We start from the raw sequence: 230686 nt of genomic DNA, 5'->3' as shown, positions 1-230686 counted from the left end.
AGCGGATCCGGACGTGTTCGCGGGCGGCCTGTCCGGCCCTCCTGGCCAGGTCCGGCTCGGTGAGCAGGGGCCACACCACGGCGGCGAACCGGGCGGCCAGCTCGTCCTCGGTCTCGCCCTCGCGCGGTTCGACGAGTGTGCTGCCCCCTTCGCCGAGGCCGCCGACGCCGGTCGCGACCACGGGACGGGCCGCGCACATCGCCTCCAGCGGTGCGAGTCCCATGGGCTCGTCGAAGCGGGAGGGGTAGACGACGACCGCCGCCTCCTCGTACAGCTTGCGCATGTCGTCGACACCGGCCTGCCGGAACTCGACGTCGGGTTCGGCGCCGCGCCGGAAGCCGCCGGCGTCGACGAGGCGCTCCAGTTCGTCACGGAAGGCGCCCTTCTCGTGATGGAAGTCGACCGTGGAGGCCGGATCGGTCAGGACCAGACGCGGGCGCAGCCGGGGACCGCCGTCCGCCCGCTTCCCGCCGAGGTCGATGATCTTCCGCAGCATCCCGATCGCCACCGTGGCGCCCTTGTTGGGGATGAGCCGGGCGGGCAGCAGGATCACCGGGCGCGGGCCGGTCTCCCCCACTTCGGGAACGCTCAGGTACGACTTCGTGTCCACACCCAGATAGGTGCGGTCCACCTTCTCCCCCAGGACGGCGGCGCACTCGCTGACGAGGAAGTCCGACACCGCGTGGTGAACGTCCCAGACGGCGCACTCCCGGGCCAGTTCCTCGTCCTGGGGCCGGCGCCAGATGCTGTGGTAGGTGTGCGGCAGCACCAGCCCCAGCTCTTCCCGGAGGCTCTTCAGCGCACGGGCCGGGACGCTGGAGAAGTGGTGCAGGTTGTGGCCGTGCACCAGGCGGACGGGATCAGCGGCGCGGGTGAGGTGCGGGCGGAACCAGTCGGCGAGTTCCCGTACGTCGCGTTCGTCGTCCCGGCGCGGGACGGACAGGTCGAGCAGCCGGTGTGCCCGCATCTCGACGCCGTCGCACGGTTGTTGGGGATCCCTGGTCCCGGAGAACACCGTGACGCGGTGCCCGCGGGCGGCCAACGCGCGCGAGTACTCCCAGAGATGGGTCTCGACGCCGCCCACACACGGCGGGAACGACCAGTGGACCAGACCGATGTGCAGAAGGCGCTCCGGACCGGACCCCTCCCTGTCGAGCCCCGTCTGCTGCCGCTGCACCGCGCCTCCGTGTGGTCGTAGTGAATGCCCGAAACGAACGCCGGGCTAACGACCTAGTACCAGGAGAGGACACTGAATAGACGCCGACTGGTTCCGCGCAGTTGCTCTGGCTGCCGGCCGAACCGGCGAGGAGAATGGGACGCTACAGCACGGGCATCGCCGGGGGAGGCGTCATGCGGATACTGCCCGATAAGAGACTGTTCAAGACCGTCCTCAGCTCCGTCACGGGGGCCGTGGCGATCTTCCTCTCCGTCATCGCGCAGGACACCGACGGTACGCGGCTCGTGGAGCTGGCCACCAGCGCCGGCGTGCTCGGCGGCATCTCCGCGATCTCCGGGTACTTCGTCGTCCACCCGCGTACGACGCAGTCCCCCGACGAGGGTTCCGAGCCGGGGACGTTGTACGTCCCGCCGCCCAATCTGCCCGACCCGTCGCGTTACTTCACCGGAAGGGAGCAGGAACTCTCGGACATCGCGGAGGCGTTACGGCCCGGGCGGCGCAACGCGGGTGTCAGGATCGCCGTCGTGCACGGCCCCGCCGGCGCCGGCAAGTCCCAGCTGGCCGCCACCTACGCCGAGGGACGGCTGCGGCACCAGCGGTCCCTGGTGTGGTGGCTGTCGGCGTCCAGCTACGAGCGGCTCAGGAGCGACCTGCTGGAACTCGCGGCCTGCCTCGGCATTCCGGAGCACGACTCCCAGAACGTCATGCTCAACCGGCTCTGGGGAAAGCTGCGGGACTCCCCCGGCTGGCTGCTCGTCTACGACGACGTGCAGCGGGGCAGCATCGGGCCGCTGGACGAGGAGAGCGAGGACGCACGCCAGTCCCTGCTGCCGCGGGCCGGACAGGGCGACGTCGTGATCACCACCCAGCAGCGGGAGGGCTGGGAGCGGCACCGCGCCGTCGCGGCCCTGATCGAACTGTCCGACCTCGGGACGTCGGACGGCCTCGCCTTCCTCAGGGCCCGGGTGGACGGCGAGAGCAGCGACGGGCAGCTCGAGAAACTCGGCACCCAGCTGCACTGGTGGCCCCTCGCGCTGGAGCAGGCCGGTGCCTACATCGCGGGGACGGAGATCTCCGTACCCGAGTACCTGCGCCGGCTGCCCGACCTCTCGGTGAGCCGCGGTGTCGTCGCCGTGACCTTCCGGCTCGCCTTCGAGCGGGTGACGGCGGCCGACCCGGTGGCCGAGGACCTGATGCGGCTGTGCTCCTTCCTCGCCTCGGAGGACGTGCGCAAGGACATGCTGCTGCGCAATCCGGCGGTCGTCCCCTCCCCCTTACGGGAGGTCATGGAGGATCCCGCCGCCTTCAACCGGACGGTGCGCCGGCTGTCCGACTACTCGCTGCTGCGCCGCACCGGGGACAGCAGGCTCGGCACCGTCACCTACGCCATGCACCCCCAGGTGCAGTTCCAGGTCCGCCAGGGCATGGACGAGGAGTCGCGGATGCTGTGGTCGCAGGCCGCCGTCCAGCTTCTCGAGGCGGCCTTCCCCCAGCGGCCCTGGCAGCTGGACCAGCGCATCGTGTGCGAGGGGCTGATGCCGCACGTCGTGGCGGTGACCGCCGAGCTGGCCTGGGCGGCCGACGCCGGGGACCACGAGTTCGGCGCGGCCCGCGATCCCCAGGCCCTGGCACGGCTGCTGCACCGGGTCGGCGAGTACCAGGAGCACCGCTGCGAGTGGAAACGCGCCCTCGACTACTTCGAGAAGGAGGCGGTCCTGCGCGGCCTGCACGCAGACGACGACCTGGGGCGCACGACCGCCCTGCTGTCCGTGGCCACCCAGCGCTACCGGCTCGCGCAGCTGGCGACCGCGGAGGAGGAGTGCCGTGAGGCGCTGCTCGCCTGCGGGAGTCACGCGGACGTCCCCGCGTTCCTGCCGCTCCAGGCCAAGGGCAGGCAGCTGCTCGGCGGGATCCTGCGGGAACGGGCCAAATTCACCGAGGCGCTGCGGGCGATGGAACAGGCCATCTCCCTGTACGAGCGCCCGGAGGCCCGCTGGGACGACCTCGACCGGGCCCAGGCCGAACAGGAGGCCGGCATGATCCAGCGCAACGCGGGCCGGCTGGAAAAGGCGCTCGAACGCTATGCCAGGGCCGGGGAGCTGGTCCCCAGCCGCAGCAGCGAGGAACCCCGCGACCACCTGGTCTTCCTCGCGATGCTCCGGCGCGACCGCGCCGTCGTCGCGCAGGACCGGGGCGACCTGGAGACCGCCGAACGCGAGCTCCGCGCCGCACTCACGGTCTTCGAAGCCAACCGCGGCACCGACGACTTCGAGACCTCGCAGGTCTGCAAGTTCCTGGCGGACGTCCTGCGGCGCCGCGGCGAGGAGACGCGCGCCCGGGCCCGGGAGACCCACCACCCGATGCGCCGCCTGCGGATGAGACGCGAGGCGCGGCGCCGGCTCGACGAGGCGGACGCCCTGCTCGGGCCGGTCGTGGAGCTGCACTTCAAGCGCCGGGAGAGCGAGGAGCACAAGTACGCGGCCTGCCTGAACAAGCTGGGCTCCCTCCGGCTGGCCCAGGGGCGTCACCAGGAGGCCCTGGACGCCCTGCTGGAAGCGGAGGCGATCTATTCGAACTCCTACGACCCCGGACACCCCTACCGGGCCAAGACCCTCTCCCGCCTCGGCGCCGTGCTGATCGCGACCGGCGGGACCGTCACCCTCTCCACGGGCGAGGACGCCGACGCCGAGGGGACCCTGCGGCTGGCCGAACAGATCTTCCTCACCCGTCTCGGTGACCGGCATCCCTCCCTGGTCGCCGTGTACGAGCGCCTGGCGGAGTGCGCCACGGACGCGGGCGCCAGGGCCCGGCTGCGCGGCCGCGCCCGGCGGATCAGGGAGGCGCCGGGCTGCGGGTCGCCGCCCGCGTCACAGCCGGCGACCACGCCGGGCGGGGCACCCACGTGAATTCGTGCACAAGCGGCGCCCTACGATGGTGCGCGTGCCGAACCTGACCCCCGCCGATGCCGTAGCGGCCGTGCGCAACCCGCTCGCCTTCATCGCCGACCGCTGGACGCCGGATCCCCGGACCGTCCGGCGCGCGGCCCTCGCCGCACTCGTGATGTCGGTGGTCATCGTGGTCACCGGCGGCGCGGTGCGGCTGACCGGCTCCGGTCTCGGATGCCCGACCTGGCCCGAGTGCACCGACGGCTCGCTGACCCCGACGACCGCGCTGAGTTACCACAGCGCCATCGAGTTCACGAACCGCATGCTGACCTACGTGCTGTGCGCGGCGGTCGGCTGGGCGATCATCGCCGCCCGGTCCGAGAAGCCGCACCGGCGCAGCCTGACCCGGCTGGGCTGGGCGCAGTTCTGGATCGTGATGGGCAACGCGATCCTCGGCGGCGTCGTGGTGCTCGTCGGCCTGAACCCGTACACGGTGGCCGCGCACTTCCTGCTGGCGACGGCCCTGATCACGGTGGCCGCCCTGATGTGGCAGCGCACACGTGAGGGCGACGGGGAGCCGCGGCTCCTGGTCGGCAGGGCCGTGCAGCAGCTGGTCTGGGCCCTGGTGGTGGTGTCGCTGCTGCTCATCGCCGCGGGCACGGTGGTCACCGGCGCGGGCCCGCACCCGGGTGACTCGGGCGAGGTGGAGCGGATCGACGTCAGCTGGTCGGGGGTGGCCGAGCTGCACGCGGTGTTCGCGTGGATCGTCGTCTCGCTGACCTTCGCTCTGTGGTTCTTCCTCAAGGGCGTGAACGCCCCCCAGGGGCCGCGTGACCGCGTCCGCGACCTGTTCCTGATCCTGCTCGGTCAGGGCGTGATCGGTTACGTCCAGTACTTCACGCACCTGCCCACGGTCCTGGTGGGCCTCCACATGTTCGGCTCCTGCCTGGTGTGGATCGGCGTGTTGCGGGTCCTGCTGTCCCTGCGGGAGCGCGCCGAGGTGACGGCGGGTCTGCCCGCTCAGTCGTACGACGCGGTGAGCGCGTCGATCGCCGGTCCCAGGTAGTCGCGGGTCAGCCGGGCCCGGCGCGCCGTCCACTCCTCGGTGGGCGGCGCCGGGTGGTCGTAGCGACGGCGGCGGATGTCCTCGACGACCTCGGCGGGTGCCCCCAGTCCGGGCAGCAGGTCCAGCGCCTCGCCCTTGGAGATCAGCCGTCCCTCGCGCGCGGTGACGGTGGCCCGGGCGAAGGTGATCATGCCCAGGTCGACCCAGACGTCACGGGTCCACAGCGCCGCGTTGTCCAGCGCGGGCCGGTAGTAGTCCCGCTGGTCGCGGACGACGTAGGCGGCGAGCTCCCGGTCCGCGACCGGTGGCAGCAGCTCCGCCGGCGGCCGGCCGTGCAGCACCCGCCCGAAGGCGTGCAGCTCGCGCCGGGTCACCGGGGTGACGGGCCGCTTGAACAACTGCTCGTGCGCCCAGGTCAGGTGGCGGCCGGTGACGTCGTCCGCGGTCCCCGGGGTCAGATACGTGCAGTGCAGTCCGGTGGCCAGCGGCAGCGGGCGCAGGCGGGCGTGCAGCACGGCGACCTTCCACACGACGGCCGGGGTCACCGGCCCCGGCAGCACCGCGATCAGGTCCAGGTCGCTGCGGCCCTCCTGGTAGTCGCCGCCGGCGAGCGACCCGTGTGCCCAGACGGCGACCGGGTCCAGGGCGGTCAGGCCGCCGACGAACCGGGCGAGCAACGCTTCGGTTTCCATGCGCCCAGTCTGGACGGTCAGCCGAGCCCGTACACCCGTCTCGCGTTGCCCGCCGCGATCAGTCCGGCCACGCGCCGCGCGTCCGCCGGCGACCAGGCGTCCTCGGCGACCCAGCCGCCGAGCACCCGGTCGAGGGACTCGCGGAAGAGACGGGCGCCGACGACGTGCAGCTCGGGCAGGCCGTGGGCGCCGCTGGAGAAGAGGATCTTGCCGAAGGGGGCGAGCTCCAGGATCTCGGCGAGGATCGTCGCGGCCCGCGCGCCGGTACGCACCAGGGCCGCGCCCGAGTCCGCGTACACGTGCGGGAACACGCCGGCCAGGTGGGCGGCGTGGCGGTGGTAGGGGTAGCCGTGCAGCAGGACCAGGTCGGTGCCCAGGCCCGCGGTGGCCCGGACGAAGTCGGTCAGCAGGACCGGGTCGGTGCGGTCGATCCTCGTCCCGGGCTCGCCGAGGCCCGCGTGCAGTTGGAGCGGGAGGCCGGAGGCCACGGCGATCCACAGCAGGTGCCGCAGGAGGACCGGGTCGGTCAGTTCGCCGCCGACCCGGCGGTCGGCCAGCCAGCGGCCCGCGGCACCCCGCACCTCACCCGGGCCGGGCGGCTCCGGGGCCAGCGCGAGCCCGTGCCGCAGTCCGGCGACGGAGGTGAAGGCCACCGCGTTCGCCGCCGCGCCGTGCACCGACTCGGCGAGGTTGGCCAGGAACGACTCGACGGTGCCGGAGGTGTCGGCGACCTGCTCGGCCAGGAGTTCCAGACGGACGATCTCGCGGGCCTGGGCGGCGCCGGTCGAGGCCAGTTCGGCGGGGCCGGTGAGGTCGCCGGGGAGGCCGGTGTCGACGAGGTAGGTGGTGATGCCGCTGCCGCGCAGGAGCCGGCGGCCCGCCTCCAGGACACCGAGTTCACGGCGCCGGGCCAGGTAGCGGGCGGGCGGACAGTGCGGTTCCAGGCCGAGCAGCGGCGGGCACCAGCGTCGTACCGCGAAACCGGTCTGGGTGTCGAAGAGGGTGGTGCCGGGGGCGGGAGGGCCTTCGGTGCGGGCGAGCTGCGCCTCGAAGGTGCCGAGGCCGAGCTCCGTACGGAGGACGCCGTGGCAGTACTGGTCCACCAAGGACGGCGTGTCGATCATCCGGGCTCCCCGTGGACGACGGCTGCTTGACCGTCTTAACGGGTGAACGGGGACTGAGGTCGCGGTCCGGGGGGTGGGTACCGGCCGATCGGAGGCCACGGGCCGTACGCGGTCGCTCGCGCCGTTCCCCGCGCCCCCGAGGGGCGCCTGGTCAGCCGCCGATCTGGATGCCGGCCATCCGCTTCCACTCGTACGACCCCGTGGTCACCTTCGCCGCGAACTCGCCGTCGAAGGACTCGTGGACCGTGATGCCGGACTGCGCCACCGCCTGCTCGGCGATCTCGTACGACGGGGCCACCAGGTCGCCCCAGCCGCCGTCCTCGCCGACGAGGACGATGCGGGCGCCGCGTTCGCCGATGTAGGCCACCTGGCCCTCGGCGCCGCCGTGGGCCTTGGCGAAGGTGGCGATCTGCCTGGCGAGGCGCGCGACCTTGCGCTCGGCCCTCTTGTCCGCCTTCTGGTCCGGCTCAACCTGCTGCGTGTCTGCCATGGACAGGATGCTACTCACCAGTAGATCGACTGGCGAGGGCAGGGCGGTGTGACCTGTGTCAGCGCAGGAAGGGGTCGACGGCCACCGCGACGAACAGCAGCGACACATAGGTGATGGACCAGTGGAACAGGCGCATCTCCTTGAGCTTGCCGCCCGTCACCTCGGACTTGGCGCGGTTCTGCAGCGCGTGCGCCTCCCAGAGCCACCAGCCGCCCGCCGCCAGCGCGACCGCCGTGTAGAACCAGCCCGTGTAACCGAGCGGGGTCAGCAGCAGCGACACCACGACCATCACCCAGCTGTAGATGACGATCTGCTTGGCGACCACCTTGTTGGAGGCGATGACCGGGAGCATGGGCACGCCCACGCGCGCGTAGTCGTCCTTCACCTTCATGGACAGCGGCCAGTAGTGCGGCGGCGTCCAGAAGAAGATGACGAGGAAGAGGATGAGCGGCGCCCAGGAGAGCGAGTCCGTCACGGCCGACCAGCCGATCAGCACCGGCATGCAGCCGGCGATGCCGCCCCACACGATGTTCTGGGAGGTACGGCGCTTGAGGATCATCGTGTAGACGACGACGTAGAAAAGCAGCGCTCCGAGTGACAGCCAGGCGCTCAGCCAGTTGACGGTGAACCCGAACAGCAGCGTGGAGACGACCGCGAGGGTGACACCGAAGGCGAGGCACTCGCGCGGGCTGACCATGCCGGTCACCAGGGGCCGCTGCGAGGTGCGGTCCATCAGCGCGTCGATGTCGCGGTCGATGTACATGTTGAGCGCGTTCGCGCCGCCCGCGGAGAGATACCCGCCGACGCAGGTGAGCAGCACCAGTGTCATGTCCGGCACGCCACGCTGCGCCAGGAACATCACCGGAACGGTGGTGATGAGCAGCAGCTCGATGATCCGCGGCTTGGTCAGCGCCACGAAAGCCTTGACACGGGCCCCGATCGGCGGCCGGTGACTCGGGCTCTCGCTCGCACCGAGCACCCCGGCTGGACGGGATTCGACGGCCGTCACGCACACCCCTGACAGAGACTCCCAGCGAGCCCCGCCGTATGAACTCACGGTGAAGGCTCGCGCGTACCACGCCACCTTAGACGTTGCCCATACCCCGACCTTCGCGGGGGTGGGGTCGTGTTGGCGGACGTCTCGGGAGAGGCCGCGAAGGGCTCGGTTGAGCAGTCAGATGAGCGGCTGCGTATTCATGTGCCGAATGCCTTCCCGGCCAGTCGGGAGGCGGATCCCCGCAAGGCCCGGCAGTCTGGAAACACTCGAAAAAACGCACGTCCTTACGGGGGTAGGCTCGACAGCGGCCGGTGGGCACCCAGTGCACCGGCAGCCGGTGCGGGCGTGTGCCCGTGGACCGGTAACCGAACATGTGGAGAGGAGCCCTGACCCAGGGTGAGCACCAAGCCGACCACCACAGACCTCGACTGGACCGAGTTGGACCAGCGGGCCGTCGACACCGCCCGCGTCCTGGCCGCCGACGCCGTACAGAAGGTCGGCAACGGCCATCCGGGTACGGCGATGAGCCTGGCACCGGCCGCGTACACCCTCTTCCAGAAGGTGATGCGGCACGACCCGTCCGACCCCGAGTGGGTGGGCCGCGACCGTTTCGTGCTGTCCGCCGGCCACTCGTCGCTGACCCTCTACACACAGCTCTACCTGGCCGGCTTCGGCCTGGAGCTGGACGACCTGGAGTCCTTCAGGACCTGGGGCTCCAAGACCCCGGGCCACCCGGAGTACGGCCACACCAAGGGCGTGGAGACCACCACCGGCCCGCTGGGCCAGGGTGTCGCCAACGCGGTGGGCATGGCCATGGCCGCCCGCTACGAGCGCGGCCTGTTCGACCCGGACGCGCCGCAGGGCGAGTCCCCCTTCGACCACTTCGTCTACTGCATCGCCGGTGACGGCTGCCTCCAGGAGGGCATCTCCGCCGAGGCGTCCTCGATGGCCGGCCACCAGAAGCTCGGCAACCTGGTCCTGCTGTGGGACGACAACCACATCTCGATCGAGGGCGACACCGAGACGGCGGTCTCCGAGGACACCGTCAAGCGCTTCGAGGCCTACGGCTGGCACGTCCAGCGCATCGCCCCGAAGCCGGACGGCGACCTGGACCCGCACGCCATCTACAACGCGATCGAGGCCGCGAAGAAGGTGACGGACAAGCCGTCCTTCATCGCGATGCGCTCGATCATCGCCTGGCCCGCCCCGCACGCGCAGAACACCGAGGCCGCCCACGGCTCGGCGCTCGGCGACGACGAGGTCGCGGCCACCAAGCGTGTCCTCGGCTTCGACCCGGAGAAGCACTTCGACGTCGCCGAGGAGGTCATCGCGCACACCCGGCAGGCCGGGGAGCGCGGCGCGGCCGCGAAGGCCGAGTGGGAGAAGTCGTTCCAGCAGTGGCGTGACAACAACGCCGAGCGTGCGGCCGAATTCGACCGCATCGCCGCCGGCGAGCTGCCCAAGGGCTGGGAGGAGAAGATCCCGGTCTTCGAGCCCGGCAAGGGCGTCGCCACCCGCGCCGCCTCCGGCAAGGTGCTCCAGGCCCTCGGCGCGGTCATCCCCGAGCTGTGGGGCGGCTCCGCCGACCTCGCCGGGTCGAACAACACGACCATCGACAAGGACAGCTCGTTCCTGCCGGCGGACAACCCGCTGCCGGGGGCCGACCCGTACGGCCGCACCATCCACTTCGGTATCCGCGAGCACTCCATGGCCGCGGAGATGAACGGCATCACCCTGCACGGCAACACCCGTGTCTACGGCGGAACGTTCCTCGTCTTCTCCGACTACATGCGCAACTCCGTGCGGCTGTCGGCGCTGATGCACCTGCCGGTGACGTACGTGTGGACCCACGACTCCATCGGTCTGGGCGAGGACGGCCCGACCCACCAGCCGGTCGAGCACCTCGCCTCGCTGCGCGCCATCCCCGGTCTGAACGTGGTCCGTCCGGCGGACGCCAACGAGACCGCGATCGCCTGGCGCGAGATCCTCCGCCGCTACACCAAGGTCTTCGGCAAGGGCGCTCCGCACGGTCTGGCGCTGACCCGCCAGGGCGTGCCGGTGTACGAGTCCAACGAGGACACCGTCAAGGGCGGTTACGTCCTCTTCGAGGCGTCGAACGGCGCCCCCGAGGTCATCCTGATCGCCACCGGCTCCGAGGTGCACGTCGCCGTCGAGGCGCGCGAGCAGCTGGAGGCCGACGGCGTGCGCACCCGGGTCGTCTCCATGCCCTGCGTGGAGTGGTTCGACGAGCAGGACCAGGGGTACCGGGACAGCGTCCTGCCGCCGTCCGTCCGGGCGCGTGTGTCGGTCGAGGCGGGCATCGGTCTCACGTGGCACAAGTACGTCGGGGACGCCGGCCGCATCGTTTCCCTGGAGCACTTCGGTGCTTCCGCGGACGGCAAGGTGCTCTTCCGCGAGTTCGGCTTCACTGCCGAGAACGTGGCCGCCAAGGCCCGGGAATCCATCGCCGCCGCCCAGCGCTGACGCTCACATACGACACGTAGGAGATGTAATTCCATGACAGACGCACTCAAGCGCCTCTCCGAAGAAGGCGTCGCGATCTGGCTGGACGACCTGTCGCGCAAGCGGATCACGTCCGGCAACCTCGCCGAGCTGATCGACCAGCAGCACGTCGTGGGCGTCACCACCAACCCGACGATCTTCCAGAAGGCGATCTCCTCGGGTGACGGGTACGAGCAGCAGGTCTCGGACCTCGCCGCCCGCAAGGTGACCGTCGAAGAGGCCATCCGCATGATCACCACGGCGGACGTCCGCGACGCCGCCGACATCCTGCGCCCGGTCTACGACGCGACCGACGGCCAGGACGGGCGGGTGTCGATCGAGGTCGATCCGCGCCTGGCGCACAACACCAGGGCGACCGTCGCCGAGGCCAAGCAGCTGGCCTGGCTGGTGGACCGCCCCAACACGCTCATCAAGATCCCGGCCACCGAGGCGGGTCTGCCGGCGATCGCCGAGGTCATCGGCCTCGGCATCAGCGTCAACGTCACGCTGATCTTCTCGCTGGAGCGCTACCGCAAGGTCATGGACGCGTACCTGACCGGCCTGGAGAAGGCCAAGGAGCGCGGCCTGGACCTCTCGCTCATCCGTTCGGTGGCGTCCTTCTTCGTGTCCCGGGTGGACACCGAGATCGACAAGCGCCTGAACGGCCTGGGCACCGACGAGGCCAAGGCGCTGCGCGGCAAGTCCGCCGTCGCCAACGCCCGGCTCGCCTACCAGGCGTACGAGGAGGTCTTCTCCTCCGACCGCTGGCAGGCGCTGGAGAACGCGGGCGCCCGCAAGCAGCGCCCGCTGTGGGCCTCCACCGGCGTCAAGGACCCGGCGTACAAGGACACCCTGTACGTCGACGACCTGGTCGCGCCGAACACGGTCAACACCATGCCGGAGGCCACCCTCCTCGCGGTCGAGGACCACGGCGGCATCACCGGCGACACGATCACCGGCACCTACGAGCAGGCCCGCGCCGACCTCGACGCAGTCGAGCGGCTGGGCATCTCGTACGACGACGTGGTCCAGGTTCTGGAGGACGAGGGCGTCGAGAAGTTCGCCGCCTCCTGGAACGACCTGCTCAAGTCGACCCAGGCGGAGCTGGAGCGCCTGGCCCCCTCGGAGGGCTAAATTGTCGAGCAGCAACCCGCTGCGTGACCCCGCAGACCGACGGCTCCCGCGTATCGCGGGACCGTCGGGTCTGGTCATCTTCGGCGTCACGGGCGACCTCTCCCGCAAGAAGCTCATGCCCGCGGTCTACGACCTCGCCAACCGTGGTCTGCTGCCGCCGGGCTTCTCCCTGGTCGGCTTCGCCCGCCGCGAGTGGGCCAACGAGGACTTCGCCGCCGAGGTCCACGACGCCGTCAAGGAACACGCCCGCACCCCGTTCCGCGAGGAGGTCTGGCAGCAGCTCATCCAGGGGATGCGCTTCGTCCAGGGCACCTTCGACGACGACGACGCGTTCGAGCGGCTCCGCTCCACCATCGAGGAGCTGGACAAGGCGCAGGGCACCGGAGGCAACTTCGCCTTCTACCTGTCCGTACCGCCACGCTCCTTCCCGGTCGTCATCCAGCAGCTCAAGAAGCACGGGCTGGCGGACCAGAGCGGCGGCTCCTGGCGGCGCGCGGTCATCGAGAAGCCCTTCGGCCACGACCTGAAGTCGGCCGAGGAGCTCAACAAGGTCGTGCACGAGGTGTTCGAGCCGGACCAGGTGTTCCGGATCGACCACTACCTCGGCAAGGAGACCGTCCAGAACATCCTGGCGCTGCGCTTCGCCAACACCATGTTCGAGCCGATCTGGAACCGGTCCTTCGTGGACCACGTGCAGATCACCATGGCCGAGGACATCGGCATCGGCGGCCGGGCCGGCTACTACGACGGCATCGGCGCCGCCCGTGACGTCATCCAGAACCACCTGCTCCAGCTGATGGCCCTGACCGCGATGGAGGAGCCCGCCTCCTTCGACGCGGACGCGCTGGCCGCCGAGAAGGAGAAGGTGCTCGGCGCGGTCCGGATCCCCGACGACCTGGGCAAGCACACCGTGCGCGGCCAGTACGCGGCCGGCTGGCAGGGCGGCGAGAAGGTCATCGGCTACCTCGAAGAGGACGGCATCGACGGCAAGTCGAAGACCGACACCTACGCCGCCGTCAAGGTCGAGGTCGACAACCGCCGCTGGGCGGGCGTCCCCTTCTACCTGCGCACCGGCAAGCGGCTCGGCCGCCGGGTGACGGAGATCGCCGTCGTCTTCCAGCGGGCCCCGCACTCCCCCTTCGACCACACGGCGACGGAGGAACTCGGGCAGAACGCGATCGTCATCCGCGTCCAGCCCGACGAGGGCATCACCGTCCGCTTCGGCTCCAAGGTGCCCGGCACCTCCATGGAGATCCGGGACGTGTCGATGGACTTCGCCTACGGCGAGTCGTTCACCGAGTCGTCCCCGGAGGCCTACGAGCGGCTGATCCTGGACGTGCTCCTGGGTGACGCCAACCTCTTCCCCCGCACGGAGGAGGTCGAACTGTCCTGGAAGATCCTCGACCCGATCGAGGAGTACTGGGACCAGCACGGCAGGCCCGCCCAGTACAAGTCGGGCACCTGGGGTCCCGTCGAGGCCGACGAGATGCTCGCACGAGACGGACGGAGCTGGCGCCGGCCATGAAGATAGACCTCACGGACACCACGGCCGGCAAGGTCAACAAGGCGCTGGTGCAGGGCCGCCGGGCCATCGGCACGCCCGCCGTGGGCATGGTGCTCACCCTCGTCATCGTCACCGACGAGGAGAACGCGTACGACGCCCTCAAGGCCGCCGAGGAAGCCTCGCACGAGCACCCCTCGCGCACCCTGGTCGTCATCAAGCGCGTCTCCCGTTCCCCCCGCGACCGCACGGCGTCCCGCCTGGACGCCGACGTCCGGGTGGGCGCGGACGCGGGCTCCGGCGAGACGGTGCTGCTGCGGCTGCACGGCGAGGTCGCCGACCACGCCGACTCGGTGGTGCTGCCGCTGCTGCTGCCGGACGCCCCGGTCGTCGTCTGGTGGCCGGTCAACGCCCCGCTCGACCCGGCGAAGGACCCGCTGGGCGCCCTCGCCCAGCGCCGGGTCACCGACACCTACTCCTCCGAGCAGCCGGTACGGGAGCTGTCCGCCCGCGCGGACACCTACACCCCCGGCGACACGGACCTGTCCTGGACCCGGATCACGCCGTGGCGCTCGATGCTGGCGGCGGCCCTGGACCAGGTGGTCTGCGAGGTCAAGGCCGTCGAGGTGGAGGGCGAGGAGTTCAACCCGAGCTGCGAGCTGCTGGCGATGTGGCTCGCGGAACGGCTGGACGTCCCCGTCAAGCGCTCCCTCTCGTCCGGCCCCGGGCTGACGGCGGTCCGGATGCGGACCAGCGAGGGAGCGATCGCGCTGGACCGCGCGGACGGCTCGCTCGCCACGCTGTCCATCGACGGTCAGCCGGACCGGGCGGTGGCGCTGAAGCGGCGCGAGACGGCCGAGCTGATCGCGGAGGAACTGCGGCGGCTCGACCCGGACGATACCTACGCGTCGGCGCTGCGGTTCGGCGTGGAGCGGCTGAACGCCTCTCCGACGGCGGTCACGGAACCCGCCTCTCCGACGGCGGTCACGGAACCGGCGGATCCGCAGGCTTCGGCCGCGCAGGCCGACCCGGCCGCGCAGCCCGACCCGGCCGCGGAGGCGCCGGCCAAAGGAGAACCGGTCACCCGCGCGGCAGCAGCCCCCGAAGCCGCTGCCGAGGCTCCCACGACAGAAGCGGCGCCCCAGGAACGGCCGCCGCTGACGAAGAGGGCGAAGGCGACATGAGCACTCCCCAGCTGGTCGTGCATCACGACAAGGAGCTGATGGCGCAGGCCGCCGCGGCGCGCCTGATCACGAAGATCGTGGACGCCCAGGCCTCCCGGGGCGAGGCGTCCGTGGTCCTCACGGGTGGCCGCAACGGCAACGGGCTGCTCGCGGCCCTCGCCGCGGCTCCGGCCCGCGACGCCATCGACTGGAGCCGGCTCGACCTGTGGTGGGGCGACGAACGGTTCCTGCCCACGGGCGACCCGGAACGCAACGACACCCAGGCCCGCGAGGCCCTGCTCGACCAGGTCCCGGTGGACCCGAAGCGCGTGCACGCCATGCCCGCGTCGGACGGCCCCTGGGGCACGGACGTGGAGGCGGCGGCCGAGTCCTACGCGGCGGAGCTGGCCGCGGCGGCCGGTCCCGAGAACCACGGGCCGGTGCCGACCTTCGACGTCCTGATGCTGGGCGTCGGCCCGGACACCCACGTGGCCTCGCTCTTCCCGGAGCTGCCCGCGGTCCGGGAGACGGAACGCACGGTGGTGGGGGTCCACGGCTCCCCGAAGCCGCCGCCGACCCGGGTCTCCCTCACCCTGCCCGCCATCCGCTCGGCCCGCGAGGTCTGGCTGCTGGCGGCGGGCGAGGACAAGGCCGAGGCCGTCGCCATCGCCCTCTCGGGCGCGGGCGAGATCCAGGCCCCGGCGGCGGGCGCCCGGGGCCGCCGGCGCACCCTGTGGCTCCTGGACGCGGCGGCGGCGGCCCAGCTGCCCCGCTCGCTGTACCCGCCGGCTTCGCCCTGACGGGACCTGACGGGACCTGGCGAAGTCCTGAGCGGAACCCCCCGAGGAACCCGTACGGCCCGTCGGCCGTACGGGTTCTCTCATGCCGGGCCTTGCGCCCTACCGCCCGCGCAGCTCCCGGTACTTGGTCACCAGGGCCTTGGTCGACGGGTCCAGCCCCGCTACCTCGGCGCCCTCGGTCAGCGCCGGTTCCACGCGCTTGGCGAGGACCTTGCCGAGCTCGACGCCCCACTGGTCGAAGGAGTCGATGTTCCAGACCGCGCCCTGGGTGAACACCTTGTGCTCGTAGAGGGCGACGAGCTGGCCGAGGACCGACGGGGTCAGCTCGCGGGCGAGGACGGTGGTCGTCGGGCGGTTGCCCTCGAAGGTCTTGTGCGCGACCAGCTCCTCCGGGACCCCCTCGGCGCGGACCTCCTCGGCGGTCTTGCCGAAGGCCAGCGCCTGCGTCTGGGCGAAGAAGTTCGCCATCAGCAGGTCGTGCTGCGCCCTGAGTTCACCGCTCAGCTCGGCGACGGGCTCGGCGAAGCCGATGAAGTCCGCCGGGATCAGCTTCGTGCCCTGGTGGATCAACTGGTAGTAGGCGTGCTGCCCGTTGGTGCCGGGCGTGCCCCAGACGACCGGGCCGGTGGTCCACTCGACCACCTTGCCGTCCCGCGCCACGTGCTTGCCGTTGGACTCCATGTCCAGCTGCTGGAGGTAGGCCGTGAACTTCGACAGGTAGTGGCTGTAGGGCAGTACGGCGTGCGTCTGCGCGTCGTGGAAGTTGTCGTACCAGATGCCCAGCAGGCCCAGCAGCAGCGGGACGTTGGACTCGGCGGGGGCGGTGCGGAAGTGCTCGTCGACCAGGTGGAAACCGTCGAGCATCTCGCGGAAGCGGTCCGGGCCGACGGCGATCATCAGCGACAGGCCGATCGCGGAGTCGTAGGAGTAGCGGCCGCCGACCCAGTCCCAGAACTCGAACATGTTCTCCGGGTCGATGCCGAAGCCGGTGACCTTCTCGGAGTTGGTCGACAGGGCCACGAAGTGCTTGGCCACGGCTTCCTGACCGGCCTTCAGCTCGCCGAGCAGCCAGTTGCGGGCCGAGGTGGCGTTGGTGATCGTCTCGATCGTGGTGAACGTCTTGGAGGCGACGATGAACAGCGTCTCCGCCGGGTCCAGGTCGCGGGTGGCCTCGTGCAGGTCGGCGCCGTCGACGTTGGACACGAAGCGGACCGTGAGGTCGCGGTCGGTGAAGCTGCGCAGCACCTCGTAGGCCATCGCGGGACCGAGGTCCGAGCCGCCGATGCCGATGTTGACGACGTTCCTGATGCGCTTGCCGGTGTGCCCGGTCCACTCGCCGGAGCGGACGCGGTCGGCGAAGCCGCTCATCTTGTCCAGGACCGCGTGCACCTGCGGTACGACGTTCTCGCCGTCGACCTCGACCACCGCGTCCCGCGGGGCGCGCAGCGCGGTGTGCAGCACCGCCCGGTTCTCGGTGACGTTGATCTTCTCGCCGCGGAACATGGCGTCCCGCAGGCCGAAGACGTCGGTGGCGGCGGCCAGCTCGCGCAGCAGCCGCAGTGTCTCGTCGTTGACCAGGTGCTTCGAGTAGTCGATGTGGAGGTCACCGACCTGGAGGGTGTAGCCCGTGCCGCGCGCCGGGTCGGCCGCGAACAGGTCCCGCAGATGGGTGTCGGCGAGTTCCTCCCGGTGCTTGGCGAGCGCGGTCCACTCGGGCGTCTGGTTGAGCCTGGTACGGCCGTCTGCGTTCATTGCGACTTCAGCCTTCTTCCTTGCACCTGTCCTGTTGCCTGCCTGCGCCGCTGCCGTCCCAACCTAGTTGATCAGCTCGGGGCCCGGCCCGCCGTCGCGCTGTCCCGCGGCGCAACAACAGGTACGTCCGGCCGACGCACCGGTATCAACGAGGTGACGGCCGGCGCGAGCAGCGCGGGCCCGTTCGGGCTCCAGGCCCCGGCGACGGCGCCGCAGAGGAGGACGCCGGGCGGCGCGCCGGAGGTGGAGAAGGTGCGGAGGGCGGCGGCGATGCGGCCGGTCGTCGACTCGGGTGCGCGTTGCTGCATCAGCGTGACCTTGTGGACGTGCCACACCGTGTTCATCGCGCCGAGCAGTCCGAACAGCAGCCACGGCATGTAGCCGCAGGCGGTCACGGAGGCGAGGGCGAGGGGGGCGTCGGTCGGGCGCGCGGCCGACGGGGGCAGCGCCGAGGTCCGTAGCGCGTCCCCGGACCGGGAGACCACGGCGGCCGTCCACCGCCGTCCGGATCCCCCGCGCCACGCGGGTGTCCGCTCCTCCACCGTCATCACCGCCCCCTCACGGTTCGCCGATGGACAAACCGTAGAGGGCACCACTGACAACGGCCCGGGGCCCGGCCGTGAAGACGGCTCCGGCCAGGCGCCCTCGGGCACCCGACCGGTTCTCAACTCCTAGATCTCGCCCCGCAGTTTGGCGAGCGCCTCGGCGAGGATCGCCTCGCCGTCCGCGTCGCTGCGCCGCTCCCGTACATACGCCAGGTGCGTCTTGTACGGCTCGGTGCGCGGCGGGTCCGGCGGGTTGTCCCGGTCCTGGCCGGCCGGAAAGCCACAGCGCGGGCAGTCCCAGGTCTCGGGCACCTGCGCGTCGCTGGCGAAGCTCGGCTGCGTCTCGTGTCCGTTGGAGCACCAGAAGGAGATGCGCAGACGCGGCGCGGACTCGCCGCGCTCGGCCTCGCCCATCGGCCCCGCCCCGACCCGGCTGCCCCGGATCGCGTTGCCACTTGCCACGGTCGTAACTCCCTGCGTGATGGTGCCGCGAAGCGAGTCGGCGTGTCGCTTCGTTGCGAGCGCCTCAGTCTACGTAAGGCCCAACGCGCGTCCAGTGTTGGGAGTTACCGCCCCCGCACCTAGACGCAAGCCCCATGATAGGCCGCGCTCAGGTGCGCGTACCGAACATGGGGCCTTACGTGCGGATTGTGCGTGTGTGCGAGTCGCGGATCAGCTGTTCGTCTTCATCAGCATGCCGAGGACGATGATGCACGCGAACCACAGCAGACCGATCACCACGGTGATCCGGTCCAGGTTCCGCTCGGCGACCGAGGAGCCGCCGACGGAGGACTGCATGCCGCCACCGAACATGTCGGAAAGGCCGCCGCCCTTGCCCTTGTGCATCAGCACCAGCAGCATCATCAGCAGGCTGAAGACGATCAGGGCGATCGAGAACCCCAAAACCACGGCTGGACCAACTTCCTCGGAAACGGATGGACTGCGGGGCCGAATCCCCTGTTGAATCCGGGAACGCGGATCCAATAACAGTTTCGGCCCCGCAAGGGTACGACGGATCGCCGCTACCGCCTACTCTCGGGTCTGCTCACTGGTCGCGGAAACGCACGATCTTGACGAATTCGTCGGCGTCCAGCGAGGCGCCGCCGACCAGCGCGCCGTCGATGTCGGTCTGCGCCATGATCTCGGCCACGTTGCCGGCCTTGACCGAGCCGCCGTACTGGATGCGGACCTGGTCGGCCAGCTCCTGGCTGTACAGCTCGGCGAGCTTGGCGCGGATCGCCGCGCAGACCTCCTGGGCGTCCCCGGCGCCGCAGACCTTGCCGGTGCCGATGGCCCAGACGGGCTCGTAGGCGATCACGACGGACTCGGCCTGCTCGGCCGGGACGTCCTTCAGACCGCCCTCGACCTGGGCCAGGGTGTGGGAGACGTGGTTGCCCGCCTCGCGGACCTCCAGCTCCTCGCCGACGCACAGGATCGGGGTCAGACCGTGCTTGTAGGCGGTCTTGACCTTGGCGTTCACGATCTCGTCGGTCTCGGCGTGGTACTGCCGGCGCTCGGAGTGGCCGATGACCACGTACGTGCACTTCAGCTTGGTCAGCATCGGGCCGGAGATCTCGCCGGTGTAGGCGCCGGAGTCGTGCGCCGACAGGTCCTGGGCGCCGTACTTGATCTTGAGCTTGTCGCCGTCGACCAGGGTCTGCACGGAGCGCAGGTCGGTGAAGGGCGGCAGGACGGCGACCTCGACGGCCTCGTAGTCCTTGTCGGCCAGGGCGAAGGCGAGCTTCTGGACGTGCGCGATGGCCTCGAGGTGGTTGAGGTTCATCTTCCAGTTGCCCGCCATGATCGGCGTGCGCGTGCTCATGTGGGTCAGTCCTCCAGTGCGGCGAGGCCGGGGAGCGTCTTGCCCTCGAGGTATTCGAGGGAGGCGCCGCCACCGGTCGAGATGTGTCCGAACGCGTTCTCGTCGAAGCCGAGGATGCGCACGGCGGCTGCGGAGTCCCCGCCGCCGACGACGGTGAGGCCCTTGGACTCGACGAGGGCCTGGGCGACGGCCCGGGTGCCCGCGGCGTAGTCGGGGTGCTCGAAGACGCCCATGGGGCCGTTCCAGAAGACGGTGGCGGCGTCGGCGAGCTTCGAGGCGTACAGCTTGCCGGTCTCCGGGCCGATGTCCAGGCCCATCTGGCCGGCCGGCATGGCGTCCGCGGCCACCGTGCTCGGGTGGGACGGGGCCTTGCCCGACAGGTCCGGGAACTCGGGGGCGACCAAGGTGTCGACCGGCAGGACGATCTCCACGCCGGTCTTCTCGGCGCGCTCCAGGTACTCGGTGACGGTGGCGAGCTGGTCCTCCTGGAGGAGGGAGCTGCCGACCTCGTACCCCTTGGCCTTGAGGAAGGTGTAGACCATGCCGCCGCCGACGAGGATGCGGTCGGCCTTGCCGAGCAGCTCGTCGATCACGGCGAGCTTGTCGGAGACCTTGGCGCCGCCGAGCACCACCACGTAGGGGCGCTTGACGTCCTCGGTGAGCTTCTTCAGGACGCCGACCTCGGTGGCGATCAGGTAGCCGGCGTAGTGCGGCAGCCGGGCCGGGAGGTCGTAGACGGAGGCGTGCTTGCGGTGCACGGCGCCGAAGCCGTCGCCGACGTAGACGTCCGCGAGGGCGGCCAGCCGGTCGGCGAACTCGCCGCGCTCGGTGTCGTCCTTCGAGGTCTCACCGGCGTTGAAGCGCAGGTTCTCGATGACGGCGACCTGGCCGGGCTCGAGTCCGTTCACCGCGTCGTGGGCGGCGGGGCCGACGGTGTCCTGGGCGAAGGCGACCGGGGCGCCGAGGAGTTCGGCGAGCCGCTCGGCGGCCTGGAGCAGGGAGAACTTGGGGTCCGGGGCACCCTTGGGGCGGCCCAGGTGGGAGGCGACGACCACCTTGGCGCCCGCGTCCGCGAGGGCCTTGACGGTGGGCAGGACGGCGCGGATGCGGCCGTCGTCGGTGATGAGGCCGTCGGACATCGGCACGTTGAGGTCGGCGCGGACGAAGACCCGCTTGCCGTCGACCCCTTCGGTGAGGAGTTCGTCGATCGTCTTCATGGTTTGGGGACTCCTACAGGAGGGCTCTTGATCGTACGAGGGCTGATCGAACCGTAGCCGCCGGGTCGATCCTTACGTGCGTCAGGGCTCGGGCGGCGCGACGTTGCGCTGCCCGAGCCCTGCTACCGCATCGAGGTGCCTGCTCGGCCGATCAGAGCTGGTTGCCGACGAAGACCGTGAGGTCGACGAGGCGGTTGGAGTAGCCCCACTCGTTGTCGTACCAGCCGAGGATCTTCACCGTGTTGCCCTCCTGGACCATGGTCAGGGAGGAGTCGAAGGTGCAGGAGGCCGGGTCGCCGACGATGTCCGAGGAGACGATCTCGTCCTCGGTGTAGGCCAGGTAGCCCGCCAGGTCGCCGTCCTCGGAGGCCTTCTTGAACGCGGCGTTGACCTCGTCCTTGGTGACCTCGCGCTGCAGCGTCACGACCAGGTCGGTGGCGGAGCCGGTCGGGACCGGGACCCGCATCGCGATGCCGTCGAGCTTGCCCTTGAGCTGCGGGAGGACCAGCGCGGTGGCCTTGGCGGCACCGGTGGTGGTCGGGATGATGTTCTCGGCGGCGGCACGCGCGCGACGCAGGTCCTTGTGCGGGAAGTCCAGGATCCGCTGGTCGTTCGTGTACGCGTGCACCGTGGTCATCAGACCCTTGACGATGCCGAAGTTCTCGTCGAGGACCTTCGCCATCGGCGCCACGCAGTTGGTGGTGCAGGAGGCGTTGGAGATGACGTGGTGGTTCGCCGGGTCGTACTTGTCCTGGTTGACGCCCATGACGATGGTGATGTCCTCGTCCTTGGCCGGAGCCGAGATGAGGACCTTCTTCGCACCACCGGCGATGTGCTTGGCGGCGTCTTCCTTCTTGGTGAAGATGCCGGTCGACTCGATGACGATGTCGACGCCCAGCTCACCCCACGGGATGTCGGAGGGGTTGCGCTCGGACAGGACCTTGATGGTGTGGCCGTCGACCGTGATGGTGTCGGCGGTGTGCGAGACCTCGGCCTTCAGCCGCCCAAGGATCGTGTCGTACTTGAGCAGGTGGGCGGTGGTAGCGGTGTCACCCAGGTCGTTGACAGCCACGATCTCGATGTCAGCACCCTGCTCCAGCAGAGCGCGGAAGTAGTTGCGACCAATACGGCCGAAGCCGTTGATGCCTACGCGGATCGTCACGAACCGATCTCCTCGTTGGTACGCCGGCCATGCGGTGCCGGCGAGCTGTATTTGGGATGTCCCCGACCACCCACGACCCTACCTCTCTGAGGCCTCCGTGGTGACATCCAGATGCCTCATACACGGCGAGGCGGTCCGTACCCGCCAGTAGGGGTACGGACCGTCTCGGAACGGGGGTCGAATCACGCCGTTTTGTCCCGGAATGCCGACCGGTCTTCAGGCCGTTGTCACTCGTTCGTGAGCGGGTCGGCTCACATGTCGAGTGCCGTCGCGGTCAGTTGTCGAGTGCCGTCAACGCCTTCTTCACCAAGGCGGCACGATCGGCGGCCGAGCTGACCTGTTCCAGGCCGAAACCGAGCAGCACGGTGCGGTCCGTGGTGACGGCTCCGTATGTCTTGAACAGGGGTCCGGTGCGCTCCCAGTCCTTGAGGACGGCCGGGCTGCCGGGGGGCGGTCCGGCGGCGGCCCAGGCGCCGAGCGAGGTTTCGAAGCCCTCGCTCTGGGTGGCCGCCCCGCCGGTCAGCAGCGAGGTGTCGTCGACGAGGACGCCGTGTCCGCCGGTGCTGGGGTCGGTGATGTAGGCGATGGAGACCTCGACGGTCCGCCCCGCGTAGGCGCTCAGGTCGAACCTCACCGGCTGCCAGCCCGCCGAACTGCCGGTGAGGCTGTGCCAGGAACCGCTGGTACCGCTCGCGGCGCACCCGTTGCCGGTGATGGTCAGGTAGTGCTTGAGCCACGGGTGCTCGGCGATCAGGAACCCGGCCCCGCACTCGCTCGGCACCGCGTCGCTGGTGGCGCCGCCCGCCTCCGGCAGGGTCGTCCAGTCGTCGGAGCCCACGACGTGCGCCTCGACCACCGCGTGGTCGTAACCGGGCTCGGTGTCCCAGAGCAGCCTGGCACCGAGGGCCGGCTGGTCGGCCGCGGTGACACCGGTCAGGTCGATGGTGCGGGTGAGGCGCTTGTAGGCGTCGTCGGTGTGGACCGCGGCGGCCATGTAGGAGCCCGAGTACGGCCCGTACGGGTTGACGGTCCCGGCGAACTGCCCCGCGCCCGCGCTGGCGAACTGCGGGTAGGTGTCGGTGGAGAGTTCGTCGGAGGTGACGGCGTAGGTCCCGGCCTTGTCGAGCGGGTTGGCGGCGGTGCCGGTGAGGGCGCCGCCGGAGCCGTTCAGCGCGCCGGAGCCGGTGAAGCCGGTCGCCCCGGGGGTCGAGGTGCGGGAGTACGCGCCCAGGTAGTACTGGCTGAAGTCGTTGGACGGGGTGCCGTCGCCGAGGTCGACGCTGCCGCCGGCCAGCTCGCCCGCCTCGATCAGCTTGCCGCCCTCGTTGAGGTAGGCACGCAGCTGGAGCTGGGTGTCGTTGCCGGGGCCGCCGGTGCCCGAGTAGTGCACGACCGTCCTGAAGTGCTTCAGTACGCCGAGCGCGTCGGGCGCGCCCTGGGTCGCGACGTCCCAGACGACCGCCCTGTGCCCGGCCGCCTTCAGCGCGTCGACGTAGGTCTGCGCCTGGGCCGCCTTGGCGCCCTCCTCGGCGACCACCAGAGTGTCGGCCTTGGGCCGCTCCGCCACGGTGTAGGTGAAGTGCGTGCTGGAGACCTTCTTGCCGTTCCCGGTCTCGCCGCTGAACCACACCTCGACCTTGTCGCCCGGCGCACCGTCCTTCACCTTGGCCCGGTACTCGTCGAAGTAGAGGTCGTCCGCACCGCCGTAGGTCTCGCCGCCCTTCCAGTGCCGCAGCCCCACGTCGTGCGTACGGCCGTGGTTGACGCGGTACCTGAGCTCCTTGTCGCGGACCGCCTTGCGGACGACGACGGAGACCTCCTGGTCGGCGCCGCGCGAGTACGACGTGGAGAACGTGGCCGGGGTGAAGTCGGCGGCGCTCAGGCCGACCGAGGAGACGGGCTGGTCGGGGTGGGCGGCGGTCTCGGCGACGGAGAGCGCGAAGGGCACGTTCTTCTCGAACTCGTCCTGGATCAGCTTCTCGTCGTCCGGGAAGTTGAAGACCGACTGGCAGTCGGCGGCGTTCCAGGCGTCGTTCGGGTCGATGGCCGAGGCGGTCTGACAGGTCGACATCTCCGGGGTGAACATCGCCATCCCGTTGACGTTGGACGCGTGGCCGTCCGCCTCGCCGTTGGTGGTGTAGAGCTCCGAGGACACCTGCGAGTGGTAGCCGGGGATCGCCGGGTTGTCCGGGGTGCCGGCCAGCGCCTTGTAGAGGACGTCGTCAGGGGTCGGCGTGGCCACCTGCCAGCCGACCCCGTAGAGCAGGAGTTCGGCGGCGGAGTGGTAGTTGATGCCGTACGTGAACCCGACGCGCTTCTCGAAGTCGTCCAGCGCCTTCGTCTCGGGCTCGGACTCGGGGCTCGCGCCGCGGAAGGTCTCACTGGTGGGGTTGGGGGACGACCCCTCGTCGTCGTAGCCCCACTTGTAGCCGAAGTTGCGGTTGAGGTCGACGCCGTCACCCGTGCTGATGACACCGTCGCCGTTGACGTCCCGCAGGTTCTTGCGCCACAGCCGGGTGTCGGAGTTCTGGAAGGTGTAGTCGTAGCCGTCGGGGTTGGCGGACGGCACGAACCACAGCTCGGTCGAGTCGACGATCTTCTTGACCCGCTTGTCGGTGCCGTAGTTGTCCAGGTAGTAGTGCATCAGCCGACGGGTCATCTCCGGCGTGATCCACTCGCGCGCGTGCTGGTTGGACACGTACAGCACGGACGGCTTCGAACCGTCCTTGGAGCTCTTGGCGCCCTTGGTCAGTTTGAGCGCGAGGATGTCCTGGCCGTTCAGCGTCTTGCCGATGGACTCGACCTTGGTGAGGCCGGGGTTGGCCTGCGCGGTCCGAAGGATCTCCTCCTTGAGCCCGCCGCTGCCGCCGTACGGGCGGAACACGCCCTGGGAGGCGTCCGCGACCCGGTTCTCCGCCTTGGCCGACAGCGTGTGCTCGGTGAGCCCGACGCCCTGCTTCTCCAGGGTCCGCGCCTGCCCGTCGGTGAGGTAGAGCTCGACCTGGGTCTTGCCGGATCCGGTGACCTGGTCGCCCAGCTCGTGGCCGTCCTGGCCGGCCTTGAGCAGCAGGGGAATCTGCTTCTTGGTGACGTCGGCGCGGAAGACCTTGACCTCGTCGGGGTCGGGCTTGGCCGAACCCCCGGTCTGCGCCTGGGCCATGGGTGCGAGTGCGGCTCCGCCGATCAGGAGCGCGCCGACAGCGAGGATCGATCTCGCTCTGTGTCTCATGAACCCCCCTAGCAGTGGTCCGCCACGGCGACGAACCCCTGCCAGGCTCATGACACTCCATGATCGAGTCAAGGGTGCCTCACAGGCAGTTCACGGTGGCCTAAAAGGGATGCAAATCCCGGTGCCGACGGCCGTGTCGGCCGTCGGCACCGGACCGCCGGCGGTGACTCAGCCTGCGAGGTTGTCGGCCATCTCCTCGCTGAGATTGGCCTCGGTGCCCGGGATGCCCAGATCGGACGCGCGCTTGTCGGCCATCGCCAGCAGCCGGCGGATCCGGCCCGCGACGGCGTCCTTGGTGAGCGGCGGGTCGGCGAGCGCGCCCAGCTCCTCCAGGGAGGCCTGCTTGTGCTCCATCCGCAGCCGGCCGGCCGCCGCGAGGTGCTCGGGCACCTCGTCGGCGAGGATCTCCAGGGCCCGCTGGACCCGGGCGCCGGCGGCGACCGCCGCGCGCGCCGAGCGGCGCAGATTGGCGTCGTCGAAGTTGGCGAGGCGGTTCGCGGTGGCCCGCACCTCGCGGCGCATCCGGCGCTCCTCCCAGGCCAGCACGGACTCGTGGGCGCCGAGGCGGGTCAGCAGGGCACCGATCGCGTCGCCGTCCCGGACCACCACCCGGTCCACCCCGCGCACCTCACGGGCCTTCGCGGCGATGGACAGCCTGCGGGCCGCGCCGACCAGCGCGAGCGCGGCCTCCGGACCGGGGCAGGTCACCTCCAGGGAGGACGAACGGCCGGGCTCGGTCAGCGAGCCGTGCGCCAGGAAGGCGCCACGCCAGGCCGCCTCCGCGTCACAGGTCGCCCCGGAGACCACCTGCGGGGGCAGCCCCCGGATCGGGCGGCCCCGTCCGTCCACCAGACCGGTCTGACGGGCGAGCTGGTCGCCGCCCGCGACCACGCGCACCACGTAGCGCGAGCCCCGGCGCAGTCCGCCGGGTGCCATCACGATCAGCTCCGAGCTGTGGCCGAAGATCTCCAGGATGTCCCGCTTGAGGCGTCGGGCCGCCATCGCGGTGTCCAGCTCCGCCTCGATCACGATGCGCCCGCTCACCAGGTGAAGGCCGCCCGCGAACCGCAGAATGGCGGAGACCTCGGCCTTCCGGCAGCAGGTCCGGGTGACGGGTAGCCGGGAGATCTCGTCCTTCACCGCTGCCGTCATCGCCATGGGCCGATCCTTCCATGCATCCGAAAAATACGGTCGTACGCGGCGGCCAACAGCTCCGGATCATGCCGGGGTGATCCGTCGGTCCGGGCCACGGGGCCCAGCTCGACCGCGGCTCCCAGCCGCTTGGCGGCCTCGGTGAGCGAGTCACGGTCGGGCACGGCGGCCTCGTCGGCCAGCACCACGTCCAGGGCGAGTTTAGGGGCGTGTCGCCCCAAAACCTCCAAATGACGCTGCGGTGAGAACCCTTCGGTTTCACCCGGCTGCGGAGCGAGGTTCAGCGACAGGACCTTCCGGGCCTTGGTCTCGGTGAGCGCGTCCAGGAGTTCGGGGACCAGCAGGTGCGGGATCACCGACGAGAACCAGGACCCGGGACCCAGTACCACCCAGTCCGCGTCCAGGACCGCCGCGACGGCCTCCGGCACGGCCGGCGGGTCGTGCGGCACCAGGTGCACGGACTGCACCTCGCCGGGGGTCAGCGCCACCGTGGCCTGCCCCCGGACGATGTCCACCTCGTCCGGCCGCTCCGGATCATGCCCCCTGACCAGGGCCTGCAGCTCCAGCGGCACGGCGGACATGGGCAGCACCCGCCCGTGCGCCCCGAGCAGCTTGCCGACCAGGTCCAGGGCCTGGACGTGGTCGCCGAGCTGCTCCCACAGGGCGACGATCAGCAGGTTGCCGACCGCGTGCTCGTGCAGGTCGCCCTTGGACTGGAAGCGGTGCTGGATGACCCGGGCCCAGGTCTGGCCCCAGTCGTCGTCACCGCACAGCGCGGCGAGGGCCTTGCGCAGATCACCCGGTGGGAGCACACCGAGTTCGTCGCGAAGGCGCCCGCTGGAGCCGCCGTCGTCGGCGACCGTGACGACGGCGGTGAGGTCGCCGGTGATCCGGCGCAGCGCGGCGAGCGAGGCGGACAGGCCCATGCCGCCGCCCAGCGCGACCACCTTGGGCTGGGCACCCCGGCGGCGCGGCCGGGCGCCTCGGGCCTCGACGGGGCGGCCCGAGCGGGACTCCGGCACGACCCGGCGCAGTCTGGTCAGCCGCGGAGAACGTCCGGTCACTCTCGCCCCATGTCCCGGTGCACGACTACGGTCTCCACTCCCTCGGCGGCCAGACGGGCGGCGAGTTTCTCGGAGACGGCGACGGAGCGGTGCTTGCCGCCCGTGCAGCCGATGGCGATGGTCACGTAGCGCTTGCCCTCGCGCCGGTACCCGGCCGCGATCAGCCGCAGCAGCTCGGCGTACCGGTCGAGGAACTCCTTGGCACCCGGCTGGTTGAACACGTACGCCGACACCTCTTCGTTGAGGCCGGTGTACGGACGCAGCTCCGGCACCCAGTGCGGGTTGGGCAGGAACCGCATGTCGGCCACCAGGTCGGCGTCGACGGGCAGGCCGTACTTGAAACCGAACGACATCACGGTGGCCCGCAGCTCGGGTTCCTCCTCGCCGGCGAACTGCGCGTCCATCTTGGCACGCAGCTCGTGCACGTTCAGGCTGGAGGTGTCGATCACCAGGTCGGCGTCGCCGCGCAGCTCGCGCAGCAGCTCGCGCTCGGCGGCGATGCCGTCCACGATCCGGCCGTCGCCCTGGAGGGGGTGCGGGCGGCGCACCGACTCGAAGCGGCGGACCAGCGCGTCGTCCGAGGACTCCAGGAAAACGATCCGACGGGTGACGCCCCGGCTGTCGAGGTCGGCGAGGGACTCGCGCAGGTTGTCGAAGAAGCGCCGGCCGCGCACGTCTACGACGACCGCGATCCGGGCGACGTTGCCCTGGGAACGGGCACCCAGCTCCACCATGGTGGGAATGAGGGCCGGCGGAAGATTGTCCACGACGAACCAGCCGAGGTCCTCCAGACACTTGGCCGCCGTCGAACGGCCCGCCCCCGACATGCCGGAGATGATCACCAGCTCGGGGATCGCCGCCTCGGGCGCCCCGGCCACACTGGCATCCGTACTCACTTCTGCTCCGTCTTCCCGCACCGCTTCCGATCCCGCCTGCCGCGGCTGATCCGGGCCCGCTTCATTGTGCGTCTCCCGGGACGCGGCCTGCGTCCCGTCGGCCGCCGGATCTCGCCGGGTCGTGTGCTGTGGGTCGCGCTCGGTCATCTCTCCTGCCCCCGATCGTCCGGGGCTCCCGCGGGTACGGGCTCCCCCGAGGCGTCCGCCGTCGTCTCGGGCGCCTCGTCTTCCCTGTCATCCATGATCTCTCCGGTCGCCGTGTTCACGGCAGGCGCGGCCGGGGCCGCCTGGGCGAGGGCCGCGGCAATGGTCTCGGCCGTCTTGCGGCCTATCCCGGGCACCTCCTGGATCTGCTCGATTGTGGCGGATCGCAGCTTCTTCACCGAGCCGAAATGCTTGATCAACGCCTGTTTGCGGGTCTCGCCGAGGCCGGGCACGTCGTCCAGCGGACCGGAGCGGAAGCGCTTGGCGCGCTTGGCGCGCTGGTAGGTGATGGCGAAGCGGTGCGCCTCGTCCCGGACGCGCTGCAACAGGTAGAGGCCCTCGCTGCTGCGAGGCAGGACCACGGGGTCGTCGTCCTCGGGCAGCCAGACCTCCTCCAGGCGCTTGGCGAGGCCGCAGACGGCGATGTCGTCGATCCCCAGCTCGTCGAGCGCCCGCTTGGCCGCGGCGACCTGGGGCTGACCGCCGTCGACGACCACGAGCTGGGGCGGATAGGCGAACTTCCTGGGACGGCCGTCGTCGTCCTTGAAACCGTTGACGGGGGCGTCGTCGTCATCGGTGCCGGTGCCCGTGTGGTGGACGCCGCCGGTGCCCGCGTGGCTGGCGTCGCCGGCGTCCGGGAGCGTGCCGGTGGCTGTGAGGGGGTCAGTGTCCGACAGGGGGCCGGCGTCCGGGGGCGTGCCGGTGGTCGTGAGGGGGCTGTCCGTGGCCTCCTCCGCCGACCACTCACCGGTCCGCTCCTTCTCGGCGAGGTAGCGGCGGAAGCGTCGGGTGATCACCTCGTGCATGGAGCGCACGTCGTCCTGGCCGGCGAAGCCCTTGATCTGGAAGCGGCGGTACTCGTTCTTGCGCTGCAGACCGTCCTCGAAGACGACCATGGAGGCCACGACGTCGTCACCCTGGAGGTGCGAGATGTCGTAGCACTCGATGCGCAGCGGAGCGCCGTCCAGGTCGAGGGCCTCGGCGATCTCCTCCAGGGCACGGGAACGGGTGGTGAGGTCGGAGGCACGCTTCGTCTTGTGCAGGGCGAGCGCCTGCTGGGCGTTGCGCTGCACGGTCTCCATCAGCGCCTTCTTGTCGCCGCGCTGCGGGATGCGCAGCGAGACGTTCGACCCGCGGCGGCCGGTGAGCCACTCCTGGACCGGCTCGACCGGCTCGGGCAGGGCCGGGACCAGCACCTCCTTGGGGACGGCGTCCCCGGTCTCCTCGCCGTAGAGCTGCTGGAGAGCGTGCTCGACGAGCGCCGCGGTCGTGACGTCCTCGACCTTGTCCGTCACCCAGCCGCGCTGACCGCGCACCCGACCACCGCGCACGTGGAAGATCTGGAGGGCAGCCTCCAGCTCGTCCTCGGCGACCGCGATCAGGTCGGCGTCGGTCGCGTCCGCGAGCACGACCGCGCTCTTCTCCATGGCCTTCCTCAAGGCCCCGATGTCGTCGCGCAGGCGGGCGGCCCGCTCGTACTCCATCTCCTCGGCGGCCTCCGTCATCTGCCTCTCCAGACGGCGGAGGTAGGTGCCGGTACGGCCTGCCATGAAGTCGCAGAACTCCTCGGCCAGGTCGCGGTGGTCCTCCGGGGAGATCCGGTCCACGCAGGGGGCGGAGCACTTGCCGATGTAACCGAGCAGGCAGGGCCGGCCGGTGCGGGTGGCGTTCTTGAACACCCCGGCGGAACAGGTGCGCACCGGGAACACGCGCAGCAGCAGGTCGACGGTGTCCCGGATGGCCCACGCGTGGCCGTACGGCCCGAAGTAGCGCACGCCCTTCTTCTTGTGACCGCGCATCACCTGGACGCGCGGGAACTCCTCGTTCATCGTCACCGCGAGGTACGGGTAGCTCTTGTCGTCGCGGTACTTGACGTTGAACCGGGGGTCGTACTCCTTGATCCAGGAGTACTCCAGCTGGAGCGCCTCGACCTCCGTGGACACCACGGTCCACTCCACGGACGCGGCGGTGGTGACCATCGTCCGGGTACGGGGGTGCAGACCCGCGAGGTCCTGGAAGTAGTTCGCCAGGCGCTGGCGCAGGCTCTTCGCCTTCCCGACGTAGATCACCCGGCGGTGCTCGTCTCGGAACCTGTACACCCCGGGAGAGTCCGGGATCTGTCCCGGCTTGGGGCGGTAGCTGGAGGGGTCGGCCATGTCTCACACCCTACTGGCGCGCACGGACACCGCGACGAGCCTGTGGACAACCCCGGCGGGCCCCGGGTGACCGGCGGACCGGCCGGAGCGCGGGGACCGCCGGAACCGACCGGACCCGCTGGTGGGGCCCGTGGGGGGCCGGCGGGTGGAGGTGCGGCATGGGAGTGGAGGCGGGGCAGGTGGGGCGGGCGGGGCAGGGGTGTGGGGGCGAAGAAGCGGGCCTGGATGCGGCGCCGGCAGCCGGTAGCCGGTAGCCGGTAGCCCCGCACGCTCTCGAAGCCCCGCCCGCTGCCAAAGCGGATCGCGGATCTCAGAATCGGCCACCTCGGTGGTGCCAGCCGTCGCCCGGGCCCGACGTCAAGGCGCATCCGCGCCACGGCCGTCCCGTGACCGTCACCGAACCACCGGGCCGATCACGACGCACCTTGCGGGGCTTCCTCCCCAAATCGACTCCTCGTGTGCGCACGCGCGCCCGACCACCGAGCGACCGTGGCACCCTCTCCCCCGCGTGATCCTTCCGGCACCGGGGTCAACCCTCGGCCAGGTGGGCGGCCCCGGCCGACCGAAGGTGTTGTCGGGGATTGGTCAACACGCTTCAATGCGGGGGAACTCGGGGCCGTGAGCAGCGGCCTGCGGACGCGGCGTACCCCGGTGCGGCCGCCCCGACGCCGACGGGGTGGCCCCGGACCCGCGCCACCGGCCTGACCAGCCGTGGTGAACCCCCAAGAGAAAGGCCCTCCTGCATGCGGCACGGCATACAGCACGCGGACGTCGCCACCGCGGAACTGGACTCGGCCCTGCGCTGCGGCCCCTTCCATGTGGCCCTGCGCGCCGCGATCGCCGCTCGCGGGCTGCCGCTCCAGCGCGTGCAGCACCATCTCTCGCGTTACGGCGTCAAAGTGGGCGTCACCAGCCTGAGCTACTGGCAGCAGGGGGCCCGTCGCCCGCAGCGCCCCGAGTCGCTCCGGGCCGTCCGCGCACTGGAGGAGATACTGCAGCTTCCGGACGAGTCCCTGATCCGGCTGCTCGCCGACGCCGACCAGGGTCCGGCCGTACGCCGCCCCGCCACCCGCTCCTACCGCTCCCTGATCGAGGCCTCCGACGTCCTGGACCGGCTGCACGCGGAGCTCGGCTGGTCCCTCGACGGCGGTCTGCACGCCCTGGGCCACCACGAGCGTGTGCGGATCGGCGCCCACCGCGAGCTGGCGGCCCGCGAGTCGCAGCACATCGTGCGCGCCCACCGGGACGGGGTGGACCGCTTCGTGGCCGTCCACCACGGTGACCCCGGCTGCGCCCCGCAGCACATGACCGTGCGGGCCCTGGAGAACTGTCGTACCGGGCGTATCCGTTCGGACCCGGAGACCGGCCTGCTCGTCGCCGAACTCCTCTTCGGCACCCGCCTGCGCTCCGGCGACACCTTCCTGTTCCGCTACGCCGTGGAGGACGGCACCGGCGGCGTCTCCCGCGAGTACACCCGTGACTTCGGCTTTCCCGGTGGCCAGTACAGCCTTCAGGTACGTTTCGCCGCCGACGCGCTGCCGACGCGGTGCCACCGGTTCGCCCAGCACTCCGCGGCGGCCCCCCGCAGTGGCCGGCAGGCTCTCCCGCTGAGCGGTCTGCACCGCTCCGTCCACCTGGTCGAGGCGCGGGTCAGGCCCGGCCTGCTCGGGATCGGCTGGGACTGGGAATGACCCGGCTCCACGCCGGTTCCCGGATCAGGCGCCCGGCCCCGCCACGATCCGCCCGCTCGCGGACTTGACCGGCAGTTCGTTCAACGGCTCGGTGGCGGGCGACTGCACCACCTTGCCGGTGAGCGCGTCGAACTCACTGCCGTGGCAGGGACAGACCAGCGTCGTGCCCTGGAGTTTGTTGATCGGACACCCCGCGTGCGTGCAGATCGTGCTGTACGCCTTGAGAACGCCGCCGGCGGATCGGCTGACGACGACGTTGTGCTCGCGGTAGAGCTTCGCGCCGCCCTCGGCCACCTCGCTGTCGGCTCCCAGGTCCACCGGGGCGGTCGGCGTCGCGTCCGCCGTGGTTCCGCCGCCGGGAGCCGAGCAGGCGGCCAGGCCGAGCCCGGCGACCGGCGTGACGGCCGCGCCCCGCAGGACGGTGCGGCGGGTGGCGGAGGGGCGGGCGGCGGACATCTGGGGCTCCTGGCGGGGTGAGTGGGCCGACGGTGACGGCGTCGGCCTGGGCGGGGCAGAGCGACCATACCCGGGTGGATCGTCCCGCTTCGGGGTGGGTCGGACGCTAGGACGGCACGGGCGGAGGCCCGAGTGGACGGGGACAGGCGCCGCCGCGATCCGGGAGGGGGTCACCCCATGGGACGTAAACGCTTGCGTAAGCGTTTACGCGACGGTCCCGAATGGAGTAGCTTCCCGGCCGGGGCGTACCGCGTTCCGGGAGCGAACCGGATCGACGGGCACTGCCTGACGGGCCCTGGCCGACGGGCTCTGCGCGTGGACGGAACGAGAGGGAGGGAGTGCCCGTGCCCACCATGGCCGATGTCGCGCGTGGTGCCGGGGTCTCCGTGGCGACCGTCTCCCATGTACTGAACGGGACACGTCCGGTGCTGGCCCACACCCGTCAGGCGGTCCTCGACGCCGTCGAGGAACTCGGCTACACGCACAACACCCTTGCCCGCTCCCTGGTGACCTCCCGTACCCGGTCCATCGGGCTCGCGGTGTCGGCGATCAGCAACCCCTACTTCACGGAGATCCTCCAGGGTGTCGAGGCCGCTGCCCTGCAGCACGGCTACGGGCTGCTGATCGCCGATCCGCACGACGACCCCGCCCACGAACGCAAGGTCGTCCAGCTACTGCACGAGCGCCGAGTGGACGGCATGATCGTCGCTCCCTCCGCCGACCCGCGTGAACTCCTCGCCTACCTCGCCCGGCACGCCGTACCGACCGTGCTGCTGGACCGGGTGATCGACGACCTCGGGGACAACGCCCCGCGCTTCGACCAGGTCTGCGCCGAGAACACCGGACCGACGGCCCGGCTCGTCGCCCATCTCGCCGGTCTCGGACACCGCCGGATCGGCCTGGTCGCGGGGCTGACCGGGCTCAGCACCACCAGTGAACGCGTCACCGGCTACCGGCAGGGACTCGCCGCCGCAGGGCTGCCCCTCGACGACGCCCTGGTCGTTCCCGGCAATTCCGAGTCCGCCGGCGCCGGGCGGGCCACCGCCGCCCTGATGGCACTCGACGCCCCGCCCACCGCGCTCGTCACCGCCAACAACGCGATGACCATCGGCGCCCTGCGCGCCCTGCGCGAGCACGGTCTCTCCGTGCCGGACGACATCGCGCTGTGCTGTTTCGACGACTTCGCGTGGGCCGATCTGTTCTCGCCTCGCCTGACCGCCGTCGCCCAGCCGGGCAGGGAGATCGGCGCCGAAGCGGTCCGGGTGCTCCTCGAACGGCTGGCCACGCCCGACCGTGCCCCCAGGACCGTCAGGCTTCCGTGCGCCTTCGTGCACCGCACGTCGTGCGGCTGCCAGGAGGAGGACGGCAGGGCGGCCGCCGCTGTGCGCGCCCGGCCCGGCCAGTCCGGCCAGTCCGACCAGTCCGAGTACCCAGAGGAAGGAACCTCTCGTGATCGTCGTCGCCGGTGAGGCACTGATCGACCTGGTACCGCAGGGCGCGGGCGCCCTCGCGCCCCTGCAGCCGGCGCTCGGCGGCGGGCCGTACAACACGGCCGTCGCCCTCGGCCGCCTCGGCTCCCCCACCGCGTTCTGCTCCCGCGCGTCGCACGACGCCTTCGGCGAGGCCCTGCTGGACGGGCTGCGCCGCGCCGGAGTCGACGTCTCCCTCGTGGCACGCGGCTCGGAACCGACCACCCTCGCGGCCGCCACGATCGACGCGCAGGGATCCGCCTCCTACTCGTTCTATGTCGACGGCACCGCCGACCGTCTGTTCACCGCGCCGCCCGCGCTCCCCGCCTCGACCCGTGCCGTCTCCTTCGGCACGCTCTCGCTCGTCCTGGAGCCGGGAGCGAGCGCCTATGAGGAGCTGATGCGCGACGCGGCCGGGCAGGGCCTGTTCACCGCCCTCGACCCGAACATCCGGACAGGTCTGATCACGGACCCGGACGCCTACCGGGCGCGCTTCAAGAGCTGGCTGCCCGCTGTGTCACTCCTCAAGCTCTCGGAGGAGGACGCGGGGTGGCTGGGCGGCACCCCCCGCGAATGGCTTGCGTCGGGCCCCTCGGCCGTGGTGGTCACTCATGGCGGCGCCGGGCTCAGCGTCTTCACCGGCGACGGCACCGTGCACGCTGTTCCCGGTGAGGAGATCGACGTCGTGGACACGATCGGCGCGGGTGACACCGTGAACGCGGCTCTGCTGCACGGTCTCGCCGCCCAGGACGCGCTGTCCGCCGAGGCGCTCGGGGCGCTCGGTGCCGACGGCTGGACCAGGTTGCTCCGGTTCGCGGCGCGGGCAGCCGCGATCACCTGCTCCCGGGCGGGTGCGGAGCCGCCGTACGCCTCCGAACTCGGGGACTTGTGACGAGCGTCCGTTGTTTCCGCTGTTGATGAGTCAAGGTTCCCCGCCGCCACCGGAATCGGGCGGCTGATGATGGAACGTGCGGCGCCCCGCAGGGAGTTCCCGCGGGGCGCCGCACTTTTTCTGGATTTGTCCGAGCAGGAAGCCCCGGGGCCTCAGGCCTTGCGCGCCCGGGTGGTCTTCTTCGCCGGTGCCGCCTTCTTCGCCGCCGGCTTGGCCGCGGCCGTCTTCTTCGCAGCCGTCTTGCGTGGGGCCTTCACCGAGCTGGCGTCGCTGATGCGGTCGGCTCCGAGGATCTCGCGCAGGAACTTGCCGGTGTGGCTGGCCGGGACCCCGGCGACCTCCTCGGGTGTGCCCTCCGCGACGACGAGTCCGCCACCGGCGCCGCCCTCCGGGCCCATGTCGACGACCCAGTCGGCGGTCTTGATCACGTCCAGGTTGTGCTCGATGACGATGACCGTGTTGCCCTTGTCGACGAGGCCGGCCAGGACCTTCAGCAGCTTGCTGATGTCCTCGAAATGCAGACCGGTGGTCGGCTCGTCCAGGACGTAGACCGTCCGTCCCGTGGAGCGCTTCTGCAGCTCGCTGGCGAGCTTCACGCGCTGTGCCTCACCGCCGGACAGGGTGGTCGCGGACTGGCCGAGGCGGACGTAGCCGAGACCGACGTCGTTCAGCGTCGTGAGGTGGCGGTTGATCGCGGGGACGGCCTCGAAGAAGTGCATGGCTTCTTCGATCGGCATGTTCAGGACCTCGGAGATGGACTTGCCCTTGTAGTGGACCTCCAGCGTCTCCCGGTTGTACCGGGCTCCGTGGCAGACCTCGCACGGGACGTAGACGTCCGGGAGGAAGTTCATCTCGATCTTGATGGTGCCGTCGCCCGCGCAGTTCTCGCAGCGGCCGCCCTTGACGTTGAAGGAGAAGCGTCCCGGCAGGTAGCCGCGGACCTTCGCCTCGGTGGTCTCGGCGAACAGCTTGCGGACGTGGTCGAAGACGCCCGTGTACGTCGCCGGGTTCGATCGCGGGGTGCGGCCGATGGGCGACTGGTCGACGTGCACGACCTTGTCGACCAGGTCGTCGCCGTCCACCCTCGTGTGTCTGCCGGGGACGTTCCGCGCGCCGTTCAGCTCGCGCGCCAGGTGCGTGTACAGGATGTCGTTGACCAGGGTCGACTTTCCGGAACCGGACACGCCCGTGACGGCCGTGAACACGCCCAGCGGGAAGGAGACGTCGATGTCCTGGAGGTTGTTCTCGCGGGCGCCGTGCACCGTGAGCCGGCGGGACGGGTCCTGCGGGCGGCGGATGTCGGGCAGCGGGATCGCCTTCCTGCCGGACAGGTACTGCCCGGTCTGCGACTCCTCGTTGACCAGCAGTTCCTTCAGGGAGCCGCTGTGCACGACCTTGCCGCCGTGCTCACCGGCGCCGGGACCGATGTCGACGACCCAGTCGGCGACCTTGATGGTGTCCTCGTCGTGCTCCACGACGATGAGCGTGTTGCCCATGTCGCGCAGCCGGACCAGGGTCTCGATCAGCCGGTGGTTGTCGCGCTGGTGCAGGCCGATCGACGGCTCGTCGAGGACGTACAGGACGCCGACGAGACCCGAGCCGATCTGGGTGGCCAGGCGGATGCGCTGGGCCTCGCCGCCGGAGAGGGTGCCGGCCGCGCGGTTCAGCGAGAGGTAGTCCAGGCCGACGTCGACCAGGAACCGCAGCCGTTCGTTGACCTCCTTCAGGACGCGCTCGGCGATCTTCTTGTCACGCGCGCTGAGCTTCAGTTCGCCCAGGAACTCCGCGCAGTCGCTGATGGACATGGCCGAGACCTCGGCGATCGACCTGTCCATGATCGTGACGGCGAGGACGATCGGCTTGAGGCGCGTGCCCTGACACGTCGGGCAGGGCACCTCGCGCATGTAGCCCTCGAAGCGCTCCCGGCTGGCGTCGCTCTCGGACTCGCTGTGCCGGCGCTTGACGAAAGGCACCGCGCCCTCGAAGGGCGTGGTGTACACGCGCTCGCGGCCGTACCGGTTGCGGTAGCGGACCTCGATCTGCGTCTTGTGGCCGTAGAGCAGGGCCTTCTTGGCCCGCTGCGGCAGGCCCGCGAAGGGGATGTCGGTGCGGAAACCCAGCGCGTCCGCCAGAGCGCCGACCAGACGGCCGAAGTAGTCCTTGGTGTGCCCGTGCGACCAGGGGTGGATGGCGCCCTCGTCGAGGGACTTGTCCTCGTCCGGGACGATCAGCTCCGGGTCGACCTCCATGCGCGTGCCGATGCCGGTGCACTCGGGGCAGGCGCCGAAGGGCGAGTTGAAGGAGAAGGAGCGTGGCTCCAGTTCCTCGAAGGACAGATCGTCGTACGGGCAGTACAGGTGCTCCGAGTACATGCGCTCGCGCTCGGGGTCGTCCGCGGGGAGGTCGACGAAGTCGAGCACGACCATGCCCCCGGACAGGCCGAGCGCGGTCTCCACGGAGTCCGTGAGGCGGCGCTTGGCGGTGTCCTTCACCGTGAGGCGGTCGATGACCACCTCGATGGTGTGCTTCTCCTGCTTCTTCAGCGTCGGCGGCTCGGAGAGCTGGATGGTCTCGCCGTCCACGCGCGCGCGGGAGTAGCCCTTGGTCTGGAGGTCGGCGAACAGGTCGACGAACTCGCCCTTGCGCTCGCGCACCAGCGGCGAGAGCACCTGGAAGCGGCTCCCCTCCGGCAGTTCCAGCACCTTGTCCACGATGGCCTGCGGCGACTGGCGGGAGATGGGACGGCCGCACTCGGGGCAGTGCGGCTTGCCGATGCGTGCGAAGAGCAGGCGCAGGTAGTCGTAGACCTCGGTGATGGTGCCGACCGTCGAGCGCGGGTTGCGCGAGGTCGACTTCTGGTCGATGGACACCGCCGGGGACAGGCCCTCGATGAAGTCCACGTCCGGCTTGTCCATCTGCCCGAGGAACTGGCGCGCGTACGAGGAGAGTGATTCCACGTAGCGACGCTGGCCCTCGGCGAAGATCGTGTCGAAGGCCAGGGAGGACTTGCCCGACCCGGACAGCCCCGTGAAGACGATGAGCGAGTCCCGAGGCAGGTCGAGCGAGACGTTCTTCAGATTGTGCTCGCGCGCGCCACGGACGATGAGACGGTCGGCCACAGCCGGTCCGCACCTTTCTTGAGAGAAGTGACAGGGGCAGGGCCCCGTGCTTCTCAGACAAGGGGGAGCCACTGACAACGCCGGATGGATTCCTGGATGGGTCAACAATCCCGGACCATCCAGCATGCCCGACGCCGTCAACGACGATATAGCACGCGCATTCGATTTACGGACCACGTGCGAAACCTTCACCCGAAGGTGTGACGGGGCTACTGTCAGCCCCATGATTGATCACGCTCATGACCTGGCGTCTGTACGGGAAGCGACGGACCGGCTCCTCACCGCGGTCGCCGAACTGGACAACGCTTCCGTGGCGCGACCGTCACGGCTGCCCGGTTGGACGGTCGGCCACGTCCTGGCCCACCTCGCCCGCAACGCGGACGCGCTCACGAACGTTCTCGACGGACGCCCCATGTACGTCTCCGGCGCGGCCAGGGACGCCGACATCGAGCGCGACGCCCCGCGCCCGCTCGACACCCACCTCGCCGACCTGCGCGAGAGCCACACCCGGTTCAGCGCCGGCGGCGCCCGGCCCGCGGACTGGGCACGCACGGTGGAGCTGCGCAACGGGGTCACCGACAGCGCGGCACGGGTGCCGTTCCGGCGCTGGGCCGAGGTCGAGCTGCACCACGTCGATCTCGGGATCGGATACGACCTGGAGGACCTCCCGAAAGAGTTCACCGAGCGGGAGATCGATTTCCTGGCGGAGCGTTTCAGCGGCCACCGGGAGGTTCCCCCGACCGGCCTGCGCAGCGACGGCGGGCACGTCTGGACGACGGGCGGTGACGCCCCCGGAGGCCCGGTCGGCGTCGAGGGAAGCACCGCGGACCTGCTGGGCTGGCTCGCCGGCCGCCGTGACGGCTCGGCCCTGACCGTGCGGGGCGGCACGCTGCCCGCGCTCCCCCCGCTGTAGCGTGCGGCACCTCGGCGGCCGCTCCCCCGCTATAGGCTGACCGCCATGACGTACAGCGGCGAGGTGACGGTCGGCGGACCGGCGGACGTGCACGAGCTCAAGGACCTGATGATCACCAAGATCGCGGTCGGCCCCATGGACAACAACGCCTATCTGCTGCGCTGCCGCGCCACGGACGAGCAACTGCTGATCGACGCGGCCAACGACGCGGAGACGCTCCTCGGCATGATCGGTGACGACGGCATCGCGTCCGTCGTCACCACGCACCAGCACGGCGACCACTGGCAGGCGCTGGCCGAGGTCGTCGCCGCCACCGGCGCGCGGACCTACGCGGGCCGCGAGGACGCCTCCGGCATCCCGGTCACCACCGACGTCGCCGTCGACGACGGCGACGTCATCAGGGTCGGTCAGGTCGAGCTGACGGCCCGCCACCTCGTCGGCCACACCCCCGGCTCCATCGCCCTGGTCTACGACGATCCGCACGGCCACCCGCACGTCTTCACCGGGGACTGCCTCTTCCCCGGCGGTGTCGGCAACACCCGCAAGGACGCCAAGGCCTTCGCGAGCCTGATCCGCGACGTCGAGACGAAGATCTTCGACGCGCTCCCGGACGAGACCTGGGTCTACCCCGGGCACGGCAACGACACGACGCTGGGTACCGAGCGCCCGCACCTGCCGGAGTGGCACGCGCGCGGGTGGTGAGCGCGGCGGCCACACGCGCGGGTGGTGAGCGGGCGGGTCACGCGCGCGTGGCCCGCGCCACAGGGTCCATGCGCCCGGCGCTCTGCCCTCAACTCGCGCCCGGCGCACGCCGCTTCCCCGCGCCCCGCGTGCACGACCGCACGCGCCCCGCGCGGAGCCTTCGCGCGCCCCGTGTGAACAGTTCGCACGCACCGGGGTACGGCGCACGCTCCCCGCGCGCGTCGTCCCGCGGTCAACTGGTGGCAGCCCCGCGCGGGATGACGGCTCCCGCGCGGTACGGGCCGCCGGTCACCATTCCCCGCCCTCGACCGGCGGCCCCGGCACCGCCGCCCCGCAACCCGCGGCGGACAGTGTTCACAAGACCGCAACAGCTGTTCCCAGCATGCGGACAGCGAGCCCGTTGACCTGGACATACACGGCGTTCGCTGCCACTCTCCCGCCATGCATCCTGCCCCGGGCGCACTGCGCCGCGCTGTCGCCGCCGTCACCATAGGCCTGCTCGCCACCGCTGTCGGCTGTGCTCCGCAGCCGGACGAGAAGGCGTCCGGCGGATCCTCCTCGTCCGGCGGACCCGCCTGCGCCAAGGGCGAGTTGGCCACCCGGACGTCCGGCAGGCTGACGATCGCGACGGACGAACCCGCGTACGAGCCGTGGTTCAAGGACGACAAGCCGGCCAACGGAGAAGGTTTCGAGTCGGCGGTCGCGTACGCCGTGGCCCGGCGACTCGGATACGACAAGGGCTCGGTCGTCTGGCAGAGCGTGCCGTTCAACAAGGCGTTCGCGCCCGGCGTGAAGACCTTCGACTTCGACATCAACCAGGTGTCCATCAGCGCCGAACGCGAGAAGGCGGTGGACTTCTCGTCCGGCTACTACGACGTCCGGCAGGCGGTCATCGCACTCAAGGACGGCAAGGCCGCGAAGGCGGCCGGTATCGCGGACCTGAAGGGTCTGAAGCTCGGCGCCCAGGTCGGCACCACGAGCCTCGACTACATCACGAACGTGGTGAAGCCCTCGCGGCAGCCCGCCGTGTACGCCAAGAACGACCAGGCCAAATCGGCGCTGAGGAACGGTCAGGTGGACGCGATCGTGGTCGACCTGCCGACCGCGTTCTACATCACCTCGGCCGAGGTGACGAACGCGAAAATCGTCGGCCAGTTCGAGAACCAGGGCGACGCGCCCGAGCAGTTCGGTCTGGTCCTCGACAAGGGCAGCGCGCTCACCCCATGTGTGACGAACGCGGTGAACGCGCTGCGCAAGGACGGCACACTGGCGAAGATCGAGCAGCGGTGGCTGTCCGACGCCGTCGACGCCCCGGTGCTCAAGTGACCGTCGTCGAGGACGGGTCCGGCCGGGAGGGCGCGCACGACGGCGCGGGCGGCGGCCACCTGCCCGGGGACGACGGCTACACCCCGTCCGAACGGCGGCTGGAGCGGGAGCGTCACAAGCGGGTCCGCGCCCGCCGCGCCACCGCGATCGCCGCGCTCTCGACACTGGTCACGGCGGCCGTGCTCTACCTGGTCGTCGTGAACGCCCCGGGCTGGCCGCGCACCAGGGAGACGTTCTTCAACGGACGGTACGCGCGCGAGGCACTGCCGAAGGTCCTCGACGGGCTGTGGCTGAACGTCCGGCTGCTGCTCGTCTGCGGCGTGGCCGTCCTGGTCCTCGGCATGCTGATCGCCGTCGCACGCACCCTGCGCGGTCCGGTGTTCTTCCCGCTGCGGGCCCTCGCGGCGGCGTACACAGACTTCTTCCGCGGGCTGCCCTTGCTGATCAATCTGATGATCGTGGTACTCGGTGTCCCGGCGCTGCGGCTGCAGGGCGTGACGGTCGATCCGGTGCTGCTGGGGGGTACGGCTCTGACGCTGACGTACTCCGCGTACGTGGCCGAGGTGTTCCGCGCCGGCATCGAGTCGGTCCACCCCTCGCAGCGCGCCGCGGCCCGTTCGCTCGGCCTCACCAACCGGCAGGCCCTGCGTCACGTGATCCTGCCGCAGGCCGTACGGCGTCAGGTGCCGCCGCTGCTGAACGACCTGGTGTCCCTGCAGAAGGACACCGGACTCGTGTCGATCGGCGGTGCGATCGACGCCGTGCGTGCGGCCGACATCATCGTCGGCCGCAGTCTCAACTACACGCCGTACATCGTCGCCGGGCTGGTCTTCGTGGCCCTGACCATCCCGATGACCCGCTTCACGGACTGGGTGACCGCGCGGATGGACCGGCAGCGGGCCCAGGGAGGATCCATATGAGCGACGCGCCTGTCCTGCGCATGGAGTCCGTCCGCAAGACCTTCGGCGACTCGGTGGTGCTGCGGGACGTGGACCTGGCGGTCGCCCCGCACACGGTGACCGCGCTGATCGGCGCGTCCGGCTCCGGCAAGTCGACGCTGCTGCGGTGCGCCAACCTCCTGGAGGAGATCGACGACGGCGCGATCTGGCTGGACGGCGAGGAGATCACCGCCCCGCGCGCGGACCAGGACGCGGTACGCCGCCGGATCGGCGTGGTCTTCCAGTCGTACAACCTCTTCCCGCACATGACCGTGCTGGACAACATCACCCTGGCACCGCGCCGGGTGCATGGCGTCTCCCGCGCGGAGGCCGAGGAGCGGGCCAGGGAGCTTCTGGCGCGCCTCGGGCTCGGTGACCGGACGGGCGCCTACCCGGACCGGCTGAGCGGCGGTCAGCAGCAGCGGGTGGCGATCGTGCGCGCCCTCGCGGTACGCCCCCGGCTGCTGCTGCTCGACGAGGTCACCGCCGCCCTGGACCCGGAGCTGGTGGGCGAGGTGCTCTCCGTGGTCCGTGATCTGAAGGACGAGGGCATGACCATGGTGCTGGCGACTCACGAGATGGGCTTCGCCCGGGACGTCGCCGACCAGGTCTGCTTCCTCGACGGCGGCGTGGTCCTCGAACGCGGCACCGCCGAGCAGGTGTTCGGCGATCCTCGGCACGACCGCACCAGGCGCTTCCTGAGCCGGATCGTGGAGGCAGGACGACTCTGAGGCGTCAGGCGTCGGCGGCGCCCGCACCGGCCAGCGCCGCCACCCGCTCCACGCCGAACACGTAACCCTGCACACCGCACCCGGCGATCACGCCGTCCGCGCGCAGGGAGACGTACGAGTGGTGCCGGAACGACTCGCGCCTGTGGATGTTGGAGATGTGGACCTCCACCACGGGCATCCCGTCGCAGGTGTTGAGGGCGTCCAGGATGGCGATCGAGGTGTGCGAGTAGGCGCCCGGGTTGATGACGATCCCGCAGTGGCCCACGCGCGCCTCGTGGATCCAGTCGACCAGCTCGCCCTCGTGGTTGGACTGCCGGAAGTCCACGGTGCCGCCGTGCGCGGCCGCCGCCCCGACGCAGAGGGTCTCGACGTCCGCGAGCGTGTCGGAGCCGTAGATCTCGGGCTGGCGCCGGCCGAGCAGGTTCAGGTTGGGCCCGTTGAGGATCATGATCGGGGCGCTGGCCAGGGTGCGGGGCACGCTTCCTCCGGTCCGTTCGGACGATGAGCGGCCCTGGGCGGACCGCGGGTCAGACCGGTCTATCACGGTGCGCCGAGGCGCCCGTGAAGGGCACCGCGCGCCCCCGTAACGGGTGGTCACCCTGGGTAGTTGACGCGGCATGCATGATGTACGCACCGTAAGGGCTCCCTCGATGCTCCGGCTGGCGGCCGCCTCGCTCGCCGGGACCGCCATCGAGTTCTACGACTTCTTCGTCTACGGCACGGCCGCCGCGCTCGTCCTGGGACCGCTGTTCTTCCCGACGTTCTCACCGCTCGCGGGGACGCTGGCGGCGTTCGGGACGTTCGGCGTGGGGTTCGTGGCCCGTCCGCTGGGCTCGGTGCTGTTCGGGCACATCGGGGACCGGCGCGGCCGGCGTCCGGTCCTGGTCGCGTCCCTGCTGCTGACCGGCGCCTCGACGGTCGCGGTGGGCTGTCTGCCGTCCTACGGCACGATCGGCGTCGCCGCGCCCGTGCTGCTGCTCGTACTGCGCTTTCTTCAGGGGCTGGGGCTCGGCGGCGAATGGGGCGGGGCGGTGCTGCTGACCGCGGAGCACGCGCCGCCCGGGCGGCGCGCCCTGTGGTCGAGCTTTCCGCAGATCGGGCCGGCCGTCGGCTTCCTGCTCGCCAACGGTGTGATGCTGGCCCTGTCCGCGACGCTGTCCGACACGCAGTTCGCGCAGTGGGGGTGGCGGGTGCCGTTCTGGGCGGCGGGAGCGCTGGCTCTGAGCGGGCTGTGGCTGCGTTCGTCGCTCTTGGAGACCCCACGGTTCCTGGAACTCGACGACCACGCGCGCGTGCCGATCGCCGAGGTCGCGCGGCATCACTGGCGGCTGGTGCTCCTGACGGCCGGAGCGCTCGCGATCGGGTACGCGGTGTTCTACGCGGTGACCACCTGGTCGCTGGCGTACGGGACGGAGCGGCTCGGGGTGAGCCGTACGGTCATGCTCGTCTGCATCATGGCCGCCGTGGTGGTGAAGGGCTCGCTGACACCGGTCATGGCGCTGCTGGGCGACCGCTACGGGCGACGGCCGCTGTGTCTCGCGGGTTGCACGGCCTCCGCGCTGTGGATGTTCCCCATGGTCGCCCTGTTGGCGACCGGTGAGCCCCTGCTGATGTTCCTCGGGTTCACGGGCGCGCTGATCGCCTTCATCGCCATGTTCTCGGTCATCGCCGCCTATCTGCCGGAGCTGTACGAACCGCGGGTGCGCTGCACCGGCGCGGCCGTCGGCTACAACCTCGGTGGCGTCCTCGGGGGCGCGCTCACGCCGATCGTCGCGACGGAACTGGCGGAGCACGGCGGGCGCGTCCCGTGGGCCGTGGGGACGTATCTGACGGCGATCGCACTGCTCAGCCTCGGCTGCTTCGCGCTGCTGCCGGAGACCCGTCCGGTGCCGGTGGCCGCCGCCGAGCCGGCCGCCGGGTGACCGGCCGGGATCTACGATCCGAGGGCTGCTAGGGATTGATCGCGAGCTCCAGGTAGGCGGCGAACAGCACCAGGTGGACGCCGCCCTGCAGCGGGGTGGCCCGGCCGGGCACCACCGTGAGGGAACTGACCACGACGGTGAGCGCGAGCAGCAGCATGTGGGTGGCGCCGAGGCCGAGGATCAGGGGTCCGGCGAGCCAGATGGAGGCCAGGGCGACGGCGGGTACGGTCAGGCCGATGCTGGCCATGGCCGAGCCCAGCGCCAGGTTGAGGCTGGTCTGCACCCGGTCGCGGCGGGCCGCGCGCAGGGCGGCGATGGTCTCGGGAAGCAGTACCAGCAGGGCGATGATCACACCGACGACGGCCTGGTGCAGGCCGGCCGCCTGCACACCGGACTCGATCGTCGGCGACACGCCCTTGGCGAGTCCGACGACGCCGACGAGGGCGAGGCCCAGCAGGCCGAGGCTGATCCAGGCCGCGCGCGCGGACGGGGCCTCGGCGTGGTCGTCGCCGTCGATCACGTCGCCCTGCCGGGTGATCGGCAGGAAGTAGTCGCGGTGCCGCACGGTCTGGGTGGCGACGAACAGGCCGTACAGGATCAGCGAGGACAGGGCCGCGAAGGTCAGCTGTACGCCGGAGAACTCCGGACCCGGTTTGCTGGTGGTGAAGGTCGGCAGGACCAGGCTGAGCGTGGCCAGGGTGGCCACGGTCGCGAGGGCGGCGCCGGTGCCCTCGGGGTTGAAGACCGCGGTGCCGTGACGCAGGGAGGCGACGAGCAGACAGGCGCCGACGATGCCGTTGCACGTGATCATCACTGCGGCGAAGACGGTGTCCCGGGCCAGGGTGGCGCCCTTGCCACCGCCGTCGACCATGAGGGTGACGATCAGGGCCACCTCGATGATCGTGACGGCGACGGCGAGGACGAGGGAGCCGAAGGGTTCGCCGACCCGGTGGGCGATCACCTCGGCGTGGTGGACGGCTGCGAGGACGGATCCGGCGAGAACCACGGTCACCAGAGCGACGAGCGGGCCGGGCAGATCACGACCCCAGGTGAACAGGAGAAGGACGACCGCGAGCACCGGCACGAGGAACGTCCACTGAGTGGTGAGCGACCTGGGCCGAATGATCATGCAGCGATGGTGGCAGAGGTGTACGGGGTTCGCATTCCGGTCCTTTCGGAAACCGGGGACACCGTCGGCGCGGCGCGATCCCCGGGTCGTACGGGTGCGGTCGGTCGAGCGGTTGCGGGGAGAGTCGTGCGGGTGGGGGGAAGAGCGGTCAGGCGAAGTCGGTCAGGTCCACGATGTCGCAGTCGGTGAAGGACGGCGGGCGGGTGCACAGCGCCGCCATCCGCTCGGCGAATTTGCCCGTCTCGGGGTCGTCGCTGTTGCGCATGGCCTCCTCGTAGGAGTTGAACTCGATCACGCCCAGGTAGCGGCCCGGCCGGCCGCGGTCGCTCAGGATCAGCCGGCGCGTGGGGCTGTTCTCACCGCCGGCGAGCTGGGCGCCCATCTCGTCCGCGAGGGCCCTCAGCTCGTCGATGCGGTCGGTCTCGAAGTCGATGATCTGGACGAATGTCACGGTTGCCTCCACCAGGTGGCGGCCCCCGGGCGGGGGCGCTCCGCCACCCAACGAAGCACCGGGAGCGGTGGGCCCGCAATGCGCTGCGCACCGCTCCACGGGGTGGTTGTTCCTACGTCCGGCGCGGTCAGACGTCGACGCTGTCCTTCGGAGCGCCTTCGCCGCGGCCCCGCGCCGCCTCGGCCGCCGCCTGCTTCCCGGAGGCCCGCAGGCTGGTGATCGTGGTGACGATCAGGACCCCGCAGATGACGCCGAGCGAGACCGGGATGCTGATCTCCGGGACATGGACGCCGGACTCGTGCAGGGCGTGCAGCACGAGCTTGACGCCGATGAATCCGAGGATGATCGACAGGCCGTAGGACAGGTGGACGAGCTTTCTCAGCAGTCCGCCGATGAGGAAGTACAGCTGCCGCAGACCCATCAGCGCGAACGCGTTGGCCGTGAAGACGATGTACGGGTCCTGCGTGAGGCCGAAGATCGCGGGGATGGAGTCCAGTGCGAACAGGACGTCGGTCGTACCGATCGCGAGCATCACGACCAGCATCGGGGTCATGACCCGCTTGCCGTTCTGCTGGATCCACAGTTTGGTGCCGTGGTAGCGGTCGGCCACGCCGAACCTGCGTTCGGCGGCCTTGAGCAGCTTGTTCTCCTCGAACTCCTCTTCCTCCCGGTCCGCCCGGGCCTCCTGGATCAGCTTCCAGGCGGTCCAGATCAGGAAGGCACCGAAGAGGTAGAACACCCACGAGAAGCTGGCGAGGATGGCGGCGCCGGCCGCGATGAAGATCGCCCGCAGGACAAGGGCTATGAGGACACCGACGAGCAGCACCCGCTGCTGGTACTGCGAGGGCACGGCGAACTTCGCCATGATCAGGACGAAGACGAAGAGGTTGTCGACGCTCAGCGACTTCTCGGTGATGAAGCCGGCGAAGAACTCCCCGGCGGGCTGACCGCCCCCGAAGAGGAGCAGGCCGAGGCCGAAGAGTCCGGCCAGGGCGATCCAGACGACGGTCCAGATCCCGGCTTCCTTGATGGATACGTCGTGCGGCTTGCGCCCGATGAAGAAGTCGACCGCGATGAGGGCGGCCAGCCCCAGGATGGTGAGGACCCAAAGGGTCACGGATACATCCACTGCGTGCCTCCGGTTCGTGAACGGCAAAGGGTCAGCGTTGTCGCTGCCGGAGGTCTCTTCCACCCGAGACGGGCCGACGACCCGGGATCCGGTCGGATCCGTACTGACGGGTGCGCCGCAACAGACAGGGAGTACTCCCCTCCGTGAGGAAAACAGTACCCCAATCACCAAGGAAAGGTAAAGTGTTTAGTAAAGGAAGAACCAAAATTGCAGGTCAGAGCAGTTTACGTACGCTTGGTGTAAGCAATCGAGACCTGGTGGAGCACCTTCTGGAGCACCTGGCTGCCGGCCGGCACCAGGCACGGCTCGTACGTCCAGGCGTGCCCCACCCACGGGTCGGCCAGGTGGTCGTCCGGCACCGGCGTCAGTCGCATCAGTGAACGCCACAGCGGATCGAGCAACGGCCCGTAGGCGGCGGCGTCCTCGCGGTCGGCGACCAGCAGGAGATGGACGCCGACGCCCGGTCCCTCGTCCGCGAGATAGCGCAGCTGAGTGACGGCCCGGTCGTCGAAGCCGTGCGGGAACTCGTTGACGATCAGCAGTTGCCGCGAGACGTCCATACCGGGTGGCAGGGCGTCCGCCGCGCCGCCGCGCAGCGCCATCTGCACCAGGTCGACCCGCTCGGTCAGCCGCCCGAGCACGTCCGCCACACCGGCCGCGCCGGTCGCCGGCGGCCCGGCCAGTACGCCGGCTCCCGTCAGCGGAGCGAGCGCGGTGGCACCGGAACCGGCCGGATCGACGACCTGCACGCCGAACTCCCCGGCCGGGTGCACGGCGAGCAACCGGACCGCGAGCGCCACCGCCGTGTGCAGGGCGAGGTGCCGCAGCTCACCGGCGTCGGGAAATCCGCCGCCGGGAGTCGAGGTGAGGCCGCTGTCGATCCACAGGCCCCGCTCCAGGGGCAGCCGAGCCAGCAGCGGGACGCGCAGCGGGGCGCTCTCCGCGAGGTGCAGGTCGCCCAGCCGCACGGCCATCGGCGGCTCCGTCGGTACCCGGTAGGCGTGCCAGACAGGGTTGTCCCAGCGCGCGTACCCCGGCGGCAGGGCGGGTTCGACCACGTCGGACTCGGCGGTGAGCTGGGCGAGGTCGCGGTCGAGGGCCGCCCGGGCCCGGTCGACCAGCTGAGCCTGGCGGGCGCGGGCCTCCTCGCGCGCGGCATCGCCCGCCGACCCCAGGCGGTTGCGCGGATCGGCGAGGACCTGGTCCAGCTCCTTCTCCAGACGGGACTCGGCGAAGTCGACGGCGCTGCGGTACGCGGCGGTGGACCGGGCCAGATCCTCGAACATGCCCCACACCTGGTTGTACAGCCGCTCGTCCATGGACCAGCCGACCGCGTCACCCGCGACGGGCGGGACGGGCCCGTCGGCAGGGCGGTGCTCCCCCGGGGCGGGCGGCGCCGGGGTATCGGCAGAGGCTGCCCGGCGGCGCTTCGGATGCGTGTAGTCGATGGGGCCGCCGGGTGCACGATCCGCCGCCGGCTGAGCACTGCCGTCACCGGACGCCTGAACGTCGTACGGGGACCCGGGGACGGGTGCGGTCGCGTCGGGGCCGGCGGCCGCGCGCCGGGCCCGGCCGGTCTCCGTGGGCACGGCAACCGCCCGGGCGGCACCCCGCGCCACCGCTTCGTCGATCCCGCGGGCGAGTTCGGCGGGCTCCGGAAGGCCCTGGTCGGTCAGGAGCGCGGTGAGGCCTCCCGCGTAGCCCTGGCCCACCGCGCGGATCTTCCAGGCGCCCTGGCGGCGGTAGAGCTCCACCGCCACGACCGCCGACTCGGCGTCCAGGCCGGCGAGGGTGTAGCCGGCGACCTCGGTGCCGTCGAGGCCGGTGACCGCGGCGCGCGGGGCGGCGACGGCGCCGAAGCGGAGCGGGCCACCGGGCACCGTGGGCAGGGCGATCAGGACACTGACCCGGTGCACGGCCGCGGACAGGGCGTCCAGGTCGACGGCGAGCCGGTGTTCGGCGGCCGCCTGCCGGGAGACCTCGATCCCGGGCAGTGTGGGCGCGCCAGGGTGGGCCACCTGGTCCGCGTCCCGCACCCGGCCGGTGCCGTCGGCGAGGGTTGCCCCGGCCACGACCGGCACATCGGCCGAGATCCGGATCTCGATCCGGTTCCGCGGGAGCGGATGGTTCTGCCCGCGCATCAACTCGGCCGCCATCGCCCATGTCCCCCTGAGTGTCGTGTCGTCGTGCGCCGCGGCTCCGCGGGACCGCGCCTAGAGGACCGGCAGGATCGTGGGCACCAGGTCCTGGAAGGTCCGGCCCTTGGCCGGCACACCCAGAGCCGTCAGGGTCCAGCCGGAGCCGGCCCGGTGCACCTTCGCCATGATCTGGGCGGTGTACTCGCCGCCGCCGTCGAGCGTGTAGCGGGCGAGCTCCTGGCCGTTGGTCTCGTCGACCAGCCTGCAGAAGGCGTTCTGCACCTCCTGGAAGGTCTGGCCGGTGAAGGAGTTGACGGTGAAGACGATCTGGTCGATGTGGACCGGGACGCGCGCGAGGTCGACGAGGATGGCCTCGTCGTCGCCGCCCTGTCCCGCGCCGCCGACGAGGTTGTCGCCCGTGTGCCGTACGGAGCCGTCGTCACTCACCAGGTGCCGGAAGAACACGACGTCGACCGGCTGCTTGTCGGCGAACAGCACCGCCGAGGCGTCGAGGTCGATCTCCCGGGTGCGCGAACCGAACAGCCCTCGCCGGGGTGCCGCCTTCCAACCAAGACCCATGCGGACCGCGCTCAGGGAGCCGCCGTCCTTCTTCTCCAGGCTGATGGCCTGACCCTTGGTCATGTTGACGGTCACGGCTGTTGTCCCCTCGTCGGATGTCCCCGGTTGCCGCGAAGTGCGCGGTTGCCCAAAACCCTATGCACCGCCACTGACAGTGCCGAACCCCGGTCCGCGGTTTGTGTCGGTGTTGCAACACTTCGCGCACGTGCCGGGGTCCGGTGACGGCCCGGGGGTCAGGCCAGGCCCGCCTCCTTCATCTGGCGCAGTTCCTTCTTCATCTCGGAGACCTCGTCACGCAGCCGGGCCGCGATCTCGAACTGCAGGTCCGCGGCGGCGGCACGCATGCGTTCCGTCATCTGCTCGATCTGCTCGGCGAGTTCGGCCGCCGGACGGTCGGTCGGCACCGTCTCCTTCGTCTTGCCCCTGGCCGCCTTGCCGGCCTTCGCGCCCTTCGCCGCCTTGTCGCCCAGCGCGGGAACGGGGGCCTTGGCCGCCTTGCCGTCCTTCTGATTGCGGTAGCCCGACCCGAGCAGCTGCTCGGTGTCCACCTCTTCGCGGGCGATCTGCGCGACGATGTCGTTGATCTTCTTGCGCAGCGGCTGCGGGTCGATGCCGTTGGCCGTGTTGTAGGCGACCTGCTTCTCCCGGCGGCGGTTGGTCTCGTCGATGGCCCGCTCCATGGCCGGGGTGATCTTGTCGGCGTACATGTGGACCTCGCCGGACACGTTGCGGGCCGCGCGGCCGATGGTCTGGATGAGCGAGGTGCCGGAGCGCAGGAAGCCCTCCTTGTCGGCGTCGAGGATGGCCACCAGGGACACCTCGGGCAGGTCGAGGCCCTCACGCAGCAGGTTGATGCCGACCAGGACGTCGTACTCGCCGGAGCGCAGCTCGCGCAGCAGCTCGACGCGGCGCAGGGTGTCGACGTCGCTGTGCAGGTAGCGCACCTGGATGCCGAGTTCCAGGAAGTAGTCGGTGAGGTCCTCGGCCATCTTCTTGGTGAGGGTGGTGACCAGGACGCGCTCGTCCTTCTCGGTGCGCTTGCGGATCTCGTGCACCAGGTCGTCGATCTGGCCCTCGGTGGGCTTGACGACGACCTCGGGGTCGACCAGGCCGGTGGGGCGGATGATCTGCTCGACGACGCCGTCCCCGCGGGAGAGCTCGTAGGTGCCGGGGGTTGCCGACAGGTACACCGCCTGGCCGATGCGCTCCTGGAACTCCTCCCACTTCAGGGGGCGGTTGTCCAGGGCGGAGGGCAGCCGGAAGCCGTGGTCCACGAGGGTCCGCTTGCGGGAGGCGTCGCCCTCGTACATGGCGCCGATCTGGGGCACGGTGACATGCGACTCGTCGATGACGAGGAGGAAGTCGTCCGGGAAGTAGTCGAGCAGGGTGTTGGGCGGGGAGCCGGGCGAGCGGCCGTCGAAGTGCATCGAGTAGTTCTCCACGCCGGAGCAGGTGCCGATCTGGCGGAGCATCTCGATGTCGTACGTGGTGCGCATGCGCAGCCGCTGGGCCTCCAGGAGCTTGCCCTGCTTCTCCAGCTCCCCGAGGCGCTCCGCCATCTCCTTCTCGATGTCGTTGACGGCCCGCTCCAGGCGCTCGGGGCCGGCGATGTAGTGGGAGGCGGGGAAGACGTACAGCTGCTGGTCGTCGCTGATGATCTCGCCGGTGAGCGGGTGCAGCGTGGACAGCGCCTCGATCTCGTCGCCGAACATCTCGATGCGGACGGCGAGCTCCTCGTAGACCGGGAAGATCTCGATGGTGTCGCCGCGGACCCGGAAGGTGCCGCGGGTGAACGCCACGTCGTTGCGTGTGTACTGGATGTCGACGAAGCGGCGCAGCAGCTGGTCCCGGTCGATCTCGTCGCCGACCCGCAGCGGGACCATCCGGTCGACGTACTCCTGGGGCGTGCCGAGGCCGTAGATGCAGGAGACGGAGGCGACCACGATGACGTCGCGGCGGGTGAGGAGCGAGTTGGTGGCGGAGTGACGCAGCCGCTCGACCTCCTCGTTGATCGAGGAGTCCTTCTCGATGTAGGTGTCCGACTGCGGGACGTACGCCTCGGGCTGGTAGTAGTCGTAGTACGAGACGAAGTACTCGACCGCGTTGTTCGGGAGGAGCTCGCGGAACTCGTTGGCCAGCTGGGCGGCCAGGGTCTTGTTCGGCGCCATGACCAGGGTGGGGCGCTGGAGCTTCTCGATCATCCACGCGGTGGTGGCGGACTTGCCGGTGCCGGTCGCGCCGAGGAGGACGACGTCCTTCTCACCGGCCTCGACGCGCTTGGCCAGTTCGGCGATGGCCGCCGGCTGGTCGCCGCTGGGCTGGTAGGGGCTGACGACCTCGAAGGGCGCCACCGTGCGTTCGATGTGGGAAACGGGCCGCATGGCATCAACCGTACGACCCCGCACTGACAACCGGCTCTGATCAGCGGTTCTGCGGAGCGCGCGAGCTGTGGTGGCTCTGCTGGCGGCCGATCCGCGGCTGCGGGCGGCGGCCGACGTGATGGGCGACCTCGGCGGCCGGGACGCCCGGCTTGTGGTCCACACGGACCCGCGCGGTCCTGCCGACGATGATCATGGGATCGAACATCACGACGACGGCGGCGAGGCAGAGGAAGGCGAGCGGGCCGATCAGCATGGGGGCGAGCAGGGAGGCCGGCGAGTCGCCGGGGGGTGTGGCGCCGGTGTGGTGGAGATGGACGCTCATCGCGGCCATTCCGGTGTAGTGCATGCCGCTGACGGCGAGACCCATCACGAGGCTCGCGCCGATGCTCCACAGGAAGCCGCGGACCTGCCCGGCCGCCCACAGGGCCGAGGTGGCCGCCACGACGCCTATCAGGACCGACGCGCCCACGGTGAGCGTGTTGTACTGCAGCGTCCCGTTGAGGCGCAGGCCCGCCATGCCGAGGTAGTGCATCGAGGCGATACCGAGGCCGGTGATCGTGCCGCCCGTGAAGAGCGCGGTGCCGGTGGCGCCGCGGTAGCCGACGATGAAGATCCCGACACCGACCATGACGACGGCGAGGCCGAGGCTCGTGAAGGTGAGCGTCTTGTCGTAGTGGACCGGCGTCTCCTTGACGCTGAACCCCATCATGGCGACGAAGTGCATGGTCCATATGCCGGAGCCGATGGCGGCCGATCCGAGGGCGAGCCAGGCGGGCCGCCAGGACTGTGCCGCCAGCATCGCGCGGGTCGTGCAGCGCAGCCCGAGGGCACCGCCGAGGCAGGCCATCAGATAGGCCACCAGCGGGGTGACGACCCCGTAGCTGAATCCGTCGACCGTGCCCTGCATATGTGGCTGCCCTTCACCCTTTGCGTCCCGGAATATTTGATATGCGCCCCCGTCCCAGGACCGCCCGAGCGGTCAGGGTTGACGCAGAGAGTATGACCCCCTCCGGAATGGTCGAACGATTTTCCGGCAAAGAAACACGGCCTTGCCGCAGTTGTGCGGCACCGGTGAACGGACTCGGGTAACTCCGTTCAGTCCGTGGTCGTTCCGTACCCGACCGCCGTTGACTCCTTGCTGTCAGTCTTGTGCTGTCCGTATTCGCCCGACGTGAGGAGTACACATGCACGCCCGTGCCGTCGCCGCCACGATCACCGCGCTGCTGGGCACGGCCGCCCTGCTCAGCCCCCTGACCGCCGCCCGGGCGGGCGACACGCGCGAACCCACGGTGCTCGCGCACCGGGGTGCCTCCGCCTACGCGCCCGAGAACACGCTGGCGGCCGTCGACAAGGCGGCCGCGCTGGGCGTCACCTGGGTCGAGAACGACGTCCAGCGCACCCGGGACGGCGAGCTGGTGGTTCTCCACGACGACAGCCTCGCGCGCACCACGGACGTCGAACAGGTCTTCCCCGGCCGGGCTCCCTGGAAGGTGAAGGACTTCACATTCGCGGAGATCGCCCGGCTGGACGCGGGCGGCTGGTTCTCCTCCTCGTACACGGGCACGCGCGTGCCCACGCTGGCGCAGTACATGGGCAGGATCGAGCACAACCACGAGAATCTGCTCCTGGAGATCAAGAACCCGGAGCTCTACCCGGGCATCGAGCGGCAGATCGTGACCCTGCTCGGAGACGAGGGCTGGCTGGACGGCCGGCACCTGGGCCGGATCGTCGTGCAGAGCTTCAGCGCGGACAGTCTGCGCCTCGTGCACCGTCTCAGGGCCGCCGTGACGACCGGCTACCTCGGCACACCGCCCGCGTCGGCCCTGCGCGGGTACGCGGGGTTCACGGACCTGATCAACCCGTCGGTGAACTCGATCTCGGCCGGCTACGTCTCCTCCGTGCACGCGTGCCGCGGCCCGCACGGCAGGCCGCTGCGTGTCTTCACCTGGACGGTCGACGACGCGGCCACCACGTGGAAGGCCGTCGGCTACGGCGTCGACGGGATCATCACCGACAAGCCCGACGTGGTGCGGGCCGCGCTGCGCGCGAGCTGACCGGGCCGGACCGCCCGGCGTTGTCAGTGGCGGGCCGTACGGTGGGGCGCATGGACAGCGAAGGGCAGTACGCGCAGCGGGTTGTGTGGGCCGTCGTGGGCACCGACATCGGTCCGCTGCTGCTGGCGGCGACCCGTGAGGGCCTGGTCACCGTGGTGTTCCACGCCACGGACGCGGTGCGCGAGCGGGCTCTGGAGCGGCTGGCGGCCCGGCTGGGCGCCGAACCCGTCGAGGACGCGGCGGCGCCGGTGCTGGCCGAGGCGATACGCCAGCTGCGCGCGTACTTCGCGGGCGAGCGGCACGCCTTCGAACTGCCGCTGGACTGGTCGCTGATCTCCGGCTTCAACCGGCAGGTGCTGCGCGAACTGGCCGCGGGCGTCCCGTACGGCACGGTGGTCGGATACGGCGACCTGGCCGGGCGGGTGGGGCAGCCGGGCGGAGCGCAGGCGGTGGGCGCGGCGATGGGCGCCAATCCGCTGCCGGTCGTCGTGCCGTGTCACCGGGTCGTGGAGAGCGACGGCGGCATCGGCGGGTTCGGTGGCGGCCTGGAGACCAAGCGGAAGCTGCTCGCCCTGGAGGGCGTCCTGCCCGAGCCGCTGTTCTGAGGCGTTCCCGGTCGCGAGGCGTTCCCGCGGGAGCCGCGGTCAGGCGTAGTGCCTGACCTCGACGACATTGCCGTCCGGGTCGCGGAGGTAGAAGTTGCGCGGCGCCCGGCCGCGGGCGCCGAACGAGTCGTGGCCAATGTCGGTCATGGGGACGGCGTGTTCGGCGAGGCGGGCGTGCAGTGCGTCGAACGCGTCGGACGGCAGCGACAGGCAGATGTGGTTCACCGGGTGGCCGGCGGATCCGGGAAGCGCCGGCATGCGGGGGGCGAGGGTGTGCGGCGCCAGGTCGAGGATCGTCTCCTCGTTGACACGTACGGAGGGAAAGGACACCTCTCCCGCGGTGAACTCGGCGACCCGCAGTGGCTCCAGGCCGAGTGCCCGCTCGTAGAAGGCCGCCGCGGCGACCGGATCGGCGACCCAGAGAACGACGTGGTCCAGACGTGCCGTGGGATGCGTCATGCGTTCCAGGCTGGTGCCGTCCGGCCGAGGCCGCAAGCGTTTATCCGGGTGCGCCGCCCGCCAGAGATGAGGGGAGGCCGACAGACAGGAGGCAGGCACGTGGTGCTGGTGGTGTCGGAAGAGGTCCGTGAGGCGCTCGGCGCGGGCCGGGCAGTGGTGGCCCTGGAGTCCACGATCATCGCGCACGGGCTGCCGCGCCCGCGCAATCTCCAGGTGGCGCTGGAGCTGGAGGAGGCGGTACGGCACGAGGGCGCCGTCCCCGCGACCATCGCGGTGCTGGACGGCAGACCTCATGTCGGCCTGGCCAAGGACCAGTTGGAGCGGGTCGCCAACGAGGACGGGATCCGCAAGCTGGGCCACCGCGACCTGCCGCTCGCCGTGGCGGCGGGGGCCAGCGGGGCGACCACCGTCTCGGCGACGGCGCAACTGGCCGCACTGGCCGGCATCCGGGTGTTCGCGACGGGCGGCCTGGGCGGGGTGCACCGGGAGTGGACGGTGACGCAGGACGAGTCAGCCGATCTCGGTCTGCTGGCGCGCACCCGGATCACGGTGGTCTGTGCGGGCGTGAAGTCGATCCTGGACGTACCGGCGACCCTGCAGCGTCTGGAGACCCTGGGCGTGGCGGTGGCCGGTTACGGCACCGACCGGTTCCCCGGCTTCTACCTGTCCGACTCCGGACACCCGGTCGACTGGAGGCTGGAGACCCCGGCTCAGGTCGCGGAGGTCATGCGGGCGCAGGACGCGCTCGACGCGGCGGACACCGCGCTCGTCGTCGCGAATCCGGTCCCCGAGGCCGAGCAACTCGATCCCGCGCTGCACGCGCGGGTGCTCGCCGACGCGCTGCAGGCCTGCGACCGGGAGGGGATCACCGGTCAGCGGGTCACGCCGTTCCTGCTCGACCACCTGGTGCGGCACACCGACGGCGCCTCCCTGGAGGCCAACCTCGCGGCCGTGCGCGGCAACGTGCGGCTGGCGGCGCGGATCGCGTCGGCGTGGGCCAGGGGGTGACGACTGCCGGAGAGGGCGCGCTGCTGGTCGTCGGGGACGTCGTCACCGATGTCGTCGCCCGGCACCGGGGGCCGCTCGCCGCCGGCACGGACACGGCCGCCGTGATCCGGACCGTGCCCGGCGGGGCGGGCGCGAACGTGGCCTGCTGGGCGGCCCGTGAGGGCTGCGCGGACGTACGGCTGCTGGGGCGGGTGGGCATGGACTCGGCCGAGTGGCACCGGCGGGAGCTGGTCGCTGCCGGGGTGCGGCCGCGCCTCGTGGTGGACCCGGAGGCCGCGACGGGGACGGTCGTCTGCCTGGTCGACAGCGGCGACTCGGCCGAGCGCACCTTTCTCACGGACAGCGGGGCGTCCCTGCGGCTGGAGCCCGGCGACTGGTCGGACGCGCTGCTGGACGGGGTCGCCCGGCTGCACCTGTCGGGTTATCTGCTGTTCTCCGAGCCGAGCCGGGCGCTGGTCGCGACGGCACTGGCGTCGGCACGTGCCCATGGCGTCCCGGTGAGCCTGGATCCGGCGTCGGCCGGATTCCTCGCGGTGCTGGGCGTGGACCGCTTCCTGGCGCTCGTCGAGGGAGTCGACGTGCTGTTGCCCAGCCGGGACGAGGCCTGTCTGCTGACGGGGCGGCCGGATCCGGCCGCCGCCGCGGCCGAGTTGAGCCGTCGGGTGCCGCTGGTGGTGGCCAAGACGGGAGCGGCCGGGGCGGTGGTCGCCGAGGCGGGTGGCATCCTGGCGCGGGTTCCGGCCGAACCGGCGACTCCCCGGGACACCACCGGCGCCGGTGACGCCTTCGCCGGCGCGTTCCTCGCCGCGCTGGTCGCCGGCGCGGACCCCGGGCAGGCGGCTGGACAGGGCTGCCGGGCGGGCGCGAGGGCGGTGGAACGCGTGGGCGCCAGACCTCCCGTCCACGGCTGACAGGGCACCGCGGCCACAGGCCGTGGGCGGCGTCCTGCCCGGCGCCCGGCCCCACGGGCCTACTCCTTACGGCCCCAGGCCGAGATCATCGGTGCGGTGGCGAGGTCCATGGTGCCCTTCGCCACGTTGGCGAGGTGCTGGTCGATCTCCTCGTCGGTCGCCAGCCCCGCGGCGACGAGCCGGCCGCGGATCTGCCGGACCGTCGCGGACTCCAGGGCCGTGCAGGCGGGCGAGGCGACGGGGAAGTAGGCGTCGGCCGCGACCTCGTGCAGCCCGGCCTCGCGGAGCAGTCGCGGGAGTCTGCGCCCGTACGACAGGTCGGCGCCGCGTGCGGCGAGAAGCTCGCGGAAGCCCTTGCGCAGGCGGTTGGCGAGCCGCTGCTCGGGGCCGTACTCGTAGGGGCAGGTCAGGGGCTGGAGGGCCGGGTCGGCGTCCTCGATCAACAGCCTTCCGCCGGGACGCAGGGCCTTGATCATGGAGCGCAACGCACGTTCCCGGTCCGGGACATGGACCAGCACGAGCCGGGCGTGTACCAGGTCGAAGCCCTCCCCCGGCGGCTCCTCGGTGCCGACGTCGTGGGTGCGGACCTCGACCGGTGCCTGGGCGGCCCCGGCGAGCAGCGTGGTGTCGATGTCGGTGGCGACGACCTGGCCGCCCGAACCGACCCTCCCGGCCAGCCAGGACACCACCGAGGTGCCGCCGGCCCCCACCTCCCAGCAGCGCCAGCCCGGTTCGAGGCCCAGCGCGTCCAGGTGCCGGAAGGTGGTGGGGTCGAACAGTGCGGCGAAGGCGTCGAAGCGCTGTCCGGCCTCGGCCTGGCGGTTGTCGAGGAGGTAGCCGTCGGCTGGTGTCATGAGGCGATCATCGCAGTCGCCCGGCCTGTCCCGGACGGCCGACGCCCGGGTGGTCCCGCGTCGCTCCGGTACGGAGGTGGGTGAGCGCGGGACACGGGGAACTCGTCGTCGACCGGCGGAAACAGGCGCCGGGAGCCGGGTTTTCCACAGACGGGAACGAACCGGAATCCGCCGCTCCCACAGCCTTACCCGTGTTTCACGCCGGGCTGGCAGACTGCTCGGCAGGGCGCGGAAGCGTCGCGCGACAGGATCCATGCAAGGAGATCCGGATGACGATGGCAGGGAATCTGCGGAAGGTCACGGGGCTGGGCAGGGCCGGCGGCCTGCGCAGGGTGGCGCGGCTGGCCCGGCGACGGCCCCGCGTCGACCTGAACCATCATGCGCGGTCCCCGCTGGGATCCTCGGTGGTCAACTGCGTGACGTACGAGGACGGGTTGCGGGTCCCCGAGTGCAGCGATCTCTACTCGGCGGTGGAGCGGGTGCGCAAGAAGGGCGAGGGCTTCGTCTGGCTCGGCCTGCACGAGCCGACGGACAGTGAGTTCGCGGGCATCGCCGAACTGTTCGATCTGCACCCGCTGGCCGTGGAGGACGCGGTCGAGGCCCACCAGCGCCCCAAGGTGGAGCGGTACGGCGAGACGCTGTTCGCGGTGTTCAAGACGGTCTGCTACGTCGAGCACGAGAAGCTGACGGCGACCAGCGAGGTGGTGAACACCGGCGAGATCATGATGTTCGTCGGCGAGGACTTCGTGATCACGGTACGGCACGGCCGGCACGGTTCGTTGGGGCCCTTGCGCGAGGAGTTGGAAGCGGCGCCGCAGCAGCTCGCCAAGGGGCCGGCCGCGGTACTGCACGCGATCGCGGACCATGTGGTCGACGACTATCTGAATGTCACGGACGCGGTGCAGGCGGACATCGACCAGGTCGAGGCAGACGTGTTCGCGGAGAACGGCGCGCGGGCCGACCCGGGGCGGATCTACCAGATGAAGCGGGAACTCCTCGAACTGAAGCGTGCGGTGGTGCCGCTGGGCAGGCCCATGGAGGAGCTGACGACCCGGCCGATCCGGGTGATCGCCCCGGAGATACAGGCCTACTTCCGAGACGTCCTCGACCATCTGATGCGGGCCAAGGAGCAGATCGCGTCCTTCGACGAACTGCTCAACTCCATCCTCCAGGCACATCTGGCGCAGGTGACGGTCGCTCAGAACGAGGACATGCGGAAGATCACCGCCTGGGCCGCGGTGATCGCCGTGCCGACGATGGTGTGCGGGGTGTACGGCATGAACTTCGATCACATGCCGGAGCTGCACTGGCGGTTCGGGTATCCGCTCGTCATCGGCGTCATATCCGTCGCCTGCCTGGTGCTGTACCGGGGCTTCCGGCGCAACGGCTGGCTCTGAGCGTCACGGCCGGCGGCGGCTTCAGACCGAGAAGGAGACGACGCGGCGCGGGACGACCCGGATGATCACGCGCACCTCGTCCTCCTTCTCCGCGGGCGGATCGATGCCGAGGTACTTGTGGGAGAGCTCGAAGGGCAGCCGCTTCGCCTCGTCCGCGAGGATCTCGGCGGTACCGCGGATCTCGGCGGAGCGGTACGGGTCGGCCAGGTCGAAGACGGTGAGGCTGACGCGGGGGTCGCGGCGCAGGTTGCGTACCTTCTGGCGGCCGTCGGTGGAGGAGAACAGCACGGCGTCGCCCTCCCGCTTGATCCAGACCACCGAGTTCTGCGGGGCACCGTCGGGACCGAGGGTGGCGACACTGGCGAAGTTCCTGCCGTCGAGGAGGGCCCGGACGGAGTCGTCGAAGGTCACGGGGGTGTGCGAGGAGGGCGTCATACGGACAGAGTAGTTACATGCACGCGCATACAAAAGGGGTTTGCCGGGCCCGCCACCGGGAGCAGGTCGGCGAGTTCATCGCGGGGCGCTCAGCCGCTCCACGCCGGGTGCCGCGGGTCGTCGGCACGGACCAGGACGTCAACCGTGCCCGCGGGATCGCTCTCGGCCTCGTAGCGCTCGAAGGCAGGGAGGGTCCAGTGCTCGGGCTCGGGGGTTCGGCGGCGCAGGGCGCCAGGAGACAGCAGGAGGTGGACGGTCAGGTCGAACGGGAACCAGTGCCGCAGCAGCAGGGGGCCGTGCAGCAACAGGATGCCGCCGGGCGGGAGATGGACGTAGGGGCTGCGGGTGGCCCGGTCCGTCGCCGGGTCCCACAGGTCGGGCAGCACACGCCCGGTGCCGCCGGGGTCGAGGGGGCCGAAGACCTCCCTCCACAGGGCGTTGGTGTCGAACCAGCCGCCGTAGTAGGACTCGGCGTCGCGGCGGCCGTGCTCCAGCCGGAGTGAGGCGGGGCGCAGGAATCCCTCGGCGCTCACGACGAGCGAGGGCCTGCCCCAGAGGCGCAGCGCCTCCGCGACGAGCTCCGCGAGGTCCCCGGGCCGGGCCGCCGGGGCGCCGTCGAGGGCGACACGCGGCCAGGCGCCCCCGTCGGCGGGCTTCAGGTCGGCCACTCGCTCGGCAAGGCGGTCGGCGAGCCGGTCCCAGGTGATCGCTTCGAGTCGCACGGGGTCATGATGCCGCGCGGCCGGGGCGGCGGACGTGCCGGGGGCCGGGCGCTCCGCGAGGTTCGGCGGGATGCCCCGGCACCCGGCCACGGGGGCGAGGACCGCCGGGTCGCCCTCCTGCCTCCGGGCCGGCCGGACGGACGTGCACCCGTCGCCGTGCCGACGTGAGATCTCGCATCCGGAAGGGGAAAGAACCGCATATGACCCGCCTCGCAACTCCCCCTCATCACGGTGGACTTCTGGTCGTGCAGTCCCTCAAGGGCAAACGGTGTGCGGCATGCCGGCGAGGGCCGTTGTCGATGCTGGTGGTGGAGGACGGGGCACCGCGGTGTCTGGTCTGCGCCGATCTGGCACATCTGGTGTTCCTGCCGCGTGGGGACACCGCGCTGACCCGCCGGTCGCGGGAGGAGAGCTCGTTGTCGGCGGTGGTGGTGCGGTTCAACCGGCGCAAGAGCCGGTACGAGCGCCAGGGCCTCCTCGTGGAGGAGGCCGCGCTGGCCCGGGCCGAGGCGCGGTGTCTGGCCGACGCCGAGGCGCGGCGACGGCGCCGGGCGCGGGACGCGAAGCTGCGGGCGGCACGGGACGTGCGCTTCACGGAGGCCTTCACGGCGGAGATCCTGCGTCTGTTCCCGGGCTGTCCGGTGGAGCGGGCCCGGGCGATAGCGGCGCACGCGTCGGTGCGGGGCAGCGGGCGCGTGGGGCGGACCGCGGACGGGCGGGCGCTCACCGAGGGAGCGGTGGTCTCGGCGGTGGTGGCGGGGGTACGGCACGTGGACACGCCGTACGACCAGCTGCTGATGAGCGGAGTGCCGCGCCACCAGGCGCGGCGGCGGATCGCGCGGACGGTGGAGGCGGTGCTGCGGGGCTGGGAGGCCGGGGTGGAGATCCGCCTGACCGGTTGACGCGGGGCCGGCCGGGGGCAGTCGCGGGTGGGTGACGGCGGTGTCCGGGACGACAGACGGGAGCGGGCGTGGTGGATGTGATCGACGGACCGTACGAGGTGCTGGTCCTGCTGGGGGTGCTGGGGACCGGGCTGGCGGCGGGGGTGTTCTGCGGGTTCTCGGCCTTTGTGATGCGTGGGCTGGCGGCGTTGCCGCCGGCCCAGGGGGTGGCCGCGATGAACGCGATCAACCGGGCCGCGGTGACCCCCGCGTTCATGCTGGTGTTCGCGGGTGCGGCGGTGGTGTCCGCGTTGATCGCGGTGGTGACGTTCGTGGTGTGGCCGGACGAGGGGACGGCGCAGCTGCTGCTGGGCAGCGCGCTGTACCTCTTCGGTTCGTTCGGGCTGACGCTGGCGGCGAACGTGCCCCGGAACGAGGCACTGGCCGCGCTGGAGCCAGGCACGCCGGAGGCCGCCGCCTACTGGCCGGCCTACGTCCGCGAGTGGACACGGTGGAACCATGTCCGCACCCTCGCGTCGGCCGCGGCGACGGTCGCGTACGCACTGGCTCTGTCCTGATGCGGGCAGAGGCGGGAACCCTGACGCGGGCAGGAGCGCAAACCCCGATGCGGGCAGGGGCTCGAGCCGACGCCGGGCCGGACCCCTGCCGAGGTGGCGCCGGCAGCAGGCGCAGAAGGCGCCGTCAGCCACCCTGCGGGCACCACCGAGCGGACGTATCGTGGCCGAAAGAGTGCCGCCCCGTGCCGCCCGACGGCGCCGGCCCGGGCAATCGCACACGAGGAAGTCGACCATGGCCGATCCCAAGGGTTTCATGACCACGCCGCGGGAGGAGTGGCCGCGGCGGCCGGTCGAGGAACGTGTCCGGGACTGGGACGAGGTGTACGTCCCCGGGGCGCTGCTGCCCATCATCAGCAGGCAGGCGGACCGCTGCATGGACTGCGGGGTGCCGTTCTGCCACGACGCGTGCCCGCTGGGCAACCTGATCCCCGAGTGGAACGACCTCGTGTCGCGAGAGGACTGGCGGGCGGCGGCCGACCGGCTGCACGCGACGAACAACTTTCCCGAGTTCACCGGGCGGCTGTGTCCGGCGCCGTGCGAGGCGGGGTGCGTGCTCGCCATCAACCAGCCGGCCGTCACGATCAAGAACGTCGAGTGCGCCGTCGCCGACCGGGCCTGGACGGAGGGATTCGCCTCACCGCGGCCACCGGAGCGGCTGTCCGGGCGGACCGTGGCCGTGATCGGGTCGGGTCCGACCGGCCTCGCGGCGGCGCAGCAGCTGACCCGGGCCGGTCACACCGTCGCCGTGTACGAGAAGGACGACCGGCTGGGCGGGTTGATGCGGTACGGCATCCCCGCGTTCAAGATGGAGAAACACCATCTGGAGCGGCGGCTGGGGCAGATGCGGGCCGAGGGGACGAAGTTCCGTACCTCGGTGACGGTGGGGCGGGACATCGGGGCGGCGGAGCTGCGCGCCCGGTACGACGCGGTGGTGATCGCGACCGGCGCCACGGCGTGGCGGGAACTTGAGGTACCGGGCCGCGAGTTGGGCGGGATACATCAGGCGATGGAGTATCTGCCGCTGTCCAACCGAGTGGGTGAGGGGGATCTGGAGCGGTCACCGTTGTCGGCGGCCGGCAGACATGTGGTGATCGTGGGCGGGGGGGACACGGGCGCCGACTGTCTGGGCACGGCGGTGCGGGAGCGGGCCGCGTCGGTGACCCAGCTGGACATCTACGCGCAGCCGGGCGCGGAGCGGGACGAGGACATCGAGCCGTGGCCGACGTATCCGAAGATCTACCGGCTGTCCGCGGCGCACGAGGAGGCGCGGGACCTGGAGACGGCGCCCGACGCGCACGCGGACGCGCGGTTGTTCGCGGCGTCGACGCTCCGCTTCAGCGGTGACGGGAACGGGCGGGTGCGGTCACTGCACCTGACGGAGGTGGACGCGGCGCGGCGGCCGCTGCAGGGGACCGGCCGGACGCTGCCCGCCGACATGGTGCTGCTCGCGCTCGGCTTCTCCGGGCCCGACCGGGAGGACGGGCTCATCGACCAGCTGACGCTGACGATGGAGCCGCGCGGGACGATCGCCCGGGACGCGCAGTTCGCCACGAACGTTCCGGGTGTGTTCGCGGCCGGGGACGCGGCGCGCGGACAGTCGCTCATCGTCTGGGCGATCGCGGAGGGGCGGGCCGTGGCGGCGGCGGTCGACCGCTATCTGACGGGGAGTTCGCGGCTGCCGACGCCCATCTCACCGTACGACCGGCCGATGACCGTGTAGGCGGGCCGCCCACGCCGTGACTCCGGCTCCGGATCCCGCCCCGACCCAGGCCCGAATCAAGCCCCAGGCCCGAATCAAACCCCGGTCCCGCCTCCAGCCCCGGCTCAGGCGCCGCGGCGCGTCACGGCTTGCGTCCCACCGCCGCGTACCCGGGGATGACCCCGTCGTCCTGGCCCGGCACCGGGTCGCCCAGTTCCGGATGCCAGTGGTGGACCACCGAGACACCGGGCTCGACCATGTCCAGGCCGTCGAAGAAGCGGCCGAACTCCTGCCGGGAACGCAGCGCCAGGGTGACCCCGGCCGCCTTGAGCTTCGCGGTGGCCGCCGCCGACTCCTCGGGAGTGAAGTCGGCGGTGGCGTGGGTCATCGCCAGGTAGCTGCCGGACGGCAGTTCGGCGAGGAGCCTGGCGACCAGCTCGTGCGCCGCGTCCTCGTCGGGAACGAAGTGGAGCAGCGCGACGAGCGACAGCGCGACGGGGCGTTCGAGGTCCAGGATCTCGCGCGCGCCGGCGACGATCGCCGCGGGGTCGCGCACGTCGGCCTGGAGGTACTCCGTCGCGCCCTCGGGGGTGCCGCGCAGCAGGGCGGCCGCGTGCGCCAGCACGATCGGGTCGTTGTCGCAGTAGACGACCCGGGCGTCGGGCGCCACGCGCTGGGCGATCTGGTGCAGGTTGGGCTCGGTCGGGATGCCCGTGCCGACGTCCAGGAACTGCCGTACGCCCTGCTGGGCCAGCCACCGCGTGGCGCGGTGCATGAAGGCACGGTTGACCCGGGCCATCACCGGCACGCGGGGGTCGAGGGCCAGCATCTGCCGGCCCATCTCCTCGTCGACCGGGTAGTTGTCCTTGCCGCCGAGATACCAGTCGTACATACGTGCCGGGTGCGGCCTGCTGGTGTCGATCACGAGGCACTCCGTAAGCGTCGGACACGGTTGATGATCAATTCAGCACCATTACAAAGGAGTTGAACACAACAAGAGGTGAGGACGAACGGCCTCAGGAGAGCAGGAAGTCGGCCTCCCCCGCCTTGGCGCCCTCGATGAAGGCCGTCATCTCGTCCGTGGTGTAGATCAGCGCCGGCCCGTCGGGGTCGGTCGACTGGCGGACGGCGATCCGGCCGTCGGCCAGCTTCATGGCTTCCAGGCAGTTGCCGCCGTTGCCGCCGCTCCACGGCTTGTGCCAGCCCTCGCTGCCCAGGTCCCGGGCGGGCATGCCGTTGTAGATCCGCTCGGTGCGGTTCCGCGGCCCGGACTGGGGCTTGATGCGATCCATTCACAGCTCCTTGCGGAGATCCCGGAGGATCTCCTTCGTGCGTTGTGCCGTAGCGGCCTGCGCCGCCATGCGGTCCATGACCTCGAGGTGGGTCGCCACCTCGGTGCGCGCGTCCAGGTAGACGGCGCCGGTCAGGTACTCGCTGTAGACCATGTCCGGCAGTTCGGGCATGGCGAATCGGAACAGCACGAAGGGCCCGTACGTCCCCGGGTGCGGCCCGCTCGTGAACGGGGCGACCTGGAGCGTCACGTTGGGCAGCTTCGTGACCTCTAGCAGCCGGTCGATCTGCGCGCGCATCACCTCCGGTCCCCCGACGGGGCGGCGCAGGACGGTCTCGTCCATCACGGCCCAGAAGCGGGGGGCGTCCTCACGGGTGAGCAGATCCTGGCGTTGCATGCGCAGGGCGACATGGCGCTCGATCTCCTCCGGCTGGGTCTGGCCGACGGCGCCCGACTCGAGCACCCCGCGCGCGTAGTCCTCGGTCTGCAGCAGCCCGGGCACGAAGTGCGGCTCGTAGGAGCGGATCAGGCTCGCCGCGCCCTCCAGGCTGACGTACATCGAGAACCAGCCGGGCAGGATGTCGTGGAACCGCTGCCACCAGCCGGGCTGGTTGGCCTCCTCGGCGAGCAGGACGAAGACCTCGGCCTCGTCGTCGGTGACCCCGTACGCCTTCAGGAGCAGTTGGAGGTACGGGATCTTGAGGGCGACCTCGGCCATCTCCATCCGGCGGACGGTGGCGGGCGCCACGCGGAGTACGCGGGCGGCCTCCTCACGCTTGAGCCCGGCGCGTTCGCGCAGGTCAAGGAGGCGCCGGCCGAGGACCACCTGGCCCACGGTAGGCGCGGACCGCGGCTCACTCACGCTCCACCTCCACGAAGTCCCCGGCCGGGCCGTCACTCGGGCCCGCCGGCGGGTATGGCCGCCGCCACATACAGGTGTCACCCGCCCACGGGTGTCTTTCGCCCACGGGTGCCGACGGCGTGCTGACAACCCAGCGGCGCCATTCGAAGACTCACCTGAGGATCCGACGGGTCGACCTGACCGGACAGGGCGACGAGTTGACCGTAACGGCCGGAACTGTCCGGTTCGGTCACATCGATCGCATTGGCCGGATCGGTCCGTCCGATCCTCACTGATCCCAACTGGCGCCGCTCGGCATGCTGTTGCGAGCAGTGTGCCACGGCGTCCCACCGCGTCACACAGCACTCTGCATTTTTCAGAGTGACTCTTGCCAAGTGTTCACGGCGGGGCGATAGTGGCAACCGTGATTCCGTCTCCGCCTTTAGGAACAGACGCCGTCGCAGACCGTCCCGGTCTCGGCGCTGCCGCGGTTGTCGCCCCCGGCAGGGGCGGTGCCGAGCGCCGGTTCCGGTTCGAGCTGGCCGCTCATCCGGGTTCCCCCGCCCAGGCGAGACGCTTGGTGCGCGCCAGACTGACCGGCTGGTCGGTGTGCGCGGACACCTGTGACACCGCCGTTCTCGTCATCTCCGAGCTGGTCACCAACGCGATCGTGCACACCGCGAGCAGTCGCGTGGTGTGCGAGTTGTACGACCACGACGACACGGTGCGCATGGCCGTGCAGGACGAGGGCTGTTCACCGGATGAGCCCCACCCGTCCCCACAGCGCCCGGAGGAGGAGCACGGGAGGGGGTTGCTCCTCGTCGAGGCGCTGTGCCAGGCCTGGGGGGCTCAGGAACACGGATCCGGGCTGCTGGTCTGGGCGGAGCTGCCCCGCCACGCCGCCGCCCCGGAATCCGCCGAACCCCGCGACGACCTGGGGTGGGGCGCCCGCCCCGACCCCGTTCCGTCGGGTGGTTCGTCGCACGGGCCCGCGCACAGCCCGGTCCACCGTCCCTCGCCCGGTTCCGGGGAAGAGGGGCAGTCGGAGGCCGCGCTGCGCCCGGTGCCCGGGCGGAGGTCGGCGTGAACGGCGCCTCCGGTTCCGGCCGGCCGCTGGGGCTGGACACCCTGGTCCGGTTGCAGCGCGCGCGGCCGTCGACGGGTCCGGGGGACGACCGCCGGCTGCTGGTGCCGGCGGGCATGACGACACCGCTGGGCTGCGACGCCGTGGCGGTACCGGCGCGGCTCGGGCCGCTGGTGGTGCCCCGGCTGCCGCGGGTGGGCTGCGTGTACGCCGACGGCAGTCGCTGGTGGTGGATCGTCCCGTCCGACTCCGACTACGCCCTCAGTTGGCCCGCCCCGGCCCACTACAGCGCGGGGGCGCCGCTCCCCGGCGTCGCCCGGCTGATCCACCGTCCCGAGGGCACGGTGCCGTACACCCCGCCGATACCGCTGTATCTCGCCCTGTGCCGGGTGACGGGGACGACGCCCCAGTGGTCGCGCCCCCTGAGCGCGTGACCGCCGCACGCGGTCCGCTCCCGCCCGGCCTCCGGTGAGGGCGCGCGACCACAGGCTCCGGGGGCACGGGCGGAAACAGGGTGCAGAGTCCACTTCCGCCGGCTTCGACGGGCGCACGCCCTGACCCCCGCGGTCCCGACGACCCGCCCCGCGCTCCCGACGCCCGCGCCCCGCGGTCCCGTTGCCCCGCCCCCGCAGTGGTCCTGACACCACCGCCCCGCGGTCCTGACGTCCTCGCCCCGCACCCCCGCCGCACTCCTCCGTGCCCCCTGAGCCCCGGCACACGCCCTGCCCGCGGATCGCCGGGGACGCGATAGTGGCCGTTCGTCGACGGCTCTGGGGAGGACTCGGTGACGAAGAGGCGGGAGACGGCGGCGTCCGAGGTGTCGGAGTCGGAGCAACTGCTGTTCGGGGGGCCGCTCCGTTACGACGCGGGATGGAACCAGCACGGGGACGCCTTCCTGGAACTGGGCCTCCGCGCGATGCTGACCCGCCTGCCGGGGATGCTCGTGTCCAGCCTGCGGCTGGCCCGCCGGGCGGACCCCCGCGCCGCACGGGTGGTGCTGGCCGCCCAGGTGGCCATCGGCGTGATCCAGGCCGTGGGCCTGCTGGCCGTCAACAGCGTGCTGGGCCGGCTGATCGGCTCCGGGTCCATCGAGGAACGGCTGCGCGGCGCCGCCCCGGTCCTGGTGGTCATGGCGTCCGCGATGTTCCTGGCCGCCCTGCTGCGCGCCGCGTCCACCTACGCCACGGGCCGCCTGGAGCCCAAGGTCGAACGGGTGGCGACCGAGATGTACCTGGAGCGCGCGGCGGCCGTCGAGCTCGCCGCGATCGAGGACCACGCGTTCCACAAGCTGCTGGACACCGCGCAGTACGGGGCCTCCTCGGCCCGCCGCATGATCATGTACGGCACACGTGTGGTGAACGCGATGATCTCCCTGATCGCCGCGGCCGGTGTGCTGACCGTGCTGCACCCGGCGCTGCTGCCGCTGCTGATCACCATGACGATCCCGAGCGCGTGGGGCGCCCTGACCAACGCCCGGCGGCGCTACGAGTCGTACCACACGTGGGTGCAGCACGCCCGCGCCGGCCACCTGATCAGCTCGCTGCTCACCGAGCCGGAGGCGGCGCCCGAGATCCGGGTGCACGGGATCGGCCCGTTCCTGCTGCGGCACTTCCGGGAGATGTCGGAGACCGCGGAGGCGGAGCAGACCCGGCTGGCCCGGCTGACCGCCCGCACCGGCCTGATCGCCGCGACCTGGACCGGCCTCGCGACGGTCGCCACCTACGCCACGCTGGGCGCGCTGCTGCTGGGCGGCGCGATGGCCCTGTCGGTGGCAGGTACGGCGGTGATCGCGATCCGTACCGGCTCGGCGAGCCTGAACACACTCGTGCTGGAGATCAACACACTGCACGAGGAGGCGCTGTTCGTGGGTGACCTGGAGCGGCTGTACGTGGAGGCCGCCGAGCGGGCCATCCCGACCGGCGGCGACCCGCTCCCCGAGGATCCGCGGGAGATCCGTTTCGAGAAGGTCTCGTTCACCTATCCGGGAGACGCCGGCCGCCCGGCCCTGGACGATGTGACCCTCTCCCTCCCGCTCGGCCGGATCGTCGCCCTGGTCGGCGAGAACGGCTCCGGCAAGACCACCCTGGTCAAGCTGCTGGCCGGGCTGTACCAGCCGGACCGGGGCCGCATTCTGTGGGACGGGGTGGACGCGGCCCGGGCCGACCGGCACCGGCTCGCCGAGCGCATCGCGATGGTGGCCCAGGACTTCAAGCGCTGGCCCTTCACCGCCAAGGTCAACGTGGCCGTCGGCCGCTCGTCGGCGCCGCTCACCGAGGAGCGGCTGACCGCGTCGGTCTCTGAGGCGGGTGCCCAGGAGGTGGTCGAGGACCTGCCGCACGGCCTGGACACCCTGCTGGCCCGCAACTTCACCGGCGGGCACGAACTGTCCGGCGGTCAGTGGCAGCGCCTCGGCATCGCGCGGGCCGCCTACCGGCGCGGGCGCATCCTGATCGTCGACGAGCCGACGGCCGCCCTGGACGCCCGGGCCGAGTTGGAGGTCTTCGAGAAGATCCGCGCACTGGCGGGCGGCGGGCAGAGCGTCGTACTGATCACGCACCGCCTGGCGTCGGTCCGCCACGCCGATCTGGTGCACGTCCTGGACCAGGGCCGGGTCGTGGAGTCCGGGACCCCCGAGGAACTCCTGGCGCGCGGCGGTGTGTACGCGGAGCTGTACGCGCTCCAGGCGGACCAGTTCACGGCCAAGGTGCCCACCCGCGAGGCGGGTTAGCCCCGGGCTCCGTCGCCGCCGCGCACGATGACCAGGAACGTGTCCGTCGCCAGGTCCATCACGACCTCCGCGGCCATCCCCTCGAGCCGCCGCGCGTGCGCGAACTCCTCCGCCGGCCATGATCCTCGCGGTCCGCCTGCGGGAAAGCGTTCGAGCACGGTTCGCCCGTTCACCATCCTGCACCTCCAGAAGTGCGTCGTACTTGTTGGAGTTAACGCTCTGGAGAACGCGAATGGCTCGCCCGGTGACGGTACTGAGACACAGCCGACACGCCACCGGCGCGGAGGGTGAGAGTCCGTTGACTTTCGGCCACGTTCGTGACCGCTTGTGTCAGTCCTCGTACTCGTCGTGATAGCGGACCCGGTCGCTGCCGAAGGAGTCCCGGCCGAGCGCCGTCAGGTCGAGCAGGGAACCGGTCGAGCCGAGTCCGTCGAGACCTCCGTCGTGGGCGGAGTAGGTGTGGAAGACACGGTCGTGTTCCCGCAGGAAGCAGCTGACACCGGGCCGTTCGACCGGCTCGTCGTCGACCACGAGGGTCGCCCCGAAGTCGCGGTTGAAGTCGCTGTGGTACGAGGAGTACCAGGGCAGCGTCCACCCCATCCGCGCCTTGAACGGCAGGATCCTGGTGAACGGCGCCCTGGACACCGCCGCGAACGACGTTCCGCGCGCCCGCAGATGGGCGAGGTGGCCGATCTGGTCCAGGAACGCGGAGCAGCCGGGGCAGCCGGCCTCCCACTCCGGGGCGAACATGAAGTGGTGGACGATCAGTTGGGCCCGCCCCTCGAAGAGGTCAAGCAGGCCGGCCTTGCCGTCGCCGCCCTCGAAGACGTACCCGGCGTCCACCTCGACCATCGGGAGCCGTCGCCGTTCGGCGTTGAGCGCGTCCCGCGCGCGTGTGAGCGCCTCTTCCCTGAGCAGCAACTCCTCGCGCGCGGCACGCCACCGCTCGCGCGAGACGATCTCCGGAAGCGACATGGGCCCTCCTGTACGACGGTCGGTTCCGGGTGGTGACCGCCGCGGACGGAAGAACTCATCGGCGCCGCCGAAGATTTTTCCCGGTGCCACCGCCGGGCGCCGTGCCGCCCGGACACGACCGGGAGCCGGGCCTCACCCGGCGGGAGCGGAGCTCCGCGCCACGACGTAGGGCGCGGTCCTCGGGCCGCGTGAGCCGAACCGCGCATCCTGTCCTGCCCCTGTCGCGCACCGGCCCGGACGAGCAGGCTGGCACCACCGCGACCTGGAAGGAGCCGGGCATGCTCCTCGGCACCTGGAACCTCGAGAACCTCTACCGTCCCGGCAGCCCCTACGGCCCCAAGGACAAGTCCGCGTACGAGGCGAAGCTCGCCGCCCTCGCCGCCGTGGTCGGCCCGCTCGACCCGACGCTGCTCGGCGTCCAGGAGGTCGGCGACCCCGGCGCCCTGGAGGACCTGGCGGAACTGCTCGGCGGGACCTGGCACACGGCCCTCTCGACGCACCCCGACGGACGGGGTATCCGGGTCGGCTTCCTGGCCCGCGCCGAGCTGACGGTCGTGTCCGACACGGCGGCCCTCCCCGCCCAGCTCGACCCGGTGCAGACCGACGACTCGGGCGCGACCGTCACCGGGGCCGGGCGTGGCTTCCTGGCCGTGACGGTCCGGACCCCGGCCGGTCCGCTGACGGCGGCGGTGGCCCACCTCAAGTCCAAGCTGCTCGGCTACCCCGGCGACCGCTTCTACCCGCGCGACGAGGGCGAACGGGCACGCTACGGGGCGTACGCGCTGTTCCGGCGGGCCGCCGAGGCGACGGCCCTGCGGGCGCTGGCGGACGAACTGCTGGCCGGACAGGGCAGGTCCCGGGACGTGGCGGTGCTCGGCGACCTCAACGACGAGGTGCAGGCGGCCACCACCCAGATCCTGCTCGGCCCGCCCGGCTCCGAGATCGGCACCACCGGTTACGACCGCGCCGACAAGGGGGACGCCGTACGGCTGTGGGACATCGCCCCGCGGATCCCGGCCGGACAGCGCTACTCCCGTGTCGACTCCGGCCGCCGCGAACTGATCGACCACATCCTTCTCAGCCACCGCCTCGTCCACCGTCTGACGGCGGCGGGCACGGGTCTGCCGGGCACCACCGCACCGCCGGACCTGCCGTCGGTGGGCGAGGACCCGGCCGAGCGGCGCGGGGCTCCGGGGTCGGACCACGCACCGGTGTGGGCACGGTTCGGGGACTGAGGAAATTCCGGTGCGGTGACGGTCGGTCTGCCGGATCATCGGGGCGTCGGTACCGCCTCTCCCTGGAGCCGCCGTGATCCGCCGTGCCACCGCCCCGGGCTCTTCCCGCCGCCCGCGTCCCGCGACGCCTCCGTCCTGGAGGCGGGTACCGGAGTCGCGTCTTTCGCCGGGGCCGTTCCGCTCGATGCCGACGGGCGCCCGGCCCGTGCAGGGGAGTTCGCGCGGCGGGCCGGACAGGTACCGGGAGGTCGTCGACGAGGGGATGCGGGCATGAGCGCCGAGGTCGTGCTGCGGCGCGCCGCCGGGCCGGACGCCGCCGGAGTCGCCGACGTCTGGCTGCGCTCCTACTCCGCCGCTCTGCCCACCGTCGTCCGGCCCCGCTCCGACGACGAGGTGCGGGCCTACTTCCGGGACGTGGTGGTGCCGGAGCGGGAGACCTGGCTCGCCGAGGCCGACGGCCGCGTCGTCGGCGTGATGGTGCTCAACGGGGACCTGCTGTCCCAGCTGTACCTGGACCCGGAGTGGCGGGGGCGGGGCCTGGGAGACCGGTTCGTCTCGCTGGCCAAGGAACGCTCCCCGCAGGGGCTCACGCTCTGGACCTTCCAGGTCAACAAGCCGGCACACCGGTTCTACGAACGGCACGGCTTCGTCGCCGTCGAGCACACGGACGGCAGCGGGAACGAGGAGCGGGAGCCGGACGTGCGCTACGTCTGGCGGTCCTGAGGCCGGTCCCACCGGGCGGACCGGGCCGCGGCCGGCGCCGCGCCGTCCTCACAGCCCGGCCGCCTCGGCCGCCGTCCTCAGCACGTCGCGGAGCATCTCCGGGGTGAGGCGACCGGTGAAGGTGTTGCGCTGGCTGACGTGGAAGCAGCCGAAGAGCTCCAGGCCCTGGAGGTCGACCCGGGCGCCGTGGGCGAAGACCGGCCGGGGCCGCGGCACGGTCCAGCCGGCCGCGGCCAGCGCGGGCAGCGAGGCCTGCCAGCCGAAGGCGCCGAGGACGACGGCCGCGCGCACCGTCGGGCGCAGCAGGGTCAGCTCCTCGACCAGCCAGGAACGGCAGGTGTCGCGCTCCACGGGGGTCGGCTTGTTGTCGGGCGGGGCGCAGTGCACGGGCGAGGTGATGCGCACGCCGTACAGTTCCAGGCCGTCGTCGACGCGCTCCGCCGTCGGCTGCGAGGCGAGTCCGATGTCGTACAGCGCCTGGTACAGCACGTCGCCGGAACGGTCGCCGGTGAACATCCGGCCGGTGCGGTTGCCGCCGTGGGCGGCCGGCGCGAGGCCGAGGATCAGCAGTGGGGCATCGGCCGGTCCGAAACCGGGCACGGGCCGGCCCCAGTAGGTCCACTCGGCGAACGCGGCGCGTTTGGTACGCGCCACCTCCTCGCGCCAGGCGACCAGGCGCGGGCAGGCCCGGCAGTCGCTGACTCTCTGGTCGAGACGGTCGAGGGGGGTGGGAGGCACGGGCGAGGGGTGGGGCACAAGGTCAACGGTAGAGCCGGCGGCGCCCGGCCGGGCGGCCGGACCGGCCGCATGGGATCGGACCGGCCGGCACGAAGGGGCGGTGGGGCGGTGGGGCGGTGGGAGGGGCCGGTACGCGGGTGCCCGGGGGCGGGAAATCGGGTCCGTCTCTCCCGGCCCGTCGGGCTAAGGTCGGAGCATGGCTTCTGAGGACGTGGGCGAGGGCGGGGAGCGGGCGAGCGGTGGGACGGGAGCTCCCGCCTCCGGCGAGGCCGCCGAAGGCAGCGGGACGCCTGCCGCCCAGGCCCCGGACTCCGGCCCCGCATCCGGCCCCGCATCCAACTCCGGCTCCGGCTCCGGCTCCGACGCGGACCCCGCCGCCGACCCCGCCGCTGTCGCCGCGGCCATCGCCGCCGCGGAGGCCGCGGGGCCCGCGCCCGGCGAGACCGTGCGGATCGACAGCTGGGTCTGGGCCGTGCGTCTGATCAAGACGCGTTCGATGGGGGCGACGGCCTGCCGGGGCGGGCACGTCCAGGTGAACGGCGAGCGGGTCAAGCCCGCCTACTCGGTGCGCGTCGGCGACGAGGTGCGGCTGCGCCAGGAGGGGCGTGAGCGTGTCGTCGTCGTGAAACGCCTGATCCGCAAGCGGGTCGGCGCACCCGTGGCCGCCCAGTGCTATGTCGACAACTCGCCGCCGCCCCCGCCCCGCGAGGCCTTCGTCCCGATCGGTCTGCGCGACCGCGGCACCGGCCGGCCCACCAAACGCGACCGCCGCGATCTGGAACGGCTGCGCGGCCTCGGCGGGGCGGGCGGAGCCGGCGGACCGGGCGGAGTGGGCCGACCGGCCGGCGGGCGCCCCGGCGGACGGTGATCCACCGGAGTCGGCCCCGGCGGACGGAGACACACCCGGGTCGGCCCCGGCGGACGGAGGTCCACCGGGGTCGGGTTGGCGCCCCGCGCTCGGCGGGTTCGGGGTGTCATGCGCGTAGCCGTGCCAGTCCCCACAGGCGTGCGTTCTGTCCGCGCCGGGCCCAGGCGATCAGCGCGAGCGGCACGATCAGGATCAGCGGGGTCGCCGCGTTCTGCCCGTCGAAGACGGTGAGCTGCACGATGAACGCGCCCACCATGAGCGCACCCAGCGCGGTCGCGGCCACCGACTGCAGCACCGGGATCAGCAGGGCGACGGCACCGGCCAGTTCGAGCGCGCCGATGACGTACATGCCGGTGCTGCCCCAGCCGATCCTGTCGAAGGACTCGACGGCCGTCGGGTGCGCGATCAGTTTGGGCAACGCGCTCGCCACGGCGTAGAAGAGGGCGAGCAGCACCTGCACCGCGCGCAGGGCGAGCCGGGCGCGGCGGCCACGGGCCGTCGCCGACCCGGCGACCACGGGTGCCGGGGCGGGGGTGGTGAGAGCGGTGGAAGCGGTGAGGGAGGCGGCGGGCTCGGTCATCGGGATCTCCTGGGGGAAGCGGTCGTTGTCGTCCCTGTTGCTGTCACAGAGGTAGACCCGCCGCCGACGGAGAACTCATCGACCGCCGAACCCCGCTTCTCCCTGTGCCTCCCGTACCGCCTTCACCCACACGCCGTCCTCGGTCAGGTACTCGGCCACCTTGAGTCCCGCTTCCGCGAGCGCCTGCTCGAACTGATCCCGGCTGAGCGGCCTGGCCAGAAACGTCTGAGTCCAGGCCGCGTCGGGGAATTCGTACTCCACGCGGACCGAGTTCACCCCGTCGCCGGCCGGCTCCGCGGACACGACGCGAACCGTGTAGCCGCCGGGGTCGACCCGCTCCCTGGGGACGTTCGCGTGGTAGTCGGCGCCCTCCCGCTGGAGCAGGACGCAGCCGCCGTCCCGCACGTGTGCGGCGCAGGCGCGCAGCATGCCCCGGCGCACCTCTCGGTCACCGGTGTGCACCAGGAACGAGGCGAGCATCACCACGTCGAACTTCTCGCCCAGGTCGAGTCCTTCGATGGTGCTGTGGATCGTGCGCGCCCCGCGGACGCGCTCCAGCATCTCCGCCGACTCGTCCACCGCGGTGACCGTGAACCCGCGCCGCAGGAGCGGGTGGGTCATCCGCCCGACGCCGCTGCCCAGTTCCAGGATGTGGGCGCCGCCCGGGACCGCGGCCGCGACGATGTCCGGCTCGGTGCCGACCGCCAGCCGCGAGTAGAGCTCCACCGCGCAGCCGTCCGGGGTGATCGCACCCGGTCCCGTCCCCTCGTACCCGTCACGCATCTCGACCGTCATGTCCGGTCAACGACTCACCCGCACGCGGGCGTTCCCGCCACGCCGTCACTCCTCCCAGCGAAACCACCCGTGTCCGAGGTACCAGTGGCCGCCCGCCCGCAGGTGGTCGCCGACCGCCCGCTCCACCGACGTGCGCCGGGGCAGGTCCGGTACCGGCAGGTCCGGGGTGCCGAACACGAACTGGACGGCGGTGGCGTCGACCGGCTCGGTGTCCTCGTGTCCGGGCCGGAACCGGTCCTGGAAGCGGACGATGTTCGAGTCCGCCCGCAGGTACCGCCTCAGCTGCGGGTCGAGCAGCCAGGAGTGGCAGGTGGCGACCGCGTACTCCTCCTCGGGGAAGTACCGGGGGAAGAAGTCCCGCGCCAAGGCCAGCGAGCGGTCGCAGGCGGCAGGGCTCAGCGGCCCGCGGTAGTCGGGTATGTGCAGGTTCAGACAGGGCTGCCCCGGTGCCGGGGAGAGCCCGGGCGAGTCCGTTCCGGTCGCGGTGACCGCGCGTGCCGTGCGCTCGCCGAGCCGGGCCCGTTCGTACTGGAGGCGGCCCAGTTGGTACAGCTCACCGCGGAAGTGGCGGACGAGCCAGGACGCCTGGACGGCCGACAGTCCTCCGGTGCCGTGGCGCCTGCGGTGCAGCGTCATGGTGCGCCCGAGATCGGCGAGGGTGTGCCGGGACACGTCGTCGGGGATGCCACGGGCGCGGTGGTGGGCACGGGCGTGGGGCAGCGCGGCGAGAAAGGCGTGGACCAGGAAGTACCCGCCCAGTGCGGCCGGCGCGGCGGCGGCGAGTTCGTCGAGCCCGGCCGGGCCTGCGGTCCTGGCCGGAGCGGCCGTGGCGGGAGCGGCCGTGGCGGGAGCGGCCGTGGCGGGAGCGGCCGTAGCGGGAGCGGCCGTGCCGGGAGTGCCGGGAGTGCCCGTCGCCGGAGCGGTCGCGGCGCCGGTGATCTCGTCGGCGCAGTCGGCGAGCAGCCGTCGCACTCCGGGATCGGCGGTCACGGTCCGCCGCAGGGCCACCACCTCGTTGACGTCCTCGTGCGGCACGGCGAGGTCGAGGAGCAGTTCGGGCAGGTCGTCGGTGTCCGGCAGCACGGTGGGCTCCCCCTTGGTGAACGTCCTGGTCGAAGAGTACGTTGCAAGGAGGAGTGGTGATGCGTCATGCGTACGGGAAGTGAACCGGTGACCGCGCGCAGTCCACTGCGGGCGCGGTTGTGGCTGAGCGTGTGGGGCGTTGCCTGGGCGATCTTCGGGACGGCGGCGTTCGCGCTGGTCGGGCGTCCCGGCTGGGCGGCGGCCTGCGGGGTGCTGTGGCTGGTGGCCACGGCCGACCTGACCATGATCGTCAGGCATATCCGGCAGGGCCCGCACTACCAGCCCGGTCGTGACGTGCCGCCGTACCCCCCGGCGGACAGCGGTCCGCGGCGGCTGCGGCGCCCGCCGCAGCACGGCCACCCGTGAGCGGGTGTCCGGTCACCCGGCGTCGTCGAAGCGGGCCGCCTTCAGGTACTCCGGGTTCGGGTCCAGGGCGGCCGCCAGCCGGAAGTGGCGTATCGCGAGGTCGGCGCGGCCCTGGCGCTGGTAGGTCCGGGCGAGCGCGAAGTGCGCGAACGCGTTGTCCGGCTCGCGTTCGAGGACGATGGTGAACTCCAGCTCCGCGGGGCGCAGTTGCGCGGCGGCGAAGAAGGCACGCGCGCGCAGCAGCCGGGCGGCGGTGTTCTCGGGGTGGGCGGCGATCACTCCGTCGAGCAGTTTCACCGCACCCCGCGGGTCCCGCGCGTTGAGCAGTTGCTCGGCGGCACGGAAGTCGATGACATGCGTCTCCGGAGTACGTCCGGTGGAACCGCTGGTCTCGGGCACGGCACTGTCCTTCCCTCACTGAAGCGGTTCAACGCCCGGACGGGTGCCCGCTATTTCGACGACGCGTGCCGGCTAGTTCGCGGCGCCCTTCCGTGCCCGGCCCACGAGGTCGCTCCAGACCGCCGCGACCTGCTGTTCCAGCACGTCCAGCGGCACGTCGTTGTCGATCACGATGTCGGCGATCTCCAGCCGCTTCTCGCGCGTGGCCTGCGCGGCCATGCGCGCGCGTGCGTCCTGCTCGGTCATCCCCCGCAGCCGGGTCAGCCGGTCGAGCTGGGTCTCGGGGGCGACGTCCACGACGACCACGACGTCGTAGAACGGGGCGAGGCCGTTCTCCGTGAGGAGCGGAACGTCGTTGACCACCACGGCGTCGAGGGCGGCCGCGTCCTCCAGCTCGCGGGACCGGGCGCCTACCAGGGGGTGCACGATCGCGTTCAGGGCGGCGAGCCTGACGGGGTCGGCGAAGACGATCGAGCCCAGCTTCGGCCGGTCCAGGCCGCCGTCGGCGGCGAGCACGTCCGGTCCGAAGGCCTCGACGACGGCCGCCAGGCCGGGGGTGCCCGGCTCGACGACCTCACGTGCGATGCGGTCCGCGTCGATCAGTACCGCGCCGTGCCCGACGAGAAGCCGCGACACTTCGCTCTTGCCGGCGCCGATCCCGCCGGTGAGGCCAACTCTCAGCATGCCCCGAAGCTTAGGCCCTGCCTCGGACCCCGCCCCGGCCCGGACCCCGGTCCGGGGCCCCGGGTCCAGGGTGTGTCAGCCCTCGCCCTCCCGCTCCGCGAGGAAGCGTTCGAACTCCAAACCGATCTCGTCGGCCGAGGGGATCTCCACCGGTTCGGCGAGCATGTTGCCCCGGGTCTCGGCGCCCGCGGCGGCGTCGTACTGGTGCTCGAGGCCCTGCACCAGCGCGGTGAGCTCCTCGTCGCCCTCCTGGACCTGCCGGTCGATCTCGGTCTGCGTGCGGTACGCGTCCGTGCGCAGGGCGTGGGCGATGCTCGGGAGCACCAGACCGGTGGCGCCCGTGATGGCCTCCAGGACGGTCAGGGCGGCGTCGGGGTAGGCGGAGCGGGCGATGTAGTGCGGGACGTGCGCGGCGACGCCCAGGACGTCGTGGCCGGCCTCCATGAGGCGGTACTCGACCAGCGCCTCGGCGCTGCCGGGCACCTGGGCCTCGTCGAAGGGGCTGCTGTGGCCCGGGACGAGGTCGGTGCGGTTGCCGTGCGGTGTGAGGCCGACGGGACGGGTGTGCGGGACGCCCATGGGGATGCCGTGGAAGTTCACGGCCAGCCGGACGCCGAGCCGCTCCACGATCTGCCGGACGGCCGCGGCGAACCGCTCCCATTCGACGTCCGGCTCGGGGCCGGACAGCAGCAGGAAGGGCGCGCCCGTGGCGTCCTGGACCAGCCGGACCTCGATGCCGGGCTCCTCGTACTCGGTCCAGCGGTCCCGCTTGAAGGTCAGCAGCGGGCGGCGCGCCCGGTAGTCCACGAGCCGGTCGTGGTCGAAGCGGGCGACGACCTGGTGGGGCAGCGAGTCGAGGAGCCGGTCGACGATCTGGTCGCCGGTCTCACCCGCGTCGATGTATCCGTCGAAGTGGTAGAGCATGACCAGACCGGCCGACTCCTGGGCGAGCGCCATGTCCACCACGGCGAGGCCCTTCGGCTCCCATGCGTACAAACCCTGCGGATCAAGCACTGTGACCGCTCCTCCTCGTGTTCGTACGGGACAACGTGGCGGTGAAGGTGGGCATTCCCGCTCCCGCTCCGATCAACTGACCCATGCCCGCTTTTCGCCCGGAGCTGAACGTACGGTGCGGCGCGCGTCCCGGGCGCAGCGGTCCGCGGTCCCCTCCTCGGCGGCAACTCCGCCACACGGCCCACCGGATGGGCCTCGTGGCGCACGGACGGCCACCAACCAGGCGCCCCCGTGGCGGTGTTCACCCGGAGGTGCCGGCACAACGCCGAAGGGCCGCACCTCGAAAGGTGCGGCCCCTCAGTTACCGGTTATGCCCAGTGGCCGGTGATCAGCTCTGGCCACCCGCGAGCTTCTCGCGGAGCGCGGCGAGCGCCTCGTCGGAGGCCAGCGCACCGGAGGTGTCCGCACCCTCGGAGGAGTACGAACCGCCACCCGAAGCGGCCGGAGCGGCGGCCTCGCCACCCTCGGCGGCAGCGGCAGCGTCGGCCTCGCGGCTCTTGATGACCTGCTGCTGGTGCTGCTCGAACCGCTGCTGCGCCTCGGCGTACTGGTGCTCCCACGCCTCCCGCTGGGTCTCGTAGCCCTCGAGCCAGTCGTTGGTCTCGGGGTCGAAGCCCTCGGGGTAGATGTAGTTGCCCTGGTCGTCGTAGGACGCGGCCATGCCGTACAGGGTCGGGTCGAACTCGACCGAGGCCGGGTCGGCACCGAAGGACTCGTTGGCCTGCTTGAGGGACAGCGAGATCCGGCGACGCTCCAGGTCGATGTCGATGACCTTGACGAAGATCTCGTCGTTGACCTGGACGACCTGCTCCGGGATCTCCACGTGGCGCTCGGCCAGCTCGGAGATGTGGACCAGACCCTCGATGCCCTCGTCCACGCGGACGAACGCACCGAACGGAACCAGCTTGGTGACCTTACCCGGGACGACCTGGCCGATCTGGTGGGTCCGGGCGAACTGCTGCCACGGGTCCTCCTGGGTCGCCTTCAGCGACAGGGAGACACGCTCGCGGTCCATGTCGACGTCGAGGACCTCGACGGTGACCTCCTGGCCGACCTCGACAACCTCGGAGGGGTGGTCGATGTGCTTCCAGGACAGCTCGGAGACGTGGACCAGACCGTCGACGCCACCCAGGTCCACGAAGGCACCGAAGTTGACGATCGAGGAGACCACACCGGAGCGGACCTGACCCTTCTGCAGGGTCGTGAGGAACGTCTGGCGGACCTCGGACTGGGTCTGCTCCAGCCAGGCACGGCGGGACAGGACCACGTTGTTGCGGTTCTTGTCCAGCTCGATGATCTTGGCCTCGAGCTCCTTGCCCACGTAGGGCTGGAGGTCGCGGACGCGACGCATCTCGACCAGGGAGGCCGGGAGGAAGCCGCGGAGGCCGATGTCGAGGATGAGACCACCCTTGACGACCTCGATGACGGTACCGGTGACGATCCCGTCCTCTTCCTTGATCTTCTCGATGGTGCCCCAGGCACGCTCGTACTGGGCGCGCTTCTTCGAGAGGATCAGGCGGCCTTCCTTGTCCTCCTTCTGGAGAACAAGGGCCTCGATCTCGTCACCGACGGCGACGACCTCGTTGGGGTCGACGTCGTGCTTGATGGAGAGCTCGCGGCTCGGGATGACGCCTTCGGTCTTGTAACCGATGTCGAGCAGGACCTCGTCCCGGTCGACCTTCACGATGACGCCGTCGACGATGTCGCCGTCGTTGAAGTACTTGATCGTCTCGTCGATCGCGGCGAGGAAGGCTTCCTCGTTACCGATGTCGTTGACCGCTACCTGCGGGGTGGTGGCGGTGGTCTCGGTGCTGCTCGTCATGTGGGAAAGGGCTCCGGTACGGACATTGAAGTCGTAGGTACTGCTTACGCCGGGAGCCCGTTTCGCTCTGATGAAGCCGGACAGCCAAGGAAGCGCCACACAGAACCACAAGTGGCGCCTCGACAACCGAGGGGACATACAACAGATGCGAGCGCGACCTACTACGTCTGAGGTGCGCAGGCCCGCAGCGCAACTTGTAGCATACGGGGGCAGCCAGGCAGGGTCAATGCGCGAAGGCGCACACCCGGGGCGGATCGCCGCATACCCGGCACAAAACCTGTCCCACGAGGCCACGCAGGCCTGACAGACCTCCTCCGCGCCACCCCTCCGAACGGGTTGCACGGAAGAGTACGACGAGGGAGCCGATCATCCAAGAGCCCGATTCGTTCGACCTCGAAGAGGCCGGGTCACAGACCGGAACAGAGGCCGGGACCGAAGACGAGACCGAAGCCACCCGGCGTGCCGCCGGGGTCACGGAGAGCAGCCGGGCCAACCGGGGCTGGTGGGACCGGAACGCCGACGAGTACCAGGTCGAGCACGGCACCTTCCTGGGCGACGACCGTTTCGTGTGGGGCCCCGAGGGCCTGGACGAGGTGGAGGCGGAGCTGCTCGGCCCGCCGGAGGACCTGAAGGGCAAGGACGTCCTGGAGATCGGCGCCGGCGCGGCCCAGTGCGCGCGCTGGCTCGCCGCCCAGGGTGCCCGTCCGGTGGCCCTCGATCTCTCGCATCGTCAGCTCCAGCACTCCCTGCGCATCGGCGGATCGTTTCCGCTCGTCTGCGCCGACGCGGGTGCGCTGCCCTTCGCCGACGGCTCCTTCGACCTGGCCTGCTCGGCGTACGGCGCGCTGCCCTTCGTCGCCGACCCGCGCCTGGTGCTGCGCGAGGTGCGGCGGGTGCTGCGCCCGGGAGGCCGTTTCGTCTTCTCCGTGACTCACCCGGTGCGCTGGGCGTTCCCGGACGAGCCGGGCCCCGAGGGGCTCACGGTCTCCGCGTCCTACTTCGACCGCACGCCCTACGTCGAACAGGACGAGGACGGCCACGCGATGTACGTCGAGCACCACCGCACGCTCGGCGACCGGGTACGGGACATCGTCTCCTCGGGCCTGCGACTGGTCGACCTGGTGGAGCCGGAGTGGCCGGCCTGGAACACCGCCGAGTGGGGCGGCTGGTCACCGCTGCGGGGCAGCCTCCTGCCCGGGACGGCGATCTTCGTGTGCGAGCGGGACTGATCTCGCGGCGGCGGGTACCCACGCCGTCCCCGGCACGCGCGCGGGGGCCGTTCCCGCGGCCGTAAGACACTGGGGGCGTGATCCGTTTCGACGCCCTGGGCGCGCTGCCCGTACGACAGGCACTGCCGGGCCTGGACGACGCCCTCGCCGGGCACGGCACCGCCGTCCTGGTGGCGCCGCCCGGCACCGGCAAGACGACGCTGGTGCCACTCGCGCTGGCCGGGCTCCTGGACGCGGAGCGCCCCGCGCGGCGGGTGGTCGTGGCCGAACCCCGCCGGATCGCGGCACGCGCGGCGGCCCGCCGGATGGCCTGGCTGCTCGGCGAGCCGGTGGGCCGGAGCGTCGGCTACACGGTGCGCGGCGAACGGGTCGTGGGCCCGCGCACGCGCGTGGAGGTGGTCACGACGGGTGTGCTGCTGCAGCGGCTCCAGCGCGACCAGGAGCTGCCGGGCGTGGACGTCGTCGTCCTCGACGAGTGCCACGAGCGGCACCTGGACGCGGACACGGCGGCGGCTTTCCTGTGGGACGTCCGGGAGACGCTCCGCCCGGAGCTGCGCTTGGTGGCCGCCTCGGCGACCACGGACGCGCAGGGGTGGGCGCGGCTGCTGGGCGGTGCGCCGGTGGTCGAGGCGGACGGCGTGCCGTACCCGGTGGAGGTGGTGTGGACCCCGCCGGCCGGGCCGGTGCGGCCGCCGCACGGGATGCGCGTGGATCCGGCGCTGCTGACGCACGTGGCGGCGGTGGTGCGGCGCGCTCTGGCCGAGCGGCCGGGGGACGTCCTGTGCTTCCTGCCGGGGGTGGGCGAGATCGCGCGGGTGGCGGGCCGGCTGGGCGACCTGGGGGACGTGTCGGTGCTCCAGGTCCACGGCCGGGCGCCGGCGGCCGTCCAGGACGCGGTGCTGGTGCCCGGGGAGAGGCGCCGGGTGGTGCTCGCCACGGCGGTCGCCGAGTCCTCGCTGACCGTTCCCGGGGTCCGGGTGGTCGTCGACTCCGGGCTGGCCCGGGAACCTCGGGTGGACCACGCGCGCGGGCTGAGCGCGCTGGCGACGGTGCGGGCGTCCAGGGCCGCCGGGCGGCAGCGGGCGGGCCGCGCGGGGCGGGAGGCGCCGGGAGTGGTGTACCGCTGCTGGTCCGAGGCGGACGACACCCGCCTGACGGCCTTTCCGGCGCCGGAGATCAAGGTGGCCGACCTGACGGCGTTCGCGCTTCAGACGGCCTGTTGGGGCGATCCCGGAGCGGAGGGGCTGGCGTTGCTCGACGCCCCGCCGGGCGGTGCGATGGCGGCCGCGCGGGAGGTGCTGACGGCGATCGGGGCGGTCGACACCACCGGTCGGGCCACGGAGCGCGGGTTGCGGCTGGCCCGGCTGGGCGTGCATCCGCGGCTGGGGCGGGCGCTGCTCGACGGCCCCGGCGGGAGCGCCGAGGTGGTCGCGCTGCTGAGCGAGGAGCCGCCGCGGGAGTACGGGGACGACCTGGCGAGCGCGCTGCGGACGGCCCGGCGCGGCGGCGACGCCTACGCGGGCCGCTGGCGCACGGAGGTACGCCGGCTCCGCCCCGACGACCGGGACGCACCGGCGGCCGGGACGGGCACGAAGGGCACGACGAGCACGACGAGCACGACGAGCACGACGGCAACGACCGCCACGACGGCCGGCCACGGGGCGAACGACCGGGGCGGCATCGCGAGGACCCCCACGAAGAGGGACATCTCGACGAAGGGCACCGGCACGAAGGGCACCGGTACCGGCACGCAGGACACCACCGCGAAGAACGCCGGTGCGCAGGTTCCCCCCGCGATCGGCCCCGCGCCCGACGACCGCGCGGCAGGCCTCGTCACCGCCCTCGCCTTCCCCGAACGCGTGGCCAAGGCCGACGGGGGTTCGTACCTCATGGCCTCCGGCACCCGGGCCGAGCTCGCCGACGGCAGCCCGCTGCGGGGTGCCCCGTGGCTCGCGGTGGCCGTCGCGGACCGCCCCCTGGGCAGGGGGCACGCGCGCGTGCGGCTGGCCGCCGTGGTGGACGAGGACACGGTCAGGTCGGCGGCGGCCTCCCTGTACACGGAGGGCGAGGAGGTCCGCTGGGCCGACGGGGACGTCGTCGCCCGGCGGGTGGAGCGGCTCGGCGCGATCGAGCTCGTGGTGCGCCCGCTGCGCGACGCCGATCCCGCCCTCGTCCGCGGCGCGCTCCTGGACGGCCTGCGGCAGGAGGGGTTCGGCCTGTTGCGGTGGACGGCGGACGCGGCCGTGCTGCGGCAGCGGCTGGCGTTTCTTCACCTGCGCCTCGGGGCGCCCTGGCCCGACGTCGGCGACGACGCGCTGCACGCGCGCGTGGACGAGTGGCTGGAGCCGGAGCTGAGCCGGGCCCGGCGCCGCGCCGACCTCGGGCGGATCGACGCCGGGCAGGCGCTGCCGCGGCTGCTGCCGTGGGCGACCGGGGAGGCGGGGCGGCTCGACGAGCTGGCGCCCGAGCGGATCGCCGTACCCAGCGGGTCACGGGTCCGGGTCGACTACGCGAACCCCGAACAGCCCGTGCTCGCGGTGAAGTTGCAGGAGATGTTCGGGGCGCAGGAGTCACCGGCCGTGGCCGGCGTGCCGGTGCTCGTGCACCTGCTGTCGCCCGCCGGGCGGCCCGCGGCCGTCACCGCCGACCTCGCCTCGTTCTGGCGGGACGGGTACCGGGGCGTGCGGGCCGAACTGCGCGGCCGTTATCCGAAGCATCCCTGGCCCGAGGACCCGGCGTCCGCAGAGCCCACCCGGCACACCAACGCGCGGCTCAGGCGCTGACCGGTTCCGGGACGCCCGTCGCGGCCGGCCGCGGGCCGGCGGGCCTGCGGCCGAGGGCCTCCAGCCAGAGGGCGAGGGCGAGCAGCGCGATGCCGAGGGACAGGAAGCCCCACGGGAGGTAGGAGGTCAGCATCAGCACGAGGGTGCGGTTCTGCTTGACCAGGGCGACGGTGTGCTCGATGTAGTCCTCGCGCATCTTCACGTCACCGGCGAAGGCCGTCACCTTGGCGCGGCCTCCCAGCAGGGTGCCGCCGCGCAGTTCCTCCTTGTGGAGCTCCTCGCCGTAGACCGGCGCCCCGGTGACGGGCTCGACCCAGAACCTGCGGACGGTGGTGTACCAGCGGGTGGTGCCGGTCTTGGCGACCGTCTCGGGGGTGATGCCCTGGACCGGCATCTTCCTGGGCATCGGGACCTTGGTCCAGGGGACGGTCTGCTCGAAGTAGTAGACCTTCACGCCCCGGAAGGTCTGCGTGCCCTTGTAGTGGATGGGGCTGGTGGTGCGGGTCTGCGCGTCGAAGTACTCGTAGTCGCGTTTCTCGGTCAGGAACGGCCACTTGAACTCGATGCCGTCCCGTTTCACCGGGTCCCCGTCGACCATCTCGCCCGTGGCGTGCACGGGTTCCTGGCTGTGCGCGTCGAAGATGTAGCGCTCGGGGATCTCGGAGACCATCTTGCCGTCGGGTCCCTGGACGTAGGACAGGCCGTCCCAGACGACGACGTCCCGGCCTGCCGCACTCCCGATCCTCTTCGCGGCCGCCACGTCACCCTTGAGGGTCTGCACGATGGTGACCTTCGGGACCTTCTTCGCCTTCATGGTGCCGTAGTCGAGGAGGGTGGCGTCCTTCGCCTCCAGGACCATGTCCTGGTACTGGTTGGCGGGGATCTTGGCCAGGCGCGGGAAGGCGTACCAGCGCAGCAGCGGGGACAGTGCCGCGAAGAACACGGCGCAGGCGAGCAGGACCAGACTGGCCTTGCGGCGCATCTCGGCCTCCCGGGGCGGCGGTTACGGATGTGAGGGCACCGTCGTGAGCAGCGGCTTGGGGGATGTCTGTCCGGCCGGCGAGCCGATGGCGCCGATGGTGACGACCAGGGCGATCGCGAGGGCGAGACCGGTCGCGGCGGCGATCAGGGCACGCATGCGGGGCCTCCCGGCGGCCGGATGTCTCCCGGCGACCCTCCTGATGGGCCGTCAGGTCCGGGCACCGTAGCAACGGGAGGGCGAGATGAGAACAGGTCGTACGACGCCGGAGGGCGCCGTCCCGCGGCTGCGGGAGGGCGCCCTCCGTGTCGTACGACCGTGGATCAGGAACCGGCGGAGGCGCTCGGCGAGGCGGAGGCCGACGCGGAGTCGGACGCGGACGGGCTCGGCGAGGGGCTCGGCGAGCTGTCGGCCGCGGCGACCGTCAGTTCGACGGTGAGGGTGGCACCGCCGGTGGTGGTGATGCGGAGCAGGAACGTGCCGGTGGCATCGTCCGCGTACAGCTTGGGCAGCGTGAGCAGGCCGTTCGCGTCCGTCTCGAGGTCCGTGAGGGTGCGGACGGCGTTGCCGTTCGCGTCCTTGAAGTACGGGCCCTTGTCGTTCACGCCGTTGTCGTCGGCCGACTTGACGAGCGTGGCGGTGGCGGCGACCTGGTCGGCGGCGGCCCCCTGGTAGGTGGCCTTCGCCTGCACCTGGTCGGCGAACTCGCCGCCGGGGGTGCAGGTCAGGGCGGTGGTGTTGACGAGGGCGAGGGTGTCGGCGGCGCGCGCGGTGACGCTCGCCGTGTAGTCGACGCCCTTGACCGTACGTCCGACGACAGTGGCCCGGACGGTGAAGTCACCGGTCTGCCGGCCCGCCTGGAGCGTCGGCGCGACGGCGACGCCCTTGCCGTCGGTGGTGACCGTGGCGACGTTCTCGCCTCCGGTGAAGGTCGTGTCCGTGTCCCCGACGATGGTGAACCGGACCCGGACCTTGGCGACGACGCGGCCCGCCTTGGTCTCCGCGCGCGTGCTGATCCTCTTGGTGAACGCCTCGCCCGCCGTCGCGGTGAGCTTGGCGGTGCCCGCGTCCTCCAGGTGGTCCACGGTGTCGGTGGCCGTGGGCGGCACCGACGGGGAGGTGCTCGGGCCGCCCGGCTTCGGCTCGTCGGGCTTCGGGGTGCCCGGCGCGCCGGGCTTCGGGGAACCGCCGGAGCCGGCGTGGCCGCCGGGCTTGCCGTCGTCGCTGCGGTGGCTGGGCACGGTACCGGTCCCGTTCGGGATCGAGTGGGTGCCCTTGCGGTAGAACTCGTACCAGGACATCACCAGGTTCAGGTAGTCCTGCGAGCCGTTGTAGCTGAGTATGGCCCGGTTCATGTCGGCCTGGTCCGACAGGTCCCAGTCGTAGCGGCACAGGTAGTGGCCGGCGGCGAGCGCCGCGTCGTAGACGTTGTTGGGGTCCTTGACGCCGTCGCCGTTGCCGTCGCGGCCCGCCCACGCCCAGGTCGACGGGATGAACTGCATGGGGCCGACGGCCTGGTCGTACTGGCTGTTGCCGTCGTACTGGCCGCCGTCGGTGTCCTTGATGAGCGCGAAGCCGTTGCCGTCGAGCTGCGGGCCCAGGATCCGGTGCAGGGTGTTGCCGTCGGCGTCGACGTCGCCGCCGCGCGCCTGTCCGGATTCCACCTTGCCGATCGCGGCGAGCAGTTGCCAGGGCAGGTTGCAGCCGGGCTTGGACTCCCGCAGTTCCGCCTCGGCCTTCTTGTACGCGTCCAGGACGGTGGCCGGTATGCCGGCCTCGGCCGCGCCCTGGACGACGGGGGTGCCGATGCCCGGGGAGGGTGCGGTGGGGCTGCTGCTGGGGTTCGGGCTGTTCAGCGGCGGCAGGTCCGTGTAGTACGGGGAGTTGCCGGTGGCGCCGTCGGTCGCGCCGGCCTCGTCGGGCACGGAGGTGCTGGCGCCGGTGTTGGCCTGCCGGCCCGTGTCCCCGCCCGTCGCGCCCGGTGCCTGGGACGCGGACAGAGCCGCGACCGCCAACGCGGCCGCGGCGGTCGTCGCCGCTCCCTTGCGCAGCCGCCTGCCGAATTGCGCCGCCATAAGGTGAACCCCTCCCATGGGCGCCTTCCGCGCGCCCGTCTCCGTCTGTCTGCTCGCCCCTGGTGTGACGGTCGGCCTGGTGCTGTGGTTGCCCCGTGGTGCCTCGTCGATGTGGTGAGGTGGTGCGTCCGTGGGTGCACGCCGGGGCGGCGACCCAGGCGACACTACGACAACTTCCATGCAACGGACACCCGGCGGTGCCCGATTTTCACCAGTTGGCCATTACCCGTTGAACGATGGTTGTGTCGCGGATACTTGCCGTACGCGATCATTTGTTCGGCACGTCGGCCGACGACCGCTCCGAGGAGACCGGATGCCGTTCACTCTCAGCCATGCCGCAGCCGTGCTGCCCGGCGTACGCGCCGACGGGAGCGGACGCGGCCGGCTGGTGCCGGCGGTGCTCGTCGCGGGGTCCTTCTCCCCCGACCTCACGTACTACGCGGCGAGCGCGGTGCCCGACGCGATGGAGTTCGGCACGTTCACACACTCGTTCACCGGAGTCCTCACCGTCGACGTCCTCTTCTCCTGGGCACTGGTGGCGCTGTGGCTGCTGGTACGGGAACCCCTGGTGGCCCTGCTGCCCCGGATCCGGCAGGGCCGTCCCGCGGCCCTGCTGCGCTGCGGGGCGCCACGCGCGCGTGCCGGTCTCGCCCTGACGGCCCGGTGGTACGGGTCGGCCGTGCTGGGCGCGCTCACCCATGTCGTCTGGGACGCGTTCACGCACCACGACCGCTGGGGGACCAGGCTGGTCCCCGCGCTCGGCCGGGACGTCGCCGGCGTGCCGCTCTACACCGTGCTGCAGTACGGCACTTCGGCGGTGGCCGCAGCCGTGCTCGCCGTGTTCGTGCTGCGTGCGCTGCGGCGGGCACCGGCCGGGATGCCGGCGGGAGTACCGGTGCTGTCCGTACGGGACCGGTGGTGGGCGGTGGCGGGGATCGCCGGCTGCGCTCTGGTCGCCGCGGTGCAGCGGGCGACCCGTTGGTGGGCCTACTGGGGTTCGACGGCCACGCCCTGGGAGTTGCTGCCGACCGTGCTCTTCGGAGCGGGTGCGGGGCTGCTGCTCGGGGTGGTGGGGTATGCCGTGACGGTCAGGGTCTGGCGTCCGGCTCCGGTGGCCGGTGGTGTGCGCCGGAACCCCTCGGCCGTTCGGTGAGGGTGGCCACGAACACGGTCATGGTGCGGGGGCGGCGGGGGCCGGGGAGAGCGCTGAGGACCAGCGCGAGGTAGCTGCGGACGAGTTCGAGCCGTTGCCGCGGGTCGGGGCGGCCGCGCAGTCCGCGCCGCAGGCGGGTCACCGCTGTGCGCACGGTGACGGTCAGGTCGGTGGGGATGCGGGCGGAGCCGGCGTCGGGTGCCATGGCCGGGGCCGGTGAGGCCTCCCTGACCTGCGCCGCGGCGGGGCGGGCCTTGGCCGGGGGCCTGGTCCGGGGCGTCCGGCCGTGAAGCATGCGTATACCCATGCCCGCATCCTTGCCGCTGCCGGGTGCGGGGGCGTTCTGACGGGGTCCAGCTGAGTGACGCCCGTGCGGTGGCGGCGGGCGGGCGCCGTCTGACCTGCGGCGACGACCGGCGCCCGCCCGCCACCGGAGGCTAGTGGGCCGCCGACTCCCAGTCCGGGCCGACGCCCACCGAGACGTCCAGCGGGGCCCTGAGGCGGACCGCGTCGGCCATCTCGCGGCGGAGGATCGTCTCGACGTCGGCGCGCTCGCCGGGGGCGGTCTCCAGGACGATTTCGTCGTGGACCTGGAGGAGCATCCGGGACTTCAGGCCGGCCTCGCGCAGCGCGCCGTCCACCTTCAGCATGGCCATCTTGACGATGTCCGCCGCGGTGCCCTGGATGGGCGCGTTCAGCGCCATCCGCTCGGCCGCCTCACGGCGCTGGCGGTTGTCGCTGTTGAGGTCGGGGAGGTAGCGGCGGCGGCCGAAGAGCGTCGCGGTGTACCCGGTGGCCCGAGCCTCCTCCACCACCCGGCGCAGGTAGTCGCGCACGCCGCCGAACCGCTCGAAGTAGGTGTCCATCAGGGCGCGGGCCTCGCCCGCGTCGATGTTCAGCTGCTGGGAGAGGCCGAACGCCGACAGCCCGTAGGCGAGGCCGTACGACATCGCCTTGATCTTGCGGCGCATCTCCGCGTCGACGGCCGCGCGGTCGACGGAGAACACCTGGGAGGCGACCGTGGTGTGCAGGTCCTCACCGGAGGTGAACGCCTCGATCAGGCCCTCGTCCTCGGAGAGATGGGCCATCACCCGCAGTTCGATCTGGCTGTAGTCGGCCGTCATCAGCGACTCGAAGCCCTCGCCCACCACGAAGCCCCGGCGGATCGCCCGGCCCTCGTCGGTACGGACCGGGATGTTCTGGAGGTTCGGGTCCGTGGAGGACAGACGGCCGGTCGCGGCCACCGTCTGGTTGAACGTGGTGTGGATACGGCCGTCCGCCGCCACCGTCTTGATCAGCCCCTCGACCGTCACCCGCAGCTTGGCCTGCTCGCGGTGGCGGAGCATGATCACCGGCAGTTCGTTCTCGGTCTGGCCGGCCAGCCAGGCGAGCGCGTCGGCGTCGGTGGTGTACCCGGTCTTGGTCTTCTTGGTCTTGGGCAGGGCCAGCTCGCCGAAGAGCACCTCCTGCAACTGCTTGGGCGAACCGAGGTTGAACTCGTGTCCGGCAGCCGCGTGCGCCTCCTTCACGGCCTGCTGGACCGCCCCCGCGAACATCTGCTCCATCGCCTCGAGATGCGCGCGGTCGGCCGCGATGCCGTGCCGCTCCATGCGGGCCAGCAGGATGGAGGTGGGCAGTTCCATGTCGCGGAGCAGGTCCGCGGCGCCGACCTCCTGGAGCCGGCCCTCGAAGGCCTCGCCCAGGTCGAGGATGGCTCGGGCCTGGATCATCAGGGCGTCGGCCTCGGCGCCGTCGTCCGCGCCGAACGCCAGCTGCCCGTCGGCGGCGGCGGCCGGGGCCAGCTCGCGGTGCAGGTACTCCAGGGACAGCGCGTCCAGGTCGAAGGAGCGGCGGCCGGGCTTGACCAGGTAGGCGGCGAGCGCGGTGTCCATGGTGATGCCGTCGATGCTCCAGCCGTGCTCGGCGAAGACCCGCATGGCGCCCTTGGCGTTGTGGAAGACCTTGGGCCGCGCGGGGTCGGCCAGCCAGGCCGTCCACGCGTTCTCGTCGGCCTCGTCCAGCTCGGCGGGGTCGAACCAGGCCGCCTCTCCCCCGGCCGCCGCCAGCGCGACCTCGGCGACCGAGCCGGTGCCCAGCGCCCAGGTGTCGACGGTGGCGACACCCAGCGGGCCGGTGCCGTGCCCGGCGAGCCAGCCGGCCAGCTCGCCGGTGGCGAGGACGGTGCCGTCCACCGCCACGCCCGCTTCGGCGGCCGGCGCGGGCTCGGTCTCCTCGGCGCCGGGGTCGACGGCGTAGAGCCGCTCGCGCAGGGAGGGGTTGCGGATCTCCAGGGTGTCCAGGATCAGGGCGACGTTCTTGCGGTCGTACGGTGCGCGCTCCAGGTCGGCGACCGTCTTCGGCAGCTCGACCCGGCGCTCCAGCTCGGTGAGCCTGCGGTTGAGCTTGACCGACTCCAGGTGGTCACGGAGGTTCTGGCCGGCCTTGCCCTTGACCTCGCCGACGCGCTCGACCAGCTCGGCGAAGGAACCGAACTGGTTGATCCACTTCGCGGCCGTCTTCTCGCCGACGCCGGGGATGCCGGGCAGGTTGTCGGACGGGTCGCCGCGCAGGGCCGCGAAGTCCGGGTACTGGGCCGGCGTCAAGCCGTACTTCTCGAAAACCTTCTCCGGGGTGAACCGGGTCAGCTCGGAGACGCCCTTCGTCGGGTAGAGCACCGTGATGTGGTCGGTGACCAGTTGGAAGGAGTCGCGGTCGCCGGTGACGATCAGGACGTCGAAGCCCGCGGCCTCGGCCTGGGTGGCGAGGGTGGCGATGACGTCGTCGGCCTCGAAGCCCTCGACGGCGAAGCGCTGCGCGTGCATCGCGTCGAGCAGCTCGCCGATCAGCTCGACCTGGCCCTTGAACTCGTCCGGCGTCTTGGAGCGGTTCGCCTTGTACTCGGTGAACTCCTCCGAGCGCCAGGTCTTGCGCGAGACGTCGAAGGCCACCGCGAAGTGCGTGGGCGCCTCGTCACGCAGGGTGTTGGCCAGCATCGACGCGAAGCCGTAGATCGCGTTCGTCGGCTGGCCCGTCGCGGTCGTGAAGTTCTCCGCGGGCAGCGCGAAGAACGCGCGGTAGGCCAGTGAGTGCCCGTCCATGAGCATGAGCCGGGGCCGGGTCCCGCCGGGGGTCTGGTCGGTCTTCTTCGATGCTGTCTCTGCCACGCCCCCGATCCTGCCACGCCGCACCGACAGCGCGGGCCGACGGGACGGCTCGGGGCCGGTCCGCGGCCGCCGCACCGGGCCGTCCCGGCCGCGGGCACCCCCGCGCCCCGCCGCTCCCCACCCTCGAACGCTGTCGGACCCGCGTGCGAGGATCTGGGGTGCAACAGGGCAGTGGTGCCGGTCACAGAGGGAGTGCGTGCCATGGCGACGAAGCCGCCGCAGGGGGATCCGGTCCAGGACGAGCCGCGGGTCTCCGAACCCGAGCACGCGGCCGCGGGACTGCCGGCCATCGGGCACACCCTGCGCATCGCGCAGCAGCAGATGGGCGTGCGGCGCACCGCGCTGACGCTGCTGCGGGTCAACCAGAAGGACGGCTTCGACTGCCCCGGCTGCGCGTGGCCCGAGCCCGGTCACCGGCACACCGCCGAGTTCTGCGAGAACGGGGCGAAGGCCGTGGCCGAGGAGGCCACCCTGCGGCGCGTGACGCCCGAGTTCTTCGCCGAGCACCCGGTCGCCGATCTGCACCACCGCAGCGGCTACTGGCTGGGCCAGCAGGGCAGGCTCACCCACCCCATGTACCTCGCCGAGGGCGCGGACCACTACGAGCCGGTCGACTGGGAGCGCGCCTTCGACATCATCGGCGAGGAGATCGCCGCCCTCTCCTCCCCCGACGAGGCCGTCTTCTACACCTCGGGCCGCACCAGCAACGAGGCGGCGTTCCTGTACCAGCTGTTCGCGCGCGAGCTGGGCACCAACAACCTGCCGGACTGTTCCAACATGTGCCACGAGTCCTCGGGCTCGGCGCTCGGCGAGACCATCGGCGTCGGCAAGGGCAGCGTCCTGCTCGAGGACCTCTACAAGGCCGACCTGATCATCGTGGCCGGGCAGAACCCGGGGACCAACCACCCCCGCATGCTGTCGGCGCTGGAGAAGGCCAAGTCCGGCGGCGCGAAGATCATCAGCGTCAATCCGCTCCCGGAGGCCGGCCTGGAGCGGTTCAAGAACCCGCAGACCCCGCAGGGCATGCTCAAGGGCGCCGCGCTCACCGACCTGTTCCTGCAGATCCGGATCGGCGGCGACCAGGCCCTCTTCCGGGTCCTGAACAGGCTGATCCTGGAGACCGAGGGCGCGGTCGACGAGGAGTTCGTCCGCGAGCACACCCACGGGTACGAGGAGTTCGCCGAGGCCGCCCGCGCGGCCGACTGGGACGAGACGCTCGCCGCGACCGGGCTCACCCGCCCGGAGATCGAGGAGGCGCTGCGCATGGTGCTCGCCTCCGAGCGCACGATCGTCTGCTGGGCCATGGGTCTGACCCAGCACAAGCATTCGGTCCCGACGATCCGCGAGGTCGTCAACTTCCTGCTGCTGCGCGGCAACATCGGCCGTCCCGGCGCGGGACGTGTGCCCGGTCCGCGGCCATTCGAACGTGCAGGGCGACCGCACGATGGGCATCTTCGAGCGCCCGGCACCGGCGTTCCTGGACGCCCTGGAGAAGGAGTTCGGCTTCGCGCCGCCGCGCGAGCACGGCTTCGACGTGGTGCGTGCCATCCGCGCGCTGCGCGACGGCGAGGCGAAGGTGTTCTTCGCGATGGGCGGCAACTTCGTCTCCGCGAGTCCCGACACGGAGGTCACCGAGGCGGCGATGCGGCGGGCGCGGCTGACCGTGCACGTGTCGACGAAGCTGAACCGCTCGCACGTCGTGACGGGCGCGCGGGCGCTGATCCTGCCGACCCTCGGCCGCACGGAGCGTGATCTGCAGGACGGCGGTGAGCAGTTCGTCACCGTCGAGGACTCGATGGGCATGGTGCACGCCTCGCGCGGCCGGCTGGAGCCCGCGAGCGACCACCTGCTGTCGGAGCCGGCGATCGTGTGCCGGCTCGCCCGCCGGGTGCTCGGCGGGGCGAGCGCGACCCCGTGGGAGGAGTTCGAGAAGGACTACGCGACGGTACGCGACCGCATAGCGCGCGTGATCCCCGGTTTCGAGGACTTCAACGCGCGCGTGGCGCACCCGGACGGCTTCGCGCTGCCGCACGCCCCCCGCGACGAGCGCCGCTTCCCCACCGCCACCGGCAGGGCGAACTTCACGGCGGCGCCCGTGGAGTACCCCGAACTGCCCGAGGGGCGGCTGCTGTTGCAGACACTGCGCTCGCACGACCAGTACAACACCACGATCTACGGCCTGGACGACCGCTACCGGGGCATCAGGAACGGCCGCCGGGTGGTCCTGGTGAACCCCGAGGACGCGCGGGCGCTGGGCGTGGCCGACGGGTCGTACGTCGACCTGGTGAGCGAGTGGAAGGACGGCGTGGAGCGGCGGGCGCCCGGCTTCCGGGTGGTGCACTATCCGACGGCACGCGGCTGCGCGGCCGCGTACTACCCGGAGACCAACGTGCTGGTGCCGCTCGACGCGACCGCCGACACCAGCAACACCCCGGCCAGCAAGTCCGTCGTGGTCCGGCTGGTCGCCGGTGTGCCGCGGCCGAGGGCCGCGGTCTGAGCGGGCGCTCGGGCCGTCTGGAAGAATCAACGGCCTACTGAGCGTTTGCTCAGCCAGCAGAGACAGCCGTACGACGATCGGAGCCGGCCCATGGGCGAGCAGCAGCGTGTGAAGTTCCCGCAGGAGGTCATCGACGAGTACGCCGCGCTCGGTGTCGATCTGCCCGCCCTGTTCTCGGCGGGTCACCTCGGCAACCGGATGGGCGTGCAGATCCTGGAGGCCTCGGCGGACCGGGTCGTCGGCACCATGCCGGTGGAGGGCAACACCCAGCCGTACGGGCTGCTGCACGGCGGGGCCAGCGCGGTGCTGGCGGAGACCCTGGGCTCGGTCGGATCGATGCTGCACGGCGGCAGTTCGAAGATCGCGGTCGGCGTCGACCTGAACTGCACCCACCACCGCGGAGTCCGCTCCGGCCTGGTCACGGGCGTGGCCACCCCCGTCCACCAGGGGCGTTCCACGGCGACGTACGAGATCGTGATCAGCGACGAGGAGGGCCGCCGGGTGTGCACCGCACGGCTGACCTGCCTGCTGCGCGACGTACGCCCGGGTGACGAGGTCCACGTCCGGGGCACCGACGCCTGACCGGCTCCCGGCGGGAGCGAAGGGCCTCGGCGCCGCGGGCCGGGGCCGGCAGGCCGTCACCGGCGGGCCCATTGCCCCCCGCCGTCCCCGCGCTTAACGTCGGCGCATGGGACGGCGAGGAGGCACCCGGCCGGGTGGAGCGACCGCACTGGGGCTCGGACTCGCGCTGCTCACCGGCTGCGGCACCGCCGGCGCGCCCGCAGACGGCCCCGCGGGCCCCGGGCCGTCCTCCGCGTCACCGTCGGCGACGTCCGACGCCGCCCTGTGCGCCGCGATCGTCGCCCACTGGTCGCGTGAACTGCTCGACAGCCGCGCCTACGGTGACTACCAGTCCATGGGCCTGTCCAACGGCCAGTACGCGATCCTGCGCGACGTCGTGGACGCCGCGCGGACCGTGAAACGCCGTCAGGGGGCCTCCGCGGCCGACCAGTTGATCGTCCGGCGGTCGCGTGCCGCATGCGCCGAGCGGTACCGCGGCGGCGCCCCGACGGGAGGGCCCTGGCAGTGAGCGGAACGACCGGCATCGGCCCCGTCGAACCGGGCGAGGGCACCCACGGCCGCGACCTCCCGGGGCCGGTGGCCGCGCCACCCCCGCACCCCGGCCGCCGCCGCGCCTTCCTCGCCGTGGCCGTGACCGCCGCCGTGCTGGCCGGCGGCGGCTACCTCTACGCGACCCGGCCGCACGACCCGCCGCCGCCCCAAGTCCCCTACCCGGCGCAGACGGTGGCGTTCGCCTTCGCGGGCGACCGGCCCACTCCGGCCGGAGCCCCGCCCCGCAGCTTCAGCTTCGGGTTGCGGATGAGCGTGCTCGACGGAGCGCCGGTCACCGTGGACCGCATCAGCCAGCCCTACGCCGGCCTCTCGCTCACCGAGACACCGCACGCTCCTTTCCGGACAAAGTCAGGCACACCGCGCGAGGTCACGGTGACCATGCACGTAACCGACTGTGCAACGGTCCCGAAGGACGCCGGACTTCCTTTCCTGAACGTAACTCTGCGTAATACGCGCGCAATACAAGTCCAGAGTTTCATCCTGGGGACCCGCTACGCACAACACCTGTCGCGCGCCCTGAAAGTCGCCTGCAGCAACGGCCGGTAAGCGTTTCAAGTAATCACCAAACAGTCCGAGACGCCTGATCGGATTACGGCGGGTCCTGCGGGTTCTCATCATGCGGACGGCGCGAATCGGCCTGAATTCCACTCTTCTCGACACCATGTACCGCTCTGCATTACCTCGTGTCATAACAAGAGCGTCACAGCATCGGTCAGACCCTCCTCCACGTTCCCCAAGCCCGCTTAGAGTCACGGCCAGTCACGGCGCCGTCGGAATGTTCACTTCGACAAGGCGCGCGACTCGACCGTCTCCACGGGGATGCGGTTGTTCAGGGGAAAGGACTGATCGTGCGTCAACGTTCGCTCATCGCCATCACCGCAGCTCTGGCAGCGGGAGCACTCACCCTCACGGCCTGCGGCTCGCGCGACAGCGGCGACAAGGGCTCCGACTCGGGCAGTGGTGGCACCACGGTCACCATCGGCGTCGACGCCCCGCTGACCGGCGACCTGTCCGCGCTCGGCCTGGGCATCAAGAACTCCGTCGACCTCGCGGTCAAGCAGGCCAACAAGAAGAAGTACGTCGACGGCGTCACCTTCAAGATCGAGGCCAAGGACGACCAGGCCCAGCCGTCCTCCGGCCAGGCCAACGCCTCCGCGTTCGTCGGCGACAAGAACGTCTACGGCGTGGTCGGCCCGCTGAACTCCTCCGTCGCCCAGTCGATGCAGAAGGTCTTCGACGACGCGAAGCTCGTCGAGGTCTCCCCGGCCAACACCAACCCGGCGCTGACCCAGGGCGACAACTGGCAGACCACGAAGTCGCGTACGTACAAGTCGTACTTCCGTACCGCGACGACGGACGCCATCCAGGGCCCCTACGCCGCGCAGTACGTGTACAACACGGCGAAGCTGACCAAGGCCTTCATCATCGACGACAAGAAGACCTACGGCGCCGGCCTCGCCGCCACCTTCACCGACGAGTTCAAGAAGCTCGGCGGCAAGGTGGTCGGCACCGAGCACATCAACCCCGACTCCAAGGACTACTCCGCGGTCGTCACCAAGGTGAAGAACTCGGGCGCCACCGTGGTCTACTACGGCGGCGAGTACCCGCAGGCCGGCCCGCTGAGCAAGCAGCTCAAGGCCGCCGGTGCCAAGATCCCGCTGGTCGGCGGCGACGGCATCTACGCCGACGACTTCATCAAGCTGGCGGGCACCGCCGCCACCGGCGACATGGCCACCTCCGTCGGCGCGCCGGTCGAGACCCTCGACTCCGCCAAGGAGTTCGTCGCCAACTACAAGGCCGGCGGCTACGCGGAGGCCTACGGCGCCTACGGCGGCTACTCCTACGACTCGGCCTGGTCCATCATCGAGGCCGTGAAGAAGGTCGTCGACGACAACGGCGGCAAGCTGCCGTCCGACGCCCGCGCGAAGATCACCGCCGCGGTGCAGAACGTCTCCTTCGACGGTGTGACCGGCAAGGTCTCCTTCGACGAGTTCGGTGACGCGACCAACAAGCAGCTCACCGTCTACAAGGTCGACGGCACGGCGTGGAAGGCGGCCACCTCGGGCACGTACACCCCGAGCAGCTGACCCACACCCGCACGCAACACCGAGCCGCGCGGGGCGCTGTTCCACTGGCGCCCCGCGCGGACTCGCATCCGGCCTCATCCGTCGAACTTTCCGAACGTCTCGGAGGACATGCGGTGAACGAACTGCCGCAGCAGCTGGTCAACGGCCTGCTACTGGGATCCATGTACGGGCTGGTCGCCATCGGCTACACGATGGTCTATGGCATCGTCCAGCTCATCAACTTCGCCCACGGCGAGATCTTCATGACCGGCGCCTTCGGCGCGCTCACGGTCTACGCGTACGTACTGCCCGGCGGCACGTCGATGTGGATAGCCCTCCCGCTGATGCTGGTGGGCGCGATCATCGTCGCAACCCTGGTCGCCGTGGGAGCGGAACGGTTCGCCTACCGTCCGCTGCGCACCGCTCCGCGTCTCGCCCCCCTCATCACCGCCATCGGCCTCTCCCTGGCCCTCCAGCAGGCGGTGTGGGCCTGGTACCCCGAGGCGAAGTCCGCCCGGACCTTCCCCACCATCCCGGGCGGCCCCTTCGACATCGGCAACGTCACGATCCAGACCGGTGACATCTTCCTGGTGGTCGTGGCCCCGCTCAGCATGGCCTTCCTCGCCTACTTCGTGATGCGCACCCGCACCGGCCGGGGCATGCAGGCCACCGCCCAGGACCCGGACACGGCGAAGCTCATGGGCGTCAACACCGACCGCATCATCGTGATCGCGTTCGCCCTCGGTGCCGCCTTCGCCGCCGTGGGCGGTGTCGCCTACGGCCTCAAGTACGGCCAGATCGACTTCAAGATGGGCTTCCTGCTCGGTCTGAAAGCCTTCACCGCGGCCGTCCTCGGCGGCATCGGCAACATCTACGGCGCCATGCTCGGCGGACTCGTCCTCGGCGTCGCCGAGGCCCTGTCGACCGCCTACATCTCGGACATCCCCGGCATGGGCCAGTTCGGCAGCCAGTCCTGGGCCGACGTCTGGGCGTTCGTACTCCTCATCCTCGTACTGCTGTTCAGGCCACAGGGTCTGCTCGGCGAACGCGTCGCGGACAGGGCGTGACACCCATGACCACTGAGACCACCACATCCGAGACCCCCGAGACCCCGGGGACCCCGACGGCCGAGAACGCCCCCGCACCCGCCGCGACCGGCCTCATCGGCCTGCCCACCCCGCTGGGCCGGGCCCTCGCCACCGGCGGCGGCATCCTCGCCGTCATCTCCACCTTCATGTCCTGGACCTGGACCTCCGCCTTCCCCGGCGACCTCACGGTCTACGGCTACCCCGGCGGCCTGCAGGTCCTCGTCCTGATCGGCGGCATCCTCACCACGCTGTTCGGCCTCGCCTCCTACGGCGTCAAGGGCCTGGGCGCGCTCACCCCGGGCAGCGCCGACAGCGCGCTGAAGATGGCCGCGTTCGGCACCTTCGCGACCGCCTGGTACACCGTCATCGCCATCAGCGACGAACTCGGCGGCGTGGTCAACCTCGACCCGGGCGGCTTCGTCGTCGCGATCGCCACCATCGCCGCCCTGGTCGGCGCGATGTCCCTGCCCTTCGAACGGCCCGAGCCCGACCCCGTCGACCCCGACGACACCGGCTGGGAACTGTTCCGGCACAACACCCGCCAGAAGTGGAACACCTTCCGCGCGTCCTTCGCCGCCAAGACCCCCGCCCCGGCCCGCCCCATGGCCGCCTGGGCCGAGATCCTGGTGATCGTCGCCGCCATGGCCGTCGGCCTGATCGTCTTCAGCTACGGCGTCGGCACCTCCTACGACGAACTGTTCGTCGGCTTCCTCATCACCGCCGGCTTCGGCTTCGCCGCCCTCGCCAAGGCCGGGATCGTGGCCCGGGTCTCGGCGATCACCGCGAAGCACCGCAACATCACCATGACCGGCGCCTTCCTGGCCGCCGCGGCCTTCCCGTTCACCCAGTCCAACGACCAGTACGCGACGATCGGCGTCTACATCCTGATCTTCGCCACCGTCGCACTCGGCCTGAACATCGTCGTCGGCCTCGCCGGCCTGCTCGACCTCGGATACGTCGCCTTCCTCGGCGTCGGCGCCTACACCGCGGCCCTCGTCTCCGGCTCGCCCTCCTCGCCCCTGCACGTGCAGTGGCCGTTCTGGGCGTCCGCACTGCTCGGCGCCGCCGTCGCCATGGTCTTCGGCGTCATCATCGGCGCACCCACCCTGCGACTGCGCGGCGACTACCTGGCCATCGTGACCCTCGGCTTCGGTGAGATCTTCCGCATCACCGTCCTCAACCTGGACGGCACCTCCGGCCCCGACGTCACCAACGGCTCCAACGGCATCTCCTCGATCCCGAACCTCGACATCCTCGGCTTCGACTTCGGCGCCGAACACAACATCCTCGGCTCCACCATCGGCCGGTTCGCCAACTACCTGCTCCTGATGCTGGTCATCACGCTCATCGTGGTCGTCGTCTTCCGGCGCAGCAGCGACTCCCGCATCGGCCGCGCCTGGGTCGCCATCCGCGAGGACGAGACCGCCGCACTCGCCATGGGCATCAACGGCTTCCGCGTCAAGCTCATCGCCTTCGCCCTCGGCGCCTGCCTCGCCGGCCTCTCCGGCTCGGTCCAGGCACACGTCACCTACACCGTGACCCCCGAGCAGTACCAGTTCGCCTACGTCGTCCCGCCCAACTCCGCCTTCCTGCTGGCCGCGGTCGTCCTCGGCGGCATGGGCACCATCTCCGGCCCGCTGGTCGGCGCGTCCCTGCTCTACCTCATCCCGGCCAAGCTGCAGTTCCTCGGCGACTACCAGCTCTTCGCCTTCGGCGTGGCGCTCATCCTGCTGATGCGCTTCCGTCCGGAAGGCCTCATCCCCAACCGGCGCCGCCAGCTCGAGTTCCACGAGGAAGCCGAAGCGCCCGCCGTCCTCACCAAGGCAGGGGCCTGACCACGATGACCACCGACACCACCGTCCAGGACGCCACACCCGGCGCCGCCGCCCCCGGCGAGACCGTGCTCGACGCACGCGGCGTCACCATGCGCTTCGGCGGCCTGACCGCCGTACGCAACGTGGACCTCACCGTCAACAGCGGCGAGATCGTCGGTCTGATCGGCCCCAACGGAGCCGGCAAGACCACCTTCTTCAACTGCCTCACCGGCCTCTACATCCCCACCGAGGGCGAGGTCCGCTACAAGGGCCAGGTCCTGCCGCCGAAATCCTTCAAGGTCACCGCGGCCGGCATCGCCCGCACCTTCCAGAACATCCGGCTGTTCGCCAACATGAGCGTCCTGGAGAACGTGCTCGTCGGCCGGCACACCCGCACCAAGGAAGGCCTGTGGTCCGCACTGCTGCGCGGCCCCGGCTTCCACCGCGCCGAAGCCGCCTCCCGGGCCCGCGCCATGGAACTCCTCGAGTTCGTCGGCCTGGAGAACAAGGCCGAACACCTGGCCCGCAACCTGCCCTACGGCGAGCAGCGCAAGCTGGAGATCGCACGCGCCCTCGCCAGCGAGCCGGGACTGCTGCTGCTCGACGAACCGACGGCGGGCATGAACCCGCAGGAGACCCGGACCACCGAGGAACTGGTCTTCAAGATCCGCGACCGGGGCATCGCCGTCCTCGTCATCGAGCACGACATGCGCTTCATCTTCAACCTCTGCGACCGCGTCGCCGTCCTGGTCCAGGGCGAGAAGCTCATCGAGGGCGACAGCGCGACCGTGCAGGGCGACGACCGGGTCATCGCCGCCTACCTCGGCGAGCCGTTCGAGAACGCGCCCGGCGACGAAGAGGCCGCCGAGGTCGAGGCGGCCGAGGCGAACGCCGAGTCCCCGACCGACGCCGCGCCCGGCAAGGAGAACGACCGATGACCGCACTGCTCGAAGTAGAGGACCTGCGGGTCGCCTACGGCAAGATCGAGGCCGTCAAGGGCATCTCCTTCAAGGTCGAGGCAGGTCAGGTCGTCACCCTCATCGGCACCAACGGCGCCGGCAAGACGACGACCCTGCGCACGCTCTCCGGGCTGCTCAAGCCGGTCGGCGGCCAGATCCGGTTCAACGGCAAGTCGCTCAAGAAGATCCCCGCGCACAACATCGTGTCGCTGGGCCTGGCCCACTCCCCCGAGGGCCGGCACATCTTCCCCCGCATGACCATCGAGGACAACCTGCGCCTCGGTGCGTTCCTGCGCAACGACAAGCCGGGCATCGAGAAGGACATCCAGCGCGCCTACGACCTCTTCCCCATCCTCGGGGAACGGCGCAAGCAGGCCGCGGGCACCCTCTCCGGCGGCGAGCAGCAGATGCTCGCGATGGGCAGGGCGCTGATGTCCCAGCCCAAGCTGCTGATGCTCGACGAGCCCTCCATGGGACTCTCGCCGATCATGATGCAGAAGATCATGGCGACGATCGCGGAACTGAAGTCCCAGGGCACGACGATCCTGCTGGTCGAACAGAACGCCCAGGCGGCGCTCTCCCTGGCCGACCAGGGACACGTCATGGAGGTCGGCAGCATCGTCCTGTCGGGCACCGGCCAGGACCTGCTGCACGACGAGTCCGTCCGCAAGGCCTACCTCGGCGAGGACTGACACCGCGGCCCGATACGCCGAGGCCCGCGCTCCCTTCTCCGGAGCGCGGGCCTCGGTGTCGCCAGGGCGACGGGTCAGCCCTTGCCGGGCTTCTTCTTCTCGTCGCTGTCCGCGATGACCGCCTCGGCGACCTGCTGCATCGACATCCGGCGGTCCATCGACGTCTTCTGGATCCACCGGAACGCGGCCGGCTCGCTCAGGCCGTACTCCGTCTGCAGGATCGACTTCGCACGGTCGACCAGCTTGCGGGTCTCCAGGCGCAGGGTGAGGTCGGCGACCTCCTTCTCCAGCTCCTTCAGCTCGGTGAAGCGGGAGACGGCCATCTCGATCGCCGGGACCACGTCGCTCTTGCTGAACGGCTTGACCAGGTACGCCATCGCGCCCGCGTCGCGCGCCCGCTCGACCAGGTCGCGCTGGGAGAACGCGGTGAGCATCAGGACCGGGGCGATGGACTCCTCGGCGATCTTCTCGGCCGCCGAGATGCCGTCCAGCTTGGGCATCTTGACGTCCAGGATGACCAGGTCGGGGCGGTGCTCGCGGGCGAGCTCGACGGCCTGCTCGCCGTCGCCGGCCTCACCGACGACGGTGTACCCCTCCTCCTCCAGCATCTCCTTGAGGTCGAGCCGGATCAGGGCCTCGTCCTCGGCGATGACGACACGGGTCGTCAGCGGAGGCACGTGAGACCTGTCGTCGTCGGGTGCGTCGACTGGCTGGGGCGACTCGGCGGCGGTCACGGGGGCTCCTCGTTCAGGGCACGGGGGTAGTGCTGACAAGAGCCTACCTAGCTACGGTAGGCTAGGGCGCGGCGGGTCACGGTCTGCCTTTGATTTACAGGAAGCCCCGGTAGTCCAGCGGAAGAGACACGGTGCTCAAACCACCGACAGCGTGGGTTCGAATCCCACCCGGGGCACTTTTCCTTCAGTTCCAAGGTCGCGAATCATAAGCGGATGCGCACCTTCTCGTGAATATCCCCTTTTCGCTGCGTGTCGCCGTGACCTCCCCCTTCACAGTGGCCACATGTACGACGTCAGCACACGCGAACGAGCACTCACACTGGTGGCCCAGGGCCGAAGCCTGAACTCCGTCAGCAAGGAGACGGGGGTGTCCCGGGCGGCGATTCGCTCCTGGCAACACCGCCTTGCGCCGCTCCCCCGCATGACGGCTCCAGACCCCGGACCACCCGCAGACGAACGCGCGTACGCCTACCTACTGGGCCTCTACCTCGGCGACGGCTGCATCAGCACCCACCCCCGCGGCACGGGTCACTACCTGCGGATCGCCTGCGCCGACGCCTGGCCGGGGCTCATCGAGCTGTGCCGCGACGCCATCAAGTCTGTACGGCCCGCCACCGGTGTGTACCTCATGCCCAGGCAGGGCTGCACGATGGTCACGAGCTACCACCGGCACTGGCCCGCGCTCTTCCCCCAGCACGGCCCCGGCAAGAAACACGAACGCCCCATCGTCCTCGCGCCCTGGCAGCAGGCGATCGTCGACACCCACCCCTGGGAGTTCGTCCGGGGTCTCGTCCACTCCGACGGCTGCCGCGTCACCAACTGGACGACCCGCGTCGTCGCCGGTGAGCGCAAGCGGTACGAATACCCGCGCTACTTCTTCACCAACAGGTCCGACGACATCCTGACCCTCTGCACCGGCACCCTCGACAAGCTCGGCGTCCAATGGACGCGCTGCACCCGCGCCGGGAACGCGTTCAGCGTCTCCGTCGCCAAGAGAGCCCACGTGGCCCTCATGGACACCCACGTGGGACCCAAGTACTGACAGCGTCTCACCGGCACTACCTCGGGCTGTCGTCCTCGCCGATGTGGTGGACGCGGACCATGTTGGTGGAGCCGGAGACGCCGGGCGGGGAGCCCGCCGTGATGACGACGACGTCGCCCTTCTGGCAGCGGCCGTACTTCAGCAGCAGTTCGTCCACCTGGTCGACCATCTTGTCCGTCGAGTCGACGTGCGGGCCGAGGAAGGTCTCCACGCCCCAGGTCAGGTTGAGCTGGGAGCGGGTGGCCGGCTCCGGGGTGAAGGCGAGGAGCGGGATCGGCGAGCGGTAGCGGGACAGGCGTCGGACCGTGTCGCCCGACTGGGTGAAGGCGACCAGGAACTTCGCGCCGAGGAAGTCGCCCATCTCGGCGGCGGCCCGGGCGACCGCGCCGCCCTGGGTGCGGGGCTTGTTGCTCTCGGTCAGCGGCGGCAGCCCCCTGGCGAGGATGTCCTCCTCGGCGGCTTCGACGATCTTCGCCATGGTCCGGACGGTCTCGACGGGGTACTTGCCGACGCTGGTCTCGCCGGAGAGCATCACCGCGTCGGTGCCGTCGATGACCGCGTTGGCGACGTCGGAGGCCTCGGCGCGGGTGGGCCGGGAGTGGTCGATCATCGAGTCGAGCATCTGGGTGGCGACGATGACCGGCTTGGCGTTGCGCCTGGCCAGTTTGACGGCGCGCTTCTGGACGATCGGGACCTGCTCCAGGGGCATCTCGACGCCGAGGTCGCCGCGGGCGACCATGATGCCGTCGAAGGCGGCCACGATGGAGTCGATGTTCTCGACGGCCTGCGGCTTCTCCACCTTGGCGATGACCGGGAGTCGGCGGCCTTCCTCTTCCATGATGCGGTGGACGTCCTCGACGTCCTTGCCGCTGCGCACGAAGGAGAGGGCGATCACGTCGAAGCCGGTGCGCAGTGCCCAGCGCAGGTCGGCCTCGTCCTTGTCGGACAGGGCCGGAACGGAGACGGCGACGCCGGGGAGGTTGAGGCCCTTGTGGTCGGAGACCATGCCGCCCTCGACGACGGTGGTGTGGACCCGGGGGCCGTCGACGTGGGTGACCTCCAGGCAGACCTTGCCGTCGTCGACGAGGACGCGCTCACCGGGGGTGACGTCGTCGGCGAGGCCGGCGTAGGTCGTGCCGCACTGCCCGCGGTCGCCCTCGACGCCCTCCTCGACGGTGATGACGAAGGTGTCGCCGCGTTCGAGGAGTACCGGGCCCTCGGTGAAGTGGCCGAGGCGGATCTTCGGGCCTTGAAGGTCGGCGAGCATGCCGACGCTGCGACCGGTCTCGTCGGAGGCCTTGCGAACGCGCTGGTAGCGCTCCTCGTGCTCGGCGTGGCTGCCGTGGCTGAGGTTGAATCGGGCGACGTCCATTCCGGCCTCGACCAGTGCCTTGATCTGGTCGTACGAGTCGGTGGCGGGCCCCAGAGTACAAACGATCTTTGCTCGGCGCATGTTTCGAGCCTAGGCCTTACCGGCGGGTAGAGAATTGGTCGCACATGACGACCCAACAACCTTTGCGTGAAGGCCTATTGACAAGTGTTGAATTGTGCGAGGGTCCGCTCCTATGAGCATCTCGCACCTGTTGAATGCGGGAATGCGGGCGCTCATTCATTCGAAATACCGAACGGCCGCTTCGGGGTCACAGCTCGGGCGGCGCCATGGTGAATTGCGCGGCGACCTGAGCGGTCACTCGCAGTCGCGGTGGTTCGAGATCGAGGGGTTCGGCGGGCTCGGCGATCTCGGCGGCGGCCATGCGGCGGACTCCGCCGCCGAACGCGGCCCGCCGCGGCTGCGGGCCCTCGGAGCCGGTGTCGGCGAGTTCGACGAGGGCGGCGAGGGAGGTGCCGAGAGCGCTCGCGTATTCGCGTGCGCGCTGCACGGCCTCGGCGACCGCCTGCCGCCTGGCCTCGCCGTGCACGGGCGAGTCGGGGTGCAGCGACCACCAGGGGCCGTCGACCCGGGTGAGTTCCAAGTCGGCGAGTCTGGTGGTGAGTTCGCCGAGGACGGTGAAGTCGGTGAGTTCGGCGGTGAGCTGGACCCGGCCCTGGTAGCTGCGGACCTTCTCGCCCCGGCCGCGTTCGGCGAATTCGGGGGCGATGGAGAAGGCCCCGGTCGACAGCCGGGCCACCGCGTCGCCGTAGGACTTGATCAGGTCGAGGGCGGTGGTGTTGCGGCGGGTGAGGTCGTCCAGCGTGGTGCGGCGGTCGCGGCCGCGGGCGCTCACCATGACGCCGATCCGGACCAGCTCGGGTTCGACCTCCAGCTCCGCTTCGCCGCGTACGACGAGCAGGGGGGCCTCGGCTGTGCCGGCCGGTCGGCGGTCCTCGGGCTGGGCTGCTGTCATACGCCCCACTCTGTCACGTCATCCCCGGTTGTGCGCACCGGAGTTCGCGGGCCGGGTCACCGGATCGCAACCTCCAGGACCTGTTGCCGTCAGTCATGTCCAGGACAGAATCTACGCGCGTCGTTGACCATTTCCCGAGGAGATCAAGACATGCCCTTGAACCGCCGGAAGTTCCTGACGAAGTCCGCCGCCACCGGGGCGGGGGTCGCGGTCGCCGGAGCGGCGGCTCCGGCGCAGGCCGCCCCGGCCGCGCAGGCCGCCCCGAGGCCGGCCAAGCACCCCAAGCGGTACTCGCTGACCGTCATGGGCACCACCGACCTGCACGGAAACGTCTTCAACTGGGACTACTTCAAGGACGCTGAGTACGCGGACGCCAAGGGGAACGCCCTCGGTCTGGCGCGCATCTCGACCCTGGTGAACCAGGTGCGCGCGGAGAAGGGCCGCCGCAACACCCTGCTGCTGGACGCCGGCGACACCATCCAGGGCACCCCGCTGACGTACTACTACGCCAAGGTCGACCCGATCACCGCCGAGGGCGGCCCGGTGCACCCGATGGCGCAGGCCATGAACGCGATCGGGTACGACGCGGCGGTGCTCGGCAACCACGAGTTCAACTACGGCATCGAGACCCTGCGCAGGTTCGAGGACCAGCTGCGCTTCCCGCTGCTCGGCGCCAACGCCGTCGACGCGAAAACCCTGAAGCCGGCCTTCCCGCCGTACTTCATGAAGAAGTTCCACGTGCCGGGCGCCCCGCCGGTCAAGGTCGCCGTGCTCGGCCTGACCAACCCGGGCATCGCGATCTGGGACAAGGCCCTCGTCCAGGGCAGGCTGGCCTTCCCGGGTCTCGAGGAGCAGGCCGCGAAGTGGGTGCCCAAGCTGCGGGCGATGGGCGCGGACGTGGTCGTGGTCTCGGCGCACTCCGGCACCTCGGGCACCTCCTCCTACGGCGACCAGGTGCCCTACGTGGAGAACGCGGCCGCGAACGTGGCCAGGCAGGTGCCGGGCATCGACGCGATCCTGGTCGGCCACGCGCACGCGGAGATCCCGGAGCTGAAGGTCGTCAACGAGGCGACCGGGAAGACCGTCGTGCTCTCCGAGCCGCTGTGCTGGGCCGAGCGCCTCACCCTCTTCGACATCGAGCTGGTGTTCGCCAGGGGCGGGTGGGAGGTGGAGTCGGTGGCCGCCTCGCTGCGCAACTCCAACACGGTGTCCGACGACCCGAGGATCACCCGCCTGCTGAAGGACGAGCACGCCGAGGTGGTGGCGTACGTCAACCAGGTCGTCGGCTCCGCCACCGAGACCCTCACCACGGTCGAGGCCCGCTACCGGGACGCCCCGATCATCGACCTGATCACCAAGGTCCAGGAGGACGTGGTCAAGGCGGCGCTGGCGGGCACCGAGTACGCCGCGCTCCCGGTGCTCGCCCAGGCCTCGCCGTTCTCCCGGACCTCGCAGATCCCGGCGGGCCAGGTCACCGTCCGGGACCTGTCCGGCCTGTACGTCTACGACAACACGCTGGTCGCCAAGGTGATGACGGGCGCTCAGATCCGTGCCTATCTGGAGTACTCGGCGGAGTACTACGTGCAGACGGCGGCCGGGGCGCCCGTCGACGTGGAGAAGCTGACCAACGCCGGCAACCGTCCTGACTACAACTACGACTACGTGTCGGGTCTGCGCTACGACATCGACATCGCGCGGCCGGCCGGGTCCCGGATCAGGAACCTCACCTTCGGCGGCGCGGCCCTCGACGACGCGGGGCAGTTCGTGCTCGCGGTGAACAACTACCGTGCCAACGGCGGCGGCGCGTTCCCGCATGTGGCCTCGGCCAAGGAGGTGTGGTCGGAGTCGACGGAGATCCGCACCCGGATCGCGGAATGGGTGACCGCCAAGGGTGTCCTGGACCCGAAGGACTTCGCGTCGGCGGACTGGAGGCTGACCCGCGAGGGGACGCCGGTGTTCTGACGGTACGGCGGGCGCCGGTCCGTGGACCGGCGCCCGTGCCCTCAGTCGGCGAGGGGGGTGAGCTGCCTGGGCCGCTGTCCGTGCTGCGGGGGGACCCGCTCCTCGGACCGCTCCAGCCCGAAGCTGGTGAAGGCGGTGCGGGCGGGCAGCGGGTAGGGCTCCTTGCCGGTCACGGAGTTGAGGATGGTGGCGCTGCGCCAGGCGGCGAGTCCCAGGTCCGGGGCGCCGACACCGTGGGTGTGCAGCTCGGCGTTCTGCACGTACGCCGATCCGGTCACCGACGGGTCGAGGACGAGCCGGAACCGCTCGTCCACGCGCGGGCGTTCGCCGCTGTCCCGGCGCAGGTAGGGGTCGAGGCCGGCGAGCAGGCGGCCGAGGGGGCGCTCGCGGTAGCCGGTGGCGAGCACCACGGCGTCGGTGGCGAGCCGGGAGCGGCTGCCCTGCTGGATGTGTTCCAGGTGTAGTTCGATCTTGGTGGTGGCGATGCGGCCGGCCGTGCGGACCTGGACTCCGGGCGTGAGGACGGCGTCGGGCCAGCCGCCGTGCAGGGTGCGGCGGTAGAGCTCGTCGTGGATGGCGGCGATGGTGTCGGTGTCGATGCCCCGGTGCAGCCGCCACTGGGAGGCGACCAGCCGGTCCCGGACCTGCTCGGTCAGGGCGTGGAAGTAGCGGGTGTGGTCGGGGGTGAAGTGCTCCAGGCCGAGCTTGGAGTACTCCATGGGAGTGAAGGCCTCGCTGCGCCCGATCCAGTGCAGCTTCTCGCGGCCGGCGGGACGGTGCCGCAGCAGGTCGAGGAAGATCTCGGCGCCGGACTGTCCGGAGCCGACGACGGTGACGTGGCCGGCGGCGAGGAAGGCCTCGCGGTGGTCGAGGTAGTCGGCCGCGTGCACGACGGGCACGCCCGGTGCCTCCACCAGGGGCTTGAGCGGGTCGGGCACGTGCGGGACCGTGCCGACCCCCAGTACGACGTTCTTCGTGTAGGTACGGCCCAGGGCCTCGGCCTCGCCCTCGGCGTCGAGGTGGGTGAAGTCGACCTCGAACAGGTCGCGTTCGGCGTTCCAGCGGACCGCGTCCACCTGGTGGGAGAAGCGCAGTCCGGGCAGGTTCCCGGCGACCCAGCGGCAGTACGCGTCGTACTCGGCGCGCTGGATGTGGAAGCGCTCGGCGAAGTAGAACGGGAAGAGCCGGTCGCGGGACTTGAGGTAGTTCAGGAAGGACCAGGGGCTGGCGGGGTCGGCGAGGGTCACCAGGTCGGCCAGGAACGGCACCTGGATGGTGGCGCCGTCGATCAGCAGCCCGGGGTGCCAGTCGAAGCCGGGGCGCTGCTCGTAGAAGACGGCGTCCAGTTCGGCGAGCGGGTGGGCGAGTGCGGCCAGGGAGAGGTTGAACGGGCCGACGCCGATGCCGACCAGGTCACGGGGGGCGTCCGGTTCCTGGTGTGGGGGGTTGGGCAGCGAGCTCATTGGGGCGTCGTTCCTTCCACGAGTTTGAGGAGGACGGCCAGTTCGTCCGGCCGGGTGTGGGGGTTGAGGAGGGTGGCCTTGAGCCAGAGCCGGCCGTCGAGGCGGGCCCGGCCGAGGACGGCGCGGCCTTCGTGCAGCAGGCTGCGCCGTATGCCGGCGACGTCCTCGTCGGTGGCTCCGGTGGGGCGGAACAGCACCGTGCTGATGTCCGGGCGGCCGTGGAGCTCGAAGCCGGGGTGCTCCCGGACCAGGGCGGCGAACTCACGGGCCCGTGCGCACACCTGGTCGACCAGCGCGCCGAGTCCGGAGCGGCCCAGGGTCCTGAGGGTGACCGCGATCTTGAGGACGTCGGGGCGCCGGGTGGTACGCAGCGAGCGGCCGAGCAGGTCGGGGTAGCCGGCTTCGGTGTCATCGTCGGCGTTGAGGTAGTCGGCGCGGTGGTGGAGCACGCCCAGCTCGGCCGGGCGGGCGACCGCCAGGAGGCCCGCGGCGACCGGCTGCCAGCCGAGTTTGTGCAGGTCGAGGGTGACGGTGTGGGCGCGCTCCAGGCCGGCGAGTTTGTCCCGGTGCCGGTCGCTGAAGGCGAGGCCGCCCCCGTAGGCGGCGTCGACGTGCAGCCGGGCGCCGTGGGCCGCGCACAGGCCGGCGATCTCGGGGAGCGGGTCGATGAGACCGGCGTCGGTGGTGCCGGCGGTCGCGGCCACGACGAACGGTTTCGGCAGCCGGGTGAGGGCCGCGTGCAGGGCGGCCGGGTCGAGGACGCCGTCGGGTGCCGGGACCACGACCGGGTCGGGCAGGCCCAGCAGCCAGGCGGCGCGGGGCAGCGAGTGGTGGGCGTTGGCGCCGCAGATCAGCCGGACGCCGCCGCCGAGGGCCTCGCGGGCGAGGAGCAGGGCGAGTTGGTTGGACTCGGTGCCGCCGCTGGTGACCACCGCGTCGGACAGGCCGATGGTGTGGGCGAGGGCACGGGTGACCATGGCTTCCAGGGCGGAGGCGGCCGGGGCCTGGTCCCAGGAGTCCAGCGAGGGGTTGAGGGCGCTGGCGGCGAGGTCCGCGGCGGTGGCGACGGCGAGCGGCGGGCAGTGCAGGTGGGCCGCGCACAGCGGGTCGGCGGGGTCGGCCGCGCCCGCCGCGAGGACCGTCACCAGGGTGCGCAGGGCGTCGGGGTCGCCGTGGTCCGGGAGGACGTCCCCGACGGCGTCCGCGACCCGCCCGGTCACCGCGTCGGGGCCGCCCGCGGGCAGCGGTCCGCCACGGGCCCGGCCGCCGTCGCGCAGCGCGTCGAGCACGGTGTCGAGCAGGGGCCGCAGGGCGTCGGGGCCCTGGGGTCCGGATGCGAGGGGCGGCGTGCTCATGGGTCTCCTCGGGGCGCCGGCCGAAAGGGGTTGTCCGCGGGGGGAGTTCCAGCTTGTACGGGATTGGGTCTGCGCGCCCGCAAAGTACAACGATCGGAACCCGAAAGTGGGTACTGCCGTGCGGGGAAAACATGTCGGGGACGGCTGCGCCGGGGGCGCGTCGGAGCAGGCGGCGACGGGGCGTTGAGACCGGGGCTGACCGGGGGTTAACGTCGGTCGGGTGGTTGACGCGTGGATGATCGACGTGCCCGGTGAGCGGGTGCTGGTCCGGGAGCCGCTGCCCTCGGACGAGGGGGCGCTGCTCGAACTGTTCGAGGCGTGCGAGGACTGGTTCGTGGCGGCGACCGGTCTGCCGTCCGGGCCGGGCGACGTGCAGAGCCTGTTCTACGGGCTGCCCGAGGGCGCCGATCCGGACGACAAGGTGCTGCTCGTACTGGAGCGGGACGGGGTCGTCTCGGGCCTGGTGGACGCGGTACGGAACCATCCGGCGCCCGGGGCGGTCGCGGTGGGGCTGTTCCTGCTGGCGCCCTGGGCGCGCGGCCGGGGTCTCGGGCGGGCGCTGGCCGAGTCGCTGCTCGCGCATGCCGAGGGGGTGTCGCTGGTGACGGCGGGCGTGCCGCCGGGCTGGCGGTCCGGTGAGGGTTTCCTGCAGCGTCTCGGCTTCACGCTGGGTGCGGCGGTGCCGGTGGCGGCGGAGGTCGGCAACCGGCGCGCGGGCCCCCGCGAAGGGGCCCTGCGCCGGGCGGAACTGCGACCGGCGGGCTAGATCGTGTCCGGCGACCGGGCCCAGGAGCGGCGGCCGGTCCCCGCGTCGTCGGGGACCGGCCGCGCCCGGGTCGTCCCGGGTCGGCGGCCCTACGCCTCGCGGACCCGCAGCGCCCTTGCCAGGTCGTCGAGTTCGTCGGTCAGCCGGCGGCGCAGGGACGTGACCGGGCCGGCGTCGCGCAGACACGCCTGGCCGAGACCGAGGTTCTCCGCGTCGACGGCGTGGGAGGGGAAGGCGTCCCGGCCGACGACGCCCGCGATGGCGGGGCCGCGCCGGGCGGCGACGGCGACCGCGTCCGGGTAGTAGCGCGGCACGTACTCCCTGACCAGGTCGGCCTGTTCGGGGTGCCAGAAGCCCTGCGCGGTGGCGGCGAACAGGTAGTTGGACAGCTCGTCACCGTTGAACATCGCCTCCCAGGCCCTGGCCTTGGCCTCGGGGTCGGGCAGCGAGGCGCGGCAGCGGGCGGCGCCCTCCTGGCCGCTGGCGCTGGGGTCGCGGGCCAGCTCGGCGGCGATCTGGGCCTCGTCGGTGGCGCCGAGGACGGCGAGCCGGCTCAGGATGCGCCAGCGCAGCTCGGGGTCGAGTTCGGGTCCGCCCGGCACGGTGCCCTCGGCGAGCCAGGCGGCGATGGTGTCCGGCTGGGCGGCGGCCCGGACGAAGTGCCGTACGGCGATCAGCCGCAGGCCGGGGTTGTCGCCGTCCTCGGTGCGCCGGATGAGGTCGCGGCACAGGGCCGAGACGGTGGCCAGGGCGGCCGGGCGGTCCTCGGGCCGGAGGTAGCGGTCGACGACGTGGGCCGTGGTGAAGGCCAGCACGCCCTGGACCAGGGCGAGGTCGGTCTCGCGCGGGAGGTGGGCGCGGGCGGTCTCCAGGTAGTCGGCGGGCGGGAGTTCGCCGTCGCGGACCGCGTCCCGCAGGGCGTTCCACACCACCGCGCGGGTGAGCGGGTCGGGCAGGCCCGCGAGGTCGGCGCGGACGGTCCCGGCGGACTCGGCGTCGAAGCGGACCTTGGCGTAGGTGAGGTCGCGGTCGTTGAGCAGGAGCAGCGCGGGGCGTTTGCCGACGGCCTGCGGGGCGCTCTGCGGGATGTCGATGTCGATGCGTTCGCGCAGGGTGAGGCCCCCGGCGTCGGCGAGGTCCCGGTCGTAGACGCCGACGCAGACGCGGTGCGGGCGGCTGCCGTCGCGTTCGACGGTGAGGGTGCGGGTGCCGTCGGGGGCGGCGGCGAGGACCGGGGTGAGGGTGTCGACGCCGGTGGTGCGCAGCCAGGCGTCGGCCCAGGCGTGCACGTCGCGTTCGGTGGCGGCGGCGAGGGAGTCGATGAAGTCGGCCAGGGTGGCGTTGCCGAACCGGTGCCGGCGGAAGTGGATGTTGATGCCGGCGAGGAAGTCCTTCTCGCCCATCCAGGCGACCAGCTGGCGCAGCGCGGAGGCGCCCTTGGCGTAGGAGATGCCGTCGAAGTTGAGCAGGGCGGCGGCGGTGTCGTCGACGGCCTCGGGGGCGACCGGGTGGGTGGAGGGGCGCTGGTCGGCGTCGTAGCCCCAGGACTTGCGGGCCACGCCGAAGTCGACCCAGGTGTCGGTGAAGCGGGTGGCCTCGGTGAGGGTCTGGTAGCCCATGTACTCGGCGAACGACTCGTTCAGCCAGATGTCGTCCCACCACCGCAGGGTGACGAGGTCGCCGAACCACATGTGGGCCATCTCGTGGGCGATGACCATGGCGCGGGTCTGCCGCTCGGTGTCGGTGACGGCGGAGCGGTAGACGAACTCGTCGCGGAAGGTGACCAGGCCCGGGTTCTCCATGGCGCCGGCGTTGAACTCGGGGACGAACGCCTGGTCGTAGGAGTCGAAGGGGTAGGGCTCCTCGAACTTCTCGTGGTAGCGGTCGTAGCAGGCGCGCGTGATGTCGAGGATCTCCTCGGCGTCGGCGTCCAGGTGCGGGGCGAGCGAGCGGCGGCAGTGGATGGCGAAGGGCAGGCCGCGGTGCTCGGTGCGCACGGAGTGCCAGGGGCCGGCGGCGACGGCGACCAGGTAGGTGGAGATCAGCGGGGTCGCGGCGGCCCGCCAGCGGCCCTCGCCGAGGTGCTCGGTGATCCCGTTGGCCAGCACGGTCCAGCTATCGGGGGCCTTGACGGTCAGCTCGAAGACGGCTTTCAGGTCGGGCTGGTCGAAGGCGGCGAAGACGCGCTGGATGTCGTCCAGGAAGAGCTGCGTGTAGACGTACGTCTCGTCGTCCGTGGGGTCGGTGAAGCGGTGCATGCCCTCGCCGGTGCGGGAGTAGCGCATCGTGGCGTCGACGCGCAGCTCGTGCTCTCCGGCGGTGAGGTTCTTCAGGGGCAGCCGGTCCTGGTCCAGCGCGCCCGGGTCGAGGGGCTGTCCGTCGAGGGTGACGGCGCGCAGTTCGGCGGGCTTCATCTCGACGAAGGTGTCGCCGTCGGACCGGGCCGTGAACCTGATCACGGTCCGGGAGTCGAAGGTCTCGTCCCCGGTGGTCAGGTCGAGGTCGATCGTGTAGCGGTGGACGTCGAGGAGCTCGGCGCGGCTCTGCGCTTCGTCGCGAGTCAGTACGGACATGCGGGCCATGCTGCCCGATGACACCGACAACGCACAGGGGTGGGGGGCGGTAAGGGGCTTATGTCCGACCTTTGGCGGGTGGTGCGTGCGGAGGGTGCCGGCGGGTGCGGTGCGGGCGGCGGCCCGGCCCGACGCGGGCCGGGGCGCCCGCGGGCGTCCGGCCGGGTCAGTGCGCTTCCGCGGTCCCGTCGCCGGTGGTGTCCTCGGCGATGGACTCGTGGTGTCTGATCACCTCGGCGATGATGAAGGTCAAGAATTTCTCGGCGAAGGCGGGGTCGAGCTTGGCGTTCTCGGCTAGGGCGCGCAGCCGGGCGATCTGACGGGCCTCGCGGGCCGGGTCGGCCGGGGGCAGCCGGTGGACCGCCTTGAGGTGGCCGACCTGCTGGGTGGCCTTGAAGCGTTCGGCGAGCATGTGGACGACGGCCGCGTCGATGTTGTCGATGCTGTCGCGCAGCCGCCCGAGCTCGGCGCGGACGGCGGGGTCGACGTCACCGGTACCGGTGTTGCTGGTGGTCATGGACGTCAACCCTAAGGGGCCGACCGTGTGATCCCTAAGGGCTTTCGCGGGGGCCGGCGGCGCCCGCGCCGAACCCCCCGGCAGGGCCCCCACGGCGCGCGGTGTCCGAACAGCCCTGGGCCCTCCCCTTCGCCCCCGTCCCCCGCATACTGTGAAAGACAGCTCCAGCGGCGTCGGCGGGGGTAGGAAGACGTGGCGAACGGCGGCCCGGTCGAACACGGCTACCCGCACCTGGACACGGTGCGGGCCGCCGTCACGGCGCTGTACCGGCGCCTGTCGTACGACACCGTCCAGACCTTCGCCGCCAGCGTGCTCCCCGCCGACGTCGCGTTCTGCGACGCCGACGACCTGCACCTCGGCGCCCAGCGGGTCGCCCGCGAGCTGGTCCGGCACTTCCGGCTGCCGGACGCCCGGATGATCGTCGGCTTCCGGGAGATGACCCACGCGGCGAACGTCGAACTCACCGCCGGCCCCGAGTACTTCATCGAGCTGAACGACCGTTTCCGCACCCATCGCAGGGACATCGGCGCGGCCCTCGCCCACGAGGTGATGCACGTCTACCTGCACCGGCTCGGCCTGTCCTTCCCGAGCACCCCGGACAACGAGATCCTGACCGACACCGCGACCACCTACCTGGGCGCGGGCTGGCTGCTGCTGGACGCCTACCGGGAGCACGGGGAGGCGTCCCAGAAGCTGGGCTACCTGACCCCGGAGGAGTTCGGCTACGTCCTGGCGAAGCGCGCCCTGGTCTTCCACGAGGACCCGTCGGTCTGGTTCACCAGCCCGCAGGCCTACACGGCGTACGAGAAGGGCATGGCCCGGGCCCGCCAGGACAAGGAGCAGCCGCCGCTCACCGCGGCGGGCTGGGCGGGCCGCCGCCGCTACGCCCGGGACCGCCGGCACGCCCCCGCGGCCCAGGCCCCGCACCCCGGCACCCCGTACGCGTTCACGCCCGACGACGGCGGCCGGCTGCGGGTCACGTTCCCGTGCCCCACCTGTCATCAGCGCATCAGGGTGCCGGTGCGCGGCCGGGTCCGGGCCCGGTGCTCACTGTGCCGGACGGTGCTGGAGTGCGACACGTAGCGGTCGTGGCGGTCGTGGCGGTCGTGACGGTCGCGGCGGTGCCGGGAGCACGGCACCCGGACCGGGCCTCGGGCGGAGCCGTCGGGCGGAGCCGTCGGGCGGAGCCGTCGGCGGGCCCGCCGGTCAGGCCCCGTACACCGCCCCGGGAGTCGCCGCCCCGGCCAGCAGTTCGAGGGCCGTCTCCCCCGCCTCGGCCGGGGTCCGGCGCGCCCCCTTGTCGGCGGTCGGCCCCGCGCGCCAGCCCTCCATGACGGTGATCCGGCCGCCCTCGGTCTCGAACACCCGCCCGGTGACCCCGGCGCTGGCGGCGGAGCCGAGCCAGACCACGAGCGGGGAGACGTTCTCCGGCGCCATGGCGTCGAACCCGGAGCCGGGCGCGGCCATGGCCGCGGCGAACGCGCGTTCGGTCATCCGGGTGCGGGCGGCGGGGGCCACGGCGTTGACCTGGACGCCGTAGCGCGCGAGTTCGGCGGCGGCGACCAGGGTCAGGCCGACGATCCCGGCCTTGGCCGCGCTGTAGTTGCCCTGTCCGACGGAGCCCAGCAGTCCGGCCCCGCTGCCGGTGTTGACGATCCGGGCCACCGGCGTGCGGCCCGCCTTGGCCTCGGCCCGCCAGTGCGCGGCCGCGTGCCGCAGCGGCAGGAAGTGGCCCTTGAGGTGCACCCGCACGACCGCGTCCCAGTCGTCCTCACCGAGGTTGACGAGCATCCGGTCGCGCAGGAACCCGGCGTTGTTCACGAGGGTGTCGAGCCGGCCGTAGGTCTCCACGGCCGTCCCGACCAGCGAGGCGGCCCCGGCGGTGGTCGCGATGTCACCGCCGTGCGCGACGGCATCGCCGCCGGCCGCTCGGATCTCGTCCACGACGGCCGAGGCGGGACTGTCCGGGCCCGGCACGCCGTCGAGGCCGACCCCGAGGTCGTTGACGACGACCCGGGCGCCCTCGGCCGCGAAGGCCAGCGCGTGGGCGCGGCCGAGGCCGCGCCCCGCGCCGGTGACGGCCACGACCCGGTCCGCGCAGATTCCGCTCATCTCAGTCCTCCTGGTGGGACGGCTTGTCGGCAGTTGCGGCGTCGAGGAACAGGGGCCGTTCCCCGCCGCCGTGGACGAGCAGGCTCGCCCCGCTGATGTAGGCGGCCGCGTCGGAGGCGAGGAAGACGGCGGCGGCGCCGACGTCGGACGGGGCGGCGAGGCGGCCGAGCGGGAGGGTGCGGGCGACGGCGTCGACGCCGTCCGGGCCGCCGTAGTGGAGGTGGGACAGCTCGGTGCGGACCATCCCTACGACCAGCGTGTTGACCCGGACCTCCGGTGCCCACTCCACGGCCATGGACCGGGCGAGGTTCTCCAGTCCCGCCTTGGCGGCGCCGTAGGCGGCGGAGCCCGGCGAGGCGCGGCCGCCGCTGACGCTGCCGATCATCACGACGGCGCCCCGGGCCCGCCGCAGGTGCTCGTGGGCGGCGAGGGAGGCGGTCAGCGGGGTGAGGAGGTTCAGCTCGATCACCCGGGCGTGCCGCTCGGCGTCCGCCTCGGCGAGCAGCCGGTAGGGGGTGCCGCCCGCGTTGTTGACGAGCACGTCGACCCGGGGCAGGGCGTCGAAGAAGGCACGCACGGCGGGCGGGTCGCGCAGGTCGAGGGGGGTGAACCCGACGCCGTCGAGGGGTTCCTCGGGCGGTCGGCGGGCGCAGGTCAGGACGTGCGCGCCGGCTTCGGCGAAGGAGCGGGCGATCCCGGCGCCCACGCCCCGGGTACCGCCGGTGACCACGACCGTCCGGCCGCGCAGGGAGCCGTCCGCGGCGCCTCGCGCCAGGTTTTCCACAGGGCCTCCCGCTCGCTCGCACCGGCTGCTAGCTTCGAAGCCTCACACCTAACAAATGTTTGGTGGAAAGGTTGTCGAGTGCGAAGGTAGCTGATGCGTCCATGGGTGTCTCCACCTCGTTCCCGGAAAAAGGCGTCGCCGAGGTCACCGTCGACCACCCGCCGGTGAACGCGCTGCCGGTGCGCGGCTGGTTCGCGCTGGCGGAGGCGGTGCGCGCGGCGGGCCGCGACCCGGGGGTCCGGTGCGTGGTGCTGTCCGCGCGGGGCCGCGGGTTCAACGCCGGCGTGGACATCAAGGAGATACAGGCGGACGGCCACGAGGCGCTGCTCGGCGCCAACCGGGGCTGCGCGGAGGCCTTCGCGGCGGTGTACGAGTGCGAGACCCCGGTGGTGGCGGCGGTGCACGGCTTCTGTCTGGGCGGCGGGATAGGCCTGGTGGGCAACGCGGACGCGATCGTGGCGAGCGAGGACGCCGTCTTCGGCCTGCCCGAGCTGGACCGGGGCGCCCTGGGCGCGGCCACCCACCTGGCCCGGCTGGTCCCGCCGCATCTGATGCGGACGCTGTACTACACCTCGCGCACCGCGACCGCCGCCCAGTTGCACGCGCACGGCTCGGTGTGGCGGGTGGTACCGAGCGCGGAGCTGCCGGCCGCGGCCCTGGAACTGGCGCGGGAGATAGCCGCCAAGGACGGCCGGCTGCTGCGCCTGGCCAAGGCCGCGATCAACGGCATCGACCCCGTCGACGTGCGGCGCAGCTACCGCCTGGAACAGGGCTTCACCTTCGAGGCCGCCCTCAGCGGGGTGGCCGACCGGGTCCGTGACACCTTCGGGAAGGAGGGTGCGGGGAGTGACTGACAAGACGATGACCGCCGACGAGGCCGTCGCCCGGCTGCGCAGCGGCATGACCCTCGGCATCGGCGGCTGGGGTTCCCGACGCAAGCCGATGTCCCTGGTCAGAGCCGTGCTCCGGAGTGGTGTCGACGACCTGACCCTGGTCTCCTGCGGCGGCCCGGACGTCGGGATGCTGGTCGCGGCCGGCCGGGTGCGCAGGCTGGTGGCGCCCTTCGTCACCCTGGACTCCGTCCCGCTGGAACCGCACTACCGGGCGGCGCGCGAGCGCGGGGCCCTGGAGCTGACGGAGGTCGACGAGGGCATGTTCATGTGGGGCCTGCGGGCCGCCGCGAACCGGCTGCCCTTCCTGCCGGTACGCGCGGGGCTCGGCTCGGACGTCATGCGGGTCAACCCCGGCTTGCGGACCGTCACCTCGCCCTACGACGACGGGGAGACGTTCGTGGCGATGCCCGCCCTGCGGCTGGACGCGGCCCTGGTCCACGTCAACCGCGCCGACCCGCTGGGCAACGGCCAGTACCTCGGCCCGGACCCGTACTTCGACGACCTGTTCTGCGAGGCGGCGGACGCGGCCTACGTCTCCTGCGAGCGGATCGTGGACACGGCCGAGCTGACGAAAGCGGGGCCGGCGCAGTCGCTGCTGATCAAGCGGCTGCACGTGACGGGGGTCGTGGAGGCCCCGGCCGGCGCCCACTTCACCTCCTGCGCGCCCGACCACGGACGGGACGAGGAGTTCCAGCGGCTGTACGCGACGACCCCGTGGGCGGAGTTCGCCGAGCGGTTCCTGTCCGGGGACGAACGGGCCTACCAGGCGGCGGTGGGTAACTGGCGGGAGGAGCGGGGCTGATGGACGTACTGCGCGCCGACCACTGCGTCATCGCCTGTGCCGAGGCCTGGCGCGGCTCGGGTGAGATCCTGGCGAGCCCGATGGGCCTGATCCCTTCGCTGGGCGCCCGGCTGGCCCGGCTCACCTTCGCCCCCGACCTGCTGCTGACCGACGGCGAGGCGCTGCTGGTCCGCCCCGACGGCACCCCCGAGGGCTGGCTGCCCTACCGGCAGCACCTGGCCCTGGTCTCCGGCGGCCGCCGGCACGTGATGATGGGCGCGAGCCAGCTCGACCGGTACGGCAACCAGAACATCTCGGCCATCGGCGACTGGTCCCGGCCCCGCCGCCAGCTGCTCGGGGTGCGCGGCGCCCCCCTCAACACCCTCAACAACCCGACCAGTTACTGGGTCCCGAAGCACTCGCGGCGGGTGTTCGTGGCCAAGGTCGACATGGTGTGCGGGGTGGGGTACGACCGGGTGGCCGAGCACCCCGGCACGGAGCGCTTCCACCGCGTCCCGCGGGTCGTCACCGACCTGGGTGTCCTCGACTTCGCGACCCCGGACCGCTCGATGCGGCTGGCCGCACTGCATCCGGGCGTGAGCGTGGACCGGGTGCGGGAGGCCACGGACTTCGAGCTCACCGTCCCCGACGAGGTGCCGTACACCCGCGATCCCACCCCCGAGGAGCTGCGGCTGATCCGCGAGGTGCTGGATCCGGGCGGCGCGCGGACCAGGGAGGTGGCGGGCTGATGGAGACCGCGCTCACCCGGCTGGTCGGGGTCCGGCATCCCGTCGTGCAGACGGGGATGGGCTGGGTGGCGGGGCCCCGGCTTGTCTCCGCGACGGCCAACGCCGGGGCGCTCGGCATCCTGGCCTCCGCGACGATGACCCTCGATCAGCTGCGGGCCGCGATAGCCGAGGTGCGGTGCCGCACGGACGCCCCGTTCGGGGTGAACCTGCGGGCGGACGCGGCGGACGCCGGGGAGCGGGTGCGGCTGATCGTCGACGGGGGTGTGCGGGTGGCGTCGTTCGCGCTCGCCCCCTCCCGGGAGCTGATCGCCGAACTGAAGGAGGCGGGCGTGGTGGTGATCCCGTCGGTCGGGGCGCGGCGGCACGCGGAGAAGGTCGCGGCCTGGGGTGCGGACGCGGTGATCGTGCAGGGCGGTGAGGGCGGCGGGCACACCGGCGAGGTGGCCACGAGCGTGCTGCTGCCGCAGGTGGTGGACGCGGTGCGGATACCGGTGGTGGCCGCCGGGGGCTTCTTCGACGGACGGGGGCTGGTGGCGGCGCTCGCCTACGGGGCGGCCGGAGTGGCGATGGGCACCCGTTTCCTGCTCACCTCGGACTCGACGGTGCCTGACGCGGTGAAGGCGAGGTATCTGGCGGCGACCGTCAGGGACGTCACGGTGACCAGGGCGGTGGACGGCCTGCCGCACCGGATGCTGCGCACCCAGCTGGTCGACTCCCTGGAGGACACCGGCCGGACGCGGCGGCTGCTGCGGGCCGTGCGCCACGCGGCCGCCTTCCGCCACCTCTCCGGCCTCACCTGGTGGCAGATGCTCCGCGACGGTCTCGCCCTGCGGCACGGACGGAACCTGACCTGGAGTCAGGTGCTGCTCGCCGCCAACACCCCGATGCTGCTCAGGTCGGCCATGGTGGACGGCCGCACGGACCTCGGGGTGATGGCGTCCGGCCAGGTCGCCGGGGTGATCGGCGACCTGCCGTCGTGCGCGGAGCTGGTGGCGCGCGTCGTGGCGGAGGCGGAGGAGGTGATGCGGGAGCTGGCCGGACTCAGAGCCGCTCGATGATGGTCACGTTGGCCTGGCCGCCGCCCTCGCACATGGTCTGGAGGCCGAAGCGGCCGCCGGTGCGCTCCAGTTCGTGCAGGAGGGTGGTCATCAGCCGGACGCCGGTGGCGCCCAGGGGGTGGCCGAGGGCGATCGCGCCGCCGTTGACGTTGACCCGGGCGGGGTCGGCGCCGGTCTCCTTGAGCCAGGCGAGGACGACCGGGGCGAACGCCTCGTTGATCTCGACGAGGTCGATGGCGTCGATGGTGAGGCCGGTCTTCTTCAGGGCGTACGCGGTGGCCGGGATCGGCGCGGAGAGCATCCGGACGGGGTCCTCACCGCGGACGGAGAGGTGGTGGACGCGGGCCCGGGGACGCAAACCGTGTTCGCCGAGCGCCCGTTCGGAGGCGAGCAGCATCGCGGCGGCGCCGTCGGAGACCTGTGAGGAGCAGGCGGCGGTGATGGTGCCGCCGTCGACGACCGGCTTCAGGGCGGCCATCTTCTCCAGGGAGGTGTCACGGCGCGGGCCCTCGTCCACGGCGAACGGGCCGTAGGGCACGATCTCGCGCTCGAAGCGGCCCTCGTCGATGGCGCGCAGGGCCCTGCGGTGGGAGTTCAGGGCGAACTCCTCCTGGTCCCGGCGGCCGATGCCCCACTTGGCGGCGATCATCTCGGCACCGGCGAACTGGTTGACGGGCTGTGTGCCGTACCGGGCGCGCCACCCCTCGCTGCCGAGGAAGGGACCCTCGGACAGTCCGAGCGGCTCGGCGGCCTGCCGGGAGGCGAAGGCGATGGGGATCTGGGACATGTTCTGGACACCGCCCGCGACCACCAGGTCCTGGGTGCCGGAGAGGACGGCCTGGGCGGCGAAGTGCACGGCCTGCTGCGAGGAACCGCACTGCCGGTCGACGGTCACGCCCGGCACCTCCTCGGGCAGCCCGGCCGCCAGCCAGCTGGTGCGGGCGATGTCACCGGCCTGCGGGCCGACCGCGTCGAGGCAGCCGAAGACGACGTCCTCGACGGCGGCCGGGTCGACGCCCGACCGCTGGACCACGGCGGTCAGCACATGGGCGCCCAGGTCGGCCGGGTGGGCACCGCTCAGTTGACCCCGGCGCCGCCCGACGGGCGTGCGTACCGCTTCGACTATGTAGGCCTCGGCCATGTCGGCGACTCCCTCGGCAGAAAGGGGATTTCAGCGGATGGGTGGGCTATTCGCGGACGGCGATCCCGTCCAGCACCATCGACAGGTACTGGCGGGCGATCTCCTCCGGGGTGTGCTGTCCGCCGGGCCGGTACCAGGAGGCGGCGACCCACACGGTGTCGCGCACGAACCGGTAGGTGAGGCGGACGTCGAGGTCGGCGCGGAAGACGTGCGCGGCGACCCCGTGCTCCAGCGTGGCAAGCCACGCCGTCTCGAACTTGCGCTGCGACTCGGCGAGGAAGCCGAACCGCTCCTGCGCGACCAGTTGCCGGCTCTCCTTCTGGTAGATGGCGACGGCGGCGCGGTGCCGGTCGATCTCCCGGAAGGACTCGGTGACCAGGGCTTCGAGGGTCTGACGGGGACCGAGTCCGGCGTCCAGGACGGTGTCGTAGCCGCTCCAGAGCTCGTCGAGGAAGGTCCGCAGGATCTCCTCCAGCATCGATTCCTTGGAGTCGAAGTGGTAATAGAGGCTGCCCGCGAGCATGCCCGCGTGGTCCGCGATCTTGCGTACGGTGGTGGCGTTGTAGCCCTGCTCGGCGAAGACCTCGGCGGCGGTCTCGAGGAGTTCGCGGCGCCGGGCGGGAGCGGCGGTCACCTGGGGCTTCTTCTTGGTCGGCACGGGTCCATTCTGGTCCTACGGGTGCTGGCTGCTGACGGAGACGACCTCTCCGGTGAGGTAGGAGGAGTAGCCGGAGGCCAGGAAGACGATCGCGTTGGCCACCTCCCATGGTTCGGCGTACCGCCCGAAGGCCTCGCGCGCGGTCAGCTCCTCGAGCAGTTCGGCGGAGGTCACCTTGACCAGATGCGGATGCATGGCGAGGCTGGGCGCCACGGCGTTGACCCGCACGCCGTACTCGGCGGCCTCGACCGCCGCGCACCGGGTCAGCGCCATCACCCCGGCCTTGGCGGCGGCGTAGTGCGCCTGTCCGGCCTGGGCGCGCCAGCCGACGACGGAGGAGTTGTTGACGACGACCCCGCCGCGTCCGCCGTCGCGGAAGTGCCGCAGGGCGGCGCGCAGGCACCGGAAGGTGCCGCCCAGAGTGACGTCGAGGACCCGCGACCACTGCTCGTCCTCCATCTCGACCAGCGGTGAGGTCCCGCCCAGACCGGCGTTGTTGACGACTATGTCGAGCCGGCCGTGCTCGCGTACGGCGGTCTCGAACAGGGTGCGCACCTGTGCCTCGTCGGTGACGTCGCAGGGCACCGCGGCCACGGCGCCCGGATGCGCGTCCGCCAGTGCGGCCCGGTACTCCTCGAGCCGGCGCGGGTGCGCGTCGCTGATCAGCACGCGTGCGCCCTCTTCCAGGAAGCGGCGCGCGGTGGCGCCGCCGATGCCCGATCCGGCCGCGGCGGTCACGACGGCGGTGCGGCCCGTCAGCAGCCCGTGCCCTGGCACGTACTCCGGAGTCTCGACGCCTGTCATGGGGCCACGCTAACCTACCAAACACTTGTTAGGGAAGGACGGTGACGGCGACCGTGGATCTGACCCACACCCCGGCCGACGAGGAGTTCCGCGCCGAGGCCCGCGCCTGGCTCGCGGAGCACGTGCCCGACCCCCCGCTCCCCTCGCTGGAGACCGCCGAGGGCTTCGCGGCGCACCGCGCGTGGGAGGCCGAACTGGCCGCGGACCGCTGGTCGGTGGTGTCCTGGCCCGAGCGGTACGGCGGCCGGGACGCGGGGCTGGTCCGCTGGCTGGTCTTCGAGGAGGAGTACCACGCGGCGGGCGCGCCGGGCCGGGTCGGCCAGAACGGCGTCAGCCTGCTCGCCCCGACCCTCTTCGACCACGGCACCGAGGAGCAGCGGTCGCGGGTGCTGCCCCCGATGGCCACCGGTGAGGTCGTCTGGGCGCAGGCCTGGTCCGAGCCCGGGGCCGGTTCCGATCTGGCCGCGCTCACCTCCCGGGCCGTCCGGACGGACGGCGGCTGGCTGCTCAGCGGCCAGAAGACGTGGTCGTCGCGGGCCGCGTTCGCGGACCGCGCGTTCGGCCTGTTCCGCAGCGAACCGGACACGCCCAGGCCTCATCAGGGGCTCACGTACCTGATGTTCGGCCTGCGTGCCCCGGGGGTCACGGTCCGCCCGATCGGCCGCCTGGACGGGAAGCCGGCGTTCGCCGAACTCTTCCTGGACGAGGTGTTCGTCCCCGACGAGGACGTGATCGGCGAGCCGGGCCAGGGCTGGCGGATCGCCATGTCGGCGGCGGGCAACGAACGGGGGCTGACCCTGCGGTCGCCGGGCCGGTTCCTGGCCGCCGCGGACCGGCTGCTGGAGCTGTGGCGGGCCCGCGGTGCCCCGGAGTCCGCCGCGGGCCGGGTGGCCGACGCCGTCGTCGGCGCCCGCGCCTACCAGCTCTTCACCTACGCGGCCGCCTCCCGCGTCCTGGACGGCGAGGCGCTCGGCCCCGAGTCCAGCCTGAACAAGGTGTTCTGGTCCGAGCTGGACCTGGCGCTGCACGAGACGGCGCTCGACCTGCTCGGCCCGGAGGGCGAACTGGCCGACACGCCCTGGTCCGAGGGGTACGTCTTCTCCCTCGCCGGGCCCGTCTACGCGGGCGCCAACGAGATCCAGCGCGACATCATCGCCGAACGGCTGCTCGGCCTGCCGAAGGGACGCCGCTGACATGCGTTTCCGCCTCGACACCGAGCAGCGCGACTTCGCCGGGTCCCTGCGCGCGCTGCTGGCGGCGGCGGACACCCCGGCGGTGATCCGGGAGTGGAGCCGCGGGGAGCACACGAGCGGGCGGGCGCTGTGGGGGCGGCTCGGCGCGGCGGGGGTGTTCGGCCTCGCGGTGCCCGAGGAGTACGGCGGGGAGGGGGCGCGGCCGGTCGAACTCGCGCTCGCGTTCGTGGAACTGGGGCGGCACGCGGTGCCGGGGCCGCTGGTGGAGACGGTGGCCGCGGCGGTGCTGCTCGGCGCGGTCCCCGGTCCCGCAAAGCGGTTCCTGCCCGGGATCGCCGCGGGAGAGACCCTGGCGACGGTGACGGTCGCCGAGCACGGGTACGGGTACGCGCTGGACGGCGACGCCGCCGACGTGCGGCTCGCCGCGACGCCGGAGGGCCTCCGGCTGTCCCCCGGCGCCGGTGCGGTACGCCGTTCGCTGGACCCGGCGAGGCGGCTCACACCGCTCGCTCCGGTCGGTGAGTTGCTCAGTACGGAGCCGCCGTGGGAGCAGGCGCTGACCTGGGCCCGGCTGGCCACGGCCGCGCAGGCCCTGGGGGTGGGACTGGCCCTGCTCGACACAACGGTGGCGTACGTCGGGCAGCGGACCCAGTTCGGCGTGCCCGTCGGGTCGTTCCAGGCGGTGAAGCACCGACTGGCCGACGTGAAGATCGCGCTGGAGTTCGCGCGGCCGCTGGTGTCCGGGGCGGCGGTCACCATGGCGCCCGCGGACGTGGCCGCGGCGAAGCTGGCCGCGTGCGAGGCGGCGTACGCGAGTGCGCGGGCCGCGCTGCAGTTGCACGGGGCGATCGGCTACACGGAGGAGTACGACCTGTCGTTGTGGCTGACCAGGGCGCGGGCGCTGCGCGGGGCCTGGGGGACGCCGGAGGAGTGCCGACGGGTGGTTCTCGACTGTCCTCGGCCGCGGGCCGGTGGGGGCTGATCGCGCAGTTCCCCGCGCCCCTGAAGGGGCGCCTAGTGGTGGTCGCCGCTCGTGAGCTCCTTGTACTCCTCCCGCGTCGGCTTCGGGACATGGGTGTCCGGGCCGTACATGCCCTTCGCCAGGCTCGCGCGCATCCGCTGGACGAGGGTGACCTTCCGGCGCACCCCGTTGGCGTCCTCCTCCGGGCCGATCTCGTACGGCGGGTTCTGTTCGTGCTGGGTGAGGACGAACAGGCTGCCCTGGCTGAGGGGTTCGTGGACCTCGATGTACTCGCCGTGCGGAAGCAGCTTGATGAGGCCGGTCTCCCTGCCGTGCAGCACCTTGTCGCGGTCCCGGCGCTGCAGGCCGAGGCAGATCCGCTTGGTGGTGACGAAGGCGAGGACCGGGACGACGAAGACGGAGATCCGCACGAACCAGGTGATCGAGTTGATGGAGAGATGCAGATGGGTGGCGACGATGTCGTTTCCGCCGCCGATCAGCAGCACGAAGTACACACTGAGCCAGGCCACGCCGAGGCCGGTGCGGACGGGGGTGTTGCGCGGCCGGTCGAGGATGTGGTGCTCGCGTCTGTCGCCGGTGATCCACGCCTCGATGAACGGGTAGACGCCGATGGCCAGCAGGAAGAGCGGGAAGACCGAGAAGGGGATGAAGACGCCGAGTTCCAGCGTGTGGCCCCAGGCGTTGATCTCCCAGCCGGGCATGACACGGATCAGGCCCTCGGAGAAGCCGAGGTACCAGTCGGGCTGCGCGCCGGTGGTCACCAGGTCCGGGCGATAGGGCCCGAAGGCCCACACCGGGTTGATGGTGGCGATGGCGCCGATGATCGCGAGGATGCCGAAGGTGAGGAAGAAGAAGCCGCCGGCCTTGGCCATGTAGACCGGCAGGAACGGCATGCCGACCACGCTCTTCTGGTCGCGTCCGGGCCCGGGGTACTGGGTGTGCTTGTGGTAGAAGACCAGGATCAGGTGGGCCACCACCAGCCCCAGCATGATCCCGGGCAGCAGCAGGACGTGGATCGGGAAGAACCGGGAGATGATGTCGTGGCCCGGGAACTCGCCGCCGAACAGGAAGAACGAGATGTACGAGCCGACGATCGGGATCGAGAGGATCGCGCCGTCGGCGAACCGGACGCCGGTGCCGGAGAGCAGGTCGTCCGGGAGCGAGTAGCCGGTCAGGCCGGTGAGGATGGCGAGGAACAGCAGGGTCCAGCCGAACAACCAGTTGATCTCGCGCGGCTTGCGGAACGCGCCGGTGAAGAACACCCGCATCATGTGGACGAGCATCCCGGCGACGAAGACCAGCGCCGCCCAGTGGTGGATCTGCCGGATGAGCAGTCCGCCGCGTACGTCGAAGCTGATGTGCAGCGTCGACTCGTACGCCTTGGTCATGATGATGCCGTTCATCGGCTCGTAGGAGCCGTGGTAGACGACCTCGGCGCCGCTGGGCTCGAAGAAGAGCGTGAGATAGATGCCGGTGAGGATCAGGATGAGGAAGCTGTAGAGGCAGACCTCGCCCAGCATGAAGGACCAGTGGTCCGGAAACACCTTGCGCATGTTGGCCTTGGCCAGGCCGTATATCCCAAGGCGCCCGTCGGCCCAGTCCGCGAGCTTCTCGCCCTTGCCGGGAGGGTTCGCCCTCTCGGCCGAACTCCCCGCCCGCACCGAGCCGTTCACCGTTCGTGCCGCGTCGTCCATACGTCGCGTCGCCTCCCCGCCGGATCATTCTCAGGGTGGCACGACAGGACCCCGACAGCCAACGGTGCGGCGTAAAGTCGGCCGGGCCGGGACGGACTCAGCCGCCCCGCACGATGCCGGCCGACCGGGCCGCCGCCAGCCACCGCGGGAACTCCCCGACGAGCCGGTCGTACAGTTCGCCGTCCGGGACCTTCCCCGGATCCGAACCGGCGTGGAAGAAGCCCGCGTTGTCCACCGCGCGCTTTCCCGGCACCGCCAGTTCGTCGAGCTTGCGCAGGAAGTCGAACTGCTTGCTGTGCGGGTCGCCGAAGCCGACGAACTGCCAGAACAGCGGCAGCCTGGCCGCCTTGCACAGGTAGCGTTCGGCGGCGGGCTTGTTGATCGGGCCGCCGTCGGTCTGGAAGACGACCAGGGCGGGCGCGGTGGCGCCGCTGTCCAGGTAGTGGTCGATGACGGCGTCCATGGCCAGGTGGTAGCTGGTCTTCCCCATGTGCCCGAGCCCGGCCGCGATCTTCTCGATCCGGCCCTCGTGCCCGGCGAGTTCGATGTCGGCGACCGCGTCGACGTCGGTGGAGAAGAAAACGACCGGCACCCGGCCGTCGTCGTCGAGGTGCGCGGAGAGGCCGAGGACGCGGTCGGCGAGGGCCTGCACGCTGCCGTCGGCGTAGTAGGGCTTCATCGAGCCGGAGTAGTCGACGACCAGGTAGACGGCGGCCCGCAGGCCGTCGAGCCCGTGCTTGGTGAGGGAGATCCCCGCCGACTTGTACGGGCCGACCAGCGCGGGCGCGCTCCGCTCCACCTTGCCGAGACTGATCGCGGCCATCCCCGCACCCCCCGAATCCACCGTCCGGAGGCCGAGGTTACTTGATCGCGGAAACGCAGCGGCACCTGCCCAGTCGTCCGGTCGGGGACTGGCGGGCAGGCGCCGCATGGTGTTCCGTACGCCTTTGTACGGGACGTTCTTCGGGGTGGGTCAGACCATCAGTGAGCGGTCCGTGGGGCGGATCGGGGCCGGCAGGTCGCTGGCGCCCGTCAGGAAGCGGTCGACGCCCTTGGCCGCCGAACGGCCCTCAGCGATCGCCCAGACGATCAGGGACTGGCCGCGGCCGGCGTCACCGGCGACGAAGACGCCGGGCACGTTGGTCTGGAACTCGGCGTCACGGGCGACGTTGCCGCGCTCGTCGAGGTCGAGACCGAACTGCTCGACCAGGCCGTTGGCCCGGTCGGTGCCGGTGAAGCCCATGGCGAGGGTGACCAGCTGGGCCGGGATCCGGCGCTCGGTGCCCGGCTTCGGGGTCAGCCTGCCGTCGACGAACTCCACCTCGGTCAGGTGCAGCCACTGGACGTTGCCGTCCTCGTCGCCCTCGAAGTGGGTGGTGGAGACGGAGTAGACCCGCTCACCGCCCTCCTCGTGCGCCGAGGTGACCTTGTAGAGCATCGGGAAGGTCGGCCACGGCTGGTGCGACGCGCGGTCCTCGCCCGGCCTGGGCATGATCTCCAGCTGGGTGACGGAGGCCGCGCCCTGGCGGTGGGCGGTGCCCACGCAGTCCGCGCCGGTGTCGCCGCCGCCGATGACGACGACGTGCTTGCCCTCGGCCGAGATGGGCGACACCACGTAGTCGCCCTCCTGGACCTTGTTGGACAGCGGCAGGTACTCCATCGCCTGGTGGACGCCGTTCAACTCCCGCCCGGGGACCGGCAGGTCACGGGCGGTCGTGGCGCCGGCGGCGATCACGACCGCGTCGTACCGCTTCCTCAGGTCGGTCGCCTTGAGGTCGACGCCGATCTCGACGCCGGTACGGAAGCGGGTGCCCTCCGCGCGCATCTGCTCGATGCGGCGGTTGATGTGCCGCTTCTCCATCTTGAACTCGGGGATGCCGTAGCGGAGCAGACCGCCGACACGGTCGGCGCGCTCGTAGACGGCGACCGTGTGGCCGGCCCGGGTCAGCTGCTGGGCGGCGGCGAGGCCGGCCGGGCCCGAGCCGATCACGGCGACGGTCTTGCCGGACAGGCGCTCGGGGGCCTGCGCGGCGACGGTCCCGGCCTCCCACGCCTGGTCGATGATCGAGACCTCGACGTTCTTGATGGTGACGGCCGGCTGGTTGATGCCGAGCACGCACGCCGACTCGCACGGAGCCGGGCACAGCCGCCCCGTGAACTCGGGGAAGTTGTTGGTCGCGTGCAGGCGCTCCGAGGCGGCCGTCCAGTCCTCGCGGTAGGCGAAGTCGTTCCACTCGGGGATCAGGTTCCCGAGCGGACAGCCGTTGTGGCAGAAGGGGATGCCGCAGTCCATGCAGCGGCTGGCCTGCTTGCTGATGATCGGCAGCAGCGAGCCGGGGACGTAGACCTCGTTCCAGTCCCGGACGCGCTCGGTGACGGGACGGGTCCGGGCGACCTCGCGGCCGTGGTTCAGGAAGCCCTTCGGGTCAGCCATTGGTCGCCGCCTCCATCATCTTCTCGGTGATCTCGGTCTCGGAGAGACCCGCTCGCTCGGCGGCGTCCTTGGCGGCGAGCACTGCCTTGTACGTGCTGGGGATGATCTTGCTGAACCGGCGGGCGGCCGTGTCCCAGTCGGCGAGCAGCTTCTCGGCGACCGTGGAGCCGGTCTCCTCGGCGTGCCGGCGCACCACGTCGTGCAGCCACTGCCGGTCCGCGTCGTCCAGGGCCTCGACGGCGTCCACGTTGCCCACGTTGACGTTGTCCCGGTCGAGGTCGATGACGTAGGCGATGCCACCGGACATGCCGGCCGCGAAGTTGCGGCCCGTCTCGCCGATGACCACCGCGTGGCCGCCGGTCATGTACTCGCAGCCGTGGTCGCCCACGCCCTCGGAGACCACCAGCGCACCGGAGTTGCGGACGCAGAACCGCTCGCCGGTCCGGCCGCGCAGGAACAGCTCGCCGCCGGTCGCGCCGTAGGCGATGGTGTTGCCCGCGATGGTGGAGTACTCGGCGAGGTGGTCGGCCTCGCGGTCGGGCCGCACGATGATCCGGCCGCCGGACAGGCCCTTGCCGACGTAGTCGTTGGCGTCGCCCTCCAGCCGGAGGGTGACACCGCGCGGCAGGAAGGCGCCGAAGGACTGGCCGGCCGAGCCGGTGAAGGTGATGTCGATGGTGTCGTCGGGCAGACCTGCGCCGCCGAACTTCTTCGTCACCTCGTGGCCGAGCATGGTGCCGACCGTGCGGTTGATGTTGCGGACCTTGATCTGGGCGCGCACCGGCTGGGCGTCGGTGGCGCTGGAGGCGGCCAGGGCGTCCGAGGCGAGCTTGATCAGCTCGTTGTCCAGGGCCTTCTCCAGGCCGTGGTCCTGGGCGACGGTCCGGTGCAGGGCCGCGCCCTCGGGCAGCTCGGGCACGTGGAAGAGCGGGGCCAGGTCCAGGCCCTGCGCCTTCCAGTGGTTCACGGCGCGGGTGACGTCGAGCGTCCCGGCGTGGCCGACGGCCTCCTCGATGGAGCGGAAGCCCAGCTCGGCGAGGATCTCGCGGACCTCCTCGGCGATGAACCGGAAGAAGTTCACGATGTACTCGGCCTTGCCGGAGAAGCGGTCGCGCAGCACCGGGTTCTGGGTGGCGACGCCGACCGGGCAGGTGTCGAGGTGGCAGACGCGCATCATGATGCAGCCGGAGACGACGAGCGGCGCGGTGGCGAAACCGAACTCCTCGGCGCCGAGCAGCGCGGCGATCACGACGTCCCGGCCGGTCTTCAGCTGCCCGTCGGTCTGCACCACGATCCGGTCCCGCAGGCCGTTGAGCAGCAGGGTCTGCTGGGTCTCGGCGAGGCCCAGCTCCCAGGGACCGCCGGCGTGCTTCAGCGACGTCAGCGGCGAGGCGCCGGTGCCGCCGTCGTGGCCGGAGATGAGCACGACGTCCGCGTGCGCCTTGGACACACCCGCGGCGACCGTGCCGACGCCGACCTCCGAGACCAGCTTGACGTGGATCCGCGCCTGCGGATTCGCGTTCTTGAGGTCGTGGATCAGCTGGGCCAGGTCCTCGATGGAGTAGATGTCGTGGTGCGGCGGCGGCGAGATGAGGCCGACGCCCGGGGTGGAGTGCCGGGTCTTGGCGACCCACGGGTAGACCTTGTGGCCGGGCAGCTGGCCGCCCTCGCCGGGCTTGGCGCCCTGGGCCATCTTGATCTGGATGTCGTCGGCGTTGACCAGGTACTCGGAGGTCACGCCGAAGCGGCCGGAGGCGACCTGCTTGATGGCGCTGCGCCGGGCCGGGTCGTACAGGCGGTCCGGGTCCTCGCCGCCCTCACCGGTGTTGGACTTGCCGCCCAGCTGGTTCATCGCGATGGCGAGGGTCTCGTGGGCCTCGCGCGAGATGGAGCCGTAGGACATGGCGCCGGTGGAGAACCGCTTGACGATCTCGGAGACCGGCTCGACCTCGTCGAGGGGGATCGACGGCCGGTCGCTCTTGAAGCCGAAGAGCCCGCGGAGCGTCATGAGCCGCTCGGACTGCTCGTTCACGCGGTCCGTGTACTTCTTGAAGATGTCGTAGCGGTTGGCGCGGGTCGAGTGCTGGAGGCGGAAGACCGTCTCCGGGTCGAACAGGTGCGGCTCGCCCTCGCGGCGCCACTGGTACTCGCCGCCTATGTCCAGGGCGCGGTGGGCCGGGGCGATGCCGGAGGCCGGGTACGCCTTGGCGTGGCGGGCGGCCACCTCCTTGGCGACGACGTCGATGCCGACGCCGCCGATCTTGGTGGCGGTGCCGTTGAAGTACTTCTCGACGAACGCGGTGTCGAGGCCGACGGCCTCGAAGACCTGGGCGCCCCGGTAGGAGGCGACCGTGGAGATGCCCATCTTGGACATGACCTTCAGGACGCCCTTGCCGAGGGCGTAGATCAGGTTGCGGATGGCCTGCTCGGACTCCAGGCCCGGCAGGAAGGTGCCCGCGCGGGTCAGGTCCTCGACGGACTCCATGGCCAGGTACGGGTTGACGGCGGCGGCGCCGAACCCGATCAGCAGGGCGACGTGGTGGACCTCGCGGACGTCACCGGCCTCCACCAGCAGGCCCACGTGGGTGCGCTGCTTGGTGCGGATGAGGTGGTGGTGGACGGCCGCGGTGAGCAGCAGCGAGGGGATCGGGGCGTGCTCGGCGTCCGAGTGGCGGTCGGACAGGACGATCAGCCGGGCGCCGTTGCCGATGGCCGCGTCGGCCTCGGCGCAGATCTCCTCGATCCGCGCGGCGAGCGAGTCGCCGCCGCCGTTGACCCGGTACAGGCCGGACAGGGTGGCGGCCTTGAAGCCGGGCATGTCGCCGTCGGCGTTGATGTGGATGAGCTTGGCCAGCTCGTCGTTGTCGATCACCGGGAAGGGCAGCACGACCGAGCGGCAGGAGGCGGCGTTCGGGTCGAGCAGGTTGCCGGACGGGCCGAGGGAGGAGCGCAGCGAGGTGACGAGCTCTTCGCGGATCGCGTCCAGCGGCGGGTTGGTGACCTGGGCGAACAGCTGGGTGAAGTAGTCGAAGAGCAGGCGCGGGCGCTCGCTGAGGGCGGCGATGGGCGAGTCGGTGCCCATGGAGCCGATCGGCTCGGCGCCGGCCTTGGCCATCGGGGCCAGGAGGACGCGCAGCTCTTCCTCGGTGTAGCCGAAGGTCTGCTGGCGGCGGGTGACCGAGGCGTGGGTGTGCACGATGTGCTCGCGCTCGGGCAGGTCGCACAGCTCGATCTCGCCGGCCTCCAGCCACTCCTCGTAGGGCCGCTCGGCGGCGAGGGTCGCCTTGATCTCGTCGTCCTCGATGATGCGGTGCTCGACGGTGTCGACGAGGAACATCCGGCCGGGCTGCAGCCGGCCCTTGCGGACGACCTTGGCGGGGTCGATGTCGAGGACGCCGACCTCGGAGCCGAGGACGACCAGGCCGTCGTCGGTGACCCAGTAGCGGCCGGGGCGCAGACCGTTGCGGTCGAGAACGGCGCCGACCTGGGTGCCGTCGGTGAAGGTGACGCAGGCGGGGCCGTCCCAGGGCTCCATCATCGTGGAGTGGTAGCCGTAGAAGGCGCGCCGGGCCGGGTCCATGGAGCCGTGGTTCTCCCACGCCTCCGGGATCATCATCAGCACGGAGTGCGGCAGCGAGCGGCCGCCGAGGTGCAGGAGTTCCAGCACCTCGTCGAAGGAGGCCGAGTCGGAGGCGTCGGGCGTGCAGATCGGGAAGACCCGGTCCAGCTTCTCCTGCGGGCCGAACAGGTCGGAGACCAGCTGGGACTCGCGGGCGGCCATCCAGTTCCGGTTGCCCTTGACGGTGTTGATCTCACCGTTGTGGGCGACGAACCGGTAGGGGTGGGCGAGCGGCCACGACGGGAAGGTGTTGGTGGAGAACCGGGAGTGCACGAGCGCGATCGCGGACGCGAAGCGGCGGTCGGACAGGTCCGGGAAGAAGGGCTCCAGCTGGCCGGTGGTCAGCATGCCCTTGTAGACGATGGTCCGCGCGGACAGCGACGGGAAGTAGACGCCCGCCTCGCGCTCGGCGCGCTTGCGCAGCACGAACGCCTTGCGGTCCAGCGCGATGCCCTCGCTGGCGTTGTCGGTCACGAAGACCTGCCGGAAGACCGGCATGGTGGAGCGGGCGGTGGCGCCGAGCAGCTGGGGGGCGACCGGCACCTCGCGCCAGCCGAGGACGGTCAGGTCCTCTTCCGCGGCGATCGTCTCGATCCGTGAGACGGCGTCCTGGGTGCCGTCCTCGGGCAGGAAGGCGATGCCGACCGCGTACGAACCGGCGGCCGGGAGCTCGAATCCGGCCACCTCGCGGAGGAAGGCGTCGGGCACCTGGGAGAGCAGGCCCGCGCCGTCGCCGGAGTCGGGCTCGGAGCCGGTGGCGCCGCGGTGCTCCAGGTTGCGCAGAACCGTGAGCGCCTGCTCGACCAGCGCGTGGCTCGCCTCGCCGGTGAGGGTGGCCACGAAGCCGACGCCACAGGCGTCACGCTCGTTGCGGGGGTCGTACATACCCTGCGCAGCAGGGCGAGCATCCATGAACGACCAGTTCAGGCCATTCGTGGAGTGCTGGGACGGCTGGCGCGGCGTACGCATCGGCTCTCCCGTCGTCGTCAGTGGCATATAGCAGGTGCCGAGGGACGACGCTGGCCCTCTGCGTTTTTGTAGCGAAATTTCACGCAGGTTACATGATGAAGCGGTTCTCGGGAACTGGATACATCGTTCCAACATGCGGACGCCGAAAGGGTTTACGGCGAGGTACCGCTCACGCGGTGAAGGTGGTGGGGGACCGATCCGGACAGATCCATGTCCATCGGTCCGCAGGGGCGGGGGTGAGCGTCGCCGACACCCCACAGGTACACGTCAGGCGTCCTTGCCTGCGGTGCTTACGGCTCATGCCCGGTGGTTAAGCGTTCGAAACCAGCGAGTAACGGCTACTTATGCGGCCGATCGCATAAGTAGCGGTTCCACTATCCTACGGCGGTCCCGAACAGGCTGCCCAGGGCATACGTCACACCGGCCGCCGCGCCACCCAGGGCCAGCTGCCGCAGGCCGCTGAACCACCAGGTCCGCGCGGTCACCCTGGCCACCACGGCACCACAGCCGAACAGCCCGACGAGCGCCAGCAGCAGGGCGGGCCACAGCACGGTGGCGCCGAGCAGGAACGGCAGTACGGGCAGCAGCGCGCCCAGCGCGAAGGAGCCGAACGACGACACGGCGGCGACCAGCGGCGAGGGCAGGTCCGACGGGTCGATCCCGAGCTCCTCCCGGGCGTGTATCTCCAGCGCCTGCTCCGGGTCGGCGGACAGCTGCCGGGCGACCTCGCGGGCAAGCCGCGTCTCGACCCCCCTCGCCTCGTAGAGCGCGGCCAGCTCGGCCTCCTCGTCCTGCGGATGCCTGCGCAGCTCCGCGCGCTCCACGTCCAGCTCGGCCTCGACGAGCTCACGCTGCGAGGCGACGGACGTGTACTCGCCGGCGGCCATCGAGAAGGCTCCGGCGGCCAGGCCCGCGAGGCCGGTGATCACAATGGTCTGGTGGCCGACGGCCCCGCCGGCCACACCGGTGATCAGGGCGAGGTTGGAGACCAGGCCGTCCATGGCACCGAAGACGGCCGGGCGCAGCCACCCGCCGTTCACGTCCCGGTGGGTGTGGTTGTCGCGGTGCGCCTCGTGCAGCGTCGCCTGGGTGTCGATGACGGCCATGCGGGTCCCCCAAAGGTCTCGGACGTGCCCCACATAAGCTGAGGCAAAGCTAAGTCTGGACTGGTTCCATCTTTTGACAACATCAACACTACGCCCCGCCATTCTCGGCCGCCAGCAAGGGAAGGCTCGGCTAACCTGCGGTTTCACCCTTCTACGCTCACTTGTGCGAAGGCCTGCACACATGTCGACCGGGTGATGTGGGGGCCCGTAAGGCTGCGGTCAACCGCCGCCCGTGGGACACATCCGCAAACGGTTCCGCGCCCCGGCGCGAAGCCCCACCCGGAGAGGCCCGCCCATGTCATCGATCGTCTGCACCCCGTCGGTCCCCGCTCCCGAGGAGCGCGCCTCCCTCCTGTACGACCGCGCGAGGGGCGCACTGCTGGGCCTGGCCGTGGGTGACGCGCTCGGGGCACCGGCGGAGAACATGAAGCCCTCCGAGATCCGTGCCCGCTGGGGCCGCATCACGGGGTACGTCTCCGACAACCCGGCTGGTACGGACGACACCGAGTACGCGATCTTCTCCGGTCTGCTCCTCGCCCGCCACGGCTCGGCACTCACCACCGCCCACGTCGAGGCGGCCTGGCACGAGTGGATCGCCGACCGTGCCGAGGGCCCCTTCAAGGGCGCCGGCTTCAGCGAGCGCGGCACCCTGGAGAACCTCCGCCGGGGCCTGGCGGCCCCCATCTCCGCCCAGCACCGGCACGCCTGGAGCGACGGGCTGGCCATGCGGGCGGCCCCCTTCGGAGTCTTCTCGGCGGGCCGGCCCGCCGAGGCGGCCCGGCTGGTGGCGATCGACGGTTCGGTGAGCCACGAGGGCGAGGGGATCTACGGCGGCCAGGCGGTGGCGGCGGGTGTGGCGGCGGCGATGGCGGGCGCGCCGCCGACCGCGGTGGTGGCGGCAGCGCTGGCGGTGGTGCCGGACGACTCGTGGACGGCCCGCTCGCTGCGCCGGGCCGTCTCGGTGGCCCACCGGGGTGAACGGGCGGTGCGCTCGGCGGTCGTCATCGGCGGCTATCCGTGGACGGACCTGGCCCCGGAGGCGGTGGCCCTGGCCTTCGGCGCGTACGCGGCGGCGGACGGCGACTTCCGGGAGGCGGTGCTGACCGCCGTCAACATGGGCCGCGACGCGGACACCACGGCGGCGGTGGCCGGTGCGCTGGCGGGGGCGACGCAGGGCGAGACGGCGATCCCGGCGGACTGGGCGGCGGCCATCGGCCCGGCGCGGGGAAGCTGCCTGCCGTCGATGGCGGGCCACCACGTGCTGGAGGTGGCGGAGCTGCTCACCGGAACGCCGGCCCGGATCCCCGCCCTGCCGGCCGACCCGCACCCCTCGGCACCGGCCGCGCATCCCGTCGCCCACGCCACGCCCCCCACTTCCCTCCCGGCCGAGCCCCACCCCTGCGCCCCCGCACTCCCACCCACCGAAAGCCGCCCTTTCACCCCTACGCTCCCGCCCTCGGAGACCCGCCCTTCCACCCCTGCGCTTCTGCCCTCCGAAAGCCACCCCCCCGCCCCCGCGCTCCCGCCCTCGGAAACGGGCCCTTCCACGACCCCCGCGCTCCCGCCCGCCGAGACCCACCCCTTCACACCGGCGGCCCCCGTGACGGCGCCGCGCACGGTGCCGGACCTGCCGGGTGGCGGGGCACGGCAGGCGGCTGCCGCCGTCCGGGACACCGGGGCGGGTGGCGGGTGGCCGGGGAACCAGGGGGTCCGGGGGCCGGGTCGCCCGGAGAGCGACCGCGGGGAGGGACAGCGGTGAAGCGCCGCCGTATCGAGGGGCTCCTGCTCGGCCTCGCCGCGGGCGACGCCGCCGGCTGGCCCGCCGCCCGCCACCGGGCCGCCCGGATGCCGGAGTGGACCCGTCGCCTCACCCGCGAACTCGACACCTTCGCCGAGCAGAACGCGACCACCACCCTCCCCGTCCCCATCGCCCTGAACCAGCCGCCCGAGCCGCTCCGGCTCGGGCCCTCCGACGACGCCGAGTGGGCGGTCTTCGCCGCGGAGGCCGTACTGCGCGCCGGCGACGACACCGCCCTGGCCGACCTCAGCCGTGAGCTGCGCACCCGCGCCGCCATCGACCTCACGTGGACCGCCGTCGCCTCCGAGGTCGCCGCGGCCGCCGAGCGCGCACCGGAGATCGAGTCGGCGGTCCTGCCGCTGCGCGCCCGCATCTCGGTCCGCGCGGGTCTCGGCAACCTCGCCACCGGCCTGCGCCCGCCCGCCACCGGCCACGACAACCCGCACTACTTCGACGACGCCGCCTGTGTCCGCGCCTGCGCGCTCGCCGTCGCCCACCCCGGCGACCCCCGGCGCGCGGCCGACCTGGCCGAGTTCGACGCCCGCTACACCCAGGACGGCGACGGGGTGCACGGCGCCCGCGCGATGGCGGCGGCCGTGGCGCTCGCCCTCGCCGGCGCCGAGGTGGAGACCTGCGTGTCCGCCGCGCTCGCCGAGCTCCCCGCGGTCACCGAGATCGGCCGCAACGCCCGCCACGCCCTGACCCTCACCGGCACCGCCGACACGGCGTTCGCCCTGGTCCCCCTCCTCGAACACCAGATCGTCGACCACGTCTACAGCTACGGCATCGCCGCCGCCGAGACCGTCCCGGTCGCCCTCGCCCTCGCCACCGCCGCCCGCGGCCGGATCGCCGAGGCCGTCCCCGCCGCCGCCTGCCTCTCCCGGGTCGCCGACTCGGCCCCCGCCCTGGCCGGCGCGCTCACCGGCGCACTCGGCGGCGGCGACTCCATCCCGCCCCCCTGGCGGGACGCCTGCCGCACCCTCTCCGGCTGCGCCCTCCCCCGCCTCACCGGCACCGACCTCGTGGAACTCGCCGAACTCCTGGAAGCCACGCAACCGGCCCGTCCAGGTGGATGATTCGGTACATGACGCCCAAAACACAAGAAAGCACCGGAGCTTCGCTGGACGAACGGATCACCGGAGCCCTCGTCGGGGCAGCCGTCGGCGACGCCCTCGGCGGTCCCGTCGAGGGCTACTCCCCCGACCAGATCCTGGAACGCCACGGCGGCCGCGTCCACGGCGTCGTCGGTCCCTGGAACGGCGACGCCTGGCGCACCGCCCGCCCCATCGCGCCGTACCACAAGGGCGACGGGCACGTCACCGACGACACCTTGATGACCCATGCGCTGGTACGGGTGTACGACCGCGTACGCGACCACCTCGACGCGTACGCGATCGCCGACCACCTGGTACCGGACCTGATGACCAACCCCCGCTGGATTCCGGAGCTGGAGGCCGAGACCATCCCGCTGCACCGGGTCTTCCTCGCCGAGAAGTGGCTGGCGGCCCGGCTGCACTACGGACATGTCGACCCCCGCGAGGCCGGCAACGGCAACATCGTCAACTGCGGCGCGGCGATGTACATGGCCCCGGTCGGCCTGGTCAACGCGGCGAACCCGCGGGCCGCCTACGCCGAGGCGCTGGACGTGGCGGGGGCCCACCAGTCGTCGTACGGCCGGGAGGCGGCCGGTGTGTTCGCGGCCGCGGTGGCGGCGGCGGCCGCACCGGGGGCGACACCGGACTCCGTCGTCACCGCGTGCCTGTCCCTGGCCAAGGACGGCACCCGGACCGCGATCGAGGACGTCTGCGAAGTGGCCGCACGCCACACCGACTTCGAGTCCGCCCTGGCCCCCCTCCGGGAGGCGGTCGCCCCCTACGACACGGTCGGCGCGGACTACCGCTCCCCCTCCCTCGGCGCCCGCCGCCCTTCCCGGCTGCACGCGATCGAGGAACTCCCCGTCGCGCTGGGCATGTTGCTGGTGGCCGGCGGCGACTTCCGGCACGCCGTCCTCGGTTCCGTCAACTACGGCCGGGACTGCGACTCGATCGCGACGATGGCCGCGGCGATCGCCGGCGCGCTGGGCTCGGCCGTGCCGGAGGAGTGGTCGAAGCCGGTCGCCGAGGCGAGCCGTCTCGACCTCTGGGAGCCGGCGCGCACGCTGACCGCCGTGACCAGGGAGGTCTTCGCCCGCGACACGGAACGCCGACGCGCCCACGAGGAGTCCTTCGCCCGCCTCGGAGGCCCGAGTTGCTCCGCGTGACCTGGGTCCAGCCGGAGGACCTGCTCGGCCACGAGATCCGCCAGGCCCGGCAGGACGGCCGGGAGCCCGGCGCGGTCGCGGCACGCTGGAAGGCGGCGGGGGGTGCGGACGCGCCGGACCGTGCGGGTGCCTCTCCGGACCGGGCGTCCCGCTACCTGCGCCGCCTGGCGGAAGACCTCCTCGACGAACTCGCGGACCTGCCGAGCAGGTTGGACGAGCCGACGGATCTCGAAGCGATCCGGGCGCTGTGCCTGCAGTGGCCGTCGTACGGCTGCGGCCCGGTGGGGGCCGACCGCGCGGTTCCCCGCGCCCCTGGCGGGGCGCTGCCCAGCCGCGTCCCGCACACCCAACTACGGGAAGGCCTGTCGCAGGGCGGCACGGGTGGGCGCAGCGGCACGCTGCCGGCGCGGGAGAGCGTCCCCACCCCCCGCGCATACCAGGCCGCCTGGCTCGGCCGGGCCGTCGGCTGCCTGCTCGGCAAACCCGTCGAGAAGCTTCCGCTGCACGCGATCCGCGAACTCGCCCGCGCCACCGGCAACTGGCCCCTGAACCACTACTTCACCGCCCGCGGGGTCCCCGCCGCCCTGCTCACCGCGCATCCCTGGAACCGCCGCTCCGCGACCACCTCCCTCGCCGAGAACATCGACGGCATGCCCGAGGACGACGACCTCAACTACCCCCTCCTCAACCTCCTCCTGCTCCAGCGCCACGGCCGTGCCTTCACCACCGCCGACGTGGCGCGGCTCTGGCTCGACGAGCTGCCCGCCGGACGTACCTTCACCGCCGAGCGCGTCGCCTACCGCAACCTCCTCACCGGCGTCGAACCCCCGCACACCGCCCGCCACCGCAACCCCTTCCGCGAGTGGATCGGCGCCCTGATCCGGGCCGACGTGCACGGCTGGACCAACCCCGGCGACCCGGCCGCCGCGGCCGAGCAGGCCCATCGCGACGCCACCCTCACCCACACGGCCAACGGCGTCTACGCGGCGATGTTCACGGCGGCCACCATCGCCACCGCCGCCACCGGCACCCACGACGTGCACGCCTGCCTGCGCTTCGGCCGCGCGGTGATCCCGCCCGAGTCCCGCCTGGCGCAGGCGGTCGACCGGGCGATCCGGCTGGCCCGGACCCACGAGGACTTCGAGACGGTCGTGGACGAACTCCACCGCACCCACTCCGCCACCCACCACTGGGTGCACGCCGTCCCCAACACCGCGCTGATCGCCGCCGCCCTCACCCACGCGGACGGCGACTTCACCGGGTCCGTCTGCCGTGCGGTCAGCGGCGGCTGGGACACCGACTCGAACGGGGCGACGGCCGGTTCCGTCGCCGGACTGCTCACCGGCACCCCCGACGCCCTCCCCGACCGCTGGACGACCCCGCTCAAGAACCGGCTCGCCACCTCCGTCGGCGGCTTCGACGGGACCGGCTTCGACATCCTCGCCCACCTCATCCACCTGGAGGCGACCCGCCCATGACCCATATCGCCGTACTCGGCAGCACGAACATGGACCTCGTCGCGTACGTCGAGAAGGCACCGCAGCTCGGCGAGACCGTGACCGGACGGGACTTCCGTACCGTCCCCGGCGGCAAGGGCGCCAACCAGGCGATCGCCGCCGCCCGCGCCGGCGCCACCGTCTCGATGATCGGCGCGGTCGGCCACGACGCCTACGGCGCCAGGATGCGGGAGACCCTCGAACACTCCGGCGTGGACACCGACTCGCTGCGCACGATCGAGTGCGCCTCCGGCACCGCGCACATCGTCGTGGACGACGAGGGCGGCAACGCGATCGTCGTGATTCCCGGCGCGAACGGCACCGTCGACCATCTCGCCCCCGGCGACGAGGGTGTCATCGCCTCCGCCGACACGCTCCTGCTCCAGCTGGAGATCCCGCTGGCCGCGGTCGTCGCCGGTGCGCAGGCCGCCCGCCGGCACGGCGTCCGGACCATCCTCACGCCGTCCCCGACCCGCCTGCTGCCCTCCGAACTCCTCGACAACATCGACCTGTTGATCGCCAACGAGCGCGAGGCAGCCGTCCTCACCGACCTGGCCGACCCACGGGACGCGGCCGCCGCCCTGCTCGGCCTGGTGCCGCAGGTCGTCGTCACCCTGGGCGCGGCCGGCAGCCTCTACCTCACCCGCGACGCCGCGCCCCTGGTCATCCCGGCACCCCGGGTTTCCGCCGTCGACTCGACGGGCGCGGGCGACACCTTCGCCGGTGCCCTCGCGGTCGCCCTGGCCGAGGAGAAGCCGATCCGGGAGGCCCTGTCCTGGGCGGCGGCCGCGGCCGCGCTCGCCGTGCAACGGGAAGGGGCGTCCACGTCCATGCCGTACCGACAGGAGATCGAGGCCCAGTACACCGCATGAGTACGACAACACAGCCCCAGCCCCTCGCCGGTCTGCGCGTCCTGGACCTCGCCACCCTCTTCGCCGGCCCGCTCGCCGCCACCCTGCTCGGTGACTTCGGCGCCGAGGTCGTCAAGGTCGAGCACCCCGCCAAACCCGACCCCTCCCGCGGGCACGGCCCGGCCAAGCAGGGAGTCGGCCTGTGGTGGAAGCTGCTCGGCCGCAACAAGCGGACCATCACCCTGGACCTGTCCAAGCCGGGTGGCCGTGCCACGCTGCTCCGGCTCGCCGCCGGCGCCGACGTGATCGTGGAGAACTTCCGGCCCGGCACCCTGGAGAAGTGGGACCTCGGCTGGGAGGAGCTCTCGGCCGCCAACCCCCGGCTGATCCTGACCCGGGTCACCGCCTTCGGCCAGTTCGGCCCCTACGCGCACCGCCCCGGCTTCGGCACCCTCGCCGAGGCGATGAGCGGCTTCGCGGCGATCACCGGCGATCCGGACGCCCCGCCCACGCTGCCGCCGTTCGGGCTCGCCGACTCCATCGCGGCGCTGGCGACCGCGTACGCCGTGATGACCGCGCTCGCCGCCCGGGACCGCACCGGCGAGGGCCAGGTCGTCGACATGGCGATCATCGAGCCGATCCTCACCGTCCTCGGCCCCCAGCCCACCTGGTTCGACCAGCTCGGCTACGTCCAGGAACGCACCGGCAACCGCTCCGCCAACAACGCCCCGCGCAACACCTACCGCACGGCGGACGGCACCTGGGTCGCCGTCTCCACCTCGGCCCAGTCGATCGCGGAACGCGTGCTGCGGCTGGTCGGGCGCCCGGAGCTGATCGACGAGCCGTGGTTCGCGACCGGCGCCGACCGGGCGGCGCACTCCGACATCCTCGACGCGGCCGTCGGCGACTGGATCGCCGTCCGCTCCCGGGCCGAGGTGCTGGCCGAGTTCGAGAAGGCGGAGGCGGCGGTGGCCCCCATCCAGGACGTCAGGGACGTCATGGACGACCCGCAGTACCTGGCGCTGGACACCGTCACCACCGTCCCCGACCCCGAACTGGGCCCGCTGCGCATGCAGAACGTCCTCTTCCGGCTCTCCTCGACCCCCGGCGCGATCCGCTGGACCGGCCGGCCGCACGGCGCCGACACCGACGAGGTCCTCACCGAACTGGGACTGACCCCGGCCCAGTTGCTGGCCCTGCGCGAGGAGGGCGCCGTATGACCCCCGCCCCCTTCCCGCTGACCTGGCTCTACGTTCCCGGTGACCGGCCGCACGTGGTCACCAAGGCGCTGGCCTCCGGCGCGGACGTGGTGGTGATCGACCTGGAGGACGCCGTCGCCCCCGACCGCAAGGACTGTGCCCGCGCCGCCACCGCCGACCTCCTCGCCCACCCCCAGCCGGTCCCGGTGCACGTCCGGATCAACGGCCTGGGCACCCCCTGGTCCGAGGCCGACCTCCGGGACCTGCTCGGCCTGCCCGGCCTCGCCGGCCTGCGCCTGCCCAAGGTGACCGGCCCGGACGACATCCACCGCGTCACGGCCCGCAGCGCCGCTCTCCCCCTGTACGGGCTCCTCGAATCGGCCCTCGGCATCGAACACGCCTACGCCATCGCGACCGCCCATCCCGCCCTGCGGGGCATCTCGCTCGGGGAGGCGGACCTCCAGGCGGACCTGGGTGTGTACGACGACATCGGGCTCGACTGGTCCCGGTCCCGGATCGTGGTCGCCGCCCGGGCCGCCGGTCTCGCCCCGCCGCCCCAGTCGGTGCACCCGGACACCCGAGACCTCAAGGGCCTCGCGACCTCCTGCGCCCGCGGCCGGGCCCTGGGCTTCCTCGGCCGCGCCGCCATCCACCCCCGTCAGCTCCCGATCATCGAACGCGCCTACCTGCCCACCCTCGCCGAACTGGAACAGGCCGAAATGATCATCAAGGCGGCCACCACGGAACAGGGCGCCCAGGCGCTCCCGGACGGCAGCTTCATCGACGCGGCGGTGGTCGCCACGGCCCGCAGAACCCTGTCCCTGCTGAACCGCCGCTGACCTGCGAGCCCCGGCAGGGTGGGGCTCTTCAGCCGCTGCGGCGAGCACCCCGCGGCGCCGTCCGGCGGTGCCGGCTCGCCGAAACCCGCCGGCCCGCACGCGAAGAGGGCGCCCGGTTGATCCGGGCGCCCTCTTCGTCGTATCGCGGCAGGTCAGCTCTTCTTGGCCGCCGCCCCGGCCTCGTCCTTGGCGCCGTCTCCGGCGTCGGCCTTGGCACCGTCCCCGGCGTCGTCGCCGGCCTCGCCCTTGGCCTCCTCGTCGGCCTCGGCCTCGACCTTGGCGGACTCCGTCTCCGGAGCCTCCTCGGCACCGACGGCCCCACCCGCCTCGGCGGTGTCGTCGGTGTCGTCGGCCTTGACGGTTTCCGTGGGCTCACCCGCACCGGCGTCGCCGTCGGAGGCACCCGCCTCGGTCTCGCCGTCGGAGACGCCCGGCTCGACCACGGCCTCCCGGCCCGGCCGCTTCTTCGCGGACAGCACCATGTACAGGACCGCGAGCAGGAACACGATCAACGCGGTCCAGTCGTTGAGCCGCAGGCCGAGGATGTGATGGGCGTCGTCGACCCGCATGTACTCGATCCAGCCGCGGCCGACGCAGTACGCGGCGACGTACAGCGCGAACGCCCGGCCGTGGCCCAGCTTGAAGCGGCGGTCGGCCCAGATGACCAGGAAGCCGACGCCGACGCACCACAGCGACTCGTAGAGGAAGGTCGGGTGGTAATAGCCGGGAACCCGGCCGCCCTCGGACGAGGTGATGTGCAGCGCCCACGGCACATGGGTCTCGCGGCCGTACAGCTCCTGGTTGAACCAGTTGCCCCAGCGGCCGATCGCCTGGGCGAAGGCGATGCCGGGAGCGATGGCGTCGGCGTACGCGGGCAGCGGGATGCCCCGGCGCCGGCAGCCGATCCAGGCACCGACCGCGCCGAGCGCGATCGCCCCCCAGATGCCGAGGCCGCCCTGCCACACCTTGAACGCGTCGACCCAGTCACGGCCCTCGCTGAAGTACAGCTCGTAGTCCGTGATCACGTGGTAGAGGCGCCCGCCGACCAGGCCGAACGGGACGGCCCAGACCGCGATGTCGGCCACGGTGCCGGACCGCCCGCCGCGGGCGGTCCAGCGCCTGTTTCCGAGCCAGACGGCTACGAAGACACCGATGATGATGCAGAAGGCGTAGCCGCGCAGCGGGATGGGACCGAGGTGGATCACTCCGCGCGAAGGGCTGGGAATGTAGGCAATTTCTTCCATGGCAGGGTCGACGCTACCGTGCCGGACCGGGCCGACGGCAATCAGCCCGGCTACGGCTCCATAACAGGGGCGTGAGATTCGCTTACCCCGCTCACCCCTTGTTGGCGTCCTCCACCAGCTGTGTCAGCTTGGCCGGGGTCATCGTCTGGTCCTGGTAGATGTTCTTGCCGTCGAGCAGCACGGTCGGGGTACCGCCGTACTTGGCCGCCTGGAAGGCCTCGTTGGACTTCACGACCCAGGCGTTGTGCTTGCCGTCCTTGACACATTTCTGGAAGGCCGGTGTGTTCAGGCCGTCGACCTTGCCGGCCAGCTCGATCAGCTTGTCGTTGTTCGAGAAGGCGTCGTCGGTCTCCTTGGGCTGGTTCTCGTACAGCGTGTCGTGGAAGTCGCGGAACTTCCCCGCGTCCTGGGCGCAGGCCGCCGCGTTGGCCGCGTTCCGGGAGCCGCTGCCGCCGAGGTTGCCGTCGATCAGCGTGACCAGGTGGTACTCGATCCTGAGCTTGCCGGAGTCGGTCAGCTGGTGGAGCGTGGGCCGGTACGCCGCCTCGAAGGCCTGGCAGGCCGGGCACCGGAAGTCCTCCCAGACGGTGAGCGTGGCCTTGGCGTCGTCCTTGCCGACCGGGATCGCGAGGCTGTCCTTGCCCTGCGCGCCCGAGGGAGCCACGACCGGGCCGGAACTCTCGCCGCCCTTGTCCTTGCCCGCGTTCGCCGCGACCACGCCGATCACCGCGGCCAGGCCGAGGACGCAGACCACGCTCGCGCCCACGATCAGCGCGCGCCGTCGCTTCTCCGCGGTCCGCTGCTTCTCGCGGTCGGCCGCCAGCCGCTCACGGGCCGTCCGCTTTCCGTCACGATTCTTCTCGCTCACACCACCAGAACGAACCGGGGAGGCGCACCGCGCCTCCCCGGTCCCAGGTCCACCCGTTCGAGTGAGCGGACCGTGTGCGTCTCTCCGCTACGCCCGTCCGCGCACGCCCTTCGCCAGGTCACCGGCGAGGTCCCGGACGGCCGCCACGCCGGCCTCGTCGTCCGGCGCCTCCAGCATCCGCTTGACGAAGGCCGAGCCGACGATCACCCCGTCGGCGAAGCCCGCGACCTCGGCGGCCTGGGCGGCGTCGGAGACCCCGAGGCCGACGCAGACGGGCAGGTCCGTGCCGGTGGCCCGGGTGCGTTCCACCAGGTCCTGGGCCTGCGCGCCGACCGACGCCCGGGTACCGGTGACGCCCATCAGGGAGGCCGCGTAGACGAACCCGCTGCCCGCCGCCGTGATCGTGGCGAGCCGTTCGTCCTTGCTGCTCGGCGCCACCACGAAGACGGTCGCCAGACCGTGCTTGTCGGCGTGCTCGCGCCACAGCGCCGACTCCTGGACGGGCAGGTCGGGCAGGATGCAGCCCGCGCCGCCCGCCTCGGCCAGTTCGGCGGTGAACCGCTCGACGCCGTAGCGGTCGATGGGGTTCCAGTACGTCATGACGAGGATCGGCTTGCCGGTGGCCGCGTGGGCCTCCTTGACCGTGCGCATGACGTCCGCGATCTTGACGCCGCCGCGCAGGGCGATGTCGTCGGCGGTCTGGATGACCGGGCCGTCCAGGACCGGGTCGCTGTGCGGCAGCCCGACCTCGACGACGTCCGCGCCGCCGTCCAGGACGGCCTTGATCGCCTCGATGCCGCCGGCCACGGTCGGGAACCCGGCCGGGAGGTAGGCGATGAGCGCGGCCCGGCCCTCGGCCCTGGCGCCGGCGAGGGCCTCGTTCAGCAGTCGGATGTTCCCGCTCACTTGGCGTCCCCCTCGATCTCGGCGGTGTCGGCGGCGTCGGCCGCGACCTCGGCGTCGGTGTCGTACAGCCCGAAGTAGCGTGCGGCGGTGTCCATGTCCTTGTCGCCGCGGCCCGACAGGTTGACCACGATCAGCCCGTCCTCGCCGAGTTCCCTGCCGACCTCCAGGGCGCCGGCCAGGGCGTGCGCGCTCTCGATGGCCGGGATGATGCCCTCGGTGCGGGAGAGCAGGCGCAGGGCCTGCATGGCCGCGTCGTCGGTGACCGCGCGGTACTCGCCGCGGCCCGAGTCCTTGAGGTAGGAGTGCTCCGGGCCGATGCCGGGGTAGTCCAGGCCGGCCGAGATCGAGTACGGCTCGGTGATCTGGCCCTCCTCGTCCTGGAGGACGTAGGACCGGGAGCCGTGCAGGATGCCGGGCTCGCCCGCGGTGAGGGTGGCGGCGTGCTCGCCGGTCTCGATGCCGTGGCCCGCGGGCTCGCAGCCGATGAGACGGACACCTTCGTCGGGGATGAAGGCGTGGAAGAGGCCGATGGCGTTGGAGCCGCCGCCGACGCAGGCGATCGCCGCGTCGGGCAGGCGGCCGGCGCGCTCCAGGATCTGGCGGCGGGCCTCGACGCCGATGACCCGGTGGAAGTCGCGGACCATGGCCGGGAAGGGGTGCGGGCCGGCGACCGTGCCGAAGAGGTAGTGGGTGCGGTCGACGTTGGCCACCCAGTCGCGGAACGCCTCGTTGATGGCGTCCTTCAGGGTGCGGCTGCCGGACTTCACGGCGATGACCTCGGCGCCGAGCATGCGCATCCGGGCCACGTTGAGGGCCTGGCGCTCGGTGTCGATCTCGCCCATGTAGATGGTGCAGTCGAGGCCGAACAGCGCGCAGGCGGTCGCGGTGGCCACGCCGTGCTGGCCGGCGCCGGTCTCCGCGATCACCCGGGTCTTGCCCATGCGCTTGGTCAGCAGGGCCTGGCCGAGCACATTGTTGATCTTGTGTGAGCCGGTGTGGTTGAGATCCTCGCGCTTGAGGAAGATCCGGGCGCCCCCCGCTTCCGCGCCGAACCGGGGGACCTCGGTGAGCGCCGAGGGACGGCCGGTGTAGTTGAGGAGCAGGTCGTCGAGTTCGCGGGCGAACCCGGGGTCGTTCTTGGCCTTGTCGTATTCGACGGCCACCTCGTCCACGGCCGCCACGAGGGCCTCCGGGATGAACTTGCCGCCGAAGGAGCCGAAGTAGCCCTCGGCGCTGGGCACCTGACCGGTGGGGTCAGGGAAGAAGAAGTCGCTGGGCATGCGAAAGCCTCACGGTGAGTGTGTGGAGAGAAGACACTGTTCGCCGTGGGGGCGGAGACTTGTCCGATGACCGCGAGCCGTCAGTGGCTGCTCGCGCAGTTCCCCGCGCCCCTGAAGGGGCGCTGCCATCGGCGCCCGTTCACCTGCCCGGGTTCGGCACCGATGACATAGCGGACCCGGCGGCCGTGCACCCGGCGGGCCGGCGCTCGGCAGCCCCTGGGCCGGCAGCCGCGCGCGAGGCGGGCGTACCGGTCCACGGTCGTCACGGTGGGAGTCATCGGGGTCAGCCTAGCGGGTGATCAGGGGCGGCCGTGGCGCAGCGCCGGGTGTTCGCCCGCCGCCACCAGATCGGCCACCGCGGCCTTGGGGTCGCGGCCGGTCACCAGGGACTCGCCGACCAGGACCGCGTCGGCGCCCGCGTTGGCGTAGGCGATCAGGTCGTGCGGGCCGCGGACGCCGGACTCGGCGACCTTGACGACGGTGTCGGGGATCTCCGGGGCGACCCGCTCGAAGGTGGAGCGGTCGACCTCCAGGGTCTTCAGGTTGCGCGCGTTGACGCCGATCACCTTGGCACCCGCGTCCACCGCGCGCTCGATCTCGTCCTCGTCGTGCACCTCGACGATCGGGGTGAGACCGATGGAGACCGCGCGCTCGATCAGCGACTCCAGGGCCGGCTGCTCGAGAGCGGCGACGATCAGCAGCGCGAGGTCGGCGCCGTACGCGCGTGCCTCCCACAGCTGGTACGACGTGACGATGAAGTCCTTGCGCAGGACCGGGATGTCCACGCGGGCCCGGACCGCCTCCAGGTCGGCCAGCGAGCCGCCGAAGCGGCGCTGCTCGGTCAGGACCGAGATGACGGCCGCGCCGCCCGCCTCGTAGTCCGCGGCGAGCCCGGCCGGGTCGGCGATCGCCGCCAGCGCGCCCTTGGACGGGCTGGAGCGCTTGACCTCGCAGATCACCTTGACGCCGTCGCCACGCAGTGCGGCCACGCCGTCCTTGGCCGCGGGCGCCTTGGCCGCGCGTTCCTTGAGCTCGTCGAGGCTGACGCGCGCCTGCCGCTCCGCGAGGTCGGCACGGACTCCGTCGATGATCTCGTCGAGCACACTCACGCGAGCGGTCCCCTTCCGGTTCCGGGCGGTTCTGCCGAGCGGGTCCCAACCCAGGCGGGTCAAAACCCATGGTCATACCGATGGTATCCGCAGGACGGCGCCGACCTCGCATCCGGCCGACGGCGGTCCCCCCTACCTGGACGTTCGCCGGTCGATCAAGGATGCAACCAGTCGGCGAAGGGTAGGTTCCGGACAACGGTGAAGACGAGCAGCAGAGCGCCCAGGGTCCACATCAGCGCAGGCCTGAGCTCGATCCGGGCGGGCCGGCCGCGTACCGCGCGCGCCACCCAGACGGTCCACACCACGGCGAAGGCCAGATAGGCGGCCACGCCCGCCGCGTTGTCCCGCAGCGCGGCCGGGAGGTCGCCGTGGACGAAGGCGTGCGCGCCGCGCAGGCCGCCGCAGCCGGGGCAGTACAGGCCGGTGAGCCGGAACAGGGGGCAGACCGGGTAGTGGCCGGGCTGGTTGGGGTCGACCGTGCCGACGTAGGCGAAGGCACCGACGACGGCGGCCATCACCCCCGCGGGCACGGCCAGCCGTCCCCGCAGGGAGGGCAGTGCCGGGGCGGCTGCGCTGGAGGTGTCGGCGTTCACGCCTCGCATTGTGCCCCCTACGGTCGGCACACGCGCGTGAGGGGCGCCCCGACGGCTCGGGACGCCCCTCGGAAGACGCTGCCGCTCAGCTCTCGGCGGCGACCGGCTCGCGGGTGACGGCCGGGGCGGTGCGCGTCACCAGGGCGGTCTGCTTCGGCATGCCGAGGCCCATGGCACGCATGATCATGCCGACCACGCCGCCCAGGAGCACGATCACCATGCCCGCCCAGAAGCCCAGGGGCTGGGCCATCACCATGAAGGCGCCCGCGACGCAGAAACCGATGAAGGCGATGGTGACGCCCGTCCAGGCGGCCGGGGTGTGACCGTGGCTGCTGCCCGCCATGACTTGCTCCTCGTTAGCTGGTGCGTGTCGTACGTGCCGTCCGTGGCCGCGCTCGTACGGGTCCGTTCCGGACGCTCTTGCTCCATTGTCCCGTACGGACGGGCCTGCCGGGAGCAGGGGTGGCGTCTGATGCGCCACATCGGTTCCCGTCGGCCGCGGTGACGCGGTCCGCAGGGGGGGTACGGAAGCGCGTTCGACGAGCGGCTGCCGCCGCCGGGGCCCGACGGGCGGCAGGCGGCGCCGCGGCGGAAGCGCGTTCGACGAGCGGCTGCCGCCGCCGGGGCCCGACGGGCGGCAGGCGGCGCCGCGGCCGGCCGACGGCACGGCGCCCCCGGCGGAGCCGTCACGCGCCCGTCGGATCCTCACCGCGGTCCAGGGCCTTCCAGATGTCCTCGGGCCGGTCGGGATCGACCGGCTTCGGCGCGCGGCGGGGCCGCTCCACGCCGGTGCCGCGCTCGTAGCGCCCCGACATGGCGGGCCACAGGCGCCCGTAGCGCAGCGCGAGCAGTCCGGCGATCAGGATGAGCACGCCGCCGGCGGCGGCGACGTAGGGCCAGCCGGTGTGGGTGAGGGCGCCGACCGTGGCGGAGGTGTCCCCGCTGGCCCGCGCGGCGCTCTCGTCCAGCGCGGAGTCGTCGGAGGCGCCCGCGAGCGCGGCGACGGCGATACCGGCGCCGGAGAGCGCGAGCAGCCCGGAGACCAGGAAACGGCCCGCCCTGCGGACGGCGAAGACGGCGACGAGCGCGGCGAGGCCCACTATGGCGAGGGCCGCCGGAACGCCCGTGACGTCGCTGCCCTTGGCGGTCAGCGGGAAGGCGCCACCGGCCACCGTCGCGGTGCCCTCCGCCCAGCGCTGCCGGCTGGACAGCAGGGCCACGGCCGCGCCCAGCGCGCCGAACAACAGCGCGACGGCGAGGCTGCGGCGGCCGGACCCGCGGTGCGCGGCGGCTTCGGAACGGGGGTGAGGAACAGCAGTCACGTACTCCACTATCGCTTGAACCCCGGGCGAACGGTCACCCGGGGCCGGGTGAGAAGCGCCCTACTTGCCCAGCCTGTTGGCCGTGTGCACCGCGCGGAGCACCGCCGCCGCCTTGTTGCGGCACTCCTGGTCCTCGGCGGCCGGGTCGGAGTCGGCGACGATTCCGGCGCCCGCCTGGACGTACGCCGTGCCGTCCCGCAGCAGGGCGGTACGGATCGCGATGGCGGTGTCGGAGTCGCCCGCGAAGTCGAGGTAGCCGACGCATCCGCCGTACAACCCCCTTCTGGACGGCTCCAGTTCGTCGATGATCTGCATCGCCCGCGGCTTGGGCGCGCCGGAGAGGGTGCCGGCCGGGAAGCAGGCGGTGAGGACGTCGAAGGCGGTGCGGCCCTCGGCGACCCTTCCGGTGACCGTGGAGACGATGTGCATGACGTGCGAGTACCGCTCGACGGACATGAAGTCGACGACCTCGACGGAGCCCGGTTCGCAGACCCGGCCCAGGTCGTTGCGGCCGAGGTCGACGAGCATCAGGTGCTCGGCGCGCTCCTTGGGGTCGGCCAGCAGTTCGTCGGCGAGGTCCTGGTCCTCGCGCGGGGTGGCCCCGCGCGGTCGGGTGCCGGCGATGGGGTGGACCATGGCCCGCCCGTCCTCGACCTTGACCAGCGCCTCGGGGCTGGATCCCACGACGTCGAAGTCCTCGAAGCGGAACAGGTACATGTACGGGGACGGGTTGGTGGCCCTCAGGACCCGGTAGACGTCCAGCGCACTGGCCGTGCACGGGGTCTCGAAGCGCTGTGAGGGGACCACCTGGAAGGCCTCGCCGGCGCGGATGCGCTCCTTGATGTCCTCGACCGCCACCTTGAAGTCGGGGCCGCCCCACAGGGCGGTGTACCCGGGGAGCTCTGAGGGGGGCAGGGCGGCCGGGGGCTGGGCGACCGGGCGCGAGAGGTCGGCCTCCATGGCGTCGAGGCGGGCGATCGCGTCGTGGTAGGCCTCGTCGACGCCGGTGTCGAGGTCGTTGTGGTTGATCGCGTTGGCGATCAGCAGGACCGAACCCTCCCAGTGGTCCATCACCGCGAGGTCGCTGGTGAGGAGCATGGTCAGCTCGGGCAGCCCGAGGTCGTCCCGCTCCCCCGGGCCGATCTTCTCCAGGCGGCGCACGATGTCGTAGCCGAGGTAGCCGACCATGCCGCCGGTGAACGGGGGCAGGTCCTCGGTGTGCGGGGTGTGCAGGGCCTCGATGGTGGCGCGCAGGGCGGCCAGCGGGTCGCCGTCGACGGGCACGCCGACCGGCGGGGCACCCAGCCAGTGGGCCTGGCCGTCCCGGGCGGTGAGAGTGGCCGCGGAGCGGACGCCCACGAACGAGTAGCGAGACCATTGGAAGGCCGTACGGCCGTTCTCGGCGGACTCCAGCAGGAAGGTGCCGGGGCGTTCGGCGGCGAGCTTGCGGTAGAGCGCGACCGGGGTGTCGCCGTCGGCGAGGAGCTTGCGGGTGACCGGGATGACGCGCCGGTCGGCCGCCAGCTTGCGGAAGGTCTCCAGTTCCATGGCGGCAGACCTTACTGACCGGAGGCCGGGACGTCGGAATCGGAACCGGCGCCGTCCTTCAGGAGCACGTCGGCGTCGAAGCAGGTGCGGTCGCCGGTGTGGCAGGCGGCGCCCACCTGGTCGACCTTGACCAGCAGGGTGTCGGCGTCGCAGTCCAGGGCGACGGACCTCACCCACTGGAAGTGGCCGGAGGTGTCGCCCTTGACCCAGTACTCCCGGCGGCTGCGCGACCAGTAGGTGCAGCGGCCGGTGGTGAGGGTGCGGTGCAGCGCCTCGTCGTCCATCCAGCCGAGCATCAGTACCTCGCCCGTGTCGTACTGCTGGGCGATGGCGGGCACGAGGCCGTCGGAGCTGCGCTTGAGGCGGGCGGCGATCTCCGGGGCGAGGCCGCTGGGCGGGGGCGTACCGGTCGTACTGGTCATGGGTGCCATTGTGCCGCGCGATACCGACAGTCACGGACCGTGTCCACTGTCCGGACCGTGCGCGGGGCCTTAGGCTGGCATCATGTCGACCTTCGCCAAGCGTGAACGGCTTCTGCTCGCCGACCTCTTGGAGACCGCCGGTCCCGAGGAGCCGACCCTCTGCGAGGGCTGGGTGACCCGTGATCTGGCCGCGCACGTGGTGGTGCGCGAGCGCCGGCCCGACGCGGCCGGGGGCGCGCTGCTCAAGCAGCTCGCGCCGCGCCTGGAGAAGGTGACGGCCGAGTTCGCCGCGAAGCCGTACGAGGAGCTGATCCAGCTGATCCGTACCGGCCCGCCGCGGTTCTCGCCCTTCCAGCTCAAACAGGTCGACGAGGCGGCGAACACGGTTGAGTTCTACGTCCACACCGAGGACGTCCGCCGCGCCCAGCCGGACTGGTCGCCGCGCGAGCTGGACCCGGTGTTCCAGGACGCCCTGTGGTCGCGCCTGGAGCGCACCGCGCGGCTGCTGGGCAGGGGGGTGCCGACGGGCCTGGTGCTGCGCCGCCCGGACGGCCAGACGGTGGTCGCCCATCGCGGCGCCCCGGTGGTGACGGTGACCGGCGAGCCCTCCGAGCTGCTGATGTTCGCCTTCGGCCGGCAGAACGCGGCGAAGGTCTCGGTGGACGGCGACGCGATCGCGATCACCGAGCTGCAGGACTCCAAGCGGCTGGGCATCTGAGGAGCACGCCGTGATCAAGGTCGCGATGACGAGCGTCTACGTCGACGACGTGGTCAGGGCACACGCCTTCTACACCGAGGTCCTCGGCTTCGAGACCCGCACCCGGCTCGACCTCGGCGGGGGCACGCTGTTCGTGACGGTCGGCGCGCCCGGCGGCGCCCAGCCGGACCTCCAGCTGCTCCTGGAGCCCGGCCAGGGCCCCATCGCGGAGCCGTACCGCACCGCCGTGTACGAGGCGGGACTGCCGGCCATCGTCTTCTCGGTCGAGGACATCGCGGCGGAGTACGACCGGCTGCGCGCGCTCGGCGTCCGCTTCACGCACGAGCCGCAGGAGCAGGGGCCGGTGATCGCGGCCGTCCTGGACGACACGGTCGGCAACCTGATCCAGCTGGCCCAGCCGAAGGGCTGAGAGGCGCCGGCGGAGCGTCCCGGCCCCCGCGGCCGACCGTTCTCGGGCCTGCCCGCCGGCTGTTCCGGCCTGCCAGCCCGCCGACCGGCCCGCTCCCGCGGCCCGCCCCCCTCGGCCCGCGCCCGCGCGGCCCGCTCAGCGGACCGGGTGTCCCGCCCCTCGCAGGGCCTGCTTGACCTCGCCGATGCGCAGGTCGCCGAAGTGGAAGACGGAGGCCGCGAGGACCGCGTCCGCGCCCGCCGTGACCGCCGGGGCGAAGTCGGCCAGCCGGCCGGCGCCGCCGGAGGCGATGACCGGGACGGTGACCTGCTTGCGGACCGCCGTGATCATCTCCAGGTCGTAGCCGTCCCTGGTGCCGTCGGCGTCCATCGAGTTGAGCAGGATCTCGCCCGCGCCGAGCTCGGCCGCCCGGTGGGCCCATTCGACCGCGTCGATGCCGGTGCCCCGGCGGCCGCCGTGGGTGGTGACCTCGAAGGTGCCCCCGGGGGTGCGGCGGGCGTCCACCGACAGGACCAGGACCTGCCGGCCGAAGCGTTCCGCGATCTCCCGGATCAGGTCCGGGCGGGCGATCGCCGCCGTGTTGACGCCCACCTTGTCGGCGCCCGCCCGCAGCAGCTTGTCGACGTCCTCGGCGGTACGCACCCCGCCGCCGACGGTGAGCGGGATGAAGACCTGCTCGGCGGTGCGGCGCACCACGTCGTAGGTGGTCTCCCGGTCGCCGGAGGACGCGGTGATGTCCAGGAAGGTCAGCTCGTCGGCGCCCTCCGCGTCGTACACCTTCGCCATCTCGACGGGGTCGCCGGCGTCGCGCAGGTTCTGGAAGTTGACGCCCTTGACGACCCGGCCGCCGTCCACGTCCAGGCAGGGGATGACTCGGACCGCCAGGGTCATGCCGTGGTCTCCCGTCGGTACGCCTCGACCTCGACCTCGACGACCAGGCTGGGGTCGACGAGACCGGAGACGATGAGCATGGACGCCGCGGGCCGGACGGCGTCGAACAGCTCCTTGTGGGCGCGCCCGACATCGTCCACGTCTCGGGCGTGGGTGACGTACATACGTGTGCGCACCACATCGTCACGGCCGAGGCCGAGCTGCGCCAGCGCCTCGAAGGCGACGTTGAAGGCGTTGACCGTCTGCTCGTAGGGACCGCCCCCGGCGATCTCGCCGTCCACTATCGAGGTGCAGCCGGAGACCAGTACCAGGCCGTTGGGCAGCTCCACGGCGCGGGAGTACCCGAAGGCCTCCTCCCAGGGCGCGCCCGTCACGACTCGTCGCAGCTCACTCACGGGGCCACCGCCTCCAGTGCTTCTTCCAGGGTGAACGCCTTGGCGTACAGGGCCTTGCCGACGATGGCGCCCTCGACACCGAGGGGCACCAGCCCGGCCAGCGCGCGCAGGTCGTCCAGGGACGACACACCGCCGGAGGCCACGACCGGCCGGTCGGTCGCCGCGCACACGTTCCTCAGGAGCTCCAGGTTCGGGCCCTGGAGGGTGCCGTCCTTGGCGATGTCGGTGACGACGTAGCGCGCACAGCCCTCCTGGTCGAGGCGGGCCAGCGTCTCGTAGAGGTCGCCGCCGTCGCGGGTCCAGCCGCGGCCGCGCAGGGTGGTGCCCTTGACGTCCAGGCCCACCGCGATCCGGTCGCCGAACTCGGCGATGACCTTGGCGACCCACTCCGGGCTCTCCAGGGCGGCCGTGCCGAGGTTCACCCGGCGGCAGCCGGTGGCCAGCGCGGCCGCCAGTGAGGCGTCGTCCCGGATCCCGCCGGACAGCTCGACCTTGATGTCCATCGCGCCGGCGACCTCGGCGATCAGCTCGCGGTTGTCGCCGGTGCCGAACGCGGCGTCCAGGTCGACCAGGTGCAGCCACTCCGCGCCGGACCGCTGCCAGGCGAGGGCCGCCTCCAGGGGGGAGCCGTAGGAGGTCTCGGTCCCCGACTCGCCGTGCACGAGACGGACCGCCTGGCCGTCGCGGACGTCGACGGCGGGGAGGAGTTCGAGCGTGCTCACAGTGTTCCGATCCAGTTGGTGAGGAGCTGGGCGCCGGCGTCGCCGGACTTCTCGGGGTGGAACTGGGTGGCCCACAGCGCGCCGTTCTCCACCGCGGCCACGAACGGCTTGCCGTGCGTCGACCAGGTCACCAGCGGGGCCCGCATCGAGGCGTTGTGCGTCTCCAGGGACCAGTCCCGGACCGCGTAGGAGTGCACGAAGTAGAAGCGGGCGTCGGCGTCCAGGCCGGCGAACAGCCGGGACCCGGCGGGCGCGTCCACGGTGTTCCAGCCCATGTGGGGCACGACCTCGGCCTGCAGGGGCTCGACCGAGCCGGGCCACTCGTCCAGGCCCTCGGTCTCCACGCCGTGCTCGATGCCGCGGGCGAACAGGATCTGCATGCCGACGCAGATCCCCATCACCGGCCGGCCGCCGGACAGCCGCCGGTCGATGATCCAGTCGCCGCGGGCCCCGCGCAGGCCCTCCATGCAGGCGGCGAAGGCGCCGACGCCGGGCACCAGCAGCCCGTCGGCGTTCATCGCCTTGTCGAAGTCACGGGTGATCTCGACGTCGGCCCCGGCGCGGGCGAGGGCGCGCTCGGCGGACCGGACGTTGCCGAAGCCGTAGTCGAAGACGACGACCTTCTTCGCGGATCCGCTCAATTCCACACCTCCAGCCTCACGACGCCCGCCACCAGGCACATGGCGGCGCCGATCGAGAGCAGCACGATCAGGCTGGTGGGCATCTTCTGCTTGACGAAGGAGATGATTCCGCCGACCAGGAAGAGGCCGACGACGATCAGTACGGTGGACAGCCCGGTCATGGCTTTACAGCGCGCCCTTCGTCGAGGGGAGGATGCCTGCCGCGCGCGGGTCGCGCTCGGAGGCGTAACGCAGCGCCCTGGCGAGCGCCTTGAACTGGCATTCCACGATGTGGTGTGCGTTGCGCCCATAGGGCACGTGCACATGGAGGGCGACCTGGGCCTGTGCCACGAAGGACTCCAGGATGTGCCGGGTCATGGTGGTGTCGTACTCACCGATCATCGGGGCCATGTGCTCCGGCTCCGTGTGCACGAGATACGGGCGGCCGGAGAGGTCCACCGTGACCTGGGCGAGGGACTCGTCCAGCGGGACCGTGCAGTTGCCGAAGCGGTAGATGCCGACCTTGTCGCCGAGCGCCTGCTTGAAGGCGGCGCCGAGGGCGAGGGCGGTGTCCTCGATGGTGTGGTGCGAGTCGATGTGCAGGTCGCCGTCGGTCTTGACGGTGAGGTCGAACAGACCGTGCCGGCCGAGCTGGTCGAGCATGTGGTCGTAGAAGCCGACACCGGTGGCGATGTCGGTCTTCCCGGTGCCGTCGAGGTCGATCTCGACGAGGACCGAGGTCTCCTTGGTGGTGCGCTCCACGCGCCCTACGCGGGTCATGCGTCCAGCTCCTTCTTGACTTCACGTACCGCGTCGAGAAACGCGTCGTTCTCCTCGGGGGTTCCGGCGGAGACCCGCAGGAAGCCGGGCACGCCGTTGTCGCGGACCAGCACTCCCCGGTCGAGGATCTTCCGCCACACCGCGTGCGGGTCCCCGAACCGCCCGAACTGCACGAAGTTGGCGTCGGACTCGGTGACCTCCAGGCCAAGCGCCCGCATCTCGGCGACCAGCCGGTCCCGCTCGGTCTTCAGCTGCTCGACGTACTTCAGCAGGGTGTCGGTGTGCTCCAGGGCGGCCAGCGCGGTCGCCTGGGTGACGGCCGACAGGTGGTACGGCAGCCGTACGAGCTGTACCGCGTCCACCACCGCGGGGTCGGCGGCCAGGTAGCCGAGGCGCAGCCCGGCCGCGCCGAAGGCCTTCGACATGGTCCGGGAGACGACGAGATTCGGCCGACCTTCGAGCAGCGGCAGCAGCGAGTCGCCGTGGCTGAACTCGACGTAGGCCTCGTCGACGACGACCACGGACGGCCGGGCCGCCTGGGCCGCGTCGTACAGCGCGAGGACGGTCTCGGCGGGCACCGCGTTGCCCGTGGGGTTGTTGGGGGTCGTGATGAACACGACGTGGGGCCGGTGCTCGGCGATCGCACGGGTGGCGGCCCCGACGTCGAGGGTGAAGTCGTCCTCGCGCGGTCCGGCGATCCAGCCGGTGCCGGTGGAGCGCGCGATCAGCGGGTGCATCGAGTAGGACGGCTCGAAACCGATCGCGGTGCGGCCGGGTCCGCCGAAGGTCTGCAGCAGTTGCTGGATGACCTCGTTGGAGCCGTTGGCCGCCCAGACGTTCTCGACGCCGAGCGGGTGGCCCCCGGTCCTGGTCAGGTATCCGGCCAGCTCGGTGCGGAGCCGGACCGCGTCCCGGTCGGGGTAGCGGTTCAGGTTCCGGGCGGCCTCGCGCACCCGCTCGGCGATCCGCTCGACCAGCGGCTCGGGCAGCGGGTAGGGGTTCTCGTTGGTGTTCAGCCGGACGGCGACGTCCAACTGGGGCGCGCCGTAGGGGGACTTGCCGCGCAGCTCGTCCCGTACGGGGAGATCGTCGATGCCTGTCACTTGCCCTCGGGTACCTTCCAGCCGAACCTCGCCCTGACCGCCGCGCCGTGGGCCGGCAGGTCCTCCGCCTCCGCCAGCGTGACCACGTGGTGGGCGACGTCGGCCAGGGCGTCCTCGGTGTAGTCGACGATGTGGATGCCGCGCAGGAAGGACTGCACGGAGAGCCCCGAGGAATGGCAGGCGCAGCCGCCGGTGGGCAGCACGTGGTTGGAGCCGGCCGCGTAGTCGCCGAGGGAAACCGGTGCCCAGGGGCCGACGAAGATCGCGCCCGCGTTGCGGACCCGGCCGGCCACGGCGGCGGCGTCGGCGGTCTGGATCTCCAGGTGCTCGGCGCCGTACGCGTCGACGACCCGCAGGCCCTCGTCGACGCCGTCCACCAGGACGATCGCGGACTGCCGCCCGCGCAGGGCGGGGACGATGCGGTCCTCGACGTGCTTGGTGGCCGCGACCTGCGGCTCCAGCTCCTTCGCCACCGCGTCCGCGAGTTCGACGGAGTCGGTGACCAGCACGGCGGCGGCCAGCGGGTCGTGCTCGGCCTGGCTGATCAGGTCGGCGGCGACGTGCACCGGGTCGGCGGTGGCGTCCGCGAGGACCGCGATCTCGGTGGGTCCGGCCTCGGCGTCGATGCCGATCCGGCCGGTGAAGTAGCGCTTGGCGGCGGCGACCCAGATGTTGCCGGGGCCGGTGACCATGGTGACGGGCGGGCAGGACTCGGTGCCGTAGGCGAACATGGCGACGGCGGAGGCCCCGCCGGCCGCGTAGACCTCGTCGACACCGAGCAGCGCGCAGGCCGCGAGGATCGTCGGGTGCGGCAGCCCGCCGAACTCCGACTGGGCGGGTGAGGCGAGCGCGATGGACTCCACGCCGGCCTCCTGCGCGGGCACCACGTTCATGACCACGGACGACGGATAGACCGACCGGCCGCCGGGCGCGTAGAGCCCGACCCGCTCGACCGGCACCCACTTCTCGGTGACCGAGCCGCCGGGCACGACCTGGGTGGTGTGGCTCGTACGGCGCTGTTCGCGGTGGACCAGGCGGGCCCGCCGGATGGACTCCTCCAGGGCCGCGCGGACGGCCGGGTCCAGGTCCTGGAGCGCCTTGGCCAGGGCCTCGGCGGGCACCCGCACCTGCTCCAGGGCGACCCCGTCGAACTTCTCGGCGAAGTCGATCAGCGCCGCGTCGCCCCGATGATGCACGGCTTCGCAGATCGGACGCACCTTCTCCAGGGCGGCCGAGACGTCGAAGTCGGCTCGGGGCAGCAGGTCGCGCAGGGCGAGTCCCTCGGGGAGGGCGTCACCGCGCAGATCGATTCGGGAGATCACAGGCTCAATTCTCTCAGACGGCACTCTCGGCCCGTCCGCGCGTATCAATGGCTGATACAGAACGTGAGCCAACGGCCGGTACATAGCCTGGCCGGAACCCGGAAGATCACCTTCACGTGTGGTGTTCGAGGGGTCACGGACCGGGCATCACCGGTGGACGAACACCTGACTGACGAGTAGCCGAGGAAGAAGGAAGAGCCGTGACCGAGGGGGTCAGGGACGGTGAACTGCCGGACGATCTGACAGCGGCCGAGGCCGGCATGTGGCAGGCCTTCCGCAACGGCAGTGTGTACGACCTGAGCAGCGGCGACGCGCAGGTGGACGATCCGCACGGCGGCCACCCCTGGGGGCCCGAGCGGACCGTACGGGCGCGGATCGTCTGCTGGCTGCTGCTCGACGGGCCGCCGGCGCTCGCGGGCCGGGTGGCCGCGCTGAAGCTGGCCGGGCTGCGGATCACCGGCACCCTGGACCTGGCCGGCGGCACCGTCACCCCGTACGTGGAGCTGCGCGGCTGCCGGTTCGACGACGAGGTGCTCCTGCCGGAGGCCCACTTCACCACCGTGCGGCTCGTCGACTGCGCGGTGCCGCGCCTGGAGGCGGCCCGGGTGCGCACCGAGGGCGACCTGCATCTGCCGCGCTGCCGGTTCCTCGGCGGTGTCCGGCTGACCGACGCGCACATCGGCACCGACCTGCTGCTGAACCAGGCGGTGGTCTACCGGGACCGCAGCGGACGGGCGATCGCGGCGGACGGCATGACCGTCGGGCAGGACCTGCAGGCGGACCTCCTGGAGGCGTACGGGGAGCTGAGCCTGCGCAGCGCGAAGGTGGGTGTCTCGCTGAGCCTGCGGGGGGCGCGGCTGCGCAATCCCAACGGGCGGTTCGCGCTGAACGCGCCCCAGCTGACCGTCGGCCGCACCCTGTACCTGACCCCGGCGGGGGTGGGCGGCCCCTGGCTGAGCGGCACCACCCCGGCGCGCGGGACCCGGATCCAGCGGTTCGAGTGCCAGGGCGGGATCCGGCTGGACGACGGGCGGTTCGGGGACGCCGTCGACCTGGAGCGGGCGCGTTTCACGTTCACCGACGACCACGAGCTGTCGCTGCGCCGGGTGCAGGCGCCGGAGCTGCGGTTCCTCGGCGAGGAGCCGCAGCGCGGCCGGGTGCTGCTGTCGGGCGCCCGCACCGTGAACCTGGTCGACCGGGCGACCAGCTGGCCGGGCCCCGGGCGGCTGCACATGGGCGGCTTCGCCTACGAGAACCTGGTCCCGCAGGGCCCGTTCCCGCTGACCAGGCGGCTGGGCTGGGTGGCGGCGGCGACCGCCGAGTACAACCCGGAGCCGTACGAGCGGCTCGCGACCGTGCTGCGGGGCGCCGGCGAGGACGAGGACGCGCGCGAGGTGCTGCTCGCCAAGCAGCGCCGGCGCCGCGAGACGCTGCCGGTCGCCGCGAAGTTCTGGGGGTACGCGCAGGACCTGACGGTGGCCTACGGGTACCGGCCGGGACGCGCGGCGGTGTGGATGGCGGTGCTGTGGGCCGCCGGCACACTCGCCTTCGCGCACGCCCCGCATCCGCCGATGACCTCCGGCGGGCATCCGGACTGGGATCCGGCGCTGTTCGTCCTGGATTTGCTGCTGCCGGTGATCGACCTGGGCCAGGTCGGCCAGTGGCGCCTGAGCGGCGGCTGGCAGTGGGCGGCGGCCGCGATGATCCTGCTGGGCTGGATCCTGGCGACGACGGTGGCGGCGGGGGCCACGCGGCTGCTGAGACGCGGTTAGGCCCCGGGGCGCGGGCGGACGGGGCCGGGGCGGGGCGCGGCCGGGCGCGGGCGCCGGCACGCGCACGGGCGCGGTTACGCCTGACAGGTGCCCCACAGACGGGCAATAGCCACCTTTTACCTTTCCTTGACTTGGAACGCTACAACTTTCACGGAATTGGGCCGGTGGTCTGGCGCACGCCCGACCTGCCGACTTTCAATGGCGAGACCATGGCTTCACTGCGTGCGCTGTTCCGTTCCACTCGGACGGCAAGGACCACCCCGCGCCCCGCCCTCGGCCCGCTCCCGGCCGACGACGAGGTCCTCCTCGACGCGCCCGACGAGCGGCTCGCCCCCGTGCTGGTCGCGGCCGGCCGGGGCGAGTACCTGCCCGCCGCACGGCTGCTGGCCGGCACCCGGGCCGCGGCGGACTGGGAGGAACGGGACCGGTACGTACGCCGGCTGGCGCTCTTCGCCCGCTCCCGGGCCGAGTGGCTCACCGACTGGTCGACGGCCGCTCCCCACGACCCCGACCTGCTCCTGCTGCGGGCCCAGCTCGCGGTGGACCGGTCCTGGCCCTCCCCGGCCCGGACCGAGTTGCTACGCGCGGTGAGTCCCCTCATCACGGCCGCGGCGCGCGGCGACGACCGGGACCCGGTGCCGTGGCGGGTGGCGCTGGACCACGCGCGCGGCTCCGACGCGGGCCACAAGTACTTCGAGGAACTGTGGGAGGCTGCGGTCCGCCGCGCCCCGCACCACTACGGCTGCCATGTGGCGGCCCTGCGCTACCTGGGCACCTACTGGCACGGCTCGCACGCCGAGTGCTTCGACTTCGCAGACCTGGCCGCCCAGGACGCCCCGGCCGAGTCGCTGGTCCAGGCCCTGCCCGCCCGGGCCGCCTTCGCCTACCTCGCCGACGGCTGCGGCCCGGTGGTGCCGCGCGCCCGCCTGGACGCGGCGGCCGACCGGGCGATCGCCCTGTCCGGCCGGTTCCCGGCGGCCGACCCGTGGCCGGCCGAGGTCCGCAACAAACTGATGTACCTCCTGGTCCGGCTGGAACGCTGGGAGGCGGCCCGCACCCAGCTGCGGCTGATCGGACCGTACGTCACGTCGTTCCCCTGGGACCGCCTGTCCGACGACCCGCTGGGCCATTTCGTACGGCTGCGCGCGCACCTGCTGACCGGTACGGAACCGCTCCCCGCGACCGGCCCTGTCCCCTCGCAGCGGAGCGCCGGACGCCCACGGGCCGAGCACGGCGGACATGTTCCCGCCGATGACCATTAGGCTGTGGCGCCGTGACCACCGTCCGTCTTCCGCTCTTCCCGCTCAACTCGGTGCTGTTCCCGGGACTCGTGCTCCCGCTGAACGTCTTCGAGGAGCGCTATCGCGCCATGATGCGCGACCTCCAGAAGACCCCCGAGGAGGAACCGCGCCGGTTCGCCGTCGTGGCGATCCGCGACGGCCACGAGGTGGCGCTGAGCGCGCCGGGCATGCCGGACCCGACGGCCGAGCCCGAGCGGGGCCCTGCGGCCGGCTTCGGGCCGGACCCCCTCAAGTCCTTCCACCGGGTGGGGTGTGTGGCGGACGCGGCGACGATCCGGGAGCGGGCGAACGGTACGTTCGAGGTGCTGGCGACCGGGACCAGCCGGGTGCGGCTGCTCTCCGTGGACGCCTCGGGGCCGTTCCTGACGGCCGAGCTGGAGGAGCTGCCGGAGGAACCGGGCGACGAGGCGGGCGCGCTCGCGGAGGGCGTGCTGCGGGCCTTCCGCCAGTACCAGAAGCGGCTGGCGGGGGCACGGGAGCGCTCGCTGTCCACGGGCGTCGAGCTCCCCGACGAGCCGTCCGTGGTCTCCTACCTGGTCGCCGCCGCGATGATGCACGACATCCCCACCAAGCAGCGGCTGCTCCAGGCGCCGGACACCGCGTCCCGGCTCCGCGACGAGCTGAAACTGCTGCGCTCCGAGACGGCGATCATCCGCAATCTGCCGTCGCTGCCCGCGGCGGAGCTGACGCGGTCGCCGACGAGCCTGAACTGAGCCGGGACCCCTTGCCATGCCGAAGAAGCCGAACAAGAAGCAGCAGTCCGCGGGTACGCCGGCGACGGTGGCCCTGACCGCGGCGGGCGTGGACTTCACCGTCCACTCCTACGACCACGACCCCTCCCACCCGTCGTACGGCGAGGAGGCGGCGGAGGCCATGGGCGTCTCCCCGGACCGGGTCTTCAAGACCCTGGTCGCGGACGTGGACGGCGCGCTCACGGTCGCGGTGGTGCCGGTGGCCGGCAGCCTGGACCTGAAGGCCCTGGCGACGGCGGTCGGCGGCAAGCGCGCGGCGATGGCGGACCCGGCCCTCGCCGAGCGCACGACGGGTTACGTCCGGGGCGGTATCTCCCCGCTGGGCCAGCGCAAGAGGCTCCCCACGGTCCTGGACGCGTCGGCGTCCGCGCACGCGACGATCTGCGTCTCGGCGGGCCGCCGCGGTCTGGAGGTCGAACTGTCGCCGACGTCGCTGGCCGACCTGACGGCCGCGACGCTGGCCCCGATCGGACGGGCCTGACCTCCCGCCACGGCTCCCGTTCCCGGTTGTGGCGGGGGGCGGCGAACTACGCCGGCGGAGCCGCGTACGGGCCGTCCTCGTAGGGCGGTTCCGGGTCCCGCGGACCGAACAGGGCCGTCAGCCCCAGGTGCACCAGCAGCGCGGCCAGCGGCCACGCCAGCAACGCTCCCCTCGCCCCCAGCTTCAGCGGCGCCGAGAAGGTGACGCCCTTGCCCACCGCCTGGGCGTGCGCGATCACGTCGTGCTCCGGTCCCAGCCAGATCCCCAGCCGCCACGCCAGCAGCGCCCCGAGCAGTCCGCCGACGCCCAGCGCCACCACCAGCGGCACGCCGCCTCGCCGCTGCCACAGGAAGGCCGCCGCCGCGCTGACCGCACCGAACGCGAGCGCCAGCAGCGTGAACGTTCCGTCGACCCCCGCCGCCTGCTCCCCCTCGGAGTCCGCCAGGTAGACCACCCAGCCCTTGGCGGTGTGGTCCCCCACCAGCGGCACGTGCGGCGCGAGCCACAGCCACAGCAGTCCGAGCAGCACCCCGCTCACCGTGGCCGCGAGGACGACCACCGCGGCCTGAAGCAGCTCGGTCCTCATCCCGGGACCGTCCTGACCGTACGGTGCTTCGACCGTCCCGGCAGGCGGCGGTCCCTGCCAGGACTGGTGCGGGGACTGGTCGTGCGGTGGCGGAGGCGGCGTCAACGGTGCTGTCACCATGACATCGTGCCAGGCCGGCCTGTGCGGCGCGTCACCGGACGGCGGCCCGGCGGTACGCCCAGGTGGCGACGGCCAGCGAGACGACCCCCACCGCGGCACAGACACCCAGGTCAGCGAAGACGACGGCCCAGTCCGGCCGCGCCCCGAAGGTGCGGGCGTAGGCCTCCACGCCGTAGGTCGAGGGCAGCAGGTCGCGGGCGAACCGGATGATCCCCGGCATCCGGTCCGGCGGCAGCACGCCGAACAGCAGCGCCGCCGACATGCCCAGCTGCCCGAGCAGCGTCGCGAGTTCCGGCCGGGGCGCGAGCAGCCCGCAGGCGGCGCCGACGCCGGACAGGGCGGCTCCGGCCAGCGGGATCACGGCCAGCAGAACCCACAGGTTGGTCAGCGGAAGTCCGAACAGCACGCACCCGAAGACGGCCGTCACCAGCGTCCCCGGCACGGTGAAGGACGCGTAGGCCGCGGCCGCCCCGAGCACCACGGAGGCGGGCGGCACCGGCAGCGTGGCGTAGTGGTCGAGGCCGCCGCTGGCCCGCAGCTGCCCGAAGTACTGCGCGAGCAGGTTCAGGGCCACGAAGGCGACGACCACCACCGCCGAACCCGCCACCACGGACTGGGCCTCGCTCCGGCTGTCCACCACCCCGCGCATCATGATCATGATGCCGACGGACTGGAAGGTCGCGACGAACAGCAGCGGGATCCGCGCCACCCTGGCACGCGACAGCTGTGCCCGGTAGACGGCCACCAGGGACGGCCACAGTCGGGCGCGCGGGCCCAGCTCGGCCGCCGCGCGCGGCGCCGTCTCCTCCAGGGCCAGGGCACCGCCCGGCAGAACCTCCGCGGGTACGACACTCACGTCGCGCAGCTCCTCTTCCAGGCGGCATCCACGGCACGGACGGCCGCCGCGCCTTCCCGTACGGACCCGGTCGTCCCGGTGTTCACGCTCATGCCTTCACCAGCCCCTGCCGTGCGGCGCCGCCCAGCGCCAGGTAGACGTCCTCCAGGCTGGGCGTGGCGAGGGTGAAGTCGTCCAGGGCGGCGAAGGCGGCCCCGCCGGTCACCGTGGCGACGACGGCCCGCGCCTCCTCGGGGGCGAGCCGCAGTGTCCAGCGCCGGCCGGACTCGGCGGCACGCTCCTTGAGGACGGCCACCTCGGGCACGTCCAGCGGGGCCCGCTCCCGCCACACCAGCTCCACCCGTACCTCGCCCGCGACCCGTTCCTTGAGCCCGGACGGCGTGTCGCAGGCGATGACGCGCCCCTGGTCGAGCACGGCGACCCGGTCGAGCACGGTCTCGGCCTCGATCACGTTGTGGGTGACCAGGACGACGGTCGCGCCGTGCTCGGCCCGCCGCCGGTCGACGGCGGCCCACACGGCCCGCCGGGCCACCGGATCCATCCCGGTGGTCGGCTCGTCGAGCACCAGCAACGGCCGCTCCCCGACCAGCGCGGCGGCGAAACAGGCCAGCCGCCGCTGCCCTCCGGAGAGCTTCTTGATCGCCCGCCCGGCGATCGGGCCGAGTCCGAGCTCCTCCAGCACCGCGTCCCGCTCGGCACGGGCCTGCCGCGCGTCCAGTCCGCGCAGGCGGCCGGTGGTCTCGGCGGCGAGGGACACGGTCAGCTCGTCGAGGGCGCTGGACTCCTGGCCGAGGTAGGCGAGGATCCGCGCGGCCCGTTCCGGATGCCGCACGATGTCGTGTCCGAGGATCTCTACGGTGCCCGCGTCGGGCCGCAGCAGCCCCGTGAGCTGCCGGACGAGGGTCGATTTGCCGGCCCCGTTGGGTCCGAGCAGTCCGAAGATCTCCCCGCACCGGACGTCGAGGTCCACCCGGTCGGTGGCCCGGACCTCGGGCACCGCCGGGGTCCCGCGCCGCGCTCTGACCGCGGCGTAGGTCTTGGTCAGCCCACGCACGGCACACACCACGTCGCTCTGCTGCCGAAGTGCCCGACCCACGCCCGTACTCACAAGGGACGAGACTACGGGGTCGGTCCCGTTTACTCGTCTTTGGGGCGCCGGCTCCCGGACCGCGAGGACCGCCTCATTCGGCGGGGGCGTGCTCCGCCGCCCCCGCCGGCACGTCGATCTCACGCCAGAACCCCGCCCGGATGGCGTACCGGTCGTGCTCGTCGATCTGGTCGTCCTTGTGCGCCAGCAGCCCGAACCGGGCCGCGTACCGCAGCAGCTCACCGTCGATCCGATGCGGGATCCGCGGATACATCCCGGACAGCTTCTGCACGTGGTGCTGGTCGCCCAGCCTGGCGGTCCACCGGCGCGCGAACACCTGTCCGACCTCGTAGGGGTCCCCGCCGACGGTCGTGATGTCCTCCTCCCGGTCGGCCCACCGCTGCTCGGCGGTCGTCAGCTGCGCCAGCGTCGGCATGGAGGCGATCTCGGCCGGCTCCGCGACGGCGCCCGGCCGGTCCACCCAGCCCTTGTCGGAGGACCACCGCAGGGTCGCCGTGGCCGGATTCTGTGCCGGCGGGGCACCCGGAGCCCGCAGCGCGGCGAGGTCCTTCGGGGTGGGCACGCCCTTGGGCGCCGGCACCCGCTCGGCCGTCCCGTTCTCCGCCGCGCCCGTCACCGGTGCCCGCTCGGCCTCCCCGGCCCCCGGTTCGGCGGCGGCCGCCAGCCCCGTGTCGGGCAGCGGCGCGGAGAGGATGGCGGCGATCTCGGGCCGCGGCACGGGCGGCGGCGCGCAGACCCCGGTCAGTTCCTTCGCCCGTACCGCCTGGGTGATCCACGCCCGGTCCAGGACCCGCCGCTCGTCCGCCTCGGCGACCAGGTCCTCGGACTGGTTGTAGTCCCCGTCCGCGGCCTGGACGGCCCACAGGTGGACGGCGACCCCGTGCTCCTTCGCCGCCATCATGCCCGGCAGCAGGTCGCCGTCGCCGGTCACCAGCACCACGTCCGAGCAGGCGCGGTTGCGCGCCAGTTCGGTCAGCTCGGCGTGCATGGCCGCGTCCACGCCCTTCTGCGCCCAGCGGCCGTCGCTGCGGGTCAGCGCGCCGAGCCGGACGGTGACCCGGGGCATCACGCGCAGCCGGCGGTGTTCCGGCTGCGGGACGCGGTCGGGGGCGCCGTCGAACCAGTAGATGCGCAGCAGTGGACGCTCGGTGTCGGATTCCGCGCGGTCGCGCAGCGCCTGGATGAGCGCGGTGTGGTCGACGGTGATCCGGGATCGGGAGGGCTCGCCGGCGAGGAGACTCGCGGCGGCACCCAGCAGATACCCGGCGTCCACCAGGACGATGCAGCGGTCCACGCGACTCACCCTCTTTCCGGGAGGTTTGCTTTTCGGGGCTTCCTTCGAGTCTGCCCGACGGCGCGGGGGTTAACGGCCCGAACTCGATCTTCGGCGTGGCGTTTCGGCACCGCGTACTCCGACAAAGCCTGTCACACACGGTAATTATCCGAAATGCGTCTGTTGTCAGCCTATGTGAATCTGAATTCGGCCCCTAGATCCCCCACAGGAGGCAGATCACCATGGCCAAGAACAAGAACCGCAAGCAGGGTGGCTCCCAGAACCGCGCGGCGCAGACCGAGCAGGGTCACGAGCACGCGCAGCGTACGCCGTCGGAGTCCCACGACTCGCCGGTGTCGCACATCCAGGGCAGCCCCGCGGATGTTGCTCGTAAGAAGCAGAAGAGCTTCGGCCACAACTGAGCGGACTCACCAGGTCCGCCAGGGCGGTTGAAGCCCGCGCACACAGAAGGGGCGCACCCGGTGCGGGTGCGCCCCTTCCGCGCGCACGGGGCCCGGCGGGCCGGGAACCGGGCCTATCCGGCCAGGCAGGACGGGCCGAGCAGGACCTTCAGGTCGCCGAACAGGGCCGGGTCCGGCTTCACCCGGTGCCGGTCCAGGCGCAGCACGGTCGTCTTCGTCGGCCCCTGGAGCTTGATCCGGACCTCGCTGTCGCCCTTGTGATGGCTGAGGATCTCGCCGAGCCGGCTGACCATCGGCGGGGTGATCCGGGTGGCGGGGATGGTGAGGACCACCGGCGCGTTGGCGCCCGCCGCGGACAGGTCCGGGATCGCCATCTCCATCGCGACCAGGCGCGGCACGTCCTCGCGCTTGTCGAGGCGGCCCTTGACGAACACCACCGCGTCCTCGACGAGTTGGGTCGAGATGAGCTGGTAGGTCGCCGGGAAGAACATGCACTCGATGGAGCCGGCGAGGTCCTCGACGGTGGCGATCGCCCAGGCGTTGCCCTGCTTGGTCATCTTGCGCTGGAGGCCGGAGATGATGCCGCCGATGGTCACGACCGCGCCGTCGGCGTGCTCACCGCCGGTCAGCTGTGCGATACCGGCGTCGGCCTTGTCGGAGAGCACGTGCTCCAGGCCGAAGAGCGGGTGGTCGGAGACGTACAGGCCGAGCATCTCCCGCTCCTGGGCGAGCAGATAGGTCTTGTCCCACTCGTCGGTGGTGAACTCCACGTCGAGGCCGAACCCGGGCTCGCTGCTCTCCTCCTCGCCCATCCCGCCGAAGAGGTCGAACTGGCCCTCGGCCTCCTTGCGCTTGACCTGCACCACGTTGTCGATCATCGGCTCGTACTGGGCGGTCAGGCCCTTGCGGGTGTGCCCGAGGGCGTCGAAGGCGCCCGCCTTGATGAGGGACTCCGTGGTCCGCTTGTTGCAGGCGGTGGCGTCGACCTTGTCCAGGTAGTCGGGGAACGAGGCGAACTTCCCCTTCGCCTTGCGGGCCTTGATGATCGACTCGACGACGCCGGTGCCGACGTTGCGCACGGCCTCCAGGCCGAAGAGGATCACGTCGTCGCCCTGGGCGGCGAAGTTGTGCACCGACTCGTTGACGTTCGGCGGGAGCACCTTGATGCCCATGCGGCGGCACTCGTTGAGGTAGACGGCCGACTTGTCCTTGTCGTCCTTGACCGAGGTGAGCAGTCCGGCCATGTACTCGGCGGGGTGGTTCGCCTTGAGGTAGGCGGTCCAGTAGGAGACCAGGCCGTAGGCGGCCGAGTGCGCCTTGTTGAAGGCGTATCCGGCGAAGGGGACCAGCACGTCCCACAGGGACTGGATGGCCTCGTCGCTGAAGCCCTTGTCGCGGGCGCCCTTCTGGAACAGGACGAAGTTCTTCGCCAGCTCGTCGGGCTTCTTCTTGCCCATCACGCGGCGCAGGATGTCGGCCTCGCCGAGCGAGTAGCCGGCGATGATCTGCGCGGCCTTCTGCACCTGCTCCTGGTAGACGATCAGGCCGTAGGTGACGGCCAGGACCTCTTCCAGGGGCTCCTCCAGCTCCTTGTGGATCGGGGTGATCTCCTGGAGCTTGTTCTTGCGCAGCGCGTAGTTGGTGTGCGAGTCCATGCCCATCGGGCCGGGACGGTAGAGCGCGGAGACGGCGGAGATGTCCTCGAAGTTGTCGGGCTTCATCAGGCGCAGCAGCGAGCGCATGGGGCCGCCGTCGAACTGGAAGACGCCGAGGGTGTCGCCGCGCTGGAGGAGTTCGAAGGTCTTCGGGTCGTCGAGCGGCAGGGCCAGCAGGTCGAGGTCGATGCCCTTGTTGGACTTCACCATCTTGACGGCGTCGTCCATGATCGTCAGGTTGCGCAGGCCGAGGAAGTCCATCTTCAGCAGGCCGAGCGACTCGCACTGCGGGTAGTCCCACTGCGTGATGGTCACGCCGTCGGTGTGCCGCACCCAGATCGGGGCGTGGTCCACGATGGGCTCGCTGGACATGATCACGCCGGCCGCGTGCACGCCCATCTGCCGGACCAGGCCCTCGACGCCCTTGGCGGTGTCGATGACCTTCTTGACGTCCGGCTCGTTCTCGTACATCCCGCGGATCTCGCCCGCCTCGTTGTACCGCGGGTGCGAGGGGTTGGTGATGCCGTCCAGGTCGATGCCCTTGCCGAGGACGTCGGCGGGCATCGCCTTGGTGAGGCGGTCGCCCATCGCGTACGGGTAGCCCAGCACGCGCGCGGAGTCCTTGATGGCGTTCTTGGCCTTGATCTTGCCGTAGGTGCCGATCATGGCGACCTTGTCGGCGCCGTACTTCTCGGTCACGTACCTGATCACCTCGACGCGCCTGCGCTCGTCGAAGTCGATGTCGACATCGGGCATGGAGACGCGCTCGGGGTTCAGGAACCGCTCGAAGATCAGGCCGTGCGGGATCGGGTCGAGGTCGGTGATGCCCAGGGCGTACGCGACGATCGAGCCGGCCGCGGAGCCTCGGCCGGGGCCGACCGCGATGCCGTTGTTCTTGGCCCACATGATGAAGTCGGCGACCACCAGGAAGTAGCCCGGGAAGCCCATCTGGATGATGACGTCCAGCTCGTACTCGACCTGCTTCTGGCGGTCGTCCGGGACGCCGCCGGGGAAGCGGCGCTCCATGCCGCGGCGGACCTCCTCCTTGAACCAGGTCACCTCGGTGTAGCCGTCGGGGATGTCGAACTTCGGCATGAGGTTCTTGGCCTCGAACATGCCGGTGGTGTCGACCATCTCGGCGACCAGGAGGGTGTTGGCGCAGCCCTGCTGCCAGGCTTCCGAGGAGTCCACGGCGTACATCTCGTCCGTGGACTTGAGGTAGTAGCCGGTGCCGTCGAACTTGAAGCGGTCCGGGTCGGAGAGGTTCTTGCCGGTCTGGATGCACAGCAGCGCGTCGTGGGCGGTCGCCTCGTGCGCGTACGTGTAGTGCGAGTCGTTGGTGACCAGCGGGGGGATGCCGAGCTTCTTGCCGATCTCCAGGAGCCCGTCGCGGACCCGGTGCTCGATCTCGATGCCGTGGTCCATCAGCTCCAGGAAGTAGCGGTCCTTGCCGAAGATGTCCTGGTAGTCGGCGGCCGCCTTCAGCGCCTCGTCGTACTGGCCGAGGCGCAGCCTGGTCTGGAGCTCGCCGGAGGGGCAGCCGGTGGAGGCCACGATCCCCTCGGACCACTGGGCGATGGTCTCCTTGTCCATCCGGGGCCACTTCTGCAGCCAGCCCTCGGCGTAGGCGTCGGAGGAGAGCCGGAAGAGGTTGTGCAGGCCGGTCCTGTTCACCGCCCACATCGTCTTGTGGGTGTAACCGCCGGAGCCGGAGACGTCGTCCCGCTTCTGGTGCGGCTGGCCCCACTGGATCTTGCGCTTGTTGCGCCGGGACTCGGGGGCGACGTACGCCTCGATCCCGATGATCGGCGTGACACCGGCCTTCTTCGCCGTGTGGAAGAAGTCGTACGCCCCGTGCAGGTTGCCGTGGTCGGACATGGCGATGTGTGTCATGCCCATCTCGTTGCAGGCGTTGAACATGTCCTTCAGCCGCGCGGCACCGTCCAGCAGCGAGTACTGGGTGTGGACGTGCAGGTGCGTGAACGGCGGCTTTGACACGGTTTCGGCCTCCAGAGGAAACAGGCGTCGACGATCTTCCGACCGACTGCGGACCGACTGCGGACAGTCTGGTGGGACGGCGAAATCCTATGCCTCGGCACTGACAATCCGCCCACCGCCCCGCGTACCTTCAGGCGAAGAAGGCGGGCACTCCCCCGGGCCCTCGCGCGTTGGTCCGAAGGAGAGATCCGCCCCACATGTCACGCATCACCCGTACCAGGAGGCACCCAGCGATGTCGGTCCACCGGCTCAACGACGAGCAGCGCGGCGAGGAGATCCTCGCCGTCTTCGACACCGCCTTCGGCGAGCTCCTGGCCGCCGACCCGGCCGCGTTCCGCGTGAAGTTCCGGAAGATGGCGGCCTCGGCCTTCGCCTTCTACCGGGGCACGGCGGCGCTCTTCTACCACGACGTGGACGCCGACAAGCGCGGCGGCCCGTTCCTGGACGAGCGCACCTCGCGGGTGTGGATCCACGGCGACCTGCACGCGGAGAACTTCGGCACGTACATGGACTCCAACGGCCGCCTGGTGTTCAACGTCAACGACTTCGACGAGGCCTACGTCGGCCCCTTCACCTGGGACCTGAAGCGCTTCGCCGCCTCCATCGCGCTGATCGGGTACGCGAAGGCGCTCAGCGACGAGCAGATCACCGAGCTGGTGGAGGTGTACGCGGGCGCGTACCGGGAGCGGATCCACGCGCTGGCGACCGGCGCCAAGAGCGACGAGGTGCCGCCGTTCACCCTGGACAGCGCGGAGGGCCCGCTGCTCGGCGCGCTGCGCGCCGCCCGCTCGCTGACCCGCTTCGAGCTGCTGGAGTCGATGACCGAGATCCGCGACTGGGAGCGCCGCTTCGCCTCCGGCGGCGGCGCCATCGAGCTGGACGCCGCCACCCGCTACAAGGTGCTCGCGGCCTTCGACGGCTACCTGGAGACGCTTCCGGAGGCGTCCCTGTCCCGCCCGGACTCCTACCGCGTGAAGGACGTCGTCGGCCGGCGCGGCATCGGCATCGGCTCGGCGGGGCTGCCGTCGTACAACATCCTCCTGGAGGGCTCCACGGACGCCCTGGAGAACGACGTCGTGATCTACATCAAGCAGGCCCAGACCCCGGCCGTCTCCCGGCACGTCACGGAGCCGGCGATCCGGGACTACTTCCAGCACGAGGGCCACCGCACGGTGATCTCCCAGCGCGCCCTGCAGGCGCACGCCGACCCGTGGCTGGGCTGGACCGAGCTGGACGGCTCCGGGCAGCTGGTCGCCGAGGTGTCGCCGTACGCGGTGGACCTGGACTGGAGCGACATCGACGACCCGGAGGAGATCGCGGCGGTCGTCGCGGACCTCGGCCGGGCCACCGCGTCGATGCACTCGGCGGCCGACGACACCTCCGGCGAGTCCCTGGTCCCGTTCTCCACGGAGCGCGCCATCGACGCGGTGATCGCGGCGGACGAGGAGGGCTTCGCGCCCCTGCTGGCCGACTTCGCGCACAGCTACGGGGCACGCGCGCGTGCCGACCACCAGATCTTCGTCGACCTGTTCCGCAACGGCCGGATTCCAGGCCTGTAACCTTCGCGGATTCACAGGGCCCTTTTAGGGGTCCCCTACATGAGTACGTGACAGACTCTCCACCGCTATGGACATATCCGGGACCCAGCTCAGAGCCGTGCGCGCGGCGCTGTTCACGGCTTTCGTCGTGACGCTCAGCACCGCGTCGCACGTGCTGCTGTCCCGGGCCCCGCTGCCGTTCACCACGGTGGCCGCGGTCGCCGCCGGCGTGTTCGCCACGGCGTACGCGCTGGCGGGCCGCGAGCGCGGCTTCGGCCGGATCGCGGCCCTGCTGGTCCCGCTGGAGCTGGCCGCCGACACCGTCTTCACCACCGGCCAGCACGCCTGCTACGGCCGGGCGGGCGGCCCGATCGCGGGCCCGCTGCGCGCGGTCGGTTTCGACGTGCTGTGCCACGGCGGTGCCGTCGGCACCCCGCTGGCCCGGATGACCGGCGGCTCCCGGGCCACCGCGGCGCTCGCGCAGACCGATCCGGCGGCGGCCTGGCTGCTGCTCGCCGCGCACGTCGGCGTCGGCCTGCTGGCCGCCGCCTGGCTGCGCCGCGGCGAACGCGCGCTGACCCAGCTGGTGCGCGCGGTCGCCGCCACCACCTTCCGCCCGCTGCTCCTCGCGGTCGCCGCGGGCACGGTCCGGCTGGTCCCGGTACGACGACTGCCGCGTCCGGCGCCGCGTACGGCCGCCGCCCGCGACCTGCTCCTCGTGCACTCCCTGGGACGGCGTGGACCGCCGTGCTCCCGGGCGCTCGCGCCGGCCTTCGCCTGAGCGCCGCGCCGCCTGAGCGCCCCTCCCCGGCGAGCACACCCCTCGTTCGAGCACGACGAGTCCCCCACACGTATCCCGCGTACGACACGTGCGCGTCCCATATGGAGATCACCAACATGAGCAAGCGGAACAGCGCGGCTGCCAAGAACGCGGCCCGGGAGCGACTGCGCATCGAGCGCGAGAAGCAGGCCAAGCGCGCCAAGGTCAAGCGCCAGGTCATCGTGGCCTGTTCGGTCGTGGCCGTACTGGCAGCGGCGGGCGGCATAGGCTACGCGGTCGTCCAGGCCAACAAGCCGGGCTACTGGGAGGCCCAGAAGGACGCCAAGGTCGTCGCCCCGGCCAACACCACGGGCACCAAGGGCACCACGGTCGTCATCGGCAAGTCCACCGCCCCGAAGACCCTCAAGGTCTACGAGGACCCGCGCTGCCCGGTCTGCGCGCAGTTCGAGCAGACCGTCGGTTCGACCGTGCAGAAGGACATCGACGACGGCAAGTTCAAGATCGAGTACATCGGTGGCACGTTCATCGACAACAAGGACAACGGCGAGGGCTCCAAGAACGCCCTGAGCGCCCTGGGCGCCGCGCTGAACGTCAGCCCCGAGGCGTTCCTGCAGTACAAGACCGCGCTGTACTCGACCAAGTTCCACCCGGACGAGACCACCGACACGTTCAAGGACGACTCGTACCTGATCAAGGTCGCGGACACGGTCCCCGCGCTGAAGGGCAACGCGAAGTTCGACGACGCCGTCAAGAAGGGCACCTACGACGCCTGGGCGATGGCCATGTCGAACCTCTTCAACACCAACAAGGACGGCGTGACGGGCACCCCGAGCTTCGTCATGAACGGCAAGATGCTGACGGCCGACTCCAGCGGCAACCCGCCGATGACGGTCGAGTCCTTCAACTCCGTGGTGGACGCGGCCCTCAAAGCCTAGTCCGGGCGCCGTGCACAGGCACGGCATGGGCTCCGGGTGAAGAGCAGGCGAACTTTCCCTGGTTCGCCTGCTCTTGTTCATACTGGTCAGTAACCTCATCGGACGTGACCAGTCGATACAGATCAACTCAGGCCTCCGAGGGTGTCAACTCCCCCTCCCCCCGCCGCCGTACGGTCGTCAAGGCCGCGGCGGCGACGGCCGTCGCCGCCGCCGTCGCGGCTCCGCTCGCCACCGCGCTCCCGGCCCGGGCCGCCTCGGACGCACCCGCCTTCCTGCACGGCATCGCCTCCGGCGACCCCCTTCCCGACGGCATCCTGCTGTGGACCCGGGTGACGCCGAGCGCCGACGCCACCCCCGGCTCCGGAATCGGCGCCGACACCGACGTCAGCTGGGTCGTCGCCACCGACAGGGCGCTGACCAACGTGGTCTCGCGCGGCTCCACCACCGCGACCGCCGCCTCCGACCACACCGTCAAGGCCGACATCCGCGGCCTCGCCCCCGCCACCGACTACTGGTTCCGGTTCTCGGCCGGCGGCACCGACTCCGCCGTGGCACGCACCCGCACCGCGCCGGCGGCCGACGCCGCCGTCTCCGGCCTGCGCTTCGGCGTCGTCTCCTGCGCCAACTGGGAGGCCGGCTACTTCGCCTCCTACCGGCACCTGGCCGCCCGGAGCGACCTGGACGCGTGGCTGCACCTCGGCGACTACATCTACGAGTACGGCACCGGCGAGTACGGCACCCGGGACACGGTGGTCCGCCCGCACGCGCCCACCCACGAGATCATCACGCTCGCCGACTACCGCATACGGCACGGCAGGTACAAGACCGACACCGACCTTCAGGCGCTGCACGCCAAGGCGCCGGTCATCGCGATCTGGGACGACCACGAGTTCGCCAACGACTCCTGGTCCGGCGGCGCCGAGAACCACACCGAGGGCACCGAGGGCGCCTGGACGGCACGTCAGGCCGCCGCCAAGCAGGCCTACTTCGAGTGGATGCCGGTCCGTCCCGCCATCGCCAGCACCACCTACCGCCGGCTGCGCTTCGGCAAGCTCGCCGACCTCTCGCTGCTCGACCTGCGCTCCTTCCGCTCCCAGCAGGTCTCCACCGGCAGCGGTTCGGTCGACGACCCGAACCGCACCATCACCGGCCGCGCCCAGCTGGACTGGCTGAAGGCCGGCCTGAAGGCCTCCGACACGACCTGGCGGCTGGTCGGCAACTCGGTGATGATCTCGCCGTTCGCCATCGGCTCGCTCTCCGCCGACCTGCTCAAGCCGCTGGCCAAGCTGCTCGGCCTGCCGCAGGACGGCCTCGGCCTCAACACCGACCAGTGGGACGGCTACACCGACGACCGCCGCGAGCTGCTGGCGCACCTGCGCTCCAACGCGATCGGCAACACGGTGTTCCTGACCGGCGACATCCACATGGCGTGGGCCAACGACGTGCCGGTGGACGCCGGCACCTACCCGCTCTCCGCCTCCGCGGCCACCGAGTTCGTGGTCACCTCGGTGACCTCCGACAACCTGGACGACATCCTCAAGGTGTCCCCGGGTGTGGTCTCCACCGTGGCCGCGCCGCTCATCCAGCTGGCCAACCGCCATGTGCACTGGGTCGACACCGACCGGCACGGCTACGGCATCCTGGACATCACCGCGGCCCGGGCGCAGATGGACTACTACGTCCTCTCCGACAAGACGAAGGCCGACGCCACCTCGTCCTGGGAGCGTTCGTACCGCACCCGCAGCGGCACCCAGAAGGTCGAGCGCACCTACGACCCGGTGTAGCCGTCCGATAATCGATCACTTTTCCGATCATGCGTTGTTAGCATGACAGGACTGACGGGCCGTCATCCGGACGGCCCGTCCGTCGTGTTGAGGATTGGAGACACCATCATGGCCACCCCCCAAACGGCCCTCCGGAAGTCCGCCGTACTCGCGGCGACCGTCGCCCTCGCCGGACTCGCCGGTTTCACCCAGGCCCAGGAGGCCTCGGCCGCACCGGCCTTCGTCAACCTGACCACGCTGGAGAGCGCCCCCATATACACCCAGCCGACGTCCTCGTCGACGAGGACGCGGGTGGAGCCGAGGGGCACGACCCTGCGGATCGCGTGCTCGACCACCAACACCCCCTCGGGGGAGCGGTGGTTCCGGATCTACGACTCCCAGCCGCCGGCCTGGGTGTGGTCCGGTCACTTCATGTCGCTGGTGCACCCGCCGAAGGCGTGCTGACGGCGGCCTAGAGGGTCCCGAGGAAGCCGAGCGCCACCCTCCAGGTGGCCTCGGCGGCCTCCTCGTCCCAGTCCGGCAGCCCGGGGTCGGTGTAGAGGTGACCGGCGCCCGGGTAGCGGTAGATCTCCACGTCGGCACCGGCCCGGCCCATCTGCAGGTACCAGGCGCTCAGCCAGTCGTCCGTCTCGAACGCGTCCGGCTCGGCCACGTGCAGTTGCACCGGGAGCCCGTCCACCGCGACGTTCGGCGCGATGTCCGAGGTGCCGTGCAGGAGCAGCAGCCCGCGGGCGCGCTCGTCGCCCAGCGCCAGCGTCTGCGCGACCGAGGCGCCCAGCGAGAACCCCGCGTACACCAGCCCGCGCTCCGAGTACGGCGCCGCCGCAAGCACGGCCCGCTTGAGCAGTTCGTCCTTGCCGATCGACTCGTTGAACTCCATGCCCTCCTCGACGGTGTCGAACGTGCGCCCTTCGAAGAGGTCCGGCGTCCACACCTCGTGCCCCGCGGCACGCAGCCGGTCCGCGGCCTCGCGCACCGCGGGCCTGAGGCCATAGGTCGAGTGAAAGAGCATGATGTTCATGAACCCATGGTGCCAGCCCGCCCGGACGGCCGTGTGACGCCCTCTACACCGTCCGGCATGTTCAGGACCCCGGTGATCTGGTTACGTTCGAACCCATGGACATGGAGAACGTACTCCGCCCGCTGATCGTGGTCGGCGGCGCCGTCGTCCTCACCCTGCTGATCGGCTGGGCGACCGACCTGCTGCTGCGCAAGGCGGACGGACGCCACGCCGAGACGCCCCTGTGGGGTCTGCTGCGCCGCGCCCGCATCCCCTATCAGATGGTGATCTGCGCGGCCCTGCTCAGAGGCTCCTACGACAAGGCCGAGCTGCTCCTCGGCCACCGGGTCGCCGTCGGCCGGCTGCTCACCCTGGTGCTGATCGGGGCCGCCGCCTGGCTGGTGGTGCGGATAGCGGCGGCGATCGTCGACACCTCGTACACCCGCTACGCCCGCGGCCACACCGACGCGGCCCGGGTCCGCCGGGTGCGTACCCAGGTGTCGCTGATCATGCGGGTGGTGACGGCGATCGTCGGCGTGATGGCCGTGGCCGCGATGCTGCTGACCTTCCCGGCGATGCGCGCGGCCGGCGCCTCGCTGCTGGCCTCCGCCGGAGTCCTCGGCATCGTCGCCGGTGTGGCCGCCCAGTCCACGCTGGCGAACATGTTCGCGGGCCTGCAGATCGCCTTCGGCGACATGGTGCGCCTCGGCGACACGGTCGTCGTCGACGGCGAGTGGGGCACGGTCGAGGAGATCACCCTGACCTTCCTGACGGTACGGACCTGGGACGAGCGCCGGATCACGATGCCGGTGTCGTACTTCACCTCCAAACCCTTCGAGAACTGGTCCCGGGGCACCCCGCAGATGACCGGGGTCGTCTTCCTGCACCTGGACCACTCGGCGCCGATCGAGCCGATGCGCGAGAAGCTCCGGGACATCCTGCGGGAGTGCCCCGCCTGGGACGGGCGGGACTACAGCCTCGTCGTCACGGACGCCACGCCGAACACCATCCAGGTGCGGGCGCTGGTGACCGCCAAGGACTCCGACGACGTCTGGAAGGTCCGGGTCACCGTACGCGAGCAGATGATCACCTGGCTGGTGGCCGAGCACCCCTACGCCCTGCCCCGGGTCAACACGGCCGACGCGATCCTGCCGCCGGGCGGGATCATCCCCTCCCAGGACGGGGTGGCGGCGGCCGCCCGGCGGCTGCACGAGCCGCCCCGCACCGGCCGGGGCGCCTGACCGCGCCCCTTCCCGGCGGACCGCCGCCGGTCAGTGGCCGCGTTCGGCGCCGCCGTTGACCTGGACGATCTGCGAGGTGACGTGTCCGGCGGCCGGGGAGGCCAGCCAGTGCAGGGTGGCGGCGACGTCACCCGGTGTGCCGGCCCGCCCGGTCGCCGTCTCGGCGACGAGCCGTGCCCGCCGCGACTCCTCGACGGGGCCGCCGAAGAACCCGGTGTCCTCGACGTACCCGGGCGCCACCACGTTCACCGTGACCCCGCGCGGTCCGAGCTGCCGGGCCAGGTCGTGGGCATACGGGTGCAGGGCCGCCTTGGCGGCGGCGTAGGACCCGGTCCCCGAGCCCCGGTAGGCGGCGATGGAGCTGACGAACAGCACCCGCCCGCCCGGGTCGGCGAGCCGGTCCTTCAGCGCCTCGGTGAGCAGGACGGCGGTCAGCGTGTTCTGCCGGAAGTTGCCCGTCCAGGTGCGGGCGGCGGCGTCGAGCGGATCCCCGGCCTCCGCGTCGGGTGCGAACGCCGCGTTGCCGCCGGCGCTGTGGATCAGCACGTCCACGGTGCCGATCTCCTCGGCGACGTACCGCGCCACGCCCCGCACGTCGGCGGGCTCGGTCAGATCGGCGGCCCGCCACACGGCTCCCGGCACCCCCGCCCGCTCCAGCGCCTCGCCGCGCCGCCCGAGAAGCAGCACCTGGTCCCCGTCGGCGGCGAACACCCGCGCCGCGGCGAGCCCGATACCCGTCCCGCCACCACTGATCACAATGTTCCGAGCCATGATCCGAGACTACGAGCGCACCGCCGCCCCCGCCTTCGGATATCCACAACGCCCGTAGGCCTGTACGACCGCATCGGGAGCCGGCGGTCAGCGCAGGCTGCGGACGTCCAGGTGCCGCAGCACCCGGTCCACGATCTCCGGATCGGCCCCCGGCTCGCTCCGCGCCGCCAGCACCTCGTGGCGCGCCGCGCTGAGCATCTCCTGCTGGATCCGCCGCAGCCGCTTCAGCCGCTTCACCCGCTTGTCGTGGCCCTCGCGCCGCTCGTCCTCCGCCACCTCCGGGCTGATCCGGAACCCGATCTCGAAGGCCCGCCGGAGCATCTGCTCCGTCAGCTCCTCGGGCAGCTCCTCGACCTGCTCGATCTCCTTCAGCCGCCGCCGTGCCGCCTTCGCCGCCCGTACCGCCAGGTCCTTCTCGAACGCCTTCTCCAGCTCGGTGTCGGCCCGCACACCCAGGCGTTTCACCAGCCACGGCAGGGTCAGCCCCTGGAGCACCAGGGTCGCCATGATCACCCCGAACGCGATGAAGACGATCTCGTCCCGGTCCGGGAAGGGGGATCCGTCGTCGGTCCGCAGCGGGACGGCCAGGGCCAGCGCCACCGAGGCCACCCCGCGCATCCCGGACCACCACATCACCACGGTCTCCCGCCAGCTGGTCGGGATCTCCTCGTCGATGTCCCGGCGGGCGTGCAGCCGCTTGGTCAGCCAGGTCGCCGGCAGCAGCCACACCAGCCGGACCACGACCACCACGCCCACGATCGCGGCCGCCCAGCCGAGCAGCTCGCCCCAGCGGCCGGACGCGGTACGGATCGCGTTGTGCAGCTCCAGGCCGATCAGCCCGAACGCGACGCCGGTGACGAGGGTGTCCACGATGTCCCAGAAGGTGTATCCGGCGAGCCGGGTCATCACGTCGTCGGCGTCGGTGGCGTACTCGGAGATGAACAGCGCGGTGGTGAGCACGGCGAGCACCCCGGAGCCGTGCAGTTCCTCGGCGAGGACGTAGGAGGCGTACGGGACCAGCAGGGTCAGGCCGATCTGGAGGGTCGCGTCGCCGAGCACGTCCATCAGCTTGTTCGCGCCCCAGCCGAGCACCAGCCCCACCGCGACCGCGACCACGGCGGACAGCAGGAAGTCCAGTCCGGCCCGCCAGGGCGAGAACGTGCCGCTGACCACGGCGGCGATCGCCACGTGGTAGAGGACGATGGCCGTGACGTCGTTGAAGAGCCCCTCGCCCTCCAGGATCGACACCAGCCGGCGGGGCAGCCCGAGCTGACCGGCGACGGCGGTCGCCGCGACCGGGTCGGGCGGGGCGACCAGCGCCCCCAGCGCCACGGCGGCGGCGATCGGCAGTCCGGGCACGATCGCGTTGGCGACGACCGCCACGCACAGCGTGGTGACGAACACCAGCGCCACCGCCAGCAGGAAGATCGGCCGGATGTTGGCCGCGAACTGCCGCCAGGAGGTGCGCCGTACGGCGGCGTAGAGCAGCGGTGGCAGCAGGGCGGGCAGGATCAGCTCGGGCGGGATGTTCACGTCCGGCACGAAGTCGGTGATCGCCAGGACGATCCCGAACAGGGTCACCAGGACCGGTGCCGGCAGCCCCAGCCGGTCGCCCAGCGGGACGCTCACCAGGGCCCCGAGGAGCAGCACGAACAACAGGGCCAACTGATCCACGGCCAGCGCTCCGGGGGTCGACGATCACACGGCGGGCCTCAAGCCTGCCATGCGCCCTCCCGGCGCGCGCCGCGCTACAGGGCGCGCCGCATGCCCTGGTGCGGGATGCCCGCCTCCTCGTACTCCGGGCCGTAGGGCTCGTAGCCCAGCCGCTCGTAGAAGCCCAGGGCGTGCGTCTGGGCGTGCAGGTCGACCGCGCTCAGACCGCGCTCGCGTGCCGCGTCCTCGATGGCCCGGACCAGGGCCACGCCGATGCCGAGGCCGCGGGCCTCCTGGGAGACCGCGAGCCGGCCGAGCGAGCCGAGGGTCAGGTCGCCGTCGGTCTTCTTCGCGGCCCGCTCGCCGTACAGCAGCCGGCCCGTGCCCAGCGGCACGCCGTCCGCGCGGATCGCGAGGACGTGAAGGGCGACGGGGTCGTACTCGTCGTACTCGATGTCCGCGGGGACGCCCTGCTCGACGACGAAGACCTGCTTGCGCACGGTGAAGCACGCCTCCAGGTCGGCGGGGTCCTCGGCGACCCGCACCTCGTACGCGCGCGTGCTCATCCGTACGTCTCCTCACGGACCTGGTCCAGTGCCCTGGTCAGGTCCTCCGGGTAGTCGCTCTCGAACTCCACCCAGTCGCCGGTGCCGGGGTGCTCGAAACCGAGCCGGACCGCGTGCAGCCACTGCCGGGTCAGGTGCAGCCGCTTGGCGAGCGTCGGGTCGGCGCCGTAGGTGAGGTCGCCGACGCAGGGGTGGCGGTGGGCGGCCATGTGGACGCGGATCTGGTGGGTGCGGCCGGTCTCCAGCTTCACGTCCAGCAGGGAGGCCGCGCGGAACGCCTCGATGAGGTCGTAGTGGGTCACGGAGGCCTTGCCGTCGGCCGTGACCGCCCACTTGTAGTCGTGCTGGGGGTGGCGGCCGATGGGGGCGTCGATGGTGCCGCTGGTCGGGTCCGGGTGGCCCTGCACCAGGGTGTGGTACCGCTTGTCGACCGTGCGCTCCTTGAACTGGCGCTTGAGCGAGGTGTAGGCGCGCTCCGACTTGGCCACCACCATCAGGCCGGAGGTGCCGACGTCGAGGCGGTGCACGATGCCCTGGCGCTCGGCGGCGCCGGAGGTGGAGATCCGGTACCCGGCGGCGGCCAGACCGCCGATGACGGTCGTGCCGGTCCAGCCGGGGCTGGGGTGCGCGGCCACGCCGACCGGCTTGACGACGACGACCACGTCGTCGTCGTCGTACACGATCTCCATGCCCTCGACGGGCTCGGCGACGATCTGCACGGGCGCGGGCGCCCCCGGCATCTCGACCTCCAGCCAGGACCCGCCGCTCACCCGCTCGGACTTGCCGACCACCGCGCCGTCGACCTGGACCTTGCCCGCCGCGGCCAGCTCGGCCGCCTTGGTGCGGGAGAAGCCGAACATGCGGGAGATGGCGGCGTCGACACGCTCGCCCTCCAGGCCGTCGGGCACGGGCAGGGTGCGGATCTCGGGAATCGTGCTCACCCGTCGAGTATGCCGGACCGTACCGACAGCCCCGTACGCGAGCCCGGCATCGCCCCCGCACCGGCCCCGCCCCGCGCTCAGTCCTTGTGGACGGTGCCGTCCGGGTCCAGGCCGCGGAAGGAGAGCAGGACGATCAGGATGCCGCCGCACACGATCGCCGAGTCGGCCAGGTTGAACACCGCGAAGCCCTTGGGCGCGATGAAGTCGACGACCTGGCCCTCGAAGACCCCCGGCCAGCGGAAGATCCGGTCGGTGAGGTTGCCGAGCGCGCCGCCCAGCAGCAGGCCGAGGGCGACCGCCCAGGGGAAGCTGTAGAGCTTGCGGGCCAGCCGGAAGATCACGACGATCACGGCCGCCGCGATCACCGTGAAGATGATCGTGAACGCGCCGCCGAACCCGAAGGCCGCGCCCGGGTTGCGGATCGCGTGGAACTCCAGCCAGTCGCCGATGACCTCGATCGGCGCGTGGTGCTCCAGCTTCGCGACCACGATCATCTTGCTGACCAGGTCGAGGGCGTACGCGAAGGCCGCCACCGCGAAGAGCACGGCGATCCGGCGGCCGCGCCCGGGCCGCTTCTCCCCCGCGGCCGCCCGCTGCTCCTCCGCGCCGGACACGCCGGGTGCCGCCGTCTGCTCACCGCCGTCGTCCGGAGTGTCCGGCGTACCGATGATGCGCTCCGCCTCTGCCACGTGAGTCCCTCAAAGCTAGGTGCCTGCCTCGGGACGAGAGTACGGCACGCCCCACGCGACCCCGATGCTCAGTAGCGGCGTTCCTGCTTCTGCTTGCACTCGACGCACAGAGTCGCCCTCGGGAAGGCCTGCATCCGGGCCTTGCCGATGGGGTTGCCGCAGTTCTCGCACAGCCCGTAGGTGCCCGCGTCGAGCTTCTCCAGGGCCCGCTCGGTCTGTTCCAGCATCTCCCGCGCGTTGGCGGCCAGCGACAGCTCGTGCTCGCGCGTGATGTTCTTGGTACCGGTGTCGGCCTCGTCGTCGCCGGCGCCGTCCCCGGAGTCCCGCATCAGACCGGCCAGGGCGCTGTCGGAGGCGTCCAGCTCGGCGCGCAGCCGCAGGGCCTCGGTCATCAGCTCGGCGCGCGCCTCGTCGACCTCCTCCGGCGTCCACGGGTCCTCGCCGGGACGCACCGCGAGTTCGCCCGGAACCACCGCGGCGACCCGCGCCTTGGGAACGGCGGTCTCCGCCGCGGCGGCCGTGCCAGGGGTCTTCTTCGCAACCACCGTCGTGGCTCCCGTCTGCTTCGCGGCCCGCGCCGCGCCCGCTTTCTTGGCCGTGCTCTTCTTGGCCGTGCTCTTGGCCGTGCCCTTCGCCGCCGCGGTGCTGGTCGCCGCGGCCGCGGACGCGCCCTTCTCCGACTTCCCCGCGGCGCCCTCCTCAGCCGCCGCCACCTTCTTCCCCGCCGTCCCCGTCCCGGCGGCTCTCTTCGCGGCGACTCGCTTGCCGTCGGCTCTCTTGCCGTCCGCCTTGCCGTCCGCCTTGCCGTCCGCCTTCTTTCCGTCCGCCTTCTTCACCGGCGTCCGTCCCGCGCCCGTGCCCCGCGTTCCGGCGTCCTCCCGGGTGTCGTCGTCGGAGGCTGCCGCGCCCCTGGTCCGGCCGGACGCCGACTGCTGTACGGCGGTCTTCTTCGCCATGGCCGCGGCCCCTTCACATATTGTGATCTCGCACGCAAATCGTGCTGGGACGATAAATCGACCTGAGTCCCGCGGCAACGGGGCACGCCGCCCGATCCGCCTGCCCCGCACCCCCCACGCAGCCGGTATGCATGCGTTGTGCCCAGCTCCCCGCGCGGTAATCCGCCGAGCCGGACATCCCAGGATGCGAACACGCGTACCGCGCCATTCGGGTCATCTCGGCAGGTGCGGGACCCCATGTCGCCGGAGCCCGGAAAACGGGTCGGCCGCTGTCCGTGCGGCGCCGTACACTGGGCGGAGCGAGAAGCGTGGATGGGGACGAGTAGCGGCGTACGCGGCCGAGAGCGACCCGGGGACGGTGGGAGCCCGGGGGCGAGCGCGACGTGAAGATCACCCCGGAGCCGCCGGAGGAACGCCCCGCAGGGGCCAGTAGAACCGGCTTCGCGACCCCAATGAGGGGGCTCACCGGCGCGCACGGCGTCCGGGGGGCCAAGGAGGGTGGTACCGCGGGAGCGCGCCGCACACGGCGTCCGCAAGACAAGGCTCTCGTCCCTCCGACGGAAGGCAGCAAGTCCGTTGGAGGAAGCTCGCAGATGACAGCGCCGACGTACCGCCAGGTGCCCGCACAGGTCGACCTGCCCGCCCTCGAGCACGCCGTGCTCGACTTCTGGCGCGAGCAGAAGATCTTCGCCAAGACCCTGGAGCAGTCCGAGGGCCGCCCGGAGTGGGTGTTCTACGAAGGCCCGCCCACCGCCAACGGCATGCCCGGCGCGCACCACATCGAGGCGCGCGTCTTCAAGGACGTCTTCCCGCGCTTCCGCACCATGCGCGGCTACCACGTGGCCCGCAAGGCCGGCTGGGACTGCCACGGCCTGCCCGTGGAGCTGGCCGTCGAGAAGGAGCTGGGCTTCAGCGGCAAGCCCGACATCGAGGCGTACGGCGTCGCCGAGTTCAACGCGAAGTGCCGGGAGTCCGTGCTCCGGCACACCGACGCGTTCTCCGAGCTGACGACCCGCATGGGCTACTGGGTCGACCTCGACGACGCGTACGTGACCATGGACCCCGAGTACATCGAGTCGGTCTGGTGGTCGCTCAAGGAGATCTTCGACAAGGGCCTGCTGGTCCAGGACCACCGCGTCGCCCCCTGGTGCCCGCGCTGCGGCACCGGCCTGTCCGACCACGAGCTGGCGCAGGGCTACGAGACGGTCGTCGACCCCTCCGTGTACGTCCGTTTCCCGCTCACCTCCGGTCCGCTCGCCGGCCAGGCCTCGCTCCTGGTGTGGACGACCACCCCGTGGACCCTGGTGTCCAACACGGCGGTCGCCGCGCACCCCGACGTCACCTATGTCGTCGCGACGGACGGCACCGAGCGGCTCGTCGTCGCCGAGCCGCTCGTCGGCAAGGCGCTCGGCGAGGGCTGGGAGACCACGGGCCAGACCTTCACCGGCGCCGAGATGGAGCGCTGGACCTATCAACGTCCGTTCGAGCTCGTGGAGTTCCCGGAACCGGCGCATTACGTCGTGAACGCGGAGTACGTCACGACCGAGGACGGTACGGGTCTGGTCCACCAGTCCCCCGCCTTCGGTGAGGAGGACCTCAAGGTCTGCCGCGCCTACGGCCTGCCGGTGGTGAACCCGGTCCGCCCGGACGGCACCTTCGAGGAGGACGTCCCGCTGGTCGGCGGCGTCTTCTTCAAGAAGGCCGACGAACGCCTCACCGAGGACCTGCAGCAGCGTGGCCTCCTCTTCAAGCACCTGCCGTACGAACACAGCTACCCGCACTGCTGGCGCTGCCACACCGCGCTGCTCTACTACGCGCAGCCGTCCTGGTACATCCGCACCACGCAGATCAAGGACCGGCTCCTCGAGGAGAACGAGAAGACCAACTGGTTCCCGGACACGGTCAAGCACGGCCGCTACGGGGACTGGCTGAACAACAACATCGACTGGGCGCTGTCCCGCAACCGCTACTGGGGCACCCCGCTGCCGATCTGGCGCTGCGCCGAGGACCACCTGACCGTGGTGGGCTCCCGCGCGGAGCTGACCGAACTGACCGGCACCGACCAGTCGGCGCTGGACCCGCACCGCCCGTTCATCGACGAGGTCACCTTCGCCTGCCCGCGGTGCGCGCAGACGGCCACCCGCGTGCCGGAGGTCATCGACGCCTGGTACGACTCGGGCTCGATGCCGTTCGCGCAGTGGGGCTACCCGTACAAGAACAAGGAGCTGTTCGAGAGCCGCTACCCGGCCCAGTTCATCTCCGAGGCGATCGACCAGACGCGCGGGTGGTTCTACACCCTCATGGCCATCGGCACGCTGGTCTTCGACAAGTCGTCGTACGAGAACGTGGTGTGCCTCGGCCACATCCTCGCCGAGGACGGCCGCAAGATGTCCAAGCACCTGGGCAACATCCTGCAGCCGATCCCGCTCATGGACCAGCACGGCGCGGACGCGGTGCGCTGGTTCATGGCGGCCGGCGGCTCCCCGTGGGCGGCCCGCCGGGTCGGCCACGGCACCATCCAGGAGGTCGTGCGCAAGACCCTGCTCACGTACTGGAACACGGTCGCCTTCCAGGCGCTCTACGCCCGTACGTCGAACTGGGCGCCGAGCGCCGCGGACCCGGCTCCGGCCGACCGCCCGCTGCTCGACCGCTGGCTGCTCTCCGAGCTGCACGCGCTCACCGACCAGGTGACCCAGGCGCTGGAGGCGTACGACACCCAGCGCGCCGGGAAGCTGCTGTCCGCGTTCGTCGACGACCTGTCCAACTGGTACGTCCGCCGCTCGCGCCGCCGCTTCTGGCAGGGCGACAAGGCCGCGCTGCGCACGCTGCACGAGGTGGTGGAGACCGTCACCCGGCTGATGGCGCCGCTGACCCCGTTCATCACCGAGCGGGTCTGGCAGGACCTGGTGGTGCCGGTCACCCCGGGCGCCCCGGAGTCGGTGCACCTGACCTCCTGGCCGGAGGCGGACCTGTCCGCGATCGACCCGGAGCTGTCCCGGCAGATGCTTCTGGTACGACGGCTCGTGGAGCTCGGCCGGGCCACGCGCGCGGAGTCGGGCGTCAAGACCCGGCAGCCGCTGTCCCGGGCGCTGGTCGCGGCGGTGGGCTTCGACGCGCTCGACCCGGAGCTGCACACGCAGATCACCGACGAGCTGAACGTCTCCTCGCTGGCGTCGCTGTCCGAGGTGGGCGGCTCGCTGGTCGACACCACGGCCAAGGCCAACTTCCGGGCGCTGGGCAAGCGGTTCGGCAAGCGGGTGCAGGACGTGGCGAAGGCGGTCGCCGCGGCGGACGCGGCCGCGCTGTCGCTGGCGCTGCGCGAGGGTACGGCGTCGGTGGAGGTCGACGGCGAGACCGTGACGCTGGCGCCCGACGAGGTGATCATCACGGAGACGCCCCGTGAGGGCTGGTCCGTGGCCTCCGACTCCGGTGCGACCGTCGCGCTCGACCTGGAGATCACCGAGGAGCTGCGCCGGGCGGGGCTCGCCCGGGACGCGATCCGGCTGATCCAGGAGGCGCGCAAGAACAGCGGGCTGGACGTGGCCGACCGGATCGCGCTGCGGTGGGTCTCGACGGACCCGGCGGTGATCGCGTCGCTGGCGGAGCACGCGGAGCTGATCGCCGACGAGGTGCTGGCGACGGACTTCGCGCAGGGCGAGGGTGCGGAGGGCTACGGGGCTCCCTTCACCGACGAGGGGCTGTCGCTGACGTTCCGCCTGCGCAAGGCGTAGCCGCCGGCTCTTCCCGGGAGGGCCCGGTTCCCACGGTGGGGACCGGGCCCTCCCGCACGTGCGGGCCGAAGCCGCCTCCGCGTGGTTCCCGGCGCCCTGTCCCGGCACCAGCCCCCTCACAGCCTCGGGCCGGACCCCCCACCGTGCGCGGTTCCCCGCGCCCCCTTCTTGGCGCAACGCGGGTAAAACAGGGCAGGGCCCCGGATGTGGATCCGGGGCCCTGTCCTGTGGTGCTCTGCCGACGTCTGAGGCGTTCTACGCGCCCGCCGTCAGTTGTCGTCCTCGTCGATGAGGAAGCCGCGCATCGGGGACGGCGCCTGGCCCATCGGAGAGGGGCCCTGCGGTCGTACCGGTGCCATCGGCTGGGTCATCGCCGGCGTCATCTGCTGCTGGCCGCCGTAGGACGGCGGGGCGGGAGACGGGCCGCCCATGGGCTGGCCGCCGTAGGACGGGGCGCTCGCGCCGGCCGGGGCCATGGAGGGCGCCGGGGACGGCGGGAGGGAGGCAGCGGCGGGAGTACGCGGCGGCGCCAGGGAGTCGTCGGCCTGGGTCTCCAGCTGACGCAGCTGCGACTCCAGGTACGACTTCAGACGCGTGCGGTACTCGCGCTCGAAGCCTCGCAGGTCCTCGACCTTGCGCTCCAGCGTGGCGCGCGCGGACTCCAGGGAGCCCATGGCGACGCGGTGCTTCTCCTGCGCGTCCCGCTCCAGGGCGTCCGCCTTGGCACGGGCGTCACGCTCGAGACCCTCGGCGCGGCTGCGGGCCTCGCCGACGATCTTGTTGGCCTCGGAGCGGGCCTCGGCGATCGCCTGGTCGGCGGTCTGCTGGGCCAGCGAGAGGACTCGGGCGGCGCTGTCGCCACCGGGGCCCTGACCGGGGCCGCCCATCGGACCACCCATGGGGCCGCCCATCGGACCGCCCATGGGGCCGCCCATCGGGCCACCCATCTGCTGCTGCATGGGGGGCTGGCCACCCATCGGACCCTGACCCATGGGGCCCTGGCCCATCGGACCGCCCTGACCCATGGGGCCCTGGCCCATCGGACCCTGGCCCATGGGGCCGCCCTGACCCATGGGGCCCTGGCCCATCGGACCGCCCTGGCCCATCGGACCCTGACCCATCGGGCCGGGACCCTGCGGACCGCCCTGGCCGCTGGGACCGGCCGGCAGCTGCGGGGCACCGCTCGGCAGCTGCGGGGGACCGCCCATGGGGCCACCCATCTGCTGCTGCGGCGGGCCCGATATGCCGGCGGGCACCGGAGCGCCGGGACCTCGCATGCCCTGCGGCGGCATACCACCCTGCTGGGGCATGCCACCCTGCTGCGGCATACCGCCCTGGGGCATGCCGCCCTGCTGGTCCTGCGGCTCCGGGGGCTTGCGCATGTTCTGCTGGTTCTGGGCGGCCGCGCGCGTGGCCGCGGCGAGCTTCGCGCGCAGGTCCTCGTTCTCGCGCAGCAGGCGCGTCAGTTCGGCTTCGACCTCATCGAGGAAGGCATCGACCTCGTCCTCGTCATAGCCTTCTCGGAGGCGGACGGTCGTGAACTGCTTGTTCCGCACGTCCTCGGGGGTCAACGGCATCTCTTCACCTCAACGTAGTCGTCGGCATCGGCAAGACGGTAGGTCACATCGCTCATCACAGCCGACCAACGATCGCGATCAGGATGTAGACGATGATCATCAGTACGAAGAAGGACAGGTCGAGCGCCACGCCCCCGAGACGCAGCGGCGGAATGAACCGCCGCAGAAGCTTGAGCGGTGGATCGGTGACAGTGTAAGTGGCCTCAAGTACGACCACCATCGCCTTGCCGGGCTGCCATGAGCGGGCGAACTGGAACACGTAGTCCATGACCAACCGGAAGATGAGCACGATGAGGAAGCACATCAGCGCGATGTAGATCACATCAAGGAACACGCTCATGGTTCGTGCTTCCCTCTCCCCTGTTCCGTGCTTCGTACCGGTGTCGTGTCTCAGCTCTGGTTGAAGAACCCGCCCTCTGCGATGCGGGCCTTGTCCTCCGCCGTGACATCGACGTTAGCAGGCGACAACAGGAACACCTTCTGCGTCACCCGCTCGATGCTGCCGTGAAGACCAAACACCAAACCGGCCGCAAAGTCGACAAGTCGCTTCGCGTCTGTGTCATCCATCTCAGTCAGATTCATGATCACCGGGGTGCCCTCACGGAAGTGTTCCCCGATGGTACGGGCCTCGTTGTAGGTCCGGGGGTGGAGCGTGGTGATCCGGTAAGGCTCTCGTTCCGACACGACCTTGGGCATGATCACCGGTGCGTTCTTCTCCAGGCTCGCGCGTTCTTGTGTGATGGACGCCACGGGGGCGATACGCGCCGGGCGCCCCGATTCCGCGGGGAGCGAGGCGGAATGCGACACCGGCTCACGCGGCGCGGACGGTTGCACCACTCGTACCGATTCGTCCCTTTGAGGCTGATGCGCCCCATGAGGCTGGTGTGGCGGCTCGTGCCGCCGGTGGTCCCGCTCGGGCTCCGGGTCCAGTTCGGGCTCGAAGTCGTCGTCGGGGTCGAATCCGCGGCCGTCGTACCCATCGTCCTCCACGAGGCCGAGGTAGACCGCCATCTTGCGCATCGCGCCGGCCATGCTCTGAGTCCTCCGCTCTGTGGTGGATCGGTGACGACTGCCAAGTCCCGCGATCCACGTGGCCGTTGCGTCCGTCTTGGGACGCATTGACCATATTTTCTGCTGTGGTCCGACTTCTTGGCGACGTTACCCGAGCCTGGGGCGGACGCCGAGTACCGCAGTGCCGACGCGCACATGTGTCGCCCCGGCGGCCACGGCTTCCTCGAGGTCCGCACTCATCCCTGCGGAGACCATGTTCGCAGCCGGATGGGCTCGGCGCAGGTCGGTCGACAAATCCATCAACCGCTCGAACGCCTCCCGTTGGCGCCCCGCGTACTCCCCGGTGAGCGGAGCGACGGTCATCAGTCCGCCGAGACGCAGCCCCGGCGATCCGGCGACCAGGTCGGCCAACTCTTCGATTCCGCCCGGCGCCACGCCACCGCGCTCACCCCGTCCGCTCGCCCCCGCGTCGAGCGCGACCTGGAGGAGGCACCCCACCTCCCGTCCGGCCCGCACCGCCTCACCGGAGAGGGCCTGGACGAGCTTGGGCCGGTCGACGGACTGCACGAGGTCCGCGTAACCGACCACGGACCGCACCTTATTGGTCTGCAATTGTCCGACAAAATGCCAAGTTAGAGGCAGATCCGCACATGCGGCGGCCTTCGGAGCGGCGTCCTGGTCCCGGTTCTCGGCGACATGGCGCACGCCGAGCTCCGACAGGATCCGTACATCGCCCGCCGGATAGGTCTTGGTGACCACGATCAGGGTCACCTCCTCCCGCCCGCGCCCGGCCGCCGCGCAGGCGGCCGCGATGCGCTCCTCCACTTTCGCCAGGTTCGCGGCGAGTTCGGTCCTACGGTCCGTCATGCCCCATCAGTCCAGCCACACATAGCCGGCGAGCCGCCCGGTGGCGCGGTCGCGGCGGTACGAGAAGTGATCATCCGACTCCAGCGTGCACACCGGCGACTGCGCCCGGTCGAGCACCCCGGCGCGTGCGAGCTGCGCGTGCACACCGGCGCCCACGTCGACCGCGGGAGTGCCCCAGCGGGTCTCGGCGTGCGCCGCCGGCTCGACGGCGGCGACCTCGGCGCGCATCTCCTCCGGGACCTCGTAGCAGCGTCCGCAGACGGCGGGCCCGGTGCGGGCGACGATCCGGGCCGGGTCGGCGCCGAGGGACCTCATGGCGTCGATCGCGGCGGGCACGATCCCCTTCACCATGCCCGGTCGTCCGGCGTGGGCGGCGGCGGCCACCCCGGCCACCGGATCGGCCAGCAGGACGGGTACGCAGTCGGCGGTGAGGACGGCGAGGGCGAGCCCCCTGACGGCGGTCACCAGCCCGTCCACCTCGGGTACGGGCCGGGTCGTCCACGGCCCCTCGACCGCGCACACCTCGTTGCCGTGCACCTGGTTCATCCAGACCACCCGGCCGGGGTCCAGGCCGAGCGCCTCGGCGGCCGCCTTCCGGTTGGTCCGCACCGCGCCCGGGTCGTCACCGACCGCCCCGCCCAGGTTGAGCTCATCGTACGGAGCGGCGCTCACCCCGCCCCACCTGTCGGTGAAGGCGAAGTGCGCGCCGCTCACGGTTTCGCGCTGTCCTATCACGTCAGAAGGATCACTTGAGGAAGTCCGGTACGTCCAGTTCCTCGGCCGCGCTGTCGGCGTAGGAACGCGACGGCGGGACCGGAGGGGCGACCGGGATGTCGGCGACCGGCTCGGGCGCGGGCTCCGGGTCCTCCTTCGGGGTCACGCTGCCGAGCGAGCCGAAGGACGGGCGGGACTCGGGCTGCCGGGCCGGGGCGGGCTCCTCGCGGCGGGCCGAGGCCGAGGACGAGCCCAGCACGTTGTCCCGGCGGGCCGGGGGCTGGCCTCCGTCGAAGCCGGCCGCGATGACCGTGACCCGGACCTCGTCGCCGAGGGCGTCGTCGATGACCGCGCCGAAGATGATGTTGGCCTCGGGGTGGGCGGCCTCGCTGACCAGCTGGGCGGCCTCGTTGATCTCGAAGAGGCCGAGGTCGGATCCGCCGGAGATGGAGAGCAGCACGCCGCGGGCGCCGTCGATGGAGGCCTCCAGGAGCGGCGAGGAGATCGCCATCTCGGCGGCGGCCACCGCGCGGTCGTCGCCGCGGGCCGAGCCGATGCCCATGAGGGCCGAACCGGCCTCGGACATGACGGACTTGACGTCGGCGAAGTCGAGGTTGATCAGGCCGGGCGTGGTGATGAGGTCGGTGATGCCCTGGACACCGGAGAGCAGGACCTGGTCGGCCGACTTGAAGGCGTCGAGGACCGAGACCTGGCGGTCGGAGATGGACAGCAGGCGGTCGTTGGGGATGACGATGAGGGTGTCGACCTCTTCGCGGAGTTCCGCGATGCCGTCCTCGGCCTGGTTGGCGCGGCGCCGGCCCTCGAAAGTGAACGGGCGGGTGACCACGCCGATGGTGAGGGCGCCCAGCGAGCGGGCGATGTTGGCCACGACGGGGGCGCCGCCGGTGCCGGTGCCGCCGCCTTCGCCGGCCGTCACGAAGACCATGTCGGCCCCCTTGAGGACCTCCTCGATCTCCTCCCGGTGGTCCTCGGCGGCCTTGCGGCCGACGGCCGGGTTGGCGCCGGCGCCGAGTCCCCGGGTGAGTTCACGGCCGACGTCGAGCTTGACGTCGGCGTCGCTCATCAACAGCGCCTGTGCGTCGGTGTTGATGGCGATGAACTCGACGCCCTTGAGGCCGACCTCGATCATCCGGTTGATGGCATTGACACCACCGCCGCCGACACCGATGACCTTGATGACTGCGAGGTAGTTCTGCGGTGCTGCCACGTCGAAGGCCTCTCGCCTCGAATTACGTTGCCGTCGCCATGCGATGCCCGCGCGGGACGGCAGATGCCGATTTGGGACGGTCCGTAGCGCCGACCCGAACCCTAACCCTGAAGTTTAGGGTTACCAGTGTGTCTGTTCCCTGGAGTCTTCTGAACAGGACACTAAGTCGACAAGTGGCGCCCGTTCAACGAACACGCCGAACCTCCCGTTTTTCTTTTCACCCTATGTGATCAGCCGTAGCGGTGCCCAACCAGGGTGCTGGCCTGCGCTGATGTGCGTCAACTCGCCGCTGACGCAGGAGCGGTGGGAACACTTACGTCGAAGTACCGCGCCCTGGACGAGGCTTTCAGGAGCGCGGTGAGGGTGCGCGCCTTGGCCGCGCCGTTCTCGGCACTGCCCCACTCGACCGTGCGGCCGCCGGTCAACTCCAGCGTGATGTCGTCGAAGGAACGGACCTTGAGGGTCCGGGTGTCCCGGCGGACGGCGCCCGGAATGTCCCCCGCGACGGCCACCGCCTCCCGCACCAGCCGGTCGGTGCCGAAGCGGCGCAGGCTCGCGGTGGCCGAACCCGACCGGGACAGGCTCAGTTCCAGCGCCGGGGCGCCTTTCGGCGCCTGCGAGACGGTCGCGAAACGGACGCCTTTCTTGTCCACCTCGGTGAACTTCCCGCCTTTTTCGATCAGTAGAACCGGCGTGCGCTCGGTGACTTTCAGCCCGATTCCGCGGGGCCAGGAACGGACGACGTCGACCTCGTCGATCCGGGGCAGTCTCCGGCGCAGCCGGGCCTCGATGCCGTCGGTGTCGACGGAGACCAGCGGGGCCCCGACCGGCACGTCGGCCGCCTCGCGCACCTGCCCGGGGGTCAGAACGGCCGTACCGGAGACGGAGACGTGCCGCACCCGCAGCCACGGGGACCCGTACAGCAGCCAGACGCAACCGGAAACCAGGAGCACAACTCCCAGCACCAGGATGACGATCGTACGAAAGCGGCGATTCCTCCACAGCCGGGCGGGCGGCGGGCCGGACGACTCCTGCTGGCGTTGACCGCGCTCGGCGGTGGTCGGTCCGGCCACGCTGCTCACTTGCCTTTCGTCGTACCGCCTAACGGCCGGCGGCGATCGCCTCGTACACCATCCCGACGAGCAGGTCGTCGGCGTCCCGGCGGCCGAACTCGCTTGCCGCGCGGGACATCTCGTACAACCGGTGCGGATCGGCCAGCACGGGCAGGACGTTGTGCTGCACCCACTCCGGGGTGAGCTCCGCGTCGTCGACCAGCAGACCGCCGCCCGCCTTGACCACCGGCTGGGCGTTCAGCCGCTGTTCGCCGTTGCCGATGGGCAGCGGGACGTAGGCGGCCGGGAGTCCGACGGCGGAGAGCTCGGCGACGGTCATCGCGCCCGCACGGCACAGCATCATGTCGGCCGCGGCGTACGCGAGATCCATCCGGTCCAGGTAACTTACCGGGACATACGGCGGCATCCCCGGCATCTGATGCACCTGCGGCAGTTCGTTCTTCGGACCGACCGCGTGCAGGATCTGGATGCCGGCCTGCTGGAGATAGGGCGCGACCTGCTGGACGACCTCGTTGAGACGGCGGGCGCCCTGGGAGCCGCCGGAGACCAGCAGCGTGGGCAGGTTGGGGTCGAGGCCGAAGCGGTGGCGGCCCTCGGGGCGGGCGGCGGCGCGGTCCAGCAGCGAGATGGAGCGGCGCAGCGGGATGCCGATGTAGCGGGCGTCGCGCAGCTTGCTGTCCGGGGTGGAGACCGCGACCCGGGCCGCGTACCGGGAGCCGATCTTGTTGGCGAGGCCGGGGCGGGCGTTGGCCTCGTGGATCACGATCGGCACACCGAGGCGCTTGGCGGCGAGGTAGCCGGGCAGGGCGACGTACCCGCCGAAGCCGACGACGCAGTCCGCCTTGGTGCGCTCCAGGATCTGCTCGGCCGCCTTGATGGTGCCGCGCAGCCTGCCCGGCACGGTGATCAGTTCAGGGGTGGGCTTGCGGGGCAGCGGCACCGCCGGGATCAGGGCGAGCTCGTAGCCGCGCTCGGGCACCAGCCTCGTCTCCAGGCCGCGCTCCGTGCCCAGGGCCGTGATCCCCACGGTGGGGTCCTGCCTGCGCAGGGCGTCCGCGAGGGCGAGCGCGGGCTCGATGTGGCCGGCGGTCCCCCCACCAGCGAGTACGACATGCACCGAAATTCACCGCTCTCCGGACGAGCGCGCCACCGAGGCGCGCCGTCGCATCGTGTTCCATCTCCGAGGCCCCGCAGGACTCCCGGCCCCCCGCTTTCTACCAAAGCGAGGTTGCCGCCGCGCAAGCGCCGCCCGCGCAGCGGGCTCGTCGCGCGCGAAGGCGATCAGCAGCCCGATGGCGAACATGGTCGGCAGCAGGGCGGAGCCCCCGTAGGAGAACAGCGGGAGGGGGACGCCGGCGATCGGCAGCAGACCGAGCACCGCACCGATGTTGATCACCGCCTGTGCGGTGATCCAGGTGGTCACACCTCCCGCGGCGTACCTCACGAAGGGGTCCTCCGTGCGTCCGGCCACGCGGATACCCGCATAGCCTAGAGCCGCGAAGAGGGCCAGTACCGACAGCGTCCCCGCCAGGCCCAGTTCCTCACCGGTGACGGCGAAGATGAAGTCGGTGTGGGCTTCGGGAAGTTGGCCCCATTTCTCCACACTCGCCCCGAGTCCGGAGCCGAAGAGCCCGCCGGAGGCCAGGGCGTAGATGCCGTGCACCGCCTGCCAGCAGTCGGCGACGCCGGTCTTCGGCTCGGTGGCGCCGATGCAGGCCAGCCGGGCCATCCGGTTGGGGCTGGTCTTGATGAGGATCACACCGAGCACGCCCGCGATCGACAGCACCCCGGCGAACAGCCGGGTCGGCGCCCCCGCCAGCCAGAGCAGGCCGAACAGGATCGCGGTCAGGATGATCGCCGTACCCATGTCGCCGCCGAGCATGATCAGGCCGAGCAGCAGGAAGCTGACCGGGACCAGCGGCACCAGCATGTGCTTCCACTGGGTCAGCAGCCGCTTCTCCTGTTTGCGCGCCATCAGGTCGGCGCCCCACAGCACCAGGGCGAGCTTGCCGAACTCGCTGGGCTGGATCTGGAAGGAGCCGCCCAGGGAGATCCAGTTCTGGTTGCCGTTGACCGACATCCCTATCCCCGGGACCTGCACCAGGGCCATCAGGAAGACCGCGCCGGCCAGGATCGGGTAGGCGAGCGCGCGGTGCAGCTTCACCGGCATGCGGGACGCCACGAACAGCAGCACGCCCCCGATGCAGGCGGCCAGGAACTGTTTGCGGAAGAAGAACGAACCCGGCAGCGACATCTGCAGCGCGGTGATCTGGGAGGCCGAGTAGACCATCACCAGACCCAGCACGATGATCAGCAGGCTGCCGCCGAGGATCAGGTAGTACGCGGTCAGCGGCCGGTCCCAGGCCCGCTGCAGGCGCGTGTGGAGGCGCCGCACCGGATTGTCGCGCGATGCGCGGGGGGCGGCGGGCCCGCGGACCGCTCGCTGCACGGGCGGCCGGCCCGTGCGACTACCGGGCATCAGCGCCTCCGCCGAACGTCGACCGTCCCACGCGTCCCTCCCAAGGTCGCCCGGCTGGCGGCCGGGTCAGGCGCCGAGTTCGCGAACAGCCTGAGCGAACGCGTCACCGCGCTTGTTGTAGTTGGCGAACATGTCCATGGAGGCACAGGCCGGGGCAAGGAGCACCGTGTCTCCGGCGACGGCGAGTCGCCGCGCCTCCCGGACCGCCGCGGACATCGCCCCAGTGTCGGTCCGGTCGAGGTCGACCACGGGTACTTCCGGCGCGTGTCGCGCCAGGGCCTCCCGGATGAGCCCGCGATCGGCGCCGATCAGCACCACACCGCGAAGCCGTTTCGCCGACCTGGCGACCAGTTCGTCGAAGGTCGCGCCCTTCGCCAGACCACCCGCAATCCATACGATCGACTCATATGACGCCAACGAGGCTTCCGCCGCGTGCGTGTTGGTCGCCTTGGAGTCGTCGATGTACGCGACCCCGTCCACGTCGGCCACGTGCGCGATGCGGTGCGCGTCCGGGGTGAAGTTCCGCAGCCCGTCCCGGACGGCCGTGGCGGGCACCCCGAAGGCGCGCGCGAGGGCCGCCGCGGCAAGGGCGTTGGCGATGTTGTGCGGGACGGGCGGGTGGACGTCGGAGACCTCGGCCAGCTCCTGGGCGTTCTGCTGCCGGTTCTCCACGAAGGCGCGGTCGACCAGGATGCCGTCCACGACACCCAGTTGGGACGGACCCGGGGTGCCGAGGGTGAAGCCGACGGCCCGGCAGCCCTCCTCGACGTCGGCCTCGCGGACCAGGCCCTCGGTGAGCTTGTCGGCGACGTTGTAGACGCAGGCGACCCGGTTGCCCTCGTAGATGCGGCCCTTGTCGGCGGCGTACGCCTCCATGGAACCGTGCCAGTCCAGGTGGTCGGGTGCGAGGTTGAGCACGGCCGCCGAGTCGGCGCGCAGCGAGGACGCCCAGTGCAGCTGGTAGCTCGACAGCTCGACGGCGAGGACGTCGTACTCCTCGTCGCCGAGGACCGCGTCGAGCAGGGAGACCCCGATGTTGCCCACGGCGGCCGTACGCAGGCCCGCGGCCGTCAGGATCGACGCCAGCATCTGGACCGTGGAGGTCTTGCCGTTGGTGCCGGTGACGGCCAGCCAGGGCGCCGCGCCGGGGCCGCGCAGCCGCCAGGCGAGCTCGACGTCGCCCCAGATGTCGACACCGGCCGCGCGGGCCGCCTGGAACAGCGGCTTGTCCGGCTTCCAGCCGGGCGCGGTGACGATCAGCTCGGTGCCCTCGGGCAGGGTGGCGCCGTCACCGAGCCGTACCGTGACGCCCAGGGCCTCCAGTTCGGCGGCCTGTTCACGCGCGCGTGCGTCGTCGCCGTCGTTGACGACCGTGACGATCGCCCCGCGCGCGTGCAGCACCCTGGCCGCCGGGACACCGGAGACGCCGAGCCCGGCGACGGTGACGTGCTTGCCCTGCCAGTCGGTCACTTGTCCGCTGCCCATCCCGCGTAGAAGAGGCCGAGTCCGACGATCACGCAGATGCCCTGGATGATCCAGAAGCGGACCACCACAAGGACTTCGGACCAGCCCTTGAGTTCGAAGTGGTGCTGGAGTGGCGCCATCCGGAAGACGCGCCGTCCGGTGAGCCGGAAGGAACCGACCTGGATGACCACCGACATGGTGATGAGGACGAACAGACCGCCCATGATGGCCACGAGCAGCTCGGTGCGGGACAGGATCGCCAGGCCCGTGAGGACACCGCCGAGCGCGAGCGAACCGGTGTCGCCCATGAAGATCTTGGCCGGCGAGGTGTTCCACCACAGGAAGCCGAGGCAGGAGCCCATCAGCGCCGAGGCGATGACCGCGAGGTCCAGCGGATCGCGCACCTCGTAGCAGGCGTTGGGGTTGGTCAGGGTCGTCGCGTTGGCGCAGGACTCCTGGAACTGCCAGACGCCGATGAACGTGTAGGCGCCGAAAACCAGCACCGAGGCGCCGGTGGCCAGACCGTCCAGACCGTCGGTCAGGTTCACGCCGTTCGACATCGCCAGGATCATGAACAGCGCCCAGACCACGAACAGCACCGGGCCGATGGACCAGCCGAAGTCCGTGATGAACGACAGCTTGGTGGAGGCCGGGGTGTTGCCGCGGGCGTCGGCGAACTGCAGCGACAGCACGGCGAAGCCGATGCCGACGATCAGCTGGCCGGCCATCTTGGCCTTGGCCCGCAGGCCCAGCGACCGCCGCTTGACGATCTTGATGTAGTCGTCCAGGAAGCCGACCAGGCCCATCCCGCACATCAGGCCGAGCACCAGCACGCCCGAGTAGGTCGGGGCGTAGCCGGTGATCACCTTGGACAGGAAGTAGGCGGCGACCGTCGACAGGATGAAGGCGATACCGCCCATCGTCGGCGTACCGCGCTTGCTGGCGTGCTCGCGCGGGCCGTCGTCACGGATGTACTGGCCGTAGCCCTTGCGCGCGAGGAGCTTGATCAGCAGCGGAGTGCCGATCAGCGTCAGGAAGAGACCGATGACGCCCGAGAACAGGATCTGCTTCATCATCGGGCATCAACACCCTCGGCACCGCTCTGGAGGAGCGCCTGGGCAACGCTCTCCAGCCCCACCGACCGTGACGCCTTCACGAGGACGACGTCCCCCGGGCGCAACTCGCTGCGCAACAGGTCGACCGCCGCCTGTGCGTCGGACACGTGCACCGACTCCTCACCCCACGAACCCTCGTTATATGCGCCCAGTTGCAGCCAGGAGGCTTCTACGCCCCCGACCGCGACGAGCTTGCCGACATTGAGCCGGACGGCGAGCCGTCCGACCGCGTCGTGCTCGGCGAGCGCCTCGTCCCCGAGCTCGGCCATCTTGCCGAGCACCGCCCACGTGCGTCCCCCCTTTGCCTGTGCGGCTGTGCCCATGGCCGCGAGCGCGCGCAGCGCGGCTCGCATGGACTCGGGGTTGGCGTTGTAGGCGTCGTTGACGATGGTCACGCCGTCCGGGCGCTCGGTGACCTCCATACGCCAGCGGGAGAGGGAGCCCGCCTCTGAGAGCGCGGTGGCGATCTCTTGCGCGGACATGCCCAGCTCATGGGCGACGGCGGCCGCGGCGAGCGCGTTCGACACGTGGTGCTCACCGTACAGGCGCATGGTCACATCGCTTGCACCGGAGGGTGTGTGAAGGCTGAACACGGGCTGTCCCGTGTCCGTGAGTCGTACGTTCTCGGCGCGTACGTCCGCTTCGGCCGTCTCTCCGAAAAGGACCACCTTCGCCTTGGTACGGGAGGCCATGGCCCGTACCAGCGGGTCGTCCGCGTTGAGGATCGCGACGCCGCCGTCGTCGCCCGAGGGCAGCGCCTCGACCAGCTCGCCCTTCGCCTGGGCGATCTGCTCCCGGCCGCCGAACTCGCCGATGTGGGCGGTGCCGACGTTCAGCACGAGGCCGATCCGCGGGGGCGTCAGATCCGTCAGGTAGCGGATGTGGCCGATGCCGCGGGCACCCATCTCCAGCACGAGGAACTTCGTCTCCTCGGTGGCGGACAGGGCGGTCAGCGGCAGGCCGATCTCGTTGTTGAACGAGCCCGGCGTGAACACGGTCGGCGCCTTGGTGCGCAGCACCTGGGCGATCAGGTCCTTGGTGCTGGTCTTGCCGGCCGAGCCGGTGAGGGCCACCAGGGTCGCGCCGAGCCGTCGTACGACGTGGCGGGCGAGGGCGCCGAGCGCGGTCTGGACGTCGTCCACGACGATCGCGGGCACGCCGACGGGGCGCGACGCCAGAACGGCGACCGCGCCCTGTGCGACGACCTGGGCGGCGAAGTCGTGGCCGTCCACGCGCTCGCCCACGAAGGCGGCGAACAGGCTGCCGGGGCCCGCCTCGCGGGAGTCCCGGACCACCTCTGCGGTGACCTGGACGGACGGATCCGGTATGTCATGCGTCTGCCCGCCGACGACTTCTGCGATCTCGGCGAGGGAGAGGGCGATCACAAGTTCATCCCTGGGTCTTCTGGATAGCTTCGCGAAGCACCTGGCGGTCGTCGAAGGGACGGACCACGCCGGCGATGTCCTGGCCCTGCTCGTGGCCCTTGCCCGCGACCAGCACGGTGTCGCCGGGGTGGGCGCGGGCGACGGCCGCGGCGATCGCGGCGGCCCGCTCCTCGAAGAGGAGCACCTCGCCGCGCTCGTGGGCGGGCACCGTGGCGGCGCCTTCCAGCATGGCCGCGAGGATGGCCAGCGGGTCCTCGGAGCGGGGGTTGTCGGAGGTGAGTACGGCCGTGTCGGCGAGCCGGGCGGCGGCGGCGCCCATCGGGGCGCGCTTGGTCGTGTCGCGGTCGCCGCCGCAGCCGAGGACGATGTGCAGGCGGCCCTTGGTGACCTTGCGCAGGGCCTTGAGGACCGACTCGACGGCGTCCGTCTTGTGCGCGTAGTCGACGACCGCGAGGTAGGCCTGCCCGGCGTCCACCCGCTCCAGGCGGCCCGGGACCCCCGGAACGGCGGCGACGCCGTCCGCGGCGGTCTGCGGGTCGAGGCCCGCGGCGGCCAGGGCGACGATCGCGGCGAGGGTGTTGGCCACGTTGAACGGGCCCGGCAGCGGCGACTTGGCGGTGACGCGGACGCCCTCGGGGCCGAGGACGGTGAACGTCGAGTCCATCGGGCCGATGTGGACGTCCGCGGCGCGCCAGTCGGCGTCGGGGTGGCCCTCGGCCGAGTAGGTGACGACCGGGACGCCGGCCTCGCGGGCGAGCCTGCGGCCGTACTCGTCGTCGACGTTGACCACGCCCCGTCTGCTGCGTCTCGGGGTGAAGAGCTGCGCTTTGGCCCGGTAGTAGTCCTCCATGTCGGAGTGGAACTCCATGTGTTCCGGGCTGAGGTTGGTGAAGACGGCGATGTCGAAGACGCAGCCGTCGACCCGGCCGAGGACCAGGGCGTGGCTGGAGACCTCCATGGCGACCGCCTCGACGCCGCGCTCGCGCATGACGGCGAACAGGGCCTGGAGGTCGGTGGCCTCGGGGGTGGTGCGCTCCGACTTGATGCGCTCGTCGCCGATGCGCATCTCGACGGTGCCGATGAGCCCGGTGTTGCGGGTGCTCCGCAGACCGCCCTCGACCAGGTAGGCGGTGGTGGTCTTGCCGGAGGTGCCGGTGATGCCGATCTGGAGCAGGTCGCGGCCGGGGTGGCCGTAGATGGTGGCCGCGAGTTCACCCATCCGCGCGCGCGGGTCGTCCACGACCAGGACCGGCAGGCCGGTGGCGGCGGCGCGTTCGGCGCCCGCCGGGTCGGTCAGTACGACGGCCGCGCCGAGGCCGGCGGCCTGGGCCACGAAGTCGGCGCCGTGCAGCCGGGCGCCCGGCAGGGCGGCGTACACGTCACCGGGACGGACCGCGCGCGAGTCATGGGTGATGCCCGTGACCGCCACGGCGTCCGCCGCGGTGTCCGGGACGGCGGCGCCCAGCTGATCGGCGAGCTCCGCGAGGGGTGTGGCGGAGACCTGAACCGGCCTGGGCGGCCCCGGATATGTCACGGAAGCGCCCTTCTGAGTGGTTTGGGACTGATCAGCGTGTGGCACGGCGGTGAGCGTACCGGGCCCACCCGCTCCGGAGCGAAGCGAGGGCTCGGGGGCCCGGTGGTTCCCGGGATCGGGGGTGATCGTTGTCACGGGCTCGTTCCTGGTGGTCTTTCCGAACAGCTTTCCGAGCAGCTTTCCGTGCGGCTGAGGCGCTGATCAGGGCTTGTAGTCGACGGGCAGGTTCGCGGCCTTGGCGCCGGTCGGCGGGACCTGCAGGGTCTTGAGGGCGAACTCCATCACCTGCTTGTAGATCGGGCCGCAGATCTGGCCGCCGAAGTAGCTGCCGGCGGTGGCGTTCTGGATGGCGCAGTAGACGGTGATGCGGGGCTGGTCCGCGGGGGCGAACCCGGCGAACGAGGAGGTGTAGCCGCGGTACCGGCCGGTGGCCGGATCCACTCGGTTGGCTGTGCCGGTCTTACCCGCGACGTTGTAGCCGGGAATGGCCGCCTTGGCGCCGGTGCCCTGTTCGTCGTCCACGACGGACTCCAGCATCTCGGCGAGTGTCCGTGCGGTCTTCGCGCTGACCACCCGGGTCTTCTTGGGCTGGGCGGCCGGGGTGAAGCGGCCGTCGGCACCCTTGGAGCCGCGCACCAGGGTCGGCTGCACCCGGACTCCGCCGTTGGCGATGGTCGAGTAGACGGAGGCCGCCTGCATGGCGTTGATGGAGAAACCCTGGCCGAAAGGGATCGTGTACTGCTGCGAGGTGGACCACTTGGCCGGGGCGGCCAGGATGCCCCGGGTCTCGCCGGGGAAGCCGAGTCCGGTGTAGCCGCCGATGCCGAACTTGCGCAGGTACGAGTAGAGGACCTGGTTGGCCCGCTCCTGGGTCCTGCCGAGCTGGCCGGTGGCCAGGATGGTGCCGATGTTGCTGGACTTGGCGAGCACGCCGTTGAGCGTGAGGTGCCAGGTGGCGTGGTCCATGTCGTCCTTGAAGAGCCGGTCGCCCCGGTGCAGCCGGTTGGGCACCACCACATGGGTGAGCGGGGTGGCGGCGTTCTCCTGGAGGACGGCCGCCATGGACATCACCTTGGCGGTGGAACCGGGCTCGTAGGCGTCCTGGAGGGCCGCGTTGCCCATCGCGGCGGCGTCGGCCGTCGAGAGGTCGTTCGGGTCGAAGCCCGGCGAGTTGGCCATCGCCAGGATCTGCCCGGTCCTGGTGTCCTGGACGACCACGTAACCGCGGTCCGCCCTGGACTTCCTGACCTGCTCCGAGATGGCGTTCTGGGCGGCCCACTGGATGTCCCGGTCGATGGTCAGCTCGACGTCCGCGCCGGGCACGGCGGGGGTCTCCGTGGAACCCGCGGTGGGCACCTCGCGGCCCCCGGACTGGGCGTAGCGGATCTTGCCGTCCTTGCCGGTCAGCTCCTTGTCGAGCTGCTGCTCGATGCCGCCGCCGCCCTTGCCGTCGGCGTTGACCCAGCCCAGTATTCCGGCGGCCAGGTCGCCGTTCGGGTACACGCGCTGGCTGCTGGGGTCGGCGAAGACGCCGGCGAGCACGTTGGCGGTGCCGCCGCCGGTCCCGGCCTTGTTGGTCAGCGCGGTCTTCAGGTCCTTGATCTGCTTCCAGACCTGCGGGGTCTGCCGGGCGGCGAGCCGGACGTAGCGCAGCTCCCTGTTCTGCGGCCGCAGCAGCTTGACGAGATCGGCCTGGTCCTTGCCGAGGATCGGGGCGAGCAGCGCGGCCGCCTGCTCGGGGCCGTCGTTCACCTTGAGCTGCTTGGCGGTGAACATCGTGGGGTCGGCGGTGATGTCGTACGCGTCCTCGCTGATGGCCAGCGCCACGCCGTTGCGGTCGGTGATCCCGCCGCGGTCGGCGGCCAGGGTGTGCACGACGTACCGGTTCTGCTCGGCCCTCGCGGCGTACGCGTCGGCCTCGACGGCCTGCACCTGCAGCAGGCGCCCGACGAAGATCAGCAGGACCAGGGTCAGGGCGAAGCCGACCATGCGGAGCCGGGGCCGGGGGCTGCCGAGCCGCAGGGGGCGCTGGGCCGGGGGCCGCGGCCCGCCCGGGCGGCGGGCGGGACGCGCACCGGGGCCGGGCCCCTGCCGGACCGCGCCCCGGGGTTCCCGGGGGCGGGGCGGCCGGGCGGGGCCTGGCACGCGGCGGCGCGGCGCCTGCCTCTCTCCAGAAGTGTCTGGCACGTCCGTCACCTGCCGGGGGTCGGAGTCGGGGTCGTCGCGGGCGTGAGGGCCGGCGTCGGGGTCGGCGTGGTGACCGGCGTGGACGCCGGTGCGGTCACCGGGGCGGAGACGGTGGTTGTCACGGCGCCGTCGGACGGCGTGCCGATGACCTCGGGGGCGGGCGGGTGGCCGGCCCCCCGGAGCGCGGTGGTGCCGGGGACGCCCTTGACGGTGCCGTCCGGGCCGAGGAAGGCCGGGTCGCCGCCGGGGACCATGCCGAGTTCACGGGCCCGGCGCTGCAGGGCGTCGGGGGCGGAGTAGGCGTCGATGTCCCGCTGCAGGGCCTGTTCCTCGTCGGTGAGGCTCTTGGTCCGCTTCTGCAGGTCGTCGAGTTTGAACGAGCCCTCGCTGAGCGCGGAGTTCAGCACCAGCAGGGCGATCAGGCCGCCGCCGAGCAGGAGGACGACCAGCAGGACGAACGGGGTGCGGGCGGCCTGGTTGGCCCGGCCGACCGGAAGGAGCCGGGCGAGCCGGGCGGCCCGCCCTCTCAGCTCGGGTTTCCTACTCACGTGTCCTCCGGTGGGTCCGGAGACCCAGGGTGCTCACGCCGCTCATTCAACGGACTCCCTGATGCGTTGGGCCCCTCGAAGACGCGCGGGCGCGGCCCGGCGGTTCTCGGCGACCTCTTCCTCGGTGGGAAGTTCGGCACCGCGGGTGAGCAGCTTGAGCCGGGGCTGGTACTGCTCGGGCACGACCGGCAGTCCGGGGGGCGCGGTGGTGGCGGCACCGGCCGCGAACACCTGCTTGACGAGGCGGTCCTCGAGCGAGTGGTACGACAGCACGGCGATCCGGCCGCCGACCGCCAGAGCCTGCACCGCGGCCGGGATCGCCCTTTCCAGGACGGCCAGTTCACCGTTGACCTCGATGCGCAGCGCCTGGAAGGTGCGCTTGGCCGGGTTGCCGCCGGTGCGCTTGGCGGCCTGCGGCAGGGCGTCCCGGATCAGCTCGACGAGCCGGGCGCTGTTGCTGAACGGCTCCCTCTCGCGCTCCCGGACGATCGCCGAGACGATCCGCTTGGCCTGCTTCTCCTCGCCGTACGCGAACAGGAGGCGCACCAGGTCACCGGCCGGGTAGGTGTTGAGGACCTCGGCGGCGCTGATGCCCGTGGTCTGGTCCATGCGCATGTCGAGGGGGGCGTCCTGGGCGTAGGCGAAGCCTCGGTCCGCCTCGTCGAGCTGCATGGAGGAGACACCCAGGTCGAACAGCACGCCCTGCACGCGCGCGATGCCGAGGCGTTCGAGGACGCCGGGCAGCTCGTCGTAGACGGCGTGCACCAGGGTGGCGCGGTCGCCGAAGGGGGCGAGGCGCTCACCCGACAGGCGCAGTGCCTCCTTGTCGCGGTCCAGGGCGACCAGACGGACCCCGGGAAAGCGCGTCAGCAGCGCCTCGCTGTGGCCGCCGAGGCCGAGGGTGCAGTCGACGACCACGCCGCCCGGCGCCTCCAGGGCGGGTGCCAGCAGGTCCAGGCACCGCTGGAGCATCACCGGGACGTGCCGGCTCTCACCCTCCGGTCGCCCGCCACCGCCCTTGTTCGGAAGCGCTTCGCGCCCTTGCATTCTTGGGGGCCTCTCAGGTCCGCGCGGGAGATACGCACCGCCGGGTCCCCGCCCGCTCGGTACGCGCGCCGCGCACGTGGGGAGACGGTCCGGGCGCAGTGCCGGGGTCTCCAGGGGATTTCACCAGCGGGGAGGGCCTCGCCTCCCGCTTCGCGTCACTTTAGTCCACCGTGTCGCCCGGTCAATCAACCGGCCTGCACGGCGCGTACGGCTCGGCGACGAGCGCCGGGATTGCCGTCGAATCACCCGTACGGCCCCGCTTTGCCCTCCCTGTGGGTTAGCTCACAACAAGCCGCGATGACGTTCTTTGTTCCCTCTCACAGCAGGCCCTGACCGCCCGTGACCAGTACCGTCGTCTCTATGACGACTTCCGCAGCAGCTCCCACTGGATCCGAAGGCGCCATAACCGATGGCGGCACCGTGACGGACCGCCTGGTCGACGCCAACCGTACGTACGCGGCCGCCTTCACGGACCCCGGCATGGACGCCCGGCCGGTACTGCACGTGGCCGTGGTGTCGTGTATGGACGCCCGTATCGACCTGCACAAGGCGCTCGGCCTGCAGCTCGGCGACTGCCACACGATCCGCAACGCCGGCGGTGTGGTCACCGACGACGTGATCCGCTCCCTGACCATCAGCCAGCGCAAGCTCGGCACCCGCAGCGTGGTCCTCATCCACCACACCGGCTGCGGTCTGGAGTCCCTCACCGAGGACTTCCGCTCCGAGCTCGAGATGGAGGTCGGCCAGCGTCCGGCCTGGGCGGTGGAGTCCTTCCGGGACGTGGACCAGGACGTACGGCAGTCCATGCAGCGGGTGCGCACCTCGCCCTTCCTGCTGCACACGGACGACGTGCGCGGCTTCGTCTTCGACGTGCGCAGCGGCCTGCTCCGCGAGGTCGACCCCGACTGAGCCCCCGGCTCCGACGGGCCGCCCGCCTCGAAAACCGCCGCCGTACCCTGTCAGGACGCTGTCGAATACACGACCGAAAGGCCGTAGGACCGACATAGTGCGGGCAGTTGTCCACAGGCGAGTGACACGAATCGGTAACGGCAGCAAGAATGCGGTGTGAGACGTCGCGCGGAACTATTCACGCGCGGTGTCCGTGTTTCGGGGTGGGCCGGTTCCGCTGACAGAGCGCCGGTCCGGGCAATAAGGGGCCGAGGAGGGCCGGGTGACGACCTATGACGATCGAGCGAGCCTCACTGATCTGACCGCGACTGTGGAGCGGGTCCGCGGTTCGGTGGAGAGCGTGATCGAGGGCAAGCCGGAGGTCGTACGGCTTTCGCTGACCGTGCTGCTGGCCGAGGGGCATCTTCTGATCGAGGACGTCCCGGGTGTCGGCAAGACGATGCTGGCGAAGGCCCTGGCGCGGTCCATCGACTGCTCGGTGCGACGCATCCAGTTCACGCCCGACCTGCTGCCGTCGGACATCACCGGCGTGTCCATCTGGGACCAGCAGCGCCGGGACTTCGAGTTCAAACCGGGCGCCATCTTCGCCCAGATCGTGATCGGCGACGAGATCAACCGCGCCTCGCCCAAGACCCAGTCCGCGCTGCTGGAGTCGATGGAGGAGCGGCAGGTCACCATCGACGGGCAGACCTACGAACTGCCCAGCCCCTTCATGGTGGTGGCCACCCAGAACCCGGTCGAGATGGAGGGCACCTACCCGCTGCCGGAGGCCCAGCGGGACCGTTTCATGGCCCGTGTCTCGGTCGGCTACCCGAGCGTGGAGGCCGAGTTGCAGATGCTCGACATCCACGGCGGCGCGAACCCGCTCGACGACCTCCAGCCGGTGGCGCACGCCCACGACGTCGTCAAGCTCGTCGAGACCGTGCGGGGCGTCCATGTCGCCGAGCCGGTCCGGCGGTACGCGGTGGACCTGGTCGCCGCCACCCGCGCCCACCCCGACCTCAGACTCGGCGCCTCCCCGCGCGCGACGCTGCACCTGCTGCGCGCGGCGAAGGCGTCCGCCGCCCTCAGCGGCCGGGAGTACGCGCTGCCGGACGACGTCCAGGCACTCGCCGTGGCGGTCCTCGCCCACCGGCTGCTGCCCACCGCTCAGGCCCAGCTCAACCGGCGCACCGCGGAACAGGTCGTCCAGGAGATCCTGCAGCAGACCCCGGTGCCCGCGGCCGCCCCGCAGCAGAGCGGCTTCGGCGGTCTGGGCCGGGGCGTGCCGACGTATCCCCAGCAGCCTCCGCGGAGTCTGTGATGAGCGCCCCCGCGGAGGCCGACCGCGAGGAGTCGGGCGGCGTCCGCACGGCCCTGGCCGGGCTGACCACCCGCGGCCGCTCCTTCCTGGCGGCCGGCGTCGCGGCGGTGATCTGCGCGTACATACTCGGCCAGAGCGACCTGCGCCGGGTCGGGCTGCTGCTCGCCGTGCTGCCGCTGATCTGCGCGGGCGTGCTCTACCGCACCCGCTACCGGGTGGCCGGCAGCCGCCGGCTCTCCCCCTCGCGGGTGCCGGCCGGCAGCGAGGCCCGGGTGCACCTGCGGATGGACAACGTCTCGCGGCTGCCCACCGGCCTGCTGATGCTCCAGGACCGGGTGCCCTACGTACTCGGCCCGCGCCCCCGCTTCGTCCTGGACCGGGTCGAGCCGGGCGGCCGCCGGGAGGTCTCCTACCGGGTCCGCTCCGACCTGCGCGGCCGCTATCCGCTGGGCCCGCTCCAGTTGCGCCTGACCGACCCGTTCGGGATGTGCGAACTGACCCGCTCCTTCTCGACGTTCGACACCCTCACCGTCATCCCGAAGACCGAGCCGCTGTCGCCGATCCGGCTCAGCGGCGAGGCCAAGGGGTACGGCGACGGACGGCAGCGCTCGCTGGCCCTGGCCGGTGAGGACGACGTGATCCCGCGCGGCTACCGGTACGGCGACGACCTGCGCCGGGTGCACTGGCGCTCCACGGCCCGCTACGGCGAGCTGATGGTGCGCCGCGAGGAGCAGCCGCAGCGGGCCCGCTGCACGGTGCTCCTCGACACCCGGGGCATCGCCTACGACGGAGCGGGACCGGACTCGGCGTTCGAGTGGGCGGTCTCCGGCGCCGCGTCCGTCCTGGTCCACATGCTCGAACGCGGCTTCTCGGTCCGGCTGCTGACGGACACCGGCAGCACGGTCCCCGGTGAGGGGGCCGACGGGTTCGCGGGCTCCGGCCAGGACTCGGCGGACGCGGCCGGGCTGATGATGGACACCCTGGCCGTGGTCGACCACTCGGACGGCACCGGCCTGTCCCGGGCCTACGACGTACTGCGCGGCGGGAACGAGGGGCTCCTGGTGGCCTTCCTCGGCGACCTCGACGACGAACAGGCGGCGGTGGCCGCCAAGATGCGCCGGCGCAGCGGTGGTGCCCTCGCCTTCGTGCTGGACCCGGACACGTGGGTGCGGGAGTCCACCGACGTGCCCGCGCCGGGCGACGCGCACGAGGAGAGGCTGCGGATGCTGCGCGAGTCCGGCTGGACGGCGATCGGCGTGGAGCGCGGAACCCCGCTGGCCGAGCTGTGGCAGCAGGCCGACCGGGAGCGCCTCTCGGTGGCCGCGGCGGGCGGGGAGGGCCGGTGCTGAGCGGACGGGCCCGGCTCGCCCTCACCGCGGCGGCGGCGACGCTGATGACGTCCTGTGCCCTGCTGCCCCTGGTCTCCCCCATGACCTGGCTGTTCCAGGCCGCGTTCCTGGTGGCCGTCCAGACCGGCGTGGGCGCGGCCGCGCGGCGGGTGCCGCTGGCCCGGCCACTGACCGTGGCCGCGCAGGCCCTGGTCACCCTGCTGATGCTGACCCTGGTCTTCGCCCGCGGCCACGCGATCGCCGGGCTGATCCCCGGTCCTGACACCTTCCGGTACTTCGCCGACCTGCTCCGGCAGGGCTCCGACGACATCAGCCAGTACGCGATACCCGCGCCGCTGTCGGACGGGATCCGGCTGATGGTCATCGGCGGGGTGCTGATCGTCGGGCTGCTCGTGGACACCCTCGCGGTGACCTTCCGCAGCGCGGCCCCGGCCGGGCTGCCGCTGCTCGCGCTGTACTCGGTGGCGGCGGGCCTGTCCGACGGGCCGAGCGACTGGCTCTGGTTCCTGGTGGCGGCCGCCGGCTACCTGATGTTGCTGCTCGCCGAGGGCCGGGACCGGCTCTCGCAGTGGGGGCGGGTGTTCGGCGGGGCCTCGCGTACGCCGGGCGGCCAGGAGAGCGGCGCGCTGGCCCCGGTGCGCACCGGGCGCCGGATCGGCTTCGCGGTGCTGAGCGTCGCCCTGTTCGTGCCGTTCGTGATGCCCTCGATCCAGAGCGGCCTGCTGGACGGCACCGGGAACGGCGTCGGCGTGGGCAACGGGAACGGCGGCACGATCTCCGCCGTCAACCCCCTGGTGTCGCTGCGGGACAGCCTCAACGTGGACGAGGACCGGCAGGTGCTGTCCGTGCGGAGCAGTGGCGCCGACATCTCCGACCTGTACCTGAGGATCGTCTCGCTGGACGACTTCGACGGCACCACCTGGAAGCCGGCCCAGCGGCACATCACCGCGGTCCCGAACACCTTCCCCACCCCGGCCGGACTGGGCGGTGACGTCCGGCGGGCCGCGGTGCGGACCACGATCTCGGCCGCCGACTGGTACGCGCAGGACTGGCTGCCGATGCCGTACCCGCCCAGCGGGGTGAAGGTCGCCGGCACCTGGCGCTACGAGCCGGTCGGGATGACCCTGGTCGGCGACCACGGCCAGAACACCCGTGGCGAGACCTACGAGGTCACCAGCCTGGACGTGCAGCCGACGGCGGATCAACTGGCCGCGTCGCCGGAACCCTCGGCGGCGATGCGGAAGGACTACACGAAGGTGCCCGCCTCGCTGCCGCCGGTGGTGGCGCAGACGGCCCGGGAGGTCACCGCGGGCTCGGCGAACCACTACGAGCAGGCGGTCAAGCTCCAGGACTACTTCGCGGTGAACGGCGGCTTCCAGTACGACACCCAGGTGCAGATCGGCCGGGGCGAGGGCGCGATCGCGAACTTCCTGAAGGAGAGGCGCGGTTTCTGCGTGCACTTCTCCTTCGCGATGGCCGCGATGGCCAGGACGCTGGGCATACCGGCCCGGGTCGCGGTGGGCTTCGCGCCCGGCACCGCGCAGGCCGACGGCTCGGTCTCGGTGGGTCTCAAGGACGCGCACGCCTGGCCGGAACTGTACTTCGAGGGCGTGGGCTGGACCCGCTTCGAGCCGACCCCGACGCGGGGCACGACCCCGTCGTACACCGTTTCGGACACCCCCGGCTCCTCGGTGCCGGACGAGACGCTGCCGTCCAAGGGCACCTCGGACGCGCCGTCCGCGTCGGCCTCGGCGAGTGAGAGCTGCTCGCCCCAGCTGCGCAGGCAGGACCTCTGCGCGAGCCCGTCGGCGGCGAGCACGGTACAGCGGGGAGACGGCGGGCCGCCGTGGTGGCAGCCGGCACTGTGGGCGCTCGCCGGACTCGCCGTGCTGGCGGTGCCGCTGTCGCCGATGCTCTACCGGCAGCGGGTACGGGCCCGGCGGCTCGGGGCCCACGACCGCACCCCGGACGGTGTGGCGGCGCACACGCTGGCGGTCTGGCAGGAACTGATCGACATGGCCTGGGACTTCGGGATCCCGCCGGACGACTCGCTGAGTCCGCGCGGCACCGCCGACCGGTTCGTCCGGCTCGGTCGCCTCGACCCGGTCGCCGCCGCCTCGGTGCACCGGGTCGCGGAAGCCGTGGAACAGGTGCTGTACGCGCCTCGGCCGCGGCTGACGGGGGGCCTCTCGGACGACGTCCGCCGGGTGGCGGCCGCGCTGAACGGCACGGTCGGTGTGTCCACCCGGCTGCGGGCGCTGTTCGCGCCCCGGTCGGCGGCGCGGGTGCTGTGGGCGGTGTCGGCCGGGTGGATCCGGCTGCGGGAGCGAGCGGCGGCCCTCCGGCCGAGTCCGCGCAGGCCGTCGGAGCAGCAGGGCTGACCGGCGGCGGCCGGCGGCCCACACCGCGGGAGACATGGCGGCTGTGAAGGCACGGCGGCTGGAGGCACGGCCGCCGGGCACATGGCGGCTGTGGATCCGGCGGCCCGGAGGACATGACTGAGGGGTGGTCACCCAGTGGGTGACCACCCCTTTGTCACGCTGTGTTCCGCCCGTTCGGCGAAGCCTCGGTGGTGCTCAGTGGCCCTGCTCGTCACGACGGCGCTGCCAGCGCTCCTCGATGCGGTCCATCATGGAGCGCTTCGGCCGGACCTGGCGGCGGGCCTGCGGGCCTCCCGCGGGCTGCTCGCCCGGCTTGGGGGCCTTGCGCCAGCCGGTGACGGCGAGCACCGCGCAGCCCAGCATGACGAGGAAACCCACCACGCTGACCCAGATCTGCTTGGCGACCATTCCGGCCATGAGGAGCGCGATACCCACGAGGAAGCCCGCGGCCGCCTGGTAGACCCGTCGCCGGGTGTACGACCGCAGCCCGCTTCCCTCAAGCGCTGTCGCGAACTTGGGGTCTTCGGCGTACAGCGCTCGCTCCATCTGCTCAAGCATTCGCTGCTCGTGCTCCGAGAGCGGCACGGCGTCCTCCTCATCGTGCAGTCGCCAGGGCGACCCGGGGGGTCCCTTCAGGATAGGCAGGGAATCGCCCCCGTGAAACCCGCCCCTCTAGGCCAATTGGCCAACCGGAATTCGCCATGGCCGTTCCGGCTCGCTGAGGCTTCCATTCCCCGGCGGCCGACCCGTCATGCCGAGCGGTCTCCCTCGATCATACGGCGCAAACCCCTCGATCGGGGGGCCTGTGGCGTACTCCATCCGCTGCCGAGTCCCTGATCAGCGGGCTCGTCCCGGGAGAATCTCAGGCCCCGGCAGCCCCCGGAGTCTCGCCGAGTACGTGGAGCTGGGTGGCGACGGCGTGGAAGGCCCGAAGCTCGGCCGCGGCGGCCTCCAGCTTGAGCAGCGCGTCGAGGGCGCCGGGCTCGGTGTCCACCAGGACGCCCGGGACGAGGTCGGCGAAGACCCGCACGCCGTGCACGGCGGCCACGGCCAGACCCGCGCCCTCGACCAGGCCGGTGAGCTGGTCGGCGGTGAAGCGGCGCGGCATGGGGTCGCCGGTGCCCCAGCGGCCGTCGGGGTCGTCGAGGGCCTGCCGGGCCTCCTTGAAGTGCCCGGCGAGGGCCCGCGCCACGACGGCCCCGCCCAGTCCGGCGGCGAGCAGGCTGAGGACGCCCTCGGAGCGGAGCGCGGCCACCGTGTTGCGCACGCCCTCGGCCGGGTCGTCGACGTACTCCAGGACGCCGTGGCAGAGCACCACGTCGTGGCCGCCGCGCTCGACCACGTCGAACAGGCCGAGGACGTCGCCCTGGACGCCCTTGACGCGGTCGGCGACGCCGGCCTCGGCGGCGCGGCGCTCCAGCGCGAACAGGGCGTTCGGGCTCGGGTCGACGACGGTGACGCGGTGGCCGAGGCGGGCGAGGGGCACCGCGAAGTTACCGCTGCCGCCGCCGGTGTCGAGGATGTCCAGCGCGTCCCGGCCGGTGGCCTTGACCCGGCGGTCGAGGGCCTCCTGGAGGACCTCCCAGACCACGGCGGTACGGAGAGAAGCGCGGGGTCGTGTGGGGTCCGGCACGGCAGTTGACTCCTCGGCGCGGCACCGCCTGTTTCCCGGCGGCGCGAACTGGGTGCCTCCCGGGCCCGGAGTGCGGGAGGGAGGGAGGCTTCAGGCGCTCTCCACCCTATTGCCTCCGCCGCCTCGGCCGACGCCTCGGCCGTCCCGCCACGGCCCGCACCCTCTCGGCAGGCCCGGCCAGGACCAGCACCGCCCCCACGGGCCCGCCACGGCAGGCCCGGCAAGGCCGGTACCGCCCCCTCAGGCCCGCCACGGTCCGGGTCTGCCCGTGCCGGGCCCGGGCGGGGGCCGGCCCCGGGCCGCCCTGGTCATCCCGCGTCGGGCAGCCCCCTGTCCCGGGCACCGCCCGGCTGCTCGCCGTCCTGGCGCCGGGGCTGCGGCAGCACCGGCTGGAGGACGAGCATCCGCTCCACCATGCGCAGGAACATCTCCACGTCCCGCATCAGGTCGTCGGCGTCGCGGCGGCCGGCCGCGCCCTGGATGCCCGCCTCGGCGCGGGCGCGGCGGGCGGCGCCGGAGGCGAACAGGGCGCTCCACTCGGCGAGCTCGGGTGCCACCTCGGGGAGCACCTCCCAGGCGCTGCGGATGCGGGCCCGGCGCCGGGCCGAGGTCTCGGGACGGGCACGGGCGGCGAGCACGGCGGCCGCGGTGCGCAGGGCGGCCAGGTGGGCGGTGGCGTAGCGCTCGTTGGGGGTGTGCAGGAGCTCGGCCTCGTCGAGGGTGGCGCGGGCCTGGGTCAGCAGATCGAGGGCGGCAGGCGGGGCCGTGGCCCGGCGGAGCACGGGGTGCACGTCGCTCGCGGGGCCGGTCGGTGAGGGGGCAGGGCCGGTGGTGCGGCGCCGGTGGGCGGCGGCCGCTGAGGTGTTGGCCATGACGAACCTCCTGTCGTCTTGGTGACGGTTCCCTTACACGGGGTTCCGTATGTGCCCATCGTGCGGTATGGCACTGACAATCCGCTCTGACCTGGGGTTTTGCTTCGATCGCAAGTTCGGGATAACTTTTGCACTGACCAGTCAGTTCAAAAACATGGCCGATACGGACACCACTTCGGAAGGCGGGGGTTCTGTGCACGGCGTACCTGTCACGGCCGAGCGCCTCGGGCTGGAGGGCCCGCGCGGCCGGGTGTTCCAGGGGATCTCCCTGGACGCCGGGCCCGGCGGGCTGATCGCGGTGGACGGGCCTTCCGGCTCAGGCCGCACCTGCCTGCTGCTCACGCTCACCGGGCGGATGAGGGCCACCGAGGGCACCGCGACGGTCGGCGAGTTCCGGCTGCCCAAGCAGCCGGCGGCCGTGCGCCGGATCAGCGCGGTGGCCAACGTCGCCGGGGTCACCGACCTCGAACCCGCCCTGACCGTGGGCGAGCACCTGCGTGAACGGGCGCTGCTGCAGCGCCGGTTCGGCGACTCGCTGCGTGACCTCGCGCGACCGCGGAGCGAGCGGACCACGCGGACGGCCCGGCGGGTCGACGACGCCCTGGCCGCCGCCGGGCTCGACCCGGCGGCGCTGCCGAAGGGCCCCCGGACCGCCGTACGGGACCTGGAGCGGATCGAGGCGCTGCGGCTGTCGGTGGCGCTGGCACTGGTCGGCGAGCCGCGACTGCTGGCCGTGGACGACGTGGACCTGAAGCTGTCGGCCGCCGAACGGAGCGAGGCCGGGGCGCTGTTGGCGTCGATCGCCGCGGCCGGCACGACCGTGCTGGCGGTGTGCGGGGAGCCCCCGGCGGGTGCCGTCGTGGTGCGCACCGGGACCGTCGGGGATGAGAGGACCGGGCTGCCGGAAGGCCCCGGAACCGGGGAGGAGACAGGCGATGCGCTCGCCACGACTGGCCGCGCTTGAGCTCAGGCGCTTCGGACGGGGCCGGCTGCCCCGTGCGGCCCTGGTGGCACTTCTGGTGCTGCCGCTGCTGTACGGCGCGCTGTACCTGTGGTCGTTCTGGGATCCGTACGGGCGGCTGGACCGCATCCCGGTGGCGCTCGTGAACGACGACAGGGGGGCGAGCGCGAGCGGCCGGAAGATCACCGCGGGCGACGACATCGTCGACGGGCTGCGGGACAGCAGGACGTTCGAGTGGCACCGGGTGAGCGCGGCCGAGGCCCGCCGGGGTGTCGAGAACGGCACCTACTACCTGTCGCTGACCATGCCCGCCGACTTCAGCTCGCGGATCGCCTCCAGTGCCGGCGACTCCCCGGAGACCGGAGCGCTCCAGGTGCGCACGAACGACGCGAACAACTACATCGTCGGCCAGATCTCCCGCACGGTCTTCAACGAGGTGCGCTCGGCCGCGTCCGCCAAGGCGTCCCGGTCCTTCCTGGACCGCATCTTCATCTCGTTCGCCGACATCCACGGGCAGACCGTCAGGGCGGCCGAGGGTGCCGACACCCTCACCGGTGGCATCGGAAAGGCCGAGAAGGGCTCGAAGGACCTCGCCGACGGGCTGAAGGACGCCAGGTCCGGCAGCGGGAAGCTCGCCAAGGGGATCAGGAAGCTGGACACCGGCTCGGCGACCCTCAAGGACGGTTCCCGGCAGGTCGCGGACGGCACCCGGACCCTCGCGGGCCAGGTCGACGGGGTGTACGGCAAGGTCGGCCCGTACCTCCAGGACAACGAGAAGACGATCGGCGACACCGCGCGGCTGGTCGCCGACTCGGCGCGGACCGTCCGCGGCAACCTGGACGTCCTGGTGAAGGCCGCCCCGGTGGCCGCGAAGACCGCGCACACGGCCGCCGGCACGCTGGACGAGGTCTACCGGGCACGCTGCTCGGCCGGGCTGCTCGACGACCCCGTCTGCCCCGACCTGAAGAAGGCCAGGGACGCGGCCGACGACGTGGCCGCCGTCGCCGACGACCTCGACACCCTGATCGCGGACCAGCACGGCGACCTGAAGACGCTCGACGCCGACCTCGGCGTCCTGCAGAAGCAGGCCGAGGCCCTCGCCGACCGGGCCCCGCACCTCTCCGAGGACGTCGCCGACGCCGTCAAGAAGATCGACAAGCTGAACGACGGCGCGGCGCGGGTGGCCGCGGGCGCCGCGCGGCTGCACACCGGTCTCGGCACGGCCCTGACCGGCGCGACCGGTCTGGACTCGGGTCTGGGCAGGCTCGAGACCGGCGCCGACGACCTGAGCGGCGGGATGTACAAGCTGGTCGACGGCTCCGGCCGGCTGGCCGGCGGCCTGCACGACGGCGCGGCGCGGATCCCCGACTACGGCAGGCAGGACCGCGACCGGCGCACCGGCGTGATGGCGGACCCGGTCCAGCTCGCCTCCAGGGACCTGCACAAGGCGCCCAACTACGGCACCGGGTTCGCCCCGTACTTCATCCCGCTGTCCCTGTGGGTCGGCGCGATGGTGGCCTACATGCTGATCCAGCCGCTCAACCGGCGTGCCCTGGCGGCGGGTTCGGCGCCCTGGCGGATCGCGCTGGCGGGCTGGTTGCCGGTGGTCGCGGTGGGGGTGCTGCAGACGGCCGCCCTGATGGCCGTCCTGCACTGGGCGATCGGCCTGGAGATGGTCCGCGCGGCCGGGACGGTCGGGTTCCTGTTCCTGGTGACGGCGTGCTTCGCGGCGATCGTGCAGTGGCTGAACGCGCGCTTCGGGGCGGCCGGCCGGATCCTGGTGCTGGCGCTGCTGATGCTCCAGCTGACCTCGGCGGGCGGCACCTATCCGGTGCAGACCAGCCCGGGCTTCTTCAACGCGATCCACCCGTTCCTGCCGATGAGCTACGTCGTGTCGGCCCTGCGGAGGCTGATCACGGGCGGCGGGCTGGGCCCGGTCTGGCAGGCCTGTGCCGTCCTGACCGCGTTCACGGCGGGCGCCCTCGCGCTCACCGCGCTGTCGGCCCGGCGCCGCCAGGTGTGGACGCTGGACCGGCTGCATCCGGAGCTGACCCTGTGAGGAGATCCGGGTCCGCCCCTCCGGTGTCCGCGGGGGCCGCCGTTCCTGTGAGAATCGGGGCCATGGAAAGCAGCAGCACCACGGGCGGCAGCACGCGCCGTGAAGCCACCCGGCAGAAGCTCTACGAGGCGGCCGTCACCCTCATCGCCGAGCAGGGCTTCTCCGCCACCACCGTGGACGAGATCGCCGAGCGTGCCGGGGTCGCGAAGGGCACGGTCTACTACAACTTCGCGAGCAAGTCGGTCCTCTTCGAGGAGCTGCTGCGGCACGGCGTGGGCCTGCTCACCGCCTCCCTGAAGGAGGCCGCGGAGCGGACCGCGCGGGAGGGCGGCAGCCGGGTCGACGCGCTGGACGCCATGGTCCGCGCGGGCCTGGTCTTCATCGACCGCTACCCGGCCTTCACCCAGCTCTACGTGGCCGAGCTGTGGCGCACCAACCGGGCCTGGCAGTCGACGCTGATGGTGGTCAGGCAGCAGGCGGTCGCGGTCGTGGAGGGCGTGCTGCGCGAGGGCGTCGCCAACGGCGAGTTCAGCGACGAGATCGATGTCCAGCTGACCGCGGCGGCGCTGGTCGGCATGGTGCTGGTGGCCGCGCTGGACTGGAAGTCCTTCCAGCCGGAGCGTTCCCTGGACGACGTCCATTCGGCCCTGTCCCGGCTCCTGCAGGGACGGGTGAGCGGAAGGGGCTGAGCCCTTCGGGGACCGGCACGCGCGCGTGGGCACGCGAGGGCGCCGGTCCGCCGGTGGCCGCGTCCCCCGCGGGCCACCGGCGGACCGGCGCCTTCCGTACACCCCCGTGTCCCGCTTCCGCCGACGAATCGGCGGAAGGAGCGTTCGAGGGCGCCGCGCGGTTCCGCCGCCCCGTGTCGGCGGTACCGGGACCGGCGCCCCTTCCCGTGCCTCCACTCTCCCGTTCACGCAGGTCGCGGCCCATCCGCGCGCGTACTCAACTCGTCCCCTGGGTACGCGTACTCAGCTCCGCGCGCCGATGCCCGGGACGCGGAGGCGCCGACTGGCTACGATCGCGTCCGTGTCGGTACTCCCCTTGGTCTTCACCAGCGGCTGGGCCAGCGGAATCAACGCGTACGCGGTGGTGCTGCTGCTCGGCTTCTTCGGCGCGACGGGCCTGAGCGACGAGGTCCCCGAGACGCTGCAGCGCCCGGAGGTGCTGATCGTCGCGGGCGTGCTCTTCCTGTGCGAGGCGGTCGCCGACAAGATCCCGTACGTCGACTCGGTGTGGGACTCCGTGCACACGGTGGTCCGTCCGGTGGCGGGCGCCTGGGTCGGGGCGCTGCTCGCCGGGCAGAGCGGTTCGCTCAACGACGTGGTGGCCGGGCTGGTCGGCGGTTCGACGGCGCTGGCCAGCCACACCGTCAAGGCCGGCACCCGGATGGCGGTCAACACCTCGCCCGAGCCGTTCAGCAACATCGTGCTGAGCTTCGCCGAGGATCTCGGGGTCGCCGGGATCGTGTCGTTCGCGATGTTCCACCCGCTGGCGGCGGCGGTCGTCGCGTCGGTGCTGCTGGCGACGGGTCTGATCGTGCTGGTGTTCCTGGTCTCCCGGATCCGGCGGTTCTGGCGCCGGAGGGCCCAGCGCCGGGAGGAACGCCGGCTCGCGACCCAGGTGGGCGGACCACCGGACTGACGGGCCGCCGCGCCGGGCTGCCGGTCGCGGTCGATAAGGTCGCGGGCATGGGACGGATTGCGGTGATCGGCGCCGGGATGGGCGCCATGGCGGCGGCCGCGCGGCTGGCCGTCGCGGGCCACCGGGTGACGGTGTACGAGCGTACGCAGACGTACGGCGGCGCCGTGCGCCGGTTCGAGCGCGACGGGTTCGGCTTCGACACCGGCCCGGGGCTGCTGCCGCTGCCCGCCGTGTACCGCGACCTGTTCGTCAAGACCGGCAAGGAGCCGCTGGAGGAGTGCGTCGGGCTGGTCCAGGTCGACCCGTCGTCCCGGCACGTCTTCGCCGACGGCACCGCGGTCTCCCTGCCGAACGCGTCCCGCGCGGGTGTCGTATCGGCCCTGGACGAGGCTCTCGGCGCCGGCGCCGGACAGCGCTGGGGCGACTTCCTGGTGCGCGCCCGGGAGGCCTGGGACCGCACCCGGCGCCCCCTCCTGGAGGAGCCGCTGTGGCCGAACTGGCAGGTGCTGGCCGAGCGCGAGCCCTACCCGGCGGTGCCGCACAAGAGGTTGCTGCGCACCCGCCGGGCGAGCACGCTGGCCGAGATCGGCGCGTGGGAGCTGCGGGACCCCCGGCTGGTCCAGCTGCTGGACGGCCACGCGCTCGCGAACGGCCTCGACCCGGGGACCGCGCCGGCGAGCGCGGCCGTGCTGCCCTACCTGGAGCACGCCTTCGGGACCTGGTATGTGCGCGGCGGCATGCGGGAGTTGGCGCGTGCGGTGTACGAGCGGTGCCTGCGGCGCCGGGTCGGGTTCGTCTTCGGCGCCGAGGTCGCCCGGGTCCTGGAGGACGAAGGCAGGGCGTCCGGGCTGGAGTTGGCCGACGGGACCGTGGCGGAGGCGGACTTCGTCGTCGGCACGGGGCCGTGGCGGCTGGCCGGCATGGTCGCGGGCCGGGAACTGTACGGCGCGGGGGAGGTGCGTCCGGAGCCCGAGGACCGCTGCACGGGCCGGGTGGTGGTGTGTCTGGCGCTGCGCGGTGCGCGGGAGCCGGGTGCCGTGCACCGCACGGTGGTGCACGCGGCCGACGGCGAGGGCGATCTGGACCTGTTCCGGCACGGGGTGGTGCCGGACCTTCCGACGGTCGTCGTGGACCGGCCGGACGACCCGGCGCTGCGCCCGGACGCGGAGCACGAGGCGGTGGTGATCACGGCGACGGTGCCGTCGGCCACGGAGTACGACTGGGCCGCGCCGGGAGCCGCCGACGCCTTCGCGGACCGGATGACGGCTGCCGCCGAACGTGCCGTGCCGGGGCTGGGTGAGCGGCTGCTGTGGCGTGAGGTGCGCACCCCGCTGGACACCGAGCGGGAGACCGGCGCGGTCGGCGGTGCGGTTCCCCCGCCGGCCCTCGCCTCGGCGGAGGGTGTGCTCCACCCGTCCAACACCACCGCGCTGCCGGGCCTGTTCACCGCGGGAGGCTGGTCCCACCCGGGCGGCGGGCTGCCGCACGCGGGGATGTCGGGGGCGCTGGTGGCCGGATTGATCGTGGAGGGGCCGGAGTTCCGCGGCTCGCGGTGAGGCGCGGCCCTCCCGCCCGCCACCGCGGCTTCAGAAACGGTACTGCTCGTCGTACCCGGTGCCGGGCCTGGCCTGTTGCCCGTTCTGTCCGTCGCCCTGGTAGGGGTACTGCTGCTCCTGCGGGAGCTCACCGCCGTAGGTCTCGTCGGCCCGCTGCTGCGGGACCCAGACACCGCCCGCGGGGGTCTCGCCGTAGCCGCCGTTGCCGTACTGGTCCTGGGTGTAGCCCTGTTGCTGGTCGTACTGCTGGGTGTTGTACGACTGGTCGTACCCGGCGCCGCCGTAGGTCTGGTTGCCGATGTACGGGTCGGAGTAGTTGGCGTAGCTCTGCTGGCCGCCGGTGTCGTAGCCGTACTGCTGCTGGGCGTATCCCGAGTAGTCGTAGGCGTAGTTCTGGTCGGTGCCCTGGGCGGCGTAGCTCTGGTCCTGGCCGGCGGTCGCGTAGGCGGGGTCGCCGGCGGGGGTGTAGCCGGGCTCGTTGTATATGCCGTAGGAGCCGGTGTCGTCGGGCATCGGCTGCGGCTCGTACACCGCCGTGGACTCGGCGGCCGCGGGCTCGTTCGGGCGGGCCGAGGAGAAGACGTCGTCGCGGTCGTATTCGTCGCCATAGGCCGGGTTGGCCCCGGTGACGTAGGCGGCGCGCTGGTCGGTGTGGCCGGCGTCGGCCGCGTCCGGGTCGGGCCCCTCCTGATCCGGCTCCTCGCCGGGCTCGCCGCGGCGGCGCTTGAGCGGGCCGTCCTCGTCGTCCGCGCCGGGGCGCTTGACCGCCCAGCCGGCCTCGAAGCCGCGGCGGAACGACAGCGTGACGTAGGTCTGGCCGACCGCGAAGGCGATCGCGCCCAGACCGATGACGATCACCGACGGAATCAGGACACCGAACACGACACCGACGAAGCCGACGAAGGCGAGCAGCCGCCAGCGCAGCCGCGCCTTGTACTGCAGCAGGACCTCGCCCAGCAACCACAACGCGACGATGCCGAACGCTACGTAGAGGACCGTCCAGCCCATGTACGCCCCTCTCCCAGTTACCGCTACGCAGTGTGTCGTACTCCGGTGCGGCCGGTCTAGGCCCGCGGGGGATGGTGCAGGCCAAGGTTCTCGTGGATCTCGAGCGTCGCCGTGGAACTGTTGAGCGTGATGAAGTGCAGTCCGGGGACGCCCTCGGCCAGCAGCCGTGCGCAGAACTCCGTGGCGAACTCGATACCGATGGAGCGTACCGCCGCCGGATCCTCTTTGGCTGTGAGGATCCGCTCTTTCAGGGCGTCCGGGAAGAAAGCGTTGCTGAGTTTGGGCAGCCGTTCCAGCATCTTCACACTGGTGACGGGAAGAATTTCCGGAATCACGGGGGTTTCGCAGCCCGCCGCCGCGACCGAGTCGCGAAGGCGAAGGTAGGACTCGGGCTGGAAGAACATCTGCGTGATCGCGTAGTCGGCGCCCGCGCGGCACTTGTCGACGAAGTGGCGCACGTCGGTGTCCCAGTCGCCGGAGCGCGGGTGCATCTCCGGGAAGGCGGCCACGCCCACGCAGAAGTCGCCCGACTCCTTGATGAGCCGCACCAGTTCGGCCGCGTAGGTCAGACCCTGCGGATGCGCGACCCACTCCCCCATCGGGTCGCCCGGCGGGTCGCCGCGCACCGCGAGCATGTTGCGGATCCCGGCGTCCGCGTACTGGCCGATGATGTTGCGCAGTTCGGCCAGCGAGTGGTCGACCGCGGTGAGGTGGGCGACCGGGGTGAGCGTGGTGTCGGCGACGATCTGCTGGGTCTCCTTGACCGTGCCCGCGCGGGTGGAACCGCCGGCGCCGTAGGTCACGGAGACGAAGTCGGGGGCGACCGCCTCGACCCGCCGGAGCGCGTTCCACAGGTTCCGCTCGCCCTTGGGGGTTTTCGGCGCCGAGAACTCGAACGAGTACGTGGTCTTGCCGGAGGCGAGCATGTCACGCACGGTACGCGCGCGGTCAGTCCTGGTGGATGCGGTTCCGAGGGCCATACCCGCAGGTTAGCCAGGGGAGCACGGTCACCCAACCGGACTCGGGGGATTTGCCGCGAATTGTCGGCCGCGCGTCCGGATACTGGACAGGTTTCCGGACGGTGTGCGCCGGACGGTCACACCGACCGCAGCCGCTTCGCGAACTCGGCCGCCGCGGCGCCCGGGTCGTCGGCCGCGGTGAGCGCGCGGACCACGACCACCCGGCGGGCGCCCGCGTCCAGCACCTGGTCGAGGTTGCCGAGGTCGATGCCGCCGATGGCGAACCAGGGGCGGTCCGTGCCCAGGGCGGCGGTGTACCGGACCAGACCGAGGCCGGGAGCGGGGCGGCCCGGCTTGGTGGGGGTGGGCCAGCAGGGGCCGGTGCAGAAGTAGTCCACGCCGTCCTGGACGGCCGCCGCGGCGGCCTCGGACTCGGCATGCGTGGAGCGGCCGATCAGGACGTCCGGGCCGAGGACGGCCCGGGCGGCGGGGACCGGCAGGTCGCCCTGGCCGAGGTGGAGCACGTCGGCACCGGCCGCGTGGGCCACGTCCGCGCGGTCGTTGACCGCCAGCAGCTTGCCGTGCCGGGCGCAGGCGTCGGCGAACACCGCGAGGTGCTCCAGCTCCTCGGCGGCCTCCATGCCCTTGTCGCGCAGCTGCACGATGTCGACACCGCCCGCCAGTACCGCGTCCAGGAACGCGGCGAGATCACCCTGCTCCCGGCGGGCGTCCGTGCACAGGTACAGGCGGGCGTCGGCCAGCTGGGCGCGGGCGGTGTCGGTCATTCGGTGTCCCCCGTGGTGTCGGTACCGGCTTGCCTCAGACGGCGAGCGCCTGGGCGCGGCGCTTCACCTCCGTGCCACGATTCTCGCTGAGCGCCTGCGCGGGGGTGCCGGGCAGGGTCTCGTCGGGCGTGAAGAGCCACTCCAGCATCTCTTCGTCCGTGAAGCCGTCGTCCCGCAGGAGCGTCAGGGTCCCGGACAGGCCCTTGACGACCTTGTCCCCGTCGATGAAGGCGGCGGGGATGTGCAGCGCCCTGTTCTCGCCACGGCGTACGGCGATGAGCTGGCCGTCCTTTACCAGCTGGCGCACGCGGGTCACCTCGACGTCCATCATCTCTGCGATGTCGGGGACGGTGAGCCAGGCGGGGACGAGAGCATCGGTCTTTGCGTCAATCTCGGTCACGGTACAAGGGTAGGCGCTTCGCCGGCCGGGCCGCGATGGGTGGCCGCCCGGGCGCGGCACCGCCGGGGCCGCTCACGCCGTTCACCTCGCCTCCTGGCCGGGCGCCGCGGTCGCGGTCTTCAACGGGCGGGCCGGGTCGGACAGGGCGTCCGCGTCCATGCGGGTGCCCGCCTCCACCAGGCGTCGGCCCTGGGCCAGATCCCGTGGGCGGCCTACCGCCAGCAGAGCGACCAGGCGGTCCGCACGGAGCCAGCACACGCTCCAGGACGGTCCGGACGGGTCGCCCCGCCAGACCATGCGGTCGGCGACCGCGTGGTGACCGGCGTACTGGACGAAACGGCCGAACTGCTCGGACCAGAAGTACGGCACCGGGTCGTAGACCGCGTCCGTCTCGCCGAGGATGCCGGCGGCCACCGTGCGCGGGCCCTGGAGGGCGTTGTCCCAGTGGTGGACCAGCAGCCGCTCGCCGTAGCGGCCGGACGGGAAGGAGGCGCAGTCGCCGACCGCGTAGACGTCGGGGACGGTGGTGCGCAGGCGTTCGTCGGCGAGCACCTCGCCGTGCGCGCCCAGCGTGATGCCGGAGCCGGCCAGCCAGGCGGTCGCGGGACGGGCGCCGATGCCGACGACGACGGCGCCCGCGGGCACCCGCGAGCCGTCGTCGAGCACCACCGCGCCGGGCTCGACGGCCGCCACGCGCGCGTGCGTGCGCAGGTCGGCGCCGCTGTCGGCGTACCAGGCGGCCATCGGGGCGGCGACCTCGGCGGGGAGCGCTCCCGCGAGCGGGCGGTCCGCGGCCTCGACCACGGTGACCGCGCAACCGGCCTCGCGGGCCGCGGTGGCGAACTCGGCGCCGATCCAGCCGGCGCCGACCACCACGATGTCGTGCTGCCGGGCGAGCACGGGCCGCAGCCGCTCGGCGTCGTCCAGGGTGCGCAGCAGATGGACGCCGGGGACGCCCTCGGTACCGGGCAGGGTGATCGGCTCGGCGCCGGTGGCGAGCACCAGGACGTCGTAGGGCACCGGTCCGCCCTCGGTGTCCAGCTCGTGGTCGGCGGGGCGCACCCCGAGGGCCTCGCGGCCGAGCGCCAGGTCGATGCCGAGCGCCTCGAAGTCGACCTCGAAGGCGGAGCCCTCGGACTTGCCGAGCAGCACCGCCTTGGAGAGCGGCGGCCGGTCGTAGGGCTGGTGCGGCTCGGCGCCGATCAGGGTGACGGTGCCGGTGTAGCCCTGTTCGCGCAGGGCCACGGCCGTCTGCACCCCGGCCATGCCCGCGCCCACGACGACCACGCGCCGCGTCTGTGACGTGCTCCGTCGCTGCGTCTGCTCGCTCACGTGATCACCATGGACAAGAACGATAGACAACTGACGAAGAGTCAGTCAGGGGGCGTGCCGGGTGACCTGTTCCACAGTGCGGGCCGAGGCCGTCTTACGGGGGCGGAGCTCCGCGGGCTAGGGTTGCGGAGAGCACACGCGGGAGCCCGGACGCACCGGGCTGAGAGGGAGGCTGGCGGCCTCCGACCGTACGAACCTGATCCGGGTCATGCCGGCGAAGGGAGGGGCTGGACGCCCATGTCCGCGCATACGTCCGACGTCCTCGTCATCGGGGGCGGAATCATCGGCCTGGTCACGGCCTGGCGGTCCGCGCAGCGCGGTCTCCGCACCGCCGTGGCCGACCCCGACCCCGGCGGCGGGGCCGCCCAGGTCGCGGCCGGGATGCTGGCCGCCGTCACCGAGCTGCACCACGGCGAGCAGACCCTGCTGGGGCTCAACCTGGCCTCCGCCCGCCGTTATCCCGGCTTCGCGGCCGAGCTCACCGAACTCACCGGCCACGACCTCGGCTACCGCCGCTGCGGCACGCTCGCGGTCGCCCTGGACGCCGACGACCGGGCGCACCTGCGCGACCTGCACGCCCTCCAGCAGCGGTCGGGGCTGGACTCCGAGTGGCTGTCCGGGCGGGAGTGCCGGCGCCTGGAGCCGATGCTGGCGCCGGGCGTGCGCGGCGGGCTGCGGGTCGACGGCGACCATCAGATCGACCCGCGCCGGCTGGCGGCCGCGCTGGTGGCCGCCTGCGAGCGCGCCGGGGTGGTGTTCCACCGCGACTGGGCCGAGCGCCTGCAGGTGGTGCGGGAGCGGGCCACCGGTGCCGTCACCCGCTCGGGCGACCTGCTGACCGCGGACCGGGTGGTGCTCGCCGGCGGCAGCCTGAGCGGTCGCCTGGCCGGGGTGCCCGTGGACGCGCTCCCTCCGGTGCGGCCGGTGAAGGGGCAGGTGCTGCGGCTGACCGTGCCCGCCGCGTACGCGCCGTTCCTGAGCCGGACCGTACGGGCCGTGGTGCGCGGCGGACATCTCTACCTGGTGCCCCGGGAGAACGGCGAGCTGGTCGTCGGGGCCACCAGCGAGGAGCTGGGCTGGGACACCACGGTCACGGCCGGGGGCGTGTACGAGCTGCTGCGCGACGCGCACGAGCTGGTGCCCGGCATCACCGAGCTGCCGCTGACCGAGACCCGGGCCGGGCTGCGCCCCGGCTCCCCCGACAACGCGCCGCTGCTCGGGCCGACCCGTCTCGACGGGCTGCTGCTGGCCACCGGGCACCACCGCAACGGGGTGCTGCTCACGCCCGTCACGGGAGACGTGATGGCGGAGCTGCTCACCGGCGGGGAGCTGCCCGAAGAGGCCCGCCCGTTCACGCCGCAGCGTTTCGGACCCGTCCCCGGCGTACTCCTGGAGCAGACCGCATGAACATCTCCGTCAACGGGGAGCGCCGGGAGATCACCCCGGGCACCGCTCTCGACACGCTCGTGAAGTCCCTGACGGCCGCGCCCTCCGGGGTGGCCGCGGCGGTCAACGAGACCGTCGTACCGCGCGGCGAGTGGCCGGGTACGGCGCTCGCCGAGGGTGACCGGGTGGAAGTCCTGACCGCCGTACAGGGAGGCTGAGCCATGGCCGACGATCCGTTCGTGCTCGGGGGTACGGCCTTCTCGTCCCGGCTGATCATGGGGACCGGGGGCACACCGAGCCTGGAGGTGCTGGAACGGGCGCTGGTGGCGTCCGGGACCGAGCTGACGACGGTCGCCATGCGGCGGGTGGATCCGGGGGTACGGGGGTCCGTGCTGTCGGTCCTGGAGCGGCTGGGGATCCGGGTGCTGCCGAACACGGCGGGGTGCTTCACCGCCGGGGAGGCGGTGCTGACGGCCCGGCTGGCCCGGGAGGCGCTCGGGACCTCGATGGTCAAGCTGGAGGTCGTCGCCGACGAGCGGACCCTGCTGCCGGATCCGATCGAGCTCCTCGACGCGGCGGAGACGCTGGTCGACGACGGGTTCACGGTGCTGCCGTACACCAACGACGATCCGGTGCTGGCCCGGCGGCTGGAGGACGTCGGGTGCGCCGCGGTGATGCCTCTGGGCTCCCCCATCGGGTCGGGGCTCGGGATCCGCAACCCGCACAACTTCCGGCTGATCGTCGAGCACGCGCGCGTGCCGGTGATCCTGGACGCGGGGGCCGGTACGGCCTCCGACGTCGCGCTGGCGATGGAGCTGGGGTGCGCGGGGGTGATGCTGGCGTCGGCGGTGACCCGGGCGCACGATCCCGAACGGATGGCGTCCGCCATGCGGGCCGGGGTGGAGGCGGGGCGGCTGGCCCGGCTGGCCGGGCGGATCCCCTTCCGTCACTTCGCGCAGGCCTCGTCCCCCACGGAGGGCGTGGCCGCCCTGGACCCCGAACGCCCCGCCTTCTGACGCCGGCCGCCGAGGCCGTCCGGGCATCACCCGATCGGCCGCGGGCCGGGACGGAAGCGGCGCCCGCGCGGATCGCGCCGGTGCCGGCCCGGCGCGACTCGGCGGGACCCGGCCGCCCGGCACCGCGCGCGGACGGGCGGCTGCGTCACAGGTCTGTTGTAGTCCGGTAGGGAAATCTGTCTCACCTGTGGGGGTTTCGGCCCGGGCTCGTACACTCGCGGGGTGGATACGACGCTTCAGGACCCCCTGGTCGGGCAGGTGCTCGACGGCCGTTATCGCGTCGACGCGCGGATCGCCGTCGGCGGGATGGCCACGGTCTACCGGGCCCTGGACGTCCGGCTGGACCGGGTGCTCGCGCTGAAAGTGATGCATCCGGCGCTCGCCGCCGACGGTTCCTTCGTCGAGAG

The 230686-nt window shown here is 71.8% G+C and carries 205 protein-coding genes, 1 tRNA gene, 3 pseudogenes and 1 riboswitch (2 of these 210 running past the window's edge); of the genes and pseudogenes, 88 read left to right on the top strand and 121 right to left on the bottom strand.

The window, feature by feature from the left end; all coding sequences use genetic code 11:
* Positions 1–1177: the 5' portion of a glycosyltransferase family 4 protein gene (locus tag ACFY3I_RS14330; protein WP_390860776.1), read on the bottom strand. Its footprint begins 152 nt before the window's first position; only the first 1177 of its 1329 coding nucleotides appear in the window; its start codon is at positions 1175–1177; the stop codon falls past the left edge of the window.
* A gap of 173 nt (positions 1178–1350) precedes the next feature.
* Here ACFY3I_RS14330 and ACFY3I_RS14325 point away from each other — a divergent pair, with 173 nt between their 5' ends.
* Complete coding sequence (locus ACFY3I_RS14325) at positions 1351–4083, top strand: tetratricopeptide repeat protein (RefSeq protein ID WP_390860775.1); 2733 nt, start codon at positions 1351–1353, stop codon at positions 4081–4083.
* Between the two features lie 25 nt (positions 4084–4108).
* On the top strand, positions 4109–5128 hold the full coding sequence (locus tag ACFY3I_RS14320; RefSeq protein WP_365283405.1) for a COX15/CtaA family protein: 1020 nt from the start codon (positions 4109–4111) through the stop codon (positions 5126–5128).
* Here the strand turns inward: ACFY3I_RS14320 and ACFY3I_RS14315 are convergent.
* From ACFY3I_RS14315 to ACFY3I_RS14300, 4 genes are all read right to left on the bottom strand, one after another.
* On the bottom strand, positions 5083–5820 hold the full coding sequence (locus tag ACFY3I_RS14315; protein ID WP_390860774.1) for a nucleotidyltransferase: 738 nt from the start codon (positions 5818–5820) through the stop codon (positions 5083–5085). The genes ACFY3I_RS14320 and ACFY3I_RS14315 overlap by 46 nt on opposite strands.
* Before the next feature lie 17 nt (positions 5821–5837).
* Positions 5838–6944, bottom strand: coding sequence for an amidohydrolase family protein (locus tag ACFY3I_RS14310; protein ID WP_390860773.1), 1107 nt, complete (start codon positions 6942–6944; stop codon positions 5838–5840).
* 151 nt (positions 6945–7095) lie between these two features.
* Positions 7096–7434: a hypothetical protein gene (locus tag ACFY3I_RS14305; RefSeq protein WP_390860772.1), complete on the bottom strand. Its 339-nt coding sequence runs from the start codon at positions 7432–7434 to the stop codon at positions 7096–7098.
* A 58-nt stretch (positions 7435–7492) separates the two neighbouring features.
* A complete protein-coding gene (locus ACFY3I_RS14300) occupies positions 7493–8449 on the bottom strand; it encodes a heme o synthase (RefSeq protein WP_365283397.1) in 957 nt (318 codons plus the stop codon).
* Positions 8450–8827: 378 nt separating this feature from the next.
* Here ACFY3I_RS14300 and tkt point away from each other — a divergent pair, with 378 nt between their 5' ends.
* From tkt to pgl, 5 genes are read left to right on the top strand one after another with little or no spacing between them, the layout of a single operon-like run.
* Positions 8828–10915 (top strand): transketolase, encoded by a 2088-nt coding sequence (tkt, locus tag ACFY3I_RS14295; protein ID WP_390860771.1) that lies wholly within the window; start codon positions 8828–8830, stop codon positions 10913–10915.
* 33 nt (positions 10916–10948) lie between these two features.
* On the top strand, positions 10949–12067 hold the full coding sequence (gene tal, locus ACFY3I_RS14290) for a transaldolase (RefSeq protein ID WP_390860770.1): 1119 nt from the start codon (positions 10949–10951) through the stop codon (positions 12065–12067).
* A gap of 1 nt (position 12068) precedes the next feature.
* On the top strand, positions 12069–13592 hold the full coding sequence (gene zwf / locus ACFY3I_RS14285; protein ID WP_365283391.1) for a glucose-6-phosphate dehydrogenase: 1524 nt from the start codon (positions 12069–12071) through the stop codon (positions 13590–13592).
* On the top strand, positions 13589–14752 hold the full coding sequence (gene opcA / locus ACFY3I_RS14280) for a glucose-6-phosphate dehydrogenase assembly protein OpcA (protein ID WP_390860769.1): 1164 nt from the start codon (positions 13589–13591) through the stop codon (positions 14750–14752). Before zwf ends, opcA begins: the two co-directional genes overlap by 4 nt.
* Positions 14749–15531, top strand: coding sequence for a 6-phosphogluconolactonase (pgl, locus tag ACFY3I_RS14275; protein ID WP_365283387.1), 783 nt, complete (start codon positions 14749–14751; stop codon positions 15529–15531). Before opcA ends, pgl begins: the two co-directional genes overlap by 4 nt.
* A gap of 99 nt (positions 15532–15630) precedes the next feature.
* On the opposite strand, the gene pgi is transcribed toward pgl, so the two are convergent.
* From pgi to uvrC, 12 genes and pseudogenes are all read right to left on the bottom strand, one after another.
* On the bottom strand, positions 15631–17283 hold the full coding sequence (gene pgi, locus ACFY3I_RS14270) for a glucose-6-phosphate isomerase (protein ID WP_390860768.1): 1653 nt from the start codon (positions 17281–17283) through the stop codon (positions 15631–15633).
* A gap of 347 nt (positions 17284–17630) precedes the next feature.
* A pseudogene (locus ACFY3I_RS14265) lies at positions 17631–17831 on the bottom strand (MFS transporter); the annotation flags it as partial.
* A gap of 123 nt (positions 17832–17954) precedes the next feature.
* Positions 17955–18290 (bottom strand): RNA polymerase-binding protein RbpA, encoded by a 336-nt coding sequence (locus ACFY3I_RS14260; protein ID WP_003976875.1) that lies wholly within the window; start codon positions 18288–18290, stop codon positions 17955–17957.
* A gap of 210 nt (positions 18291–18500) precedes the next feature.
* Positions 18501–18731, bottom strand: a complete 231-nt coding sequence (gene secG / locus ACFY3I_RS14255) for a preprotein translocase subunit SecG (RefSeq protein WP_351733361.1) — start codon at positions 18729–18731, stop codon at positions 18501–18503.
* Between the two features lie 142 nt (positions 18732–18873).
* Positions 18874–19650 (bottom strand): triose-phosphate isomerase, encoded by a 777-nt coding sequence (gene tpiA, locus ACFY3I_RS14250; protein WP_365283381.1) that lies wholly within the window; start codon positions 19648–19650, stop codon positions 18874–18876.
* A gap of 5 nt (positions 19651–19655) precedes the next feature.
* Positions 19656–20867, bottom strand: a complete 1212-nt coding sequence (locus ACFY3I_RS14245; protein ID WP_390860767.1) for a phosphoglycerate kinase — start codon at positions 20865–20867, stop codon at positions 19656–19658.
* Positions 20868–21018: 151 nt separating this feature from the next.
* Complete coding sequence (gap, locus tag ACFY3I_RS14240; RefSeq protein ID WP_365283377.1) at positions 21019–22029, bottom strand: type I glyceraldehyde-3-phosphate dehydrogenase; 1011 nt, start codon at positions 22027–22029, stop codon at positions 21019–21021.
* A 274-nt stretch (positions 22030–22303) separates the two neighbouring features.
* Positions 22304–25258 (bottom strand): M14 family zinc carboxypeptidase, encoded by a 2955-nt coding sequence (locus ACFY3I_RS14235; RefSeq protein WP_390860766.1) that lies wholly within the window; start codon positions 25256–25258, stop codon positions 22304–22306.
* Between the two features lie 168 nt (positions 25259–25426).
* Positions 25427–26416, bottom strand: coding sequence for a DNA-binding protein WhiA (gene whiA / locus ACFY3I_RS14230; RefSeq protein WP_360481844.1), 990 nt, complete (start codon positions 26414–26416; stop codon positions 25427–25429).
* A complete protein-coding gene (gene yvcK / locus ACFY3I_RS14225; protein WP_365283373.1) occupies positions 26407–27474 on the bottom strand; it encodes a uridine diphosphate-N-acetylglucosamine-binding protein YvcK in 1068 nt (355 codons plus the stop codon). Before yvcK ends, whiA begins: the two co-directional genes overlap by 10 nt.
* A complete protein-coding gene (gene rapZ, locus ACFY3I_RS14220) occupies positions 27471–28517 on the bottom strand; it encodes an RNase adapter RapZ (RefSeq protein ID WP_390860765.1) in 1047 nt (348 codons plus the stop codon). Before rapZ ends, yvcK begins: the two co-directional genes overlap by 4 nt.
* Complete coding sequence (uvrC, locus tag ACFY3I_RS14215) at positions 28514–30730, bottom strand: excinuclease ABC subunit UvrC (RefSeq protein WP_390860764.1); 2217 nt, start codon at positions 30728–30730, stop codon at positions 28514–28516. Before uvrC ends, rapZ begins: the two co-directional genes overlap by 4 nt.
* Positions 30731–31473: 743 nt before the next feature.
* Here uvrC and ACFY3I_RS14210 point away from each other — a divergent pair.
* Complete coding sequence (locus ACFY3I_RS14210; RefSeq protein ID WP_365283367.1) at positions 31474–32421, top strand: hypothetical protein; 948 nt, start codon at positions 31474–31476, stop codon at positions 32419–32421.
* A gap of 24 nt (positions 32422–32445) precedes the next feature.
* Here the strand turns inward: ACFY3I_RS14210 and ACFY3I_RS14205 are convergent, their stop codons facing one another.
* Complete coding sequence (locus ACFY3I_RS14205) at positions 32446–32877, bottom strand: Rieske (2Fe-2S) protein (RefSeq protein WP_390860763.1); 432 nt, start codon at positions 32875–32877, stop codon at positions 32446–32448.
* 344 nt (positions 32878–33221) lie between these two features.
* Here ACFY3I_RS14205 and ACFY3I_RS14200 point away from each other — a divergent pair, with 344 nt between their 5' ends.
* Positions 33222–34346 carry a LacI family DNA-binding transcriptional regulator gene (locus tag ACFY3I_RS14200; RefSeq protein WP_390860762.1) on the top strand — a complete coding sequence of 375 codons (1125 nt, stop codon included), beginning with the start codon at positions 33222–33224 and terminating at the stop codon, positions 34344–34346.
* Positions 34327–35238: a carbohydrate kinase gene (locus tag ACFY3I_RS14195; RefSeq protein ID WP_390860761.1), complete on the top strand. Its 912-nt coding sequence runs from the start codon at positions 34327–34329 to the stop codon at positions 35236–35238. Before ACFY3I_RS14200 ends, ACFY3I_RS14195 begins: the two co-directional genes overlap by 20 nt.
* A gap of 152 nt (positions 35239–35390) precedes the next feature.
* Here the strand turns inward: ACFY3I_RS14195 and uvrA are convergent, their stop codons facing one another.
* Positions 35391–38357 (bottom strand): excinuclease ABC subunit UvrA, encoded by a 2967-nt coding sequence (uvrA, locus tag ACFY3I_RS14190; RefSeq protein ID WP_390860760.1) that lies wholly within the window; start codon positions 38355–38357, stop codon positions 35391–35393.
* Between the two features lie 223 nt (positions 38358–38580).
* On the opposite strand from uvrA, the gene ACFY3I_RS14185 reads away from it, so the two are divergent.
* The 5 genes from ACFY3I_RS14185 (at position 38581) to ACFY3I_RS14165 (ending at position 42967) form a co-directional block, all read left to right on the top strand.
* The gene (locus ACFY3I_RS14185) at positions 38581–39270 is read left to right on the top strand and encodes a maleylpyruvate isomerase family mycothiol-dependent enzyme (RefSeq protein WP_390860759.1); all 690 of its coding nucleotides are present in this window, start codon (positions 38581–38583) and stop codon (positions 39268–39270) included.
* A 45-nt stretch (positions 39271–39315) separates the two neighbouring features.
* Positions 39316–39972 carry an MBL fold metallo-hydrolase gene (locus ACFY3I_RS14180; RefSeq protein ID WP_390860757.1) on the top strand — a complete coding sequence of 219 codons (657 nt, stop codon included), beginning with the start codon at positions 39316–39318 and terminating at the stop codon, positions 39970–39972.
* Positions 39973–40413: 441 nt separating this feature from the next.
* Positions 40414–41298, top strand: a complete 885-nt coding sequence (locus ACFY3I_RS14175) for an ABC transporter substrate-binding protein (protein ID WP_390860756.1) — start codon at positions 40414–40416, stop codon at positions 41296–41298.
* Complete coding sequence (locus ACFY3I_RS14170; protein ID WP_390860755.1) at positions 41295–42218, top strand: amino acid ABC transporter permease; 924 nt, start codon at positions 41295–41297, stop codon at positions 42216–42218. Before ACFY3I_RS14175 ends, ACFY3I_RS14170 begins: the two co-directional genes overlap by 4 nt.
* Positions 42215–42967: an amino acid ABC transporter ATP-binding protein gene (locus tag ACFY3I_RS14165; protein WP_390860754.1), complete on the top strand. Its 753-nt coding sequence runs from the start codon at positions 42215–42217 to the stop codon at positions 42965–42967. Before ACFY3I_RS14170 ends, ACFY3I_RS14165 begins: the two co-directional genes overlap by 4 nt.
* Before the next feature lie 4 nt (positions 42968–42971).
* Here ACFY3I_RS14165 and aroQ read toward each other — a convergent pair whose 3' ends face one another.
* Positions 42972–43445: a type II 3-dehydroquinate dehydratase gene (aroQ, locus tag ACFY3I_RS14160; RefSeq protein ID WP_390860753.1), complete on the bottom strand. Its 474-nt coding sequence runs from the start codon at positions 43443–43445 to the stop codon at positions 42972–42974.
* A 172-nt stretch (positions 43446–43617) separates the two neighbouring features.
* Here aroQ and ACFY3I_RS14155 point away from each other — a divergent pair, with 172 nt between their 5' ends.
* A complete protein-coding gene (locus ACFY3I_RS14155; RefSeq protein WP_390860902.1) occupies positions 43618–44889 on the top strand; it encodes an MFS transporter in 1272 nt (423 codons plus the stop codon).
* A 28-nt stretch (positions 44890–44917) separates the two neighbouring features.
* Here ACFY3I_RS14155 and ACFY3I_RS14150 read toward each other — a convergent pair whose 3' ends face one another.
* The 7 genes from ACFY3I_RS14150 to ACFY3I_RS14120 form a co-directional block, all read right to left on the bottom strand.
* Complete coding sequence (locus ACFY3I_RS14150) at positions 44918–46018, bottom strand: calcium:proton antiporter (protein ID WP_390860752.1); 1101 nt, start codon at positions 46016–46018, stop codon at positions 44918–44920.
* 148 nt (positions 46019–46166) lie between these two features.
* On the bottom strand, positions 46167–46469 hold the full coding sequence (locus tag ACFY3I_RS14145; protein WP_365283341.1) for a hypothetical protein: 303 nt from the start codon (positions 46467–46469) through the stop codon (positions 46167–46169).
* 127 nt (positions 46470–46596) lie between these two features.
* Entirely contained in the window at positions 46597–47598 is a 1002-nt protein-coding gene (locus tag ACFY3I_RS14140; protein ID WP_390860751.1) for a TerC/Alx family metal homeostasis membrane protein, read from the bottom strand.
* Positions 47599–47822: 224 nt separating this feature from the next.
* Complete coding sequence (locus ACFY3I_RS14135; protein WP_390860750.1) at positions 47823–49754, bottom strand: TerD family protein; 1932 nt, start codon at positions 49752–49754, stop codon at positions 47823–47825.
* Positions 49755–49811: 57 nt separating this feature from the next.
* Entirely contained in the window at positions 49812–50390 is a 579-nt protein-coding gene (locus ACFY3I_RS14130) for a TerD family protein (protein ID WP_390860749.1), read from the bottom strand.
* Between the two features lie 158 nt (positions 50391–50548).
* Positions 50549–52696 (bottom strand): excinuclease ABC subunit UvrB, encoded by a 2148-nt coding sequence (gene uvrB / locus ACFY3I_RS14125; RefSeq protein ID WP_390860748.1) that lies wholly within the window; start codon positions 52694–52696, stop codon positions 50549–50551.
* 40 nt (positions 52697–52736) lie between these two features.
* A complete protein-coding gene (locus ACFY3I_RS14120) occupies positions 52737–53603 on the bottom strand; it encodes an MHYT domain-containing protein (RefSeq protein ID WP_390860747.1) in 867 nt (288 codons plus the stop codon).
* A 277-nt stretch (positions 53604–53880) separates the two neighbouring features.
* On the opposite strand from ACFY3I_RS14120, the gene ACFY3I_RS14115 reads away from it, so the two are divergent.
* Positions 53881–54750 carry a glycerophosphodiester phosphodiesterase gene (locus ACFY3I_RS14115; protein WP_390860746.1) on the top strand — a complete coding sequence of 290 codons (870 nt, stop codon included), beginning with the start codon at positions 53881–53883 and terminating at the stop codon, positions 54748–54750.
* Between the two features lie 50 nt (positions 54751–54800).
* On the top strand, positions 54801–55355 hold the full coding sequence (locus ACFY3I_RS14110; protein ID WP_390860745.1) for a methylated-DNA--[protein]-cysteine S-methyltransferase: 555 nt from the start codon (positions 54801–54803) through the stop codon (positions 55353–55355).
* A gap of 39 nt (positions 55356–55394) precedes the next feature.
* On the opposite strand, the gene ACFY3I_RS14105 is transcribed toward ACFY3I_RS14110, so the two are convergent.
* A complete protein-coding gene (locus ACFY3I_RS14105; RefSeq protein ID WP_390860744.1) occupies positions 55395–55814 on the bottom strand; it encodes a VOC family protein in 420 nt (139 codons plus the stop codon).
* A 99-nt stretch (positions 55815–55913) separates the two neighbouring features.
* Here ACFY3I_RS14105 and ACFY3I_RS14100 point away from each other — a divergent pair, with 99 nt between their 5' ends.
* Together ACFY3I_RS14100 and ACFY3I_RS14095 are read left to right on the top strand one after the other, a co-directional pair.
* On the top strand, positions 55914–56822 hold the full coding sequence (locus ACFY3I_RS14100; protein WP_390860743.1) for a pseudouridine-5'-phosphate glycosidase: 909 nt from the start codon (positions 55914–55916) through the stop codon (positions 56820–56822).
* A complete protein-coding gene (locus ACFY3I_RS14095) occupies positions 56819–57733 on the top strand; it encodes a carbohydrate kinase family protein (protein ID WP_390860742.1) in 915 nt (304 codons plus the stop codon). The genes ACFY3I_RS14100 and ACFY3I_RS14095 overlap by 4 nt, the downstream gene beginning before the upstream one ends.
* Before the next feature lie 59 nt (positions 57734–57792).
* On the opposite strand, the gene ACFY3I_RS14090 is transcribed toward ACFY3I_RS14095, so the two are convergent.
* The gene (locus tag ACFY3I_RS14090; RefSeq protein ID WP_390860741.1) at positions 57793–58587 is read right to left on the bottom strand and encodes a class I SAM-dependent methyltransferase; all 795 of its coding nucleotides are present in this window, start codon (positions 58585–58587) and stop codon (positions 57793–57795) included.
* Between the two features lie 269 nt (positions 58588–58856).
* Between ACFY3I_RS14090 and corA the strand changes: the two genes are divergently transcribed.
* Entirely contained in the window at positions 58857–59984 is a 1128-nt protein-coding gene (gene corA, locus ACFY3I_RS14085; RefSeq protein ID WP_390860740.1) for a magnesium/cobalt transporter CorA, read from the top strand.
* Positions 59985–60005: 21 nt separating this feature from the next.
* On the opposite strand, the gene ACFY3I_RS14080 is transcribed toward corA, so the two are convergent.
* Both ACFY3I_RS14080 and ACFY3I_RS14075 read right to left on the bottom strand, forming a co-directional pair.
* Positions 60006–60419 (bottom strand): PPOX class F420-dependent oxidoreductase, encoded by a 414-nt coding sequence (locus ACFY3I_RS14080; RefSeq protein WP_365283316.1) that lies wholly within the window; start codon positions 60417–60419, stop codon positions 60006–60008.
* 89 nt (positions 60420–60508) lie between these two features.
* Complete coding sequence (locus ACFY3I_RS14075) at positions 60509–61141, bottom strand: uridine kinase (RefSeq protein ID WP_390860739.1); 633 nt, start codon at positions 61139–61141, stop codon at positions 60509–60511.
* Between the two features lie 200 nt (positions 61142–61341).
* Here ACFY3I_RS14075 and ACFY3I_RS14070 point away from each other — a divergent pair, with 200 nt between their 5' ends.
* From ACFY3I_RS14070 to ACFY3I_RS14060, 3 genes are all read left to right on the top strand, one after another.
* Positions 61342–62043, top strand: a complete 702-nt coding sequence (locus ACFY3I_RS14070; RefSeq protein WP_390860738.1) for a DUF2293 domain-containing protein — start codon at positions 61342–61344, stop codon at positions 62041–62043.
* 77 nt (positions 62044–62120) lie between these two features.
* Positions 62121–62600, top strand: coding sequence for a DUF1772 domain-containing protein (locus ACFY3I_RS14065; protein ID WP_390860901.1), 480 nt, complete (start codon positions 62121–62123; stop codon positions 62598–62600).
* A 232-nt stretch (positions 62601–62832) separates the two neighbouring features.
* Positions 62833–64320 (top strand): glutamate synthase subunit beta, encoded by a 1488-nt coding sequence (locus ACFY3I_RS14060; RefSeq protein WP_390860737.1) that lies wholly within the window; start codon positions 62833–62835, stop codon positions 64318–64320.
* Between the two features lie 121 nt (positions 64321–64441).
* Here the strand turns inward: ACFY3I_RS14060 and ACFY3I_RS14055 are convergent, their stop codons facing one another.
* The 3 genes from ACFY3I_RS14055 to ACFY3I_RS14045 form a co-directional block, all read right to left on the bottom strand.
* A complete protein-coding gene (locus tag ACFY3I_RS14055; protein ID WP_390860736.1) occupies positions 64442–65224 on the bottom strand; it encodes an SAM-dependent methyltransferase in 783 nt (260 codons plus the stop codon).
* A 91-nt stretch (positions 65225–65315) separates the two neighbouring features.
* Positions 65316–65591, bottom strand: coding sequence for a DUF397 domain-containing protein (locus ACFY3I_RS14050; RefSeq protein WP_123978005.1), 276 nt, complete (start codon positions 65589–65591; stop codon positions 65316–65318).
* A complete protein-coding gene (locus ACFY3I_RS14045; RefSeq protein WP_365283306.1) occupies positions 65592–66452 on the bottom strand; it encodes a helix-turn-helix transcriptional regulator in 861 nt (286 codons plus the stop codon).
* Positions 66453–66969: 517 nt separating this feature from the next.
* Here ACFY3I_RS14045 and ACFY3I_RS14040 point away from each other — a divergent pair.
* The 3 genes from ACFY3I_RS14040 (at position 66970) to ACFY3I_RS14030 (ending at position 70243) form a co-directional block, all read left to right on the top strand.
* On the top strand, positions 66970–67518 hold the full coding sequence (locus ACFY3I_RS14040) for an ATP-binding protein (RefSeq protein ID WP_365283706.1): 549 nt from the start codon (positions 66970–66972) through the stop codon (positions 67516–67518).
* Entirely contained in the window at positions 67515–67949 is a 435-nt protein-coding gene (locus ACFY3I_RS14035; RefSeq protein WP_390860735.1) for a hypothetical protein, read from the top strand. The genes ACFY3I_RS14040 and ACFY3I_RS14035 overlap by 4 nt, the downstream gene beginning before the upstream one ends.
* A 350-nt stretch (positions 67950–68299) precedes the next feature.
* On the top strand, positions 68300–70243 hold the full coding sequence (locus ACFY3I_RS14030) for an ABC transporter ATP-binding protein (protein ID WP_365283302.1): 1944 nt from the start codon (positions 68300–68302) through the stop codon (positions 70241–70243).
* Here ACFY3I_RS14030 and ACFY3I_RS14025 read toward each other — a convergent pair.
* Together ACFY3I_RS14025 and ACFY3I_RS14020 are read right to left on the bottom strand one after the other, a co-directional pair.
* A complete protein-coding gene (locus ACFY3I_RS14025) occupies positions 70240–70419 on the bottom strand; it encodes a hypothetical protein (protein ID WP_390860734.1) in 180 nt (59 codons plus the stop codon). The genes ACFY3I_RS14030 and ACFY3I_RS14025 overlap by 4 nt on opposite strands.
* 154 nt (positions 70420–70573) lie before the next feature.
* Complete coding sequence (locus ACFY3I_RS14020) at positions 70574–71218, bottom strand: DUF899 domain-containing protein (RefSeq protein WP_390860733.1); 645 nt, start codon at positions 71216–71218, stop codon at positions 70574–70576.
* Positions 71219–71496: 278 nt separating this feature from the next.
* On the opposite strand from ACFY3I_RS14020, the gene ACFY3I_RS14015 reads away from it, so the two are divergent.
* Together ACFY3I_RS14015 and ACFY3I_RS14010 are read left to right on the top strand one after the other, a co-directional pair.
* The gene (locus ACFY3I_RS14015; protein ID WP_390860732.1) at positions 71497–72453 is read left to right on the top strand and encodes an endonuclease/exonuclease/phosphatase family protein; all 957 of its coding nucleotides are present in this window, start codon (positions 71497–71499) and stop codon (positions 72451–72453) included.
* Between the two features lie 270 nt (positions 72454–72723).
* Complete coding sequence (locus tag ACFY3I_RS14010; RefSeq protein ID WP_390860731.1) at positions 72724–73176, top strand: GNAT family N-acetyltransferase; 453 nt, start codon at positions 72724–72726, stop codon at positions 73174–73176.
* Between the two features lie 48 nt (positions 73177–73224).
* On the opposite strand, the gene ACFY3I_RS14005 is transcribed toward ACFY3I_RS14010, so the two are convergent.
* Positions 73225–73914, bottom strand: a complete 690-nt coding sequence (locus ACFY3I_RS14005; protein ID WP_390860730.1) for a uracil-DNA glycosylase — start codon at positions 73912–73914, stop codon at positions 73225–73227.
* 196 nt (positions 73915–74110) lie between these two features.
* Between ACFY3I_RS14005 and ACFY3I_RS14000 the strand changes: the two genes are divergently transcribed.
* Entirely contained in the window at positions 74111–74782 is a 672-nt protein-coding gene (locus tag ACFY3I_RS14000) for an RNA-binding S4 domain-containing protein (protein WP_390860729.1), read from the top strand.
* 106 nt (positions 74783–74888) lie between these two features.
* On the opposite strand, the gene ACFY3I_RS13995 is transcribed toward ACFY3I_RS14000, so the two are convergent.
* The 3 genes from ACFY3I_RS13995 to ACFY3I_RS13985 form a co-directional block, all read right to left on the bottom strand.
* Positions 74889–75362, bottom strand: coding sequence for a DoxX family protein (locus ACFY3I_RS13995; RefSeq protein WP_390860728.1), 474 nt, complete (start codon positions 75360–75362; stop codon positions 74889–74891).
* Between the two features lie 75 nt (positions 75363–75437).
* Complete coding sequence (locus ACFY3I_RS13990) at positions 75438–76145, bottom strand: class I SAM-dependent methyltransferase (protein ID WP_390860900.1); 708 nt, start codon at positions 76143–76145, stop codon at positions 75438–75440.
* A 57-nt stretch (positions 76146–76202) separates the two neighbouring features.
* Positions 76203–77240 carry an acyltransferase domain-containing protein gene (locus ACFY3I_RS13985; RefSeq protein ID WP_390860727.1) on the bottom strand — a complete coding sequence of 346 codons (1038 nt, stop codon included), beginning with the start codon at positions 77238–77240 and terminating at the stop codon, positions 76203–76205.
* A 66-nt stretch (positions 77241–77306) separates the two neighbouring features.
* On the opposite strand from ACFY3I_RS13985, the gene ACFY3I_RS13980 reads away from it, so the two are divergent.
* Positions 77307–77606 carry a DUF6343 family protein gene (locus ACFY3I_RS13980; protein WP_365283285.1) on the top strand — a complete coding sequence of 100 codons (300 nt, stop codon included), beginning with the start codon at positions 77307–77309 and terminating at the stop codon, positions 77604–77606.
* Between the two features lie 12 nt (positions 77607–77618).
* Here ACFY3I_RS13980 and ACFY3I_RS13975 read toward each other — a convergent pair whose 3' ends face one another.
* The 4 genes from ACFY3I_RS13975 to rpsA all read right to left on the bottom strand — a co-directional run bounded on the left by ACFY3I_RS13975 (position 77619) and on the right by rpsA (position 81525).
* On the bottom strand, positions 77619–78005 hold the full coding sequence (locus tag ACFY3I_RS13975) for a tetratricopeptide repeat protein (protein WP_351326380.1): 387 nt from the start codon (positions 78003–78005) through the stop codon (positions 77619–77621).
* 72 nt (positions 78006–78077) lie between these two features.
* Positions 78078–78689, bottom strand: coding sequence for a dephospho-CoA kinase (gene coaE, locus ACFY3I_RS13970; RefSeq protein WP_390860726.1), 612 nt, complete (start codon positions 78687–78689; stop codon positions 78078–78080).
* A 75-nt stretch (positions 78690–78764) separates the two neighbouring features.
* The gene (locus tag ACFY3I_RS13965; RefSeq protein WP_390860725.1) at positions 78765–79703 is read right to left on the bottom strand and encodes a PAC2 family protein; all 939 of its coding nucleotides are present in this window, start codon (positions 79701–79703) and stop codon (positions 78765–78767) included.
* Between the two features lie 328 nt (positions 79704–80031).
* Positions 80032–81525 (bottom strand): 30S ribosomal protein S1, encoded by a 1494-nt coding sequence (gene rpsA / locus ACFY3I_RS13960; protein WP_189947373.1) that lies wholly within the window; start codon positions 81523–81525, stop codon positions 80032–80034.
* A 365-nt stretch (positions 81526–81890) separates the two neighbouring features.
* On the opposite strand from rpsA, the gene ACFY3I_RS13955 reads away from it, so the two are divergent.
* Both ACFY3I_RS13955 and ACFY3I_RS13950 read left to right on the top strand, forming a co-directional pair.
* Positions 81891–82754: a class I SAM-dependent methyltransferase gene (locus ACFY3I_RS13955; protein ID WP_390860899.1), complete on the top strand. Its 864-nt coding sequence runs from the start codon at positions 81891–81893 to the stop codon at positions 82752–82754.
* A gap of 77 nt (positions 82755–82831) precedes the next feature.
* Positions 82832–85537: an ATP-dependent RNA helicase gene (locus tag ACFY3I_RS13950; RefSeq protein ID WP_390860724.1), complete on the top strand. Its 2706-nt coding sequence runs from the start codon at positions 82832–82834 to the stop codon at positions 85535–85537.
* Here ACFY3I_RS13950 and ACFY3I_RS13945 read toward each other — a convergent pair.
* From ACFY3I_RS13945 to ACFY3I_RS13935, 3 genes are all read right to left on the bottom strand, one after another.
* Positions 85527–86519 (bottom strand): DUF3068 domain-containing protein, encoded by a 993-nt coding sequence (locus ACFY3I_RS13945; RefSeq protein ID WP_365283275.1) that lies wholly within the window; start codon positions 86517–86519, stop codon positions 85527–85529. The genes ACFY3I_RS13950 and ACFY3I_RS13945 overlap by 11 nt on opposite strands.
* A gap of 21 nt (positions 86520–86540) precedes the next feature.
* Complete coding sequence (locus ACFY3I_RS13940; RefSeq protein ID WP_365283273.1) at positions 86541–86675, bottom strand: SPW_0924 family protein; 135 nt, start codon at positions 86673–86675, stop codon at positions 86541–86543.
* Positions 86676–86839: 164 nt separating this feature from the next.
* Positions 86840–88591 (bottom strand): lytic murein transglycosylase, encoded by a 1752-nt coding sequence (locus ACFY3I_RS13935; RefSeq protein WP_390860723.1) that lies wholly within the window; start codon positions 88589–88591, stop codon positions 86840–86842.
* A 313-nt stretch (positions 88592–88904) separates the two neighbouring features.
* Here ACFY3I_RS13935 and ACFY3I_RS13930 point away from each other — a divergent pair, with 313 nt between their 5' ends.
* The gene (locus ACFY3I_RS13930) at positions 88905–89744 is read left to right on the top strand and encodes a DUF4184 family protein (protein ID WP_390860722.1); all 840 of its coding nucleotides are present in this window, start codon (positions 88905–88907) and stop codon (positions 89742–89744) included.
* Here ACFY3I_RS13930 and ACFY3I_RS13925 read toward each other — a convergent pair.
* Both ACFY3I_RS13925 and polA read right to left on the bottom strand, forming a co-directional pair.
* On the bottom strand, positions 89680–90051 hold the full coding sequence (locus ACFY3I_RS13925) for a hypothetical protein (RefSeq protein WP_390860721.1): 372 nt from the start codon (positions 90049–90051) through the stop codon (positions 89680–89682). The genes ACFY3I_RS13930 and ACFY3I_RS13925 overlap by 65 nt on opposite strands.
* Positions 90052–90181: 130 nt before the next feature.
* The gene (polA, locus tag ACFY3I_RS13920) at positions 90182–92908 is read right to left on the bottom strand and encodes a DNA polymerase I (protein WP_390860720.1); all 2727 of its coding nucleotides are present in this window, start codon (positions 92906–92908) and stop codon (positions 90182–90184) included.
* Between the two features lie 201 nt (positions 92909–93109).
* Here polA and ACFY3I_RS13915 point away from each other — a divergent pair.
* From ACFY3I_RS13915 to ACFY3I_RS13875, 9 genes and pseudogenes are all read left to right on the top strand, one after another.
* Positions 93110–95405, top strand: a pseudogene (locus tag ACFY3I_RS13915) (FdhF/YdeP family oxidoreductase).
* Between the two features lie 90 nt (positions 95406–95495).
* Positions 95496–95987 carry a PaaI family thioesterase gene (locus ACFY3I_RS13910; RefSeq protein WP_390860719.1) on the top strand — a complete coding sequence of 164 codons (492 nt, stop codon included), beginning with the start codon at positions 95496–95498 and terminating at the stop codon, positions 95985–95987.
* 106 nt (positions 95988–96093) lie between these two features.
* Complete coding sequence (locus ACFY3I_RS13905) at positions 96094–96495, top strand: hypothetical protein (RefSeq protein ID WP_390860718.1); 402 nt, start codon at positions 96094–96096, stop codon at positions 96493–96495.
* Positions 96444–97085 carry a Tat pathway signal sequence domain protein gene (locus ACFY3I_RS13900; RefSeq protein ID WP_390860717.1) on the top strand — a complete coding sequence of 214 codons (642 nt, stop codon included), beginning with the start codon at positions 96444–96446 and terminating at the stop codon, positions 97083–97085. The genes ACFY3I_RS13905 and ACFY3I_RS13900 overlap by 52 nt, the downstream gene beginning before the upstream one ends.
* Before the next feature lie 302 nt (positions 97086–97387).
* Positions 97388–98626 carry a branched-chain amino acid ABC transporter substrate-binding protein gene (locus ACFY3I_RS13895; protein WP_365283255.1) on the top strand — a complete coding sequence of 413 codons (1239 nt, stop codon included), beginning with the start codon at positions 97388–97390 and terminating at the stop codon, positions 98624–98626.
* Positions 98627–98739: 113 nt separating this feature from the next.
* Positions 98740–99672: a branched-chain amino acid ABC transporter permease gene (locus ACFY3I_RS13890; RefSeq protein ID WP_362722776.1), complete on the top strand. Its 933-nt coding sequence runs from the start codon at positions 98740–98742 to the stop codon at positions 99670–99672.
* Positions 99673–99677: 5 nt separating this feature from the next.
* Positions 99678–101528, top strand: coding sequence for a branched-chain amino acid ABC transporter permease (locus ACFY3I_RS13885; RefSeq protein WP_390860716.1), 1851 nt, complete (start codon positions 99678–99680; stop codon positions 101526–101528).
* A gap of 5 nt (positions 101529–101533) precedes the next feature.
* The gene (locus ACFY3I_RS13880; RefSeq protein WP_390860715.1) at positions 101534–102445 is read left to right on the top strand and encodes an ABC transporter ATP-binding protein; all 912 of its coding nucleotides are present in this window, start codon (positions 101534–101536) and stop codon (positions 102443–102445) included.
* Positions 102442–103158, top strand: coding sequence for an ABC transporter ATP-binding protein (locus tag ACFY3I_RS13875; protein WP_365283248.1), 717 nt, complete (start codon positions 102442–102444; stop codon positions 103156–103158). The genes ACFY3I_RS13880 and ACFY3I_RS13875 overlap by 4 nt, the downstream gene beginning before the upstream one ends.
* 74 nt (positions 103159–103232) lie before the next feature.
* On the opposite strand, the gene ACFY3I_RS13870 is transcribed toward ACFY3I_RS13875, so the two are convergent.
* Entirely contained in the window at positions 103233–103892 is a 660-nt protein-coding gene (locus ACFY3I_RS13870; RefSeq protein WP_390860714.1) for an ANTAR domain-containing response regulator, read from the bottom strand.
* A 103-nt stretch (positions 103893–103995) separates the two neighbouring features.
* Between ACFY3I_RS13870 and ACFY3I_RS13865 the strand changes: the two genes are divergently transcribed.
* A tRNA-Leu gene (locus tag ACFY3I_RS13865) sits at positions 103996–104068 on the top strand.
* Between the two features lie 107 nt (positions 104069–104175).
* Positions 104176–104934: a helix-turn-helix domain-containing protein gene (locus ACFY3I_RS13860; RefSeq protein ID WP_390860713.1), complete on the top strand. Its 759-nt coding sequence runs from the start codon at positions 104176–104178 to the stop codon at positions 104932–104934.
* 16 nt (positions 104935–104950) lie between these two features.
* On the opposite strand, the gene pyk is transcribed toward ACFY3I_RS13860, so the two are convergent.
* Complete coding sequence (gene pyk, locus ACFY3I_RS13855; protein ID WP_390860712.1) at positions 104951–106387, bottom strand: pyruvate kinase; 1437 nt, start codon at positions 106385–106387, stop codon at positions 104951–104953.
* A gap of 187 nt (positions 106388–106574) precedes the next feature.
* Positions 106575–107279 (bottom strand): SIMPL domain-containing protein, encoded by a 705-nt coding sequence (locus ACFY3I_RS13850; RefSeq protein ID WP_390860711.1) that lies wholly within the window; start codon positions 107277–107279, stop codon positions 106575–106577.
* Between the two features lie 150 nt (positions 107280–107429).
* On the opposite strand from ACFY3I_RS13850, the gene ACFY3I_RS13845 reads away from it, so the two are divergent.
* Complete coding sequence (locus ACFY3I_RS13845) at positions 107430–109241, top strand: bifunctional metallophosphatase/5'-nucleotidase (RefSeq protein ID WP_390860710.1); 1812 nt, start codon at positions 107430–107432, stop codon at positions 109239–109241.
* 41 nt (positions 109242–109282) lie between these two features.
* On the opposite strand, the gene ACFY3I_RS13840 is transcribed toward ACFY3I_RS13845, so the two are convergent.
* Together ACFY3I_RS13840 and ACFY3I_RS13835 are read right to left on the bottom strand one after the other, a co-directional pair.
* On the bottom strand, positions 109283–110704 hold the full coding sequence (locus ACFY3I_RS13840) for a lysine N(6)-hydroxylase/L-ornithine N(5)-oxygenase family protein (RefSeq protein ID WP_390860709.1): 1422 nt from the start codon (positions 110702–110704) through the stop codon (positions 109283–109285).
* The gene (locus tag ACFY3I_RS13835; RefSeq protein WP_390860708.1) at positions 110701–112059 is read right to left on the bottom strand and encodes a pyridoxal phosphate-dependent decarboxylase family protein; all 1359 of its coding nucleotides are present in this window, start codon (positions 112057–112059) and stop codon (positions 110701–110703) included. The genes ACFY3I_RS13840 and ACFY3I_RS13835 overlap by 4 nt, the downstream gene beginning before the upstream one ends.
* A gap of 220 nt (positions 112060–112279) precedes the next feature.
* On the opposite strand from ACFY3I_RS13835, the gene ACFY3I_RS13830 reads away from it, so the two are divergent.
* Positions 112280–112825 (top strand): GNAT family N-acetyltransferase, encoded by a 546-nt coding sequence (locus tag ACFY3I_RS13830; protein WP_390860707.1) that lies wholly within the window; start codon positions 112280–112282, stop codon positions 112823–112825.
* Between the two features lie 89 nt (positions 112826–112914).
* On the opposite strand, the gene pepN is transcribed toward ACFY3I_RS13830, so the two are convergent.
* Positions 112915–115398: an aminopeptidase N gene (gene pepN / locus ACFY3I_RS13825; protein ID WP_390860706.1), complete on the bottom strand. Its 2484-nt coding sequence runs from the start codon at positions 115396–115398 to the stop codon at positions 112915–112917.
* A gap of 166 nt (positions 115399–115564) precedes the next feature.
* Positions 115565–115915: a chorismate mutase gene (locus ACFY3I_RS13820; RefSeq protein ID WP_390860705.1), complete on the bottom strand. Its 351-nt coding sequence runs from the start codon at positions 115913–115915 to the stop codon at positions 115565–115567.
* Between the two features lie 192 nt (positions 115916–116107).
* On the opposite strand from ACFY3I_RS13820, the gene ACFY3I_RS13815 reads away from it, so the two are divergent.
* On the top strand, positions 116108–116998 hold the full coding sequence (locus ACFY3I_RS13815; RefSeq protein WP_390860704.1) for a hypothetical protein: 891 nt from the start codon (positions 116108–116110) through the stop codon (positions 116996–116998).
* Positions 116999–117121: 123 nt separating this feature from the next.
* Here ACFY3I_RS13815 and ACFY3I_RS13810 read toward each other — a convergent pair whose 3' ends face one another.
* Positions 117122–118027, bottom strand: a complete 906-nt coding sequence (locus tag ACFY3I_RS13810) for an SDR family oxidoreductase (protein WP_390860703.1) — start codon at positions 118025–118027, stop codon at positions 117122–117124.
* Between the two features lies 1 nt (position 118028).
* Positions 118029–118811 (bottom strand): SDR family oxidoreductase, encoded by a 783-nt coding sequence (locus ACFY3I_RS13805; RefSeq protein ID WP_390860702.1) that lies wholly within the window; start codon positions 118809–118811, stop codon positions 118029–118031.
* A 101-nt stretch (positions 118812–118912) separates the two neighbouring features.
* Here ACFY3I_RS13805 and ACFY3I_RS13800 point away from each other — a divergent pair, with 101 nt between their 5' ends.
* The 4 genes from ACFY3I_RS13800 to ACFY3I_RS13785 are packed head-to-tail and all read left to right on the top strand — an operon-like array spanning position 118913 to position 122292.
* Positions 118913–119665: an enoyl-CoA hydratase family protein gene (locus ACFY3I_RS13800; protein WP_390860701.1), complete on the top strand. Its 753-nt coding sequence runs from the start codon at positions 118913–118915 to the stop codon at positions 119663–119665.
* Positions 119658–120506: a CoA transferase subunit A gene (locus tag ACFY3I_RS13795; protein ID WP_390860700.1), complete on the top strand. Its 849-nt coding sequence runs from the start codon at positions 119658–119660 to the stop codon at positions 120504–120506. The genes ACFY3I_RS13800 and ACFY3I_RS13795 overlap by 8 nt, the downstream gene beginning before the upstream one ends.
* Positions 120506–121234, top strand: a complete 729-nt coding sequence (locus tag ACFY3I_RS13790; RefSeq protein WP_365283216.1) for a CoA-transferase — start codon at positions 120506–120508, stop codon at positions 121232–121234. The genes ACFY3I_RS13795 and ACFY3I_RS13790 overlap by 1 nt, the downstream gene beginning before the upstream one ends.
* A complete protein-coding gene (locus ACFY3I_RS13785) occupies positions 121234–122292 on the top strand; it encodes an NAD(P)H-dependent flavin oxidoreductase (RefSeq protein WP_390860699.1) in 1059 nt (352 codons plus the stop codon). Before ACFY3I_RS13790 ends, ACFY3I_RS13785 begins: the two co-directional genes overlap by 1 nt.
* Here ACFY3I_RS13785 and ACFY3I_RS13780 read toward each other — a convergent pair.
* The 3 genes from ACFY3I_RS13780 to ACFY3I_RS13770 are packed head-to-tail and all read right to left on the bottom strand — an operon-like array spanning position 122276 to position 124895.
* On the bottom strand, positions 122276–123433 hold the full coding sequence (locus tag ACFY3I_RS13780; RefSeq protein WP_390860698.1) for an acetyl-CoA C-acetyltransferase: 1158 nt from the start codon (positions 123431–123433) through the stop codon (positions 122276–122278). The two genes, ACFY3I_RS13785 and ACFY3I_RS13780, sit on opposite strands and share 17 nt — an antisense overlap.
* A gap of 46 nt (positions 123434–123479) precedes the next feature.
* Entirely contained in the window at positions 123480–124091 is a 612-nt protein-coding gene (locus tag ACFY3I_RS13775) for a TetR/AcrR family transcriptional regulator (RefSeq protein WP_365283210.1), read from the bottom strand.
* A 15-nt stretch (positions 124092–124106) separates the two neighbouring features.
* A complete protein-coding gene (locus ACFY3I_RS13770; RefSeq protein WP_365283208.1) occupies positions 124107–124895 on the bottom strand; it encodes an SDR family oxidoreductase in 789 nt (262 codons plus the stop codon).
* Positions 124896–124948: 53 nt separating this feature from the next.
* Here ACFY3I_RS13770 and ACFY3I_RS13765 point away from each other — a divergent pair, with 53 nt between their 5' ends.
* Both ACFY3I_RS13765 and ACFY3I_RS13760 read left to right on the top strand, forming a co-directional pair.
* A complete protein-coding gene (locus ACFY3I_RS13765) occupies positions 124949–126088 on the top strand; it encodes an acyl-CoA dehydrogenase family protein (RefSeq protein ID WP_365283700.1) in 1140 nt (379 codons plus the stop codon).
* A 1-nt stretch (position 126089) separates the two neighbouring features.
* Positions 126090–127070 carry an acyl-CoA dehydrogenase family protein gene (locus ACFY3I_RS13760; RefSeq protein ID WP_390860697.1) on the top strand — a complete coding sequence of 327 codons (981 nt, stop codon included), beginning with the start codon at positions 126090–126092 and terminating at the stop codon, positions 127068–127070.
* A 32-nt stretch (positions 127071–127102) separates the two neighbouring features.
* Here the strand turns inward: ACFY3I_RS13760 and ACFY3I_RS13755 are convergent, their stop codons facing one another.
* The 5 genes from ACFY3I_RS13755 to ACFY3I_RS13735 form a co-directional block, all read right to left on the bottom strand.
* Complete coding sequence (locus tag ACFY3I_RS13755) at positions 127103–128764, bottom strand: cytochrome bc complex cytochrome b subunit (RefSeq protein WP_390860696.1); 1662 nt, start codon at positions 128762–128764, stop codon at positions 127103–127105.
* Positions 128765–128861: 97 nt separating this feature from the next.
* A complete protein-coding gene (locus ACFY3I_RS13750) occupies positions 128862–129587 on the bottom strand; it encodes a vWA domain-containing protein (RefSeq protein WP_390860695.1) in 726 nt (241 codons plus the stop codon).
* A 150-nt stretch (positions 129588–129737) separates the two neighbouring features.
* Positions 129738–131198: a glutamate synthase subunit beta gene (locus ACFY3I_RS13745; RefSeq protein ID WP_390860694.1), complete on the bottom strand. Its 1461-nt coding sequence runs from the start codon at positions 131196–131198 to the stop codon at positions 129738–129740.
* The gene (gene gltB / locus ACFY3I_RS13740; protein ID WP_390860898.1) at positions 131191–135702 is read right to left on the bottom strand and encodes a glutamate synthase large subunit; all 4512 of its coding nucleotides are present in this window, start codon (positions 135700–135702) and stop codon (positions 131191–131193) included. The genes ACFY3I_RS13745 and gltB overlap by 8 nt, the downstream gene beginning before the upstream one ends.
* 458 nt (positions 135703–136160) lie before the next feature.
* On the bottom strand, positions 136161–136892 hold the full coding sequence (locus tag ACFY3I_RS13735) for a VIT1/CCC1 transporter family protein (RefSeq protein WP_365283198.1): 732 nt from the start codon (positions 136890–136892) through the stop codon (positions 136161–136163).
* Positions 136893–137187: 295 nt separating this feature from the next.
* Here ACFY3I_RS13735 and ACFY3I_RS13730 point away from each other — a divergent pair.
* The 7 genes and pseudogenes from ACFY3I_RS13730 to ACFY3I_RS13700 form a co-directional block, all read left to right on the top strand.
* A pseudogene (locus tag ACFY3I_RS13730) lies at positions 137188–138174 on the top strand (ADP-ribosylglycohydrolase family protein); the annotation flags it as partial.
* Positions 138175–138647: 473 nt separating this feature from the next.
* Complete coding sequence (locus ACFY3I_RS13725) at positions 138648–139766, top strand: ADP-ribosylglycohydrolase family protein (protein ID WP_390860693.1); 1119 nt, start codon at positions 138648–138650, stop codon at positions 139764–139766.
* 8 nt (positions 139767–139774) lie between these two features.
* Positions 139775–140950: an ADP-ribosylglycohydrolase family protein gene (locus ACFY3I_RS13720; protein ID WP_390860692.1), complete on the top strand. Its 1176-nt coding sequence runs from the start codon at positions 139775–139777 to the stop codon at positions 140948–140950.
* On the top strand, positions 140938–142428 hold the full coding sequence (locus tag ACFY3I_RS13715; RefSeq protein WP_390860691.1) for an ADP-ribosylglycohydrolase family protein: 1491 nt from the start codon (positions 140938–140940) through the stop codon (positions 142426–142428). Before ACFY3I_RS13720 ends, ACFY3I_RS13715 begins: the two co-directional genes overlap by 13 nt.
* Positions 142425–143318 (top strand): ribokinase, encoded by an 894-nt coding sequence (gene rbsK, locus ACFY3I_RS13710; protein ID WP_390860690.1) that lies wholly within the window; start codon positions 142425–142427, stop codon positions 143316–143318. Before ACFY3I_RS13715 ends, rbsK begins: the two co-directional genes overlap by 4 nt.
* Positions 143315–144517 (top strand): CaiB/BaiF CoA transferase family protein, encoded by a 1203-nt coding sequence (locus ACFY3I_RS13705; protein ID WP_390860689.1) that lies wholly within the window; start codon positions 143315–143317, stop codon positions 144515–144517. Before rbsK ends, ACFY3I_RS13705 begins: the two co-directional genes overlap by 4 nt.
* Entirely contained in the window at positions 144514–145335 is an 822-nt protein-coding gene (locus ACFY3I_RS13700) for an HpcH/HpaI aldolase/citrate lyase family protein (protein WP_390860688.1), read from the top strand. Before ACFY3I_RS13705 ends, ACFY3I_RS13700 begins: the two co-directional genes overlap by 4 nt.
* Positions 145336–145487: 152 nt before the next feature.
* Here the strand turns inward: ACFY3I_RS13700 and lgt are convergent, their stop codons facing one another.
* From lgt to hisI, 11 genes are all read right to left on the bottom strand, one after another.
* Positions 145488–146579, bottom strand: a complete 1092-nt coding sequence (gene lgt / locus ACFY3I_RS13695) for a prolipoprotein diacylglyceryl transferase (protein ID WP_390860687.1) — start codon at positions 146577–146579, stop codon at positions 145488–145490.
* Positions 146580–146670: 91 nt separating this feature from the next.
* Positions 146671–147447: a thioredoxin domain-containing protein gene (locus tag ACFY3I_RS13690; RefSeq protein ID WP_365283182.1), complete on the bottom strand. Its 777-nt coding sequence runs from the start codon at positions 147445–147447 to the stop codon at positions 146671–146673.
* Between the two features lie 87 nt (positions 147448–147534).
* Complete coding sequence (gene trpA / locus ACFY3I_RS13685; RefSeq protein WP_390860686.1) at positions 147535–148353, bottom strand: tryptophan synthase subunit alpha; 819 nt, start codon at positions 148351–148353, stop codon at positions 147535–147537.
* Positions 148350–149633: a tryptophan synthase subunit beta gene (gene trpB, locus ACFY3I_RS13680; RefSeq protein ID WP_365283178.1), complete on the bottom strand. Its 1284-nt coding sequence runs from the start codon at positions 149631–149633 to the stop codon at positions 148350–148352. The genes trpA and trpB overlap by 4 nt, the downstream gene beginning before the upstream one ends.
* A gap of 80 nt (positions 149634–149713) precedes the next feature.
* A complete protein-coding gene (gene trpM, locus ACFY3I_RS13675; RefSeq protein WP_365283176.1) occupies positions 149714–149911 on the bottom strand; it encodes a tryptophan biosynthesis modulator TrpM in 198 nt (65 codons plus the stop codon).
* A 21-nt stretch (positions 149912–149932) separates the two neighbouring features.
* Entirely contained in the window at positions 149933–150742 is an 810-nt protein-coding gene (gene trpC / locus ACFY3I_RS13670; RefSeq protein ID WP_365283174.1) for an indole-3-glycerol phosphate synthase TrpC, read from the bottom strand.
* Between the two features lie 155 nt (positions 150743–150897).
* On the bottom strand, positions 150898–151344 hold the full coding sequence (locus tag ACFY3I_RS13665; protein ID WP_365283172.1) for a DUF2752 domain-containing protein: 447 nt from the start codon (positions 151342–151344) through the stop codon (positions 150898–150900).
* Between the two features lie 76 nt (positions 151345–151420).
* Positions 151421–151678 (bottom strand): HGxxPAAW family protein, encoded by a 258-nt coding sequence (locus tag ACFY3I_RS13660; protein ID WP_365283170.1) that lies wholly within the window; start codon positions 151676–151678, stop codon positions 151421–151423.
* Positions 151679–152021: 343 nt separating this feature from the next.
* Positions 152022–152666, bottom strand: coding sequence for a TIGR02234 family membrane protein (locus ACFY3I_RS13655; RefSeq protein ID WP_365283168.1), 645 nt, complete (start codon positions 152664–152666; stop codon positions 152022–152024).
* Positions 152667–152717: 51 nt separating this feature from the next.
* On the bottom strand, positions 152718–154205 hold the full coding sequence (locus ACFY3I_RS13650) for an anthranilate synthase component I (protein ID WP_390860684.1): 1488 nt from the start codon (positions 154203–154205) through the stop codon (positions 152718–152720).
* 11 nt (positions 154206–154216) lie between these two features.
* Entirely contained in the window at positions 154217–154627 is a 411-nt protein-coding gene (gene hisI / locus ACFY3I_RS13645) for a phosphoribosyl-AMP cyclohydrolase (RefSeq protein ID WP_365283164.1), read from the bottom strand.
* A gap of 82 nt (positions 154628–154709) precedes the next feature.
* Here hisI and ACFY3I_RS13640 point away from each other — a divergent pair, with 82 nt between their 5' ends.
* Positions 154710–155345, top strand: coding sequence for a TIGR03085 family metal-binding protein (locus ACFY3I_RS13640; protein ID WP_390860683.1), 636 nt, complete (start codon positions 154710–154712; stop codon positions 155343–155345).
* A 10-nt stretch (positions 155346–155355) separates the two neighbouring features.
* The gene (locus ACFY3I_RS13635; protein WP_390860682.1) at positions 155356–155754 is read left to right on the top strand and encodes a VOC family protein; all 399 of its coding nucleotides are present in this window, start codon (positions 155356–155358) and stop codon (positions 155752–155754) included.
* Positions 155755–155889: 135 nt separating this feature from the next.
* On the opposite strand, the gene hisF is transcribed toward ACFY3I_RS13635, so the two are convergent.
* From hisF to hisD, 8 genes are read right to left on the bottom strand one after another with little or no spacing between them, the layout of a single operon-like run.
* Positions 155890–156645 carry an imidazole glycerol phosphate synthase subunit HisF gene (hisF, locus tag ACFY3I_RS13630; protein WP_365283154.1) on the bottom strand — a complete coding sequence of 252 codons (756 nt, stop codon included), beginning with the start codon at positions 156643–156645 and terminating at the stop codon, positions 155890–155892.
* Complete coding sequence (locus tag ACFY3I_RS13625) at positions 156642–157040, bottom strand: RidA family protein (protein ID WP_390860681.1); 399 nt, start codon at positions 157038–157040, stop codon at positions 156642–156644. Before ACFY3I_RS13625 ends, hisF begins: the two co-directional genes overlap by 4 nt.
* Positions 157037–157762 (bottom strand): bifunctional 1-(5-phosphoribosyl)-5-((5-phosphoribosylamino)methylideneamino)imidazole-4-carboxamide isomerase/phosphoribosylanthranilate isomerase PriA, encoded by a 726-nt coding sequence (gene priA, locus ACFY3I_RS13620; protein WP_365283150.1) that lies wholly within the window; start codon positions 157760–157762, stop codon positions 157037–157039. Before priA ends, ACFY3I_RS13625 begins: the two co-directional genes overlap by 4 nt.
* Positions 157759–158409 carry an imidazole glycerol phosphate synthase subunit HisH gene (gene hisH / locus ACFY3I_RS13615; RefSeq protein WP_390860680.1) on the bottom strand — a complete coding sequence of 217 codons (651 nt, stop codon included), beginning with the start codon at positions 158407–158409 and terminating at the stop codon, positions 157759–157761. Before hisH ends, priA begins: the two co-directional genes overlap by 4 nt.
* A complete protein-coding gene (locus ACFY3I_RS13610) occupies positions 158400–158564 on the bottom strand; it encodes a hypothetical protein (RefSeq protein ID WP_351325110.1) in 165 nt (54 codons plus the stop codon). The genes hisH and ACFY3I_RS13610 overlap by 10 nt, the downstream gene beginning before the upstream one ends.
* Before the next feature lie 4 nt (positions 158565–158568).
* On the bottom strand, positions 158569–159162 hold the full coding sequence (hisB, locus tag ACFY3I_RS13605) for an imidazoleglycerol-phosphate dehydratase HisB (protein ID WP_365283146.1): 594 nt from the start codon (positions 159160–159162) through the stop codon (positions 158569–158571).
* Positions 159159–160265: a histidinol-phosphate transaminase gene (locus ACFY3I_RS13600; protein WP_390860679.1), complete on the bottom strand. Its 1107-nt coding sequence runs from the start codon at positions 160263–160265 to the stop codon at positions 159159–159161. The genes hisB and ACFY3I_RS13600 overlap by 4 nt, the downstream gene beginning before the upstream one ends.
* A complete protein-coding gene (hisD, locus tag ACFY3I_RS13595; protein ID WP_390860678.1) occupies positions 160262–161587 on the bottom strand; it encodes a histidinol dehydrogenase in 1326 nt (441 codons plus the stop codon). The genes ACFY3I_RS13600 and hisD overlap by 4 nt, the downstream gene beginning before the upstream one ends.
* 200 nt (positions 161588–161787) lie before the next feature.
* On the opposite strand from hisD, the gene ACFY3I_RS13590 reads away from it, so the two are divergent.
* From ACFY3I_RS13590 to ybaK, 4 genes are all read left to right on the top strand, one after another.
* A complete protein-coding gene (locus tag ACFY3I_RS13590; protein ID WP_390860677.1) occupies positions 161788–163359 on the top strand; it encodes an oxidoreductase in 1572 nt (523 codons plus the stop codon).
* 209 nt (positions 163360–163568) lie between these two features.
* Entirely contained in the window at positions 163569–164621 is a 1053-nt protein-coding gene (locus tag ACFY3I_RS13585; RefSeq protein WP_390860676.1) for a hypothetical protein, read from the top strand.
* An 11-nt stretch (positions 164622–164632) separates the two neighbouring features.
* Positions 164633–165373 (top strand): LON peptidase substrate-binding domain-containing protein, encoded by a 741-nt coding sequence (locus ACFY3I_RS13580; protein WP_365283136.1) that lies wholly within the window; start codon positions 164633–164635, stop codon positions 165371–165373.
* Between the two features lie 16 nt (positions 165374–165389).
* On the top strand, positions 165390–165893 hold the full coding sequence (gene ybaK, locus ACFY3I_RS13575; protein WP_390860675.1) for a Cys-tRNA(Pro) deacylase: 504 nt from the start codon (positions 165390–165392) through the stop codon (positions 165891–165893).
* A gap of 46 nt (positions 165894–165939) precedes the next feature.
* Here the strand turns inward: ybaK and ACFY3I_RS13570 are convergent, their stop codons facing one another.
* The 4 genes from ACFY3I_RS13570 to ACFY3I_RS13555 all read right to left on the bottom strand — a co-directional run bounded on the left by ACFY3I_RS13570 (position 165940) and on the right by ACFY3I_RS13555 (position 169857).
* On the bottom strand, positions 165940–166596 hold the full coding sequence (locus ACFY3I_RS13570; protein ID WP_390860674.1) for an AAA family ATPase: 657 nt from the start codon (positions 166594–166596) through the stop codon (positions 165940–165942).
* A gap of 34 nt (positions 166597–166630) precedes the next feature.
* Entirely contained in the window at positions 166631–167455 is an 825-nt protein-coding gene (locus ACFY3I_RS13565; RefSeq protein WP_390860673.1) for an ABC transporter permease, read from the bottom strand.
* An 88-nt stretch (positions 167456–167543) separates the two neighbouring features.
* Positions 167544–168518 carry an ABC transporter ATP-binding protein gene (locus ACFY3I_RS13560; protein WP_390860896.1) on the bottom strand — a complete coding sequence of 325 codons (975 nt, stop codon included), beginning with the start codon at positions 168516–168518 and terminating at the stop codon, positions 167544–167546.
* 118 nt (positions 168519–168636) lie between these two features.
* On the bottom strand, positions 168637–169857 hold the full coding sequence (locus ACFY3I_RS13555) for an NYN domain-containing protein (protein WP_365283128.1): 1221 nt from the start codon (positions 169855–169857) through the stop codon (positions 168637–168639).
* Positions 169858–170078: 221 nt separating this feature from the next.
* Between ACFY3I_RS13555 and ACFY3I_RS13550 the strand changes: the two genes are divergently transcribed.
* Entirely contained in the window at positions 170079–170258 is a 180-nt protein-coding gene (locus ACFY3I_RS13550) for a hypothetical protein (protein ID WP_351325130.1), read from the top strand.
* Between the two features lie 113 nt (positions 170259–170371).
* On the opposite strand, the gene dnaE is transcribed toward ACFY3I_RS13550, so the two are convergent.
* The gene (gene dnaE, locus ACFY3I_RS13545) at positions 170372–173911 is read right to left on the bottom strand and encodes a DNA polymerase III subunit alpha (protein WP_390860672.1); all 3540 of its coding nucleotides are present in this window, start codon (positions 173909–173911) and stop codon (positions 170372–170374) included.
* A 233-nt stretch (positions 173912–174144) separates the two neighbouring features.
* Between dnaE and ACFY3I_RS13540 the strand changes: the two genes are divergently transcribed.
* The 5 genes from ACFY3I_RS13540 (at position 174145) to ACFY3I_RS13520 (ending at position 179393) form a co-directional block, all read left to right on the top strand.
* The gene (locus ACFY3I_RS13540) at positions 174145–175470 is read left to right on the top strand and encodes a DUF2252 domain-containing protein (protein ID WP_390860671.1); all 1326 of its coding nucleotides are present in this window, start codon (positions 174145–174147) and stop codon (positions 175468–175470) included.
* Between the two features lie 67 nt (positions 175471–175537).
* Positions 175538–176230 (top strand): hypothetical protein, encoded by a 693-nt coding sequence (locus ACFY3I_RS13535; protein ID WP_390860670.1) that lies wholly within the window; start codon positions 175538–175540, stop codon positions 176228–176230.
* Positions 176231–176346: 116 nt separating this feature from the next.
* Positions 176347–177165: a thioredoxin domain-containing protein gene (locus ACFY3I_RS13530; RefSeq protein ID WP_390860669.1), complete on the top strand. Its 819-nt coding sequence runs from the start codon at positions 176347–176349 to the stop codon at positions 177163–177165.
* 104 nt (positions 177166–177269) lie between these two features.
* Positions 177270–178949: an alkaline phosphatase D family protein gene (locus ACFY3I_RS13525; RefSeq protein ID WP_390860668.1), complete on the top strand. Its 1680-nt coding sequence runs from the start codon at positions 177270–177272 to the stop codon at positions 178947–178949.
* Between the two features lie 108 nt (positions 178950–179057).
* A complete protein-coding gene (locus ACFY3I_RS13520; RefSeq protein WP_365283116.1) occupies positions 179058–179393 on the top strand; it encodes a hypothetical protein in 336 nt (111 codons plus the stop codon).
* 7 nt (positions 179394–179400) lie between these two features.
* Here the strand turns inward: ACFY3I_RS13520 and ACFY3I_RS13515 are convergent, their stop codons facing one another.
* Positions 179401–179970: a dienelactone hydrolase family protein gene (locus ACFY3I_RS13515; protein ID WP_365283114.1), complete on the bottom strand. Its 570-nt coding sequence runs from the start codon at positions 179968–179970 to the stop codon at positions 179401–179403.
* A gap of 101 nt (positions 179971–180071) precedes the next feature.
* Here ACFY3I_RS13515 and ACFY3I_RS13510 point away from each other — a divergent pair, with 101 nt between their 5' ends.
* Entirely contained in the window at positions 180072–181190 is a 1119-nt protein-coding gene (locus ACFY3I_RS13510) for a mechanosensitive ion channel family protein (protein ID WP_390860895.1), read from the top strand.
* A gap of 30 nt (positions 181191–181220) precedes the next feature.
* On the opposite strand, the gene ACFY3I_RS13505 is transcribed toward ACFY3I_RS13510, so the two are convergent.
* From ACFY3I_RS13505 to ACFY3I_RS13480, 6 genes are all read right to left on the bottom strand, one after another.
* Complete coding sequence (locus ACFY3I_RS13505) at positions 181221–181961, bottom strand: SDR family NAD(P)-dependent oxidoreductase (protein WP_390860667.1); 741 nt, start codon at positions 181959–181961, stop codon at positions 181221–181223.
* Between the two features lie 87 nt (positions 181962–182048).
* Complete coding sequence (locus ACFY3I_RS13500) at positions 182049–183635, bottom strand: Na+/H+ antiporter (protein WP_390860666.1); 1587 nt, start codon at positions 183633–183635, stop codon at positions 182049–182051.
* Between the two features lie 74 nt (positions 183636–183709).
* On the bottom strand, positions 183710–184180 hold the full coding sequence (locus ACFY3I_RS13495) for a GNAT family N-acetyltransferase (RefSeq protein ID WP_390860665.1): 471 nt from the start codon (positions 184178–184180) through the stop codon (positions 183710–183712).
* Positions 184177–185121: an RluA family pseudouridine synthase gene (locus ACFY3I_RS13490; protein ID WP_365283106.1), complete on the bottom strand. Its 945-nt coding sequence runs from the start codon at positions 185119–185121 to the stop codon at positions 184177–184179. The genes ACFY3I_RS13495 and ACFY3I_RS13490 overlap by 4 nt, the downstream gene beginning before the upstream one ends.
* 77 nt (positions 185122–185198) lie before the next feature.
* The gene (gene lspA / locus ACFY3I_RS13485) at positions 185199–185810 is read right to left on the bottom strand and encodes a signal peptidase II (protein ID WP_365283104.1); all 612 of its coding nucleotides are present in this window, start codon (positions 185808–185810) and stop codon (positions 185199–185201) included.
* Between the two features lie 68 nt (positions 185811–185878).
* Entirely contained in the window at positions 185879–186766 is an 888-nt protein-coding gene (locus ACFY3I_RS13480) for a TraR/DksA family transcriptional regulator (RefSeq protein ID WP_390860664.1), read from the bottom strand.
* A gap of 593 nt (positions 186767–187359) precedes the next feature.
* On the opposite strand from ACFY3I_RS13480, the gene ileS reads away from it, so the two are divergent.
* The gene (gene ileS / locus ACFY3I_RS13475) at positions 187360–190497 is read left to right on the top strand and encodes an isoleucine--tRNA ligase (RefSeq protein ID WP_390860663.1); all 3138 of its coding nucleotides are present in this window, start codon (positions 187360–187362) and stop codon (positions 190495–190497) included.
* A gap of 269 nt (positions 190498–190766) precedes the next feature.
* Here the strand turns inward: ileS and ACFY3I_RS13470 are convergent, their stop codons facing one another.
* From ACFY3I_RS13470 to rsmH, 16 genes are all read right to left on the bottom strand, one after another.
* Positions 190767–192074, bottom strand: coding sequence for a DivIVA domain-containing protein (locus ACFY3I_RS13470; RefSeq protein ID WP_390860662.1), 1308 nt, complete (start codon positions 192072–192074; stop codon positions 190767–190769).
* A gap of 55 nt (positions 192075–192129) precedes the next feature.
* Entirely contained in the window at positions 192130–192414 is a 285-nt protein-coding gene (locus ACFY3I_RS13465; protein WP_046729537.1) for a YggT family protein, read from the bottom strand.
* Positions 192415–192464: 50 nt separating this feature from the next.
* Complete coding sequence (locus tag ACFY3I_RS13460; protein WP_365283096.1) at positions 192465–193106, bottom strand: cell division protein SepF; 642 nt, start codon at positions 193104–193106, stop codon at positions 192465–192467.
* A 126-nt stretch (positions 193107–193232) separates the two neighbouring features.
* Positions 193233–193952, bottom strand: a complete 720-nt coding sequence (locus ACFY3I_RS13455) for a YggS family pyridoxal phosphate-dependent enzyme (RefSeq protein ID WP_390860661.1) — start codon at positions 193950–193952, stop codon at positions 193233–193235.
* A gap of 6 nt (positions 193953–193958) precedes the next feature.
* Complete coding sequence (gene pgeF, locus ACFY3I_RS13450) at positions 193959–194687, bottom strand: peptidoglycan editing factor PgeF (RefSeq protein WP_390860660.1); 729 nt, start codon at positions 194685–194687, stop codon at positions 193959–193961.
* 10 nt (positions 194688–194697) lie between these two features.
* Positions 194698–195894: a cell division protein FtsZ gene (gene ftsZ / locus ACFY3I_RS13445; protein WP_133028267.1), complete on the bottom strand. Its 1197-nt coding sequence runs from the start codon at positions 195892–195894 to the stop codon at positions 194698–194700.
* 278 nt (positions 195895–196172) lie between these two features.
* Complete coding sequence (locus tag ACFY3I_RS13440; RefSeq protein WP_390860894.1) at positions 196173–196967, bottom strand: cell division protein FtsQ/DivIB; 795 nt, start codon at positions 196965–196967, stop codon at positions 196173–196175.
* Positions 196968–196995: 28 nt separating this feature from the next.
* Positions 196996–198084, bottom strand: coding sequence for an undecaprenyldiphospho-muramoylpentapeptide beta-N-acetylglucosaminyltransferase (gene murG, locus ACFY3I_RS13435; protein ID WP_365283089.1), 1089 nt, complete (start codon positions 198082–198084; stop codon positions 196996–196998).
* A 6-nt stretch (positions 198085–198090) separates the two neighbouring features.
* The gene (ftsW, locus tag ACFY3I_RS13430) at positions 198091–199446 is read right to left on the bottom strand and encodes a putative lipid II flippase FtsW (RefSeq protein ID WP_390860659.1); all 1356 of its coding nucleotides are present in this window, start codon (positions 199444–199446) and stop codon (positions 198091–198093) included.
* Positions 199447–199512: 66 nt separating this feature from the next.
* Positions 199513–200931: a UDP-N-acetylmuramoyl-L-alanine--D-glutamate ligase gene (gene murD, locus ACFY3I_RS13425; RefSeq protein WP_390860658.1), complete on the bottom strand. Its 1419-nt coding sequence runs from the start codon at positions 200929–200931 to the stop codon at positions 199513–199515.
* A complete protein-coding gene (mraY, locus tag ACFY3I_RS13420) occupies positions 200913–201983 on the bottom strand; it encodes a phospho-N-acetylmuramoyl-pentapeptide-transferase (protein WP_365283690.1) in 1071 nt (356 codons plus the stop codon). The genes murD and mraY overlap by 19 nt, the downstream gene beginning before the upstream one ends.
* Entirely contained in the window at positions 201983–203410 is a 1428-nt protein-coding gene (gene murF / locus ACFY3I_RS13415; protein WP_390860657.1) for a UDP-N-acetylmuramoyl-tripeptide--D-alanyl-D-alanine ligase, read from the bottom strand. Before murF ends, mraY begins: the two co-directional genes overlap by 1 nt.
* 4 nt (positions 203411–203414) lie before the next feature.
* The gene (locus tag ACFY3I_RS13410; RefSeq protein WP_390860656.1) at positions 203415–205079 is read right to left on the bottom strand and encodes a UDP-N-acetylmuramoyl-L-alanyl-D-glutamate--2,6-diaminopimelate ligase; all 1665 of its coding nucleotides are present in this window, start codon (positions 205077–205079) and stop codon (positions 203415–203417) included.
* Between the two features lie 66 nt (positions 205080–205145).
* The gene (locus ACFY3I_RS13405) at positions 205146–206933 is read right to left on the bottom strand and encodes a peptidoglycan D,D-transpeptidase FtsI family protein (RefSeq protein ID WP_390860655.1); all 1788 of its coding nucleotides are present in this window, start codon (positions 206931–206933) and stop codon (positions 205146–205148) included.
* Positions 206934–207136: 203 nt separating this feature from the next.
* Positions 207137–207679 (bottom strand): septum formation initiator family protein, encoded by a 543-nt coding sequence (locus ACFY3I_RS13400; RefSeq protein ID WP_390860654.1) that lies wholly within the window; start codon positions 207677–207679, stop codon positions 207137–207139.
* 42 nt (positions 207680–207721) lie between these two features.
* Positions 207722–208726 carry a 16S rRNA (cytosine(1402)-N(4))-methyltransferase RsmH gene (gene rsmH, locus ACFY3I_RS13395; RefSeq protein ID WP_390860653.1) on the bottom strand — a complete coding sequence of 335 codons (1005 nt, stop codon included), beginning with the start codon at positions 208724–208726 and terminating at the stop codon, positions 207722–207724.
* 360 nt (positions 208727–209086) lie between these two features.
* Here rsmH and ACFY3I_RS13390 point away from each other — a divergent pair, with 360 nt between their 5' ends.
* The 4 genes from ACFY3I_RS13390 (at position 209087) to ACFY3I_RS13375 (ending at position 214668) form a co-directional block, all read left to right on the top strand.
* Complete coding sequence (locus ACFY3I_RS13390; protein ID WP_390860652.1) at positions 209087–209635, top strand: beta-class carbonic anhydrase; 549 nt, start codon at positions 209087–209089, stop codon at positions 209633–209635.
* A gap of 262 nt (positions 209636–209897) precedes the next feature.
* Positions 209898–210938, top strand: coding sequence for a MoxR family ATPase (locus tag ACFY3I_RS13385; RefSeq protein ID WP_365283071.1), 1041 nt, complete (start codon positions 209898–209900; stop codon positions 210936–210938).
* The gene (locus ACFY3I_RS13380) at positions 210938–212287 is read left to right on the top strand and encodes a DUF58 domain-containing protein (protein ID WP_390860651.1); all 1350 of its coding nucleotides are present in this window, start codon (positions 210938–210940) and stop codon (positions 212285–212287) included. Before ACFY3I_RS13385 ends, ACFY3I_RS13380 begins: the two co-directional genes overlap by 1 nt.
* Positions 212284–214668, top strand: coding sequence for a DUF3488 and DUF4129 domain-containing transglutaminase family protein (locus ACFY3I_RS13375; protein WP_390860893.1), 2385 nt, complete (start codon positions 212284–212286; stop codon positions 214666–214668). Before ACFY3I_RS13380 ends, ACFY3I_RS13375 begins: the two co-directional genes overlap by 4 nt.
* A gap of 195 nt (positions 214669–214863) precedes the next feature.
* Here the strand turns inward: ACFY3I_RS13375 and ACFY3I_RS13370 are convergent, their stop codons facing one another.
* The 3 genes from ACFY3I_RS13370 to ACFY3I_RS13360 all read right to left on the bottom strand — a co-directional run bounded on the left by ACFY3I_RS13370 (position 214864) and on the right by ACFY3I_RS13360 (position 217173).
* On the bottom strand, positions 214864–215253 hold the full coding sequence (locus tag ACFY3I_RS13370; RefSeq protein WP_365283067.1) for a DUF3040 domain-containing protein: 390 nt from the start codon (positions 215251–215253) through the stop codon (positions 214864–214866).
* Positions 215254–215530: 277 nt separating this feature from the next.
* A complete protein-coding gene (locus ACFY3I_RS13365; RefSeq protein WP_390860650.1) occupies positions 215531–216301 on the bottom strand; it encodes a methyltransferase in 771 nt (256 codons plus the stop codon).
* Between the two features lie 308 nt (positions 216302–216609).
* Complete coding sequence (locus ACFY3I_RS13360) at positions 216610–217173, bottom strand: SAV_6107 family HEPN domain-containing protein (RefSeq protein ID WP_390860649.1); 564 nt, start codon at positions 217171–217173, stop codon at positions 216610–216612.
* 154 nt (positions 217174–217327) lie between these two features.
* Between ACFY3I_RS13360 and ACFY3I_RS13355 the strand changes: the two genes are divergently transcribed.
* From ACFY3I_RS13355 to ACFY3I_RS13335, 5 genes are all read left to right on the top strand, one after another.
* Positions 217328–218137 carry an ATP-binding cassette domain-containing protein gene (locus ACFY3I_RS13355; protein WP_390860648.1) on the top strand — a complete coding sequence of 270 codons (810 nt, stop codon included), beginning with the start codon at positions 217328–217330 and terminating at the stop codon, positions 218135–218137.
* Complete coding sequence (locus ACFY3I_RS13350) at positions 218109–220193, top strand: YhgE/Pip family protein (RefSeq protein WP_390860647.1); 2085 nt, start codon at positions 218109–218111, stop codon at positions 220191–220193. Before ACFY3I_RS13355 ends, ACFY3I_RS13350 begins: the two co-directional genes overlap by 29 nt.
* 62 nt (positions 220194–220255) lie before the next feature.
* The gene (locus ACFY3I_RS13345; RefSeq protein ID WP_365283057.1) at positions 220256–220882 is read left to right on the top strand and encodes a TetR/AcrR family transcriptional regulator; all 627 of its coding nucleotides are present in this window, start codon (positions 220256–220258) and stop codon (positions 220880–220882) included.
* Between the two features lie 340 nt (positions 220883–221222).
* A complete protein-coding gene (locus ACFY3I_RS13340; protein WP_390860646.1) occupies positions 221223–221837 on the top strand; it encodes a DUF4126 domain-containing protein in 615 nt (204 codons plus the stop codon).
* 47 nt (positions 221838–221884) lie between these two features.
* The gene (locus ACFY3I_RS13335; RefSeq protein WP_390860645.1) at positions 221885–223393 is read left to right on the top strand and encodes a phytoene desaturase family protein; all 1509 of its coding nucleotides are present in this window, start codon (positions 221885–221887) and stop codon (positions 223391–223393) included.
* A 30-nt stretch (positions 223394–223423) separates the two neighbouring features.
* Here ACFY3I_RS13335 and ACFY3I_RS13330 read toward each other — a convergent pair whose 3' ends face one another.
* The 5 genes from ACFY3I_RS13330 to ACFY3I_RS13310 form a co-directional block, all read right to left on the bottom strand.
* Entirely contained in the window at positions 223424–224401 is a 978-nt protein-coding gene (locus ACFY3I_RS13330) for a hypothetical protein (protein WP_390860644.1), read from the bottom strand.
* A gap of 56 nt (positions 224402–224457) precedes the next feature.
* Entirely contained in the window at positions 224458–225381 is a 924-nt protein-coding gene (gene metF / locus ACFY3I_RS13325) for a methylenetetrahydrofolate reductase [NAD(P)H] (RefSeq protein WP_365283049.1), read from the bottom strand.
* A 116-nt stretch (positions 225382–225497) separates the two neighbouring features.
* Positions 225498–226145, bottom strand: coding sequence for a thiamine phosphate synthase (gene thiE, locus ACFY3I_RS13320; RefSeq protein ID WP_365283047.1), 648 nt, complete (start codon positions 226143–226145; stop codon positions 225498–225500).
* 34 nt (positions 226146–226179) lie between these two features.
* Positions 226180–226545 (bottom strand): Rv2175c family DNA-binding protein, encoded by a 366-nt coding sequence (locus ACFY3I_RS13315; protein ID WP_365283045.1) that lies wholly within the window; start codon positions 226543–226545, stop codon positions 226180–226182.
* 81 nt (positions 226546–226626) lie between these two features.
* A complete protein-coding gene (locus ACFY3I_RS13310; RefSeq protein WP_390860643.1) occupies positions 226627–227877 on the bottom strand; it encodes an NAD(P)/FAD-dependent oxidoreductase in 1251 nt (416 codons plus the stop codon).
* A 128-nt stretch (positions 227878–228005) separates the two neighbouring features.
* A riboswitch (TPP riboswitch) is annotated at positions 228006–228117 on the top strand.
* Here ACFY3I_RS13310 and thiO point away from each other — a divergent pair.
* The 4 genes from thiO to pknB all read left to right on the top strand — a co-directional run.
* Entirely contained in the window at positions 228115–229284 is a 1170-nt protein-coding gene (gene thiO, locus ACFY3I_RS13305; RefSeq protein WP_390860642.1) for a glycine oxidase ThiO, read from the top strand. It overlaps the preceding riboswitch by 3 nt.
* Positions 229281–229481 carry a sulfur carrier protein ThiS gene (gene thiS / locus ACFY3I_RS13300; RefSeq protein ID WP_351732427.1) on the top strand — a complete coding sequence of 67 codons (201 nt, stop codon included), beginning with the start codon at positions 229281–229283 and terminating at the stop codon, positions 229479–229481. The genes thiO and thiS overlap by 4 nt, the downstream gene beginning before the upstream one ends.
* A gap of 3 nt (positions 229482–229484) precedes the next feature.
* Positions 229485–230279, top strand: a complete 795-nt coding sequence (locus ACFY3I_RS13295; RefSeq protein WP_390860641.1) for a thiazole synthase — start codon at positions 229485–229487, stop codon at positions 230277–230279.
* A gap of 222 nt (positions 230280–230501) precedes the next feature.
* A protein-coding gene (gene pknB / locus ACFY3I_RS13290) for a Stk1 family PASTA domain-containing Ser/Thr kinase (protein ID WP_390860640.1) crosses the window boundary here: on the top strand, positions 230502–230686 show its 5' end (the start). The gene runs 1741 nt beyond the window's last position; 185 of the gene's 1926 nt are visible here — the first part of the coding sequence; its start codon is at positions 230502–230504; its stop codon lies beyond the right edge, outside the window.

Source organism: Streptomyces sp. NPDC001068 (genome assembly GCF_042897315.1).
Classification (GTDB): domain Bacteria; phylum Actinomycetota; class Actinomycetes; order Streptomycetales; family Streptomycetaceae; genus Streptomyces.
The sequence above is the reverse complement of the archived record's forward strand: the minus strand, read 5'-3'. Positions and strand labels throughout refer to the sequence as shown.

Coding starts and splice junctions, on each gene's coding strand:
- hisF (WP_365283154.1), bottom strand. CDS start 156,645: ATGACCCTGGCGGTCCGAGTCATCCCCTGCCTGGACGTGGACGGCGGC.
- ACFY3I_RS13355 (WP_390860648.1), top strand. CDS start 217,328: ATGGCCGATACGGACACCACTTCGGAAGGCGGGGGTTCTGTGCACGGC.
- opcA (WP_390860769.1), top strand. CDS start 13,589: ATGAAGATAGACCTCACGGACACCACGGCCGGCAAGGTCAACAAGGCG.
- ACFY3I_RS13750 (WP_390860695.1), bottom strand. CDS start 129,587: ATGGCCGCGATCAGTCTCGGCAAGGTGGAGCGGAGCGCGCCCGCGCTG.
- ACFY3I_RS13755 (WP_390860696.1), bottom strand. CDS start 128,764: ATGGACGACGCGGCACGAACGGTGAACGGCTCGGTGCGGGCGGGGAGT.
- ACFY3I_RS14110 (WP_390860745.1), top strand. CDS start 54,801: ATGGACAGCGAAGGGCAGTACGCGCAGCGGGTTGTGTGGGCCGTCGTG.
- ACFY3I_RS13640 (WP_390860683.1), top strand. CDS start 154,710: ATGTCGACCTTCGCCAAGCGTGAACGGCTTCTGCTCGCCGACCTCTTG.
- ACFY3I_RS14210 (WP_365283367.1), top strand. CDS start 31,474: ATGCGGCACGGCATACAGCACGCGGACGTCGCCACCGCGGAACTGGAC.
- trpM (WP_365283176.1), bottom strand. CDS start 149,911: ATGACTCCCACCGTGACGACCGTGGACCGGTACGCCCGCCTCGCGCGC.
- corA (WP_390860740.1), top strand. CDS start 58,857: ATGACGATGGCAGGGAATCTGCGGAAGGTCACGGGGCTGGGCAGGGCC.
- ACFY3I_RS13650 (WP_390860684.1), bottom strand. CDS start 154,205: ATGGAACTGGAGACCTTCCGCAAGCTGGCGGCCGACCGGCGCGTCATC.
- ACFY3I_RS13780 (WP_390860698.1), bottom strand. CDS start 123,433: ATGGCCGAGGCCTACATAGTCGAAGCGGTACGCACGCCCGTCGGGCGG.
- ACFY3I_RS13720 (WP_390860692.1), top strand. CDS start 139,775: ATGACGCCCAAAACACAAGAAAGCACCGGAGCTTCGCTGGACGAACGG.
- ACFY3I_RS13935 (WP_390860723.1), bottom strand. CDS start 88,591: ATGGCGGCGCAATTCGGCAGGCGGCTGCGCAAGGGAGCGGCGACGACC.
- ACFY3I_RS14120 (WP_390860747.1), bottom strand. CDS start 53,603: ATGCAGGGCACGGTCGACGGATTCAGCTACGGGGTCGTCACCCCGCTG.
- thiE (WP_365283047.1), bottom strand. CDS start 226,145: ATGACCGACACCGCCCGCGCCCAGCTGGCCGACGCCCGCCTGTACCTG.
- ACFY3I_RS13860 (WP_390860713.1), top strand. CDS start 104,176: ATGTACGACGTCAGCACACGCGAACGAGCACTCACACTGGTGGCCCAG.
- ACFY3I_RS13405 (WP_390860655.1), bottom strand. CDS start 206,933: ATGGTCGGCTTCGCCCTGACCCTGGTCCTGCTGATCTTCGTCGGGCGC.
- ACFY3I_RS13810 (WP_390860703.1), bottom strand. CDS start 118,027: ATGAGCGGAATCTGCGCGGACCGGGTCGTGGCCGTCACCGGCGCGGGG.
- ACFY3I_RS13990 (WP_390860900.1), bottom strand. CDS start 76,145: ATGCGTGACGGGTACGAGGGGACGGGACCGGGTGCGATCACCCCGGAC.
- ACFY3I_RS13380 (WP_390860651.1), top strand. CDS start 210,938: ATGAGCGCCCCCGCGGAGGCCGACCGCGAGGAGTCGGGCGGCGTCCGC.
- metF (WP_365283049.1), bottom strand. CDS start 225,381: ATGGCCCTCGGAACCGCATCCACCAGGACTGACCGCGCGCGTACCGTG.
- ACFY3I_RS13835 (WP_390860708.1), bottom strand. CDS start 112,059: ATGAGCACGCCGCCCCTCGCATCCGGACCCCAGGGCCCCGACGCCCTG.
- rapZ (WP_390860765.1), bottom strand. CDS start 28,517: ATGACCGAGCGCGACCCACAGCACACGACCCGGCGAGATCCGGCGGCC.
- ACFY3I_RS14020 (WP_390860733.1), bottom strand. CDS start 71,218: ATGTCGCTTCCGGAGATCGTCTCGCGCGAGCGGTGGCGTGCCGCGCGC.
- rpsA (WP_189947373.1), bottom strand. CDS start 81,525: ATGACGAGCAGCACCGAGACCACCGCCACCACCCCGCAGGTAGCGGTC.
- uvrC (WP_390860764.1), bottom strand. CDS start 30,730: ATGGCCGACCCCTCCAGCTACCGCCCCAAGCCGGGACAGATCCCGGAC.
- ACFY3I_RS14205 (WP_390860763.1), bottom strand. CDS start 32,877: ATGTCCGCCGCCCGCCCCTCCGCCACCCGCCGCACCGTCCTGCGGGGC.
- ACFY3I_RS13800 (WP_390860701.1), top strand. CDS start 118,913: ATGGGTGTCTCCACCTCGTTCCCGGAAAAAGGCGTCGCCGAGGTCACC.
- ACFY3I_RS14105 (WP_390860744.1), bottom strand. CDS start 55,814: ATGACGCATCCCACGGCACGTCTGGACCACGTCGTTCTCTGGGTCGCC.
- pgi (WP_390860768.1), bottom strand. CDS start 17,283: ATGAACGCAGACGGCCGTACCAGGCTCAACCAGACGCCCGAGTGGACC.
- ACFY3I_RS14310 (WP_390860773.1), bottom strand. CDS start 6,944: ATGATCGACACGCCGTCCTTGGTGGACCAGTACTGCCACGGCGTCCTC.
- ACFY3I_RS14070 (WP_390860738.1), top strand. CDS start 61,342: ATGACCCGCCTCGCAACTCCCCCTCATCACGGTGGACTTCTGGTCGTG.
- ACFY3I_RS14060 (WP_390860737.1), top strand. CDS start 62,833: ATGGCCGATCCCAAGGGTTTCATGACCACGCCGCGGGAGGAGTGGCCG.
- ACFY3I_RS13520 (WP_365283116.1), top strand. CDS start 179,058: ATGGCCACCCCCCAAACGGCCCTCCGGAAGTCCGCCGTACTCGCGGCG.
- ACFY3I_RS13505 (WP_390860667.1), bottom strand. CDS start 181,961: ATGGCTCGGAACATTGTGATCAGTGGTGGCGGGACGGGTATCGGGCTC.
- tal (WP_390860770.1), top strand. CDS start 10,949: ATGACAGACGCACTCAAGCGCCTCTCCGAAGAAGGCGTCGCGATCTGG.
- ACFY3I_RS14155 (WP_390860902.1), top strand. CDS start 43,618: ATGCTCCGGCTGGCGGCCGCCTCGCTCGCCGGGACCGCCATCGAGTTC.
- ACFY3I_RS13550 (WP_351325130.1), top strand. CDS start 170,079: ATGGCCAAGAACAAGAACCGCAAGCAGGGTGGCTCCCAGAACCGCGCG.
- ACFY3I_RS13905 (WP_390860718.1), top strand. CDS start 96,094: ATGGGACGGCGAGGAGGCACCCGGCCGGGTGGAGCGACCGCACTGGGG.
- ACFY3I_RS13840 (WP_390860709.1), bottom strand. CDS start 110,704: ATGAGCTCGCTGCCCAACCCCCCACACCAGGAACCGGACGCCCCCCGT.
- ACFY3I_RS13495 (WP_390860665.1), bottom strand. CDS start 184,180: ATGAGCACGCGCGCGTACGAGGTGCGGGTCGCCGAGGACCCCGCCGAC.
- ACFY3I_RS14090 (WP_390860741.1), bottom strand. CDS start 58,587: ATGACACCAGCCGACGGCTACCTCCTCGACAACCGCCAGGCCGAGGCC.
- hisI (WP_365283164.1), bottom strand. CDS start 154,627: ATGACCAGTACGACCGGTACGCCCCCGCCCAGCGGCCTCGCCCCGGAG.
- trpB (WP_365283178.1), bottom strand. CDS start 149,633: ATGCCCAGCGACTTCTTCTTCCCTGACCCCACCGGTCAGGTGCCCAGC.
- ACFY3I_RS14325 (WP_390860775.1), top strand. CDS start 1,351: ATGCGGATACTGCCCGATAAGAGACTGTTCAAGACCGTCCTCAGCTCC.
- ACFY3I_RS13850 (WP_390860711.1), bottom strand. CDS start 107,279: ATGACAGCAGCCCAGCCCGAGGACCGCCGACCGGCCGGCACAGCCGAG.
- pgl (WP_365283387.1), top strand. CDS start 14,749: ATGAGCACTCCCCAGCTGGTCGTGCATCACGACAAGGAGCTGATGGCG.
- rsmH (WP_390860653.1), bottom strand. CDS start 208,726: ATGCAAGGGCGCGAAGCGCTTCCGAACAAGGGCGGTGGCGGGCGACCG.
- ACFY3I_RS13705 (WP_390860689.1), top strand. CDS start 143,315: ATGAGTACGACAACACAGCCCCAGCCCCTCGCCGGTCTGCGCGTCCTG.
- ACFY3I_RS13330 (WP_390860644.1), bottom strand. CDS start 224,401: ATGGGCTGGACGGTCCTCTACGTAGCGTTCGGCATCGTCGCGTTGTGG.
- ACFY3I_RS13700 (WP_390860688.1), top strand. CDS start 144,514: ATGACCCCCGCCCCCTTCCCGCTGACCTGGCTCTACGTTCCCGGTGAC.
- ACFY3I_RS13535 (WP_390860670.1), top strand. CDS start 175,538: ATGGACATATCCGGGACCCAGCTCAGAGCCGTGCGCGCGGCGCTGTTC.
- ACFY3I_RS13390 (WP_390860652.1), top strand. CDS start 209,087: ATGACGACTTCCGCAGCAGCTCCCACTGGATCCGAAGGCGCCATAACC.
- coaE (WP_390860726.1), bottom strand. CDS start 78,689: ATGCTGAGAGTTGGCCTCACCGGCGGGATCGGCGCCGGCAAGAGCGAA.
- ACFY3I_RS13665 (WP_365283172.1), bottom strand. CDS start 151,344: ATGCGAGGCGTGAACGCCGACACCTCCAGCGCAGCCGCCCCGGCACTG.
- ACFY3I_RS13885 (WP_390860716.1), top strand. CDS start 99,678: ATGACCACTGAGACCACCACATCCGAGACCCCCGAGACCCCGGGGACC.
- ACFY3I_RS14185 (WP_390860759.1), top strand. CDS start 38,581: ATGATTGATCACGCTCATGACCTGGCGTCTGTACGGGAAGCGACGGAC.
- ACFY3I_RS13745 (WP_390860694.1), bottom strand. CDS start 131,198: ATGGCTGACCCGAAGGGCTTCCTGAACCACGGCCGCGAGGTCGCCCGG.
- ACFY3I_RS13540 (WP_390860671.1), top strand. CDS start 174,145: ATGTCGGTCCACCGGCTCAACGACGAGCAGCGCGGCGAGGAGATCCTC.
- thiS (WP_351732427.1), top strand. CDS start 229,281: ATGAACATCTCCGTCAACGGGGAGCGCCGGGAGATCACCCCGGGCACC.
- ACFY3I_RS13585 (WP_390860676.1), top strand. CDS start 163,569: ATGGCTTCACTGCGTGCGCTGTTCCGTTCCACTCGGACGGCAAGGACC.
- ACFY3I_RS14175 (WP_390860756.1), top strand. CDS start 40,414: ATGCATCCTGCCCCGGGCGCACTGCGCCGCGCTGTCGCCGCCGTCACC.
- lgt (WP_390860687.1), bottom strand. CDS start 146,579: ATGGAAGAAATTGCCTACATTCCCAGCCCTTCGCGCGGAGTGATCCAC.
- murD (WP_390860658.1), bottom strand. CDS start 200,931: ATGGGCAGCGGACAAGTGACCGACTGGCAGGGCAAGCACGTCACCGTC.
- ACFY3I_RS13460 (WP_365283096.1), bottom strand. CDS start 193,106: ATGGCCGGCGCGATGCGCAAGATGGCGGTCTACCTCGGCCTCGTGGAG.
- ACFY3I_RS13770 (WP_365283208.1), bottom strand. CDS start 124,895: ATGACAGGCGTCGAGACTCCGGAGTACGTGCCAGGGCACGGGCTGCTG.
- ACFY3I_RS13880 (WP_390860715.1), top strand. CDS start 101,534: ATGACCACCGACACCACCGTCCAGGACGCCACACCCGGCGCCGCCGCC.
- ACFY3I_RS14000 (WP_390860729.1), top strand. CDS start 74,111: ATGGCTTCTGAGGACGTGGGCGAGGGCGGGGAGCGGGCGAGCGGTGGG.
- ACFY3I_RS13900 (WP_390860717.1), top strand. CDS start 96,444: ATGCGCCGAGCGGTACCGCGGCGGCGCCCCGACGGGAGGGCCCTGGCA.
- ACFY3I_RS13470 (WP_390860662.1), bottom strand. CDS start 192,074: ATGCCGTTGACCCCCGAGGACGTGCGGAACAAGCAGTTCACGACCGTC.
- uvrB (WP_390860748.1), bottom strand. CDS start 52,696: ATGCGGCCCGTTTCCCACATCGAACGCACGGTGGCGCCCTTCGAGGTC.
- ybaK (WP_390860675.1), top strand. CDS start 165,390: ATGCCGAAGAAGCCGAACAAGAAGCAGCAGTCCGCGGGTACGCCGGCG.
- ACFY3I_RS14080 (WP_365283316.1), bottom strand. CDS start 60,419: ATGACGCCCTCCTCGCACACCCCCGTGACCTTCGACGACTCCGTCCGG.
- ACFY3I_RS14025 (WP_390860734.1), bottom strand. CDS start 70,419: ATGGTGAACGGGCGAACCGTGCTCGAACGCTTTCCCGCAGGCGGACCG.
- ACFY3I_RS13925 (WP_390860721.1), bottom strand. CDS start 90,051: ATGGGTATACGCATGCTTCACGGCCGGACGCCCCGGACCAGGCCCCCG.
- gltB (WP_390860898.1), bottom strand. CDS start 135,702: ATGTACGACCCCCGCAACGAGCGTGACGCCTGTGGCGTCGGCTTCGTG.
- ACFY3I_RS13465 (WP_046729537.1), bottom strand. CDS start 192,414: ATGAGCGTGTTCCTTGATGTGATCTACATCGCGCTGATGTGCTTCCTC.
- ACFY3I_RS14180 (WP_390860757.1), top strand. CDS start 39,316: ATGACGTACAGCGGCGAGGTGACGGTCGGCGGACCGGCGGACGTGCAC.
- ACFY3I_RS13350 (WP_390860647.1), top strand. CDS start 218,109: ATGCGCTCGCCACGACTGGCCGCGCTTGAGCTCAGGCGCTTCGGACGG.
- ACFY3I_RS13610 (WP_351325110.1), bottom strand. CDS start 158,564: ATGACCGGGCTGTCCACCGTACTGATCGTCGTCGGCCTCTTCCTGGTC.
- ACFY3I_RS13530 (WP_390860669.1), top strand. CDS start 176,347: ATGAGCAAGCGGAACAGCGCGGCTGCCAAGAACGCGGCCCGGGAGCGA.
- ACFY3I_RS14015 (WP_390860732.1), top strand. CDS start 71,497: ATGCTCCTCGGCACCTGGAACCTCGAGAACCTCTACCGTCCCGGCAGC.
- tpiA (WP_365283381.1), bottom strand. CDS start 19,650: ATGAGCACGCGCACGCCGATCATGGCGGGCAACTGGAAGATGAACCTC.
- ACFY3I_RS13510 (WP_390860895.1), top strand. CDS start 180,072: ATGGAGAACGTACTCCGCCCGCTGATCGTGGTCGGCGGCGCCGTCGTC.
- hisB (WP_365283146.1), bottom strand. CDS start 159,162: ATGACCCGCGTAGGGCGCGTGGAGCGCACCACCAAGGAGACCTCGGTC.
- ACFY3I_RS13995 (WP_390860728.1), bottom strand. CDS start 75,362: ATGACCGAGCCCGCCGCCTCCCTCACCGCTTCCACCGCTCTCACCACC.
- thiO (WP_390860642.1), top strand. CDS start 228,115: ATGTCCGCGCATACGTCCGACGTCCTCGTCATCGGGGGCGGAATCATC.
- ACFY3I_RS13345 (WP_365283057.1), top strand. CDS start 220,256: ATGGAAAGCAGCAGCACCACGGGCGGCAGCACGCGCCGTGAAGCCACC.
- ACFY3I_RS13820 (WP_390860705.1), bottom strand. CDS start 115,915: ATGACCACCAGCAACACCGGTACCGGTGACGTCGACCCCGCCGTCCGC.
- ACFY3I_RS14235 (WP_390860766.1), bottom strand. CDS start 25,258: ATGAGACACAGAGCGAGATCGATCCTCGCTGTCGGCGCGCTCCTGATC.
- ACFY3I_RS13660 (WP_365283170.1), bottom strand. CDS start 151,678: ATGGCGGGCAGCAGCCACGGTCACACCCCGGCCGCCTGGACGGGCGTC.
- rbsK (WP_390860690.1), top strand. CDS start 142,425: ATGACCCATATCGCCGTACTCGGCAGCACGAACATGGACCTCGTCGCG.
- ACFY3I_RS13940 (WP_365283273.1), bottom strand. CDS start 86,675: ATGCGTGCCCTGATCGCCGCCGCGACCGGTCTCGCCCTCGCGATCGCC.
- ACFY3I_RS14165 (WP_390860754.1), top strand. CDS start 42,215: ATGAGCGACGCGCCTGTCCTGCGCATGGAGTCCGTCCGCAAGACCTTC.
- ACFY3I_RS13455 (WP_390860661.1), bottom strand. CDS start 193,952: ATGACGGACCGTAGGACCGAACTCGCCGCGAACCTGGCGAAAGTGGAG.
- ACFY3I_RS14150 (WP_390860752.1), bottom strand. CDS start 46,018: ATGATCATTCGGCCCAGGTCGCTCACCACTCAGTGGACGTTCCTCGTG.
- mraY (WP_365283690.1), bottom strand. CDS start 201,983: ATGAAGCAGATCCTGTTCTCGGGCGTCATCGGTCTCTTCCTGACGCTG.
- ACFY3I_RS13785 (WP_390860699.1), top strand. CDS start 121,234: ATGGAGACCGCGCTCACCCGGCTGGTCGGGGTCCGGCATCCCGTCGTG.
- ACFY3I_RS14010 (WP_390860731.1), top strand. CDS start 72,724: ATGAGCGCCGAGGTCGTGCTGCGGCGCGCCGCCGGGCCGGACGCCGCC.
- ACFY3I_RS13515 (WP_365283114.1), bottom strand. CDS start 179,970: ATGAACATCATGCTCTTTCACTCGACCTATGGCCTCAGGCCCGCGGTG.
- ACFY3I_RS14245 (WP_390860767.1), bottom strand. CDS start 20,867: ATGAAGACGATCGACGAACTCCTCACCGAAGGGGTCGACGGCAAGCGG.
- ACFY3I_RS14135 (WP_390860750.1), bottom strand. CDS start 49,754: ATGGCGGCCGAGTTGATGCGCGGGCAGAACCATCCGCTCCCGCGGAAC.
- ACFY3I_RS13760 (WP_390860697.1), top strand. CDS start 126,090: ATGCGTTTCCGCCTCGACACCGAGCAGCGCGACTTCGCCGGGTCCCTG.
- pepN (WP_390860706.1), bottom strand. CDS start 115,398: ATGTCCGTACTGACTCGCGACGAAGCGCAGAGCCGCGCCGAGCTCCTC.
- ACFY3I_RS14305 (WP_390860772.1), bottom strand. CDS start 7,434: ATGGCAGACACGCAGCAGGTTGAGCCGGACCAGAAGGCGGACAAGAGG.
- ACFY3I_RS13735 (WP_365283198.1), bottom strand. CDS start 136,892: ATGGCCGTCATCGACACCCAGGCGACGCTGCACGAGGCGCACCGCGAC.
- ACFY3I_RS14115 (WP_390860746.1), top strand. CDS start 53,881: ATGCACGCCCGTGCCGTCGCCGCCACGATCACCGCGCTGCTGGGCACG.
- ACFY3I_RS13945 (WP_365283275.1), bottom strand. CDS start 86,519: ATGCGCCGCAAGGCCAGTCTGGTCCTGCTCGCCTGCGCCGTGTTCTTC.
- ACFY3I_RS13335 (WP_390860645.1), top strand. CDS start 221,885: ATGGGACGGATTGCGGTGATCGGCGCCGGGATGGGCGCCATGGCGGCG.
- ACFY3I_RS14320 (WP_365283405.1), top strand. CDS start 4,109: ATGGTGCGCGTGCCGAACCTGACCCCCGCCGATGCCGTAGCGGCCGTG.
- ACFY3I_RS13910 (WP_390860719.1), top strand. CDS start 95,496: ATGGGCGAGCAGCAGCGTGTGAAGTTCCCGCAGGAGGTCATCGACGAG.
- ACFY3I_RS13845 (WP_390860710.1), top strand. CDS start 107,430: ATGCCCTTGAACCGCCGGAAGTTCCTGACGAAGTCCGCCGCCACCGGG.
- ACFY3I_RS13875 (WP_365283248.1), top strand. CDS start 102,442: ATGACCGCACTGCTCGAAGTAGAGGACCTGCGGGTCGCCTACGGCAAG.
- ACFY3I_RS13980 (WP_365283285.1), top strand. CDS start 77,307: ATGCGTACGGGAAGTGAACCGGTGACCGCGCGCAGTCCACTGCGGGCG.
- whiA (WP_360481844.1), bottom strand. CDS start 26,416: ATGGCGATGACGGCAGCGGTGAAGGACGAGATCTCCCGGCTACCCGTC.
- ACFY3I_RS14315 (WP_390860774.1), bottom strand. CDS start 5,820: ATGGAAACCGAAGCGTTGCTCGCCCGGTTCGTCGGCGGCCTGACCGCC.
- ACFY3I_RS13790 (WP_365283216.1), top strand. CDS start 120,506: ATGGACGTACTGCGCGCCGACCACTGCGTCATCGCCTGTGCCGAGGCC.
- ileS (WP_390860663.1), top strand. CDS start 187,360: ATGACAGCGCCGACGTACCGCCAGGTGCCCGCACAGGTCGACCTGCCC.
- pyk (WP_390860712.1), bottom strand. CDS start 106,387: ATGCGCCGAGCAAAGATCGTTTGTACTCTGGGGCCCGCCACCGACTCG.
- ACFY3I_RS13480 (WP_390860664.1), bottom strand. CDS start 186,766: ATGGCGAAGAAGACCGCCGTACAGCAGTCGGCGTCCGGCCGGACCAGG.
- ACFY3I_RS13360 (WP_390860649.1), bottom strand. CDS start 217,173: ATGGCCAACACCTCAGCGGCCGCCGCCCACCGGCGCCGCACCACCGGC.
- ACFY3I_RS13295 (WP_390860641.1), top strand. CDS start 229,485: ATGGCCGACGATCCGTTCGTGCTCGGGGGTACGGCCTTCTCGTCCCGG.
- ACFY3I_RS14050 (WP_123978005.1), bottom strand. CDS start 65,591: ATGGATCGCATCAAGCCCCAGTCCGGGCCGCGGAACCGCACCGAGCGG.
- ACFY3I_RS13930 (WP_390860722.1), top strand. CDS start 88,905: ATGCCGTTCACTCTCAGCCATGCCGCAGCCGTGCTGCCCGGCGTACGC.
- ftsW (WP_390860659.1), bottom strand. CDS start 199,446: ATGCCCGGTAGTCGCACGGGCCGGCCGCCCGTGCAGCGAGCGGTCCGC.